Origin of the sequence: Micromonospora sp. WMMD712, assembly GCF_029581295.1 — a bacterium.
In the GTDB taxonomy this organism is placed as follows: domain Bacteria; phylum Actinomycetota; class Actinomycetes; order Mycobacteriales; family Micromonosporaceae; genus Micromonospora; species Micromonospora carbonacea.
The window spans coordinates 6585430-6816115 of sequence record NZ_CP120743.1 but is presented as its reverse complement, the minus strand read 5'-3'; the positions used below and the strand labels follow the sequence as shown (position 1 = coordinate 6816115).

Annotated in this window: 196 protein-coding genes, 7 pseudogenes and 1 CRISPR repeat array (1 of these 204 cut by a window edge); of the genes and pseudogenes, 74 read left to right on the top strand and 129 right to left on the bottom strand. The window is 74.7% G+C overall.

All coding sequences use genetic code 11. The features are described from left to right. On the bottom strand, positions 1-447 hold the 5' portion of the coding sequence (locus tag O7633_RS29500; protein ID WP_282324717.1) for a potassium channel family protein. Its footprint begins 27 nt before the window's first position; only the first 447 of its 474 coding nucleotides appear in the window; its start codon is at positions 445-447; the stop codon falls past the left edge of the window. 74 nt (positions 448-521) lie between these two features. On the opposite strand from O7633_RS29500, the gene O7633_RS29495 reads away from it, so the two are divergent. After that, positions 522-974, top strand: coding sequence for a GNAT family N-acetyltransferase (locus O7633_RS29495; RefSeq protein ID WP_278133253.1), 453 nt, complete (start codon positions 522-524; stop codon positions 972-974). A gap of 132 nt (positions 975-1106) precedes the next feature. Here O7633_RS29495 and O7633_RS29490 read toward each other — a convergent pair whose 3' ends face one another. Genes O7633_RS29490 through O7633_RS29475 form a run of 4 tightly spaced genes read right to left on the bottom strand, consistent with a single transcriptional unit; the run spans position 1107 to position 9016 of the window. Beyond that, on the bottom strand, positions 1107-1901 hold the full coding sequence (locus tag O7633_RS29490) for an ABC transporter ATP-binding protein (protein ID WP_282324716.1): 795 nt from the start codon (positions 1899-1901) through the stop codon (positions 1107-1109). Next, on the bottom strand, positions 1898-2890 hold the full coding sequence (locus tag O7633_RS29485; RefSeq protein ID WP_278133249.1) for an ABC transporter ATP-binding protein: 993 nt from the start codon (positions 2888-2890) through the stop codon (positions 1898-1900). Before O7633_RS29485 ends, O7633_RS29490 begins: the two co-directional genes overlap by 4 nt. 55 nt (positions 2891-2945) lie before the next feature. Next, positions 2946-5828 carry an FtsX-like permease family protein gene (locus tag O7633_RS29480; RefSeq protein ID WP_282324715.1) on the bottom strand — a complete coding sequence of 961 codons (2883 nt, stop codon included), beginning with the start codon at positions 5826-5828 and terminating at the stop codon, positions 2946-2948. Continuing rightward, positions 5825-9016: an FtsX-like permease family protein gene (locus O7633_RS29475; protein ID WP_282324714.1), complete on the bottom strand. Its 3192-nt coding sequence runs from the start codon at positions 9014-9016 to the stop codon at positions 5825-5827. The genes O7633_RS29480 and O7633_RS29475 overlap by 4 nt, the downstream gene beginning before the upstream one ends. 159 nt (positions 9017-9175) lie before the next feature. Here O7633_RS29475 and O7633_RS29470 point away from each other — a divergent pair, with 159 nt between their 5' ends. Beyond that, complete coding sequence (locus tag O7633_RS29470; protein WP_278133243.1) at positions 9176-9472, top strand: hypothetical protein; 297 nt, start codon at positions 9176-9178, stop codon at positions 9470-9472. A 30-nt stretch (positions 9473-9502) separates the two neighbouring features. Here the strand turns inward: O7633_RS29470 and O7633_RS29465 are convergent, their stop codons facing one another. After that, positions 9503-9694: a hypothetical protein gene (locus O7633_RS29465; protein WP_278133241.1), complete on the bottom strand. Its 192-nt coding sequence runs from the start codon at positions 9692-9694 to the stop codon at positions 9503-9505. Positions 9695-9782: 88 nt separating this feature from the next. Between O7633_RS29465 and O7633_RS29460 the strand changes: the two genes are divergently transcribed. Together O7633_RS29460 and O7633_RS29455 are read left to right on the top strand one after the other, a co-directional pair. Then, positions 9783-10124 (top strand): hypothetical protein, encoded by a 342-nt coding sequence (locus O7633_RS29460; RefSeq protein ID WP_278133239.1) that lies wholly within the window; start codon positions 9783-9785, stop codon positions 10122-10124. Positions 10125-10127: 3 nt separating this feature from the next. Continuing rightward, complete coding sequence (locus O7633_RS29455; protein ID WP_278133238.1) at positions 10128-10388, top strand: hypothetical protein; 261 nt, start codon at positions 10128-10130, stop codon at positions 10386-10388. Between the two features lie 50 nt (positions 10389-10438). On the opposite strand, the gene ligD is transcribed toward O7633_RS29455, so the two are convergent. Further along, positions 10439-11467, bottom strand: coding sequence for a non-homologous end-joining DNA ligase (gene ligD, locus O7633_RS29450; protein WP_282324713.1), 1029 nt, complete (start codon positions 11465-11467; stop codon positions 10439-10441). A gap of 47 nt (positions 11468-11514) precedes the next feature. On the opposite strand from ligD, the gene msrB reads away from it, so the two are divergent. Continuing rightward, positions 11515-11925, top strand: coding sequence for a peptide-methionine (R)-S-oxide reductase MsrB (msrB, locus tag O7633_RS29445; RefSeq protein ID WP_178063952.1), 411 nt, complete (start codon positions 11515-11517; stop codon positions 11923-11925). 42 nt (positions 11926-11967) lie between these two features. On the opposite strand, the gene O7633_RS29440 is transcribed toward msrB, so the two are convergent. Beyond that, positions 11968-12243: an isoamylase early set domain-containing protein gene (locus O7633_RS29440; protein ID WP_282324712.1), complete on the bottom strand. Its 276-nt coding sequence runs from the start codon at positions 12241-12243 to the stop codon at positions 11968-11970. 160 nt (positions 12244-12403) lie between these two features. Here O7633_RS29440 and O7633_RS29435 point away from each other — a divergent pair, with 160 nt between their 5' ends. The 3 genes from O7633_RS29435 (at position 12404) to O7633_RS29420 (ending at position 14604) form a co-directional block, all read left to right on the top strand. Next, on the top strand, positions 12404-12664 hold the full coding sequence (locus tag O7633_RS29435) for a hypothetical protein (protein ID WP_043962543.1): 261 nt from the start codon (positions 12404-12406) through the stop codon (positions 12662-12664). A gap of 115 nt (positions 12665-12779) precedes the next feature. Next, positions 12780-13379 carry a GNAT family N-acetyltransferase gene (locus tag O7633_RS33200; protein ID WP_348776308.1) on the top strand — a complete coding sequence of 200 codons (600 nt, stop codon included), beginning with the start codon at positions 12780-12782 and terminating at the stop codon, positions 13377-13379. 124 nt (positions 13380-13503) lie between these two features. Next, complete coding sequence (locus O7633_RS29420; protein WP_282324711.1) at positions 13504-14604, top strand: lytic polysaccharide monooxygenase; 1101 nt, start codon at positions 13504-13506, stop codon at positions 14602-14604. A 130-nt stretch (positions 14605-14734) separates the two neighbouring features. Here O7633_RS29420 and hemQ read toward each other — a convergent pair whose 3' ends face one another. Genes hemQ through hemE form a run of 3 tightly spaced genes read right to left on the bottom strand, consistent with a single transcriptional unit; the run spans position 14735 to position 17951 of the window. Further along, on the bottom strand, positions 14735-15436 hold the full coding sequence (gene hemQ, locus O7633_RS29415) for a hydrogen peroxide-dependent heme synthase (protein WP_074474002.1): 702 nt from the start codon (positions 15434-15436) through the stop codon (positions 14735-14737). Continuing rightward, the gene (hemG, locus tag O7633_RS29410; RefSeq protein WP_282324710.1) at positions 15433-16845 is read right to left on the bottom strand and encodes a protoporphyrinogen oxidase; all 1413 of its coding nucleotides are present in this window, start codon (positions 16843-16845) and stop codon (positions 15433-15435) included. The genes hemQ and hemG overlap by 4 nt, the downstream gene beginning before the upstream one ends. Positions 16846-16859: 14 nt before the next feature. Beyond that, positions 16860-17951 carry a uroporphyrinogen decarboxylase gene (gene hemE / locus O7633_RS29405; protein WP_278133226.1) on the bottom strand — a complete coding sequence of 364 codons (1092 nt, stop codon included), beginning with the start codon at positions 17949-17951 and terminating at the stop codon, positions 16860-16862. A 196-nt stretch (positions 17952-18147) separates the two neighbouring features. Here hemE and O7633_RS29400 point away from each other — a divergent pair, with 196 nt between their 5' ends. Beyond that, positions 18148-18720 (top strand): DUF3000 domain-containing protein, encoded by a 573-nt coding sequence (locus O7633_RS29400; protein WP_074473999.1) that lies wholly within the window; start codon positions 18148-18150, stop codon positions 18718-18720. A 184-nt stretch (positions 18721-18904) separates the two neighbouring features. Here O7633_RS29400 and O7633_RS29395 read toward each other — a convergent pair whose 3' ends face one another. Beyond that, the gene (locus tag O7633_RS29395) at positions 18905-19966 is read right to left on the bottom strand and encodes a hypothetical protein (RefSeq protein ID WP_282324709.1); all 1062 of its coding nucleotides are present in this window, start codon (positions 19964-19966) and stop codon (positions 18905-18907) included. A gap of 86 nt (positions 19967-20052) precedes the next feature. Then, positions 20053-21216: a trypsin-like peptidase domain-containing protein gene (locus O7633_RS29390; RefSeq protein WP_282328678.1), complete on the bottom strand. Its 1164-nt coding sequence runs from the start codon at positions 21214-21216 to the stop codon at positions 20053-20055. A 379-nt stretch (positions 21217-21595) separates the two neighbouring features. Between O7633_RS29390 and O7633_RS29385 the strand changes: the two genes are divergently transcribed. The 4 genes from O7633_RS29385 to O7633_RS29370 all read left to right on the top strand — a co-directional run bounded on the left by O7633_RS29385 (position 21596) and on the right by O7633_RS29370 (position 27362). Next, positions 21596-22924: a ribonuclease D gene (locus O7633_RS29385; protein WP_282324708.1), complete on the top strand. Its 1329-nt coding sequence runs from the start codon at positions 21596-21598 to the stop codon at positions 22922-22924. A 270-nt stretch (positions 22925-23194) separates the two neighbouring features. Further along, positions 23195-24418, top strand: coding sequence for a thiolase family protein (locus O7633_RS29380; protein WP_282324707.1), 1224 nt, complete (start codon positions 23195-23197; stop codon positions 24416-24418). Beyond that, a complete protein-coding gene (locus O7633_RS29375; RefSeq protein WP_282324706.1) occupies positions 24415-26484 on the top strand; it encodes a 3-hydroxyacyl-CoA dehydrogenase NAD-binding domain-containing protein in 2070 nt (689 codons plus the stop codon). The genes O7633_RS29380 and O7633_RS29375 overlap by 4 nt, the downstream gene beginning before the upstream one ends. 164 nt (positions 26485-26648) lie before the next feature. After that, a complete protein-coding gene (locus O7633_RS29370; RefSeq protein WP_282324705.1) occupies positions 26649-27362 on the top strand; it encodes a hypothetical protein in 714 nt (237 codons plus the stop codon). Positions 27363-27482: 120 nt separating this feature from the next. Here the strand turns inward: O7633_RS29370 and O7633_RS29365 are convergent, their stop codons facing one another. The 5 genes from O7633_RS29365 to O7633_RS29345 form a co-directional block, all read right to left on the bottom strand. Further along, positions 27483-27866 (bottom strand): VOC family protein, encoded by a 384-nt coding sequence (locus O7633_RS29365; RefSeq protein ID WP_282324704.1) that lies wholly within the window; start codon positions 27864-27866, stop codon positions 27483-27485. Between the two features lie 277 nt (positions 27867-28143). Beyond that, positions 28144-30684 (bottom strand): malectin domain-containing carbohydrate-binding protein, encoded by a 2541-nt coding sequence (locus tag O7633_RS29360; RefSeq protein ID WP_282324703.1) that lies wholly within the window; start codon positions 30682-30684, stop codon positions 28144-28146. 409 nt (positions 30685-31093) lie between these two features. Continuing rightward, positions 31094-32275 carry a HAMP domain-containing sensor histidine kinase gene (locus O7633_RS29355; RefSeq protein ID WP_282324702.1) on the bottom strand — a complete coding sequence of 394 codons (1182 nt, stop codon included), beginning with the start codon at positions 32273-32275 and terminating at the stop codon, positions 31094-31096. Further along, the gene (locus tag O7633_RS29350; protein ID WP_074473992.1) at positions 32272-32940 is read right to left on the bottom strand and encodes a response regulator transcription factor; all 669 of its coding nucleotides are present in this window, start codon (positions 32938-32940) and stop codon (positions 32272-32274) included. The genes O7633_RS29355 and O7633_RS29350 overlap by 4 nt, the downstream gene beginning before the upstream one ends. Positions 32941-33067: 127 nt before the next feature. Further along, complete coding sequence (locus O7633_RS29345) at positions 33068-34378, bottom strand: hypothetical protein (protein WP_282324701.1); 1311 nt, start codon at positions 34376-34378, stop codon at positions 33068-33070. Between the two features lie 112 nt (positions 34379-34490). Here O7633_RS29345 and O7633_RS29340 point away from each other — a divergent pair, with 112 nt between their 5' ends. Next, positions 34491-36359, top strand: coding sequence for a hypothetical protein (locus O7633_RS29340; RefSeq protein ID WP_282324700.1), 1869 nt, complete (start codon positions 34491-34493; stop codon positions 36357-36359). A 126-nt stretch (positions 36360-36485) separates the two neighbouring features. On the opposite strand, the gene O7633_RS29335 is transcribed toward O7633_RS29340, so the two are convergent. Together O7633_RS29335 and O7633_RS29330 are read right to left on the bottom strand one after the other, a co-directional pair. Further along, the gene (locus O7633_RS29335; RefSeq protein ID WP_282324699.1) at positions 36486-38372 is read right to left on the bottom strand and encodes a hypothetical protein; all 1887 of its coding nucleotides are present in this window, start codon (positions 38370-38372) and stop codon (positions 36486-36488) included. Then, a complete protein-coding gene (locus O7633_RS29330) occupies positions 38372-40282 on the bottom strand; it encodes a hypothetical protein (protein ID WP_282324698.1) in 1911 nt (636 codons plus the stop codon). Before O7633_RS29330 ends, O7633_RS29335 begins: the two co-directional genes overlap by 1 nt. A 172-nt stretch (positions 40283-40454) precedes the next feature. Between O7633_RS29330 and O7633_RS29325 the strand changes: the two genes are divergently transcribed. After that, positions 40455-41645: a hypothetical protein gene (locus O7633_RS29325; RefSeq protein WP_282324697.1), complete on the top strand. Its 1191-nt coding sequence runs from the start codon at positions 40455-40457 to the stop codon at positions 41643-41645. Between the two features lie 116 nt (positions 41646-41761). Here O7633_RS29325 and dxs read toward each other — a convergent pair whose 3' ends face one another. From dxs to O7633_RS29305, 4 genes are all read right to left on the bottom strand, one after another. Continuing rightward, positions 41762-43693 carry a 1-deoxy-D-xylulose-5-phosphate synthase gene (dxs, locus tag O7633_RS29320; protein WP_074473988.1) on the bottom strand — a complete coding sequence of 644 codons (1932 nt, stop codon included), beginning with the start codon at positions 43691-43693 and terminating at the stop codon, positions 41762-41764. A gap of 73 nt (positions 43694-43766) precedes the next feature. Continuing rightward, entirely contained in the window at positions 43767-44930 is a 1164-nt protein-coding gene (locus tag O7633_RS29315) for an anhydro-N-acetylmuramic acid kinase (RefSeq protein ID WP_282324696.1), read from the bottom strand. Between the two features lie 146 nt (positions 44931-45076). Continuing rightward, positions 45077-46534, bottom strand: coding sequence for a TRAM domain-containing protein (locus O7633_RS29310; RefSeq protein ID WP_282324695.1), 1458 nt, complete (start codon positions 46532-46534; stop codon positions 45077-45079). Beyond that, positions 46531-48603, bottom strand: coding sequence for an APC family permease (locus O7633_RS29305; RefSeq protein ID WP_282324694.1), 2073 nt, complete (start codon positions 48601-48603; stop codon positions 46531-46533). The genes O7633_RS29310 and O7633_RS29305 overlap by 4 nt, the downstream gene beginning before the upstream one ends. Before the next feature lie 162 nt (positions 48604-48765). On the opposite strand from O7633_RS29305, the gene O7633_RS29300 reads away from it, so the two are divergent. Both O7633_RS29300 and O7633_RS29295 read left to right on the top strand, forming a co-directional pair. Next, on the top strand, positions 48766-49431 hold the full coding sequence (locus O7633_RS29300) for a TrkA family potassium uptake protein (protein WP_278133190.1): 666 nt from the start codon (positions 48766-48768) through the stop codon (positions 49429-49431). Positions 49432-49433: 2 nt separating this feature from the next. Continuing rightward, on the top strand, positions 49434-50123 hold the full coding sequence (locus O7633_RS29295; RefSeq protein ID WP_282324693.1) for a TrkA family potassium uptake protein: 690 nt from the start codon (positions 49434-49436) through the stop codon (positions 50121-50123). Positions 50124-50245: 122 nt separating this feature from the next. Here O7633_RS29295 and O7633_RS29290 read toward each other — a convergent pair whose 3' ends face one another. From O7633_RS29290 to dut, 4 genes are all read right to left on the bottom strand, one after another. Next, a complete protein-coding gene (locus O7633_RS29290) occupies positions 50246-50953 on the bottom strand; it encodes a DUF3159 domain-containing protein (RefSeq protein WP_278133188.1) in 708 nt (235 codons plus the stop codon). A gap of 31 nt (positions 50954-50984) precedes the next feature. Continuing rightward, positions 50985-51368, bottom strand: coding sequence for an OB-fold nucleic acid binding domain-containing protein (locus O7633_RS29285; protein WP_278133186.1), 384 nt, complete (start codon positions 51366-51368; stop codon positions 50985-50987). Positions 51369-51545: 177 nt separating this feature from the next. Continuing rightward, positions 51546-52181 carry a DUF3710 domain-containing protein gene (locus tag O7633_RS29280; protein WP_282324692.1) on the bottom strand — a complete coding sequence of 212 codons (636 nt, stop codon included), beginning with the start codon at positions 52179-52181 and terminating at the stop codon, positions 51546-51548. Positions 52182-52206: 25 nt separating this feature from the next. Then, positions 52207-52713 (bottom strand): dUTP diphosphatase, encoded by a 507-nt coding sequence (gene dut, locus O7633_RS29275; RefSeq protein WP_282324691.1) that lies wholly within the window; start codon positions 52711-52713, stop codon positions 52207-52209. 83 nt (positions 52714-52796) lie between these two features. Here dut and O7633_RS29270 point away from each other — a divergent pair, with 83 nt between their 5' ends. Further along, entirely contained in the window at positions 52797-53285 is a 489-nt protein-coding gene (locus O7633_RS29270) for a DUF3093 domain-containing protein (RefSeq protein WP_282324690.1), read from the top strand. Positions 53286-53342: 57 nt separating this feature from the next. Here O7633_RS29270 and O7633_RS29265 read toward each other — a convergent pair whose 3' ends face one another. Beyond that, positions 53343-54284, bottom strand: coding sequence for a hypothetical protein (locus O7633_RS29265; RefSeq protein WP_282324689.1), 942 nt, complete (start codon positions 54282-54284; stop codon positions 53343-53345). Positions 54285-54514: 230 nt separating this feature from the next. Then, positions 54515-54811 (bottom strand): DUF4193 domain-containing protein, encoded by a 297-nt coding sequence (locus tag O7633_RS29260; RefSeq protein ID WP_007075406.1) that lies wholly within the window; start codon positions 54809-54811, stop codon positions 54515-54517. A gap of 434 nt (positions 54812-55245) precedes the next feature. On the opposite strand from O7633_RS29260, the gene O7633_RS29255 reads away from it, so the two are divergent. Then, positions 55246-55761: a LytR C-terminal domain-containing protein gene (locus O7633_RS29255; protein ID WP_178063931.1), complete on the top strand. Its 516-nt coding sequence runs from the start codon at positions 55246-55248 to the stop codon at positions 55759-55761. A 32-nt stretch (positions 55762-55793) separates the two neighbouring features. On the opposite strand, the gene O7633_RS29250 is transcribed toward O7633_RS29255, so the two are convergent. After that, positions 55794-56609, bottom strand: a complete 816-nt coding sequence (locus tag O7633_RS29250; RefSeq protein ID WP_282324688.1) for an inositol monophosphatase family protein — start codon at positions 56607-56609, stop codon at positions 55794-55796. A gap of 287 nt (positions 56610-56896) precedes the next feature. Between O7633_RS29250 and O7633_RS29245 the strand changes: the two genes are divergently transcribed. Continuing rightward, the gene (locus tag O7633_RS29245; protein WP_074474067.1) at positions 56897-58498 is read left to right on the top strand and encodes an RNA polymerase sigma factor; all 1602 of its coding nucleotides are present in this window, start codon (positions 56897-56899) and stop codon (positions 58496-58498) included. Positions 58499-58743: 245 nt separating this feature from the next. Beyond that, positions 58744-58977 (top strand): hypothetical protein, encoded by a 234-nt coding sequence (locus O7633_RS29240; RefSeq protein ID WP_074474066.1) that lies wholly within the window; start codon positions 58744-58746, stop codon positions 58975-58977. 84 nt (positions 58978-59061) lie between these two features. Here the strand turns inward: O7633_RS29240 and O7633_RS29235 are convergent, their stop codons facing one another. From O7633_RS29235 to O7633_RS29225, 3 genes are all read right to left on the bottom strand, one after another. After that, positions 59062-60795: a DEAD/DEAH box helicase gene (locus O7633_RS29235; protein ID WP_178063928.1), complete on the bottom strand. Its 1734-nt coding sequence runs from the start codon at positions 60793-60795 to the stop codon at positions 59062-59064. 223 nt (positions 60796-61018) lie between these two features. Beyond that, complete coding sequence (locus tag O7633_RS29230; protein WP_278133173.1) at positions 61019-61669, bottom strand: TRIC cation channel family protein; 651 nt, start codon at positions 61667-61669, stop codon at positions 61019-61021. Between the two features lie 40 nt (positions 61670-61709). Further along, positions 61710-61928: a DUF3039 domain-containing protein gene (locus tag O7633_RS29225; RefSeq protein WP_278133171.1), complete on the bottom strand. Its 219-nt coding sequence runs from the start codon at positions 61926-61928 to the stop codon at positions 61710-61712. Positions 61929-62015: 87 nt separating this feature from the next. Here O7633_RS29225 and O7633_RS29220 point away from each other — a divergent pair, with 87 nt between their 5' ends. Further along, a complete protein-coding gene (locus O7633_RS29220; protein WP_282324686.1) occupies positions 62016-62957 on the top strand; it encodes a pseudouridine-5'-phosphate glycosidase in 942 nt (313 codons plus the stop codon). Further along, positions 62954-63871: a PfkB family carbohydrate kinase gene (locus O7633_RS29215; protein WP_282324685.1), complete on the top strand. Its 918-nt coding sequence runs from the start codon at positions 62954-62956 to the stop codon at positions 63869-63871. Before O7633_RS29220 ends, O7633_RS29215 begins: the two co-directional genes overlap by 4 nt. A 74-nt stretch (positions 63872-63945) precedes the next feature. Here the strand turns inward: O7633_RS29215 and O7633_RS29210 are convergent, their stop codons facing one another. Beyond that, a complete protein-coding gene (locus O7633_RS29210; protein WP_074473973.1) occupies positions 63946-64302 on the bottom strand; it encodes a DUF3099 domain-containing protein in 357 nt (118 codons plus the stop codon). 125 nt (positions 64303-64427) lie between these two features. On the opposite strand from O7633_RS29210, the gene O7633_RS29205 reads away from it, so the two are divergent. Continuing rightward, the gene (locus O7633_RS29205) at positions 64428-64742 is read left to right on the top strand and encodes a hypothetical protein (protein ID WP_246384501.1); all 315 of its coding nucleotides are present in this window, start codon (positions 64428-64430) and stop codon (positions 64740-64742) included. A gap of 12 nt (positions 64743-64754) precedes the next feature. Beyond that, a complete protein-coding gene (locus O7633_RS29200) occupies positions 64755-65066 on the top strand; it encodes a hypothetical protein (RefSeq protein ID WP_074473972.1) in 312 nt (103 codons plus the stop codon). 11 nt (positions 65067-65077) lie between these two features. Here the strand turns inward: O7633_RS29200 and O7633_RS29195 are convergent, their stop codons facing one another. After that, positions 65078-66322, bottom strand: coding sequence for a low temperature requirement protein A (locus O7633_RS29195; protein ID WP_282324684.1), 1245 nt, complete (start codon positions 66320-66322; stop codon positions 65078-65080). A gap of 57 nt (positions 66323-66379) precedes the next feature. Further along, positions 66380-66955 (bottom strand): HhH-GPD-type base excision DNA repair protein, encoded by a 576-nt coding sequence (locus O7633_RS29190; protein WP_282324683.1) that lies wholly within the window; start codon positions 66953-66955, stop codon positions 66380-66382. A 153-nt stretch (positions 66956-67108) separates the two neighbouring features. Between O7633_RS29190 and O7633_RS29185 the strand changes: the two genes are divergently transcribed. From O7633_RS29185 to dtd, 5 genes are read left to right on the top strand one after another with little or no spacing between them, the layout of a single operon-like run. Next, on the top strand, positions 67109-68698 hold the full coding sequence (locus O7633_RS29185) for a DUF262 domain-containing protein (RefSeq protein WP_282324682.1): 1590 nt from the start codon (positions 67109-67111) through the stop codon (positions 68696-68698). 1 nt (position 68699) lies between these two features. After that, complete coding sequence (locus tag O7633_RS29180) at positions 68700-69668, top strand: type II toxin-antitoxin system HipA family toxin (protein WP_282324681.1); 969 nt, start codon at positions 68700-68702, stop codon at positions 69666-69668. A 34-nt stretch (positions 69669-69702) separates the two neighbouring features. Continuing rightward, positions 69703-69903: a hypothetical protein gene (locus O7633_RS29175; RefSeq protein ID WP_282324680.1), complete on the top strand. Its 201-nt coding sequence runs from the start codon at positions 69703-69705 to the stop codon at positions 69901-69903. Between the two features lie 56 nt (positions 69904-69959). Continuing rightward, positions 69960-71444 (top strand): methyltransferase, encoded by a 1485-nt coding sequence (locus O7633_RS29170; RefSeq protein WP_278133162.1) that lies wholly within the window; start codon positions 69960-69962, stop codon positions 71442-71444. 52 nt (positions 71445-71496) lie between these two features. After that, positions 71497-71919, top strand: a complete 423-nt coding sequence (gene dtd, locus O7633_RS29165) for a D-aminoacyl-tRNA deacylase (protein ID WP_278133160.1) — start codon at positions 71497-71499, stop codon at positions 71917-71919. An 82-nt stretch (positions 71920-72001) separates the two neighbouring features. Here dtd and O7633_RS29160 read toward each other — a convergent pair whose 3' ends face one another. Continuing rightward, entirely contained in the window at positions 72002-72790 is a 789-nt protein-coding gene (locus O7633_RS29160; protein ID WP_178067186.1) for a sporulation protein, read from the bottom strand. Between the two features lie 248 nt (positions 72791-73038). Here O7633_RS29160 and sigB point away from each other — a divergent pair, with 248 nt between their 5' ends. Continuing rightward, positions 73039-74043, top strand: coding sequence for an RNA polymerase sigma factor SigB (sigB, locus tag O7633_RS29155; protein WP_091277515.1), 1005 nt, complete (start codon positions 73039-73041; stop codon positions 74041-74043). 133 nt (positions 74044-74176) lie between these two features. On the opposite strand, the gene O7633_RS29150 is transcribed toward sigB, so the two are convergent. The 3 genes from O7633_RS29150 to O7633_RS29140 form a co-directional block, all read right to left on the bottom strand. Then, a complete protein-coding gene (locus O7633_RS29150) occupies positions 74177-76735 on the bottom strand; it encodes a bifunctional GNAT family N-acetyltransferase/acetate--CoA ligase family protein (RefSeq protein WP_282324679.1) in 2559 nt (852 codons plus the stop codon). Positions 76736-76766: 31 nt separating this feature from the next. Then, positions 76767-77948 (bottom strand): acetoin utilization protein AcuC, encoded by a 1182-nt coding sequence (locus O7633_RS29145; protein ID WP_282324678.1) that lies wholly within the window; start codon positions 77946-77948, stop codon positions 76767-76769. Positions 77949-78052: 104 nt separating this feature from the next. Continuing rightward, complete coding sequence (locus tag O7633_RS29140; RefSeq protein ID WP_282324677.1) at positions 78053-78901, bottom strand: sulfurtransferase; 849 nt, start codon at positions 78899-78901, stop codon at positions 78053-78055. Positions 78902-79057: 156 nt separating this feature from the next. On the opposite strand from O7633_RS29140, the gene O7633_RS29135 reads away from it, so the two are divergent. After that, positions 79058-79741 carry a metal-dependent transcriptional regulator gene (locus O7633_RS29135; RefSeq protein WP_178063916.1) on the top strand — a complete coding sequence of 228 codons (684 nt, stop codon included), beginning with the start codon at positions 79058-79060 and terminating at the stop codon, positions 79739-79741. A gap of 65 nt (positions 79742-79806) precedes the next feature. On the opposite strand, the gene O7633_RS29130 is transcribed toward O7633_RS29135, so the two are convergent. The 6 genes from O7633_RS29130 to nrdR form a co-directional block, all read right to left on the bottom strand. Further along, entirely contained in the window at positions 79807-80358 is a 552-nt protein-coding gene (locus tag O7633_RS29130) for a hypothetical protein (protein ID WP_074473964.1), read from the bottom strand. 136 nt (positions 80359-80494) lie between these two features. After that, complete coding sequence (locus O7633_RS29125) at positions 80495-80737, bottom strand: DUF5522 domain-containing protein (protein WP_282324676.1); 243 nt, start codon at positions 80735-80737, stop codon at positions 80495-80497. Positions 80738-80847: 110 nt separating this feature from the next. Then, entirely contained in the window at positions 80848-81528 is a 681-nt protein-coding gene (locus O7633_RS29120) for a class I SAM-dependent methyltransferase (RefSeq protein ID WP_282324675.1), read from the bottom strand. 130 nt (positions 81529-81658) lie between these two features. Beyond that, positions 81659-82612, bottom strand: a complete 954-nt coding sequence (locus O7633_RS29115) for a DUF2332 domain-containing protein (RefSeq protein WP_282324674.1) — start codon at positions 82610-82612, stop codon at positions 81659-81661. Positions 82613-82747: 135 nt separating this feature from the next. Beyond that, on the bottom strand, positions 82748-88057 hold the full coding sequence (locus tag O7633_RS29110; protein WP_282328677.1) for a vitamin B12-dependent ribonucleotide reductase: 5310 nt from the start codon (positions 88055-88057) through the stop codon (positions 82748-82750). Between the two features lie 64 nt (positions 88058-88121). Next, positions 88122-88637, bottom strand: coding sequence for a transcriptional regulator NrdR (nrdR, locus tag O7633_RS29105; RefSeq protein WP_282324673.1), 516 nt, complete (start codon positions 88635-88637; stop codon positions 88122-88124). A 576-nt stretch (positions 88638-89213) separates the two neighbouring features. Between nrdR and lexA the strand changes: the two genes are divergently transcribed. Further along, positions 89214-89999, top strand: a complete 786-nt coding sequence (lexA, locus tag O7633_RS29100; RefSeq protein WP_282324672.1) for a transcriptional repressor LexA — start codon at positions 89214-89216, stop codon at positions 89997-89999. Positions 90000-90121: 122 nt separating this feature from the next. Here lexA and O7633_RS29095 read toward each other — a convergent pair whose 3' ends face one another. Beyond that, positions 90122-91798, bottom strand: coding sequence for a hypothetical protein (locus O7633_RS29095; RefSeq protein ID WP_282324671.1), 1677 nt, complete (start codon positions 91796-91798; stop codon positions 90122-90124). Positions 91799-91907: 109 nt separating this feature from the next. Beyond that, complete coding sequence (gene hflX, locus O7633_RS29090) at positions 91908-93356, bottom strand: GTPase HflX (RefSeq protein WP_282324670.1); 1449 nt, start codon at positions 93354-93356, stop codon at positions 91908-91910. Positions 93357-93512: 156 nt separating this feature from the next. Here hflX and O7633_RS29085 point away from each other — a divergent pair, with 156 nt between their 5' ends. Further along, positions 93513-95039, top strand: a complete 1527-nt coding sequence (locus O7633_RS29085) for an NAD-dependent malic enzyme (protein ID WP_282324669.1) — start codon at positions 93513-93515, stop codon at positions 95037-95039. On the opposite strand, the gene dapF is transcribed toward O7633_RS29085, so the two are convergent. From dapF to O7633_RS29070, 3 genes are read right to left on the bottom strand one after another with little or no spacing between them, the layout of a single operon-like run. Then, entirely contained in the window at positions 95040-95885 is an 846-nt protein-coding gene (dapF, locus tag O7633_RS29080; protein WP_282324668.1) for a diaminopimelate epimerase, read from the bottom strand. A gap of 7 nt (positions 95886-95892) precedes the next feature. Beyond that, positions 95893-96861 (bottom strand): tRNA (adenosine(37)-N6)-dimethylallyltransferase MiaA, encoded by a 969-nt coding sequence (miaA, locus tag O7633_RS29075; protein ID WP_282324667.1) that lies wholly within the window; start codon positions 96859-96861, stop codon positions 95893-95895. Further along, a complete protein-coding gene (locus O7633_RS29070; RefSeq protein WP_282324666.1) occupies positions 96858-97736 on the bottom strand; it encodes a hypothetical protein in 879 nt (292 codons plus the stop codon). The genes miaA and O7633_RS29070 overlap by 4 nt, the downstream gene beginning before the upstream one ends. A 152-nt stretch (positions 97737-97888) precedes the next feature. Here O7633_RS29070 and O7633_RS29065 point away from each other — a divergent pair, with 152 nt between their 5' ends. The 3 genes from O7633_RS29065 to O7633_RS29055 all read left to right on the top strand — a co-directional run bounded on the left by O7633_RS29065 (position 97889) and on the right by O7633_RS29055 (position 102533). Then, the gene (locus O7633_RS29065) at positions 97889-99097 is read left to right on the top strand and encodes a DUF349 domain-containing protein (RefSeq protein ID WP_282324665.1); all 1209 of its coding nucleotides are present in this window, start codon (positions 97889-97891) and stop codon (positions 99095-99097) included. A 522-nt stretch (positions 99098-99619) separates the two neighbouring features. Next, positions 99620-101269 carry a cellulase family glycosylhydrolase gene (locus O7633_RS29060; protein WP_178063909.1) on the top strand — a complete coding sequence of 550 codons (1650 nt, stop codon included), beginning with the start codon at positions 99620-99622 and terminating at the stop codon, positions 101267-101269. 298 nt (positions 101270-101567) lie between these two features. Continuing rightward, positions 101568-102533: a right-handed parallel beta-helix repeat-containing protein gene (locus O7633_RS29055; protein WP_282324664.1), complete on the top strand. Its 966-nt coding sequence runs from the start codon at positions 101568-101570 to the stop codon at positions 102531-102533. 49 nt (positions 102534-102582) lie between these two features. Here O7633_RS29055 and miaB read toward each other — a convergent pair whose 3' ends face one another. Continuing rightward, complete coding sequence (miaB, locus tag O7633_RS29050) at positions 102583-104154, bottom strand: tRNA (N6-isopentenyl adenosine(37)-C2)-methylthiotransferase MiaB (protein WP_282324663.1); 1572 nt, start codon at positions 104152-104154, stop codon at positions 102583-102585. A 52-nt stretch (positions 104155-104206) separates the two neighbouring features. Between miaB and O7633_RS29045 the strand changes: the two genes are divergently transcribed. Continuing rightward, the gene (locus tag O7633_RS29045) at positions 104207-104443 is read left to right on the top strand and encodes a DUF2277 family protein (RefSeq protein WP_074473948.1); all 237 of its coding nucleotides are present in this window, start codon (positions 104207-104209) and stop codon (positions 104441-104443) included. A 271-nt stretch (positions 104444-104714) separates the two neighbouring features. Here O7633_RS29045 and O7633_RS29040 read toward each other — a convergent pair whose 3' ends face one another. Next, positions 104715-105194 (bottom strand): hypothetical protein, encoded by a 480-nt coding sequence (locus O7633_RS29040; RefSeq protein ID WP_074473947.1) that lies wholly within the window; start codon positions 105192-105194, stop codon positions 104715-104717. Between the two features lie 217 nt (positions 105195-105411). Beyond that, positions 105412-106401: a selenide, water dikinase SelD gene (selD, locus tag O7633_RS29035; protein ID WP_278133126.1), complete on the bottom strand. Its 990-nt coding sequence runs from the start codon at positions 106399-106401 to the stop codon at positions 105412-105414. A 194-nt stretch (positions 106402-106595) separates the two neighbouring features. On the opposite strand from selD, the gene O7633_RS29030 reads away from it, so the two are divergent. The 4 genes from O7633_RS29030 (at position 106596) to O7633_RS29015 (ending at position 109910) form a co-directional block, all read left to right on the top strand. Further along, complete coding sequence (locus O7633_RS29030; RefSeq protein ID WP_074473945.1) at positions 106596-107351, top strand: amino acid ABC transporter ATP-binding protein; 756 nt, start codon at positions 106596-106598, stop codon at positions 107349-107351. A gap of 58 nt (positions 107352-107409) precedes the next feature. Then, complete coding sequence (locus O7633_RS29025; protein ID WP_282324662.1) at positions 107410-108276, top strand: glutamate ABC transporter substrate-binding protein; 867 nt, start codon at positions 107410-107412, stop codon at positions 108274-108276. Positions 108277-108354: 78 nt separating this feature from the next. Further along, positions 108355-109029, top strand: a complete 675-nt coding sequence (locus O7633_RS29020; protein ID WP_282324661.1) for an amino acid ABC transporter permease — start codon at positions 108355-108357, stop codon at positions 109027-109029. Beyond that, on the top strand, positions 109026-109910 hold the full coding sequence (locus O7633_RS29015) for an amino acid ABC transporter permease (protein WP_348776347.1): 885 nt from the start codon (positions 109026-109028) through the stop codon (positions 109908-109910). Before O7633_RS29020 ends, O7633_RS29015 begins: the two co-directional genes overlap by 4 nt. Positions 109911-110001: 91 nt before the next feature. Here O7633_RS29015 and rny read toward each other — a convergent pair whose 3' ends face one another. The 9 genes and pseudogenes from rny to O7633_RS28970 all read right to left on the bottom strand — a co-directional run bounded on the left by rny (position 110002) and on the right by O7633_RS28970 (position 119441). Continuing rightward, positions 110002-111768, bottom strand: coding sequence for a ribonuclease Y (gene rny, locus O7633_RS29010; protein WP_282324659.1), 1767 nt, complete (start codon positions 111766-111768; stop codon positions 110002-110004). A gap of 752 nt (positions 111769-112520) precedes the next feature. Next, positions 112521-113243 (bottom strand): regulatory protein RecX, encoded by a 723-nt coding sequence (locus O7633_RS29005; protein WP_282324658.1) that lies wholly within the window; start codon positions 113241-113243, stop codon positions 112521-112523. A 14-nt stretch (positions 113244-113257) separates the two neighbouring features. Continuing rightward, positions 113258-113794 (bottom strand): annotated as a pseudogene (locus O7633_RS29000) (recombinase RecA); the annotation flags it as partial. Between the two features lie 135 nt (positions 113795-113929). Next, positions 113930-114778, bottom strand: a pseudogene (locus O7633_RS28995) (recombinase RecA); the annotation flags it as partial. A gap of 3 nt (positions 114779-114781) precedes the next feature. Continuing rightward, positions 114782-115396: pseudogene (recA, locus tag O7633_RS28990) on the bottom strand (recombinase RecA); the annotation flags it as partial. A 184-nt stretch (positions 115397-115580) separates the two neighbouring features. Continuing rightward, positions 115581-115781 (bottom strand): DUF3046 domain-containing protein, encoded by a 201-nt coding sequence (locus tag O7633_RS28985; RefSeq protein ID WP_074473940.1) that lies wholly within the window; start codon positions 115779-115781, stop codon positions 115581-115583. Between the two features lie 2 nt (positions 115782-115783). After that, entirely contained in the window at positions 115784-117127 is a 1344-nt protein-coding gene (locus O7633_RS28980) for an MFS transporter (RefSeq protein WP_282324657.1), read from the bottom strand. 191 nt (positions 117128-117318) lie between these two features. Then, on the bottom strand, positions 117319-118023 hold the full coding sequence (locus O7633_RS28975; protein ID WP_074473938.1) for a UdgX family uracil-DNA binding protein: 705 nt from the start codon (positions 118021-118023) through the stop codon (positions 117319-117321). Positions 118024-118103: 80 nt separating this feature from the next. After that, positions 118104-119441 carry an aminotransferase class I/II-fold pyridoxal phosphate-dependent enzyme gene (locus tag O7633_RS28970; RefSeq protein ID WP_282324656.1) on the bottom strand — a complete coding sequence of 446 codons (1338 nt, stop codon included), beginning with the start codon at positions 119439-119441 and terminating at the stop codon, positions 118104-118106. A gap of 38 nt (positions 119442-119479) precedes the next feature. Between O7633_RS28970 and O7633_RS28965 the strand changes: the two genes are divergently transcribed. Next, positions 119480-120724, top strand: coding sequence for a bifunctional pyridoxamine 5'-phosphate oxidase family protein/GNAT family N-acetyltransferase (locus tag O7633_RS28965; protein ID WP_282324655.1), 1245 nt, complete (start codon positions 119480-119482; stop codon positions 120722-120724). Next, a complete protein-coding gene (gene leuE / locus O7633_RS28960; RefSeq protein ID WP_282324654.1) occupies positions 120721-121389 on the top strand; it encodes a leucine efflux protein LeuE in 669 nt (222 codons plus the stop codon). Before O7633_RS28965 ends, leuE begins: the two co-directional genes overlap by 4 nt. A 208-nt stretch (positions 121390-121597) precedes the next feature. Here leuE and O7633_RS28955 read toward each other — a convergent pair whose 3' ends face one another. The 9 genes and pseudogenes from O7633_RS28955 to O7633_RS28915 form a co-directional block, all read right to left on the bottom strand. Beyond that, positions 121598-122527, bottom strand: coding sequence for a sporulation protein (locus tag O7633_RS28955; RefSeq protein WP_278133111.1), 930 nt, complete (start codon positions 122525-122527; stop codon positions 121598-121600). 132 nt (positions 122528-122659) lie between these two features. Beyond that, positions 122660-123727, bottom strand: coding sequence for a hemolysin family protein (locus O7633_RS28950; RefSeq protein WP_074473934.1), 1068 nt, complete (start codon positions 123725-123727; stop codon positions 122660-122662). A 203-nt stretch (positions 123728-123930) separates the two neighbouring features. Then, positions 123931-125250 (bottom strand): annotated as a pseudogene (locus O7633_RS28945) (hemolysin family protein); the annotation flags it as partial. A gap of 231 nt (positions 125251-125481) precedes the next feature. Next, entirely contained in the window at positions 125482-125901 is a 420-nt protein-coding gene (gene mnhG / locus O7633_RS28940; protein ID WP_282324653.1) for a monovalent cation/H(+) antiporter subunit G, read from the bottom strand. Beyond that, positions 125898-126161, bottom strand: coding sequence for a monovalent cation/H+ antiporter complex subunit F (locus O7633_RS28935; RefSeq protein WP_282324652.1), 264 nt, complete (start codon positions 126159-126161; stop codon positions 125898-125900). The genes mnhG and O7633_RS28935 overlap by 4 nt, the downstream gene beginning before the upstream one ends. Beyond that, positions 126158-126910 carry a Na+/H+ antiporter subunit E gene (locus tag O7633_RS28930; RefSeq protein WP_282324651.1) on the bottom strand — a complete coding sequence of 251 codons (753 nt, stop codon included), beginning with the start codon at positions 126908-126910 and terminating at the stop codon, positions 126158-126160. Before O7633_RS28930 ends, O7633_RS28935 begins: the two co-directional genes overlap by 4 nt. A 200-nt stretch (positions 126911-127110) precedes the next feature. Further along, positions 127111-128625 (bottom strand): Na+/H+ antiporter subunit D, encoded by a 1515-nt coding sequence (locus O7633_RS28925; RefSeq protein WP_282324650.1) that lies wholly within the window; start codon positions 128623-128625, stop codon positions 127111-127113. Continuing rightward, positions 128622-129095, bottom strand: coding sequence for a Na(+)/H(+) antiporter subunit C (locus tag O7633_RS28920; RefSeq protein WP_282324649.1), 474 nt, complete (start codon positions 129093-129095; stop codon positions 128622-128624). The genes O7633_RS28925 and O7633_RS28920 overlap by 4 nt, the downstream gene beginning before the upstream one ends. Then, positions 129092-131932: a Na+/H+ antiporter subunit A gene (locus tag O7633_RS28915; protein ID WP_282324648.1), complete on the bottom strand. Its 2841-nt coding sequence runs from the start codon at positions 131930-131932 to the stop codon at positions 129092-129094. The genes O7633_RS28920 and O7633_RS28915 overlap by 4 nt, the downstream gene beginning before the upstream one ends. A 171-nt stretch (positions 131933-132103) precedes the next feature. Here O7633_RS28915 and O7633_RS28910 point away from each other — a divergent pair, with 171 nt between their 5' ends. Further along, positions 132104-133702, top strand: coding sequence for a DUF4139 domain-containing protein (locus O7633_RS28910; RefSeq protein ID WP_282324647.1), 1599 nt, complete (start codon positions 132104-132106; stop codon positions 133700-133702). Between the two features lie 4 nt (positions 133703-133706). On the opposite strand, the gene O7633_RS28905 is transcribed toward O7633_RS28910, so the two are convergent. Next, positions 133707-134054, bottom strand: a complete 348-nt coding sequence (locus tag O7633_RS28905) for a hypothetical protein (RefSeq protein ID WP_278136374.1) — start codon at positions 134052-134054, stop codon at positions 133707-133709. Between the two features lie 190 nt (positions 134055-134244). Between O7633_RS28905 and O7633_RS28900 the strand changes: the two genes are divergently transcribed. Beyond that, a complete protein-coding gene (locus O7633_RS28900) occupies positions 134245-138870 on the top strand; it encodes an ATP-dependent helicase (protein ID WP_282324646.1) in 4626 nt (1541 codons plus the stop codon). 107 nt (positions 138871-138977) lie between these two features. Here O7633_RS28900 and O7633_RS28895 read toward each other — a convergent pair whose 3' ends face one another. Then, positions 138978-140342 carry a ricin-type beta-trefoil lectin domain protein gene (locus O7633_RS28895; RefSeq protein WP_282324645.1) on the bottom strand — a complete coding sequence of 455 codons (1365 nt, stop codon included), beginning with the start codon at positions 140340-140342 and terminating at the stop codon, positions 138978-138980. 417 nt (positions 140343-140759) lie between these two features. Between O7633_RS28895 and rox the strand changes: the two genes are divergently transcribed. Continuing rightward, positions 140760-142187, top strand: coding sequence for a rifampin monooxygenase (gene rox, locus O7633_RS28890; protein ID WP_282324644.1), 1428 nt, complete (start codon positions 140760-140762; stop codon positions 142185-142187). Positions 142188-142440: 253 nt separating this feature from the next. On the opposite strand, the gene O7633_RS28885 is transcribed toward rox, so the two are convergent. After that, positions 142441-143346 (bottom strand): aminoglycoside phosphotransferase family protein, encoded by a 906-nt coding sequence (locus O7633_RS28885; RefSeq protein WP_282324643.1) that lies wholly within the window; start codon positions 143344-143346, stop codon positions 142441-142443. Between the two features lie 74 nt (positions 143347-143420). Continuing rightward, on the bottom strand, positions 143421-144740 hold the full coding sequence (locus O7633_RS28880) for an MFS transporter (RefSeq protein ID WP_282324642.1): 1320 nt from the start codon (positions 144738-144740) through the stop codon (positions 143421-143423). Positions 144741-144936: 196 nt separating this feature from the next. Here O7633_RS28880 and O7633_RS28875 point away from each other — a divergent pair, with 196 nt between their 5' ends. Beyond that, positions 144937-145287 carry a hypothetical protein gene (locus O7633_RS28875; protein ID WP_278133087.1) on the top strand — a complete coding sequence of 117 codons (351 nt, stop codon included), beginning with the start codon at positions 144937-144939 and terminating at the stop codon, positions 145285-145287. Continuing rightward, positions 145284-145709, top strand: a complete 426-nt coding sequence (locus O7633_RS28870; protein WP_278133085.1) for a hypothetical protein — start codon at positions 145284-145286, stop codon at positions 145707-145709. The genes O7633_RS28875 and O7633_RS28870 overlap by 4 nt, the downstream gene beginning before the upstream one ends. On the opposite strand, the gene O7633_RS28865 is transcribed toward O7633_RS28870, so the two are convergent. From O7633_RS28865 to O7633_RS28855, 3 genes are all read right to left on the bottom strand, one after another. Next, positions 145684-146424, bottom strand: coding sequence for an SHOCT domain-containing protein (locus tag O7633_RS28865; protein WP_278133083.1), 741 nt, complete (start codon positions 146422-146424; stop codon positions 145684-145686). The genes O7633_RS28870 and O7633_RS28865 overlap by 26 nt on opposite strands. A gap of 241 nt (positions 146425-146665) precedes the next feature. Next, entirely contained in the window at positions 146666-147865 is a 1200-nt protein-coding gene (locus tag O7633_RS28860) for a helix-turn-helix domain-containing protein (protein ID WP_282324640.1), read from the bottom strand. Then, positions 147855-148025 (bottom strand): hypothetical protein, encoded by a 171-nt coding sequence (locus tag O7633_RS28855; RefSeq protein ID WP_278133079.1) that lies wholly within the window; start codon positions 148023-148025, stop codon positions 147855-147857. Before O7633_RS28855 ends, O7633_RS28860 begins: the two co-directional genes overlap by 11 nt. A gap of 500 nt (positions 148026-148525) precedes the next feature. Here O7633_RS28855 and O7633_RS28850 point away from each other — a divergent pair, with 500 nt between their 5' ends. After that, positions 148526-149848, top strand: a complete 1323-nt coding sequence (locus tag O7633_RS28850) for a hypothetical protein (RefSeq protein ID WP_282324639.1) — start codon at positions 148526-148528, stop codon at positions 149846-149848. 33 nt (positions 149849-149881) lie between these two features. Here O7633_RS28850 and O7633_RS28845 read toward each other — a convergent pair. Further along, positions 149882-151092 (bottom strand): annotated as a pseudogene (locus O7633_RS28845) (helix-turn-helix transcriptional regulator). Between the two features lie 684 nt (positions 151093-151776). On the opposite strand from O7633_RS28845, the gene O7633_RS28840 reads away from it, so the two are divergent. Continuing rightward, positions 151777-152097 carry a hypothetical protein gene (locus O7633_RS28840; RefSeq protein ID WP_282324638.1) on the top strand — a complete coding sequence of 107 codons (321 nt, stop codon included), beginning with the start codon at positions 151777-151779 and terminating at the stop codon, positions 152095-152097. A gap of 134 nt (positions 152098-152231) precedes the next feature. Here O7633_RS28840 and O7633_RS28835 read toward each other — a convergent pair whose 3' ends face one another. After that, complete coding sequence (locus O7633_RS28835) at positions 152232-152765, bottom strand: alpha/beta hydrolase (RefSeq protein ID WP_282324637.1); 534 nt, start codon at positions 152763-152765, stop codon at positions 152232-152234. 102 nt (positions 152766-152867) lie between these two features. Here O7633_RS28835 and O7633_RS28830 point away from each other — a divergent pair, with 102 nt between their 5' ends. The 4 genes from O7633_RS28830 to O7633_RS28815 all read left to right on the top strand — a co-directional run bounded on the left by O7633_RS28830 (position 152868) and on the right by O7633_RS28815 (position 158900). Beyond that, positions 152868-153650: an SAM-dependent chlorinase/fluorinase gene (locus tag O7633_RS28830; RefSeq protein WP_282324635.1), complete on the top strand. Its 783-nt coding sequence runs from the start codon at positions 152868-152870 to the stop codon at positions 153648-153650. A 104-nt stretch (positions 153651-153754) separates the two neighbouring features. After that, positions 153755-154030: a CPCC family cysteine-rich protein gene (locus tag O7633_RS28825; RefSeq protein WP_043964189.1), complete on the top strand. Its 276-nt coding sequence runs from the start codon at positions 153755-153757 to the stop codon at positions 154028-154030. A 61-nt stretch (positions 154031-154091) separates the two neighbouring features. Then, positions 154092-155024 carry a zinc finger domain-containing protein gene (locus O7633_RS28820; RefSeq protein ID WP_282324634.1) on the top strand — a complete coding sequence of 311 codons (933 nt, stop codon included), beginning with the start codon at positions 154092-154094 and terminating at the stop codon, positions 155022-155024. 180 nt (positions 155025-155204) lie between these two features. Beyond that, positions 155205-158900 carry a multicopper oxidase domain-containing protein gene (locus tag O7633_RS28815; RefSeq protein WP_282328676.1) on the top strand — a complete coding sequence of 1232 codons (3696 nt, stop codon included), beginning with the start codon at positions 155205-155207 and terminating at the stop codon, positions 158898-158900. Positions 158901-158906: 6 nt separating this feature from the next. Here O7633_RS28815 and O7633_RS28810 read toward each other — a convergent pair whose 3' ends face one another. The 7 genes from O7633_RS28810 to O7633_RS28780 form a co-directional block, all read right to left on the bottom strand. Next, positions 158907-159740 carry a hypothetical protein gene (locus O7633_RS28810; RefSeq protein ID WP_278133072.1) on the bottom strand — a complete coding sequence of 278 codons (834 nt, stop codon included), beginning with the start codon at positions 159738-159740 and terminating at the stop codon, positions 158907-158909. 67 nt (positions 159741-159807) lie between these two features. Continuing rightward, on the bottom strand, positions 159808-160689 hold the full coding sequence (locus O7633_RS28805) for a PspA/IM30 family protein (protein WP_074473914.1): 882 nt from the start codon (positions 160687-160689) through the stop codon (positions 159808-159810). A gap of 209 nt (positions 160690-160898) precedes the next feature. Next, positions 160899-161357 (bottom strand): helix-turn-helix transcriptional regulator, encoded by a 459-nt coding sequence (locus tag O7633_RS28800; protein WP_178063881.1) that lies wholly within the window; start codon positions 161355-161357, stop codon positions 160899-160901. 156 nt (positions 161358-161513) lie between these two features. Then, a complete protein-coding gene (locus O7633_RS28795; protein ID WP_278133070.1) occupies positions 161514-162089 on the bottom strand; it encodes a CinA family protein in 576 nt (191 codons plus the stop codon). Positions 162090-162139: 50 nt separating this feature from the next. After that, entirely contained in the window at positions 162140-162742 is a 603-nt protein-coding gene (pgsA, locus tag O7633_RS28790) for a CDP-diacylglycerol--glycerol-3-phosphate 3-phosphatidyltransferase (RefSeq protein WP_278133069.1), read from the bottom strand. Between the two features lie 77 nt (positions 162743-162819). Next, the gene (rimO, locus tag O7633_RS28785; RefSeq protein ID WP_282324633.1) at positions 162820-164319 is read right to left on the bottom strand and encodes a 30S ribosomal protein S12 methylthiotransferase RimO; all 1500 of its coding nucleotides are present in this window, start codon (positions 164317-164319) and stop codon (positions 162820-162822) included. An 85-nt stretch (positions 164320-164404) separates the two neighbouring features. After that, a complete protein-coding gene (locus tag O7633_RS28780; protein WP_282324632.1) occupies positions 164405-165328 on the bottom strand; it encodes an ornithine cyclodeaminase family protein in 924 nt (307 codons plus the stop codon). Positions 165329-165496: 168 nt separating this feature from the next. Here O7633_RS28780 and O7633_RS28775 point away from each other — a divergent pair, with 168 nt between their 5' ends. Both O7633_RS28775 and O7633_RS28770 read left to right on the top strand, forming a co-directional pair. Continuing rightward, complete coding sequence (locus tag O7633_RS28775; protein WP_074473909.1) at positions 165497-165811, top strand: SMR family transporter; 315 nt, start codon at positions 165497-165499, stop codon at positions 165809-165811. Positions 165812-165921: 110 nt separating this feature from the next. Continuing rightward, a complete protein-coding gene (locus O7633_RS28770) occupies positions 165922-166167 on the top strand; it encodes a hypothetical protein (protein WP_043962438.1) in 246 nt (81 codons plus the stop codon). Between the two features lie 482 nt (positions 166168-166649). Here the strand turns inward: O7633_RS28770 and O7633_RS28765 are convergent, their stop codons facing one another. After that, positions 166650-169118 carry a DNA translocase FtsK gene (locus tag O7633_RS28765; protein ID WP_278133059.1) on the bottom strand — a complete coding sequence of 823 codons (2469 nt, stop codon included), beginning with the start codon at positions 169116-169118 and terminating at the stop codon, positions 166650-166652. A gap of 113 nt (positions 169119-169231) precedes the next feature. Between O7633_RS28765 and O7633_RS28760 the strand changes: the two genes are divergently transcribed. Both O7633_RS28760 and O7633_RS28755 read left to right on the top strand, forming a co-directional pair. Further along, positions 169232-169711, top strand: coding sequence for a YbjN domain-containing protein (locus O7633_RS28760; protein WP_074473905.1), 480 nt, complete (start codon positions 169232-169234; stop codon positions 169709-169711). After that, positions 169708-171585 (top strand): YbjN domain-containing protein, encoded by a 1878-nt coding sequence (locus tag O7633_RS28755; RefSeq protein ID WP_282324631.1) that lies wholly within the window; start codon positions 169708-169710, stop codon positions 171583-171585. Before O7633_RS28760 ends, O7633_RS28755 begins: the two co-directional genes overlap by 4 nt. A gap of 71 nt (positions 171586-171656) precedes the next feature. Here O7633_RS28755 and O7633_RS28750 read toward each other — a convergent pair whose 3' ends face one another. The 6 genes from O7633_RS28750 to O7633_RS28725 all read right to left on the bottom strand — a co-directional run bounded on the left by O7633_RS28750 (position 171657) and on the right by O7633_RS28725 (position 178521). Continuing rightward, positions 171657-172868, bottom strand: coding sequence for a S1 family peptidase (locus tag O7633_RS28750; protein ID WP_282324630.1), 1212 nt, complete (start codon positions 172866-172868; stop codon positions 171657-171659). Between the two features lie 219 nt (positions 172869-173087). Next, positions 173088-174776 carry a ribonuclease J gene (locus tag O7633_RS28745; protein ID WP_074473902.1) on the bottom strand — a complete coding sequence of 563 codons (1689 nt, stop codon included), beginning with the start codon at positions 174774-174776 and terminating at the stop codon, positions 173088-173090. A 57-nt stretch (positions 174777-174833) separates the two neighbouring features. Next, positions 174834-175757 (bottom strand): 4-hydroxy-tetrahydrodipicolinate synthase, encoded by a 924-nt coding sequence (gene dapA, locus O7633_RS28740; RefSeq protein WP_282324629.1) that lies wholly within the window; start codon positions 175755-175757, stop codon positions 174834-174836. Between the two features lie 46 nt (positions 175758-175803). Further along, on the bottom strand, positions 175804-176547 hold the full coding sequence (gene thyX, locus O7633_RS28735) for an FAD-dependent thymidylate synthase (protein ID WP_074474055.1): 744 nt from the start codon (positions 176545-176547) through the stop codon (positions 175804-175806). A 181-nt stretch (positions 176548-176728) separates the two neighbouring features. After that, positions 176729-177295, bottom strand: a complete 567-nt coding sequence (locus O7633_RS28730; protein WP_278133052.1) for a DUF2752 domain-containing protein — start codon at positions 177293-177295, stop codon at positions 176729-176731. Further along, entirely contained in the window at positions 177292-178521 is a 1230-nt protein-coding gene (locus O7633_RS28725) for a crosslink repair DNA glycosylase YcaQ family protein (RefSeq protein ID WP_282324628.1), read from the bottom strand. Before O7633_RS28725 ends, O7633_RS28730 begins: the two co-directional genes overlap by 4 nt. Positions 178522-178600: 79 nt before the next feature. Between O7633_RS28725 and O7633_RS28720 the strand changes: the two genes are divergently transcribed. Further along, entirely contained in the window at positions 178601-179152 is a 552-nt protein-coding gene (locus O7633_RS28720) for a GNAT family N-acetyltransferase (protein WP_282324627.1), read from the top strand. Here the strand turns inward: O7633_RS28720 and O7633_RS28715 are convergent. Next, on the bottom strand, positions 179074-180318 hold the full coding sequence (locus O7633_RS28715; RefSeq protein ID WP_348776306.1) for a glycosyltransferase family 87 protein: 1245 nt from the start codon (positions 180316-180318) through the stop codon (positions 179074-179076). The genes O7633_RS28720 and O7633_RS28715 overlap by 79 nt on opposite strands. Before the next feature lie 35 nt (positions 180319-180353). Here O7633_RS28715 and O7633_RS28710 point away from each other — a divergent pair, with 35 nt between their 5' ends. Both O7633_RS28710 and O7633_RS28705 read left to right on the top strand, forming a co-directional pair. After that, positions 180354-180947: a GNAT family N-acetyltransferase gene (locus tag O7633_RS28710; RefSeq protein WP_282324626.1), complete on the top strand. Its 594-nt coding sequence runs from the start codon at positions 180354-180356 to the stop codon at positions 180945-180947. Between the two features lie 84 nt (positions 180948-181031). Beyond that, positions 181032-182000, top strand: a complete 969-nt coding sequence (locus O7633_RS28705) for a sigma-70 family RNA polymerase sigma factor (protein WP_282324625.1) — start codon at positions 181032-181034, stop codon at positions 181998-182000. A gap of 52 nt (positions 182001-182052) precedes the next feature. Here O7633_RS28705 and O7633_RS28700 read toward each other — a convergent pair whose 3' ends face one another. From O7633_RS28700 to O7633_RS28685, 4 genes are all read right to left on the bottom strand, one after another. After that, the gene (locus tag O7633_RS28700) at positions 182053-182955 is read right to left on the bottom strand and encodes a carbohydrate ABC transporter permease (RefSeq protein ID WP_282324624.1); all 903 of its coding nucleotides are present in this window, start codon (positions 182953-182955) and stop codon (positions 182053-182055) included. A gap of 1 nt (position 182956) precedes the next feature. Then, entirely contained in the window at positions 182957-184036 is a 1080-nt protein-coding gene (locus tag O7633_RS28695) for a sugar ABC transporter permease (RefSeq protein ID WP_282324623.1), read from the bottom strand. Between the two features lie 70 nt (positions 184037-184106). After that, positions 184107-185351, bottom strand: coding sequence for an extracellular solute-binding protein (locus O7633_RS28690; protein WP_282324622.1), 1245 nt, complete (start codon positions 185349-185351; stop codon positions 184107-184109). A gap of 24 nt (positions 185352-185375) precedes the next feature. Beyond that, entirely contained in the window at positions 185376-186404 is a 1029-nt protein-coding gene (locus O7633_RS28685; protein WP_282324621.1) for a substrate-binding domain-containing protein, read from the bottom strand. A gap of 121 nt (positions 186405-186525) precedes the next feature. On the opposite strand from O7633_RS28685, the gene O7633_RS28680 reads away from it, so the two are divergent. Then, positions 186526-188640 (top strand): glycogen debranching N-terminal domain-containing protein, encoded by a 2115-nt coding sequence (locus O7633_RS28680; protein WP_282324620.1) that lies wholly within the window; start codon positions 186526-186528, stop codon positions 188638-188640. Here O7633_RS28680 and O7633_RS28675 read toward each other — a convergent pair. From O7633_RS28675 to rimP, 18 genes and pseudogenes are all read right to left on the bottom strand, one after another. Continuing rightward, positions 188621-189103: a GNAT family N-acetyltransferase gene (locus O7633_RS28675; protein WP_282324619.1), complete on the bottom strand. Its 483-nt coding sequence runs from the start codon at positions 189101-189103 to the stop codon at positions 188621-188623. The genes O7633_RS28680 and O7633_RS28675 overlap by 20 nt on opposite strands. Before the next feature lie 113 nt (positions 189104-189216). Further along, positions 189217-189984: a 4-hydroxy-tetrahydrodipicolinate reductase gene (dapB, locus tag O7633_RS28670; protein WP_178063863.1), complete on the bottom strand. Its 768-nt coding sequence runs from the start codon at positions 189982-189984 to the stop codon at positions 189217-189219. 119 nt (positions 189985-190103) lie between these two features. Further along, on the bottom strand, positions 190104-191474 hold the full coding sequence (locus O7633_RS28665; protein ID WP_282324618.1) for a pitrilysin family protein: 1371 nt from the start codon (positions 191472-191474) through the stop codon (positions 190104-190106). A 129-nt stretch (positions 191475-191603) separates the two neighbouring features. Beyond that, positions 191604-193985 carry a polyribonucleotide nucleotidyltransferase gene (locus tag O7633_RS28660; RefSeq protein ID WP_178063861.1) on the bottom strand — a complete coding sequence of 794 codons (2382 nt, stop codon included), beginning with the start codon at positions 193983-193985 and terminating at the stop codon, positions 191604-191606. Between the two features lie 434 nt (positions 193986-194419). Next, the gene (rpsO, locus tag O7633_RS28655) at positions 194420-194689 is read right to left on the bottom strand and encodes a 30S ribosomal protein S15 (RefSeq protein WP_043962418.1); all 270 of its coding nucleotides are present in this window, start codon (positions 194687-194689) and stop codon (positions 194420-194422) included. Between the two features lie 353 nt (positions 194690-195042). Then, positions 195043-195978, bottom strand: coding sequence for a bifunctional riboflavin kinase/FAD synthetase (locus tag O7633_RS28650; RefSeq protein ID WP_278133023.1), 936 nt, complete (start codon positions 195976-195978; stop codon positions 195043-195045). A gap of 82 nt (positions 195979-196060) precedes the next feature. Further along, positions 196061-196945, bottom strand: coding sequence for a tRNA pseudouridine(55) synthase TruB (gene truB, locus O7633_RS28645; RefSeq protein WP_282324617.1), 885 nt, complete (start codon positions 196943-196945; stop codon positions 196061-196063). Between the two features lie 116 nt (positions 196946-197061). Beyond that, the gene (locus O7633_RS28640; protein ID WP_282324616.1) at positions 197062-198390 is read right to left on the bottom strand and encodes an MATE family efflux transporter; all 1329 of its coding nucleotides are present in this window, start codon (positions 198388-198390) and stop codon (positions 197062-197064) included. Positions 198391-199095: 705 nt separating this feature from the next. Then, a complete protein-coding gene (locus O7633_RS28635; RefSeq protein ID WP_282328675.1) occupies positions 199096-199305 on the bottom strand; it encodes a DUF6186 family protein in 210 nt (69 codons plus the stop codon). Then, positions 199305-199712, bottom strand: coding sequence for a hypothetical protein (locus tag O7633_RS28630; RefSeq protein ID WP_043962414.1), 408 nt, complete (start codon positions 199710-199712; stop codon positions 199305-199307). Before O7633_RS28630 ends, O7633_RS28635 begins: the two co-directional genes overlap by 1 nt. A 64-nt stretch (positions 199713-199776) precedes the next feature. Further along, the gene (locus tag O7633_RS28625; protein WP_282324615.1) at positions 199777-200817 is read right to left on the bottom strand and encodes a bifunctional oligoribonuclease/PAP phosphatase NrnA; all 1041 of its coding nucleotides are present in this window, start codon (positions 200815-200817) and stop codon (positions 199777-199779) included. Further along, positions 200814-201311: a 30S ribosome-binding factor RbfA gene (rbfA, locus tag O7633_RS28620; RefSeq protein ID WP_282324614.1), complete on the bottom strand. Its 498-nt coding sequence runs from the start codon at positions 201309-201311 to the stop codon at positions 200814-200816. The genes O7633_RS28625 and rbfA overlap by 4 nt, the downstream gene beginning before the upstream one ends. Positions 201312-201448: 137 nt before the next feature. After that, positions 201449-201742 carry a DUF503 domain-containing protein gene (locus O7633_RS28615; RefSeq protein WP_074473882.1) on the bottom strand — a complete coding sequence of 98 codons (294 nt, stop codon included), beginning with the start codon at positions 201740-201742 and terminating at the stop codon, positions 201449-201451. Positions 201743-201832: 90 nt separating this feature from the next. After that, positions 201833-203902 (bottom strand): annotated as a pseudogene (gene infB / locus O7633_RS28610) (translation initiation factor IF-2); the annotation flags it as partial. 810 nt (positions 203903-204712) lie between these two features. After that, positions 204713-204853: pseudogene (locus O7633_RS33195) on the bottom strand (translation initiation factor IF-2 N-terminal domain-containing protein); the annotation flags it as partial. 93 nt (positions 204854-204946) lie between these two features. Continuing rightward, positions 204947-205279, bottom strand: a complete 333-nt coding sequence (locus O7633_RS28605; protein WP_074473880.1) for a YlxR family protein — start codon at positions 205277-205279, stop codon at positions 204947-204949. Positions 205280-205295: 16 nt separating this feature from the next. Continuing rightward, positions 205296-206339, bottom strand: a complete 1044-nt coding sequence (nusA, locus tag O7633_RS28600) for a transcription termination factor NusA (RefSeq protein WP_278133009.1) — start codon at positions 206337-206339, stop codon at positions 205296-205298. Then, positions 206336-207052 (bottom strand): ribosome maturation factor RimP, encoded by a 717-nt coding sequence (rimP, locus tag O7633_RS28595; RefSeq protein ID WP_282324612.1) that lies wholly within the window; start codon positions 207050-207052, stop codon positions 206336-206338. The genes nusA and rimP overlap by 4 nt, the downstream gene beginning before the upstream one ends. A 172-nt stretch (positions 207053-207224) precedes the next feature. Here rimP and O7633_RS28590 point away from each other — a divergent pair, with 172 nt between their 5' ends. The 6 genes from O7633_RS28590 (at position 207225) to O7633_RS28565 (ending at position 212996) form a co-directional block, all read left to right on the top strand. Further along, entirely contained in the window at positions 207225-207731 is a 507-nt protein-coding gene (locus O7633_RS28590; protein WP_282324611.1) for a hypothetical protein, read from the top strand. After that, a complete protein-coding gene (locus tag O7633_RS28585) occupies positions 207728-208177 on the top strand; it encodes a ferritin-like domain-containing protein (protein ID WP_282324609.1) in 450 nt (149 codons plus the stop codon). Before O7633_RS28590 ends, O7633_RS28585 begins: the two co-directional genes overlap by 4 nt. Positions 208178-208268: 91 nt before the next feature. Continuing rightward, positions 208269-208859 (top strand): PadR family transcriptional regulator, encoded by a 591-nt coding sequence (locus O7633_RS28580; protein ID WP_282324608.1) that lies wholly within the window; start codon positions 208269-208271, stop codon positions 208857-208859. Next, positions 208856-209728, top strand: a complete 873-nt coding sequence (locus O7633_RS28575; protein WP_282324607.1) for an ABC transporter ATP-binding protein — start codon at positions 208856-208858, stop codon at positions 209726-209728. The genes O7633_RS28580 and O7633_RS28575 overlap by 4 nt, the downstream gene beginning before the upstream one ends. Next, a complete protein-coding gene (locus O7633_RS28570) occupies positions 209725-212454 on the top strand; it encodes an FtsX-like permease family protein (RefSeq protein WP_282324606.1) in 2730 nt (909 codons plus the stop codon). Before O7633_RS28575 ends, O7633_RS28570 begins: the two co-directional genes overlap by 4 nt. 77 nt (positions 212455-212531) lie before the next feature. After that, complete coding sequence (locus O7633_RS28565; protein ID WP_282324605.1) at positions 212532-212996, top strand: nitroreductase/quinone reductase family protein; 465 nt, start codon at positions 212532-212534, stop codon at positions 212994-212996. Positions 212997-213085: 89 nt separating this feature from the next. On the opposite strand, the gene O7633_RS28560 is transcribed toward O7633_RS28565, so the two are convergent. Next, on the bottom strand, positions 213086-213799 hold the full coding sequence (locus tag O7633_RS28560) for a VIT1/CCC1 transporter family protein (protein WP_278132998.1): 714 nt from the start codon (positions 213797-213799) through the stop codon (positions 213086-213088). Beyond that, positions 213796-214653: a type I methionyl aminopeptidase gene (gene map / locus O7633_RS28555; RefSeq protein ID WP_074473872.1), complete on the bottom strand. Its 858-nt coding sequence runs from the start codon at positions 214651-214653 to the stop codon at positions 213796-213798. Before map ends, O7633_RS28560 begins: the two co-directional genes overlap by 4 nt. Positions 214654-214781: 128 nt before the next feature. On the opposite strand from map, the gene O7633_RS28550 reads away from it, so the two are divergent. After that, a complete protein-coding gene (locus O7633_RS28550) occupies positions 214782-215096 on the top strand; it encodes an STAS domain-containing protein (protein WP_074474049.1) in 315 nt (104 codons plus the stop codon). 58 nt (positions 215097-215154) lie between these two features. Here the strand turns inward: O7633_RS28550 and O7633_RS28545 are convergent, their stop codons facing one another. From O7633_RS28545 to O7633_RS28515, 7 genes are all read right to left on the bottom strand, one after another. Then, positions 215155-218892 carry a SpoIIE family protein phosphatase gene (locus tag O7633_RS28545; RefSeq protein ID WP_282324604.1) on the bottom strand — a complete coding sequence of 1246 codons (3738 nt, stop codon included), beginning with the start codon at positions 218890-218892 and terminating at the stop codon, positions 215155-215157. Between the two features lie 151 nt (positions 218893-219043). Continuing rightward, positions 219044-219592, bottom strand: coding sequence for a pyridoxamine 5'-phosphate oxidase family protein (locus tag O7633_RS28540; protein ID WP_278132991.1), 549 nt, complete (start codon positions 219590-219592; stop codon positions 219044-219046). Positions 219593-219684: 92 nt separating this feature from the next. After that, a complete protein-coding gene (locus O7633_RS28535) occupies positions 219685-220452 on the bottom strand; it encodes a 3-oxoacyl-ACP reductase (protein WP_282324603.1) in 768 nt (255 codons plus the stop codon). Between the two features lies 1 nt (position 220453). Further along, positions 220454-221800 carry an aldehyde dehydrogenase family protein gene (locus tag O7633_RS28530; protein ID WP_348776346.1) on the bottom strand — a complete coding sequence of 449 codons (1347 nt, stop codon included), beginning with the start codon at positions 221798-221800 and terminating at the stop codon, positions 220454-220456. Positions 221801-221986: 186 nt separating this feature from the next. Continuing rightward, on the bottom strand, positions 221987-223351 hold the full coding sequence (locus O7633_RS28525) for a glutamine synthetase family protein (RefSeq protein WP_282324601.1): 1365 nt from the start codon (positions 223349-223351) through the stop codon (positions 221987-221989). Between the two features lie 23 nt (positions 223352-223374). Continuing rightward, the gene (locus O7633_RS28520; RefSeq protein WP_282324600.1) at positions 223375-224967 is read right to left on the bottom strand and encodes an amino acid permease; all 1593 of its coding nucleotides are present in this window, start codon (positions 224965-224967) and stop codon (positions 223375-223377) included. Positions 224968-225164: 197 nt separating this feature from the next. After that, positions 225165-225422, bottom strand: a complete 258-nt coding sequence (locus O7633_RS28515; protein ID WP_282324599.1) for a hypothetical protein — start codon at positions 225420-225422, stop codon at positions 225165-225167. Between the two features lie 252 nt (positions 225423-225674). On the opposite strand from O7633_RS28515, the gene O7633_RS28510 reads away from it, so the two are divergent. Beyond that, positions 225675-226472 (top strand): helix-turn-helix transcriptional regulator, encoded by a 798-nt coding sequence (locus tag O7633_RS28510; RefSeq protein WP_282324598.1) that lies wholly within the window; start codon positions 225675-225677, stop codon positions 226470-226472. Further along, on the top strand, positions 226459-226647 hold the full coding sequence (locus O7633_RS28505) for a DUF397 domain-containing protein (RefSeq protein ID WP_282324597.1): 189 nt from the start codon (positions 226459-226461) through the stop codon (positions 226645-226647). The genes O7633_RS28510 and O7633_RS28505 overlap by 14 nt, the downstream gene beginning before the upstream one ends. 143 nt (positions 226648-226790) lie before the next feature. Continuing rightward, positions 226791-227307: direct repeats of the CRISPR family, unit length 29 nt; unit sequence CTGTTCCCCGCGCACGCGGGGGTGATCCC. A 163-nt stretch (positions 227308-227470) separates the two neighbouring features. On the opposite strand, the gene O7633_RS28500 is transcribed toward O7633_RS28505, so the two are convergent. After that, on the bottom strand, positions 227471-228157 hold the full coding sequence (locus tag O7633_RS28500) for a TetR/AcrR family transcriptional regulator (RefSeq protein ID WP_282324596.1): 687 nt from the start codon (positions 228155-228157) through the stop codon (positions 227471-227473). A 125-nt stretch (positions 228158-228282) separates the two neighbouring features. Between O7633_RS28500 and O7633_RS28495 the strand changes: the two genes are divergently transcribed. Both O7633_RS28495 and O7633_RS28490 read left to right on the top strand, forming a co-directional pair. Then, positions 228283-228918: an NAD(P)H-dependent oxidoreductase gene (locus tag O7633_RS28495; protein WP_282324595.1), complete on the top strand. Its 636-nt coding sequence runs from the start codon at positions 228283-228285 to the stop codon at positions 228916-228918. Continuing rightward, complete coding sequence (locus O7633_RS28490) at positions 228915-230453, top strand: DHA2 family efflux MFS transporter permease subunit (protein ID WP_282324594.1); 1539 nt, start codon at positions 228915-228917, stop codon at positions 230451-230453. Before O7633_RS28495 ends, O7633_RS28490 begins: the two co-directional genes overlap by 4 nt. Positions 230454-230686 lie beyond the last annotated feature (233 nt).

Genomic DNA, 230686 nt, shown 5'->3' with positions numbered 1-230686 from the left:
GACACCCGGCGGCGGGGGCGGCGGCTCGGGCGGCAGGGTGATCCCCTGCCGCGCCGCCAGTTCCTCCAGCAGGGCCCGCATCCGCCGCACGTCGGCCTTCAGTTCCTCCTGCTCGTCGTGCTCGAAGGCGTCGTCGTCCACGATCAACTGGCTGGCGAAGTGCGCGGTGATCAGCGGGATGACCAGCAGCACCATGGTCGAGATGAGCAGCGCCGCCAGGGCCCGGCCCGCCCCCGTGGTCGGGGAGATGTCGCCGTAGCCGACGGTGGAGGCCGTGACCACCGCCCACCAGACCGAGTCGGTGGCGCTCTTGTGCTCGACGTGGCTGTAGATCACCCCGGCCACCACGATCATCAGCAGGTACGACGTGATCAGCGTCCGGGGCGAGTTGGCGAACCACACGAGCCCCCGGTAGACCCAACGGAACGGCAGCAGCAGGACGTCCATGCCGCATCATGCTGCCCGGTCCCGGCAAGCCGCGGCCGGGACATCGTCGGCTGTCGTTGTGTCAGGCTGACGCCATGCCCACAGTGATCCTCCGGGAGGCGGTCCGGGCCGACCTGCCGGCCATCCTCGCCCTGCTCGCCGACGACGTGCTGGGACGGACCCGCGACGTCGGCGAGGTCGACGACGCGTACGAGCGGGCCTTCGCGGACATCTCCGCCGACCCGCGCAACCATCTCGTGGTGGCCGACGACGGCGGGGTGGTCGTGGGCTGCCTCCAGATCACCTACATCCCCGGCCTCGGCCGGCACGGCGCCGAGCGGTGCCTCGTCGAGGCGGTGCGGGTGCGCTCCGACCGCCGGGGGCAGGGGCTGGGCGGGGAGATGATCCGCTGGGCGATCGACCAGGCGAGGCAGCGCGGCTGCGGGCTGGTGCAGCTCACCACGGACAAGTCCCGCACCGACGCCCACCGCTTCTACCTGGCCCTGGGCTTCCAGCCCACCCACGAGGGCATGAAACTCCCCCTCTGACAGTCCCCCCTCCCCACCCCCTCCCCCTCTCTCCCCCACCCCCTCTCCCCCGCGATCTTGCACTTCGGGCCCCGACAAATGAGGCGAAAGCCCCACCCGAGGGGCCGCAAGTGCAAGATCGCGGGAGGCGGGTCAGGGGGCGGGGGCCAGGTGGCCGTCGCGGAGGGTGAGGGTGCGGTCGGCCAGGTCGATCAGGGCCGGGTCGTGGGTGGCGACCAGGGCGGTCATGCCGCGCGCGTGCACCACGGCGCGGAGCAGGTCCATGATGGACCGGCCCGTCTCCGAGTCGAGCTGCCCGGTCGGCTCGTCGGCGATCAGCAGGTCCGGCTCGTTGGCCAGTGCCCGGGCCAGTGCCACCCGCTGCTGCTGCCCGCCGGACAGCTCGTACGGCCGCTGCGCGGCGTGCCCGCCCAGCCCCACCAGCTCCAGCAGCACCGCCACCCGTTCCTCCCGCTCGGCGGCGGGCACCTTCGCCAGCCGCAGCGGCACCCCGACGTTCTCGGCGGCGGAGAGGATCGGGATCAGCCCGAAGGTCTGGAAGACGAACCCGACGGTCCCCCGGCGCAGCCGCAGCAGCTCCCGCTCGCCGGCCGCCCCGAGGTCGTGCCCGGCCACCCGCACCCGGCCGGAGTCGGGCCGGTCCAGGCCGCCGACCAGGTTCAGCAGGGTGGTCTTGCCCGCGCCCGACCGGCCCCGGACGGCGACCAGCTCCCCCCGCCCGGCGGTGAAGGAGACGTCCCGGACGGCGTGCACCGCGCGTTCGCCCCGGCCGAAGGTGCGGCTCACCCGGTCCACCCGCACCACCTCGTCCACCGTCGAGGTCGACCCGGGGGCGGCACTCGGGGCGGCGGCCACGGCGGTGCCCGGGGCGGCGGCCAGCCCGGCGGCCGTGGCGGCGGAGGGACCGGGCTGCTGCTGCTCGCTCATGCGTCGCTCCGTTCCGCGTCGGCCCGGTCGCCCGGCCGCACCTCGACGTGGTCGGGTTCCAGGGTGAGCCGGACCCGGTCGCGCAGGGCCAGGGCGTCGACGAAGGACTCCGGCAGTTGCATCCGGCCGGCGCGGTCCAGCACGGCGTACTCCTCGCTGACCAGCTCGGTGCTGCCGTCCGCGCCGGTGCGCGCGGTCCGGCGTACCTCGGAGGCGGTCCGGCCGTCGCGGATGGCGACGGTCCGGCGGACCTGGGTGGCCACGGCGTGATCGTGGGTGACCACCACGACCGTCACCCCCAGCTCCGCGTTGATCTGCCGCAGCGCGGCGAAGACCTCCGCGCCGGTGGCCTCGTCCAGCTCGCCGGTCGGCTCGTCGGCGAAGAGCACCTCCGGGTCGTTGGCCACGGCCACCGCGACCGCGCAGCGCTGCTGCTCCCCGCCGCTGAGCTGGCCCGGCCGCCGGTCGGCGCAGTGGCCCACGCCGACCAGGTCGAGCAGCTCGCGGGCCCGCTCCCGGCGGGCCCGCCGGGAGCGCCCACCGGCCAGCCGCATCGGCAGCTCGACGTTCTCCAGGGCGGTCAGGTACGGCAGCAGGTTGCGACCGGTCTGCTGCCAGACGAACCCGGCCATCCGCCGGCGGTAGCTCAACCGGCGGCGGGCGGACATCGCGAGCAGGTCGTACTCGGCGACCCGGGCGATGCCGGCCGTCGGCGTGTCCAGCCCGGAGAGGATGTTCAGCAGGGTGGACTTGCCCGAGCCGGACGCGCCGACGATGGCGACCAGCTCCCCCCGGTCGATGACCAGGTCGAGGCCCTGCAACGCGACCACCTCGACCCCGTCGGTCTTGAAGATCCGCACCAGGCCGTCGCAGACGATGTGCCCGCGCAGCCGGTCGTTCCCGCCGGCCCGCTCGGCCGCCCGTTGCGCGGCCCGCCGTTGCAGGGTGGCCAGGTCCGGGGCGGCGGACGTCGTCACGGTGGCTGTCATCTCAGCATCCCTCTCCACGCATCGTCAGCATTCCCCGCCACGTCTGCACACACGGTCAGCTCCCCTCTCCGAGCCGGAGCACCTCGCCGAGGCGCATGCGGCGGTTGTGCACCGTCTCCACGGTCACCGCGAGGGCCAACGCCACCGCGCCGGCCGCCAGGACGGCCCCGACCAGGCCGGGCGAGAACGCGACCCGGACCGGCTCGCCACCGGTGAACGCGGCAAGCCCGAGCGCCGGGGTGAGCAGCAGGGGCAGCAGCGCCCCCGTGAGCGCGCCGGTGAGCAGCGCGGCGGCGACCAGGGGCGTCAGCTCCACCAGCAGCAGGCCCCGCCACTGCCGGCGGGACAGGCCGAGGGTGCGCAGCCGGGACAGCGCCTGCGCCCGGGTCCGCGCACCGGCGAGCACCGCGAAGGCGACCGCCAGCAGGCCGAACGCGGCGCCCCCGGCCGCGCCGGCGGCGAAGCCGAAGACGAGCAGGCCGTTCGCGCCGCCCCCGCCGAGCTGCTGGCGGGCGCCCTGCCAGGTGGTCACCTCGGCGCCACGCGGGCGCTCCCCCGCGGCGAAGCTGCCGCCGGTCTGGTAGCGGCGCTGACCCTCGTCGCCCGCCCGCCGCAGCGCCTCCACGTCGAACCCGTCGCCGGAGACCAGGAACGCCGTCGGCACCGGGCCGGTCCCGCCCCGACCGGGCGGGCCGGGCGTCCCGGAGCCGGGCGGGCCGGGCGTCCCGGAGCCGGGCGGGCCGGGCGTCCCGGAGCCGGGCGGGCCGGGCGTCCCGGAGCCGGGCGGCGGCGGGCCGGGAGGGCCCGCCCCGGGCAGCGCCTGCCAGGGCAGCACCACGAACCGGTCGACGTCGGGCGGGACCAGCGGGAAACCGTCGGCCGTGTCGGCCACCCGGAACGGTTGGGCGTACCCCTGCACGGTCACCATGGCCGACCCGTCGAGGCCCGCGCGGGCCAGCTCGGCGGCGAGCGCCGGGGAGACGAGCGCGGGCGTCGGCCCCGGCGACCGGCCAGCCCGCAGCACCGGCGGCACCGACACGTCCACCCCGGCGTCGCGCGCCGTGTCGGCCAGGCCCGGCCCGTCGACCAGCAGCACGGTGACGGCGGCGAGGCCCGCGTCGACGCCCCGCGCGTCGGCGACGCGCAGCGCGCCCTCCCGCAGCACCGGGGTGCTGCGCCGCACGCCGGGCAGCCGGTGCAGGGCCGCGCCGGTGTCCGGGGCGAGCCGCTCCCCGTCGACCAGCGCGGACGCCGGCACGGCGACGGTGGCCGTCCGGTCCCGGCCGGCCTCGATGCCGCCCGCCACGACCCCGCAGAACGCGGCCGTGGCGACCGCGACCACGACGACGACCACCGGCCCGGTGGCCGCCGACCGGCTCGCCCCGGCCACCCCGAGGAAGGTCACGCTGCCACGCGTGCGGGCCGCGACGCGGCCGAGCAGCCGCAGCGGCCAGGGATAGAGCCGCAGCACCAGCACCGCGGCGGCGACGGCCAGCAGCACCGGCACCGAGACCAGCAGCGGGTCGACCGAGCCGGGGCTGAGCCCCCGGCGACGGATCAGGAACGTGGCCAGCACGGCGAGGGCGACGACGAGGAGTTCGAGGGTCAGCCGGCGGCCACCGGCGCGGCGGCCGGACAGGTCGCGGCGGCCGCCCGGCGGGGCCGGGGAGCCCAGCGTCGCCAGGGGCAGGGCCAGGGTGGCCAGCACCGCCGCGACGAGGACCAGCCAGTCGGTCCCCGCCGTCCCCGCCGGGGAACCGGGCAGCAGCCGGCCGAGCAGCCAGCCGAGCGCCGCGGCCGGCGGCACCACCAGCGCCGACTCGGCGAGGCTGCGCCGCGCTCCGCTGGTCGGCGCGCCGCCCCGGGCCACCAGCAGGGCGAACTCGGCCTCCCGGCGGCGGGCTGCCAGCCGCGCCGCGAGCACGATCAGCCCCGCCACGGTCGCGATCATCCCGGCGGCGATCACCGCGAGCAGCGTCCGGGCGGCGGAGACCGCGTCGAGGAACTGCCGCAGCGGGACGTCCACGGCCTGCGTGACGGTGAGCCCGGCCGGGGGCGTGCGCTCCAGCCGCCGTACGCCGTCGATGACGGCGCCCAGGTCGGCCACGTCCAGTCCGCCGAGGCGATAGCGCCAGGAGAACCGCACCGGCACGCCGGTCGCGATCGCCGCGTCCAGGCCCGCGTCGCTGGTCAGCGCCACCATCTCGTACGGCTGCGCGTCGCCGGCCGGCTCGGTCACCCGCAGCGCCGACGGCAGGGTGTCCCAGACGCCGTCGGCGGTGGGCGCGGGCTCGAAGACGCCCGCCACGAGCAGCGGGAGCGACTGCCCGCCGACGCCGCTGAACCGCAGGCGGCTGCCCGCGCGGAGGTTCAGCTTGCGGGCCGTGTCGGCGGCCAGCGCGACCTCGACGGGCTGCCCCGCGCCCACCGCCTGCGCCGGCCAGCGTCCCGCGGTGAGGGTGGCCGCCCCGGTGACGCCCGGCGCCGAGCGGAGCCGGGCGACGACGAAGTAGTTCTTCGCCGCGAGGTCGGGGCCGGTCAGCCGGCTCAGGGCGGTCTCCGCGAGGAACCAGCGGCTCTGCACCGCCGCCCCGACGGCCTCGGGCAGGTCCTCCTGGAACCTGTCGAGTTCCTGGCCCCGGCCCGCGGTGACCGGCGTGACGACCCCGCCGCCCCCGGCCGGCAGCTCGGGGGCGGTGAGGGTGAGGTCCCGCTCCGCGGCCGGCCGGCCGGCGACGTGTTCCCGCAGCCCCTGCTCGGCGAGCCGGTCGGCCGTCCGCGGCACGGCGGTCACCAGCAGCGCGGCCACCAGCGCCAGCATCCCCAGCAGGAGGAACTGCCCCGCGAACGCCCGCACCCGGCGGACGGCCCCGGCCAGCGCGGCCCCGCCGCCGCCGAACCCCGCCGCCCGGGTTCCCCTGGTCCCACCCCTGGTCATCGCTCTCCGCCGATCCGTAGTTGGGCCGCCGCGACGCGTTGGCGGACGCCGGAGGCGATCACCGTGCTGAACGCGAGCGCCGCCAGCAGCAGGCCGAGGGCGGTGCCGGCGACGGGCAGCCAGGGCAGCGCGAAGGCCGCCTCCGGCACCGGCCGGTCCGCCGACCGGGTGAGCACCACCAGCGGGGCCATGGTGGCGCCCACCCCCGCGCCGACCAGCAGCCCGACCCCGACGCCGATGCCGGCCAGGAACGTCTGCTCGGTGAGCAGTGCGCGGGCGAGCAGCCGCGCCGGTGCGCCCAGGGTGTGCAGCACCGCGAGCTCGCCGATCCGTCGGCGCGCGGTGGCCCAGACGTCCACGCCCAGCCCGACCAGGGCGAGCAGGACGGAACCCGCCGCCGCCGCGAGCAGGCCCGTGCGCGTGCCCAGCCAGTACGGGTCGCGGCCGGCCTCCGCCGCCGTCTCCCGCCGGTCCAGCACGGTCACCCCCGGCAGGCCCGCCGCCGCCCGCGCCGCCTCGGCGGACCCGCCGGCCCCGGTGCGGACCCACCACTCCGAGACCGGCCGGACGGTGCCCGTGGCCCGCAGCAGCCAGTCCCGCGCCGCCGGCAGGTCCAGCAGCATGCCGCCGGCCGCCCCGCCGCTGGCCGGCACCGCGTCGACCTCACCGACCACCTCGACGGTGAGCGTCACCCCGGAGAGGCCGACGTCCATCGTGTCGCCCCGCCCGACGCTCAGCGCGCGGGCCACCTGGGGCGTGATCAGCGCCGGGACCGGTGCGCCCGCGCCGGCCGGCACCACCGCGAAGCGGCTGGCCGGCTGCGTCGCGAACCGGCCGCCCGCGACGCGCGCCACCTTCCGGCCGGCGCGCAGCACGCCGTCGGCGAACCGGGCCGGCTCCGCGCTCTCCGGGTCGTCCAGCCGGGGCACCCAGTCGCCGGCCAGCGGCACCGGGCTGGTCGCGCCGCCCGCGTCCACCGTGCGCAGACCGGTCACCTCCAGCCGGTAGCCGGAGCCGATCGCCGGCCCGGCGTCGACGTCGAACCCGGCCAGCCGGTACGCCCGGCCGCCGTTGTCCGGCAGGTCCACGACCACCGGCACGGGCCGGCCGTCGCTGCCCGCGCTGGCCAGGGGCAGCTTCCACGCGCCGCCGTCGGCGGTGGTGAGCAGGGCGGACACCCGGACCGGGTGCGGCCTGGCGGCATCTGTCACCGGGGTGGCGACCGTGCCGGCGAGCCGGCGGGCGGCGGCGGGCAGCTCGACGCCGAGGGGGGCGGCCCGGCCGCGTACCTGCCGGTCGAAGAGCGTCCGGGGCGGCTCACCGGCGAGCCGCTCGTCGAACTGGACCACGTCGGACGCCGCCGCCGCGTCGAGGCTCAGCACGCTCACCGGCAGGTCCTCGCGGCCCACCCGGATGTCGTCGCGCCAGGCCGGCACCGCCCGGTCCACGCCGGGCAGGGCGGCGAGCCGGCCGGCCCGCTCGGCCGGCGCGGCCCCGGACCGCTCGACCAGCCGCAGGTCGGCCCCGACGGTGAAGTCCGCCTGGTCGACGTGCGACCGTTCCCCGGTGGTCACCAGCGACCAGGCCAGGGTGCTGCCGCCCACGGCGAGCGCGAGCAGCAGCACCGGGCCGGCGTGCGGCCGGCGGCCCGCCTGCCACATGCCCAGCGTCGCGGCCAGCCACGGCCGGCGGTCGACGAACCGCTCGGCGAGCCGGGCCGCCGGCGGCAGCAGGCGCAGCGCGACGACGGCGCCGGCGAGCACGCCCAGCGTGGGTGCCGCCACCAGCAACGGGTCGACGCCGAGCCGGCCGTCGGCGCCGGCCAGCGGGGACGAGTACCGCCGCAGTTGCGTCCAGGCCAGCAGGGCCAGGCCGACCAGGGCCAGGTCGACGCCGATCCGCTGGGCCGCCGCGCCCCGGCTCGGCCGGGACCGGGCCGCCATGTCGGCGACGTACGTGCCGGCGCGGCGCAGCGCCGGCAGCGCCATCGCCACCAGGCAGCCGGCCGCCGTGGCGGAGGCGACCGCCCAGGTGAGGGTCGCGCCGCCAGGGGCGGTCAGCTCCGACCAGCCCTGCTCCCGGCCGATCCGGCGCAGGGCCTCGGCGGCGATCGGCGGCCCGAGCAGGGCGGCCGGCAGGACCACCAGGGCGGCCTCGCGCAGGGCCAGCCCGGCGATCTGCGCCCGGGCCGCGCCCCGGGCGCGCAGCAGCGCCGTCTGCCCCCGACGGTCCTCGTTGAGCAGGGCCGCCACCAGGATCAGCGCGTACCCACCGAGGACGAGGACGAGCAGCAGCGGGGTGAGCAGCGACGACCGGCCCACCAGGTCGGCGCGGGTCAGCCGGTCGATCAGCCGGTCCATGGTGGTGACGGTCTGGGCGGAGGAGCCGAGGCCCGTCGCCCCGGGCAGGTCGGCGACCTCCGTGGCGACGGCGCGTCGCACGGCGTCCAGCCGGCCCGGCCCGACCGCCGCCAGGTCGGGCTCGACCAGCCAGGCCGCCGAGGTGGTGCCGGGAAACGTCCGGTCGAAGTCGGCCGGGTCGAGCAGGAACGGCCCGTACGACGTCTCGGAGCCGGCGGCGACGGCCCCCGGCGCGAGCCGCCAGTACGACCCGGCGGGGTCCCGGGGCCGGAAGAGGCCGACCACCTCCACCTCGCCGGTGCGCTCGGTGGCCCGGTCCCGCAGCGGCACCCGCTCGCCGACGGTCAGGCCGAGCACCCCGGCGACCCGCTCCGGCAGGAGCACCTGCGTCGGCACGGCCCCGCCCGTGGGCTGCCGCCCCGCCACCAGCTCGGCGTGCCCGGCCAGGTCCTCCAGGGTGGTCAGCTCGGCGAAGACCGGATCGTCGCCGACCCGCGCGGCGCCGAGGTCGCCGGTCAGCTCCCGCCCGGTGCCGTAGCGGGCCCCGCGCACCGTCACCGCCGCCCCGCCGAGCCCGGCGGCGAAGCGGTCGCGGACCGCCCGGTCCCGGGTGGCGAAGGCGGCCCGGTCGGGGCCGCCCGAGCCGCCGACCAGCAGGCTGCGTTCCTGGGCGGGCGACGCGGCGAGCACCGCCCGCTGCCCCGCGTCGACGGCCCGCCGGCTGTAGTCGGCCAGCCCGGTCACGAGGGCGACCGCCACCAGGGCCGCCACCAACGCGGCGGACAACAGCCCCCGGGCGGCCCACGCCCGCCTCCACACCAGCATCATCTCCGCTGCCTCCCCGGGCCCCCGCGGAGCCGACGGACACAGAGACCCACTGCGGGTACGGAAAGGTTCGCGCCCGTTATCCGACCGTTATGGCCCGGCGCTCACCGGCCGCCGGTCCTGCCCTCGGGGGCCTGGCGGCGGCCTGCTTGGATGGCTGGCATGGAGATCGCCCTCATCGTGTTGACGATCGGCGTCGTGCTGCTGCTGGCCGGTCAGCTCGCCGGCCCCCGGCGGGACCGGGTCACGGAGGCCCGGCTGGCCGAGATCGACCGCCGCCTCCAACTCGTGCTGGACCACCTCGGGGTGGTCGACCGGCGGCCGGAGCCGCCCGGGGTCCGCGAGTATCTGGCCCGGGGCCAGAAGATCCAGGCGATCAAGGCGTACCGGGAGGCGACGGGCGCGGACCTGCGCACGGCGAAGGAGGCCGTCGAGGCGATGACGGGCCCGATCAGCTGATTCCGGACGACACCCCGGCCGGGCACTTCCTCACTCTGGGGCCAGGTCCGGCCGATACTCCCTGATCCACTCCTCGACGTCGGTTTTCCGCCAGATCTGCCCCATGGTCAGCACCTGGTAGGGGGCGGGAAAGTCGCGGCGAGACGCGATCACGGACGCCCGAGCCCGCGACACGCCGCCGAGCATCACTCGTATCTCAGCGATCCCCACGAACTCGACCATGAGTTGACGGTAGGTACTGCCGATTGCTCAGCGATCGTTAACAGCGATCGGGGTTGACGACCGATAACAGCGTAGGCACTATGTGGGGATGCCCCCGCCGAACATCTCCCCCGTGCACGGCCGGCAAGCCCGAGCCGTCCGCCCACACGCACCGATGCGGCCCCTGTGGCTGTGCCGGGTCTGCGCCGCCGCCTGGCCGTGTCCGCCAGCCCGGCTGCTGCTGACGATGGACTACCGCCGGGATCGCGCCGGCCTGCCCGTGTACATGGCCGGCATGCTGTTCGACGCCGCCAGAGACCTGATGAAGCTCACTCCGAGCCAACCGCCGACCCCGGAGGAGCTGTTCGACCGGTTCCTGGCCTGGACGGCCCGAGCGTTCGGACGGCTCGACCCGCCGCCCGCCCCGGGACTTGATCAGCTTGGGTTCTGACCCGTGAACGGCGTGCCGTTCGCCCTGCCCGAGTGCGGAGAGGCTGCCACCGTACGCATGGAGGTCGTCACCCCCGCCGGCCTCGGTCGACCCGCTTCCCTCGACGCGGCGGTGTACGCGTGCGGTCGCCACGTCATGGATGTCGCCGTCGCGATCTGGTCCGCTGACCTGAGCGCCCACCGGGCCTGCACCGATCCCGGAATCACCCGGATCTGCGGCGACTCGTACGTCTTTCCCACCGGCGGCCTGGCCGGCAACCAGTGAACTCCACAGCCTCGCCTTCGGATAGCCGAGAAGGCTCGATGTCGGCCCCGCTAGCTGGTGGAAGGCCGGGCACGACTCGGCTGCACCCGCTTGGGCTCGCCGGGCATCTTCGGGTGGTCCGGCGGGTACGGCAGGTCGCCCTGCCCCGCCGCCGCGTCCCGGTCGGCCCACTCCAGCAGCGGGGTGATGTCCCACGCCGCGTCGTCGATGCCGGCGTGCGGGTCGCCCCGCTGCGCCAGCCGGGCCGGGACGCTGCCCAGGTGCAGGTCGTCGGGGTCGACGTCGGGCAGCTCGGCCCAGGTGACCGGGGTGGACACGGTGGCCCGGGCGTTGGCCCGCAGCGAGTAGGCGCAGGCGATCGTGCGGTCCCGGGCCATCTGGTTGTAGTCGACGAAGACCCGCTCGCCCCGCTCCTCCTTCCACCAGGCGGTGGTGACCAGGTCGGGGCGGCGGCGCTCCAGCTCCCGGGCCAGCGCGATGGTGGCCCGGCGCACCTGCGTGAACGTCCACCGGGGCGCGATGCGCAGGTAGACGTGCACGCCCCGGCCGCCGGACGTCTTCGGCCAGCCGGTCGCGCCCAGCTCGGCGAGCAGGGCCCGCAGCTCGACGGCGGCGGCGACCGCGTCGGCGAAGTCGGTGCCGGGCTGCGGGTCGAGGTCGACGCGCAGCTCGTCGGGGTGGTCGACGTGGCCGGCGCGCACCGGCCAGGGGTGGAACACGACGGTGCCCATCTGGGCCGCCCACGCGACGTGGGCGAGGTCGACCGGGCACAGCTCGTCGGCCGTCCGGCCGCTGGGGAAGGTGATCCGGGCGGTGGTCAGCCACGGGGGCACGCCCCGGGCCGGCACCCGCTTCTGGAAGAACGCCTCCCCGCCGATGCCGTCGGGGAAGCGTTGCAGCGTGGTCGGGCGGTCCCGCAGGGCGCGCACGATGCCGTCGCCGACCGCCAGGTAGTAGCCGAAGACGTCCGCCTTGGTGAAGCCCCGCTCCGGGAAGATCACCCGGTCGGGGCTGCTCAGCCGTACGGTGTGTCCGGCCACCTCGACCTCGGCGGCCGGTGCCTTCGCGGTGCCTGCCATCTGGCGACCATATGCCACGGCACCGACAGCCGACGTACCGTTGCGGGGTGAGTCTTGACGACAACGAACTGCCCCGCACCGAGGACGAGTGGCGGGTCCGGCTCAGCCCGGAGGAGTTCCAGGTGCTGCGCGAGGCGGGCACCGAGCGCCCGTGGACCGGCGAGTACGTGGACACGAAGACCCCCGGGGTCTACCGCTGCCGCGCCTGCGGCGCGCAGCTCTATCCCAGCGACACCAAGTTCGACTCGCACTGCGGCTGGCCGAGCTTCGACGACGCGATACCGGGCGCGGTGAAGGAGATCGAGGACGACAGCCACGGCATGCGGCGCACGGAGATCCGCTGCGCCCGCTGCGACAGCCACCTCGGGCACGTCTTCCGGGGCGAGGGCTTCACCCCGAAGGACACCCGGCACTGCGTCAACTCGATCTCGATCCGGCTGGAGCCGGCCCAGGGCTGACGGAAGGCGGCCCGGTTCCGGCCGGCGGGGCGCGGGCCGCCGTCAGACGATCAGCACGCTGCCCTGCTCGTCGACCCGATCGGCGGACTCGTCGTCGAGCCAGACGCCGCCGGTGGCGAGATAGCGGAACCGGTACGCCCCGGGCCGGAGCCGGACGGTCACCGTGCGGGTGCCGTCGCGCCGGGTGACCAGCTCGTGGCGGCCCGGCTCCCAGTCGTTGAAGGAGCCGACCACGCTCACCGGGCCGGCCGGCGCCTCGCTGGGAAGGCAGAAGGTGACCCGGGTCTGGTTGCCGAAGAGCCTGCTGCGCTTGATCACGTCGTCCTCCGGGGGTCGAGGCTTTCACCAGGCACAACGCCCGACACGCCGGCCGCGACACGCCGCCCACTATGACCGTTTTATGCCGTTCTGGCCGCCCGGTTCGGGCCGCTGGCGCACGCTGGGGGACATCTGTCCTTTCGGCTACGGGGGTTCGGCGATGGCGACGTGCGAGGTCTGCGGCAACGACTACTGGATGGCGTTCGAGGTGCGCACGGTCAGCGGCGACGTGCACACCTTCGACTGCTTCGAGTGCGCGGCGCACCGGCTGGCCCCGATCTGCGAACACTGCCAGGTCAAGATCGTCGGCCACGGGGTCGAGGTGTCGGGGCGCTTCTTCTGCTGCGGCCACTGCGCCCGCCAGGAGGAGGGCGACCGGGGCGCGGAGATCCGCGACGCCGTAGGCGCCCGCCCCCGCTGAACCGCAAGGAAGGGCCCCTTCTTAACACGGGTGTTAACAGGGGGCCCTTCCTCTACAGAATGCGTTAACAAGGGGCCCTTCCTTACGCCGAGGGCGGGCGGCCTAGCATCGGCGGGTGTCGCCGCAGACCGTCGAGGCCCGGATCGCCTCCTTCGCCCAGTTGGACGCCCGCACCCTCCACGACCTGCTACGACTACGCGTCGACGTGTTCGTGGTGGAGCAGCGGTGCCCGTACCCGGAACTCGACGGCCGGGACGTCGAGCCGGGCACCCGGCACGTGTGGCTGGCCCGCCCGGCTCCCGCCGGCCGGCGGCCCGGGGATGACGCCGACAAGGCGGTCGAGGGCGGCGAGGGCGACGCCGGGAGCGGGGGCGACGCCGGCCACGTCGACGCCGGGGGCGAGGCCGAGAGCTACGGCGGCGTCGTGGCGTACCTGCGGATCCTGGCCGACCCCGACGGCCTGGCGCGGATCGGCCGGGTCGTGGTCGCGCCGGGGGCCCGGGGCGGCGGCCACGCCGGGCGGCTGATGGCCGAGGCGCTGGCCGCGGTGGGCGACCGGCCGTGCGTGCTGGAGGCGCAGTCCCACCTGGTCGGCTTCTACGCCCGGCACGGCTTCGCCGTCAGCGGGCCGGAGTACGTCGAGGACGGCATCCCGCACACCCCGATGCGCCGGCAGCCCGGCCCCGCCGACGCCCCGGAGGGCGCCGAAAATTGACACACCCCGATGGGTGTGGGAATCTCGCAGCAGAGCCGCCACGGGAGTAGCGCGAACGGCACGGGAGGGGCAACTCCCGCGATCCGGGCGTCGTCACAGTCGACCCCTCATCCCGGAGGCTCCATTGTCCACCCTCGTGCGCAGGCGTTCCGCGCCGCGCCTGGCAGCCTGGCTGCTCGCCGTCGGCACGGCCGCCGCCATGCTGCTCACCACCGCCCTGGCGAACCCCGCGTCCGCCCACGGGTCCGTCGTCGACCCCGCGTCCCGCAACTACGGCTGCTGGCAGCGCTGGGGCGCCGACCACATGAACCCCGCCATGGCCACCCAGGACCCGATGTGCTGGCAGGCGTTCCAGGCCGACCCGCAGGCCATGTGGAACTGGATGGGCCTGTTCCGGGAGGGCGTCGCCGGCAACCACCAGGCCGCCATCCCCGACGGCCAGCTGTGCAGCGCCGGCCACACCCAGAGCGGCCAGTACAACTCGCTGGACACGATCGGCGCGTGGAAGACCACCTCGATCTCCAACAGCTTCCGCATCAAGCTCGACGACCAGGCCAGTCACGGCGCGGACTACATCCGGGTGTACGTGACCAAGCAGGGCTTCGACGCGCTGACCAAGCCGCTGGGCTGGAACGACCTGGAACTGGTCGGCCAGATCGGCAACACTCCGGCGTCCCAGTGGAAGAAGGAGGCGTCGGGCGTGTCGATCCAGGTGCCGGCCAACGCGCCGGGACGCACCGGGCGGCACATCGTCTACACGATCTGGCAGGCCAGCCACCTCGACCAGTCGTACTACCTGTGCAGCGACGTGGACTTCGGCGGGGGCGGCCCGACCACCCCGCCCACCACGACCCCGCCCACCACCCCGCCGCCGACCACCCCTCCCCCCACCACGCCGCCGCCGACCACCCCGCCGGCGACCGGGGGCTGCACGGCGACCTACCGGCCCGTCTCCTCCTGGAACGGCGGGTTCCAGGCCGAGATCGACGTGACCGCCGGCTCGTCGGCGATCAAGGGCTGGACGGTGACCTGGACCTGGGCCAACGGCCAGCAGGTCAGCTCCTACTGGAGCTCGACGGTGACCACCAGCGGGTCCACGGTGACCGCACGCAACGTGGCCTACAACGGGTCGCTGGCCGCCGGGGGGAAGACCTCGTTCGGGTTCGTCGCCTCGTCGAACGGCACCAACACCGCGCCGACCCCCACCTGCACGCCGACCGTCTGACGGCCGACGGCACGACGCCCGCGCGACAGGCCGGCGGCTCGCCGCCCGCCCCGCGCACCGGCGCGCGTTAAGAAGGGCCCCCTGTGCAACGTTTTGCGTTAACAGGGGGCCCTTCCTTGCACTCAGCCCGTCAGGGCAGGCAGGTGACGATGTCGGCGATCGCGCGGCGGCGGCCCGTGTAGAACGGGACCTCCTCCCGGACGTGCCGGCGGGCCCCCGACGCCCGCAGGTCGCGCATCAGGTCCACGATGCGGTGCAGCTCGTCGGCCTCGAAGGCGAGCATCCACTCGTAGTCGCCGAGGGCGAACGAGGCGACCGTGTTGGCCCGCACGTCCGGGTATCCCCGGGCCATCTTCCCGTGCTCGGCGAGCAGCTCGCGCCGCTCGGCGTCGGGCAGCAGGTACCACTCGTAGGAGCGGACGAACGGGTAGACGCACAGGTACGCCCGCGCCTGTTCGCCGGCCAGGAACGCCGGGATGTGGCTCTTGTTGAACTCCGCCGGCCGGTGCAGGGCGAGCTGCGACCACACCGGGGTCAGCGCCCGGCCCAGGGTGGTGCGGCGCAACCGCAGGTACGCGTCCTGGAGCGCGTCGCTGGTCGGTGCGTGCCACCAGATCATCAGGTCGGCGTCGGCGCGCAGCCCGGCGACGTCGTACGTGCCGCGCACCGTCACGTCCTTGCCGGCCAGCTCCGCGAAGAGCGCCTCGACCTCGCCGGTGACGTTCTCCCGCAGCGACGGCAGCGGGCTGGTCGCCCGGTACACCGACCACATCGTGTAGCGGATGCTCTCGTTGAGCTCCCGCAGCCGCGCCGCGTTGGTCTGCTCGGTCATGCCGATCCTCCCAGTGCCGTGATGATCTCCTCGGCCGCCGTCGCGCCGGAGCGGACGCAGACCGGGATGCCGACGCCGTCGTAGCCGGCGCCGGCCAGGGCCAGCGTGGGGTGCGCGCCGCGCAGCGCCGCCCGCACGGCGGCCACCCGGTCGAGGTGCCCCGGGGTGTACTGCGGCAGCGAACCGCCCCAGCGCTGCACGTGGCGGGCCACCGGCGCGGGCAGCGGGACGCCGAGCACCTTCGACAGCTCCCGGTGCACCGCCTCCGCCAGGTCGTCGTCGGTGACCTGGAGGGACGCCTCCTCGCCGTAGCGGCCCACGGAGGCCCGGACCAGGGCCAACCCGTCCGGCCGGGCCAGGTGCCCCCACTTGGTGGTGAAGAACGTCGACGCCTTGATCAGCAGCCCCTCGGTGGCCGGCACCAGGAACCCGGACAGCGCCGGCAGCTCCGGGCGGGGCAGCGCGAGGGTGACCAGCGCGACGCTCGCGTAGTCCAGCTCGCCGATGGTCGCCGCGGCCCCGGCGAGGTCGGCGACGCCGGCCAGCAGGCGGGCCGCCGGCCGGGCCGGGACGGCGAGGAGCACCGCATCCGCGTCGACCAGCTCCGGGTCGCGGGTGGGGCCGACGGTCAGCCGCCAGCCGGTCGCCGTCGGGGTCAGCTCCCGCACGGCCGCGGTGCGGCGGATCGTCGCCCCGCCGGCCGTGGCGGCGGCCTCGACGAGCCGGCTCAGCCCGCCGGCCAGGGTGCCGAAGACCGGCTCGCCGGGGGCGCGGGGCGCGGCGGCCTGCGCCGCCCGGACCGCGCCGAGCAGGGTGTGCTCCACCCGGGCCGCGCGGGCCAGCGCCGGCATCGTGGTGGCCAGGGACAGGTCGTCGGCCCGGCCGGCGTAGACGCCGCCGAGCATCGGGTCGACCAGCCGGTCGACCACCGCGTCGCCGAACCGGGCGCGGACCAGCGCCCCGACGGAGACGTCCGCGTCGGGGGCCAGCAGCGGCCGGCCGGCGTCGCGGTCGGCGTCCGCGGCGGGCTCGGCCACCGCCGTCACCTTCGCCAGGTCCCCGGGTACGCCCACCAGCGTCCCGCCCGGGACCGGGCGCAGCCCCCCGTCGACGACCAGGGCGGCCTGCCCGACGCTGGGGTGCACGATGTCGCCGGCCAGGCCGAGCCGGCGCACCAGGGCCACCGCGGCGGACTCGCCGCCGGCCGGGTCCCGCATCAGGAACGACTCCGCGCCGAACTCCACCGGCCCGCCGGCCAGCTCGCCCGTGCGCAGCTTCCCGCCGAGCACGCCGGACTGCTCGTAGACGGTGACCTCGGTGCCGGCCGGGGCCCGGTCGGCCAGCCGGACGGCGGCGGCCAGCCCGGTGATCCCGCCCCCGACGATCGCCACCCGCCACGGCTGCCGCACGGTCGCCCCCTCTGCTATTCGCCCGGGCGCGCGGACACCTCGTGCACCAGCGCGACCACCCGGGTCAGCACGTCCGGATCGGTCTCCGGCAGGACGCCGTGACCGAGGTTGAACACGTGGCCGGGGGCAGACCGCCCCTCGGCGAGGATCCGCCGCACCTCCGCCTCGACCACCGGCCACGGGGCGAACAGCACGCACGGGTCGAGGTTGCCCTGCACGGCCTTGTCCGCGCCGACCCGGCGGGACGCGACGTCCAGCGGCGTACGCCAGTCGACGCCGACCACGTCCGCGCCGGCCTCGCCCATGGCGGGCAGCAGCTCGGCGGTGCCCACCCCGAAGTGGATCCGGGGCACCCCGGCGTCGGCGAGCCCGGCCAGCACCTTCGTCGAGTGCGGCAGCACGTAGCGCCGGTAGTCGGCCTCGGACAGCGCCCCGGCCCACGAGTCGAACAGCTGCACCGCCGACACCCCGGCCTCGACCTGCACCCGCAGGAACGCCAGCGTCACCTCGGCCAGCCGGGCGCACAGGGCGTGCCACAGCTCCGGCTCGCCGTACATCAGGGCCTTGGTCTTCGCGTGGGTCCGCGACGGCCCGCCCTCGACCAGATAGCTGGCCAGCGTGAACGGGGCGCCGGCGAAGCCGATAAGCGGGGTGTCGCCCAGCTCGGCGACGAGCAGCCGCACCGCCTCGTCGACGTAGGAGACGTCGGCGCGGGTGATGGGCCGGATCCGCTCGACGTCGGCGACGGTGCGCACCGGCTCGGCGACCACCGGCCCGGTGCCCGCGACGATGTCCAGCTCGACCCCGGCGGCGGCCACCGGCACCACGATGTCGCTGAACAGGATCGCCGCGTCGACCCCGTGCCGGCGGACCGGCTGGAGGGTGATCTCGGCGACCAACTCGGGGCGGCGGCAGGACTCCAGCATCCCCACGTTCTTGCGGATCTCGCGGTATTCCGGCAGCGAACGGCCGGCCTGGCGCATGAACCAGACGGGCGTGTGCGGACCGGGCTCGCGCCGGCAGGCCCGGACGAACGGCGACCCGCCCGTCCCGGTGCGGCGGGATTCTCCGTCTCGGGCGGCGGTGCCCGTCGTCTCGGTGCTCATCGCGGCTATCGTGCCACGCCCCCGGACCCCCTCCCCCACCCCGGCCGCCTTTTGTGACGTGCAAGGAAGGGCCCCCTGTTAACGCATTCGGTAGAGCAGGGTGCCCCGCTCACCGTCCACCGTTGGTGGGGCCGCCGCCGCAGGCCGTCGGCGTGCCGTTCCGGCGGCTGGGCGGCAGGCGGCATAGGCTGCCGGCATGGCCCCCCCGATCGCGCTCCCGGAGACCTTCGCCCGCGCGGTCGCCGGGCTGCGGTCGGCCGCGCCCCGATCGGAGATCGTCCTGGAGGAGGTCGGCGCGCCGCAGCGCCTCGCGCCGTACGCTTTCGCGCTCTCCGCGACCGTGCTGCGCGACGGCGACGAGGTGGCCACCGGGCGGCTGATCCTGCTGCACGACCCCGCCGGGCACGAGGCGTGGCAGGGCACCCTGCGGCTGGTCACCTACGTCACGGCGGAGCTGGAGATCGACCTGGCCGCCGACCCGCTGCTGCCCGGGGTGGGCTGGACCTGGCTGACCGACGCGCTGGACGCGCAGGACGCCCCGCACCGGGCGATCGGGGGCACGGTCACCCAGACCATGTCGACCCGGTTCGGCGACCTCGCCGGGCCGCCGGCCGCTGGCGACATCGAGATCCGGGCTTCGTGGACCCCGCTCGGCGAGGACCTCACCCCGCACCTGATGGCCTGGTGCGCCCTGCTCGCCTCGACGGCGGGCCTGCCCCCGCCCGGGGTGACCTCCCTGACGGAGCGCCGCCCGGCGGGCGCGGCCTGACCGCCCGCCGCACGCCGCAAGCCGCAAGCCGCAAGCCGCAAGCCGCAGATCTTGGCAAATTCCGGCCCCTGGAGGGGCCGTTTCGCTCCAAGATCTGCGGGTGCCGGGCCCGGTGCAGCCCAGCCCCGCCCGTCGTGGCGCGGGCGGGGCTGGGCTGGGCGGGTGACTTCCTGACCGCGCGCTGTCAGAGGTAGTTCTCGGCCTCGTCGCAGACCTTGTTCATGCCCTCGGTGGCCTTGTCGTACGCGGCCTTGTTGTTCGCCGCCGCGGCGGTCAACGCGCTGGTCAGCTTGTCCAGGCAGGTGGCGATGACCTTCTTCTGCCGGGCCTGCTCGTCCCGGTCGTTGCGGGTGCCGGTGAGGTCCTGCTCGGTGTTGGAGAGCTTCTCCCGCACGGCCTGCAGGTCCGTCTTGAGCTTCTCGATCTCGGTCTTGTTCGCCGCGATCGTGCCGTCCCGCTCGCTGACCTGGCCGGTCAGCCGCTTCTCGGTGCGGTCCAGCTCGCTGCTCTTGGTCACGTAGAGGCCGGTCATCACGCCGCCGAGGACGAAGAGCAGCCCGGCCACCACGGCCAGGACCAGCACCTTGCGCCCACCTCGGCCCGCGCCCGGCATCGGGGCGCCGTAGGGCGGCGGCGCGCCGGGCGGACCGTAGGACGCCGGCGCGCCCGGCTGGCCGTGGGGCGGCACCGATCCCGGCGGGCCGGACATCGGCTGGCCGAAGGCCGGTCCCGAGGCGGGCGGCACCGACATCGGCTGGCCGAACCCCGGCGACGGCTGCCCCGGACCGGAGACCGGCGGGTGCCCGGCACCGGAAACCGGCGGCGTCGACACCGGCGGGTAGCCGGCACCGGAAACCGGCGGCGTCGACACCGGCGCGGTGAACGGCTGCGTCGGCTGCGGCGGCGGCGTCCCGTACTGGCCCGGGGTGAACGGCTGGGTCGGCGGCGGCGCGCCCTGCTGGACCGGAGCGAACTGCTGGGTCGGCTCCGCCGCCGGCTGCGGTGATCCGTACTGACCCGGGGTGAACGGCTGCGTCGGCGGCGGCGCGCCCTGCTGCTGGACCGGTGCGAACTGCTGCGTCGGCTCCGCCGCCGGCTGCGGCGTCCCGTACTGGCCCGGGGCGAACTGCCGGGTGGGCTCCGCCGGCTGGCCCGTCGGGTCGTACTGCGGGGGCACGGGCTGGCCGGGGCCGTCCGGCGGCGGATACGGCGGCTGGCTCCCCGGCCCGGTCGGTGGCTGCGACATTCTTCTCTTCCTCCAGGTGGGGCGGCCCGTGGCCGGGGCCGCGACGAACCGGCTGGTACGGGACGGACGGCGCGGAACGGCCGAGGTCAGCAGATCCGGAAGCCGTCGCAGGCGACCTTGATGGGTACGGCGAGACCGATGCCCTCGGCGTCGCGGGCCTTGGCCGTGGCGATGCCCACCACCTGCTTCTGGCCGTTGATGACGGGGCCACCGGAGTTGCCGGGGTTGATCGGCGCGTCGAACTGGATGACCGGGCCCGAGCCCTGCCCCGCCTCGCGGAAGGCGCTGACCACGCCGGTGGTGACGCTGTCCTGGAGGCCGAGCGGGGCGCCGACGACGACGATCTGCTGACCGGGCTTGACCGCGGTGGACGCCGTCACCAGCCCGGTGAACTTGCTGGTGGTGCGCAGCTGGGCGATGTCGTTGGCCTCGTCGACCTTGACGATGGTGGCCGGGTAACGCTGGTCGGTGCGCTCCAGGAAGACCTCCCGGCCGCCGCCGACCCAGACCGACTCGACCACATGGAAGTTGGTGAACAGGTTGGTGCCGCCTCCGGTGTCGGGCTTGCCGACCGCGAAGGCGGTGCCGGTGAACTGCCCGGCCCGGACCCGGAACACGCTGGGCAGCACGGCGCTGGCCACCGCCTCCGGGTTGAACTGCGCCCCGGCCTGCTTCTCCAGGGCCTGCGCCCGCTGCTCCAGGCCGTCGAGCCGGGTGGCGTCGTCGGTCTGCGCGGTGGCCAGCCGCTGATCGGTGTCGGCCAGCCGGTCGGAGAGCCGGTTGATCTGGTACGCCTGCACGCCGCTCACCACGGCCAGGACCAGGGCGAGCCCGAACGCGACGAACGTCAGCGCCCTGCCCCGGGGCTGCGGGGTGGCCCCGCCGGCCGGGGCGGGCGCGGGCCACGCCGACCCGGGGGCCGGGGACGCCCCGCCGTGCGGGTACGCCGGGCCGGGGAGCGCGGGCGACGGCGGCGCGGCGTATCCGGCCGGTGGCTGTTGGCCGGCGGCGGGTGACTGCTGCGGGGCGGCGGCCGGCGGCTGCGGGGCGGCCCAGCCGGCGGGCGCGGGGCCGGACCACTGGCCGGGCACGGCGGACTGGGCGGGCGGGGACGACGCGCCGGGCCAGTGACCGGGCGGGGTGGCCTGGCCGGCGGGCGGTGGGGTGCCGCCGGCCGGCGGGTAGGAACTCCCGGCCTGCGGATACACGGCGGCGCTGCCGCGGTGCGGGTCGGACCGGGGCGGATCCATGCGGGGCGGCAGCGGGCCGGGGCGGGCGTCGCCGGCCGGGGTCGCGGCGGCGGGCTGCTCGCCCACCGGCGGCTCGGCGGGTCGCGCCGGGGCGGCCCAGCCTCCGCCCGAGCCGTCGCCGGGCCCCTGCCCCGGGCCCGTCGCACCGTACCCAGCCGTCGTCATCGTCACGTCCTCCCCGTCGCCGCCCTGGTGCCCGCCGACGCCGGTTCCGTCCCGGGCGGCGGCCCGAAGGAACGTACCCGCGCCGCCGCGCTTTGTCTTCCCCGATGTCCGACCCTGGCATGCCGGGTCAAGTAGCCGACGCGGACCGCACGACGCCGACACACACCGCACCCGGCTGCGCGCGCCGGATCGCCGCGCGCACTAGGGTTGTCAGGTGACCGACGAACCACCCCTGCGCCGTCGGGCCGCCGAAAGCCGAACGGGAAACGAGCCGCACCAATCGCCGTCGGCCGCGCCGGAGCCGGTGGACGCGGGGCCCGAACCGACCGTCGACGGGCCCGTGCCCCTGACCGCCCCCCGCGAGGGGACACCCGAGCCGGTGACGACCGAGGCCGGGCTGGCCGAGGTCGTGGCCCGCTTCGCCGCCGGCACCGGCCCGGTCGCCCTGGACGCGGAGCGCGCCTCGGGCTACCGCTACAGCCAGCGGGCTTACCTGGTGCAGCTGCGCCGGGCGGGGGCCGGCACGGCGCTGGTCGACCCGCTGCCGCTGCCCGACCTGAGCAGCCTCGACGCGGCCATCGCCGACGCCGAGTGGGTGCTGCACGCCGCCAGCCAGGACCTGACCTGCCTGGCCGAGGTGGGGCTGCGCCCGCGCCGGCTGTTCGACACGGAACTGGCCGCCCGGCTGGCGGGATTCGAGCGGGTCGGGCTGGCCGCGCTGACCGAGCAGCTACTCGGCTTCAGCCTGGAGAAGCACCACTCGGCGGCGGACTGGTCGAGCCGGCCGCTGCCGGAGTCGTGGCTCACCTACGCCGCGCTGGACGTGGAGATGCTGACCGACCTGCGTGACGTGCTCGACGCGGAGCTGGCCCGCCAGGGCAAGTCGGCGTGGGCGGCGGAGGAGTTCGCCGCGCTGGTGCGCAGCGTCGACCGCCCGCCCCGGGTCCGGGCGGAGCCCTGGCGGCGCACCTCCGGCATCCACCGGGTGCGGGGGGCGCGCGCCCAGGCGCGGATCCGGGCCCTGTGGTACGCCCGGGACCAGATCGCCTCCCGCCGGGACGCCGCGCCGGGCCGGGTCCTGCCGGACTCGGCGATCGTGGCCGCCGCCGAGCTGGACCCGAGGGACGAGAAGACGCTGCTGACCCTGCCGGGCTTCGGGGGCCGGTCGGTGCGCCGCCTGGCCCGCACCTGGCTGGCGGCGCTGGACGACGCCCGGCAGTTGCCCGACGACGCGCTGCCGGTGACGCCGGTGGTGGAGGGGCCGCCCCCGCCGCACCGCTGGGCGGAGCGGGACCCGGTGGCGGCGGGCCGGCTGGCCCGGTGCCGGGAGGTGGTGGTCCGGATCGCGGGCGAGCACACCCTGCCGCCGGAGAACCTGATCGCCCCGGACTCGATCCGCCGGCTCGCCTGGACCCCGCCGGCCGAGGTGTCCGAGGCGACGGTCGCCGAGACGCTCCGGGGCTTCGGGGCGCGGGAGTGGCAGCTCACGCTGCTGGTGGCCGACCTGACCGCCGCGCTGGCGGGTCCGGCGCCGGCGCCCTGACCCGGCGGCCCGCATCGCCGGCGGCCTGACCCCGGCAGCCGGAACCGGCGGCGGCCTGACGCGTCGCCCCGGGGCCGGCGGCGGTCGCGGGCCCGGCGGTGCCGCCGCCGGACGTTCCGGCGATGTGGGGTGGGCCACACGGGGCGTGGTGTCGAGGATGGTTACTGGCGAGTAGCATCCGAGGGACCACGCCCGTGCCGCGATCCTCGTTCGGTCCGTGGTGCCGCTGGTCGGCGACGTGGCCGAGTCAGGGTCGAAAAGGAGGCTCAAGTGCCCCGTGAAGTCCGCGATGTCGTCTTCGTCGACGGCGTCCGCACCCCGTTCGGCAAGGCGGGTGGCATGTACGCCAACACCCGCGCCGACGACCTGGTGATCCGCTGCATCCGCGAGCTGCTGCGCCGCAACCCGCAGCTGCCGCCGGAGCGGGTCGAGGAGGTCGCCATCGCCGCCACCACCCAGATCGGCGACCAGGGCCTCACCATCGGCCGCACCGCCGCCCTGCTGGCCGGCCTGCCGAAGACCGTCCCAGGCTTCGCCATCGACCGGATGTGCGCCGGGGCGATGACCGCCGTCACCACCGTGGCCGGCGGCATCGCCATGGGCGCGTACGACGTGGCGATCGCCGGGGGCGTCGAGCACATGGGCCGGCACCCGATGGGCGAGGGCGTCGACCCCAACCCGCGGATCGTCGCGGAGAAGCTGGTCGACCCGTCCGCCCTGGTCATGGGGGCCACCGCGGAGAACCTGCACGACCGGGTGCCGCACATCACCAAGGAGCGCACGGACGCGTTCGCGCTCGCCTCGCAGCAGAAGACCGCGAAGGCGTACGCCAACGGCAAGCTCCAGGGCGACCTGGTGCCGATGGCGATCCGCGACGACGAGGGCGGCTGGGGCCTGGCCACGGTCGACGAGGCGCCCCGCGACACCTCGCTGGAGAAGCTCGCCACCCTCAAGACCCCGTTCCGCCCGCACGGCAAGGTCACCGCGGGCAACGCGGCCGGCCTCAACGACGGCGCCACCGCGAGCCTGCTCGCCGCCGAGGACACCGCCCGCGAGCTGGGCCTCCCGGTCGCCATGCGGCTGGTGTCGTACGGCTTCGTCGGCGTCGAGCCGGAGGTGATGGGCATCGGGCCGATCCCGTCGACGGAGAAGGCGCTGCGCATCGCGGGCCTGGGCATCGACGACATCGGCCTGTTCGAGCTGAACGAGGCGTTCGCCGTGCAGGTGCTCGCCTTCCTCGACCACTTCGGCATCGCCGACGACGACCCGCGGGTCAACCCGTGGGGCGGCGCGATCGCCATCGGTCACCCGCTCGCGTCCTCCGGGGTGCGGCTGATGACGCAGCTCGCCCGGCAGTTCGCCGAGCACCCCGAGGTCCGCTACGGCCTCACCGCCATGTGCATCGGCATCGGCATGGGCGGCACGGTCATCTGGGAGAACCCACACTGGACGGAGTCCAGCAAGCAGGATCAGCGGGAGGGTGGAGACAAGTGAGCGCGCTCGCCGCACCGAACGAGGTGGTCACCCGGGCGCTGCTGCGCCAGGTGCACGTGCCGGGGCTGGCCCGCCCGGCCGCCCTGATCACCCTCGACAACGGCTTCGACCACACCAAGCCGAACAGCTTCGGTCCGGGCAGCCTGACCAGCCTCGACGAGGCGATCACCGCCGCCCTCGCGGCGGACCCGGCGTTCGTCGCGGTCACCGGCAAGCCGTACGTCTTCTGCGTCGGCGCCGACATCACCAGCCTGCCGCAGCTCGCCGACCGGGAGCAGGCCCTGGAGATCGGCCGGCTCGGCCACCGGGTCTTCGCCCGGCTGAAGGACAGCACCGTCCCGACGTTCGCGTTCGTCAACGGCGCGGCGATGGGCGGCGGCCTGGAGCTGGCGCTGCACTGCCACTACCGGACGCTGTCCGGCGGGGCGTCGGCCCTGGCGCTGCCGGAGGTCTCCCTCGGCCTGATCCCCGGCTGGGGCGGCACCCAGCTCCTGCCGAACCTGATCGGCATCCCGGCCGCCACCCAGGTGATCCTGCAGAACCCGCTGATGCAGAACAAGATGCTCAAGCCGAAGCAGGCCGCCGAGCTGGGCATCGCCGACGTGCTGCTGGAGCCGGCCGACTTCCTGGAGCGGTCCCTGCAGTGGGCGGCCGGCGTGGTGCGCGGCGAGATCACCGTGACCCGGCCCGAGGTCGACCGGGACATGTGGGCGGGCGTGCTCTACTTCGCCCGGCAGACCCTCGACCAACGGCTGCACGGCGCGGTCCCCGCCGCGTACAAGGCGCTGGACCTGCTGGAGACGGCGAAGGACGCCGACTTCGCCGCCGGCACCGCCGCCGAGGACGAGGCCCTCGCCGACCTGGTCTTCTCCGAGGAGCTGCGCAGCGGGCTCTACGCGTTCGACCTGGTGCAGCGGCGGGCCAAGCGGCCGGCCGGCGCGCCCGACAAGGGCCTGGCCCGGCCGGTGAACAAGGTCGGCATCGTCGGCGCCGGCCTGATGGCCAGCCAGCTCGCGCTGCTGTTCGCCCGCCGCCTCCAGGTGCCGGTCGTCCTGACCGACCTGGACCAGGGCCGCGTCGACAAGGGCGTGGGCTACGTGCACACCCAGATCGAGAAGGCCGTCAGCAAGGGCCGGATGGACAAGGGCACGGCCGCCAAGCTGTACGGGCTGGTCAGCGGCTCGGTCGACAAGGCCGCGTTCGCCGACGCCGACTTCGTCATCGAGGCCGTGTTCGAGGACCTGGACGTCAAGAAGCAGGTCTGGGCCGAGCTGGAGAAGATCGTCTCCCCGGAGGCGGTGCTCGCCACGAACACCTCCAGCCTGTCGGTCACCGCGATGGCCGCCGAGCTGGAGCACCCGGAGCGGGTGGTCGGCTTCCACTTCTTCAACCCGGTCGCGGTGCTGCCGCTGCTGGAGATCGTGCGGGGCGAGCGCACCGACGACGCCACCCTGGCCACCGCGTTCGCGGTCGGCAAGCAGCTCAAGAAGTCGAGCGTGCTCGTGAAGGACGCCCCGGCGTTCGTGGTCAACCGGCTGCTCACCCGCTTCCTCGGCACCGTCTTCGCCGCCGTCGACGCCGGCACCCCGCTGGACGTGGCGAACGCCGCGCTGGACCCGCTGGGCCTGCCGATGCGCCCGCTCGCCCTGCTCCAGCTCGTCGGCCCCGCCGTGGCGTACCACGTGGGCGGCACCCTGCACGGCGCGTTCCCGGACCGGTTCGCCGTGAGCGAGAACCTGCGCCGGATCGCCGAGTCGGGGCAGCCGATCGTGGTCGACGACGAGATCAACGCCGACGTCGCCAAGCTGCTGGTCGTCGGCGACGAGCCGCTGACCGCCGAGCAGGTGCGGCGCAACGCGCTCGACGCGCTGGCGCAGGAGGTGCGGCTGATGCTCGACGAGGGCGTCGTCGCCGAGGCGCAGGACATCGACCTGTGCCTGATCCTCGGCGCGGGGTGGCCGTTCCACCTGGGCGGCGTCACGCCGTACCTGGACCGGACGGGTGCCAGCGAGCGGGTGACCGGCCGGCGGTTCCTGCCGCCCGGTGTGGCCAGCCTGCCCGCCTGATCCGCCCCGCTCCCCCGCGACCGCGGCGGCCGGACGTCCCTTTCGTGGGCGTCTCGGCCGCCGCGGTCGTCGTTCACCTCACCTTCGCCCCGGCGGAGTCGGCCGCTGTCGGTGGGGCTGGCTACGATCACCGCTCCTGATCAACTAACTGGAGCTGAATCGACATGTCCCAGCCGTCGGGCAACCCCTATCCGCAGCAGCCCTACGGGGAGCAGCCCGCCCCGCAGCAGCCGGGCGGCTACCCGCCGCCGGCCGGCCACCCCTACGGCGCGCCGTCCGCCGCGCCGCTGCCGCCGAAGAAGTCCAAGGCCGGCAAGATCGTGCTCATCGTCCTGGCCGTGGTGCTGGTGCTCTGCCTCGGCGGCGCGGCGATCACCTGGTTCGCCGTGAAGGACGAGGTCGGCGACGTGGTCGACGCCACCAAGACCCGGGTCACCGCGCCGGCCACCCTCGCCGGCCGCAAGCAGGTCACCGACCCGGAGCTGACGAAGCTGTCGGACGAGCTGGTCGCCGAGATGAAGTCGACCGTGCAGAACGAGACCAGCACCGCCGGTGCGTTCTACGGCGACGCCGCGAAGCAGGACCTCGTGATGATCGCCGCGGCCTCGGGCGTGCTGGCGGACCCGAAGAAGGAGCTGGACGACGCGATCGCCGGCCTCAAGACCCAGCTGACCGTCCAGGAGATGACCGCCACCGAGCCGGGCCCGCTCGGCGGCGAGGCGCGCTGCGGCGACGGCAAGACCGCGGGCATGCCGCTGGGCGTCTGCGTCTGGGCCGACCGGGGCAGCCTCGGCATGATCGTGGTGTTCTTCAAGTCCGCCAAGCAGGCGGAGGCCGAGTTCGTCACCATGCGCGGCCAGATCGAGCAGCGCTCCTGACCGGCGGGTGACCGGGCCCCTCGCGCGAGGCGGCCCGGGTGGGAGACCGGGCCCCGCGCGAGGCGGGGCAGGCGGGCCGGGCCCTCGCGCACCGCGCGGGGGCCCGGCCCGTTTCCGGGGCTACGCCGACGCCTCCCGCTCGGCGGCGCTGCGCAGCACGCAGAACTCGTTGCCCTCCGGGTCGGCGAGGACCACCCAGCCGGTGCCGTCCGGCCGCCGCTGGTCGTCGACCTGGGTCGCGCCGAGGGCGAGCAGCCGCTCGACCTCGGCGTCGCGGGACCGGTCGGCCGGCTCCAGGCACAGGTGGACCCGGTTCTTCACCGTCTTGCCCTCCGGCACCTGGAGGAACAGCACGGTCTCCCCGTCGGCGGTGCGCACCATCGCCTCCGGGTCGCCGGGGAGGTCGTCGGGCTGCCGCCCGGTGCCGAACACCTGGGCCCAGAACCCGGCCAGGGCGTACGTGTCGTGACAGTCGATGCTGAGGTTCCTGATCCGTGCGCTCACGGTCGCCTCCGTGGTGGAGTGGGGCGCCCCGCGGGATCGACAGAGGTCAGCGGCGGGTGGAGCGGGGCGCGGGACTGGTCGTGGTGGACATCAACCGCACCTCCCTCCGGCCGTCGGGCTGACGGCAACGATCCTGGCACGCCGCCGGCCGCCCCGCAACGCCGTTTCCGCGGGACGCACGGCGGGGCCCGGTCGACGCGTACCCCGGAACGGGCACCGGCCCGGCGCCGCGCGGACGCGGAGCCGGGCCGGGGTGCCCCCGTGGTGCGGCGGGGGTCTACGGGCCGACGAAGACGGCCTTGGCGCGCCAGTCCACCCCGTCGACGGCGGGGCCGCTGACGGTGGTGAACGCGCCGGTGGGCACGCCGCCGGCCCACGCGGTCGAGGCCAGCGCGCCGGTCGAGCGGCTGACCCGGTAGAGGGTGCCGCCGGCGAGGAAGATCGACCCGGTGTCGGCGAACCCGGTCACCCCCGCGACGGTGAACTTGTCGGCGCCGACCGCCCCGCTGTCCGGGGTGAACCAGCGCCAGAACAGCCCGTTCTGGCCGGAGAGGGTGTAGTAGAGCCGGCCGCCGGTGTAGAGCATGCCGGTGACATTGGCGATCTCCGCGTAGAAGTTGCTGGTGACCCCGGTGTACGTCTGCCCTGCCGGGCCGGAGTCGGTCTCCACGTTGTCCCAGTAGGCGTCGTGGTACGGGTCGACGAGGCTCGGCGTGCCGAAGGTCGTCCCGTCGAAGGTGCGCCGCTGGAGCGCCCCGTTCATGCCGTAGAACAGGGTGCCGCCGACCCAGAACGCGCCCTTCGCCGACGACCAGTCCGTGTCGTCGGGGTTGGCCACCGGGACGGGCGTGCCGACGGCGCTCGCCCCGTCGTAGGAGAGCGTCTGCACCTCGTCGCCGGTGCCGGCGGGCGGCGGGCCGGTCTTGACGATCTCGATGGCGTTGACGAGCGGGTTCTCCACCACGTGCCCGAAGTCGATGTCGACGTTGCCGTCGCTGACGATCGTGAACGCCCGCATGGTGCCGATGTCGTGCCCGGGGGTGACCGCGAGGTCGAGGTCGTTCAGGACGAGCGTGCCGTCGAGGGTCACGTCGAAGACCCGCTTGCCGGGGGTGCCGGTGCCGGCGTACCGGTTGGCCAGGTAGAGCCGGACGGTGACCTCGGTGCCGGCCGGCACCGGGAAGTCCCACTGCATCTCCGGCGCGCCGGTGCCGTCCCACCGCTCGCTGTTGTAGAGCGCGGCCGGGGTGCCGGCCGGGACGGTCCCGTCGAGGTTGGGCACGACGCCGTAGCTCGCGGCGCTGCTGCCGGTGTTGTGGTACGGGCTGGGCGCGTCGGCGGTGTCGGCGCTCCAGTCCGGCCCGTCGTCGGTCGACGCGACGGCGGGACCGGCGGCGTTGATCCGGTACAGCACGTTCGTCGGCACCGGCACCCCGGCCTGGTACACCGCGCCGGGCAGGTCGGCGGTGGCGGTCGAGTGCGGGGCCTTGCCGCCGGCCAGCGGGAAGAACGCGATCCGCTCCCGCCGGTACTGGAAGTTGCCGATCCAGGACTGGTCGGAGCCCAGCCAGAGGCCCTGCGGGGTGACGAGCATCTCGGCCACGCCGTAGCCGCGCGGGTGCCGGCCCGGGTTCCACGACAGCGGCAGGCCGTTGCGCGGGTCGAGGGCGGCGATGCTGGCCCGGCCGATGGCCCCGGCCTGCGCCGAGTCGCCGCCGAAGGTGTTGTTGAGCCAGCGCAGGTGCCCGCCGACGTAGACGGCCTGCTCGCTGACGCCGACCGAGAGGAAGGTGTCGCCGCCGGAGTAGTTCACCCAGGTGGGCTGCTGGGCGTCGCCGGTCGCGCCGGCCTCCCAGCGGGCGGCGGTGTCGCAGAGCGAACCGCTGTACTGGCCGCCGGTGGTGACCACCACGAAGTAGCTGCCGTCCGGGCCGAAGGACACGTCCCGCATGTACGAGTCGAAGGACTTCCACGAGCAGCGCGGGGTGTACCGGCTGGTGTTCCAGTCGGCCACCGTCGCGGCGGTCGCGCCGAGGTCCAGCCGCACGATCTGGTCGTGCAGCACCCCGTCGGCCTTCCGGAAGTTGCCGATCACGACGAGCTGGGTGCCGTCCGGGGAGAGCGCGAGCTTCTCCGCGCCGACGCCGGCCTTGGCCCCGCTCACCCCGTCGTAGTTGTGGTTCTCGGTGAGCGTGGTGGTCAGGTAGCTGTCCAGCGCGCCGGTGGTGGCGTTGAGCGAGGCGAGGCCGCCGCGCGGGTTGGCGTTGCCGGCGGTGGTGAAGATGCCGCCGACGAGCAGCCGGTTGCCGACCAGGGCGACGTCGTCGACGAGCCCGTTGAACGCCGGCCCGGCGAAGCTGGTGACGGTGGCCCCGGTGGCGACGTTGACCAGGGCCACCTTGCGCCGGGTCACCCCGTTGACCGTGTTGAACTTGCCGGCCAGGTAGACGGTGCCGGCGGTCGGACCGGCGGCCACCGCGCTGACCTCGTTGTCGACGACCGGCACGAAGGCGGTGTCGACCGCGCCGGTGGCCTTGTCGAAGGCGAGCACGTAGTTGCGGGTGATGTCCACGTCCGAGTTGCGGTTCTGCACCGTGGTGAACGAACCCGCCGCGATGATCTTCGTGCCGGCGTCGTGGATGGCGAACACGGTGCCGTCCACGATGTCCGGCGACGCCGTGGACGGGACCGCGGAGACCACCTTGTCGTGGCCGGGCGCGGCGCTGGCCGGGCTGCCGGCGACGAGACCGGCGGCGGTCAGGGCGACCGCGGTGAGGACCGCCGGGGCCCGGCGGGTCAGGGACGAGGAACGAATCACGGGCAGCTCCCGGAGCACGTGCGGGGTGGGGTACGGCTCACAGCCGGGCCGCCGGGGACGGCCGGCTCGGCGGCGCGCACCACGTGAGGCATGGCGCCATCACACCTTCACGCACCGGAGCCGCCGAGTCCAGCGGCGGGGTCCGATTCTGCCCCAACCGCGCGACGGCTCCAACCGAGCACCCGACGCCGGGCTGCCCGCCGGAGGCGCGGCTCGCCGGGTCAGCCGGGCGGCGCACACGAAAAGCCGACCTCGACCGGCCCCAGGGCCAGGTCAGGGCCGCCCTGCGGGCCGTCGGTCCGCGCCGACCGGCAGGCCCGGCCGGCGCGGGACGGCCAGGGTGGCCCGCCCCGGCGCCCGTCCGGGCCGATCGACCGGAAACGGTCAGGGCCGCCCGGCGTGGAACCGGTCAGGGCCGCCCGGCGTGGGACGGGCCGACGGCGGCGGGCACGGCGTCGGCCGCGGGCAGGGTCACCGTCACCTCCAGGCCGCCGCCGGGCTGCGCGAACACCCGCACCGTGCCGCCGTGCGCGTCGCAGACCGCCCGGACGATGGACAGGCCCAGCCCGGAGCCCCGCGCCCCGGTGCGTTCCTGCCCGCCCCGGCGGAACGGCTCGAACAGGCCCGGCACGTCGCCCGGGCTGACCTCGAAGCCGGTGTTGGCGACCACCAGCCAGGACGTGCAGCCGTCCGTGCCGGTGCGCACCGTGATCCGGCCGTGCAGGTGGTTGTAGCGCACCGCGTTCTCGATCAGGTTGCCGGCCAGCCGGTCCAGCAGCCCGGGGTCGCCCACCACCGGCGCGGTCTCCAGCGACGTCTGCACCCGCAGCCCGATCCGCTCCACCTCCCGGCGCACGGCCGACAGCGCGTTGGCGGTGCCGGCGGCCAGGTCGCACTCGGTGCGCCGGCCCAGCCGCCGGCCCGCCTGGGCCTCGCTGCGGGCCAGCACCAGCAGGGCGTCGACCAGGCCGTTGGCCCGTTCCGAGGCGTCGCGGACCACGGTGGCCATCCGGCGGTACTCGGCGGCGTCGGCCTCGTCGTCACTGAGTGTCACGTCGATCTCGGTCCGCATCACCGCGAGCGGGGTACGCAGCTCGTGCGAGGCGTTGGCGACGAACCGCTTCTGCGCCTCGAAGGCGGCGGCGATCCGGTCCAGCATCGCGTCGAACGTCTTGGCCAGCTCGGCCACCTCGTCGTCCGCCCCGGACCAGCCGATCCGCTGGTCGAGGGTGGCCTCGCCGAGACGCTGGGCGGTGGCGGTGACCTGGTGCAGCGGGCGCAGCGCCCGGCCCGCCACCGCGTACGCGCCGGCCACCCCGACCACGCTGATCGCCAGCAACGCCAGCAGGCCCTTGACCAGCAGCTCCCGGGACGCGGCGTCGACGAGCTGCCGCTGCCACTCCCCCGCGTCCAGGGACCGGCCGTCGGCCAGCAGCACGGTGGTGCCGGGCAGCAGCTCGTCGGTGGGGCGCAGCGCGTCGCGGACCAGCAGCCAGGCCAGCAGCACCAGGATCGTCCCGGCCCCCACCAGCAGCACCCCGTTGAGCAGGGTGAGCCGCAGCCGCAGGGTCGGCCGCAGACGGACGCTCACGCCAGCCCCTCGGCGGTGCGGTAGCCGGCGCCGACCACCGTCTCGATCAGCGGCGGGTCGCCGAGCTTGCGGCGCAGCGTCATCACGGTCACCCGGACGATGGTGGTGAACGGGTCGGTGTTGGCGTCCCAGACCCGCTCCAGCAGCTCCTCGCTGGAGACCACCGCGCCGCGCGCCTTGAGCAGCTCGGCCAGCACCCCGAACTCCTTGTTGGTCAGGTCGACCGGCGCCCCGCCGCGCGTCACCACCCGGCGGGCCGGGTCGAGCACCAGGTCGGCGACGGCCAGCACGGGCGGGGCGGCCGGGGTGGCCCGCCGGCCCAGCGCCTGCACCCGGGCGACCAGCTCGTCGAAGGCGAACGGCTTGGGCAGGTAGTCGTCCGCGCCGAGCTGCAACCCCTCGACCCGGTCGGCGACGGTGCCGCTGGCGGTGAGCATGAGCACCCGGGTCAGCGTGCCGGAGGCGGCCAGCTCGGCGCAGATCTGGTCGCCGTGGACGCCGGGCAGGTCCCGGTCCAGCACCACCACGTCGTACCGGGTGACGAAGGCCATCTCGTGACCGCTGTCGCCGTCGTAGGCCACGTCGACGGCCATGCCGCGCTTGCGCAACCCCCGCGCGATCGCGTCGGCGAGGTTGCGCTCGTCCTCGACCACCAACACCCGCATACCCGCCTCCTCGCCGGCCGACCTCCCGACAACCTAGTGCCGGCCACCAAACCAGCGTGGCACCCGGCCCGGCCGGGCGTCCGGGCGGTCAGCCGCCGGGCGGGGCGCGCCCGGGCGGGGAGGGCCGTCAGGCGGGCAGCCGCCACCAGCCGTACGTGCCGGAGTGCCGGCGGCAGACGATGTCCCGGCCGTCGGCGGCGCAGTCGCCCGCCGCGCCGGGCAGCACGTCGCGCACCCGGGCCGCCGCCCCCGCCAGGTCCAGCTCGGCGACCACCAGGCTCCGGCCGTCGCGGTCGGCCCGGGTGCCGTAGTACGGCCCGCCCGGGGTGCGGCTGAACGCCAGGTCCCAGCTCCCCAGGTCGGCGACCTCCCGCCCGGTGGCGGCGTCCAGCACGCCGAGGTGGCTGGCCGTGCCGCCCGCCTGCTCGTCGGCGATCGCCAGGAGCCGGTCGCCGCGCACCGCGACGACCGTCTGCCAGCGGGGATTCGTCCACCGGATCCCGCCGGTCGCCGGGTCGAGCCCGGACAGGTCGAAGCCCCGGTACGCGTAGGCGCAGAGCACCGGCCCGCAGGCCCCCGCGTAGCCGAAGGTCGGCTGCTCCAGCGCCCAGCGCCGGTCCAGCGCGGCGAGCCCGTACGCGGTCACCCGCCGGACCTCGCCCTTGTCCTGCTCGAAGGCCAGCAGCAGGTCACCGGCGACCTCGACCTGGAGGTCCCCCCGCCAGCCGCCCGGCGGCGCGACGAGGCTCGCCCGCACCACCCCGGAGGCCGTGTCGCGCAGCTCGATCCCGCCGGCGGCCGTGACCAGCGCCACCTGCTCGGCCGCCCCGTCCTCGTCGCTGTCGGCGAAGGCCGCCCACCCCAGACGGCCCGGCACCGACCACCGGAGGCGGCCCGACGTCGGGTCCACCGACCGCAGCTCGCCCCGCTCGATGTCGTCGCCGAGCAGCAGCAGCCCGCCGCCGGCCGCGAGCACCGGGTAGCCGGCCTGCTGCCAGCGCCGCTCGCCGGTCCCCGCGTCCACGGCGAGGGTCTGCACCCCGTCCGTCCGGTAGTCGACGAGCAGGGTGACGCCGTCCTGCTCCTGCACGCCGCCCAGCCGGCCGAGGCCCGGCAGGACCGTGCGCCACAGCGTCCGCACGCCGGCCCCCGCGCCGGTGGGCGTACCGTGGGCCGTCACCTCCCGGGCCCCGTCGGCGCCCGGCGCGCCCGGGTCCAGCAGGTAGACCCGGCCGTCGAGGACGACGACCTCGATGCCGAGCCGGCCGCCGAGCACCGCCGACGCGGGGCTCGCCACGGGCGTCGACGAGGCCAGGACGAACAGCGCGAGCACGCCGGCCAGCGCCACCCGCAGCGGCCGGCCCACCGCCCGGGGCGGCCGGGACGCCGGCCCCGGCTCCCCGTCGCCGCGCACCTCGCCGAGGTCGATCAGCGTCACCCTCGCTCCTTCCCGGGCCGTGGCCGGCGCTGCGGCGGCGCGTCCCGCCGGGCCGTCGTGGGGCGCACCGGCCGACCGGGACCGCGCGCACGCGCCTGTACGATGGCGCGTCGTGGCCGTGCCGGTGGTAGACCCCTCGCTGAACTCCGACTCCGCGCCCGTCGACTCCGCACCCGGGGCGACGCGGGCCGCGTCGACCGGGCCCGGGGCGGCGGGCACAGGCACACCGCGCCGGCCCCGCCGGCGGCCGGCCCGCGCCGACCTGCTGGCCATCGGAGCGTACGTGCTCCTCGGCGTCCTCGTGTGCCTCAACTACTGGGGTGACGTCGAGCACCGCGTGTCGTCGCACCTGCCGACCGACCACAGCTGGTTCGAGTGGCTCTTCGCCCACGGCGCGTACTCGGTGCAGCACCTGGAGAACCCGCTGTTCTCCACCCGCCAGAACGCCCCGGACGGGGTGAACATGATGGCGAACACGTCGCTGCTCGGGGCGACCCTGCCGCTGGCGCCGGTGACGCTGCTGTTCGGCCCGCAGGTGACGTACGCCCTCTACCTGGGCGGGGCGCTCGCGGCGACGGCGGCCACCGCGTACTGGATGTTGTCGCGGCACCTGGTGCGCTCGCGCGCGGCGGCGTTCCTCGGCGGCGCGTTCCTCGGCTTCGCGCCCGGCATCGTGCACCACGCCAACGGGCAGCCCAACTTCGTCTCCAACTACCTGCTGCCGCTGATCGTGGCGCGGGTGCTGCTGCTGGGCGCGGCGGGGCGGAGCTGGCGGCGCGACGGGGTGGTGCTGGGGCTGCTGGTGGCGTACCAGATCTTCATCAACGAGGAGATGCTGCTGCTCACGGCGCTGGCCTGCCTCGTGGTCGTGCTCGCGTACGCGGCGCAGCGCCCCCGGGCGGCGTGGGCCCGCGCCCGCGGTTTCGGATCCGCGCTCGGCCTCGGCGGCGCGCTGGCGCTGCTGCTCACCGCGTACCCGATCTGGTTCCAGTTCAACGGCCCGCAGTCCTACCGGGGGTTGCAGGGCGGGGTGTTCCACAACTGGGGCGAGGACCTGGTGGCGTTCGTCACGTTCGCCCGGGACACCGTGGCCGGCGACGAGGCGGTGGAGAAGACCATCGGCCTCACCGAGCAGAACACCTGGTTCGGCTGGCCGCTGGTGCTGGTGGCGCTGGTCGCGCTGGCGCTGCTGGTGCGCCGGTCGCTGGCCGCCCGGATCGTCGCCGTGCTGGTGGTCGTGTTCACCGTCGCCTCGATCGGCCCGGTGGTGCGCTTCGACGGGGCGGAGACCACGATCGACGGGCCGTGGGCGTACATCCCGGACGACCTGCCGCTGGTGGAGATGATGATGCCCACCCGGCTGGCCCTGGTGGTGGCGGCCGCCGTCGGCGTGCTGCTCGCCCTGGCCTGGGACGCGCTGGCCCGCACCGCGCCGGCCGAGACCGGGGCCGGGGCCGCCGGCCGGGCGGGCCGCTGGCTGCGCCCCGTCGGGTACGCGGCGCTCGCGCTCGCCGTGCTGCCGCTGGTCCCCCGGCCGCTGCCGGCCGAGCGGATCGACCCGCCGCCGCACTTCATCACCTCCGGCAGCTGGCGGCCGTACGTCCCGGCGGGCCGGACCCTGGTGCCGGTGCCGATCCCCAGCAACGTGCACGGCCTGCCCACGCTGCGCTGGAGCGCCCTGACCGGGCACGAGTTCCCGATCCCCGGCGGCTACTTCATCGGGCCCAACCCCGAGGGCGAGGGCGTCTTCGGGGCCCCGAACCGGCCGACCAGCACCCTCATCTACGCCACGATGGACTCGGGCACCCTGCCGCCGCTGACCGAGGAGAACCGCCGGCAGGCCGCCGAGGACCTGCGCTACTGGAAGGCGTCCGTGGTCGTCCTCGGCGCGCATCCCCGCGAGGCGGTCCTGCGCGAGCTGATGACCGCCCTGCTCGGCCCCCCGCAGCGCGTCGACGACGTCTGGCTCTGGCCGGTCTGAGGTGCAAGGAAGGGCCCCCTGTTAACGCATTCTGTTGTACAGGGGGCCCTTCCTAACACGCACGCCCACCGCCGCACGCCGCCGCCGCGGCACGCGGGCGCGCTGCCCGCGGCGGCGCGGCGGGCGTCAGCCGACCAGGGGGCGCACGTCCCACACCCACGCGCCGTCGACCTGGCGCCCCGGGCCGACGAGCGCGTCGACGGTGCGGCGGACCGCCTCGCCCCGGTGCAGCCCGCCCTGCACCAGCACCGCCGCCCGCCAGTGCCGCAGGTCCGCCACCGCCTGCCGGCGGTCCGCGTCGGTCACCACCGGCGTCTCGCCGGTCTCGGCCGCCCGGCGCAGCAGCGCCGCCGTCGGGCGGTCGGGCGCGCCCCAGTGGGCGGTCGGGTCGGCGGCGGCGCTCGGGCCGATGAAGTAGCCGCCCGGTGCGGTGAAGGCCAGCCCGGTGCGGGCCGACCAGAACGTCGCCGGGCTGACCCCCGCGCCGGTCACCGGCGGCACCGGCACGAGGGTCCGCCCCGGCGGCACGTACGCCCGCCAGCCGCCGTCGGCCACGAACGCCGGCACCGGCCACGTCGGCACGGTGCGGATCGGCGTGGGGGCGAGCGGGAGCAGCGCGGCGGCCACGGCCCCGCCCCAGAGCAGCCGCACCGACGCCCCCGGCCGGTCGGCCACCGCCCCGCCCCCGGAGCCGGTCCCGGACAAGCCCACCGCCCCGCCCCCGGAGCCCGGCACGGCCGGCACCGCGCCGCCCCCGACCGGGGCCAGGGCGAGTGCCCGGTCCAGGGAGAGGGCGACCAGCACCCCCAGCACCGGAACGCAGATCAGGGCGAACCGGGCCGGCACCACGAGGTCGAGCAGCGGCACCCCGGCCAGCAGCCGGTACGGCCCGGGCAGCCCGGTCGACGCGCCGTCGACCCGGACGGTGTCGCCGAGGGAGAGCAGCGCGGCGAGCAGCCCGACGGCGGCGAGGGCCCGCACCAACGGCCGACGCCACAGCCAGGCCACGACCACCACGGCGAGCACCAGCAGGCCCGGCCCGAAGAACGAGTTCTCCTCGGTCGGGTTCGGCGAGAGCAGCCCGGGGACGTACCCGTCGCCGAGGACCGTCTGCCGGGCCGACGCGGTGAACGAGGCCGCGTCGAGCTGGAAGCCCCGCGCGTGGAAGGGCATCCCCTGGTAGTGCCCCGGGCCGAGGAACTGGAACCACAGCGGGTACGCCAGCAGCGCCCCCGCCACCAGCGCGCCCACGCCGAGCCGGCCGAGGAGGGCGGGCGTCAGCCGGCGGGCCGCCGCCCGGTCCGCGAGGGCGTACGCCACGGCGAACACCCCGGCGGCGAGCGCCAGGAAGACGAGCAGTTCCTCGCCGACGAAGACCTGGTACGCCACGAGCAGCCCGAGCGCCACCCCGTGCCGGCGGACCCGGTCGGTGCCGGGCCGGAACACCAGCGCCAGGATCGGCGGCGCGAGGAACTGGGCGGCCATGTGCAGGTGCGCCCCCGCCTGGGCCACCATGCCGGGGGCGAAGCCGCAGACGAGGCCGCCGACGGCGGCGGCGACGCGGGAGCCGACCAGCCGGCGGGCCAGCAGGACGTACCAGGCGGTGGCGGTGCCGGCCAGGCTGACCACGACCGCCACGAGGAAGGCCGCCTGCGTGCCGAACAGCAGCGTCACCGGGGTCAGCGGCACGCCGAGGCCGAGCACCGACGTGTTGGCCATCAGGTTCACCCCGTCCGGGGCGTTCAGGGCCGCGCTGTGCAGCGGATTCTCTCCGGCGGTGACCGCGCGGGCCGCCCGGGCGAGCATCCACTCGAACAGCATCTGGTCGTTGTCCTGGTGGAACAGCCGGTCGGGCCGGCCCCACTGGCGGCTGGTGAGCAGCACCGCCAGGCCGAGGTAGCCGGCGACGACGGCGACGTCGACGCCGCGTACCCGCCGGGGCCGGGCGGCGACCGGCGGCGCGACCGGCTGCCGCCGCCCGCCCGGCGCGCCGACGGCGGCGGGCGCGGCCATCAGGCCGACGGGTCGGTCAGGGTCCGCACGTCCCAGACCCAGACGTCCAGCTCGCGGCGCGCCGGGCCGACCAGGTCCTCGACGGTACGCCGCAGCGGCTCGGCGTTGTGCTGGCCGACCGGCAGCACCAGGATCGCGGCCCGCCAGTGCCGCAGCTCGTCCAGCGAGCGGCGGCGCTGACGGTCGTCGAGCTTCGGGGTGCGGCCGGTGCTGGCCACGTCCTCCAGCAGCTCGCCGACGCCGCTGGGCCGCCCGCCGAAGCGGCCCGGGTCGCCGGTGTTGCCGTTGCGCGGGGCGAGGAAGTAGCCGCCCGGGATCTTGAAGTCGAGGTTGGTGCTGGCCGCCCACCGCATCCCGTGCGTGTTGCCCATGCTGGGCACCGGGATCGGCACCAGGGTATGGTCGGGGCCGACGTAGTCGCGCCACCGGTCGGCGGTGATGAACTTCGGCACCGGCGGGCGCGAGGTGACCCTGAGCGGCATCGGCGCGATCGGCAGCAGGGCCATGACCAGGGCGGCCACGCCGAGGGTACGCATGGTGCGGGCCTCGGCCGTGCGCAGCGCCCACACCCGCTCGACGGCGAGGGCGAGCAGCACCCCCACCACCACGCTGGTGATCATGCCGAACCGGGTGGGCACGACGGCGTCGAGCAGCGGCAGCCGCACCAGGAGCTCCCAGGGCCCGGTGAACAGCTCCCGGTCCCACCAGGACACCCGCTCACCGAGGGAGAGCAGCGCGAAGAACGCGCCGGTCGCCGCGAGGGCGCGGACGATCGGCTCGCGGCGCAGCCAGAGCACGATGCCGACGGCGATGAGGGCGAGGCTCCAGCCGAGGAAGGCGTTCTCCTCGGAGTAGTTCGGGGCGAGGTTGACGTTGGCGCGCTCGTTGCCGCCGAGGGTGGGCGAGCCGGGGGCGAAGAAGGCGGCGATGTCGTTGCCGTAGTCGCGGACGGCGTCGCTGAGCCCGTGGTACGCCATCGGGCCGGCGAACTGCACGTAGAGCGGGTACGCCAGCAGCGAGCCGGCCAGCACGGTGCACACCGCGACGGCGACGCCCAGGGGCCGCCACGCGGTCGACCACAGCCCCGGCCGCTGCGCCAGCACGGCGATCAGGAACACCCCGCAGGCCAGCGCTGTGAAGAGCAGGATCTCCTCGTTGATGAACGCCTGCACCGTGACCAGCAGCGCCAGCAGCGCCCCGTCGCGGACGGGCCGCTTCGACCGGGTGATCACCAGCACCCGCCAGACGATGAACGGCAGCAGGAACTGGCTGATGATGTTCGGGTGCCAGTTGGCGTGCGAGAGCATCGCCGGGGAGAAGCCGCAGAACCAGCCGCCCACGGCGGCGGCGAGGGGGTTGCGCACGACGTGCCGGGACAGCACCCGGTACCAGGCGGCGGCCGTGCCGGCGAGACCGCAGGTGACCAGCACCACAAAGGAGACGGCGGGCCCGAACAGCAGGGTCACCGGCACCATCGGGATGCCGAGCGCCAGGACGGCCGTGTTGGCCATCAGGTTGACCCCGTCGGGGTAGTTGAACTGGTCGGTGTAGAACGGGAACTCGCCGTGCAGCACCACCCGCACCGAGTGGGCGAGGAAGAACTGCACCTGGGCGGGGTCGCTGCTGTAGAGCGAGGCGACCCGGCCGGCGGGGTCGATCCAGATCTGGCTGGTCACCCAGAGCGCGGCGAGCAGGAAGACCCCGTAGACGGCGAGGTCCCGCCGCCGGGGCGTCCACCGCCAGCGCCGCCGGCTGCGGGTGCCGGCGGCCGGGGCCGCGGCGGGCGCGGTCGGCGGGGCTGCGGCGGCGGGTGACGGGGCTGCGGCGGGCGGCGGGGCGGCTGCGGGCTCCGCGCCGGCCGGGGGCTCGACGGTCGGGGGCTCGACGGTCAGGGGCTCGGCAGGAGTCACAGTCGGCGGAGTCTACCGGAGGCGGGGCCACGCCCGACAATCACCGTTGCGTCCCTTGTGGGCGGTCGGCGCGCAGCTCGCGGCCGGGGATCGAGGTGCCGGTTCGCGGTCCGCCGCCGTCTCGTATCATGTGGGGCGCAACACGACCGGCGACGCGATCGGGGGCGTACACGTGGCTTCAGCGCGCCGACGCGGCGGGACGGCCACCACGCTGCTCGCCCTCCTGCTGACCGCGACGGCCTGCGGCCCGGTCGCCGACCGCAAGCCCGACGCCCTCCCGGTGGGCTACGACAGCCTGGACGGCACGCTGCGGGTGTGGCCCGCGCGGGGCGGCCTGGCCGGCGACGCGGCGGCGACGGCGGCGGTGACCGACGCGGTCCGCGCCTGGCGGACGCCGGTCGACGACCGGGCGCACCTGCCGTCCTCGGGGATCCTGTGGTCCGGCGAGGCCGACGGCGCGCCGCTGGCCCTGGTGGCCGCCGACGTCCCCGGCGAGAGCGCCTCCTGGCTGCTGCAACTGACCCGCGACGGCAACCGCTACGTGGTCGACCGGGCCAGCGAATACACCGACCCCGGCTACCTCGTCTACTCCGACGTGCTGCCCGTGCAGACCAGCGCCGGGCGTCGCTACCTGCTCTCCGAGCGGGTCGAGCGGCTGCTCGGCCCGAAGGGCCGGGCCCTGGTCACCCGCGACGGGCTGACCGACCCGGTGGACGTGCCGGCCTGCCAGGCGGTGCCGCTGACCGCGACGCTGCGGGCCACCAGCTCGCTGCCGCGCGGCCGGGCCGCCGACCGCCTGCTCGACCTGGGTACGGCCACCACGGACCCCCGCTACCCGCTGGTGCGCGACGAGACGGGCTCGGGCCGGCGGGCGCTGGACGAGCTGGACACCTGCGAGCTGGCCGACGAGCGGGGCCCGTTCGGCAGCATCCCGCGCCGCATCGGCGACCGGGACGCGCCCCGCGCGGTGCCGGAGTCCTGGCCGCGGGGCAAGGTGAGCGTGCGCGCGCTCGGCGAGGTGGCTCTCGGCGGGGGCGACCCGGCCGACCTGGAGCAGCTGAGCTGGGAGACCGGTACGGGCACGATGACGGCCGTCGTCTACCGCCCGGCGGCCGGCGACCCGGTGTTCTCGCCGGCCGACCGCGCCAACACGTTGCAGGCGTACGTGCTGCCGGTGCCGGGGCAGCCGCTGGTGGTGCTGAGCTGGCGGGCCAACCGCTACACCTCGCTGTCGGTGCCCCCGGGCACCCCCCGGCTGGTCGACCGGCCGGGGCTGGTGGTGGTGCCGCAGCCAACGAGCAAGGCGACGTTCAGCCTGGCCGGCGCGGAGAAGACCTACTACCGCTCGGTCGGCGGCCGCTGACCCGCCCCCGCAGCCCTCGGCGGCGCGCCACCGCGCCGCCGCCCCGCCCCACGGCGGACAGGTGAGAAGGGGCCCCTTCTCGACGCCAGGCGTTAAGAAGGGGCCCTTCCTTGCACTCAGTTGGGCAGGCGGACCGGCTCGGACTGCTGCGCGTCGAGGCGGGAGATCCAGCCGGTGACGTCGCGGGCCACGTCCTGCGCGGTGAGGCCCAGGTCGGCGAGGATCTGCGCGCGGGTGCCGTGCGGGTGCCAGTCGGCCGGCACCCCCAGGTCCCGCAGCGGCACCCGGACGTCGGCGTCCCGCATCGCCTGGGCGAGGGCGTCGCCGACGCCGCCGACGCGCACGCCGTCCTCGACGGTGACGACGAGCCGGTGGCCGGCGGCCAGCTCGACCAGCTCGGCGGGGACCGGGCGCACCCAGCGCGGGTCGACCACGGTCACCCCGTAGCCCTGCTCGGCGACCCGGGCGGCGACCTCCATGCCGAGGTGGCCGAACGAGCCGACCGCGACCAGCAGCACGTCGGCGCGGTCCGCCTCGGCCAGCACGTCGACCGGGCCGACCCGGCGCACGGCCGGCAGGTCGGCGGCGACGGTGCCGGTCGGGAACCGCACGACGGTCGGTCCGTCGTCCACGGCGATCGCCTCGCGCAGCTCCTCGCGCAGGGTCGCCGCGTCCCGGGGAGCGGCGATGCGCAGGCCCGGCACCACCCCGAAGACGGACATGTCCCAGATGCCGTAGTGGCTCGGCCCGTCCGGGCCGGTGATCCCGGCCCGGTCCAGCACGAACGTCACCGGCAGCTTGTGCATCGCCACGTCCAGCAGGACCTGGTCGAAGGCCCGGTTGAGGAACGTCGCGTAGACCGCCACCACGGGGTGCAGCCCGCCGAGGGCCAGCCCGGCCGCCGAGGTGGCCGCGTGCTGCTCGGCGATGCCGACGTCGTAGACCCGGTCGGGGTGCTTGCGGGCCAGCTTGGCGATGCCGGTCGGCTCGGCCATCGCGGCGGTGATGCCCACCACGTCGGGCCGGGCGTCGGCGATCGCGACCAGCTCGTCGGCGAAGACGCCGGTCCACTTCACCGACGGGGCGGCGACCAGCTTGCCGGTCGCCACGTCGAACGCGCCGGGGCCGTGGAAGCAGTCGGCCTCGTCCTCCTCCGCCGGCCGGTAGCCGTAGCCCTTGCGGGTCACCGCGTGCACGATCACCGGGCCGCCGAAGTGCTTCGCCGCCCGCAGCGCCGACTCGACCGCCGCCACGTCGTGCCCGTCGACCGGGCCGACGTACTTGATGCCCAGGTCCTCGAACATGGCCTGCGGGGCGACCGCGTCCTTGATGCCCTTCTTGACGGCGTGCAGCACCTCGTACATGGGACGGCCGACCAGCGGCGTCGAGCCGAGGGCGTCCTTGACGGTGTCGAGGACCTTCTCGTAGCCGGGGTTGAGCCGCAGCGACGACAGGTGGTCGGCGAGGCCGCCGATGGTCGGCGCGTACGACCGGCCGTTGTCGTTGACGACGATCACCAGGGGGTTGCCGGAGGTGGCGATGTTGTTCAGCGCCTCCCAGCACATGCCGCCGGTCAGCGCCCCGTCGCCGACGACGGCCACCACGGAGCGCGCCTCGCCGCGCAGCGCGTACGCCTTGGCCAGCCCGTCGGCGTAGGACAGGGCGGTGGAGGCGTGCGAGTTCTCGATCAGGTCGTGCTCGCTCTCGGCCTGGCTTGGGTAGCCGGAGAGGCCGCCGCGCTGGCGCAGCCTGTCGAAGCCGTCCTGCCGGCCGGTGAGGATCTTGTGCACGTACGCCTGGTGGCCGGTGTCGAACAGGAGCCGGTCCCGGGGGGAGTCGAAGACCCGGTGCATCGCCAGTGTCAGCTCCACCACACCCAGGTTGGGGCCGACGTGCCCGCCGGTGCGGGAGACCTTGGCGATCAGGAAGTCACGGATCTCGGCGGCGAGGATGTCCAGCTGCTCGGCGGTCATCCGCTTCACGTCCTGCGGACCCCGCACCGTGGCCAGCAGCCGGCCGTGGTTGGCCGTGTCCTCTTCAGCACTCATGAGCGAAGAGTCTATCGGCCGCCCGGTAGTCCGCAGCCTGGCCGGTGAACGACCCCGCTGACCGGGTGCGCAGTCAGGAGACGATCACCATGCGGCGGGGCGGGGCGACCGGCGGGGCGTGCCGGGCCGGGCCGGCCGGCGTCCAGGAGCCCAGCACGGTCGCCGTGCGGGCCCCGGTCACCGACGGGACCGCACCCGGCAGGCCGTGCCAGGACAGCCAGCCGAGCAGGGCGAACGCGTACGCCTCCTTGGCCTGGGCCGGCACCCCCAGCTCGTCGCTGGTCCGCAGCCGCCACCGGCCCGCGCCGAGGGCGGCCAGCCGGCCCCACAGGGTGCGGTTGCGCACCCCGCCCCCGGCGGCGACGACCTCGGCCACCTGGTGCCGGTCGCACGCGGCGGCCACCGTCCGGGCCGTCAGCTCGGTCAGCGTGGCCAGCACGTCGTCGGCGGCCACGGGCGCGCCGAGCGCGGCGAGCCGCTCGTCGAGGTACCCGGCGTGGAACAGCTCCTTGCCGGTGGACTTGGGCGGCGGCGCGGCGTAGTACGGCTCGGCGAGCAGCAGCTCCAGCAGCCCGGGGTGCACCCGCCCCGCCGCCGCCCGGGCCCCGTCGAGGTCGCAGGGACGGCCGAGGAACCGCCGGGCCGCCGCGTCCAGCAGCGCGTTGGCTGGGCCCACGTCGTACCCGAGGGTCGGCGCGCCGGGGGCGACCACGGTGAGGTTGGCGATGCCGCCCAGGTTGAGCGCCGCCCGGGGCGGGCCGTCCTCGCCGCCCAGCAGCAGCGCGTCGAACGCCGGCACCAGGGGCGCGCCCTGCCCGCCGGCGGCGACGTCGGCCGCGCGCAGGTCCGACAGCACCGGCGCGCCCACCCGCGCGGCCACCCGGGCCGGCGCGCCGAGCTGGAGGGTGCCGCGCACGGTGCCGCCGTCGACCCAGTGGAACACGGTCTGCCCCGGCGAGACGACCGCGTCGACCCGCCCGCCGGCCAGCTCCACGCCGCGCGCCGCCGCGTCGGCGAACACCTCACCGAGCCGGTTGTCCAGCCGGCAGACCGCCTCGATCGTGGTCGGGTGCGGCGGCAGCACCGCCTGGATCTGCGCCCGCAGCCCCGCGTCGTGGTCGAGGCCGAGATGCCCGAGCGGCCGCAGCCGCAGCGTCTCTCCGTCGACGGCGAACTCGGCGGCGACGACGTCCACCCCGTCGTACGACGTCCCCGACATCAACCCCACGATCCGCATGTAAGGAAGGGCCCCCTGTTAACGCTTTCTGTATAGGAAGGGCCCCCTGCAATCAACCCCGCGCGCCGCGCACCGCGCGCCGCGCACCGCGCGCCGGGCGCCGCGCGCCGGGCGCCGCGCGCCGGGCGCCGCGCGCCGGGCGCCGGTCACCGACCGGGTCGCAGGAGGCCGACCAGCTCGACGTGCCGGGTCATCGGGAACAGGTCGAAGCCGCGCAGCCCCGCCAGCTCCCAGCCGGCCTCGGCGAAGGTGCGCACGTCCCGGGCGAAGGCGGCCGGGTCACAGGCCACGTAGGCCACGGCGCGCGGCCCGGCCGCGACCACGTCCCGCACCACCCGCGCGCCGGCCCCGCTGCGCGGCGGGTCCAGCACCACCAGGTCCACCGGGCCGGTGATCCGGCGGCGGGCCAGGGCGGTCTCCACCCGGGCCGCCACCACCTCGACGCCGGGCAGGTCCCGCAGGTTGTCCCGGGCGGCGGCGACGCCCGCGCCGGCGGACTCCACGACGGTGACCCGGGCGGCCGGGCCGACCCGGGCGGCCACGGCGGCGGCGAACAGCCCCGCCCCGCCGTAGAGGTCCCAGGCCGACTCGCCCGGCCGCGGGTCGAGCAGGTCGAGCACCGCGTCGACCAGGGTGTCGGCCGCCGCCGGGTGCACCTGCCAGAAGCCGGACGCCGGCAGCGTCCACTCCCGGCCGGCGGCCACCTCCCGGACGGTCTGCGGCCCGGCGGCGGGCGGGGCGACGGCCGGGCCGGTCAGGGCGGCGGGCGGGGCAGCCGGGCCGTCGGGCGGGGCGGTCAGGCCGTCGAGCGGGGCGGCGGGCAGGGCAGCCGGGGCGGCGGGCGGGGCGGTCGCAGCGGCGTCGGGGGGCAGGGCGGTGACGGTGACGTCGCCGCCGGTCGAGGCGACCGCCTCCACCGCCTCGGCCGCCGGCCAGGGCCGCCCCAGCACCGGCAGCGCCTGGATCGCCGGGTGGGCGATGAGGCAGCGGTCGACCGGCACCACCTCGTGCGAGCGGTGCTTGAGCAGCCCGGCGCGGCCGGCGGCGTCGACCGCGTACCGGACCCGGGAGCGCCAGCCGAGCGGCCCGCCGGGCAGCGCGGCGACCCGGACCCCGAGCCGGTCGATCTCCGCGTCGGTGAGGCCGGCGAGGCGGCGCAGCTGCTCGCGGACCACCGCGGCCTTCCAGTCGAGCTGGGCCGCGGGCGCGACGTGCTGGAGGTCGCAGCCGCCGCAGAGACCCGGTTTCGCGTACGGGCAGGGCGGCGCGACCCGCTGCGGCGCGGCGTCGAGCACCGTCACCGCGTCGGCGCGGACGAACCCGCGGTGCACCTCGGTGACCTCGGCCACCACCCGCTCGCCGGGCAGCGCGTGCCGGACGAAGACCACCTGCCCGTCGACGCGGGCCACGCAGTGCCCGCCGGGGGCGACGGCGTCGACGGTCAGCTCGACCCGCTCGGCCTCCTCCAGCCCCCGCCGCTCGGCCTCGCCCCGCCCGACGCCCGCCGGACGACCGTCGCCGCCCGCGCCGGCCCGGGAGGCGCCTCCACCGGCCCGGGAGGCGCCCTCACCGGCACGGGGCGCGGCCACGCCCGGCCGGGTCATCGCCGGTCCCCCTCGGTCGGGCCGCGCTCGCCGGGCGGGGCGGAGGCCACCGGCGGCACCGGCGGGGGCAGGGTGCTGCGCGGGGCGACCCGGGGGCCGCGCGCCGGGCCCCGGGTCAGCGTCGCGTCGAGCCGGTCGAGGTTCTTGCCGGCGGTGGAGGCGAGCTGCCACGGCACGCTGGTGACCATGACGCCCGGCTCGAACAGCAGCCGCCCCTTGAGGCGCAGCGCGCTCTGGTTGTGCAACAGGTTCTCCCACCAGCGTCCGACGACGTACTCGGGAATGAAGACCGTGACCACGTCGCGCGGCGACTCCCGGCGGGTGTTGGCCACGAAGTCGAGGATCGGCCGGGTGATCTCCCGGTACGGCGAGTCGACCACGGTCAGCGGCACCGGCAGCTCCCGCCGCTCCCAGTCGGCCTGGAGGTCCCGGGTGTCCTTCTCGTCGACGTTCACCGTCACCGCGGTCAGCGTGTCCGGGCGGGTGGCCCGGGCGTACGCGATGGCCCGCAGCGTCGGCTGGTGCAGCTTGCTGACCAGCACGATGGCGTGGTTGCGGGCGGGCAGCACGCCCCGGACCTCGGTCGGCTCCAGCTCGGCGGCGACCCGGTCGTAGTGCCGCCGGATGGCCAGCATCAGCACGTAGAGCACCGCCATCGCGGCGATGGCGATCCACGCGCCGAGCAGGAACTTGGTGATCAAAACGATGACCAGCACCGCGGCGGTCATCACCATGCCGAAGGCGTTGATCGCCCGGGACCGGATCATCCGGCGGCGGGCCTGCGGGTCCCGCTCGGTGCGCAGGTGCCGGTTCCAGTGCCGGATCATGCCGGCCTGGGAGAGGGTGAACGAGACGAAGACGCCGACGATGTAGAGCTGGATGAGCCGCGTCACCTCGGCCTGGAACCCGACGATCAGCACGATCGCGGCGACGGCGAGGAAGACGATGCCGTTGGAGAACGCCAGCCGGTCGCCCCGGGTGTGCAGCTGCCGGGGCAGGTAGCGGTCCTGGGCGAGGATGCTGCCGAGCACCGGGAAGCCGTTGAACGCGGTGTTCGCGGCGAGGAAGAGGATCAGGGCGGTCATCCCGGCGACCACGTACAGCAGCACCGACCCGGAGCCGAAGACCGTCTCGCCGAGCTGGGCGGTGACGGTCTTCTGCACGTATCCGTCGGGGCCGGAGAGGATCTGCAGGTTCGGGTCCTCGACGAACTGGAGGCCGGTGAGCCGGGCCAGCCAGATGATGCCGACGAGCATGCTCACCGCGATGGTGCCGAGCAGCAGCAGGGTGGTGGCGGCGTTGCGGCTCTTCGGGGCCTTGAACGCGGGCACCCCGTTGGAGATCGCCTCCACGCCGGTGAGCGCGGCGCAGCCGGAGGAGAAGGTCCGCAGCAGCAGGAAGACCAGGGCGAACCCGGTGACGCTGTGCTCGGCCTGGATCTCCAGGCCGGCGCTGGGCGCGCGCAGGTCGTGGCCGAGGACGAAGTACCGGACCAGGCCGGTGACGATCATGCCGCCGATGACGATCACGAAGCCGTACGTCGGGATGGCGAACGCGGTGCCGGACTCGCGCAGGCCGCGCAGGTTCATCGCGGTGAGCAGCACCACCGCGCTGACGGCGATGAGCACCTTGTGGGTGGCCACGAACGGCACCACCGACCCCAGGTTGGCCACGCCGGAGGAGACCGACACGGCCACGGTGAGCACGTAGTCGACGAGCAGCGCGCTGGCCACCGCGAGGCCGGCCCGGGGGCCGAGGTTGACGGTGGCCACCTCGTAGTCGCCGCCGCCGGAGGGGTAGGCGTGCACGTTCTGCCGGTAGCTGGCCACCACCGTGAGCATCACCACCACCACGGCGAGGGCGATCCACGGCGAGAAGAGGAACGCCGACGCGCCCGCGATGGAGAGCGTCAGCAGGATCTCGTCGGGGGCGTACGCCACGCTGGAGAGGGCGTCGGAGGCGAAGACCGGCAGCGCGATGCGCTTCGGCAGGAGGGTGTGCTGGAGCCGGTCGGACCGGAACGGTCGACCGACGAGCAGCCGCTTCAGCAGCGAGGTGGGACTGGCCACAAGCGCTAAGGGTACGACGACGGTTCCGTGGTCACCCGGGGGTGGCGGGGCGGCGGCTCCGACAGGGCGGAGTACCGTCGTCCCCCGCCGGTAACCCCGACGTGGCAGGCTCGCAGGCGAGGGGTCGACGGCGGGCGGATGCGCGCACCTTGGGAGGGACACGTGCATGTCGTGATCATGGGCTGTGGCCGGGTCGGGTCGACCCTGGCCCAGAGCCTGGAGGCCCGGGGGCACTCGGTGGCGGTGATCGACCAGGACGCCGACGCGTTCCGCCGGCTCAGCCCGGACTTCGCGGGCATCACGGTCACCGGCGCGGGCTTCGACGGCGAGGTGCTCCGGCAGGCCGGCATCGAACGGGCGGACGCCTTCGCGGCGGTCTCCAGCGGCGACAACTCCAACATCATCTCGGCCCGGTTGGCCCGCGAGACGTTCGGCGTCTCCCGGGTCGCCGCGCGCATCTACGACCAGCGCCGGGCCCAGGTCTACGAGCGGCTGGGCATCCCGACCGTGGCCACCGTGCGGTGGACGGCCGACCGGATGCTGCGCCACCTGGTGCCCGAGGGCAACGTGGAGATCTTCCGGGATCCGACCAGCACCGTCTCGATCGTCGAGGTGCCGGTGCACAAGGACTGGATCGGCCGGCCGCTGGGGGCGCTGGAGGAGGCGAGCGGGGCGCGGGTGGCCTACCTGATCCGCTTCGGCATCGGCACCCTGCCCACCGGCTCCACCGCCGTGCAGGAGGGCGACCAGGTCTTCATGCTGGTCACCGACGACATCGTGACGTCGGCGACCTCGGTGGCGGGCAGCCCGCCGGAAGGAGCGCACTGAGCATGCGGATCGCCATCGCCGGCGCCGGCAACGTGGGCCGCTCGATCGCGCAGGAGCTGATCGACAACGGCCACCAGGTGATGCTGATCGAGCGCCAGCCCCGGATGCTGCGGCCCGACCGGGTGCCGGCGGCCGAGTGGGTGCTCGCCGACGCCTGCGAGCTGGCCAGCCTGGAGGAGGCCGACGTCGCCGGCTGCGACGTGGTGGTCGCGGCGACCGGGGACGACAAGGTCAACCTGGTGGTGTCGCTGCTGGCCAAGACCGAGTTCGCGGTGCCCCGGGTGGTGGCCCGGGTCAACCGGGCCGAGAACGAGTGGCTGTTCACCGAGCAGTGGGGCGTCGACGTCGCGGTGAGCAAGCCGCGGGTGATGGCGGCCCTGGTCGAGGAGGCGGTGACCGTCGGCGACCTGGTGCGGCTGATGACGTTCCGGCAGGGCGAGGCGAACCTGGTGGAGATCACGCTGCCGCCGACCGCGCCGTACGTCGGGCAGCCGATCCACGCCGTGCCGCTCCCCCGCGACGCCGCCCTGGTGGCCATCCTGCGCGGCAAGCGGGTGCTGGTGCCCAGCCCGGACGACCCGATCGAGGCCGGCGACGAGCTGATCTTCGTGTGCACGGCGGAGGTGGAGGACGACGTCCGCGCGGTGATCCTCGGCACGGACAGCATCGAGCGGACCCGCGGCGCGAGCTGAGCCCCGGCCGGGGCGACGCTCGGCGCATCGGCACCCTCGGAGGATCGGCGCGGGTCCCGGGTGGGTCGGTGGCCGCCGCGCCCGGAGGATCGGCGCGGGCCCGTGGCCGCCGCCGCGGGGGCTCAGCCGCCGGGCAGGGGCTCCGGGGCCGCCGTGGCCTCCTGCCCCGCCTCCCGCTCGCGCGTCACCCGGCGCACCGTCCAGACGGTGATCAGCAGCAGCAGCGCGTACGGCGGGTAGCCCAGCGCCAGCCGGGCCACGCCGAGCGCGGTGTCCTGGTGGGCGAGGTAGAGCCCGGCCTGCACGCCGACCTTGGCCAGCCACACCACGCCCCACAGGACGGTGAGCTGGGTGAAGGTGCGCACGAGGCGGGGGTCGTCCCGCCACTCGGAGCGCCCCTTGGCCACCAGCACCGACCAGATCCAGCCCACGAGGGGCTGCCTGACCGCCGCCGAGACCAGCAGCGCCAGCCCGTAGCCGATGCCGTAGAGGATGCCGGGGAGGTAGAAGTCGCGCTCGTCGCCGGTGCGCCAGGCGATGGCCGCGCCGATGCCGACGCCGACCAGGCCGTTGACCGCGTGCCGCACCGGCCGGCGCTGGACCAGCCGCAGCGCGGCGATGAGCAGCGCCACGGCCACCGAGGCGATGACGGCGGGGCGCAGCTCGCCGACGATGTTGGCGACGACGAAGACGACCACCGGGATGCTCGACTCGACCAGCCCACGCCAGCCGCCGAGCTGGTCGGCCATCTGCTCGGCGAGGGTCGGCAGCGGCGCCTCGTCCTCCGGGCCGGCGCCGGGCTCGGTCGCCCGCTGGGCTCCGGTGGTCATCGTGGCCCTCCCGTCGGGGTCGTGCGCGTCGTCACTTCGGCGGCTCCAACTCGTAGTACGGGTTGTAGATGACCTTGCGGTCGTCGCGCACCGCCACCCGGCCCCGGGCGGTGAGGTGCCGGCCCGGCTCGATGCCGGCGATGTGCCGCCGCCCGAGCCAGACCAGGGTCACCACGTCGCTGCCATCATATAGATCAGCTTCGAGGGTGGGGAGGTTCGTCCGGGGGGTGTAGACGACCGTGCGCAGCCGGCCGTTGACGCAGACGACCTGACCCCGCGCGCACTGCCGGGCCGGCACGCCGCCGGACTCGGCGCTCTCCCGGCGCAGCTCCTGCGCCTCGATCTCGGCCTCGCTCGCGGTGAGCCGGTGCAGCAGCCGCCGGAACGAGACCCGGCCGCCCTCGTCGGTCGTCATGACCGCCTCAACCCCTCCTCCGCCGGCAGGCCGCGCCGGCACCGGTCCGGCCTGCGCGGGCGAGGCCGTCCCGCCAGCGTACGCCGGCCGGCGCGCGGCCGGGAGCGGCGGCCCGCCCCGGACCGGGCCGGCGGCGGCGCGCCGACGGCGGGCCCGGGCGGGCCGGGCGACGCCCGATCAGGCCTCGACGGGCGGGGCGGCCTGCTCGGCGACCTCGCGCGGCAGGCGCAGCGGCAGCGGCTCGCGCACCGGCTTCGCCTCCTGGCCGCGGTCGACGACGAGCCCGTCCAGACACTCGCGCAGCGGGCCGGCGGCGGACGGGTCGGTCGCGGCGGCGCCCTGGTAGACGCCGCGCACCATCCAGCGGGGGCCGTCGATCCCGACGAACCGCAGGTCGGTCAGGCCGTCCGGGGTGCGCACCCGGGCGTGCAGCTCCGGGCCGTACTCGCCCTGCGCCTCCTGGGCCGCCGCGCCGTCGTTGAACAGCGACTGCCGGATCTCCTCCCGCACCTCGTCCCAGATGCCCTCGGAGCGGGGCGCGGCGAAGACGCCGAGCTGGAGCGCGCTCTGCCCGTGCACCAGCACGACCTGCTGGATCACGCCCTCCGGGTCGGCCTGCACCCGCACCTCCACGTCGGCCACCGCCGGGATGTGCAGGCTGCCCAGGTCGAGCCGCTGCACCCCGTCGGGGGCCTCGGAGACGTCGTACGGGCCGCGCGCCGGGGCCTCGGCGGCGGAGCCGTCGACGACCTCGGCGGACCGCTCGTCACGGACCTGCCGACCGTCACCGGCCCGCTTTCGGGAGAAGATCACTGCACCCACCCTCCGCTGTTCGCACTCACCCTGCCACCTCTTCCGGCTGCCCGCCGGCCCGGTCCGCCGGCGGCGGGACGAGCCCGGCGTGCCCGCCGGTCGAGCCGTGCCCGCCGACGCCCCGCCGGGACGGCGGCAGCTCGGCCACCGGCCGGAAATCGGCCCGTGCCACCCGCTGCACAACGAGTTGCGCGATCCGATCGCCACGGGCGATCTTCGCCGGTGTCTCCCGATCATGATTGATCAGGTTGACGAGGATCTCACCCCGGTAGCCGGCGTCGACCGTACCGGGCGCGTTGAGCACCGTCACGCCGAGCCTCGCCGCCAGGCCCGACCGCGGGTGCACCAGGCCCACGTACCCCTCGGGGAGGGCGATCGCCAGCCCGGTCGGCACCAGGGCCCGGCCACCGGGGGGCAGCTCCACGTCCGCGGCGGCCACCAGGTCCGCCCCGGCGTCGCCGGGATGGGAGTACGCCGGCAGCGGCAGCTGCGGGTCGAGCTGCCGCACGGGCACGGGTACGTCGTCGGTCACGGTCTTCCTCTTCCGTCCGTTTCGCGGGGTGCCCCGTCATCCTGCCGGGTCAGCCGGCCGCCGTGCGCCGTACCCTGGCAGGAGTGAGCCGATCGCCCGCCCCGACGCCCGCCGCCACCGCCACCCACCATGCGGAGCGGCTCAGCCTGCCGTGGTGGCTCTGGCTGGCCGGGCCGGCCCTCGGCGGCTTCCTCGCGCTGGAGCTGTGGCTGGGCGCGGGCGGCGTGCGCGCCTGGCTGCCGTTCGTGGTGCTGCTGCCGGCGACCGTGGGCGCCCTGTGGTGGCTGGGCCGGATCCGCGTCGTCGTGGCCGACGGCGAGCTGCGGGTGGACGACGCCCGCCTGCCCGTGCGGTTCGTGGCCGACGCCGTCCCGTTGGACGCCGCCGGTCGCCGCGAGGTGCTCGGTGTCGGGGCGGACCCGCTCGCCTTCGTGGTGCAGCGCCCCTGGATCAGCGGGGCGGTCCAGGTGGTGCTGGACGACCCGGCCGACCCCACCCCGTTCTGGGTGGTCAGCACCCGCGACCCGGTACGCCTGGCCGCCGCGCTCCTCGCCGCCCGCGACGCCCGCTGAGGCGGCGTCGGGGCGGAGCGGGCGTCAGGGCCGGACGGCGTCAGGGCAAGGCGGGCGTCAGGGCAGGGCGGGCGGCGGGCCGGGCAGCTCGCGCCGCTGCCGGCCGAGGTCCTTGCGGAGCTGCTCGCCGAGGGCCCGGGTGGCCCGCCGGTTGAGATAGCTGGCGACCGCCGCCCCGGTGAGGAACGGGCCGAGCGTGGTCAGGTTGCGCCCGAAGCGCTTGAGCAGGGTGTCCCGCAGCTCCTTGCGGGCCGCCGTGCCGAGCACCGCGCTGACGCCGACACCGGGCAGCATCGGGTTGACCCCCCGCTGGCTGGCCCAGGACTGCACGACGGCCACCGTCCGCTGGGTGCCTCCGGCGGGCAGCGGGGCGCCGTACACCTCGTGCAGCTCGCCGATCAGCTTCAGCTCGACGGCCACCACGGCGACCGTCTCGGCGGCCAGCAGCACCGGCGCGGAGAGCAGGGTCGGCGTGACCGCCCACTCGACGGCCGCGACTCCCCCGCCGGCGGCGCCGATCGCGGCGGTCGTCCGGGCGGCGTTGCGGACCAGCCGGTCGGCGAGGGCCTCGTCGTCCAGGCCGGGGAAGTGCCGGCGCAGGGTGGCCAGGTCCCGGATCGGCACGTGCGGGGCGACGTCGGCGACCGCGTCGGTCATCCAGCGGACGGCGGCGCGCGGCTTGAACAGGTCGGCGAGGCCCCGGCCGCGGACCTGGCCGACCAGCCGGGTCAGCAGTTGCCGCCGGCGGGCCGGCGCGATGTCGTCGGCGGTCAGCGCGGCGACGGTCGCGCCCAGTTCCTCCCCCGCGCCGGCGCCGCCCGGCGGGGCGGTCTCCGGCCCGGTGTCGTCGCCGTCGGGCGCAGCGGTCTCCGGCCCGGTGCGGTCGCCGCCGGGCGGAGCGAGCGCGGACCCGCTGCGGTCGCCGGCCGGCGGCGCGGTCTCCGGCCCGCCGACGCCGTCGCTGGCGGGCCGCCCGCCGTCGTCGTTGTGTTCGACCATGCGTCGACCTCCCGGGTGCGTCGGCGGGTGGGGGAACCGTCCTGACGAGTCAAGCAGTTCCCCGCCACCGGCGCACGGCGGTGCCGTGGGCCGGTGGCGCACCGGCGGGTGTGGACGTGCCCGACGCCGGCGACTCCCACAGCGGCGGCCTCACCGATGAGGCCGCCGCTGATGTCGCCGGGTCGAGGCGTGGAGATCCCCCGTTGAGGCGCTGGTGTGCCGTGTCGCGGTCAGACGCACTCGCGGCAGATCAGCTCGCCGTTGCGCTCGACCGCCAGCTGGCTGCGGTGGTGGACCAGGAAGCAGCGGGCGCATCGGAACTCGTCCTGCTGCATCGGTAGCACCTTGACCGTGAGCTCCTCGTCGGCCAGGTCAGCGCCGGGGAGCTCGAAGCTCTCGGCCACCTCGGCCTCGTCGACGTCCACGGCGCCCGACTGTGAGTCGACCCGCCGGGCCTTGAGCTCTTCCAGGCTGTCCTCGCCGAGGTCGACCTCGTCGCGACGCGGGGCGTCGTAGTCGGTGGCCATCGGTTTCACTCTCCCATATCGATATGGTCGCTCCCGGTTGTAACGCCGGAAGGCGCTGTTTCGGTTCCACTGCCGGCCACCAACTTTTGTCGGTCACCCGACCCGGCCACCGGCCGAACCGGGTCCGCCAGAGAAACTCCCCCAGCGAGCGCGGTACCTTACCCCCCTCGGGCGAGGCATGTATACCGCCCTCGCGGCTCAGATGTACGCCCCAGACCTCGAAGTTGTTCCCAATGTGACTCAGGCGACACGAAGATAGGGGTAGTACTACCCGCTTCCCGGTTGGCGCGCCGGCATGTCGGACTGTTTCCACGCGACCGCCGGACAACCGTTAGCCTCAGCGGCGTACTCGGCGGCCGGCGGGGCGGCCCACCCGTCCCCGGCCGCCGCCACCCAATCACCGTCCGGGGAGCGCCAGGATGAGCTTTGCGCGAGTGCGAGCACTCGTAGTCGTCGGTCTGCTGGCGGTCGTCGCCCTGGTCATCGTGGTCGTGGCCGTGGTCCGCGACACCCAGGGCAAGGGCGGCGCGGCCGCCGGCTGCCCCGAGGGCGCGCCGCTGGCGGACGTGACCCTGCACGAGAACAAGGACGTGAAGATCAACGTCTACAACGCCACCGACGAGCCGGGCCTCGCCAAGAAGGTGGCGGACGACTTCCGCAACCGCAAGTTCCAGGTGAAGAAGGAGGGCAACGCCAAGCAGCAGCTCGACGGCGTCGCCGTCCTGCAGTACGGCCCGAAGGGCGTCGGCTCCGCCCACCTGCTGCGCGCGTACTTCCTCAACAACGCCGAGCCGAAGTTCGACATCAAGCGCAAGGACGACACGGTCGACGTGGTCCTGGGCAACAACTTCGCCCAGCTCGCCACGACCACCGAGGTCAACCAGTCCCTCGGCGACCTGGGCGCCCCGGTCGCCCCGGCCGGCACCTGCCCGATGCCCGTCGACAAGTGACGGGGCCGGCCGACCCGGCCGCCTCCGGGCGGTCAGGGGCCGCCCGAGGCGTCCAGGTCGGCCAGCCGGTCGTGCAGCGGCGCGAAGAGCGCCGGCGGGGCCGCGATCACCAGGTCCGGGCCCGCCGGCCGCCCGCCGAGGCCGCCGACCAGCAGCCCGGCCTCGGTGCCGACCAGCGCCCCGGCCGCGTGGTCCCAGAGGTTCAGGCCCTTCTCGTAGTACGCGTCCAGCCGCCCCTCGGCGGCCAGGCAGAGGTCCACCGAGGCGGCGCCCTGCCGGCGCACGTCCCGCACGTGGCCGATCAGCCCCGCGAGCACCCGGGCCTGGTGGGCCCGGCGGGCCGGGTCGTAGCCGAAGCCGGTGGCGACCAGCGCCTGCCCGAGGTCGGTCTCGGCCGAGCAGCGCAGCCGCTCCCCGGCCCGGTACGCGCCGCCCCCGGCGGTGGCCGTCCACTCGTCGCCGGTGAACACGTTGCGCACCACGCCCGCGACCACCTCGCCGTCGACCTCGGCGGCCAGCGACACCGCGCAGTACGGCAGCCCGTACAGGTAGTTGACCGTCCCGTCGATCGGGTCGACGATCCAGCGCACCCGGGCCGCCGGGGTGGCGTCGCCCGCGCCGTACTCCTCCCCGAGGACGCCGTCGTGCGGGCGGAGCCGGCGCAGCGCGTCGAGCACCTGCCGCTCGACGGCCCGGTCGGCGGCGGTGACGACGTCGGTGACGGTGGACTTGGTGGCGGCCACCGACACGCCCTCGGCCCACATCCGGTGTGCGGTCGCCGCCGCGGCCCGGACGACATCGACGGCGATCTCCAGCAGTTCCCCGGGTGGCGGCACGGCGCGGTCCATAGGTTCGTCCCCTTCCCGCACGACCGGACCCGTCCGGGTCGCGCGCGAGTATCATCCTTACAAAGTCCACATCTGCGCCCAATCGGCGGTCCCGTCAGTCGGTCCGCCGTGCGGCGCAGGATGATCGCGGCAGACGGCGTTACAATTCACCCTGCCCACGCGCCACGGACCGCCAGCCACCGGCCGGCCCGGGACACGGGGGTCCCTCAACGACATCGCCCGGCACCGTGTTCCATGCCGCGTCGGGCAACCCGGCCGTGCTCGCTCTTCGCCTCCGGAAGGTCTTCGTGACAGAACCCCGCCAGACCGGCGCCGACGTTCGCTCGCTCACCGACACCCTGATCGCCCACGCGCAGAGCGCCGGCGGCCAGCTCACGTCGGCCCAGCTCGCGCGCACCGTCGAGTCCGCCGAGGTGACTCCGGCCCAGGCCAAGAAGATCCTGCGTGCGCTCGCGGAAGCGGGGGTGACCGTGGTCGTCGACGGCTCGGCCAGCCCGCGCCGCCGGGTCGCCGCCGCCCGGTCCGCCACCCCGGCGTCCCGGGCCACCACCGCCAAGACCACGAAGAAGGTGGCCGCGCCCGCCCCGAAGCAGGCGCCGGCCGCCGACGACGCCCCCGCGCCGGCGCCCCGGAAGGCCGCCGCGCGCAAGGCGACGACCGAGGCGGTCGCGAAGGCCGCCGTCCCGGCGAAGGTCGCGCGGCCCACGCGGGCCACCAAGGCGACGGTGGCCGCCGCCGCGGGCAAGCCGGCCAAGGCCGCCGGCAAGCCGAAGGGCGAGGGCGCCGAGGGCGACATCGACCCGGAGGAGCTCGCCGCCGAGATCGAGGACGTGGTGGTCGAGGAGCCGGCGGAGCTGGCCCAGGCCGCCGCGGCCGACGCCGCCAGTTCCGCCACCGACAACGACTTCGAGTGGGACGACGAGGAGTCCGAGGCGCTCAAGCAGGCGCGTCGCGACGCCGAGCTGACCGCCTCCGCCGACTCCGTGCGGGCCTACCTCAAGCAGATCGGCAAGGTGCCCCTGCTCAACGCCGAGCAGGAGGTGGAGCTCGCCAAGCGGATCGAGGCGGGCCTCTACGCCGCCGAGCGGCTGCGCGCCGCCGAGGAGGGCGAGGAGAAGCTGGTCCGGGAGATGGTCCGCGACCTCGGCTGGATCTCCCGCGACGGCGAGCGGGCCAAGAACCACCTGCTGGAGGCCAACCTGCGGCTGGTGGTGTCGCTGGCCAAGCGCTACACCGGCCGGGGCATGGCGTTCCTCGACCTCATCCAGGAGGGCAACCTCGGCCTGATCCGGGCGGTCGAGAAGTTCGACTACACCAAGGGCTACAAGTTCTCCACGTACGCGACCTGGTGGATCCGGCAGGCGATCACCCGGGCGATGGCCGACCAGGCCCGCACCATCCGCATCCCGGTGCACATGGTCGAGGTGATCAACAAGCTCGGCCGGATCCAGCGCGAGCTGCTTCAGGACCTGGGCCGCGAGCCCACCCCGGAGGAGCTGGCCAAGGAGATGGACATCACACCCGAGAAGGTGCTGGAGATCCAGCAGTACGCTCGGGAGCCCATCTCGCTCGACCAGACCATCGGCGACGAGGGCGACAGCCAGCTCGGCGACTTCATCGAGGACTCGGAGGCCGTCGTCGCGGTCGACGCCGTCTCGTTCTCCCTGCTCCAGGACCAGCTCCAGCAGGTGCTCCAGACGCTGTCGGAGCGCGAGGCGGGCGTGGTCCGGCTCCGCTTCGGCCTGACCGACGGCCAGCCGCGCACGCTGGACGAGATCGGTCAGGTCTACGGCGTGACCCGGGAGCGGATCCGGCAGATCGAGTCGAAGACGATGTCGAAACTGCGTCACCCGTCGCGGTCACAGGTTCTCCGTGACTACCTGGACTGACCCGAGTTCGTCAACCGCACGTGTCGCTTTGATCACCAGGCGTACAACACTCGATGGTGATCGGCCGGTTGCACGATTGTGATCGTTGACGTGGCACCCTTGGTGCACGGCACACTGTTGCCGCCAGGTGTGACCTCGGTCCCCCGCGGGCACACAGGGAAGGCAAGACCCTCGTCGGGTGTTGCACGATAGGTGAGCAACGACCGACGAGATTGTTCATCGGTGACGACCAGAGGAGGAAGGCGATGACCCCGACCCTCACGCCGCCGCCCGAGACGGTGGCTCCCCCAGCCGCCGATGAACGGTGCGACCGCTGCAACGCTGCCGGCAAGCTCCGTATCACTCTGGCGGGCGGGAGCGAGCTGGTGTTCTGTGGGCACCACGCGAACAAGTACGCGGAGGATCTCGTGAAGATCACCGTGCGCTTCGCGACGGACCCCGAGTTCAGCTGGCGTGGCGCCGATCTGATGGCGAACTGACCGCAGAAGTCCGCATACCGACCACAAGCCGGCCGGAGGCGCCCCACGGGCCCCTCCGGCCGGCTTGACCGTTTCGAACCTCCGTCACAGGGTCTGGACGGTGGCGATCCGCTCCTCCAGTTGTTCGATCGTGGCCTGCGCGCTGGGCGGGCCGCCGCAGAGGCGGCGCAGCTCGGCATGGATCTTGCCGTGCGGCAGACCGGTCCGGTGGTGCCGCGCGGCCACGAGGGCGTTCAGCTGCCGCCGTAGCGCCACCCGACGCTGGGCGGCGCTCATGGGCTGAGGTGGGGCCGCCGTGGCGGCAGGGGCCGGCTCAGCGGCCCGCTCGGTGGCCCTGCGGCGCTGGGCCGCCAGCTGCTCGGCCTGCCGCTTGGTGAGCAGCAGGGAGACCTGGTCGGCGGTGAGCAGACCGGGCAGCCCCAGGTATTCCTCCTCCTCGGGCGTGCCGGCCTGGGCGGCGGTGCCGAAGGACGCGCCGTCGAAGATCACCTGGTCCAGCTCGGCCGTGGCGGACAGGGCCGCGAACCGCTTCTCCAGCTCCCCGCTGGCCTGGTCGTCGCGCTGGGCGCGCTCCAGCAGGTCGTCGTCGAACCCCTCGCGGTCCTTCGGCTTGCCGAGCACGTGGTCCCGCTCGGCCTCCATCTCGCTGGCCAGCCCGAGCAGGTGCGGGACGCTGGGCAGGAACACCGACGCGGTCTCCCCCGGGCGGCGGGCCCGGACGAACCGGCCGATGGCCTGGGCGAAGTAGAGCGGGGTGCTGGCGCTGGTCGCGTAGACGCCGACCGCCAGGCGGGGGATGTCGACGCCCTCGGAGACCATCCGGACCGCCACCAGCCAGCGCTGCTCGGACGCCGCGAACGTCGCGATCCGGGCGGACGCGCCCTGGTCGTCGGAGAGGACCACCGCGGCCTTCTCGCCCGTGAGCCGCTCGATCAGCTTCGCGTACGAGCGGGCGGTCTGCTGGTCGCTGGCGATGATCAGCCCGCCGGCGTCGGGCATCCCCGCGTTGCGCAGCACGGTCAGCCGGGCGTCGGCGGCCCGCAGGACCTGCGGCATCCAGTCGCCGGCCGGGTCCAGGGCGGTACGCCACGCCTGGGCGACGAGGTCCTGCGTCATCGGCTCGCCCAGCCGGGCGGCCAGCTCGTCCCCGGCGTTCGTCCGCCACCGGGTCTCCCCGGAGTACGCCAGGAACAGCACCGGCCGGACCACGTTGTCGCGCAGCGCGTCGGCGTAGCCGTAGACGGCGTCGGCGCGGGAGCGCAGCAGGCCGTCGCCGCCGCGCTCGTAGGTGACGAACGGGATCGGGTTGTCGTCCGAGCGGAACGGGGTGCCGGTGAGCATCAGCCGGCGCACGGCGGGCTCGAACGCCGCCTTCACCCCGTCGCCCCAGGTGCGGGAGTCGCCGGCGTGGTGGATCTCGTCGAGGATGACCAGGGTGCGCCGGGTCATGGTGCGCCGCCGGTGCACCTGCGGCGCCATGCCCACCTGGGCATAGGTGACCACCGCGCCGTGGAAGTCGGCGGAGGAGTGCAGGTCGGCGTTGCGGAACGCCGCGTCGAGCTGGATGCCGACCCGGGCCGCCGCCTGCGCCCACTGGGTCTTCAGGTGCTCGGTGGGTGCGACCACGGTGACCGCCTCGACGGTGCCGTCGGCGAGCAGCTCGGCGGCGATCCGCAGGGCGAAGGTGGTCTTGCCGGCCCCCGGGGTGGCGACCGCGGTGAAGTCGTCGGTGCGTCGCCGCAGGTACTCCACCAGCGCCTTGCGCTGCCAGGCACGCAGGGGCGGGAACGTCTCGAGCGCCGGCGTCCGGGCTGCCACGCGTCAGGCTCCTCTCCGACCGCGCGACGGCGGGCCCCGGTCGAGGGCCACGGGTGCCGCCGCCCATGAAAAGGCCCTCGCGCATCGGGTGCCGCGAAGGCCGGATCAGCATAACCAGCGCGGGCCGGCGGGCCCAGGCGACGCCACGCTGGTCACATCGACACCGCCCGCCACCACCACGACCGGCGATCCAGCGCTCACCCTGGGTCAGCGCCGACCGTCGTCACGAGGCGGGTCCCCGGGTGCCGGTGCGGGGCGGGCGCAGCGCGGCCACCGGGGCGGACCAGCGCCGCCGCAGTGACACCAGGCGCAGCGCGAAGACGAACACCGCCGCGGCGGTCAACCCGGCGGCGTCGGCCCGCCCGAACGCGTCGAGCAGCGCCACGGCGACCGCCCCGGCGAGGGCCGCCACCGCGTAGATCTCCCGGCGCAGCACCACGGGGATCTCGCCGGTGAGCAGGTCCCGGCCGAGCCCGCCGCCGATGGCGGTGAGCATGCCGAGCAGGCACGCGCCGACGGCCGGCACGCCGGCGTCGAGCGCCTTGAGGGTGCCGGTGACGGTGAACAGCCCGAGGCCGGCGGCGTCGAGCACCAGCACGGTGGTGCGCAGCCGGGCGAGCCTGGGGTGCAGCCAGAAGGTGGCGGCGGCGGTGAGCGCGGCCGTGGCCGCGTACCGCCAGTCGGCGAAGGCCAGCGGCGGCACCTCGTTGATCACCAGGTCGCGGAGGATCCCGCCGCCGAGCGCGGCGACGAAGCCGACGAACACGACGCCGAACAGGTCGAGGCGCTTGGCCACCGCCGCGGAGGCCCCGGAGGCGGCGAAGACGGCCACCCCGGCCAGGTCGGCCAGGAGCAGGGCGGTGGAGGTGGTCACCGCCGAAGGTTACGTGGGCGGCCGGAGGGGCCGCCCGTGGTCACTCGCCCCAGGAGTCGTAGATCTCCTTGCACTTCGGGCAGACCGGTGAGCCCGGCTTGGCGGCCTTGGTCACCGGGAACTTCTCCCCGCACAGCGCGACGACGAAGGTGCCCATGACGGCACTCTCGGCGATCTTGTCCTTACGGACGTAGTGGAACATCTCGGGACCGGTGTCGGCATCCTGCAGGTCCGGACGTTCGAGAACCTGTGTGTTCACTTCTGCACCTCCGACTTTCCAGTCTGGCAGGTCGACCTGGCCGGGTCCACCGTAGGCCGCCCCTTCCCGGCCCGTACCGTAACGGACGTGAACAGCTTCCACACCCGCCTCGGCGTCGAGGTGGCCGCCGCCCTGCGCGACCGGCGTCCGGTCGTCGCACTGGAGAGCACCATCGTCTCGCACGGCCTGCCCCGGCCCGACAACCTGCGGGTGGCCCGCGAGATCGAGCAGGCCGTCCGCGCCGCCGGGGCGGTCCCGGCGACCATCGGCATGGTCGCCGGTCAGCTCGTGGTGGGCCTCGACGACGCGGAGCTGACCCGGCTCGCGACCGTCGACGGGGTGAGCAAGCTCTCGGTGCGCGACCTCGCGATCGCCGCCGCGACCGGCGCGGACGGGGCCACCACGGTCGCCGCCACCAGCGCGGTGGCCGCCGCCGCCGGGATCGGGGTCTTCGCCACCGGCGGGCTGGGCGGGGTGCACCGGGAGGCCGCGACGACCTTCGACGAGTCGGCCGACCTGGGCACCCTGGCGCGCACGCCGATCGCCGTGGTCTGCGCCGGGGTCAAGTCGATCCTCGACGTCGGGGCCACCCTGGAGCGGCTGGAGACCCTCGGCGTCGCCGTGGTCGGCTACCGCACCCGCCGGTTCCCCGGCTTCTATCTCACCGACGCCGGCTTCGACCTGGACTGGTCGGTCGACTCGCCCGCGCAGGTCGCCGACGTGCTGGCGGCACGGGACGCCCACGGGGTGCACGGCGGCGGGCTGATCGTGGCCAACCCGCTGCCGGCCGACGAGCAGCTCGACCCGGCCCTGCACGACCGGACGCTCGCCGAGGGCCTCGCCCTGCTGGAGCGCGACGGGGTGACCGGCAAGGCCGTGACTCCGTACCTGCTCGCGCACTTCCACTCCGCCACCGAGGGCGCGAGCCTCGCCGTGAACGTGCGGATCATCCTGCGCAACGCCGACCTCGCCGCCCGGATCGCGGTCGCCGCCGCCGACCGCGCCGCCACCGACCGCGCCGCCGCATGACCGCTGCGCGCCACCCGGCCGGGCCGGGCCGGGTCGTCGTCGTGGGCGACCTGATCACCGACGTCGTCGCGGTGCTGGGCGGGCCGCTGGCCACCGGCTCCGACACCCCGGCCACGATCCGGGTCACCGGCGGCGGGCAGGCCGCCAACACCGCCGCCTGGCTCGCCGCCCAGGGCGTGCCGGTGACCATGGTCGGCGCCGTCGGCGACGACGACGCGGGCCGCGACCGGGTCGCCGAGCTGGAGCGGGCCGGCGTGGACTGCGCCGTCGAGCGGCACGCCGGGCACACCACGGGCACGGTGATCGTGCTCACCGGCGGCGACGAGCGCACGATGGTGACCGAGCGGGGGGCGAACCTGCGGCTGGGCACCGGGCACGTCGACGCCGCCCTCGCCGCAGCGCCCGACGCGCGGCACCTGCACCTGTCCGCGTATCCCCTGCTGGACGCCTCCTCGCGCGGCGCCGGGCTGCGCGCGCTGGCCGCGGCGCGCGAGCGCGGGCTCACCACCAGCGTCGACGCGGCGTCCGCGGCGCCGCTGCGGCGGGTCGGCGCGGCGGCCTTCCTGACCTGGGTACGCGACGTCGACCTGCTCCTGGTCAACGCCGACGAGGCGGCCGTGCTGGCCGGCGGGCTGGACCCGGCGGCGCAGGCGCGGGCGCTGACGGCGACGGCCCGGCGGGTGGTGGTGAAGCGCGGCGCGGCCGGGGCGGTGTGGGCGGACCGGACGGCGACGGTCAGCGTGGCGCCGACCCGGCGGGTGGCCGTGGCCGACGTCACCGGGGCCGGGGACGCCTTCGCGGCCGGGCTGCTGTCGGCGTGGCTGGCCGGGGCCGGGCCCCGGGCGGCGCTGGACCGGGCCGGCGACCTGGGCGCGCTGGCCGTGTCGAGCATCGGCGCGCGCCCGACGGCCTGACCGACGGCCCGGCCGGCGGGGCCCGGTGGCGCTACCGGCGCGCGCGCCGGCCACCCGGAGGCCGGTCGGGCTTGTCAGGGCTCGGCGTCGATGACCTTGTGCGGGCGCTCCTCGGCGGCGAGGCTCATCGGCGCGGCCGGGTCGGTGTGCCGGGGCTGGAACCGGTTGGCCAACCGGTGCTTCTCCTTCGGCGGCCGGTCGTTGGCCAGCAGCACCGCCAGCCACGGGATGAGCACCATCCCGAGGCCGCACAGCGGCAGCCAGAGCCAGAGCATGGGCGCCTGCGCGCCGACCAGGATCGCGCCGACGATCACGCAGGCCACCCGGACGCCCATCATCACGACGTAGCGGCGCTGCCGGCTGGTGAGCTGGTCGTCCTGGCTGCGGGCCGCGTCGGTGATCAGGATCGGCTGGTACGCCTGACGCTTCACCACGAACCTCCAAGAGGGATCGCCCCCATCCTGTCACCCCGGGGCGTTGATCGGTTCGTCGCGGGGCGTTGATCAGCGAAATCGACCCGCCCCGGCTCGTGTTACGCCCGTGGTACGCTCCGCTCGTGGGCAGCCGGTTCAGCTTCACCGACGAGGCGTTGGCCAACCTGCGGGTCTACGACGTCTCGCCCGGCGAGGTCTGGGAGGCGCTGCACAGCCCGCGGCGGGTCATCCGGCACCTGGGCGACGACGTGATGGTCGTCTACGCCGCCGCCCGCCACGGCCGGCGGCTGGCCGTGCTGCTCGCCGAGGCCGACGGCGCCGACAACGACTGGGACGTGCTCTCCGCCCGGGAGCTGACCGACGCCGAGGCCAAGCGCTACGACGAGGCCGTCCGCCGGTTTCCCGACGACGACGCCGGCCGCAGATTCCGCCGATGAGGAGGCGTGGCGATGAACCGTAACGACGCGACCAAGCAGTTCCACGGCGGTGGCGACCCGCTCGCCGAGCTGATCGACGCCGGCGCGCCGGTGGAGCTGCCCACCCCCGACACCGACGTGCCGATGGTCAGCCGCTCGGTGCGGCTGCCGTTGGAGACCTACGAGCGGGTGCGGGCCGCCGCCGACGCCCGGGGCATCGGGGTGACCACGCTGATGCGGCAGTGGATCGAGGCCGGCCTGGCCGAGCTGGACGACTCGGCGACGGTCTCCCTCGCCGACGTGCGGCGGGCCCTCGCCGCCCTCTCCCGGCCCACCGCCGCCTGAGCCCCGGCCCCTCACCCTTCCGCCACCTGGGGGTGGGCCGGGCCGGGCCGGTCCAGCGGAGATGCGGGCCGCTCGACCGGGCGGCCCCACGACCGTGCCATGTCGCGCACGGCGATCGCCGCCAGCACGGCGGCGGCCGATGCGAGCGCAACCACCGGCGACATGCGCAGCGCCACCGGGGCCAGCGCGACCAGCGCCAGCACCCCGGCCAGCCGGGAGCGGGAGACCCGGCCGAAGATCTCGTACTCGAAGCGGGCCCGGGCGGCCAGGAACAGGGCGGGACCGCCCATGACGAAGACGGGCCACACCGGCTCCATCCGGGCGTAGGGATGGTCGATGACCAACTCGTAGCCGACGCCCGTGACCAGCACGCCGGCCACGATCACCAGGTGGGTCCAGCTCGCCGACTCACCCAGCAGCCCCGGCGACCGGGCCACCCGGATCGCCTCGGTCAGCAGGTGCCCGGCCCGGTGGAAGTAGATCCGCCAGAACAGCGCCGTAACCAGGAACGAGAGGGCGAACGCCGCGAACCCGGTCGCGGCGAAACCGCTGTTGCTGAACGTGAACCCGATGACGAGGATGGTCTCGCCCAGGGCGATCAGGAAGATCTGCTGGTACCGCTCGGCCAGGTGCTCGCCCATCACGGCCCAGCCGGAGACCCGCGTCGGCCCGAGGCGCGGCACCGGCCAGCCGAGCGCCAACCCCGCGTAGTCCCAGGCCAGCGCGGCGGTCCAGCACACCGCCCGGAGGGCCGGCTGCGGCACCAGGGCACCGGCGAGCCAGGGCACCGCGCCGGCCGCGAACCAGGCCATGATGCGCGTCGTCACCCTCCGGCGGGGGTGCCGGCGCAGCGCCACGGTGACCAGGAGCGGCCGGCCGATCTGGATCGCCAGGTACGCACAGACGAAGGGCAGCGCCCGCTCGGCGAAGGCGCGGGGCAGGGCGACGGCCATCACCATGCTGCCGAACATCGTGGCCACCACGACGAACTGGATGATCCCGCGCTCCGGCTCGTAGCGGCTGGTGACCCAGGCCGTGAGGGTCCAGACCAGCCAGAGCGCGAGGAACAGCAGCACGGTCTGCGCGACCTCGCTCCACACGTCCCGGCCGGGGGACGTCACCTCGTCGATGATCCGCTGCGACACCCGGGTCAGCGCGAAGACGAACACCAGATCGAAGAAGAGCTCCAGGAAGCTGGCCCGGGGCGAGCTCACCGCGCCCCGCAGCAGTGCCGCGCCCCGCTGGTCCTCCGTCATCGTCCACCCGTCGCCGCCGCCCGACGGGCTCAACGAGCCCGGCCGGCGCGGGTTGCGTCAGCCCTTCGCGGCCTTCGCCTCCGCCTTCATCCGCTGCTTGTGCTCGCGCACCCGGCGCAGCGAGTCCGCGTCGGCCACGTCGGCCACCGACCGGTACGCGTCGGCGTCGCCGTAGCCGCCGGCCGCCTCCCGCCAGCCGGCCGGGGTGACGCCGTACCGCTTGCCGAGCAGCGCGACGAGGATCTGCGCCTTCTGCCGGCCGAACCCGGGCAGCTCGGTGATCCGGCGCAGCAGCTCCCGCCCGTCGGCGACGTCGGCCCAGAGCCGGGCGGCGTCGCCGTCGTACCGGTCGACCAGCACCCGGCACACCTCCTGCGTCCGGGCGGCCATCGCCTTCGGGAACCGGTGCAGGGCGGGCGGCTCGGCGAACACCGCCACCAGCGCGTCCGGGTCGTACCCGGCCAGCTCGCGGGCGTCCGGCTCGTGCCCGAGGCGCTGCGCCAGCACGTACGGCGAGGAGAACGCCTTCTCCATCGGGATCTGCTGGTCGAGCGTCATCCCCAGCAGCAGGGCCAGCGGGCTGCGCTCCAGCAGCCGGTTTGCCTCGGGGTCGATGGGCAGCGAGAACGTCATGCCCTTATCTTGCTCGGCCAACGGCTTGGACTCGGATCTGACACGGCTGGCACGTCCGAGGCGGCATGCACCCCCGCATGTCGCCACCAGGTCGAAAGGCCGGAGGAGTCGAAGCCGTTAGGCTCAAACGACCAGCCACGAGGGAGACAGTCGATGCCAAGCCTCGAACGACCTCGCGTCGAGTACCGGACTCCGGAAGACCTGGTGCGCGACGTCGAGCAGGGCACAGTTCGCATCCCTCCCTTCCAGCGAGCGTTCAAGTGGGAAGCAGCCGACATCGTCAAGCTCTTCGACAGCCTGCTGCGCGGATTCCCGATCGGTAACCTTCTGCTCTGGCGTCGCCCCGCACCGGCCCAACGGCTGCAGGTGGGACCGCTGACGATCGACGCAGAGGAGACCGGCGCGGCGCTGTGGGTCGTGGACGGCCAACAGCGGATCGTTTCCCTGGTCGGGGCCCTCACCCAGGCACACCAGGCGGTCGATCCCCGGTTTCGGGTGCATCTGGACCTGGACTCGGGAGAGTTCCACACCAGCGGCACCCGTCAGCAACCGCCCCGCAGTTGGGTTCCGGTCAGTTTCCTGCTGGACACCGCAGTCCTGCTTCGGTGGATGCGCAGCAACTCGAACTGGCTGACCGAATCACAACTGACGTTGGCCGATCAGGCAGCCAAGGCAATCCGCGAATACCAGATCCCCACCTACGTCGTGCATTCCTCGGACGAGAGCGCACTGCTTGAGATCTTCACCCGGATGAACACGACCGGCAAACGCCTCACGAAGTCGGAGGTCTTCCAGGCTCTGCACGCCGGCACGGTCGCAGACGACCTCACCACCCTCCCCGGGCTCGGCCGGATCACCGCCGAGTCGGGTTTCGGGACCATCGATGACCGACTGGCCCTGCGATGTGTGCTGGCCTATCGTGGCGGGGACGTCTTCCGCGAGGACTTCCGTCAGGAGTTCGCCCCAGGGGACGACCCCGCCGAAACCCTGCGAGAGGTCGCCGGAACGCTTCGTGACGCCGTGGACTTCCTGCGGGGCACCTGCGGAATACCGCACATCAGGCTGCTTCCCTATTCACACGTCCTGCCCACCCTGGTGCGGTTCGTCAAGCTGCACGGCGTGCCGGCTGAACGGGCCGCGACCCTGCTTCGTCGATGGGTGTGGCGCAGCGCGGTGGCCGGGACCCGTGCCCGAGGCGTCAGCGTCGCCGACATCCGCGGGCAGGTCGCCGCAGTGGACGTCCCCAAGGCGGTGGACGGGGCGGCGGAGCTCCTGCGACGAGTGCAGCCTTTCCCGGACTTCGTCCCCGAACTCGACAAGATCCACTTCAGTCACGCCATGGCGAAGATCAACACCTTGGGCCTGCTGTCCTTGGAGCCACGTGATCCCGCGAGCGGGGACCTCCTGGACACCACCCGGCTATTGGAGAACGGCAGCCCGCTACGCCCGTTCCTGGCGTCCGGCGGGTCCGCCCTGACGGACACCCTCGCCAACCGCCTCGTTCTGCCGGCCGGCGAGCGGACGTCACCGGCGCAACTCGCGTCGGCGCCGGCCCATGTCGCCGCCAGTCAGCTCATCGACGAACGGGGCCAACAGTTGCTTGCAGACCAGCACTGGGGAGCTTTCCTGTCCCATCGGGCCGCGGCCTGCACCACGGCCATCGCCGCTCACGTCGACCGGATGAGCGAATGGGGGGCTCGGGACGGACGGGCCATGACCGACATCCTCCGGTCGGCCGCCTGACATGGACACCACGACGGCAGAGGTCCGCCTGCACAACCGCCGGGTAGGACACATCGCCTACTGGCAAGGTGGATCGGAGTTTCACTACGAGGACGACTTGTCCCGCCCGGACCACAAGATCCTCGGCCAGGTGTTCGAGGACGATCCCCGAAAAATCCGGAGCGCACGCGTCGGCCTGCCCGCCTGGTTCGCCAATCTGCTTCCCGAGGGCGCGCTCCGCCGTCAGATCGTCCGGGAGTTGGGTGGCGGGAACATCGGCGACTTCACCCTGCTGCTACGGGTGGGGAGCAACCTGCCCGGAGCGGTGACCGTTTCCGGCGACCACGAGCCCGAGGGTGACATGCCTCCACACGACTCGGACGGTCAGCTCCCCGACCATCCGCTTCGGCACTCACTCGCCGGCGTGCAGCTCAAATACTCGATCTCCGCCGATCGACTCTCCGTGCCCGTGAGCGGTGACGGTGGCTGGTGGATCGTGAAGCTCCCGGATCAGAGCCTCAGAGAGCTGCCGGCCAACGAGTTCGTCACGATGCGTTGGATGGCGGCGGCCGGATTCCCCGTCCCAGCAGTCGAACTCATCGCCGCGAGAGAGGTGGCCGGTCTCGCCGACGGAATCGTCGATCCGGCCGATCTGGTCTACGTGATCAATCGCTTCGATCGTGTGGCCCAGGGCAAGGTACACGTCGAGGACTTCGCTCAGGTGGCCGACGTCGACCCCAGGTTCAAGTACAGCGAGTCCAACGTCTCCTATGACACTCTGGCATCGGCGATCAGGCAGTTGGCCGGGAAGGACGGCTACGACGACTTCATCCGCCGGCTTGTCGCCATGCTCGTCGTCGGCAACACCGACGCGCACTTGAAGAACTGGGCGCTGATCTATCGAGATGGTAGGACGGCGGGTCTCGCGCCCGTCTACGATTTCCACTCACTCACCGTCTACCGACCCTACCGGTATCAGCCCCTCGCCTAGCCTGAACGGCGAGAAGGTGCCGTGGTCGATCAGGGTGGACGACTTCCGGAGGATGGCCGACAGGATCGGGGCCGACCCGGCACGCACCGCCGACCTCGTCGCCGAGACCGTCTCCCGACTGCGCGACGCCTGGCGCGCAGGCATGGTCGACGAGGCCACCCGGCGTTTCCCACCGCTCGCCGAGCACTACAGTCACCGCTTGGAGAGCTTGCCCATCTGCCGCCACGCGGACTGAACATGGAAATGTCGGGTGGCGACGAACGCACTCGGCCCGGCAGGCAGGATGGCGACGTGGACGAACACGACATGCTGCTCTCCCCCGCCGGCGTCGAGGCGCTCCGCACGGCGCTGTCCCGCGCCGCGTACACCTCGAACGGCATCGCCGACCGGCTCGGACCGCAGGCGACCGGCGGGATCGCCCGCAACGACTTCCGGGCGGCCCTGCGCGCCACCGCCGACCGCGACCCGCTGGCCACCCTCATCCGGGTGTTCATCTGCGACCAGACCGAGCCGGAGGCCGCGGTGGCCGCCGCGCTCGCCCCGCTGACCGTGGCCGAGGCGCTGGCCGGGGGCCTGGTCGAGCGGCACGGCGACGGGCTGCGCGCGGGCGTCGACCTGGAGCCGTACGCCGACGACTGGTGGGTCCTCGCCGACCTGCCGGTCAGCTCCCGGCCGGGCCGGCCGCTGCACGCCGAGCACGTGCTCGGCATCGGCGGGGCGACCCAGACGCTGATCGGAGCGGCCGTGCGCCGGCCGGTGGAGACCGCGCTCGACCTGGGCACCGGCTCCGGGGTGCAGGCGCTGCACCTGGCCACCCACGCCCGCCGGGTCACCGCCACCGACGTCTCCGAGCGGGCGCTGCGCTTCGCCGCCACCACCGCCGCGCTCAACGGCCAGGACTGGGAGCTGCTGCGCGGGGACCTGGTCGCCCCGGTCGCCGGGCGCCGGTTCGACCTGGTGGTCAGCAACCCGCCGTTCGTGGTCGGCCCCGGCACCACCACCCACGTGTACCGGGACTCGGGCCGGGTCGGCGACGCGATCGGCGCGGAGCTGGCCGCCGCCGCGCCCGGCCTGCTCACCGAGGGCGGCACCATGCAGTACCTGGCGAACTGGGTGCACGTCGCCGGGGAGGACTGGGGCGAGCGGGTGGCCGGCTGGTTCGCCGGCACCGGCCTGGACGCCTGGGTCGTCCAGCGGGAGGTCGCCGACCCGATGGCGTACGTCAACCTGTGGCTGACCGACGTCGGCGAGGCCGCCGACCCGCAGCGGGCGGCGGCCTGGCTCGACTGGTTCGACGCGCACAAGGTGGAGGCGGTCGGCTTCGGCATCGTCTCGCTGCGCCGCGGCGGCCACGCCGACCCGGTGGTGCGGGTCGAGGACCTGCGGCAGCGGGTGGAGCCGCCGATGGGCGAGCGGATCGCCGCCTGGTTCGACCGCCAGGACTGGCTCCGGGCACGCGGCGCCGACGGGGTGCTCGACGCGCGCTACCGGGCCGCCGAGGGGCTCCAGCTGCGGCAGGAGGCGACGATGGGCGACGAGGGCTGGGCGGTGGACCGGCAGGTCCTGGCGATGCCGCACGGGCTGCGCTGGACGGAGGAGATCGACCCGCTGGTGCTGGCCCTGGTCGGCGGCGCGGACGGCCGGCTGCCGCTGCGCGACCAGCTCGCCCTGCTCGCCGCCGCGCACGACGTGGCCCCCGAGGAGCTGGCCGAGGCGGCCGGCCCGATCGTGGCGCACCTGGTGGAACGTGGCATCGTCGAGCCGGTGACCGACTGATGCGCGCGCTGAGACAGTTGCGGATGCCGGCGGCGGCGCGGGCGGTGCGCTGATGCGGGCGGTCGTGCAGACCGTCGGCCGGGCCAGCGTCACGGTCGACGGGGAGGTCGTCGGCGCGGTCACCGACGGGCTGCTGGTGCTGCTCGGGGTGACCCACACCGACACCGGTGAGACCGCCCGCACCATGGCCCGCAAGATCCACGAGCTGCGCGTCCTGGACGGCGAGCGCAGCGCGGCGGACACCGGGGCGGGCATCCTGGTGGTCAGCCAGTTCACCCTCTACGGCGACGCCCGCAAGGGCCGCCGCCCGAGCTGGACCGCCGCCGCCCCCGCCGAGGTGGCCGAGCCGCTGGTAGAGGCGGTCGTGGCGGCCCTGCGCGAGCGTGGCGCCCCGGTGCAGACGGGCCGCTTCCGCGCCCACATGCTGGTGGAGAGCGTCAACGTGGGCCCCCGCACCCTCCTCCTGGACCTCTGACACGCCCGGTGATCAAGAGGTTTGCGTCAGCCGCCGCCCGGAACCTGACGCAAACCTCTTGATCACCGAAGAGGTCCCGGGGTCAGAAGAAGAGGCCGCGGCGCTGGATGGACTGGCGGAGCCAGCCGTCGAGCTGGGCGGCCCAGTCGGTGTTGTGCACGGTGGCGTGGTCGACGCTGAACCGGCCGAAGGCGTCCCGCCCCTCGGTGAACACGCCGCCCCGCTTGTCGATCTCCAGCACCACCTGCACCTGCTGCGGGTCGGTGACGAAGGTGACCTCCAGCTGGTTGATCGCCTGGGCGTACTGGGGGGCCGGGTAGAACTCGATCTCCTGGTAGAACGGCAGGTGCTGGCGTACCCCGTAGATGTGGCCCCGCTCGACGTCGGCGCGGGCGAACCGGAAGCCCAGCCGCAGCAGCGCCTCCAGCAGCGCCTCCTGGGCCGGCAGCGGGTGCACCGCCACCGCGTCCAGGTCGCCCTTGTCGACCGCCCGCGCCACCTCCAGCTCCGTACGCAGCCCCATCGTCATCCCGTGCAGGTGCTGCCCGTACAGCTCGGTGAGCGGGGTCTCCCACGGCACGTCGAAGCGGAACGGGACGTCGTAGCGCTGCCCCGGCTCCAGCCGGAACGCCCCGGTCACCTGGCGACGGTGGAACTCCTGGGTGGTCTCGTACTCGCTGTCACCGCTCTCCACCTCGACCCGGGTGACCAGGCCCAGCGCGACGTAGTCGATGTCGACCGCGTGCTCGCCGCCGGCCACGTGCACGACGCCCTCCAACTGACCGCCCGGACGGCAGTTCGGATTGCTCAGCACCGTCTCCACCGACGGACCGCCGACACCCATCGCCTGCATGAGCCGCTTGAAGACCACGACGCCCTCCACCCTCTCGAAGATCGACCGTTGCACGCCCGACCTGCTGATTCGGCCCGAACGGCCGACTGCCGGCACGGTAGCCGGGCCTGGCAAGGTCATACCCCGGTACCCCTATCCGCTGTCGGTTCCCCGATCGCCTCACTCCCGTTTCACGTCCCGGTTGCCAGAGTGTGTGTCACCGGCGCCGCTGGGCCGGCAACGCGGCACAGACGTGGACACGGGGAGAGACAGAGATGGTCCTTCAGATGATCGAGAACCAGATCGGCCCGGCCGTCACCACCGACGCCGAGGCTGCCGCCGACACCCTGACCGACCTCGACGCCACCGACGAGCGCGGCGTCTCCACGGACCTGGTCCGGGCATACCTCAACGGCATCGGGCGCACCAAGCTGCTCACCGCCGAGCAGGAGGTGGTGCTCGCCAAGCGGATCGAGGCCGGGCTGTTCGCCGAGGAGAAGCTGGCCACCTGCACGCCCGTCTCGACGGAGCTGCGCGCCGACCTGGAGATCGTCGTCGCCGAGGGGCGCACGGCCAAGGACCACCTGCTGGAGGCCAACCTGCGCCTCGTCGTCAGCATCGCCAAGCGGTACACCGGCCGGGGCATGGCGTTCCTCGACCTCATCCAGGAGGGCAACCTCGGCCTGATCCGGGCGGTCGAGAAGTTCGACTACACCAAGGGCTTCAAGTTCTCCACGTACGCGACCTGGTGGATCCGGCAGGCGATCACCCGGGCGATGGCCGACCAGGCCCGCACCATCCGCATCCCGGTGCACATGGTCGAGCAGGTCAACCGGATGGTCCGGGCCCGCCGCGAGCTGGCCGTCACGCTGGGCCGCGAGCCCACCGTCGCCGAGGTCGCCCGCGCCATGGACGTCCCCGAGTTCCAGGTCATCGAGCTGATCTCGTACGACCGGGAGCCGGTCAGCCTCGACCAGGCCGTCGGCGAGGACGGCGAGAGCGCCCTGGGCGACTTCGTCGCCGCCGTCGACCCGGCCGCCGAGCCCGGCGCGGCCGCCGCCGACGGCGAGCTGCGCAACGAGGTGCAGATCGTGCTGGCCACCCTGTCCCAGCGGGAGCAGGCCGTGATCCGGCTCCGCTTCGGCCTGGACGACGGCCGGCAGCGCACCCTCGACGAGGTGGGCAAGGAGTTCGGCCTGTCCCGGGAGCGGATCCGGCAGATCGAGAAGGTCACGCTGCTCAAGCTGCGCGCCCCGGAGCGGGCGCAGCGGCTGGAGGCGTACGCCTGCTGAAGCGGCACGCGTAAGGAGGGGCCCCGGCGGTTCGCCGGGGCCCCTCGCGCATGCGGTGCGGCGCTGGGCGCGGGCCCAGCGGTGTTAGGAGGGGGCCCTTCCTATACAAAAGGCGTTAACAGGGGGCCCTTCCTTACAGGCGGCGGGGGCCCGTGTCGGGGCGGGCGCCCGCCGCGCCGACGCCCACCGTGGCGTGCAGCACCGAGATGCCGTCGGGGCGGGCCAGCACCGGGTTGAGGGTGAGCGAACGCACCCGGGGCTGCTCGTCGGCGAGCCGCCCCACCCGCAGCAGCAGCTCCGCCAGGGCGGCCCGGTCCACCGGCGCGGCCCCCCGGTGCCCGCGCAGCAGCGGCGCGGCCCGGGGCGCGTCGACCAGCTCGGCGGCGTCGACGTCGGTCAGCGGCACCGCCCGCCACGCCCGGTCGCCGAGCAGCTCGGTGGCGACGCCGCCGAGGCCGAAGCCGACCACCGGCCCGAACGCCGGGTCCTCCACCAGCTCCACCACGCAGGGCACGCCGGGCGGGACCATCGCCTGCACCAGGACGTCCGCGCCGAAGACCGCCGACATCTCCGCGTACGCCCGGCGCACCGCCGCCGCGTCGGCCAGGTCGAGCCGGACCGCGCCGAGGTCGAGGCGGTGCCGCAGCCCGGGGGCGGCGGCCTTCAGCGCCACCGGGCAGCCGAGCGCCCCGGCGGCGGCGACCGCCTCGTCGGCCGACCCGGCGCGCACCGACGGCACCACGTCGATCCCGTACGCGCCCAGCAGCCCCGCCGGGTCGGCCCCGTCGGCGCGCAGCGCGGCGGCCGCGGCGGCGGGGTCGACGCGGGGCAGCTCGGGCAGCGCGCCGGTCGGCCGGCGCAGCCAGTCGGCGTACGCGGCGACCCGGGCCAGCGCCCGCACCGCCTCCTCCACGCTCGGATACGCCGGCACCCCCGCCGGCACGCGCCCGGCGAGGAAGGTCGCCACCACCGGCTTGCCGGCGTCGAGCGCGCCGGGCAGGGCGGCGGCGAAGTCGGCCCCGGTGTCGGAGAGCTGGCCGGGCAGCGGCGGGGCGAAGACCGCGACGAGGGCGTCCACGTGCTCGTCGGCGGCGGCCGCGCCGAACGCGGCGGCGAACTCGGCCGCCCCGGCCCGGGGGCCCACGTCGGACGGGTAGCCGGCCGCCACCGTCAGCCCCTGCGCGGCGCAGGCGGTGGCGGCCAGCCCGGTCAGCGCCGAGGAGTTGCCGACCACGGCGACCCGCCGCCCGGCGGGCCGGGGCTGGTGGGCCAGCAGCACGCCGACGTCGAGCAGCTCGGCGACCGTGTCGACCCGGATCACCCCGGACTGGGCGAACAGGGCGTCGACCGCGACCGCGTCGGGGCCGGGCGCGTCGCCGTTCAGGCCGGGCGGGCGGGCCGGGGACGCCAGCGCCACCACCGGCTTGTCCCGGCCGATCCGCCGGGCCAGCCGGGCGAACTTGCGCGGGTTGCCGAACGTCTCCAGGTACAACATGATCACGTCGGTGCCGGGGTCGTCCTGCCAGTACTGGAGCAGGTCGTTGCCGGAGACGTCGGCCCGGTTGCCGGCCGAGACGAAGCTGGACAGGCCGAGGCCCCGCCGGGCCGCCTCGGCCAGCAGCGCCACCCCGAACGCGCCGGACTGGCTGAAGATGCCCACCCGGCCGGGGGCCGGCAGCGCGGGCGCGAGGGTCGCGTTGAGGCGTACCTGCTCGGCGGTGTTGGCCACGCCCAGGCAGTTCGGGCCGACGACCCGCATCCCGGCGGCGTGCGCGGCGCGGACCAGGGCCCGCTGGGCCGCCGCGCCGTCCGCGCCGGCCTCGGCGAAGCCGGCCGAGATCACCACCAGGCCGTGCGCGTCGGCCGCCGCCGCGTCGGCCACCACCGCGCCCACCGCCTCCGGGGCCACCGCGACGACCGCCAGGTCGATCGGGTGGCCGGCGTCGACCGCCGACGGGTACGCGGGCAGCCCCGCCACCGTCGCCGCGCTTGGATGCACCGGCACGACCGGCCCCGGGTAACCGCCGTCGCGCAGGTGCCCGAGCAGGGCCGCGCCGACGCCCTGCCCGGTGGCGCTCGCCCCGTAGACGGCCACGCCCCGGGGGGCCAGCAGCCGGGCGATGGAGCGGGCCTCGGTGCGGTGCTCCCGGCCCCGCTGCACCGCCAGCGTCGCCTCGGTGGGTGCGATCGGGAAGCTCAGGTGCACCACGCCGTCGGCGTACTGGCGTTGGACCTGGTAGCCGAAGTCGGCGAAGACCCGCAGCATCGCCCCGTTGGCCGGGAGCACCTCGGCGACGAAGCGCACGATCCCGACCCGCCGGGCCGCGTCGGCCAGGTGCTCCAGCAGCACCGAGCCGATCCCCCGCCCCTGGTGGGCGTCCTCCACCACGAACGCCACCTCGGCCTCGGGGGCCTGCGGGCCGAGCCGCTCGTAGCGGCCCACGGCGACGATCCGCCCGGCGGCGAGCACCACGAACGCCTCCCGGTCGACGTGGTCGACGTGCACGAAGCGGTTCAGGTCCCGCTCCGGGATGCGCGGGTACGGCGAGAAGTAGCGCAGGTAGCGGGTGCGCTCCGAGAAGCGGGCGTGCATCGCCACGATCCCGGGCGCGTCGTCCGGGCGGATCGGGCGCAGCCCGACGGTGCTGCCGTCGCTGAGCAGCACGTCCACCGGCTGGTCGACTGTGGTCACCGGTTCCGGCCCCTCCCCGGGCGCAGCCCGGTCAGTCCCGCGGGTCGTGCGGGTCGAGGCCGAGCAGCGGGAACACCGCCTTGCGGGTCGCCGCGATGGCCCGGTCCACCGGGTTCGGCTCGCCGGTCGGCTGCCACGGCGCGAACGCGGGGTCGGCGTCGTCGGTCATCCGCAGCGGCACCTCCCGGCCGGGGCGGCGGGCGGCGGCGAGGCCGCGCCAGCCCGGCGGGGTGAGCGTCGCCGGGTCGATCGGGTCGCCGGTCGCCACCGCGAGCAGGTGGGTCCAGGCGCGGGGCACCACCTCGACGAGGGCGTACCCGCCGCCGCCGGTGGCCACCCAGCGGCCGTCGCACAGCTCGTCGGCAAGCGCCCGCAGCGCCAGGTAGGTGGCGCGCTGCCCGTCGACGCTCAGGTGCAGGTCGGCGAGGGGGTCGATGCGGTGCCCGTCCGCCCCGCACTGGGTCACCAGGAGCTGCGGCCGGAACGCCCGCAGCACCGACGGCACCACCGCGTGGAACGCGCGCAGCCAGCCGGCGTCGTCGACCCCGGGCGGCAGCGGCACGTTCACGGCGCTGCCCGGCGCGCCCGGGCCGCCCGTCTCGTCGGGGAACCCGGTGCCGGGGAACAGGGCGAGCGGGGTCTCGTGCAGGCTGACGGTGAGCACCCGGGGGTCGTCCCAGAAGATGGCCTGCACGCCGTCGCCGTGGTGCACGTCCACGTCGACGTACGCGATCCGCTCCGCGCCGAGGTCGAGCAGGCGGGCGATGGCCACCGCCGGGTCGTTGTAGACGCAGAACCCGGCGGCGCGGGCCGGCATCGCGTGGTGCAGCCCGCCGGCCACGTTGACCGCCCGCCGGGCCTCGCCCCGCCACACCGCCTCGGCGGCGGCCACGGTCGCCCCGGCGACCAGCGCGCTGGACTCGTGCATCCCCTCGAAGACCGGATTGTCCGATGTGCCCAGCCCGTACCCGGCGAAGAGCGGGTCGCGGGGTGCGACGCGGACGGCGTCGAGGTAACGCGGGTCGTGCACCCGGGTCAGCAGGGCGTCGTCGGCCGGCTCCGGCCGGACCAGCCGCACCCCGGGCCGGCCCAGGACGCCCAGCTCCCCGGCGAGCGCGACGGTCAACTCGACCCGCACCGGGTCGAGCGGATGGTCACCCATGTCGTAGGCGAGCAGGGCCTCGTCCCACACCACCACCGTGTCCTCGGACATGGGGTCATCGTCGCACGGGCCACCGCCGCCGCCCACCACCCGCGCTGCCGCCGTGGCCGGTGTCTCCCTGGTCGGCGGCCCTCCCGGCCGCCGGGCACCGGCGGTCAGCCGCCGGTGGCGACGGGGCGGGACGGGTCGGCCACCCAGTTGCTCCACGATCCGACGTAGAGGGCGGCGTCCGGGCGGCCCGCCAGGTGCAGGGCGAGCACGGCCTGCGCGGCGGTCACCCCGGACCCGCAGTACGCCCCCACGGCCGCGGCGTCGGCCACCCCGGCGGCGGCGAACCGCTCCCGCAGCGCCGCGCCGGACGGGAAGCGGCCGTCCGGGCCGACGTACTCCCCGGCGGGCAGGTTCACCGCGCCCGGCACGTGCCCGGCCACCGGGTCGACCGGCTCGTGCTCGCCCCGGAAGCGGGCCGCGGCCCGCACGTCGAGCAGCGTCCCGTCGCCGGCGGCGGCGAGCGCGGCGGCCGCGTCGGCGTCGAGCACCGGCAGCCCGCCCGGGCGGACGGTCACGTCCCCGGGGGCCGGGGTGGGCACGTCCGTCGACACGGGCAGGCCGGCGGCCACCCAGGCCGGAAAGCCGCCGTGCAGCACCCGGACCGGCCGGTGCCCGGCCCAGCGCAGCGTCCACCAGGCCCGCGCCGCGCCGAGGCCGTCGCCGCCGTCGTACACGACGACGGGGTGACCGGCGCGGACCCCGGCGGCCCGCAACGCGGCCTGGAGGGCGGCGGGGTCGGGCAGCGGATGCCGGCCGGCCGCGCCGGGCGGCCCGCACAGCGCGGCGTCCAGGTCCACGAAGACCGCGCCCGGCAGGTGACCGGCGGCGTGGTCCTCGCGGCCGGGCGGGCCGGCGAGCCGCCACCGGACGTCGAGCAGGGCGGGCGGGTCGGCGGAGTCGAGCTCCGCCGCGAGCCGGTCGGCCTCGACCAGCGGCTCCTCGGTACCGGACATGCCGTCCAGTGAACACCATTCGGGCGGTCACCTCGCGATTCGGCGGCGGACGATCTCCAGTGGCCGGGGTACCATCGACCTCCGGGAGGTCGCCGACGTGAAGCACCTGGTCGACACGAGTGGGCGCGGAACTGCCTCCGCCGAGAGGGGGAATCGATGCGCCACGATCTAGTGGACACGACCGAGATGTACCTGCGCACCATCCTCGAACTCGAGGAGGAGGGCGTCCCGCCGTTGCGCGCCCGGATCGCCGAGCGGCTGCGCCAGAGCGGTCCCACCGTCAGCCAGACCGTCGCCCGGATGGAACGCGACGGGCTGCTCACCGTCGAGGGCGACCGGCACCTCGCGCTCACCCCGCTGGGCCGCGCGTCCGCCGTGTCCGTGATGCGCAAGCACCGGCTCGCCGAGCTGCTGCTGGTCAACGTCATCGGGATGCCCTACGAGGAGGCCCACGAGGAGGCCTGCCGGTGGGAGCACGTGATGAGCGACGCGGTCGAGCAGCGGGTGTACGACCTGCTCAACCGCCCCACCCGCTCCCCGTACGGCAACCCGATCCCGGGCCTGGAGGAGCTGGGCACCCCCGAGCAGCCGACCGACCGCAGCGACGGCGAGCGCAACCTGGCGTTCCCGGGGCTCACCGGCACGGTGGTCGTGCGGCGGATCTGCGAGAGCGTGCAGACCGACGCCGACGTGCTGCGGCAGCTGCACGCCGCCGGGGTCGACCCGGGCGCGACCGTGACCGTGGCCCAGGAGCGCGACGGCGTCTCCATCGACCGCTCCGGCGACCGGGTCCGGCTGCCCCGCGAGGTCGCCTCCCGGGTCTTCGTCGCCGCCCGCTGACCTGACGCCGCTCCCCGGGCCCGGCGGGAGGGCTCCGTCCGGTGCCCCGGCGCCGGCGCGCCAGTTCACAGGGCCCGGGTGTCGACCGTCCCCGCCAGCGCGACCAGCTTCCCGGCGACCTCCTCGGCCGCGTCGCGCCCGGCGCCCTTCGGCAGCGTCCAGCGCAGCACGGCCAGCCGGTCCTCGGTGGCCAGCCAGCCCACCTCGGCGACCGGCCCCTGCCCCTTCGTCGCCGCCCCGGTCCGCCGGTAGGCGACCTGACCCAGCCGGCTGACCTTCCGGGCCCCCGCGGGCCGCACGTCGGCCGTGAAGTCGGCCACGCCGATCGACGTGTCGGTGACGGCGAGGGTCAGCTCCGGCAGCAGCGCCCGCTTCGCGCGCAGCACGCAGGTGCGGGTGTCGTCGCGCGCGCTGGCCGCCGCCACGTCGAACCGCTCCCCGGTGTGCTCCTCGACCACGGCGAAGTCGAGCAGCCGGCACGCGCCGCCGGAGGACGCCGCCGGCACGTCGACCACGACAGGCGCGCCCCGGGGCACCGCCACCGGCTCCGCCGCCTCCGCCCCGCACCCCGCCACCAGCAGCGTCGACACGCCCGCCAGGCAGATCCAACCGCGCACGCCGACCTCCGCGCCTCCCGGCGGTTCCCGCCGATGTCCGCCCGACACCGTACGGGTTGTCCGCCTCGGGCGAAAGCCCACGGTCCGTGGCGACCCGCGCGGGCCGAAGCCCGTCGACGGCGACACCGGCGCAGGATCAGTCGGCCACGTACGGGCAGTGCCGGCAGCCCCGCCCGCAGCAGGTGCCCCGGCGGGCCAGGAAACCGGCGGTGAGCACGAACAGGCCGGTCTCCGGATCGGGATAGCCGGCCTGCCCCGCCGCGAGGGCGGCGGCATGCGCGGCGAGGACCCGCTCCCGGTGCGGGTGCTGCGGCGACAGCCGCGACGGGTGCGGCTCGGTCAACGGCCGGTCCGCCAACGGCACCCGCTCTCCCCCCACCGCCGCAGTGTAAGGAAGGGCACCTTGTTAACGCATTCTGCATAGGAAGGGCCCCTTCCTAACGCCCGTCGCCGCCCACCCGGCGCGCCCGCCGTTCGGCCCGCCGCCGGCTACGTCGGGTCGGCGTGACGGGGCCGGCGGGCCAGCAGGTACGCCTGGGGGCCGCGCTCGTAGCCCTCCGGCTCCCGGACCAGGCGGGCGTGCACGGCGAACCCGGCGGCGGCGAGCTGCGCGGCGATCCGGTCCGGCGGCAGCCAGTGCACGTCGTAGGAGACGGTGTGACCGTACGCCTGCTCCAGGCGGATCCGCTTGTCGCCGGCCTTGAACGCGAGCAGCAGCTCGCCGCCCGGGGCGAGCACCCGGTGGAACTCCGCGAAGACGGCCGGCAGCGCCTCCGGCGGCAGATGGATGATCGAGTACCAGGCGACGAGCCCGGCGAGGCCGGCGTCGGCCAGCGGCAGGGCGGTCATCGAGGCGACGGCGAAGCGCACCCCCGGCCAGGATCGGCGGGCCACGGCGACCATCCCCGGGGAGAGGTCGAGGCCGACGACGTCCAGCCCGAGGCCACGCAGGTGGGCGGTGATCCGGCCGGTGCCACAGCCGGCCTCCACGACCGGCCCGGACGTGGCCACCCGGGTGGTCCCACCACCGCCGACCAGCTCGGCGAAGGTGGTCAGCAGGGCCCGCTCCAGCGGCTTGTGCCTCAACTCACCGTGGACCAGCCGGGCGTAGTCGACGGCCACCTCGTCGTACGCGGCGCGGGTCTCCCGCAGCCAGTTCGGTTCCCCCATGACGGGCGACCCTAGCCGCCGGACAGGACGTGCTGCCCGAGTGCCGCGCGCCGAGGCGGGCCGGGTCAGAAGGCGGTGGTGCCTCAGCGGGGAACACCCTCCGCCGCTCTGCGTGACCCCGCGCGGGGCGTCACGCGAACCAGGTGACCGCCTGACCGTGCGGCCTCGTCCAGGCCAGCGGCGTGCCGTCCAGCGCGAGCACGTTGTGCAGCGCCCCGTCCGGTGGCTCCGGCAGCGCGCCGTGCCCCAGCACCTCCGGGGTCTCGTTGGCGAGCCAGTGGCCGGGCAGTGTGCGTACCAGATCGGCGAAGGCCGCCCGGCGCGGAGCCGGCACCAGGTAGAGCACGCTGGTGTGGAACACGACCAGGGTCGCGCCGGCGGGCGCCCGCGCGGCAAGCGCCGGCAGGTCGTCGACAAGATCGCCGCGGACGAGCAGCGGCGGGTCGGCCGCCGCGACGGCCGAAGCGGCCCGCAGCCGGGCGCGGCGGTGGGTGTGCTCGGGCCAGACGAGGGCGTCGAGCCAGGCGGCGTCGGCGGGGTCGGTCACGTCGAGGGGGTTCAGGTCCAGCCCGGCCCGCCACACCACCTCGGGCCGGCGGGTCGGCGGCGCGACGCCGGTGAGCGCGCAGTCGAGGACGGGCTCGCCGTCGCCGATCCGGTGGTCGCCGTAGCGGTAGGAGTACCGGTCGGGGTAAAGGCACAGCCCCGCCGACGCGCCGACCTCCAGCAGCGCGAGGGGCTGCGGCAGCGTGGCCAGCACCGGCAGGAGCGCCGCGCACCGCCCGGCCTCGTTGGTCTGGGTCGCGCGGGTACGCAGCTGCGCCGCGACCGCCGGCCAGTGGGCCGCCGCGAACTCGCCGAACCCGGCCGGGTCCTCGACCGGCCCGCCGAGCAGCCGGACGACGGCGAACAGCAGGTTGGGCTGCCGTTTGGCCGCCGGCACCGTGCCGAGCAGGGCGAGCAGTCGACCGTCGCGGGCGACGGCGTGGGCCAGCCGCTCGTACGCGGGAGACACGCCGCGCGCCTCGCGGTCGGCGAACTCGACGTAGCTGGCGGCGACCGCCGCATCCACACCTGTCGTCATCGCCGAAGGCTAGCCGCTCTGCGGGGTGTGAGAGGGGCACCCCTCTCTACCGTAGGCGTTAACAAGGTGCCCTTCCTTACACCGACAGGTCGAGCCCCGGGCGCTGGCGCGCCCGGGGCTCGACTGCTGCCACACTCAGCTACAGCCGCTGGTCGACCCGCAGCCCTCGCAGACGTAGCAGCTGCCCGCCGGGCGCATCTTCGTGCCGCAGGTGAAGCAGAGCGGCGCGTCGGCGGCCTTGCCGATCACGGCCTCCAGCAGCTCAGTGCTGGAGCCCACCGACGGGGCCGGCTTCGCGGCGGCGACGTCGGCCAGCTCCTGCGTCGGCTGGGCGACCGCCCCGACCGTGGCCGGCTGGCCCGGCGTAGCGGTCTCCGGCGACTCGACCGGCGCGGAGGCCGCCATCGCGGTGAGGTCCGCACCGCTGACCGTCGCGCTCTCCGCCTCCGCCTCGGCCCGCAGCTGGGCGGCCCGCTCCTTGGCGGTGAAGATGCCCAGCTCGGCGCGGCGCTCGTACGGCAGGAAGTCCAGGGCCAGGCGACGGAAGATGTAGTCCATCACCGAGGCGGCCATCCGCACGTCCGGGTCGTCGGTCATGCCGGCCGGCTCGAAGCGCATGTTGGTGAACTTGCTGACGTACGTCTCCAGCGGGACGCCGTACTGGAGGCCGATGGAAATGGCCACCGAGAAGGCGTCCATCACGCCGGCCAGGGTCGAGCCCTGCTTCGACATCTTCAGGAAGACCTCGCCGAGGCCGTCGTCCGGGTACGACGAGGCGGTGAGGTAGCCCTCCGCGCCGCCGACGGAGAAGCTGACGGTCTCCGAGGGCCGCTTCTTCGGCAGCCGCTTGCGCACCGGGCGGTACTCGACGACCTTTTCGACCACCTTCTCGACGGCCTTCTCCGCCTCGGCCGGGGCCTCGGTCGACGCGGTCGCCTTGTTGGGCTTGGCCACCGACAGCGGCTGGCCGACCTTGCAGTTGTCCCGGTAGATCGCCAGCGCCTTCAGGCCGAGCTTCCAGCCCTCGAAGTAGATCTTCTCGACGTCCTCGACGGTCGCCTGCTCCGGCATGTTGACCGTGTTGTGGTTCATGATGCCGTTCGCCACGAAGGCGTGGGTCTCCGGCACCGAAAGGTCGAACACCTCCCGCTCACCAGCATCCACGACGGAGTCGACGGGCGAGAAGTGCAGGTTGCCGTCCAGCACCTGGCGCAGCCACCCCGGCAGCACCACCCCGTCGAGGGAGGCCACCCGCTCCACCGTACGACGGGTGACGTGCGTGGTGCGCTCGTCGAGGAGGAACGCGAAGCTCGAACGGTCACCGCGAACGCCGTCCCGGCCCGGCTTTCCCGCCGGAATGAGGTTGTAGAGTTCCCGCCCGGTGATGCCGGGCACGACATCCGCCGTCCCCGTGCCGTAGGACTGGGCGAGGTAATGAGCGGCAGCAGCGGCCTTCTCCGGCTCCAGGAACGGCACCATGCTCACCAGGAGCTGCCCCTGGTAGCCGGCGGCGTAGACCTCGTCGTACGACTTGCCGTACTCGGAGTTGAACTTGCTCACCCGGCCGTGCACGACACCGAGGTTGGTCAACACGGCCTGCAGGTCGTCCAGCAGGGCCGGGCTGTCCAGACAGATCGCCCACTTCGGCGCGGTGGCCGTCGTCACGCATGCGTCGAGCGCGAGGCCGCGCAGGAAGGCCAGCACCATGTCGCGAGGGGAGCGCAGCACCGCGTCGGGGATCCGCTTCTCGGAGGCTCGCGAGCCACAGCCGAGCTCCGTCATGAACTCCACGACGGTCTTGGATGACAGGACCACCGCCGGGCACTTGCCAGGCTGCCGGTCGATCCGGGCGGTCAGCCCGAACACCGACTGCCAGGCTGCCTGGATCCGCTCCAGCACCGAGTCGACCGAGTTGGTGATGGTGATCGTCCAGTTGCTGCGGCTGGTGTGCCCCTCGGCGGCGTACGCGCCGAGGAGGAGTGCCAACTCCTCCGTCATCTCCTGCGGCAGCGTCACCGAACGCTGGTTCCCGTAGGACCGCGAGGTCACCACGTCGCGCAGGCTCGCCGGGACGGACGACCACAGGTCGGCACCGTACTGGGTGGCGACGTGGTCACCCGGCTGGAGTTCACCCAGCGTCTTCCAGACCAGTCCACCCTCACCAGCGGTGAGCAGCCGGTGTGGATAGGTACCGGTCACCGAGTGCCCTGAGCGGAGCGTGGCCGTCCGCACCGGACGTACCCCGCCGTAGTAGAACGCGTCGGTCTTGCGGTCACCGTCCAGGGAGGAGATCTTGAGGAACTCCGCCCGGAACGTGTCCTCCGCCTCACCCTGGTAGAGGCTGCCCATTCGGACAAGCCCGTCCCCGGAGGCCACCAGGGTCTCCCCGACGACGCACTTGGAGATGGCGCCCGAGATGAACGGCTGGACGGCCGCCATCATCCGCACGTGCCCCATCGGCGCGATGGACCGCTCGCCCATGGCGCAGTCGAAGACCGGGTAGTGGTCCGGCTTGAGGCCGGGGGCGTCCACCACGTGGCCGTGGTCGGCGATGTGCTCGACGATCGCCTCGACCTGCTCCTCGGGGTAGCCGAGGCTGCGCAGGGCGCGCGGGACGGTCTGGTTGACGATCTGCATGGAACCGCCGCCGACCAGCTTCTTGAACTTGACCAGCGCCAGGTCGGGCTCGACGCCGGTGGTGTCGCAGTCCATCATCAGGCCGATGGTTCCGGTAGGTGCGAGCACCGCGGCCTGGGAGTTGCGCCAGCCGTGCTTGTCACCGATCTTGTTGCCCTGGGTCCACTGCTTCGTGGCCTCCCGGACGATCGCGGTGGCGACCGTGCTCGTGGGCTTGATCTCGTCGTTGGCGGCGGCGTGCTTGCGCATGACCCGCTTGTGCGGCTCGGCGTTGCGGGCGTAGCCGTCGTACGCGCCGACGATGCCGGCCAGCTCGGCCGAGCGGCGGTACGCCGTGCCGGTCATCAGCGAGGTGATGGCGGCGGCGACGGAGCGGCCCTGCTCCGAGTCGTACGGCAGGCCCGAGGCCATCAGCAGCGCGCCGAGGTTGGCGTACCCGATGCCGAGCTGCCGGTACGCGCGGGTGGTCTCGCCGATCCGCTCGGTCGGGAAGTCGGCGAAGCAGATCGAGATGTCCATCGCGGTGATGACGAACTCGACCGAGCGGACGAACTTCTCCACCTCGAACCCGCCGTCGGCCCGCAGGAACTTCATGAGGTTCAGCGAGGCCAGGTTGCAGGACGAATTGTCCAAATGAAGGTATTCACTACATGGGTTAGATGCGGTGATTCGTCCGGTTTCCGGGCAGGTGTGCCAGTCGTTGATCGTGTCGTCGTACTGGAGGCCGGGGTCGGCGCACTCCCACGCGGCCTGGGCGATGGTGCGGAACAGCTTCTTGGCGTCGATGGTTTCGATGGTCTGCCCGTCGAGCCGGCCGCGCAGGTCGAAGCCGCCGCCGTTCTCCACGGCCGACATGAACTCGTCGGAGACGCGCACCGAGTTGTTGGCGTTCTGGTACTGCACGCTGACGATGTCGTTGCCGCCGAGGTCCATGTCGAAGCCGGCGTCCCGCAGCGCGCGGATCTTGTCCTCCTCGCGCGCCTTGGTGATCACGAACTCCTCGATGTCCGGGTGGTCGACGTCGAGGATGACCATCTTCGCCGCGCGCCGGGTGGCGCCGCCGGACTTGATCGTGCCGGCGGAGGCGTCCGCGCCGCGCATGAAGCTGACCGGGCCGGAGGCGGTGCCGCCGGAGGAGAGCAGCTCCCGGGAGGAGCGGATCCGGGACAGGTTGACCCCGGAGCCGGAGCCGCCCTTGAAGATCAGCCCCTCCTCCTTGTACCAGTCGAGGATCGAATCCATCGAGTCGTCGACGGAGAGGATGAAGCAGTTGTGCACCCGTAGGTTGCCGGCGAGGAACTCGCCGCTCTCCGTCTGGATGTCGTAGACCTCCATCGCGCCGAGCGGCTCGATGCGGTCGATCTCCAGCCGCTTGACGCCGCCGGCCGACCGGCCCGCCTTGGCGAAGCTCTGCTCGAGCTTGGCCATCTTCTCCGCGCCGACGAAGCCGATGTGGGTGGCGAAGAGGTCACGGTCGCCGTCGTTCTGGATCCGGACCGACCAGCAGCCCTTACGGTTCGGGCGCGGGTCGGGCTTGTGCGCGACGCGGGAGAAGATCCCGAAGCGCAGCAGCAGGCTCTGCACGCCCCGGATCAGCTTCTCCGAGACCATGTCCACCGCAACGAGCGTCGAGTGCTCGCGCGCGGAGACGTAGCCCTCGGCCTGGAAGATGCTGCGCAGGTACGCCGCGACGACCGGCAGCGGCGCGGTGAAGAGTTGCCGCGGCACCTCCATCTCGACGCCGCGGGTGAGCAGGTCCCACTTCTGCACGAACGGGCGCAGGTGCTCGCCGTAGAGGCGGGTGCGGCGGCAGTCCAGCTCGTCGCTCTGCGTCGTCACCGTGCGCTCGTGCCGGTGTGCGCCGCCGAAGACCTCGTCGAGGGTGACGGTGACCCAGTCCAGCTCGTCGTCGTTGACGGTCATCGCCTCGATCGTCAACGACCGGTTCGTGCCCTCGTCGTACTGCCCCACGAACCCGTCGGACTGCAGCCAGCCGGCGAGCGCGGCCTCGCGGATCTCCCGCAGGTCGATCTCGCTCTCGCCATAGGCGTAGGTGCGGTGCCATTCCAGCTTGTCGCCGGGCGCGAGCGTGCCGGCCTCGACCCACTGGCCCGTGCCGTCGCCCGTGCTCTTCCACACCACGTGGTCCGGCGTGACGTCGAGCTGGTAACCCGCCTTGGTGTGCAGCCGGACGACCTCGCGCACCCCGTTGGCCTTGACGGCGACGATCCTGGTCAGGCCGTTGCCGTCGTACACCTTGGCCCCGACGGCGTTCCCCTCGACCAGCTTGCCGATCGGCACCAGGCCGCCGGGGGTGCTGACCAGCGAGTCGTAGGGCAGACACGCGCTGACCTGCTGGGGCGAGGGCGTGCCGACGTTGAACCAGACCGGCGAGTTGAAGCTGAACACCTGGTGCAGCAGCATCCAGGTCAGCTCGTGGCCGAACACCTCGGCGTCGGCCGGGGTCGCGAAGTAGCCGTGCTCCTCACCGGCGGCCCGGTAGGTGCTGACCACCCGGTCGATGAGCTGCCGCAGCGACCACTCCCGCTCGGGGGTGCCCACGGCGCCCCGGAAGTACTTGGTGGTGACGATGTTGGCCGCGTTGACGCTCCAGGACTCGGGGAACTCGACCCCGCGCTGCTCGAAGTTGATCGAGCCGTCCCGCCAGTTCGTCATCACGACGTCGCGACGCTCCCACGTCACCTCGTCGTAGGGGTGGACCCCCTCGGTCGTCCACACCCGCTCGACCTTCAGGCCGGTGCTGGCCTTCGTCCGCGTCCGGCTTGCTGTCACGCCGTCCCCCGCCATCTCATCCGCCCCCTCGTCTGCGCGGTCACCCACCGCGCGTCCAAACTGTCAGAAACCAGAAAAATCATTCGGTACGGCCGGCGGCCCCCGCCGCCGCCGTCCCGTCGCCGCCGGCCACGACGCCCTCCCGGGCGCGGGCGGCGGCCCGCAGCGTCTCGATCTCGCGCTCGAAGTCCGCGAGGGAGTCGAACGAGCGGTAGACGCTGGCGAAGCGCAGGTAGGCCACCTCGTCCAGGTCCCGCAGCGGGCCCAGGATCGCCAGGCCGACGTCGTGGCTGGGGATCTCGGCGGCCCCCTTGGCCCGGATGGTCTCCTCGACCTTCTGCGCGAGTAGGGCGATCGAGTCCTCGTCGACCGGTCGCCCCTGGCACGCCTTGCGCACCCCACCGACGATCTTGATGCGGCTGAACGGCTCGGTCACCCCGCTCCGCTTGACCACGGCGAGCACCGCCTCCTCGACGGTGGTGAACCGCTTGCCACACTCGGGGCAGGACCGCCGCCGCCGGATCAGCTGGCCGTCGTCGGCCTCCCGCGAGTCGACGACCCGGGAGTCGGCGTGCCGGCAATATGGGCACCGCATCGCCTGACCTCCTTCATCGACGGCGGGCCGACAGGCATCCCCGGGCACGCGAAACCGCGGCGCCGGCCCCGCTCGGGGACCGCCACCGGGTGCGGTAGCGGGAAGTGCGGTCGGTAGTCGAACCCAACCTGTAGGCGACTTACGCCCGTGTGACTACTACATCTAGGGGTTGACCGTATGCGTCCGGCGGACCGTGGTCAAGTTCGCCGGGGCGTGTCCGGCGCGTCGCCAGAATCACGTCGGCACCCCCTCCGCAGGGCCGCCGAAAGCCCCAACGCGGCACGCGTCCCCCCGGTCACGCCCTGCGGCCGACCCGCGCCTCGAACGGGGATCGGGCAGGCGTGCATCGAACTGACGTTCGAGCGCGCGTACCATTTATCAGAACAGGCGTTCGGATTTCCCGCTTTTCGCGTCCGACACGCCGACGAAGGTCGTACAGATGTTTGAAAATGGCCGATCCCACCTATACGGTCAAGAACAACCGGGCCGGGGAGCACGCGGACCGGCCGAGGCAACGCGCGGCTCACCCCACGCCCCGAGCCGCCGGGCAACGAGCGCCGACCAGGGAGGACGGACGTGACCAAGGACCGGGCCAGCCGGCCGAAGAACCCGCAGCAGAGCACCGAGGCGGGTCCGCCGGCCACCCGACGCCCCCGCGCCGCGCGCAGTCGGGCCGCCCAGCCGGCCGTGCGCCCGGTCACCCCGATGGTCAGCAGCTTCCCCGACCCGGCCACGGTCGACCTGACCGCCCGGCAGCGCCGCATCCTGGAGTTCATCCGCACCTGGGTCGAGCGGCACGGCTACCCGCCGAGCGTGCGGGAGATCGGCGAGGCCGTCGGCCTGGTCTCCCCGTCCAGCGTCGCCTACCAGCTCAAGGAGCTGGAGAAGAAGGGCTTCCTGCGGCGCGACCCGAACCGGCCGCGCGCGGTGGACGTCCGGGCTCCCGCCGACACCCTCGACGACGAGGCGAGCCGCTCGCAGCGCCCCGCACCGGCGTACGTGCCGATGCTCGGCCGGATCGCCGCCGGTGGCCCCATCCTCGCCGAGCAGTCGGTGGAGGACGTCTTCCCCCTCCCCCGCGAGCTGGTGGGCGAGGGCGAGGTCTTCATGCTCCAGGTCAAGGGCGACTCGATGCTCGACGCGGCGATCTGCGACGGCGACTGGGTGGTGGTGCGGCAGCAGCCGACCGCCGAGGCCGGCGACATCGTCGCCGCGATGCTCGACGGCGAGGCGACGGTGAAGACCTACCGCCGCCGTGACGGCCACGTCTGGCTGATGCCGCAGAACCCGGCCTTCGACCCGATCCCGGGTGACGACGCCACCATCATGGGTCGGGTCGTCGCGGTCCTGCGCCGCATCTGACGGGCCGCGCCCCCTGACGGGCCACCCGGGCCGGTGGCGCCCACCGCCGACGGCCACGGGTGCCCGCGCACCCGGGCGGGCCGGTGGGCGAGGACGCCCGCCGCGCCGGGGCGCGACCGCGGTCAGTACCGGTCGCCCCGGTATTCGCGGCCCCCGCCGGGCGGCTGGCCGTAGCCGCCGCGCTCGTCGCCGGGCCCGCCGTCGCCGTGCCGCCCTCCGCGCGGGTCCCTGGGGTCGCGCCCCCGCCGGGGCGGCTCGGCCCGCCCGCCGTAGACCCCGCCACGGCCCGGCTGGGCCGCCCGGTCCGGGGGCGGGGCCCCGCCGCCACCCCGGCCGGGGGGAGCACCCCCGGGCTGCGCGCCGCCGTACCCGCCGCCGGAGGGCCGGCCACCGCCACCCCCGTACACGCCGCCGCCCTGCGGGGGGCGGGCGGCCCCCGCCGGGCGGGCCGCGCCGCCGTACACGCCGCCGGAGGGCGGGCGGGGGCCGGCGGCGGGGGCCGGGGCGGCGGCGTATCCGCCACCGCCGGCCGGCACTCCGCCGTAGACGCCGCCCCGGCCGCCGCCCGGCGGCCGGCCGTCGACCGGCCGCCCCCGGGCCGGTCCGGCCGGACCGGCGTTGAGCGGGAACTCGTCGCGTTCCGGCAGGTCGGCGTCGCCGGACGGGTCGTCGGGCGGCGCGGGACGCCGCCGGGCCCGCAGGATGCCGAAGATGCCGGCACCGACCATCAGCGCGCCGATCACGCCGACGGCCGCGATGAGGTACGTGATCTCGTCGAGGCTCAGCCCCTCGATCCAGGACTTCTCCGCCGCCGGCTTCGGCGGGCCGGCGTCGCCGCCGTTCAGCGCCTCGGCGCCGGTGGTGGCGGGGGTGTAGGCGAGGATCTCGATGGCCTCGTCCTCCCCCAGTTCGCCGCCATCGGAGACGGTGACGAACGACTTGCCGTCGGGGGTGTAGGAGATCGCCTCGCCGAACGGGTCCGTCAGTGGGGTCACACGGGGCTTGCCGCCGGTCAGCGCGCCGACGATGTCGCCGCCGGAGACGTCGTACTCGAAGGCGTCCGCGTACGTGCGCAGCACCACCTTCTTGCCGTCGGGCGAGCGGGCGGCGCCGGTGATGGCGACCCGGCCGATGGTGTTGAGCACGTTCGGGGTGTTCGTCTTCGGCAGGGAGACCTCGCCGACCCTGGTCATCGGCACGGGGTCGGTGTCGCCGCTGTTGAGCTTGCCCTCCGGGGTGAAGATCTCGGCCTTGCCGCTGGCCACCTTCGTGATGATCAGCGGCTTGCCGTCGTCGCCGATCAGCAGCGCCTCGGCGTCGTGCGGCTTCTTCTCCGGGTACGACAGCCGGTGCAGCACCGGCCGGGCCGACCCGTCGGCCGGCATGCTCCACACCGCGACCCGTTCCCGCCGCTCGGTGCTGGTGATGTTGTCGCCGATGTCGCCGATCCAGAGCTTCTCGCCGTCCGGCGAGAGCGCCAGGTCCTCCGTGTCGAGCGGGCCGTTGCCCGAGTAGCGGACCTCCCTCGTCACCTGGCACTTGGTGTCGAGGAAGAACACCCGCTTGCGCGCCTCGATGGTGGTGCCGTCGTTGATCACGACGTAGCCGCTCCTGGTCGCCACCAGGCCGGAGAGCTCGCGCAGCCGCTCGTCGGTGACGGCGCAGCGCTTCTTGCCGGGGGTCGGATCGGGGGCGGCGGCGGCCCCGGGGGCGGGCGCGGCCAGGGCGACTCCGGGGAGCGCCACGGTCGCCCCGAGCAGGCCGAGGGCAACCGTGACCGAGGAAACAGCGCGGCGCATGGGGTCAGTGTCGCATGCCCGTGTAAACGCGAGGGGCACGCCGGACCGCCCGTCGCGGGTGGTCCGGCGTGCCCCTCGTTGTCGCGTGCCGGGCCGGGCCGGCCCGGGTTCACCGGGCGGCGGCGACCCGCTCCTCGGCGGCGGCGTACGGCGCCAGCTCGGCGGCGAGCGCCTCGTCGACCCGCACGTGCAGCATCGTGCCCTCCGGCAGGTGGGCGGAGCTGAGCACCTCGCCCTGTCGGTGCACCCGGGCGACCAGGGCCCCCCGGTCGTACGGCAGCACGGCCCGGACCTCCACGGCGGGGCTGGGCAGCCGCGTCTCGATGGCGGCCCGCACCTCGTCGATCCCCCGCCCGGAGCGGGCCGAGGCGAACACGGCGTCGGGCCAGAGCCGCTTGAGGCGCAGCAGCGTCTCCTCGTCGGCCGCGTCGGTCTTGTTGACCACCAGCAGCTCGGGCAGCCGGTCCGCGCCCACCTCGGCGAGCACCTCGCGGACCGCCCGGACCTGCTCCTCCGGGTCCGGGTGGGCGCCGTCGACGACGTGCACCACCAGGTCGGCGTCGGCGACCTCCTCCAGCGTCGAGCGGAACGCCTCGACGATCTGGTGCGGCAGGTGCCGGACGAAGCCGACGGTGTCGGACAGGGTGTAGATGCGCCCGTCGGGCGCGGTGGCCTTGCGGGTGGTCGGGTCCAGCGTGGCGAACAGGGCGTCCTCCACCAGCACGCCGGCACCGGTCAGGCGGTTGAGCAGGCTGGACTTGCCGGCGTTGGTGTAGCCGGCGATCGCCACGGCGGGCACCGCGTTGCGGGAGCGGCGGGCGCGCTTGGTCTGGCGTACGGTGCGCATGGCCTTGATCTCGCGGCGCAGCCGGGCGATGCGGTGCCGGATGCGCCGCCGGTCGGTCTCCAGCTTGGTCTCACCGGGGCCGCGGACGCCGACGCCGCCGCCCGCGCCGCCGCCGCGGCCGGAGCCACCGGTCTGGCGGGACAGCGTCTCGCCCCAGCCGCGCAGCCGGGGCAGCAGGTATTCGAGCTGGGCCAGCTCGACCTGCGCCCGGCCCTCCTTGCTCTTGGCGTGCTGGGCGAAGATGTCGAGGATCAGGGCGGTGCGGTCGACCACCTTGACCTTGATGCGCTGCTCCAGGTTGCGCAGCTGGGACGGGGACAGCTCACCGTCGCAGATCACGGTGTCGGCGCCGCTGGCGAGCACCGCCGCGCCGAGGTCGTCGACCTTGCCCCGGCCGATGTAGGTGGCGGGGTCGGGGCGGCTGCGGCGCTGGATCAGCCCTTCGAGGACCTGCGAGCCGGCCGTCTCGGCGAGCTGCGCCAGCTCGGTGAGGGAGTTGTCGGCGTCGGTCTGCGTGCCCTCGGTCCAGACCCCGACGAGCACGACCCGCTCCAGCCGGAGCTGGCGGTATTCGACCTCGGTGATGTCGGTGAGCTCGGTGGAGAGGCCAGGGACCCGCCGCAGCGCCTGCCGCTCCGACAGCTCGAACTCCCCGGTGGTCGCCTCGAGCTCGTCGTCCATGAGGGGTACGTAGGTCTCCTGGTCGCGCAAACCGCGCCTCCTGTCCGTTATGTGCCGTGGCGACGGATTCTGTCGCGTACGACCAATCCTGACACGTGTCAACGCCGGATGCACCCGCTATATGCCCGTCGCGTGGACCACCGAACGTGGGGGTGAGTGCTCCGCGATCCGGGCGGGCGAGTAGAAATGCGGGGCGAGGAAAGACCGACCCCGATCAGCGTCGACGGAGGGAATCCTGTGGCCATCACCCGACTTCCGAGCGCGGGATTCTCGATCACGATCCGGATCTCCGTGCCGGCGGACGCCTCGTCGATCGGCCGGCTGACCACCTCCGTCGGCGAGGCCGGGGCGATCGTCACCGCGCTCGACGTGGTCGACTCCGACCCCACGCACGTGCTGGTCGACCTGACCTGCGACACCGCCGACGCCGGCCACGCCGACCAGGTCGTCGACGCGCTCACCGCCCTGGACGGGGTGGACGTGCGCAAGGTGTCCGACCGCACGTTCCTGCTGCACCTCGGCGGCAAGATCGAGGTGAGCTCGAAGGTCGCGCTGCGCAACCGCGACGAGCTGTCCCGGGCGTACACGCCGGGCGTGGCCCGGGTCTGCATGGCGATCGCGGAGAACCCGGCCGACGCCCGGCGGCTCACCATCAAGCGCAACACGGTCGCGGTGGTCAGCGACGGCTCGGCGGTGCTCGGCCTGGGCAACCTCGGGCCGGCGGCGTCGCTGCCGGTGATGGAGGGCAAGGCGGCGCTGTTCAAGCGCTTCGGCGGGGTGGACGCCTGGCCGGTGGTGCTCGACACCCAGGACACCGACGAGATCGTGGCGATCGTCAAGGCGATCGCGCCCGCGTACGGCGGGATCAACCTGGAGGACATCGCCGCGCCGCGCTGCTTCGAGATCGAGGCCCGGCTGCGCGACGCGCTGGACATCCCGGTGTTCCACGACGACCAGCACGGCACCGCGATCTGCGTGCTGGCCGCGCTGACCAACGCCCTGCGCGTCGTGGGCAAGCAGCTCGCGGACGTGCGGGTGGTCGTCTCGGGCGCGGGCGCGGCCGGCACCGCGATCATGAAGCTGCTGCTGCGCCAGGGCGTCGGCGACATCATCGCGTACGACCGGCAGGGCGCCCTGCACCGCGGCCTGACCGGGCTCAACCCGGCCTGGCAGTGGCTGGCCGAGAACACCAACAAGGAGAACTACTCCGGCGACCTGGCCGGGGCGGTGCGCGGCACGGACGTGTTCATCGGGGTGAGCGCGCCCAACCTGCTCACCGGCGACGACATCGCCACCATGGCCAAGGACGCGATCGTCTTCGCGCTGGCCAACCCGGACCCGGAGGTCGACCCCCGGGAGGCGCGCAAGCACGCCGCCGTGGTCGCCACGGGCCGTTCCGACCAGCCCAACCAGATCAACAACGTGCTCGCCTTCCCGGGCGTGTTCCGGGGCATGCTCGACGCGCACGCCGAGGAGTTCACCGAGGAGATGGCGATCGCCGCCGCCCGGGCCATCGCGGACGTCGTCGGCGAGGACAAGATCAACCCGACCGTCATCGTGCCCAGCGTGTTCGACGCCCGGGTGGCGCCGGCGGTCGCCGCGGCCGTCCGCGCCGCCGCGCAGACCCCCGCCGCCGCCGTTCCCCCGCCGGCCGCCGACCCGGGCCCGGCGGACCTCCCGGAGATCGCCGCCACCGCCAGCGCCACCCCCTGATCAGCGGCGGAGCGCGGCGGGGTCGACGGCGCCGGTGGCGATCAGGAGGGCCGGGCCCGCCAGCCAGCAGGCGTCGTCGGTCACCGTGACCGTGAGGCGGCCGCCGGGGACGTCGACCGTCACCGTGCCGGCGTCCCGGCCGGCGTCGCGCAGGGCGACCGCGGCGACCGCGCACGCGCCCGTGCCGCAGGACAGCGTCTCGGCGGAGCCCCGCTCGTGGACCCGCATCAGCACGTGGCCGTCGACGCCGTCGACCGGGTCGCCGGGGACGGTGAACTCGACGTTCACCCCGGCCGGGAAGAGCGCCGGGTCGACGGCGGGGGCCCGGGTGAGGTCGAGCGCGCCCAGGTCCAGCCCGGCCGGCAGGGCGCAGACGAGGTGCGGGTTGCCGACGTCCACAGCGGTGCCGGCGAGGGTCAGCCCGCCCAGGGCGGCGGTCGACGTGTCGTACAGCCGGGGGCGGCGCATCTCCACGGCGATGCCGTCGCCCTCGACGCGGGCCCGCACCAGGCCGGCGCGGGTGACCACCGGCACGGTGCCGTCGACGGGCTCGGCCAGCTCCTGCGCCAGCAGGTAGCGGACGAAGACCCGCGCGCCGTTGCCGCACATCTCGGCGAAGGACCCGTCGGCGTTCCAGTAGTCCATGAACCACTCGGCCTCGCCGGCCCGGCCCGCCCCCTCGGGGTGCTTGGCGGCCCGCACCACCCGCAGCACGCCGTCCGCGCCGAGGCCCCGCCGCCGGTCGCAGAGCGCGGCGACCAGGCCCGGGGTCAGGTCGAGCGCGCCGTCCGGGTCGGGGAGGATGACGAAGTCGTTGCCGGTGCCGTGTCCCTTGGTGAACTCCACGCCCCCATCATCGCGCAGCCGCCCCGACGAGACGCAGCGCCGCCTCGGCCAGCCCCGGGTCGGCGGAGTCCAGCCAGTGGATCCGTGGGTCGCGGCGGAACCAGGAGCGCTGCCGGCGGACGAACCGCCGGGTGGCCCGGATCGTCTCGTCGTGCGCCTCGGCCTCGGTCAGCTCGCCGGCGAGGAAGCGCAGCACCTGCTGGTAGCCGAGCGCCCGGCTGGCCGTGCGGCCCTCCGGCAGGCCCCGGTCGAGCAGGCCCCGGACCTCGTCGACCAGGCCGTCGGCCCACATCCGGTCCACCCGCAACGCGATCCGCTCGTCGAGCGCCGCGGTGTCCAGGTCGACGCCGAGCTGCACCGACGGGTAGTACGGGGTGGGTTCGGGCAGCGCCGCCGTGAACGGGGCCCCGGTCAGCTCGATGACCTCCAGGGCGCGGACGATCCGCCGGCCGTTGCCGGGCAGGATGCCCTCGGCCGCCGCCGGGTCGGCCGCGCGCAGCCGGGCGTGCAGGGGGGCGGGGCCGACGGCCGCCAGCTCCGCCTCCAGCCGGGCGCGCAGCTGCGGGTCGGTGCCGGGGAACTCGAACCGTTCCAGCACCGCCCGCACGTACAGCCCGGAGCCGCCGACCAGCAGCGGCACCCGGCCCCGGGCCAGGATGTCGTCGACCGCCGCGCGGGCCAGCCGCTGGTATTCCGCGACGCTGGCCGGCTCGGTCACCGGCCAGATGTCGAGCAGGTGGTGCGGCACCCCGTCCCGCTCGGCGGGGGTGAGCTTCGCCGTGCCGACGTCCATGCCCCGGTAGAGCTGCATCGAGTCGGCGTTGACCACCTCGCCGCCGAGGGCGTGGGCGAGGGCGATGCTCAGCGCGGACTTGCCGGCGGCGGTGGGCCCGACGACGGCGACGACGGTGCCGCGCCCGGCGGGCCCGGCGCTGCCGGCGTCGGCGTCGCACCCGGCGGGCCCGGTCGCGGTCACGCCGGCTCCCAGGTGGCCACGAAGTAGGCGACGCCGTAGGGCGCGTCGTGGTAGGTCAGGTCGCCGCGCCAGTCGCCGCCCGCCGCCCGGGCCGCGCCGGCCAGCACCTGCCAGGACCCGCGCCCGGCGACCTTCAGCCGCGTCGACAGGGCCGGGTCGAGGCCGAGCAGCGCCTCGGCGTCCGCGTCGGCCAGGGCCCGGGCGACCCCGTCGTCGTACGCTCCCGCGAGCGGGTCGGCGTAGCCGGGGGCCTTCGTGCCGTGGCACGCGGAGCCGTCGCCGAGCACCAGCAGCGCCACCCGGGGGCGACGCCGGTGCACCTGCCCGGCCAGCTCGGCCAGCTCGGCGGGACTCGCCGCGGCGGCCACCTGGGCGGCGTCGACCGGCGCCCCGACCCGGTGCCGGGCGAGCAGCCACGCGCCCACGGCCAGGCTCAGCGGGAGGGTGGGCGCATCCGTCGTCGCCGGGAAGCCGCCGGCGGCCCGGGCGGCGGGCGGCGGGAACGGGGCGGCCTCCCCCGGCCCGGCCGGCAACCGGCTGTCGCCCGGCCCCGGCGGCAACCGGTCGTCGCCCGGCCCGGTCGGCAGCGGGACGGACAGGTCCACCCCCCAGGGCCGGAAGGACCCGACGGCCGGCGGCGCGATCCATCCGGTCGCCGGCCCGGTGCCCAGCAGCACCAGCCCGTCGGGGGCGCAGGCCAACAGCCGGGCCACGGCGGCGTCGGCGGCGCGGCGGAGTTCGGCCAGCTCAGCGGCGGCGGCGCCGGCCAGCTCGGGCACGATCAGGGGCGGGTGGGGGCAGACGGCGGCGGCGACCAGGGGCACCCGTTCACCGTAGCGGGACCCACCGGTGCGTCCCCGCGCCGATCCGGTCATCGGGGGGCTAGGACACCGTATGGTCACGGTCGACGACAGGCGCTCGACGCGGACGGGGGCGGACCTGTGACAATGCCGGGAGTAAGTTTGCTGCGCCGTGGCGGCGCTCGCGGGCCCTGGCCCGTCGACGCCGGGAGAACGAGGATGGGCACATGAGCGACTGGACGGCCTTCGGACGGGTGGACGCGGACGGCACCGTTTACGTCAAGACCGCCGAGGGCGAGCGGGTGGTCGGATCCTGGCAGGCGGGCGCTCCGGAGGAGGGACTGGCCCACTTCGCCCGCCGCTTCGCGGACCTGGTCACCGAGGTGGACCTGACCGAGGCACGGCTCAACTCGGGCGCGGCGGACGCCGGACACTCGTTGACCACGATCCGCCGGATCCGCGCCGGGCTGGCCGAGGCGCACGTCGTCGGCGACATCGACGCCCTGACGGCGCGGCTGGACAAGCTTGCCACGGTCGCCGAGGAGAAGGCGGGCGAGGCGCGCGCCGCGCGGGAGGCCGCCCGGGGCGAGGCCCTGGCGCGCAAGACCGCCCTCGTGGAGGAGGCCGAGAAGCTGGCGGCCGAGTCGACCGGCTGGAAGACCGCCGGGGACCGGCTCAAGGAGATCCTCGACGAGTGGAAGACCATCCGGGGCGTCGACAAGAAGGCCGACGGCGAGCTGTGGAAGCGGTTCGCCGCCGCCCGGGACGGCTTCACCCGCCGCCGGGGCGCCCACTTCGCCTCCCTCGACTCGCAGCGCAAGCAGGCGCAGCAGGTCAAGGAGGACCTGGTCGCCGAGGCCGAGAAGCTGCGGGACTCCACCGACTGGGCGGCCACGGCCAACCAGCTCAAGGACCTGATGACCCAGTGGAAGGCCGCCCCGCGCGCCGCCAAGGAGGCCGAGCAGAAGCTCTGGGAACGGTTCCGGGCGGCCCAGGACGCGTTCTTCACCCGGCGCAGCGAGGTGTTCTCGGCGCGGGACAACGAGCAGCGGGCCAACCTGGAGCGCAAGCAGGCGCTGCTCGCCGAGGCGGAGGCGCTCGACGTCGACGCCGACCCGAAGGGCGCCCAGGCCAAGCTGCGCGAGATCCAGGCGCAGTGGCACGAGGCCGGCCGGGTGCCGCGGGAGGCCGCCGCCGGGCTGGAGCGGCGGCTGCGGGTCGTCGACGACAAGGTCCGCGAGGTGATGGACTCGGCGTGGCGGCGGACCACCAAGGAGGACAACCCGCTGCTGGCCCAGATGCGCGCGCAGGTGGCCGAGGCCGAGGAGCGGCTGGCCCGGGCCCAGGCCGCCGGGGACAACCGGCGGATCAAGGAGGCCGAGCAGGCGCTCGCGTCGAAGCGGCAGTTCCTCCAGCTCGCGGAGCAGGCCGGCTGAGCTGACCGTCCCGGAAGCCCCCGGCCCCCACGCGGGCCGGGGGCTTCCGGCTGTCCGGGGTTCCGGATGCCTCTCCTCCCGCCCCGCGCCCCGCGCCCCGCGCCGAGATCGTGCTCGATCGTGGATCGAGTGGCATCGCCGCCGCCCGGATGCCACTCGATCCACGATCGTGCGGCGGGCACCGACCTTCGGGCGATCCGACCGGCGCGCCCGGCCAGGTTGACGCGTCGAGGCAACCTGATGACAATCATCGGCGGAGCCAGGCAGCAGCACCGGCGCGAGGGCACCGACGGCGGCACCGCCGTCGGGAGTCGCCGGTCCACCGCGAGTGGTCGCGTACGCGTCGTCGCCACATCCGCATTCCGCGTTCCCGGTCGGCACATCGTCGTCACCGGTCGGCAGGCTGCCGCCCCGGTCGGCGCGCCGTCGGCACGCCGACCTGCGGGCACCGGGCGACGGCCCTCCCCCTGGTTTCCGCCCGCGCCGTCGTATGCGGCGGCGGGCATCCGAAGTGGAGTCCGCATGCACAGATCCACCGCCCTCGGCGGCGCGCTCACCGCGCTCGCCACCGCCGCGGCCGGCGTCCTCGTCGCCGCCGCCGTCGGCACCGCGCCGGCAGCCGCCGCCACCGGCGGCACCGGCACCGGCTACCTGCACACCAACGGCAGCAAGATCGTCGACAGCACCGGCGCGACGGTCCGCCTGACCGGCATCAACTGGTTCGGCATGGAGACCGACAACAAGACCTTCCACGGCCTGTGGTCGAACAACCCGTGGCGCGGCCAGCTCGACACGATGGCCCGCCTCGGCTACAACACGCTGCGCATCCCGTACTCGAACGACGCGTTGAAGCCGGGGGCGACGGCGAGCGGCATCAACGACTTCGTGAACCCCGACCTGGTGGGGCTGTCGCCGTTGCAGATCCTCGACAAGGTCATCGCCTACGCGGGCAGCAAGGGGATGCGGGTCATCCTGGACCGGCACCGGCCGACCGCGGCCGGGCAGTCGCCGCTGTGGTACACGTCGACCGTGTCGGAGGCGACCTGGATCAACGACTGGAAGATGCTGGCCCAGCGGTACGCGAACAACCCGACGGTCATCGGGGCGGACCTGCACAACGAGCCGCACGCCGAGGGCACCAACCCGGCGGCCACCGGCGCCTGCTGGGGCTGCGGGGACACGACGCGGGACTGGCGGCTGGCGGCCGAACGGGCCGGCAACGCGATCCTCGGGGTGCAGCCGAACTGGCTGATCTTCGTCGAGGGGGTGAGCTGCCCCAGCGGCGGCCTGTCGAACGTCTGGGACAACGACCCGAGCAACGACGAGGACTGCGGCTGGTGGGGCGGCAACCTCTCCAAGGCCGGGCAGTTCCCCGTCCGGCTGAACGTGGCGAACCGGCTGGTCTACTCCCCGCACGAGTACGCCACCAGCGTCTACGAGCAGAACTGGTTCAAGGCGCCGGACTACCCGGCGAACCTGCCGGCGATCTGGGACAAGTACTGGGGATACCTCTACAAGCAGAACATCGCCCCGATCATGATGGGCGAGTTCGGCAGCACCCTGGCCGACCCGCGCGACAAGGTGTGGCTGGAGAACCTGATGGCGTACACCGGCACCGGGGTCAACGGCATGTCGTTCACCTACTGGTCGTGGAACCCCAACTCGGGTGACACCGGCGGCATCGCGCTGGACGACTGGACCAACGTCAACACGGCGAAGCAGGCGATCCTCCAGCCGTACCTGATCGCGCCGGTGGGTGGCGGGACCGATCCGACGCCGACCGGAAGCCCGACGGGGACGCCGACCGGCACCCCCACGCCCACGCCGACCTCCACCCCGCCGCCGACCACCACGCCGCCGCCGGCCGGCGGCTGCACCGCCACCTACCAGCAGGTCAGCTCGTGGGCGGGCGGCTTCCAGGGCGAGCTCACCGTGAAGAACGGCGGCTCGTCGGCGGTCAACCCGTGGTCGGTGACCTGGAACTGGCCGGCCGGGGTCACGCTGGTCAGCGGCTGGAACGCCACCGTGACCCAGTCCGGCACGACGGTGACGGCCGCTGCGCCGGCCTGGTCCGCCTCGCTCGCGGCGGGCGCGTCGGTGACCGTCGGCTTCACCGCCAACGGGTCCGCCGCGACGCCCGGCACGGTCAAGCTGAACGGCGTCGCCTGCTGACGCTGCGCGCCACCGATGACGGCGGCCGGCACCCGACCCGGGTGCCGGCCGCTGTTCTTCGTACAGGTCGGGACGGTCGGCGCAAGGGTTTACATCGATCGATATCTGTGTTTACATCGGGAAAGCGCTTGCCTGAGTAGTCGGCACGCCAGCACGGGAGCCGCTTCTCACCCCAGGACAGTCCACACCGGCGGGGACCCGGACCACCGTCTCCGGCCGACCCAGACGCCACGACCGGGCACCGGCGTCAGCGATCGGCCGATCGGTCCGCGCCCCCGCGACCACCGAAGGGAAGCACATGCGCATCACGGCACGACGTCGCACCACGCTGCTCGCCGCAGCCGCCACCGCCTCCGCCCTCGTCGCCGGAGCCCTCACCGTCGCCACCGCCCCGGCCTCGGCCGGACCCACCGACCTGGTCGGCTGGGCCACCCAGAACGGGGGCACCACGGGCGGCGGCAGCGCCGCGACCACCACGGTCACCAGCGCCTCCGCGCTGACCACCGCCGTCGGGTCCAGCAGCGCGGCGGTGATCCGGGTCTCCGGCACCATCTCCTGCACCGGCATGCTGCGGGTCCGGTCCAACAAGACCATCCTCGGCAACCCGGGCGCGACCATCAGCGGCTGCGGCTTCAACATCAGCGGCGACCGCAACGTGATCATCCGCAACATCACGTTCAAGAGCTGGAACGACGACGCGATCAACGTGCAGGAGTCGGCGACCAACATCTGGGTCGACCACAACACCTTCACCGGCGGCTACGACGGCGCGGTCGACATCAAGCGCGGCTCGGACTTCGTCACCGTGTCGTGGAACCGGGTCTACAGCCACGACAAGTCGATGCTGCTCGGCCACAGCGACGACAACGCCAGCCAGGACACCGGCCACCTGCGGGTGACCTACCACCACAACTGGTTCGACGCGAGCACCCAGCGGCACCCCCGGGTCCGCTTCGGCAACCCGGTGCACGTCTACAACAACTACTACTACCGCAACAGCGGCTACGGCGTGGCCTCCACCATGAGCGCCGGCGTGCTCGTCGAGGGCAACTACTTCGAGAGCGTCAGCGACCCGTTCCACCTCGGCGAGGGCAGCTCCGGGCCCGGCACCCTGGTCGCCCGGAACAACTACTTCGTCAGCTCCGGCAGCGGCCAGGCCGGCGGCAGCGTGAAGAGCATCCCGTACTCGTACACCCTCGACAGCGCGAGCAGCGTCAAGTCGATCGTCACGGGCGGCGCGGGCGCGGGCCGGATCTCGGTCTGACCCCGCGCGACCTGGTCGGGGCCCGCCGGCGCGGCGGGCCCCGATCGCGTCAGTGCGTCGCGCAGCCGGTCGCCGGCGCGGGCGTCGCGGCCGGCGCGCCGACCGTGGGCAGCCCGAGCAACACCCCGGGGGTACGCGGGGCGCGGCCGGCCTCGGCGGCGTCGCCGGCCCGGGTGCGCCGGTGCGCCAGCGGCGCCCCGTCGGCGTTGAGGTGGTGCGGGGCGGCGTAGGTGACCGTGGTGTGCACGATGTCGCCGGGGCGGATCCGCCCGGCGAGCGACCCGGCCTCGCCGTGCTGGCCGTTCACGCCCGTCGCGCCGTGCCCGCCGTTCGCGCCCGTCGCGCCGTGCCCGCCAGTCGCGAAGTGGACCAGGCGGCCGTCGCGGGCCCGGCCCGACATCCGGCCCGTGCGCTCGTCCTTGCGCCCCTCGCCGACGGCGACCAGCACCTCGACGGGCTGCCCCACCAACTTGCGGTTCTCCGCCCAGGTGATCTCCTCCACCGTCGCGATCAGCCGCTCGTAGCGCTCCTGCACCACCTGCTTGGGCAGCTGGTCGGGCATCGTCGCGGCCGGCGTGCCGGGGCGCTTGGAATACTGGAACGTGAACGCCGAGGCGAACCGGGCCTCGCGGACCACGTCCAGGGTGCGCTGGAAGTCGGCCTCGGTCTCGCCGGGGAAGCCGACGATGATGTCGGTGGTGATCGCCGCGTCGGGCATCGCCGCCCGGACCCGCTCGATGATCCCCAGGTACTTCTCCGACCGGTAGGACCGGCGCATCGCCTTCAGCACGTCGTCGGAGCCGGACTGCAACGGCATGTGCAGCGAGTGGCAGACGTTCGGGGTCTCGGCCATCGCGGCGATCACGTCGTCGGTGAAGTCCTTCGGATGCGGGCTGGTGAACCGGACCCGCTCCAGCCCGTCGATCTCGCCGCAGGCGCGCAGCAGCTTGCCGAACGCGTAGCGGTCGCCGAACTCGACGCCGTAGGAGTTGACGTTCTGCCCGAGCAGGGTCACCTCCAGCACGCCCGAGTCGACCAGGGCGCGGACCTCGGCGAGGACGTCGCCCGGGCGGCGGTCCTTCTCCTTGCCGCGCAGGGACGGCACGATGCAGAACGTGCAGGTGTTGTTGCAGCCGACCGAGATCGACACCCAGCCGGCGTACGTCGACTCGCGCCGGGTCGGCAGCGTCGACGGGAAGACGTCGAGCGACTCCAGGATCTCCACCTCGGCGGCGGCGTTGTGCCGGGCCCGCTCCAGCAGCGCCGGCAGCGACCCGATGTTGTGCGTGCCGAACACCACGTCCACCCAGGGCGCCTTGCGGACGATGTCGCCGCGGTCCTTCTGGGCGAGACAGCCACCGACGGCGATCTGCATCCCGGGGTGCTTGTCCTTCACGGGGCGCAGGTGACCCAGGTTGCCGTAGAGCCGGTTGTCGGCGTTCTCCCGGACGGCGCAGGTGTTGAACACCACCACGTCGGGCTCGCCGTCGGCCTCGACGGCGCGCACGTAACCCGCCTGTTCCAGCAGGCCGGAAATGCGCTCGGAGTCGTGCACGTTCATCTGGCAGCCGTACGTGCGCACCTGGTAGGTGCGCGGGCTGCCCGCGGCTGCGGTAGTCATGACCCGCACAGCGTATCCGCACGAGCCGACAGAACCCGAACGAGGAGGAGCCGTGTGCCGCAGCATCAAGACCCTGCGTGAGCCGTACGTGCCGGAGGTGAGCCGGGCCGACATCGAGGCGGCGGCGTTGCAGTACGTCCGGAAGATCTCCGGGTTCCGCGCGCCGGCCGCGCACAACGCGGCGGCGTTCGACGCGGCCGTGGCCGCCGTCGCCGAGGCCACCGCGACGCTGCTGGACCAGCTCGTGGTGCGCGGCGGCACCCCGCAGCGCCCGGCCGCCGAGGGCTGAGCCGGGGCTGCCGCGGTCCCGGGCCGGCAAGCGCCGTGCCCGGGCCACCGGGGCCGGACCGGGCCGGGCGAGCCACGGGACCGGGCCGGGACCGGGCCGGGGCTGGGCCGGGGCTGGGCCGGGGCTGGGCCGGGGCTGGGCCGGGGCCGAGCCGCACAGGGCCGAGCCGGGGCTGGGCCGGGGCCGAGCCGCACAGGGGCCGAGCCGGACCGGACCGGGCCGGGGCCGCCGGGGCAGCGCCCGGGGCACCGGGCCGGCCGGCCCCGGGCGGTCAGGCCGCGGCGAGGGCCGGGAAGACCGAGTCCGGGGCCCACCTCGACCGGTGGCAGCGCGACCAGCCCCGGCAGCCGGGGTGGGCCACGGTGCACAGCCGCTGGCCGCTGAGCACCTCGCCGTCGTCGGTCTCCCGCACGTCGAAGTGCACCGGCCGGATCGTGCCGTCCGGCGCGACCAGCAGATGCCGGCCGGCGTCGAGGGTGTCGTCGCGCAGCACGCAGTTGCGGCCGAGCAGCCGGGCCAGCGCGGCGACGCAGGGCAGCTCCGTCAGGCTCTCGGGCACCCCGTAGCAGTCCACCATGGTGCCGAACACCCCCGGCGCCTCCCAGACGTCGCAGATCACCGCGTACGTCGGCAGCCGGGCCGGGTCGGCCACCGCGAGCGGCATCACCACCCGCCCCAGGGCCTCGGCCAGCGCCGGGTACACCTCCACCGGGGGTGCCCCGTCGATTCTCCAGTTCCACAGCTCGGTCACGCCGCCTCCTCGCTGCGTTCGTCCCACCGGCCTCCGGATCGGGCCTTACTGACGATGGTGGGGGGCATTTGACCGCAGCCGGGGGCAAGTTACCGGTCTGTGACCATTCCGGGCAAAATTTCCTACGCCGCGGTCGCGGACAGTGGCGGAAAGACGACAGTTTATCGGCTATGGTGCGCAGGCCGGGAAGCCCGCAGGCCGCGCGGGCGAGCCGAGATCAGCGCACGACCAGCAGGTGCTCGCCGCGCGGCAGCAGCTCCCCGACCACCGGGGCCCCCGGCAGCTCCCCGGCGACCAGCAGCCCGCCCGAGGTCTGCGCGTCGGCCAGCAGCAGCCGCTCCGCCTCGTCGACGCCGCCGAAGTCGGTCCAGGGCGTCACCCAGTCCAGGTTGCGCCGGGTGCCGCCGCTGACGTACCCGTCGCGCAGCGCCTCCCGCGCGCCCGGCAGGTAGGGCACCCGGGCCGCGTCGATCGCCACCGTGAGCCGGCTCGCCCGGGCCAGCTTGGAGGCGTGCCCGAGCAGCCCGAACCCGGTCACGTCGGTGCCGCACCGGACGCCGGCGGCGACCGCCGCCCGCGCGGCGTCCCGGTTCAGCGCCGCCATCGAGGCGACCGCCTCGGCGAACCGCTCGCCGGTGGCCTTGTGCCGGGTGTTGAGCACCCCGACGCCGAGCGGCTTGGTCAGCGACAGCGGCAGCCCGGCCCGCCCGGCGTCGAGGGTGATCAGCTCGTCGGGCCGGACCACGCCGGTGACCGCCAGCCCGTACTTCGGGCCGTCGTCGTCGACGCTGTGCCCGCCGGCCAGGTGGCAGCCGGCCTCCCGGGCCACGTCCTGACCGCCGCGCAGCACCTCCCGGGCCAGCTCCAGCGGCAGCCGCTCGCGGGGCCAGCAGAGCAGGTTGAGCGCGACGAGCGGGGTGCCGCCCATGGCGTACACGTCGGAGAGCGCGTTGGCGGCGGCGATGCGGCCCCAGTCGTAGGCGTCGTCGACGACCGGGGTGAAGAAGTCGGCGGTGCTGACCAGGCCGGTGCGCTCGTCGAGGCGGACCACCGCGGCGTCGTCGCCGTTCTCCAGGCCGACCAGCAGCTCGGCCGCGCCGGCGGACGGGCCGAGGCCGGCGACCATCGCCTCCAGCTCGCCGGGCGGGATCTTGCACGCGCAGCCGCCGCCACGGGCGTAGTCGGTCAGTCGCACCGGCTCGGTCATCCCCTCATGATCGCTTCCAGCCGGCCCCGCCGCCACCCGGACGGGCCGGTCGGGGACGGATACCTGACTCCCGGTGCGGATCGTTACCGGTGTTACCGCACCGTGACCAGATGAGTGGCGATCCGCCATGTCGACCCGCCTACAGTGGCCGGACCGGGGGTCATCCGACTCGGACGTACGTGACGACAGGGACGGTGGACGACGTGACGACGGGCGAACCGCTCATCGTGCTGGACGGGGTCAACAAGCACTTCGGGCCGCTGCACGTGCTGCAGGACGTCTCGCTCTCGGTCGGCCGGGGCGAGGTCGTCGTCGTGATCGGCCCGTCGGGCTCGGGCAAGTCGACGCTGTGCCGGGCGATCAACCGGCTGGAGCCGATCAGCTCCGGCACGATCACCTTCGACGGCACCCCGCTGCCCGCCGAGGGCAGGGCGCTGGCCCGGCTGCGCAGCGAGGTCGGCATGGTGTTCCAGTCGTTCAACCTCTTCGCGCACAAGACGATCCTGGAGAACGTCACGCTCGGCCCCGTCAAGGTCCGCAAGGAGAAGCCGGCCGCCGCGCGCGAGCGCGGGCTGGCCCTGCTGGACCGGGTCGGCATCGCCAACCAGGCCGACAAGTATCCCGCCCAGCTCTCCGGCGGCCAGCAGCAGCGGGCCGCGATCGCCCGCGCGCTGGCGATGCAGCCCAAGGCGATGCTCTTCGACGAGCCGACCAGCGCGCTCGACCCGGAGATGGTCGGCGAGGTGCTGGAGGTGATGACCTCCCTGGCCCGCGACGGCATGACCATGGTCGTGGTCACCCACGAGATGGGCTTCGCCCGGCACGCGGCCAACCGGGTCATCTTCATGGCCGACGGCCAACTCGTCGAGGACGCTCCCCCGGCCGAGTTCTTCGCCAACCCGCGCAGCGAGCGCGCCAAGGACTTCCTGTCGAAGATCCTGACGCACTAGGCGTCCGTCCGTGGAGCGCGTCGTCCCCCGGCGGGCTCCGTCGAAGAAGGAGAGAAGTATGCGTATGAAGCGCGTGGCGGCGGTCGCCATGGCCGCCGCCCTGTCGTTCGGCATGGCCGCCTGCGGCGGCGACAGCGACGGCGAGGCCGGCGGTTCGGGCGCCAAGGGCATCATCGGCAAGGCGCAGAACCAGAAGAAGCTGGTGATCGGCGTCAAGGCGGACCAGCCCGGCCTGGGCCTCCAGACCGGCAGCACCTACGAGGGCTTCGACGTCGAGATCGCCAAGATCATCGCCAAGGGCCTGGGCGTCGAGGCCGACAGCATCGAGTGGAAGACCACCGTTTCCAACAACCGCGAGCCCTTCATCCAGCAGGGCACCGTCGACCTGGTCGTGGCGACGTACACGATCAACGACGAGCGCAAGCAGAAGATCAGCTTTGCCGGGCCGTACTTCATCGCCGGGCAGGACCTGCTGGTCAAGGCGGACTCCACGATCGCGGGGCCGGAGGGGCTGGACGGCAAGACCGTCTGCTCAGTGACCGGCTCGACGCCGGCCAAGCGGATCCAGACCGAGCACCCGAAGGCCAAGCTCCAGCAGTTCGACTCGTACTCGAAGTGCCTGCCGCTGTTGCAGAACGGCCAGGTGGACGCGGTGACCACCGACGACATCATCCTGGCTGGCTACGCCGCGCAGGAGCAGTACGCCGGCAAGTTCAAGGTGGTCGGCAAGCCCTTCTCCAGCGAGCCCTACGGAATCGGCCTGAAGAAGGACGACAAGGACGGCTGCGAGAAGGTCAACGAGATCCTCAAGGCCGCCGCCTCGGACGGCTCGTACAAGGCCGCCTGGGACTCGACCCTGGGCAAGAGCGGCAAGGCCGCGCCCGAGCTCGACACCACCAAGCTGACCAACTGCGGCAGCGTCTGACAGAGTCCGGGGCCGGCACCCTCGTCGTGCCGGCCCCGGACCGTCACGACGCGGACGACCTGCCCCGGGAGTCGACGAATGCACGTGTTCGCTGATCAGACCAACCTCGACGCGTACGTGTCGGGCTTCCTGTGGATCCTCAAGCTGACCGGCGCGTCGGCGTTCTTCGCGCTGGCGCTGGGCGTGCTGCTCGCCGCGTTCCGGGTCTCCCCCGTGCCGGTGCTGCGCGGCGTGGGCGCCGCCTGGGTCAACATCTTCCGCAACACACCGCTGACGCTGATCATCTTCTTCTGCTACTTCGGGCTCTTCTCCACGCTGGGGCTCAGCCTCTCCGACGAACTGGACCTGAACAACTACTGGCTGGGCGTCGTGGGCCTGTCGGTCTACACGGCCGCGTTCGTCTGCGAGGCGGTGCGCTCCGGCATCAACACCGTCCCCGCCGGTCAGGCCGAGGCGGCCCGGGCGATCGGGCTGACCTTCTTCCAGACGCTGCGGATCGTGATCCTGCCCCAGGCCGGGCGGGCGGTGGTGGCGCCGCTGGGCAGCGTGCTGATCGCGCTGTGCAAGAACGCGACGATCGTCGGCACCATCGGCCTCATCGAGGCGTCGAGCGTGATGAAGGACCTGATCAACAGCAACGGGGACGCGGTCATCCCGATCTTCCTGGTGTTCGCCGGCACCTTCGCCGCGCTCCTGATTCCCACCGGCTACTTCTTCGGCTGGCTGGCCAACCGAATGGCGGTGAAGCGCTGATGAGCAGCACGGTCCTGTACGACCACCCAGGGCCGCGCGCCCGCATCCGCAACGCGGTGCTCAGCGTCGCCTTCGGCGTCGGCCTCGTCGCCCTGCTCTGGTGGGTCTACCGCAAGTTCGCCGAGGCCGGGCAGTGGGAAGGCCGGCTCTGGCAGCCGTTCGCCGAGCCGGACACCTGGACCCAGTTCATCATCCCCGGCCTGCGGCAGACCCTGCTCGCCGCAGCCACCGGAATGGTCCTGTCGCTCGCCTTCGGCATCGTCTTCGCCGTCGGGCGGCTCTCCGACCGCTGGTGGATCAGGGTGCCGTCCGGCGTCGTGGTGGAGTTCTTCCGGGCCGTGCCGCTGCTGCTGCTGATCTTCTTCATCTTCTACGGCGTGCCGTTCCTCATCCAGGCTCCCGTCTCGGCGTTCTGGTCCGTGGTCGTGGGCCTCACCCTGTACAACGGGTCCGTGCTCGCCGAGGCGTTCCGCGCCGGCATCCGCTCGATCCCGAGGGGCCAGGCCGAGGCCGCCTACGCGGTGGGCATGCGCAAGAGCCAGGTCATGCGGCTCATCCTGGTGCCGCAGGCCGCCCGGGCGATGCTGCCGGTGATCGTCAGCCAGTTGGTCGTGCTGCTCAAGGACACCGCGCTCGGCTACATCGTGGCCTTCCCCGAGCTGCTCCAGCGCGGCGTCAACGACCTCTCGGCCAACTACGGCAACGTGGTGGCGGCGGCGATCGTGGTGGCCGCGATCTACATCGTGATCAACTCGCTGATCACCATGCTGGCGGGCTGGCTCGACCGGCGCACCCAGCGACGCGGTTTCCGCGCCGCGAAGAAGACGACCGCCGGCCCGGCCCCGATCCTCGAACAAGCGGTCACCGAGCCGCAGGGCTGAGCCCGGCAACGCGACACCGCCCCCGACCCATCCCGGCGGTCCCTGCACGTCACGGCTCCCGTCCCCGGCCGGGGACGGGAGCCGGTGGCTGTCAGCGGGCGATCTCGGTGACCCGGGACTCGCGGACCACGGTCACCCGGATCTGCCCCGGGTAGGTCAGCTCCTCCTCGATCTGCTTGGCCACGTCCCGGGCCAGGACCGCCGCGCCGATGTCGTCGACGTCGTCGGGCTTGACCATCACCCGGATCTCCCGGCCCGCCTGCATGGCGAAGACCTTCTCCACGCCGAGCTTCCCGGCCGCGATCTCCTCGATCCGCTCCAGCCGCTTGACGTACGCCTCAAGGCTCTCCCGCCGCGCCCCCGGCCGCCCGCCGGAGCAGGCGTCGGACGCCTGGGTGAGCACGGCCTCGATGGTCTGCGGCGGCACCTCGTTGTGGTGCGCCTCGATCGCGTGGACGACGTCCTCGCTCTCGCCGTACTTGCGGGCCAGGTCCGCGCCGATGATGGCGTGGCTGCCCTCGACCTCGTGGGTGAGCGCCTTGCCGATGTCGTGCAGGAACGCCGACCGCTTGATGGTCGGCACGTCCAGCCGCAGTTCGGCGGCCATGATCCCGGCGATGTGCGCGGTCTCCACGAGGTGCTTGAGCACGTTCTGCCCGTACGAGGTGCGGTAGCGCAGCCGCCCGAGCAGGCTTACCAGCTCGGGGTGGATCTCGGTGATGCCGACCTCGACGAGGGCGTCCTCGGCGGCCCGGTGGCAGAGCTGTTCCACCTCCTGTCGGGCCAGGTCGTAGACCTCCTCGATCCGGTGCGGGTGGATCCGGCCGTCGAGCACGAGCTTCTCCAGCGTCAACCGGCCGACCTCGCGGCGGACCGGGTCGAAGCAGGACAGCAGCACGGCCTCGGGGGTGTCGTCGATGATCAGGTTGACCCCGGTGACCGACTCGAAGGCGCGGATGTTGCGCCCCTCCCGGCCGATGATCCGCCCCTTCATCTCGTCACCGGGCAGGTGCAGGACGCTGACCACGCTCTCCGCGGTCTGCTCGCTGGCCACCCGCTGGATGGCGTCCACCACGATGTGCCGGGCGCGCTGTTCGGCGGTGTTGCGGGCGTCGGACTCGATGTCCCGCACCAGCAGCGCGGCCTCCCGCTTCGCCTGGGTCTCGATCACCTCGATCAGCTCGGCGCGGGCGGCGTCGGCGGTCAGCCCGGCGACGCGCTCCAACTCGCGGCGGCGCTGCTCCTCGGCCTCGGCGACGGCCTGCTCGCGCTCGGCCAGCGCGGACTCGCGGGCGGCGAGCGCGGCGCTGGCGGCGGTGAGCTGCCGCTCCCGGTCGGCCAGCCGCTCCACCTCCTCGGTGTGCAGCCGCTCCCGCTCGTCCATCCGGGCGGCCCGCCGTTCCACCTCGGCGGCCTGTTCCCGGGTGGTCGCGGCGAGCACGGCGACCTCGCGTTCCCCGCTGCGGCGGGCCGCCGTGCGCAGTTGCTCGGCGTCGGCCTCGGCCTGCTTGTGGGCCCGCTCCAGGACGGTGTCGGCCTCCGCGCGGGCGTCGTCGAGCACCCGACGGGCCTCGGCCCGGGCCGCCTTCGCCTCGGCCTTCGCGGCGGCGGCCTCGGCGCGCGCCGCCGACGCGGCGGACTTGGCCACGTCGATGGTGCTGTTCACCTCGTCGGCGGCGGTGCGCAGGGCGGCCAGCGACTGCTCCTGGCGGTCCTTCTCGGCGATGTAGGCCGGGTCCTCCGGGCGGGGCGCCGCGCTGAGCCGGCGCATCGTCCGCATGCCCACCAGCACCGCGCCGACCACGACCAGGACGAGGACCAGTACCACCCCGAGGAGGACGGCGTCGAAGGCGTTCACGGCCGCGTCTCCGCGCCGGACCGGGACCGCGCCGCCGCCCGTGCGCCGTTGCCGGCTGACGCCGGCAGGCCGGCGTCAGCCGCCGCCGGCCTGCCGCTGTCGCCGGCCGCGACCCGCCTGCCGGCCGACGCCTGCGGACCGCTGTCGTCTGCCGCCCGCGCACTGCGGCGTGCGCCGTCGCCGACCGCCGCCCTGCCGGGACCACCCGTGGACCTCTGCCGCCCCGCCATGGCCGCCTCCCCTGAACGTCGGCACCGCAGTGAGCGTGCCGGGTGGGCACGTGCGCTGCGGCTCTGAGACGCCCGACCTGAGCGACTGGCCGTGGATAGCTTTCCGCCGGCGGTGCCCACGGGGCATCGCCGACGGCCGGGTGCAGTTGTCGTGCCGACCCCGGACCGGCCTGTCCGGAGCTGACACCGCAGACCGGCGAGCCGGCCAAAGTGATGCTGTTCTGTTACGCGATCTATGTTGTGCGCTTTGCTTGCGCTTGGTCGGGCAATGTGAGCCTGTATGGCGAGGCTAGGTCTCCGGGTGCCGTCTGGTCAAGGACTCATGATCAAACCCCCCGAACGGAGAGAAGTTGACGAGTCACTAACCGCTGATGCCGCGCCGGACACGACCGGACAAAGGAGACCGGACCCGTCCCGCTCAGCGGGAATCGTCGACGCCGTACGGCCGGAGCCGCCCCGGCGCGCGCCCAGCCGGGCCGGACTGCGGCCCGCCGCCGGCCAGGCGCGCCTCGACGGGCCCGCTCAGTCGAGCGGGCGGGGGTCCGGGGTGAGCTCGCCCTCCGCGTCGGCGAGCGCGTCGGCGTCGATGCCGTCGGCGAACTCGGCCGCCTCGGCGCTCTGCGCGGCGAGCGCGTCCTTCACGGCCCGGATCGCCACGCCCGGCGGGTAGCCCTTGCGGGCGAGCATGCCGACGAGGCGGCGGAAGACGGCGTCCGGCTCCCCCCGGGCCGTGCGCAGCTTCCGGTCGACCAGCGCCCGGGCCGTCTCGGCCTCGGTCTCCTCGTCCAGCTCGTCGAGGGCCTCGCTGGCCACCTCACCGTCCACGCCCCGCCGCCGCAGCTCGTTGGCCAGGGCCCGGCGGGCCAGCCCCCGGCCGGCGTGCCGGCTGGACACCCAGGCGCGGGCGAACGCGGCGTCGTCGATGATGCCGACCTCGTCGTAGCGGTCGAGCACCCCGGCGGACACCTCCTCGGAGATCCCCCGCTTGGCCAGCGCGGCGGCCAGCTCGGCCCGGGTACGCGGGCGCACGGCGAGCTGACGCAGGCAGACCTCCCGGGCCAGCTCCGCCTCGTCACGTGGCGACGCCCCGGTGTCGTGCGGCGCGTCCGCGCCGACCTCCGGGGGGATCGCCCCGTCGGTGGGGGCACGCCGGCCGCGCCGGGGACGGGGCGGGCCGGCGGCGTCACCCGCGCGGGGCGGGCTGGCATCCCAGCCCCGCCCCGTGCGGGCGCGTCGTCCTGTCACTGGTCAGCGACCGGTCAGAAGTCGACCGGCGGCAGCTCCGGGCCACCGGCGGCGTCACCCGCGCCGACCCCGACGCCGAGCTTCTCCAGGATCTTCTTCTCGATCTCGGCCGCCACGTCCGGGTTCTCGCGGAGGAACTCGCGGGCCTTCTCCTTGCCCTGGCCGAGCTGGTCGCCGTCGTAGGTGTACCAGGCGCCGGACTTGCGGATGATCGCCTGCTCCACGCCCACGTCGATGAGCGAGCCCTCGCGGGAGATGCCCTTGCCGTACATGATGTCGAACTCGGCCTGCTTGAACGGCGCGGCGACCTTGTTCTTCACCACCTTGACCCGGGTGCGGTTGCCGACCACGTCGGTGCCGTCCTTCAGGCTCTCGATGCGGCGCACGTCGAGCCGGACCGAGGCGTAGAACTTCAGCGCCCGGCCACCGGTGGTGGTCTCGGGGCTGTTGTGCACCATCACGCCGTCGACGAAGTAGTTGTGGTTGCCCTCGACCTCGATGTCGAACCGGTTCATGGACCGGCCCTTGGGCTTGACGTGCACGTCGATGATCCGGGCCGGCACCGGCGTCAGCTCCGCCGCGACGAACTGCGGCTCGACCGCGCACTGGCCACGGAACCGGGGCAGCAGCTTGGACTCCATCGCCGCCGGCACATAGGGCGCGACCAGTTCCTGGAAGCGGGCAGACGCCTCAGTCGTGAAGATCACCGAGGCGGTGCCCCGGGCGCCACGGGAGGCGAGCTTCACGTCCAGCCCGTACGCGTCGCGCAGGTGCTCGACGAGCCGGACCCGGCTGCCCTCCGCCATGGCCTCGACACAGATCTCGATCCGGCCGGAACCACCCGCCGTGCGCTCCTGCACACCCTTGGAACGAAGGGTGAAGCAGCCGTCGTCCATGTACCACACCGCGAGGGCCAGCGGAGTCAACGCCTTGAGGTAGTCCCAGCTGAGGTGCTTCTTGCCGTCGCCCAGGTAGACCGCCCGGCGCAGCTCGTCGAGCTCGGGCAGCGGCGTGAAGTCGGCAAACGCGGCACCCCGTGCGTCGGTACGCCGGGAGTGCGTGATGTTGCCGAGCAGGGAGACCTTCCAGTCCAGGTAGTCGGCCTGCGCAGCACCGTGACCGAGGCGGAACCGGACTCCGTTGCGGTCGCGGCGGTTAGGCGAGAGGTTGCCGTCACCCATCAGCGAGCCCAGGACGACCTGCCACTGCTGCTCGCTGAGGCGGCGCGACTCGGCCAGCATCACGCGGTCGCCGGCGATCAGCTCGCCGGCTTCCCGCCAGCCGCCCGGCGTGCGGATCAGGTGGTTGGCCGTGGCCGCGAACTGCGCCCTCCCGTTGCCGCCCGACTTCGCCACCGTGAACTGGAGGAACTCCTCCGCAGGGCCGTTGTTGAACCAGTTGGTGATGCGCTTCGGCTCCACCCGGTCGGTCTCCGGGTCGTAGGAGAGAACCTCGACGTCCATCCGCTGATTGACGATCTTGCCGATCTTCTCCTGCGTGCCGTCGGCCAGGGTGACCCTGGTCGAGTACGACATGCACCCGAACATCACACCGATCTTCTCGCGGAGCTGGTTGATGAAGATCGCCGTGGTGCCGGTGTTGTTGAGCACACCGGTGATCTTCCGCAGCGCCTGGCTCATCAGCCGGGCCTGGAGGCCCACGTGGCTGTCGCCCATCTCGCCCTCGATCTCGGCGCGCGGCACCAGGGCCGCCACCGAGTCGATCACGATGATGTCGATCGCGCCGGAGCGGACCAGCATGTCCGCGATCTCCAGCGCCTGCTCGCCGGTGTCGGGCTGCGAGACCAGCAGGGCGTCGGTGTCGACGCCCAGGGCCTTCGCGTATTCCGGGTCGAGCGCGTGCTCGGCGTCGACGAACGCGGCGATGCCGCCGGCCCGCTGGGCGTTGGCCACCGCGTGCAGGGCCACCGTCGTCTTACCGCTGGATTCCGGGCCGTAGATCTCGACCACCCGGCCGCGGGGCAGGCCCCCCACGCCGAGGGCCACGTCGAGGGCGATGGACCCGGTCGGGATGACCGAGGTCTGCACGACAGGGCGCTCCCCCAGGCGCATCACCGAACCCTTGCCGAACTGCTTGTCGATCTGAGCGAGAGCAAGGTCGAGCGCCTTCTCCCGGTCAGGACCTGCCGCCATCGTTGCCACCCCTGCCTTCGCCGGCGTCTTTCCTGAGCTTCGCGTCACGCGGACACGCTAGGCGCTGGGTCCGACAGAAAACCAGCCGACGGGCCGCGAGCTGTGGACGAGCACCCCGCTGTGGACAATAGCCGAACAGGTGTACGACTCGACAAGCGACACGCGGGAGGAAAGAAAAGGCTGCTCAGCGTAGTCGCGCGGGCACCCGGTCGGGGTACGCGGCGACCACCGCCCGCCACACGACGTGGGTCTGCTCACCCGAGCGGAGCGCCTGCTCGATGGTCCGCCCGCCGAGCTGGGACAGCACCTGGTCCGAGGCGATGCTGCCCGCGTACCCCGGGCCGAACGCCTCCTCCAGCCGGGCCCAGAAGTCGGTCAGCCGCACGGTCACTCCTCCTCGTCCGGCGCCCGCCCGGGCACCGCACGCAACGCTAGCGCCAGCAGCGGCACCGTCGCGATCGCGGCCAGCAGGGTCAGCGTCGGATACCCGGCGACCTGCATGACGAACCCGCTCAGCGCGCCGGCGGCGGCCCCCGCCAGGCCCATCGTCAGGTCGGAGAGGCCCTGCACGCTGGGCCGCACGTCGGCGGGCACCGACTCCGACAGCAGGGTGGAGCCGGCCACCATGGTCCCGGACCAGCCGAGCCCGAGCAGGACCAGGCCGACCGAGAGGCCGGGCGTGTGGTGCCCGGAGGCGCCCGCCACCGCGCAGGCGACCAGCAGCACGGCCAGGCCGCCGAGGATCACCGGCCGCCGGCCGAGCCGGTCGGTGAGCCAGCCGACCACCGGGGAGAACGCGTACATGCCGGCGATGTGCAGGCTGAGCACCACCCCGACCACCCCGAGCACGGCGGAGTCGTCGTGGTACTCGCCGAGGCGTACCGGGGTCATCGACATCACCGCGACCATCACGAGGTGGCCGACCGCGACGGCGGCGATGCCCAGCCGGGCCGCCGGCCGCTCGCGGACCACCCGCCAGGCGGCCCGCATGCCCGCGCCGCGCCGCCCGGTCGCCGCCGGCCCGGCGGCCTTGCCGGGAGCAGTGGCGTCGGGAGCGGTGGCGGCGTCGGGAGCGGCCTCGGCGTCCGCCAGCCGGCGCGCGGTGAGCAGCGGGTCGGGCCGCAGCAGCACCAGCAGTACGCCGGCGGTCAGGGCGAACGCCACCGCGCTGAACGCGAACGGGCCGGCCAGCGACGGCAGCCCCCACCCCCGGGTGGTGCGGTCGGCCAGCGCGGCGAAGTTCGGCGCGGCCACCGCACCGATCGTGGTGGCCCAGACGACCAGCGAGAGCTGGCGGCCCCGGCGGGCCGGCTCGGCGAGGTCCACGGCCGTGTAGCGGGCCTGGAGGTTGGCCGCCGAGCCCCCGCCGAACAGCAGCATGCCGAGGAAGAGCAGCGGCACCTGGCGGGTCGCCGCGGCGAGCACCACCAGCACGCCCCCCACCGCCCCGACCAGGTACGCGGTGACCAGCCCCGGCCGGCGGCCGTGCCCGGTCATGATCCGGGTGACCGGGACGGCGAGCAACGCGCCGCCGACCACCGCCGCGCTCTGCGCCAGGCCGGCGATCGCCGTGCCGGCGACCCGGGCCGCGAGCAGCGCGCCGACCGAGATGCCGATGGTGACCCCGATGCCGCCGATGATCTGGGTCACGACGAGCAGCCGCAGCGTGCGGCGCTGGATCGGGGCGACGTCGGCGCGGCTCGGTGCCGGCGCGGTGAGGTCGGTGGCCATCGGCGGCTCCTCGGTGACGGCCGGGGCTCCGGCGGGGGGTGCGGCCCGCCCATCCTCACGCACGCACCCGGACCTTGGACAGTTGCGGTCCCGTCGGACCACAACCGTCCATGATCGGCGGCGGACCAGCCCGGCGACGGGGCGGCGGCCGGGGCCGGGGGCGGTCGGCGGTGGACCCGGGCGGCGGCGGGTCAGGCCGCGAGGGCCCGGGCGGCGACCGTCAGGTCGGCGACCAGCCCGGCGTACGCGGTGTCCTGGTCGTCGGCGCGCAGCACCGCCGACGGGTGGATGGTGGCCAGGAGCCGGGCCGCCGGGGCGTCGGCGACCCCGCCCGCCGAGTCGACCGGCACCCGGGCGAAGTCCTCCGGCCGCTCGGCCGACGCCGGCCAGGGCATCAGCGTGCCGCGCTGCCGGGTGACCCGGAACGACGGGCCGAGCAGCGCCTTGGCGGCGGTCGCGCCGAGCACGACGACGAGCTCCGGGCGCAGCCGGGCGAACTCGGCCACCAGCCAGGGGCGGCACGCGGTGACGTGCACCCGGTCCGGGGTCTGGTGGATGCGCCGCCGGCCGCGCAGCTCGAAGCGGAAGTGTTTCACGGCGTTGGTGAGGTAGAGCCCCGTCGGGTCGAGCCCGGCGTCGTCGACCGCCCGGCGCAGCAGCCGGCCGGCCGGCCCGACGAACGGCAGCCCCTTCTGGTCCTCCATGTCGCCGGGCTGCTCGCCGACCAGCACCACCCGGGCGTCGGCGCCGCCGCGGCCGAAGACCGTCTGGGTGGCGTCCCGGTGCAGCTCGCAGCCCCGGCAGCCGCCCGCGGCGGCGCGCAGCGCGTCGAGGGTGTCGGCCTGCGGCGGGATGAACTGCTGCGCACCGGGGGCGGTGTCGGTCTTGTCCGTCATGCCGATCTTTCTACCCCCCGCCGCCCCGCCCACGCTGGCACCCCCACCCGGCGCGCCCCGCCCGGCCCGGGGGCGGCCGGTCACGCGGTGAAGGGGGGTGGGGGGTGGGGGGAGACGGCGGCGGCGAGCGCGTCCGCCAGGGGCGGGAGGTCGGCGGGGTCCAGCTGGCTGACCGTGACGCGCACGCCGGGGGCGGCGGCGATGCGGAACAGCGCGCCCGGGGCCACCGCCCAGCCGGCGTCGCGCAGGGCGGTGACGGCGCTGGTCTCGTCGGGCACCGGGAGCCAGACGTTGATGCCGGTGCGGCCGTGCCCGGCCAGCCCCCGCGCGGCCAGCGCGGCGAGCAGGTGGCCGCGGCGGCGCTCGTAGTCGACGCCGGCCCGGTCGACCAGGGCGGCCGTGGCCGGGTCGCGCCACAGGGCGAGCACGAGGCGTTGCAGCACGGTGGAGACCCAGCCGGCGCCGACGCGGGCCCGACCGGCGACCCGGGCCACGGTGGCCTCGTCGCCGGCCAGCACGGCCAGCCGCAGGTCGGGCCCGTAGGGCTTGCTCACCGACCGGACGAAGGCCCACGCCCCGGTCACCCCGGCGAGCGGGTGCAGCGGTACGCGGGCCAGCTCGGCGGCGTGGTCGTCCTCGATCAGCAGCAGGTCCTCGCGGCCGGCGAGGAGGGCGCGCAGCGCGGCGGCCCGGTCGGCGGAGACGGCCGCCCCGGTCGGGTTCTGCGCCCGGCTGGTCACCACCAGGGCGCGGGCCCCGGCGGCCAGCGCGGCGCGTACGCCGGCCTCGACCGGGCCCTCGTCGTCCACTGGCACCCCGATCGGGCGCAGCCCGAGGGCGGCGACGAGGTCGAGGAGGTTGGCCCAGCCCGGGTCCTCGACGGCGACCGCGTCGCCGGGGCGCAGGTGGGCGGCGAGCAGCCGCTCGATGCCGTCGAGCGCACCGCCGGTGACCGTGACGTCGTCGGCCGGCACCCCGTCGGCGGCGAGCCGCTCCCGGGCCGCGTCGGCCAGCTCGGGCAGGACGCCGGCCGACGCGTACCCGGTGGGGGTGCCGAACTCGGCGGCGAGGGCGGCCAGGTGCGGACCGAGCGGCGGAAGCAGCCGGGTGTCGGGCTCGCCGAGGGACAGGTCGCGGACGCCGGGCGCGGTGCTCGGGCGCAGCGCGCGGCGGGTGGCGACCGGCGGGCGGGGGCGGACCCGGGTGCCGTGCCGGCCGGCGGTGGCGAGCAGGCCGCGCTGCCGCAGGTCCTGGTAGGCGCGGGCCACCGTGGCCGGGCTGACGCCCAGCTCGGCGGCGAGGGCCCGCACCGGGGGCAGGGCGGCCCCGGCCGGCAGGGCGCCGACGCGGACGCCCGACTCGATGCTGGCGGAGATCTCGGCGGCCGTCCGGCCGGTGACCTGATATCGTGCTGACACAATTCGAGGATTGTACTAGCACGAAAGCGGGTCCTCGCATGTACCCACCCACCCCCCGGACCACCGCCACCCGCAGCCGCGACCGGATGAGCTACGACCGGGCCGCCGCGCACGCCGTGCTCGACGAGGCGTACCACTGCGCGCTCGCGTTCACCGTCGACGGCGAGCCCCGGGTGCTGCCCACCCTGCACGTCCGCGTCGGCGACACGCTCTACCTGCACGGCTCCACCGGGAGCCGGCCGCTGCTCGCCGCCCGGGGCGACGGCCTGCCCGTCTGCGTGGCGGTCACCCTGCTCGACGGGCTGGTCTACGGCCGCTCCCAGTTCCACCACAGCGCCAACTACCGGTCGGTGGTCGCGCACGGCACCGCGCACCTGGTCACCGACGCCGGGGAGAAGTCGGCCGTGCTGACCGCCCTGGTGGAGAAGGCCGCCGCCGGGCGCAGCGCCGACAGCCGCCCGCCCAGCCGCCGCGAACTCGCCGAGACCGCCGTGCTGGCGCTGCCGCTGCGCGAGGTCTCCGTCCGCGCCCGCGCCGGCGGCGTACGCGACGAACCCGGCGACCACGACCTGCCGCACTGGGCCGGGGTGCTGCCGCTGCGGCTGACCGCCGGGCGGCCCGAGCCCGACGCGGGCGTGACCGCGCCGCTGCCGGCGTACCTGCGGCCGGACCGCTCGCCCTGGCTGGAGCCGGCCACGCTGCGGGGCGCGCACGTCGTCCTCGAACCGCTGGACCTCGCGCACGCCGACGACCTGCACGCCGCCACCGCCGACCCGCAGGTGTGGCAGCACCTGGGCAGCCACCGGCCCGCCGACCCGGCCGGCACGGCCGAGACGATCCGGGCCGCCCTCGACGCCCACCACCGCGGCGAGCGGGTGCCGTGGGTGCAGCGCTGCGCCGTCACCGGGGCGGTCGTCGGCAGCACGTCGTACTACGAGGTCGACCCCGACCGCCGGGCGGTCGCCATCGGCTACACCTACCTGGGCCGGCCCTGGTGGCGCACCGGCGTCAACACGGAGGCGAAGCTGCTGCTGCTCACCCGCGCCTTCGAGGAGCTGGGCGCGGTACGGGTGGTCTGGCACACCGACATCCGCAACGAGCGCTCCCAGCGGGCCATCGAGCGGCTCGGCGCCACCCGCGAGGGGGTGCTGCGCCGGCACCGGCTGCGCCCCGACGGCACCTGGCGGGACACCGTGCAGTATTCGCTGACCGACGAGGAGTGGCCGAACGCACAGGCCAGGCTGCGGGAACGGCTTCGCCCCGGCCCGGTGCCGGCGCGATGATGTCGGGCGTGCTGGGCATCACCGACATCTGGACGTACGTGCTGGGGACCGTGGCGATCGTGCTGCTCCCCGGCCCCAACTCGCTCTTCGTGCTCTCCACCGCCGCCAAGCGCGGGGTACGCGCCGGCTACCGGGCCGCCGGCGGGGTCTTCCTCGGCGACGCGGCGCTGATGACGCTCTCCGCCGCCGGGGTGGCGTCGCTGCTCAAGGCGTACCCGCCGCTGTTCCTGGTGGTGAAGTACGCGGGCGCGGCGTACCTCGGGTGGGTCGGGCTGACCATGCTGCGCGGCGCGTGGCGGCGCTGGCGGGACCGCAACGACCCCGCCACGCCGCGCCTGATCGACGCCGCCGAGCCGGCGGAGCTGCGCAGCCCGTTCCGGCGGGCGCTGGTGATCAGCCTGCTCAACCCGAAGGCGATCCTGTTCTTCGTGTCGTTCTTCATCCAGTTCGTCGACCCCGGGTACGCCTGGCCGGCGCTGTCGTTCCTGCTGCTCGGGCTGATCGCCCAGGTCACCAGCGTGCTGTACCTGACCGCGCTGATCTTCGCGGGCACGTTCCTGGCGGCGCAGTTCCGGCAGCGGCGGCGGCTGGCCGCCGGGGCGACCACCGGCGTGGCGGCGGTCTTCCTCGGCTTCAGCGTCAAGCTCGCCACCGCCTCGGTGTAAGGAAGGGCCCCTTGTTAACGCATACGGTATAGAAGGGTCCCCTTCTTACCGCGCCGCCCGGCGCGGGCGGCGCACGGCCGCGGCGGGCGGCGCTCGGCCGCGGCGGGCGGCGCTCGGCCGCGGCGGACGGCGCTCGGCCGCGGCGGACGGCGCTCGGCCGCGGCGGACGGCGCTCGGCCGCGGCGGACGGCACGAGGGGCAGGGCGCGTCAGGTGCCGTCGCCGCCCCCGCCCCCGCCGCCGATGCCCGCCCCGCCGGCGGTGCCGCCGAGGCCGTAGCCGGGGCGGACCGGCTGGTCCGGGGGGCGGCTGACGTGCGCCGACTCGGTGATCCGGGCCGACCAGTGGGCGTGCGACGCTGCGGCGGCGTGCCGGTTGATCGCGTGCCGCAGCCAGCCGTCGACTACCGCGACCCAGTCCACCCGGTCCGCGCCCGCGTGCCAGACCCGGAACCGGCTGATGCTCTGGTGGGTGACGCCGGCGAGGGAGAGCCGCCGGTCGGCCCACAGCAGCACCTCCAGCCCCGCCGGGTTCGCCACGAAGACCACCTCCAGCTCGGTGATCGGCCCGGCGTACAGCGGGGCCACCCACCAGCCGAGCCGCTGGTGCAGCGGGAGCACCTGCTCCACCCCGGGCAGCCGGCCGTCGACCAGGCCGGCCTGGCGCATGCTGAAGCCGAGCGCGTCCAACGCGGCGAGGACGTGCTGCTGGGTCGGCAGGGGGTGCACGAAGACCGGCACCAGCGCGCCCTGCTCCAGGTCCACGTCGAGGGACGCCTCCGTGCGCAGCCCCGTCCGCAGGCTCATCAGCGGCACCCCGCCGAAGACCGTCACCGGGGTCTCCCAGGGCAGCGGCACGGCGAAGTCGACCGCCCGCCGCCGCCCGGCCGGCACCACGAACGCGCCCGCGATCGTCACCTGGTGGAACTGGACGAGCCGCCTCGGCGCGCCCGGGTCGTCCGGCTCGACCTGGCTGACCAGGCCGAGCCGGAGCCGCCGGACCGGCACGTCGTCCGGCCCGGCGCGCAGGACCACCCGGCCGGGCAGCCGCAGCCCCGGCCGCGTGCTCGGGTTGGGCAACGTGGTCCGCACGGACAGCCCGGTCCAGCCGGACTCCGGCGACACCCCGGTCAACCGCACGGCGCTTCCTCCGTACCCCCTCGGTGGTGGCACGGCTTTCCCCGCCGCCGGCCGGACAGTCCTGCCCGGCCGGCGCGGACGCCGGGGCCGGCCCGGTGACGCCGGGCCGGCCGCGCGGACGTCGGCGGGTCGTCAGCGCATCCGGCGGCCCCGCGGCACCGGGTCGGTCTCGTCGTCGAACTCGCCGATGACCTCCTCCAGCAGGTCCTCCAGCGCCACGAAACCGATCGGGCGGGTCGGGCCGCCGCCGTTGCGGACCAGGGCGAGCTGGGCCCGCCGGTCCTTCATCGCGGTCACGGCCTCCGTCACCGACGCGGACGCCGGCAGCGTGAACGCGTCGGTCATCAGCTCCCCGGCGGTCGCCGCCCGGCCCGTCGTGGTGGCCCGCACGGCCTCCCGCACGTGCACCAGGCCGCACACCTCGCCGCCGCCGTCGAGCACGGCCAACCGGGACCGGCCGCTGCCGCGGGAGACCTCCTCGACCCGCTCGGCCGGGTCGTCCCGGCCGACCGTGACGATCCGGTCGAAGGGCTCCATCACCTGCGCGACCGTGGTGCCCTGGAGCTCCAGCATGCTGGTGAGCATCCGGTGCTGCTCCGCGCCGAGCAGCCCGTGCTCGCGGGACTGCTCCAGCAGGATCCGCAGCTCGTCGGGGCCGTGCACCTGGGCGAGCTGGTCCTGCGGGCGCACCCGCACCAGCCGCAGCATCGCGTTGGCGACCGCGTTCAGCCCCGACAGCACCGGCCGCGCCACCCGGGCGAAGGCCCGGAACGGCAGCGCCAGCAGGGTCGCCGACCGCTCCGCGTCGGTGATCGCCCACGACTTCGGGGCCATCTCGCCGACCACCAGGTGCAGGAAGGTGACCAGGCCCAGGGCGAAGACCAGCGCCACGACGTGACTCGCCGCGGCCGGCAGGCCCACGGCGTGCAGCAGCGGGCTGAGCAGGTGCTCGATCGCCGGCTCGGCCAGCGCGCCGAGCCCCAGGGTGCACAGCGTGATGCCGAGCTGCGCGCCGGCCAGCATCAGGGACAGCTCGCGCACGCCGTCCAGCGCCGCGCGGGCCCCCCGGCCGCCGCCGGTGGCGACGGCCTGCTCCAGCCGGTACCGCTTGCTGGCCACCAGCGCGAACTCGGCGGCCACGAAGAACCCGTTCAGCGCCAGCAGCACGACGGAGACGATCAGGGCGATGCCGGGGCTCATGCCGCCTCCTCCGTGCCCCGCGCCCGGCCCGCGGCGCCGCCCGGCCCCCGGCCGTGAGCGGCGTCGACGGTGCGGGGTGCGTCGGCGGGGCCGCGTGCGCCGGCGGTGCCAGCCGTGTCGGCGGGGCCGCATGCGCCGGCGGTGCCAGCCGTGTCGGCGGGGCCGCATGCGCCCGCGGAGTCGGCCGCGTCGGCGGCACCGGCGAGCCGGAGTCGCACCGAGTCGGCGACGTGGCGGTCCACGGCCAGCACCTCGACCAGGGCCCGCGCCTCGTTCGCGGCGTCGCCGTCGACCGGAAGCGCGATCTCCAGCCGGTCGCCCACCTCGGGCACCCGGCCCAGCTCCCGCATGACCAGCCCCGAGACCGTGTCGTACTCGGGGGCCTCGGGCAGCTCGATGCCGGTGCTGTCGGCGACCTCGTCGATCCGCCAGCGCGCCGGAACCACCCAGGACCCGTCGTCCTGCCGGGCCGGCGCCCGGTCCGGCGGATCGTCCTCGTCGCGGATCGGGCCCACCAGCTCCTCGGCCAGATCCTCCAGCGTGATCACGCCGGCGAAGCCGCCGTACTCGTCGACCACGCAGGCGAGCTGCCGGTGCCCGGCCCGCAGCCGGTCCAGCACCGTCGGCAGCGGCAACGTCTCGGGCACCAGCAACGGGGGTACGGCCACCGCGCTGACCGGGGTCGTCGCGCGCTCGGCCGGCGGCACCGTCAGCACGTCGGCGATGCCGACCACGCCGACCAGGTCGTCGACGCCGTCGGCGCCGCGTACGGGGAACCGGGAGTGCCCGGTGTCGAGCAGCTCCACCACCCGGCTCAACGGCTCGTGCGCCCGGACGGTGTGCACGTCGACCCGGGGCACCATGGCCTCCCCGGCGGTCAGCTCCCGGAAGTCGAGCCCCCGGTCGAGCAGGTCGGACATCTCCGCGTCGAGGTGCCCCTCCTCGCGGGACTCGGCGATGATCTGCTCCAGGTCCTCCGGGGTGGCCCCGCTGGGCAGCTCCTCGATCGGCTCGATGCCGAGCCGGCGCAGCAGCCGTACGGCGGCCTTGTCGAACAGGGTGATCACCGGCCCGGCGATCTTCAGGTAGAGGAGGGTGGACCGGCTCAGCGCCCGGGCCAGCGGCTCGGCGCGGGCGATCGCCAGGTTCTTCGGGGCCAGCTCGCCGAGGACCATCTGCACGACGGTCGCGATGACCAGCGCCAACGCGACCGACAGCGGCAGGGCCACGGCCGTGGAGACCCCGGCCACGCCGAGCAGCTCGGCCAGCCCCGCGCCCAGGTACGGCTCGGCGACGTAGCCGACCAGCAGCGCGGTCACGGTGATGCCGAGCTGCGCTCCGGAGAGCATGAACGACAGCCGGCCGGTGACCTCCAGGGCCCGCGCGGCGGCCTGGTCGCCGTCGTCGGCGAGCTGCCGGAGGCGGCCCCGGTCCACGGCGACGTAGCCGAACTCCTGGGCCACGAAGTAGCCCGTGGCGGCGGTGAGAACGGTGATGAGGACGAGTCCGACGACGATCAACACGGGTCGCTCAGGGCTCCCGGGGTCGTCGGAACGGGAAGATGCCGGGCACGACCCGGCTGGCTACTGCTGCCCTCCTGGGCAGAAGAGTCGATCATGCCGCCATTTTATCGGCCTCACCTGAGCGCCCGCTGAAGGTGTAAGGAAGGGCCCCTTGTTAACGCATACGGTAGAGAAGGGCTCCCTTCTCACCCGCTGGGTGGAACGAGACCCCTGTTAACAAGGTGCCCTTCCTTACCCCTCGTCGGCGAGTTCGTCGGTGTCGAGGAGAGAGCGGTCGACCCGGCCCGAGCGGTACGCGGCGCGGCCGACCATCTGGGCCGCCACCGGGGCGGTGGCCAGTTGGAAGACCGCCACCAGCACGATCATGCCGATGTCGTCCGGGGTACGCAGGCGCAGCACCACCCCGGCGAGCAGCAGCAGCACGCCGAGCACCTGCGGCTTGGTGGCCGCGTGCATCCGGTCGAGCACGTCCGGGAAGCGCAGCACGCCGATCCCGGCGGCGAGGCTGAGCAGTGCCCCGGCGACCAGGCAGCCCGCGCCCAGCCAGTCGGCCACGACACCGGCGCTCGGCCAGGCGGGCGCGGCCCACCCGCCGGGCGGAGCGTCGAGAGCCGCCCTCAGCGGGGCGGCGAGGACGTGGGCCGCGGTCACGGCTCCTCCCGGACGGCGAAGCGGACCAGGGCCACCGCGCCGACGAAGCCGAGCAGGGAGAGCACCACCAGCACGGGCAGGGTGGTGGCGTGCCGGTTGACCGCCGCCTCCGCGCCGACCGCGCCGGCCATCGTGTTGAGCAGGACGTCGGCGGCGATCACGCGGTCGAGCAGGGACGGGCCGCGGTACATCCGGAGCAGCGCCAGCAGCGCGGTGACCGACAGGAGCACGGTGAGCACGGTGGCGAGAGCGACCTTCACTGGTCGGCCCCCCTCTCGGTGGGACGAACGGGACCGCTGGGCGGAGCGGAACCGGTGGGCGGAGCGGAACCGGTGGGCGGAGCGGAACCGGTGGGCGGAGCGGAACCGGTGGGACCGGGGCGGGAGGCCGGGCCGGGAGGGGCGGCGGGGGCGGTGAGGAGGCGGAGTTCGGCGGCCGAGCCGATCGCGCGGACGATCCGGCCCTCGGTGGCGAGGATCCGGTCGCGGCTGTCGGCCAGGTCCTGCGGCCCGCGTACGTCGAGCACGTGCACGTAGAGCAGGCCCCGCTCCCGGTCCACCTCGACGATCAGGGTGCCGGGCACCAGCGAGATCGCCTCCGCCGTGAGCGCCAGGTTCAGGTCGGTGCGCACGCGCAGCCGGACCGCGATGATCGCGCCGCGGGGCCGGTAGCCCGGCCGCACCGCGATCCAGGCCACGTGGATGCTGGCGCTGACCAGCTCGGTGACGAACCGGACGGCCAGGTCCAGCAGCGCCCATGGGCGCAGCCGGCCGCCGAAGGTGACCGGCGGCAACGGGAAGAACAGCAGCACCGCCCCGCCGACGAGCAGTCCACCGAGCAGGTTGCCCCAGGAGAACCGCCCCCAGAGCAGGCACCAGACCAGCGCCATCCAGGCCAGCGTCAGCAGCCGGTCCCGCCAGCGGCCGATCCGGGCGCGCGCCCGGGTCACCGGGGCGTCGGGGTCGACGACCGGCCCCCGACGCCGGCCCCCACCGGCCCGCCCGGTCACCGCACACCCCGACCAGGACCGCCGGGACCGCCGGCCCACCCGGTCACCGCACACCCCGACCAGGACCGCCAGGACCGCCGGCCCACCCGGTCACCGCACACCCCGACCAGGACCGCCAGGACCGCCGGGCCGCCGGCCCACCCGGTCACCGCACACCCCGACCAGGCCCGCCAGGACCGCCGGGCCGCCGGCCCGCCCGGTCACGGCGCGCCGCCGGGGAGGACGGCGCGCACGTACGGGGTGCGGGCGCGCAGGTCGGTCGCCGCGTCGGTGGTCACCCCGAACAGCGGGCCGGCGGCCACGGTGAGCACCAGGCCCAGCGCGACCAGCGCCGTCGTGGCACCGACCATCAGGGCGGGCAGGCGGGTCGGCGGGTCGGCGGCGGCCAGCCGGGGGGCCCGCCAGAACGCGATGTTCCACACCCGGGACGCGACGTAGAGGGTGAGCAGGCTGGTGAGGGTGCCGGCGGCGACCAGCGCCCAGGGCAGCACGCCGCCTTCGCCGACGCCCGCCTGGAGCAGGCCCAGCTTGCCGAGGAAGCCGGACAGCGGCGGGATCCCGGCCAGGTTCATCGCCGGCACGAAGAACAGCACCCCGAGCAGCGGGGCGACCCGGGCCAGGCCGCCGAGCCGGCGCAGGTCGGTGCTGCCGGCGCGCGCCTCGACCAGCCCGGCGACCAGGAACAGGGTGGTCTGGATGGTGATGTGGTGCACCACGTAGAAGATCGCCCCGGACAGGCCGGCGACGCTGCTCAGCGCCACCCCGAAGATCATGTAGCCGATGTGGCTGACCAGGGTGAACGAGAAGAGCCGCTTCATGTCCGACTGGGCGACCGCGCCGAGGATGCCGACCACCATGGTCAGCCCGGCCACCACCATCAGCAGCCCGGCGACCTGGCCGCCGGGGAACAGCAGGGTCTCGGTGCGGATGACCGCGTACACGCCGACCTTGGTGAGCAGGCCCGCGAAGACGGCGGTGACGGGGGCGGGCGCGGTCGGGTAGCTGTCCGGCAGCCAGGCCGACAGCGGGAACACGGCCGCCTTGATCCCGAAGGCGAGCAGCAGGGTGAGTTGCAGGGCGAGGCGTACGTCGGCGGGCAGCGCGTCGAGCCGCCCGGCGAGCTGGGCCATGTTGACGGTGCCGGTGGCGGCGTAGACGAGCCCCACCCCGGCCAGGAAGATCATCGAGGACAGGATGCTGACCACCACGTACGTCGACCCGGTCCGGATCCGGCCCTCGGTGCCGCCGAGCGTGATCAGCACGAAGCTCGCCGCCAGCAGGATCTCGAAGCCGACGAAGAGGTTGAACAGGTCGCCGGCGAGGAAGGCGTTGGTGACGCCGGCGGTGAGCACCAGGTAGGTGGGGTGGTAGATGGTGACGGGGGCCGACTCGCCGATGTCCCCCCGGCCCTGCCCGATCGAGTAGAGCAGCACGCACAGCGTCACGGCGGAGGAGACCACCAGCATCAGCGCGGCGAGCTGGTCGGCGACCAGCACGATCCCCACCGGCGGGGGCCAGCCGCCGACGCTCACCACGACCGGCCCGTGCCGGTACGCCTCGACGAGCAGCACCACGGCGACCGCGAGGGTGGCGGTCAGCACCACCACGCTGACGGCGCGCTGGAGCCGGGGGCGGTTGGCCAGCAGCAGGGTGAGGGCGGCGCCCAGCAGCGGCACCACCACCGGCAGCGGCACGAGCGGCCCGTACCCCGTCACGGCGTCTCCCCCCGGTGCTGCCGGCGCAGGTGCGGCTCCGGGTCGACCTGTTCCGGGTCGTCGTCGGCGCCCTCGCCGCCGAGGTCACGCGCGGGCAGCTCGTTGCGGGCGGCCAGCTCGGCGACCTGGCGGTCCTCCAGGTCGTCCTGCACCTCGTCGTTGCCGGTGAGATACCAGCTGCGGTACGCCACGGCCAGCAGGAACGCGGTGAGCCCGAAGGTGATGACGATGGCGGTGAGGACCATCGCCTGCGGCAGCGCGTCGCTCATCCGGTCGACGGGCGCGGCGCCGACGAGGGGCGCGTCCCCGGACCGGCCGGCGAGCAGGATCAGCAGGTTGACCCCGTTGCCGAGCAGGATGAGGCCGAGCAGGATCCGGGTCAGGCTGCGCTCCAGCAGCAGGGTGACGCCGGTGCCGGCGAGCACCCCGACGGCGACGACCAGCACCAGGGTCGCTCCGCTGCCGTTCACGGCCGTCGCCCCTGCGGGTCGACGATCAGCCCGCGTTCGGTCTTGCCGGCCGCCTCGATGTGCCGGTCGACCTCGGCGCCGAGGCTGCGCAGGATGTCCAGCACCAGGCCGACCACGATCAGGTACACCCCGATGTCGAAGAAGAGCGACGTGACGACGTAGAAGTCGCCGACGCCGGGCAGCCACAGGTCGAGCTTCGCGCTCTGGAGCACGGACCCGCCGGCGAGGAGGGCGCACGCGCCGGTGCCGACGGACACCGCCAGGCCGGCCCCGAGGATCGTGCCGGCCCCGACGGGGGCCGCCTCGGCCAGCTCGTACCGGCCGCCGGCGAGGTAGCGCACGGCCAGGGCGAGGCTGGCGACCAGGCCGCCGGAGAAGCCGCCGCCGGGCGCGTTGTGGCCGGAGAAGAACAGGAACAGGGAGAACAGCACGATGGTGTGGAAGAGCAGCCGGGTGACCACCTCGAAGACGATGGACCGGCGGCGCTCCGCGAGGGTGGGGCCGCCACGCAGCCACACCGGCCGCTGCGGGCCCCGCCGGGCGGGGCGCTCGGGGCGGGGGCGGCGCGGGCGGGGACCGGTGCGGGACCGCCGGAAGATCAGGCTGGCCACCCCGGTCGCGGTCACCACGAGCACCGAGAGCTCGCCCATGGTGTCCCAGGCCCGGATGTCGACCAGGGTCACGTTGACCACGTTGCGGCCGTGCCCCTCGCTGACGGCGAGGCCGGGGAAGGCCAGCGAGACCGAGGGCGCGGTGCGGGCGCCCACCGCGACCAGGCAGAGCCCGGCGAGGACGAGCCCGACGGCGGCCCCCACCGCGCGGCGCGCCCACCGGCTGCGGCGCAACGGGCGGGCGGAGAACCGTTCGGGCAGCCGGCGCAGCACCAGCACGAAGACCGCGATGGTCGCCGTCTCCACCAGGAACTGGGTGAGCGCCAGGTCGGGTGCGCCGTGCAGGACGAACATCATCGCGGTGCCGTAGCCGGTGACCCCGACCAGCAGCATGGCGGTGAGCCGGCGACGCGCGCCGACGGCGAGCAGCGCGGCGACCGCCGCCACCACGCCGACGACCAGTTGCAGCGGCGTGTCCCACAGCGGGACCCGCTGCCGCCACGGGCCGGCGGCCAGCATCGCCCCGCCGGGCACGACGACGAGGACCAGCAGGATCGTGCCGAGGTACAGCGGCAGGGAGCCGCGCTGGGTGGCGCTGGTGACCTCGATGGCGAGCCGGTCGAAGCGGTGGGTCAGAAACTCGTACCCCTGCGCGCCGCTCACGGGCGCGCGCAGCCGGGCCAGCGCGGGGGCGAGCGGGCCGCGCAGCGCGAACAGGGCCGCGCCGCCGGCCAGGGCCAGGACGGACAGGCCGAGTGCCAGGGTCGGCCCGTGCCAGAGCGCGAGGTGCTCGGGCACCGGGCCGAAGAGCTCGGCGTACGGGCGCAGCAGCGCGCCCGCCGGGCCGGCGGCCAACCCGGCGGCCAGCCCGGCGACGGCCAGCAGGGCGGGCGGCCCGAGCATGGCGGCGGGCACGGGCTGCGGCTCGGTCCGTTCGGCGTGCGGGCGCGTGCCGAACGCCCCCCAGACGAACCGGGCCGTGTAGGCGACGGTGAGCACCGTGCCGGCGACGAGCCCGGCGAGGACCACCGGCTGGTCGGTGAACGCGGCGAGGACGGCCTCCTTCGCGACGAAGCCGACCAGCGGGGGCAGCCCGGCCATCGAGGCGGCGGCCAGCGTCCCGACGGCGGCCAGCAGCGGGGCCCGCCGCCCGAGCCCGGACAGTTCCCGCAGGTCGCGGGTGCCGGCGCTGTGGTCGATCGCGCCGACGACGAGGAACAGGGCCGCCTTGAACAGGGCGTGCGCGAGCAGCATCGCCGTGCCCGCGAGGGCCGCCTGCGGGGTGCCCGCGCCGAGCGCCACGGTGAGCAGGCCGAGCTGGCTGACGGTGCTGTAGGCCAGCAGCAGCTTCAGGTCGCACTGGCGCAGCGCGGCCCACCCGCCCGCCAGCATGGTGAGCAGGCCGGCGGTGACCGTCACGGGCCGCCACGGGCCGGCGGTGGCCAGCACGGGGGCGAGCAGGCCGAGCAGGTAGACGCCGGCCTTCACCATCGCCGCCGCGTGCAGGTAGGCGCTGACCGGCGTCGGCGCGCACATCGCCTGCGGCAGCCAGCCGCTGAACGGCAGGACAGCCGACTTGGCCAGCGCCCCGGCCAGCACCAGCAGCACGGCGGTGACCAGGTAGCCGCCGGCCGGCAGCCCGGCCCCGGCGAGTTCCGACCAGCGGTAGCCGCCGGTGTGCCGGCCGAGCATCAGGAAGCCGACGAGCATCGCCAGCCCGCCGAACGTGGTGACCGTGAGCGCCTGCGCCGCCGCCCACCGGCTGGCCCGCCGCTCGGCGCTGTGCCCGATCAGCAGGTAGGAGAAGACCGTGGTCAGCTCCCAGAAGACGTAGAGCAGCAGCAGGTCGTCGGCGAGGACGAGGCCGAGCATCGCGCCGGCGAAGGCCACGAGCACGGCCGCGAACCGGGCCAGCCCGGCCGAGCCGGCGGCGAAGTAGCGCGCGCAGTAGACCAGCACGAGCGCGCCGACGCCACCGACGAGCAGGGTCATCAGCCAGGACAGGGTGGTCAGCCGCAGCGCCAGCTCCAGCCGCAGTTGCGGCACCCAGTGGTACGCCTCGACGACCGCGCCGCCGTCGCGCACGGCCGGCGTGCGGGCCACGGCCCAGCCGAACGCGGAGGCCGGCACGAGCGCGAGGGGGTAGCAGGCGCGCGGTCCCCACCACCGGACCAGCAGCGGCGCGACGAGCGCCGCCACCAGGTGGAGGATCAGCAGTACGAGCACCCGCGCTCCCGGTCGTGGTGGCAGCAGCGCGCCCGAGGGAGACGCCTATTAGCGATCAGACGCCAGTTTCCGGCCCGATGGGCGCTTTTGCCGGAATTTTCCGGGCCCCGACGCGCATGGGCCGGCTCCGCGCGCCGGGGCCGCGAGCGTCGCTTGGCTATCCTCGCCGCCGTGAACGCAGTGGAGATCGAAGCACCCGTCGTCGGCGTCACCGTCTATCCGGACCGGGCCCGGGTCACCCGCCGGGGCAGCGCCCGGCTGGCCGCCGGCGAGCACCGGGTACGCGTCGCCCCGTTGCCGCTGGGGTTGCACCGGGACTCGCTGCGGGTCGGCGGCCGGGGCGCGGCGAGGGTGCTCGGCGTGGACGTGACCACGTGGCGGCAGGCGCGCAGCGCCGACGGGCAGGTCCGCGAGCTGGAGGAGCGCAGCCGGGAGCTGACCGACGAGCTGGCCGGGGTCGACGACGCGTACGCGGTCGAGGAGCAGCGGGGACAGTTCCTCTCCGGGCTGGCCGAGCGGGCCGGTGGCACGTACGCCCGCGCGCTCGCCGCCGGTGACGCCGAGCCGGCCGACGTGGCGGCCTTCGCCGACTCGGTGGCCGGGCAGCTCGCCGACTCCCACGGGCGGCGTCGGGAGTTGACCCGGCGGCGGACCGAGCTGGCCGAGGAGCTGGCGGCGGTGCGGCGGCAGTTGGAGGCCGCGCACGGCAAGCGGGAGCCGGACCGGCTGGCCGCCGAGGTGACGGTGGCGGTGGACGCCGACGACGCCGAGCTGGACCTGGAGCTGACCTACCTGGTCGACGGGGCCCGCTGGCAGCCCTCCTACGACCTGCGGCTGGTCGACGACGCGGTGACCGTGACCTGGTTCGGCCTGGTCAGTCAGGACACCGGCGAGGACTGGCCGGAGTGCGTGCTCCAGCTCTCGACCGCCCGGCCGGCGGCGGCGACGGGCGTGCCCGAGCTGTCGCCCTGGTATCTCGACCGGGTCCGGCCGCTGCCCCGGGCAGCCATGCCGGCGGCGAGCTTCGGCGGGCCGCCGGTGCCCGCGCCGCCCGCCGGGCCGGCGTTCGAGGTCGCCGTGGGGGGCGGGGCGGCCCGCGCGGGCGCGCCGCGCCCCAAGGTGCACGAGAGCGTGGCCACGGTCGAGCAGGGCGTCAGCGCCGCCACCTACCGGCCGGCGCGGCCGGTGGCGGTGCCGGCGGACGGCAGCGCGTACCGGGCGACGATCGCCGTGCTGGAGCTGCCGGCGCGGCTGGACCACGTGACCGTGCCGGTGCGCGCGGCCGAGGCGCACCTGCGGGCGACGGTGCGCAACACCTCGGCGCACACGCTGCTGCCCGGCCCGGCGGCGGTCTTCCACGGGGCCGACTTCGTCGCGGCCACCCGGCTGCCGACGTGGGCGCCCGGCGAGGAGACCGAGCTGGCGCTCGGGGTGGACGACCGGGTGCGGGTGGAGCGGAAGCTGGGCCGGCGCGCCGAGACCCGGGCCACGCTCGGCTCGACCCGGCGACGGGACGTGGAGTACCGGATCTCGGTGGCCAACCACACGCCCCGGCCGGCGACGGTGGAGGTGCGCGACCAGTTGCCGGTGTCGCGCGACGAGGCGGTGGTCGTGCGGGAGGCCACCATCGCCCCGCCGCCGGCCGAGCGCACCGAGCTGGGCGAGCTGACCTGGCGGCTGCGGCTCGAACCGGGCGACAGCGGCGAGGTCGTCATGGGCTTCCGGGTCGAGCTGGCCAAGGGGGTGGAGCTGGCCGGCTGGCGGGAGTGACGGCTCAGACCAGCAGGTCGCGGCGGGTCTCGACGAGCAGGTCGGGGCGGTCGAGCTGGACGACGACCCGGTTGACCACGCGCTGCGCGGCGGCGAGCGAGCGCACGGCGAGCAGCCGCCCCCGGCTCTCCCGGCGCAGGACGAAGAAGTGGACGGCGGCGCGGACCTGCCCCCGGTCGGCCGCGCTGGACTGGGCGGTCTGCCGGACCAGCTCGCGCAGGCAGGCCGCGAGCCGCTCGGCGAGCTCCAACTCGGGGCCGTGCAGGCCGGCGCGGAGTGCGGCAAGATGGCTGTCGACCTTCCGGATGAGCACGTCGGTGCCCGCACCGACACTCCGCTCCTCGACGATCATCCGCACTCCTCCATGTCTCACCGCCCCGAAGTTACTCTAAGTCGCGACATGGAAGCAAGCAGTTAAGTAAGACTTAACGGAACAAAGCGCCATTTCCTCCACGGTCCGGCCGCGGTTCGTCGCGCGCGCCGGCCGCCGGCACCGGTACCAGCCCGCCCGGATGTCCCACCCCCGAGGCAGGATGGATGCCGTGGTGGAGGTGACGGCCGGGTTCGGCCCGGCGGAGGCGGCCCGGGTGCTGGCGGGTTTCGGCCCGGCGACCCGCGAGTGGTTCTCGGCGGCCTTCGCCACGCCCACCCCCGCCCAGATCGGGGCCTGGCGGTCGGTGGCGGCCCGCAGCAACGCCCTGGTGGTCGCGCCCACCGGCTCCGGCAAGACCCTCGCGGCGTTCCTCTGGTCGCTCGACCGGCTGGCCGCCGCGCCGCCGCCGGCCGAGCCCCGCCAGCGCTGCCGGGTGCTCTACGTCAGCCCGCTCAAGGCCCTCGCCGTCGACGTGGAGCGCAACCTGCGCGGGCCCCTGGCCGGCATCCGGCAGGCCGCCACCCGGCTCGGCGTCGCCCCGCCGGAGATCACCGTCGGGATGCGCACCGGCGACACCCCCGCCGACGAGCGGCGGGCCTTCGCCCGTACCCCGCCGGACATCCTCATCACCACCCCCGAGTCGCTGTTCCTGCTGCTCACCTCCGCCGCGCGGGACTCGCTGCGCGGGGTCGAGACGGTCATCGTCGACGAGGTGCACGCGGTCGCCGGGACGAAGCGCGGGGCGCACCTGGCGCTCTCCCTGGAACGGCTCGACGAGCTGCTGCCGGCCCCCGCCCAGCGCATCGGCCTGTCCGCCACGGTCCGGCCGATCGACGCGTGCGCCCGGTTCCTCGGCGGGGCCCGCCCGGTCGACGTGGTGCAGCCGCCCAGCGCCAAGACCATCGAGGTCAGCGTCGAGGTCCCGGTGGAGGACATGACCCGCCTCGACGACCAGGAGCCGCCCCCCGACGCCCTGGGCGGCCCCGGGCCGCGCCGGGCCTCGATCTGGCCCGCCGTCGAGGAACGGGTCTACGCGCTGGTCCGCGCGCACCGGTCGACCATCGTCTTCACCAACTCCCGGCGCAGCGCCGAGCGGCTCTGCGCCCGCCTCAACGAGCTGGCCGCCGAGGAGCTGGCCGGCGCGGAGGCGACCGGCGGGGCGCCCGCCCGGCCGCCGGCCGAGGTGATGGCCCAGGCGGGGGCGGCGGCCGGGGTCGCCCCGGTGGTCGCCCGCGCCCACCACGGCAGCGTCTCGCGGGAGGAGCGCAAGCACATCGAGGAGGCCCTCAAGTCCGGCCAGCTCCCCGCCGTGGTCGCCACCTCCAGCCTGGAGCTGGGCATCGACATGGGCACCGTCGACCTGGTGGTGCAGATCGCCGCCCCGCCCAGCGTCGCCGCCGGCCTGCAACGCGTCGGCCGGGCCGGGCATCAGGTCGGCGCGGTCTCCCGGGGCGTGGTCTTCCCCAAGCACCGGGGTGACCTGCTCTCCTGCACCGTCGTCGCCGAGCGGATGGCCGCCGGGGCGATCGAGGAGCTGCACCACCCGCGCAACCCCCTCGACGTGCTGGCCCAGCAGATCGTCGCGATGGTGGCCCTCGAACCGTGGCGGGTCGGCGACCTGGCCGTCGTCGTCCGCCGGGCCGCGCCGTTCGCCGAGCTGCCCGACTCCGCGCTGCACGCCGTGCTGGACATGCTCTCCGGGCGTTACCCGTCGACCGCGTTCGCGGAGCTGCGCCCCCGGCTGGTCTGGGACCGCGCCGCCGACGTGCTCACCGGCCGGCCCGGCGCGCAGCGGCTCGCCGTCACCAGCGGCGGCACCATCCCCGACCGGGGCCTGTTCGGCGTCTTCCTCGCCGGGGCGGAGCGGGCCGCCCGGGTCGGCGAGCTGGACGAGGAGATGGTCTACGAGTCGCGGGTCGGCGACGTGTTCCTGCTCGGCTCGTCGTCCTGGCGGATCGAGGACATCACCCCCGACCGGGTGCTGGTCTCCCCCGCCCCGGGCCAGGCCGCCCGGATGCCGTTCTGGAAGGGCGACCAGCTCGGCCGCCCGGTGGAGCTGGGCCGGGCCATCGGCGCGCGGGTGCGGGCCCTGCTGCGCCACGGCGACGAGGCGGCGGTGGCCGCGCTGCGCGCCGGCGGGCTCGACGACTGGGCCGCCGGCAACCTGGTGGCCTACCTGCGGGAGCAGCAGGCCGCGACGCGGTCCCTGCCCGACGACCGCACCGTGCTGGTCGAGCGGTTCCGCGACGAGCTGGGCGACTGGCGGCTCGCCGTGCACAGCGTGCTCGGCGCCCGCGTCAACGGCCCGTGGGCGCTGGCCATCGGCCGCCGGCTCGCCGAGCGGTACGGCGTGGACGCCCAGGTCATGCCGTCCGACGACGGGATCGTGGTGCGGCTGCCCGACACCGCCGACTCCCCGCCCGGCGCCGACGTGGTGCTCTTCGAGCCCGACGAGATCGCCCAGCTCGTCGAGGAGTCGGTGGGCACGTCGGCGCTGTTCGCGTCCCGGTTCCGGGAGTGCGCGGCCCGGTCGCTGCTGCTGCCCCGCCGCGACCCGCGCCGCCGCCAGCCGCTGTGGCAGCAGCGCCAGCGGGCCGCCCAACTGCTCGACGTGGCCCGCGAGTACGCCGACTTCCCGGTCACCCTGGAGGCCGCCCGGGAGTGCCTCCAGGACGTCTTCGACCAGCCGGCCCTCGCCGGGCTGATGCGCGACCTGGCCGCCCGCAGGGTGCGCCTGGTCGAGGTCGAGACCGAGCGGCCGTCGCCGTTCGCCCGCTCGCTGCTGTTCGGCTACGTGGGGGCGTTCCTCTACGAGGGCGACGCGCCCCTCGCCGAGCGGCGGGCCGCCGCCCTGGCGCTGGACTCGGCGCTGCTCGGCGAGCTGCTCGGCCGGGTCGACCTGCGGGAGCTGCTCGACCCGGCGGTGCTCGCCGAGACCGACCGGCAGCTGCGCTGGCTGACCGCGCAGCGCCGGCCCCGCGACGCGGAGGACGCCGTCGAGCTGCTGCGCACCGTCGGCGACCTGTCGGAGGCGGAGCTGGCCGAGCGGGGCGTGCCCGTCGACTGGCTCACCGCTCTGGCGGCGGCCCGCCGGGTGCTGCGCGTGCGGGTCGCCGGCGAGGAGCGCTGGGTCGTCGTCGAGGACGCCGCCCGGCTGCGCGACGCCCTCGGCGTGGCCCTGCCCGTCGGGGTGGCGGGGGCGCACCTCGCCCCGGTGGCCGACCCGCTCGGCGACCTGGTCGCCCGCTACGCCCGCACCCACGGCCCGTTCGCCGCCGCCACCTGCGCCGCCCGCTTCGGGCTCGGCGTGGCCGTCGTCGAGCAGGAGCTGCGCCGGCTCGCCGCCGCCGGGCGGGTCGTCTCCGGCGAGTTCGCCCCCGACACCGTGGGCACCCAGTGGTGCGACGCCGAGGTGCTGCGGCTGCTGCGCCGCCGTTCCCTCGCCGCGCTGCGCCGGGAGATCGAGCCGGTGTCACCGAGGGCCCTGGCCGCGTTCCTGCCCCGCTGGCAGCAGGTCGGCACGTCGGCGCGGGGGCTGGACGCCGTCGCCGCCGCCGTCGAGCAGTTGCAGGGCGCGGCCGTGCCGGCGTCCGCCCTGGAACGTCTGGTGCTGCCCGGCCGGGTCGCCGACTACTCCCCCGCCCAGCTCGACGAGCTGTGCGCCGGTGGCGAGGTGCTGTGGGCCGGGTCCGGGGCGATCTCCGGCGGCGACGGTTGGGTCACCCTCGCGTACGCCGACGCCGCGCCGCTGCTGCTGCCGCCGCCCGACGACGCGCTGACGCGTACCCCGTTGCACGACGCCGTGCTCGACGCACTCGGCGACGGGCAGGCGCTGTTCTTCCGGTCGCTGTCCGACCGGGTGGGCTGCACCGACGACACGGCGCTGACCGCCGCGATCTGGGACCTGGTGTGGGCGGGGCACCTCACCAACGACACCCTCGCCCCGCTGCGGGCGGCGCTCGGCGGCGGCGGGGCGCACCGGTCCCGGCCGACCGCGCCGCGCACCCGGTTGCGCCGACCCGGCCGGGTGGCGCTGCCCAGCCGCAGCGGCCCGCCCAGCGTGGCGGGCCGCTGGTCGCGGCTGCCGGAACGCGACCTCGACCCGACCCGGCGGGCCGCCGCGCTCGCCGACGTGCTGCTGGAGCGGCACGGGGTCGTCACCCGGGGCGCGGTCGCCGCCGAGCAGGTGACGGGCGGGTTCGCGGCCGTCTACCCGGTGCTGGCGGCGCTGGAGGAGCGCGGGGCGGCCCGGCGGGGCTACTTCGTGGAGGGGCTGGGCGCGGCCCAGTTCGCGGTGCCCGGGGCGGTCGACCGGATCCGCGCCCTCGCCGACCCGGCGGCGGGCCGGGGCGGCGACGGTCACGAGGCCGGGGGGCGCGGCGGGGGCGAGGCCGGGAGCCGGGGCCGGGCGCTCGTCCTCGCCGCCACCGACCCGGCCAACCCGTACGGTGCGGCGCTGCCCTGGCCCGAGCGGGCGGTCGACTCCGGCGACGGGGTCGCCCCCGTGAGCGGGCACCGGGCGGGGCGCAAGGCCGGCGCGTTGGTCGTGCTGGTCGGCGGCGACCTGGTGCTCTACGTCGAGCGGGGCGGCCGGACGATCCTCTCCTTCGCCGACGCCCCGGACGCCCTCGCGGCGGCCGGCAGGGCGCTCGCCGACGCGGTGCGCACGGGCGCGCTCGGCGCGATCTCGGTGGAGCGGGCCGACGGGGAGGCCGTGTCGGCGTCCCCGCTGCGCGACGCGCTGACCGCCGCCGGCTTCCGGGCCACCCCGCGTGGCCTGCGCCTGCGCGGCTGAGGCCGCTGACCGGCGCGCCGACCCCCACGAGCGAGCGATGCCGGCCCGGCGGAACGCCGGGCCGGCATCAGCCCATCACCAACGGACCGGCCAAGCCAGCCTCACGGTCAGCGCAGGCTCCACTGCTGGTTCTGCTGGCCGTTGCACGACCAGAGGATGAGCCTGGTGCCGTTGGCGGTGCCCGCGGCGTTGGCGTCCAGGCAGAGCCCGGACTGGGCGTTGGTGATGGTGCCGTTGGCGTTGACGTTCCACTGCTGGTTGGCGCCGCCGTGGCAGTCCCAGATGATCACCTGGGTGCCGTTGCTGGTGCCGGCGCCGCTGGCGTCGAGGCACTTGGTGCCGTACACCTGGAGTTGCCTGCCCGCGGTCTGGGTCCAGCTCTGGGCGGCGGCGCCGCCGGCGCAGTCCCAGAGTTGGGTCTGGGTGCCGTTGGTGGTGCTGCCGTTCGGCACGTCGACGCAGCGCCCGGACTGGCCGCCGACGATCTGCCTGCCCTGGGCGGGGCTGCTGGTCGGGGTCGGCGTGGGCGTCGGCGGGGTGGTGCCGTCGAACTGGGTGAAGAAGCTCCACACCACCGGCCGGGTCCAGGACTTCTCGCCGGGGGCGTACGGGTCGGCGGAGCCGTCGACGGCGTTGGGGGCGTGCGGGCCGTCGAACGGGGCCCAGGCCACCGGGTAGCCGGCCCGGCATCCCGAGTAGTAGGTGAGGGTGTGGGTGAGGCTGCCCTGCGCCGGCTCGGGCGGGTTCTGCGGGGTGCAGCCGTTGTTCCTGACGAACCGGTCGCGCAGCGACCGCCCGGTGGAGATGGGGATGGTGCCGTCGCGCAGGCCGTGGATGCCGATGTACGCGATGGGCTGGGTGCCGCCGCTGCATCCGCTGAGCTCCGCGCCGGAGTAGACGGCGACCGCCCGGAAGACCGTGGCCCGCGCGCAGGCGATGGCGTAGCTCATGCCGCCGCCGTAGCTGAAGCCCATGGCGAAGCGCTGCGTGGTGTCGACGCACAGACCCGCCTCGATCTGCCGCATCATGTCGTCGACGAAGGTCAGGTCCCGGCCGCCGCTGTTGGCCCAGCCGTTGCCGATGCCCTGGGGCGCGACGAAGATCGCCGAGTTGTTCGACAGCGCGCGGAGGCCGTAGTAGGACCACGGGTAGCCGCTGGTGCCGCCCGAGTCGACCTCGTTGGCGGTGCCGCCGTTCCAGTGGAACGCGAAGATCAACCGGTAGGGACGGTTGCGGTCGTAGTTGTCGGGGATCCGCAGGATGAACGTGCGGTTCTGGCCGCCGCTGGAGATCGTGCGGGTGCCGCTGGTCAGCGTGGGCGCCTGGCCACAGCCGGCGGTCGTCGCGAGGGTGCCGACGTCGTTGGCGTACGCGACCGGGCCGGCTCCGGCGGCGACCGCCGCGCCGCCCGCCGCGAGGACGAGCGCCGCCGCGCCCGCGACGGCACCGACGACGAGCCGATGTGTCCACATGTGGCGACTCCTTCTTGGATCGGGTCCTTGGCGGATCGGCCGTCCGGCGGGCAGGCGTCGGGCACGCGACCGGAGGCGACCTCCATCCATCGATTAACGTTAAAGTAATACGTATGACGTATGCCGTCAACACGGCCTGACTACGCCCGGAGAGCCTGCGGATCCGGCGCGGCAGGTCCACGGCGGTCTCGCCGCCGCCACGGCACCCGGACAAAGCCGGCAACAAACCCGGCAACCGGGCCGGAAAAGACGAAAGGCAAGGAGTCGACGACTCCCTGCCACTCTCAACATATACCGCACCCGGGGCCTTGCGGCAAGACCCGGTTCATGCCGCAGAATCGTCCGCCGGGCCCCGTAGCTGCGCATTTCGGCGATCCGCGCAGCATGGACGGGCTCGTCTACATATGGGGGACATTCATGTTCGACGTGATCGTGGTCGGGGGCGGACCGACCGGCCTGATGCTGGCCGGCGAGCTGCGGCTGCACGGCGTGCGCACCCTGCTGCTGGAGAAGGAGACGGAACCGACCCCGGTCGTACGCGCGCTCGGGCTGCACGCGCGCAGCATCGAGATCATGGACCAGCGCGGCCTGCTGGAGCGGTTCCTCGCGCTCGGCACGGTGTACCCGGTGGGCGGCTTCTTCGCCGCCATCCCCAAGCCGCCGCCGACCGGGCTGGACAGCGCGCACGCGTACGTGCTCGGCATCCCGCAGACCACCACCGACCGCCTGCTGGCCGAGCGCGCCGTCGAACTCGGCGTCGAGATCCGGCGCGGGGGCGAACTGGTCGGGCTCAGCCAGGACGACCACGGGGTGACCGCCGAACTGGCCGACGGCACCCGGCTGCGCTGCCGCTACCTCGTCGGCTGCGACGGTGGCCGCAGCACGGTGCGCAAGCTGCTCGGCGTCGCCTTCCCCGGCGAGTCCAGCAGGGTCGACACGCTGCTGGGCGAGATGCGGCTGACCGCCTCGCCCGAGACCCTCGCCGCCGTGAGCGCCGAGGTCCGCAAGACCCAGCTGCGCTTCGGCGCGATGCCCCTCGGCGACGGCGTGTACCGCGTCGTCGTGCCCGCCGAGGGGGTGGCCGAGGACCGCCGGGTCCCGCCGACCCTCGACGAGGTCAAACGGCAACTGCTGGCGTACGGCGGCACCGACTTCGGCGTGCACTCGCCACGCTGGCTGTCCCGCTTCGGCGACGCCACCCGGCTGGCCGAGCGCTACCGGGTCGGCCGGGTGCTGCTCGCCGGCGACGCGGCGCACGTCCACCCGCCGACCGGCGGGCAGGGGCTCAACCTCGGCGTCCAGGACGCTTTCAACCTCGGCTGGAAGCTCGCCGCCCAGATCGACGGCTGGGCGCCGCCGGGGCTGCTGGACAGCTACGAGACCGAGCGGCGTCCGGTCGCCGTCGACGTGCTGGACAACACCCGGGCGCAGATGGAGCTGATGTCGACCGAGCCGGGGGCCCAGGCCGTACGCCGGCTGGTGACGGAGCTGATGGACTACGAGGACGTGAGCCGACACCTGACCGAGAAGATCATCGCCATCAGCGTCCGGTACGACTTCGGCGCGGGCCACCACCTGCTCGGCCGGCGGCTACGCGACGTCCGGCTGGGGCGCGGACGCCTCTACGAGCTGACCCGCGGCGGCCGGGGGCTGCTGCTCGACCGGACCGGCGGGCTCTCGGTGACGGGCTGGGCCGACCGGATCGACCACGTCGTCGACAGCAGCGACGAGCTCGACGTGCCCGCCGTGCTGCTGCGGCCCGACGGCCACGTGGCGTGGGTCGGCGACGACCAGCAGGACCTGCGCGACCACCTACCCACCTGGTTCGGCCCCGCCACGACCTGACCCACCACCCACCCACCCCGCCCGCCCCGCCCCGCCCCACCCCACCCTGCCCCGGGTCGGGGCGGGTCGGGGCGGGGCGGGTCGGTGATCAAGAGAAAAGCGTCAGAGTTGATCTCCACGATGACACAAACCTCTTGATCACCGGGGCGGTGGGCGGGGCGGAGGGTGGGGCGGTGGGTGGGGCGGAGGGTGGGGCGGTGGGTGGGGCGGTGGGTGGGGCGGAGGGTGGGGCGGTGGGGTGGGCGGGGTGGGGTCAGGTGAGGGTGGCGATGACCGCGCGGACCATGTGGCGGCCGTGTTCGGCCATGCGGGGGAAGGTGTGCCGGTAGTAGTCGATGCCGGTCAGCGAGGGCGCGAGCGCCCAGCCGCAGGCGCGCCGCCAGGTGGTGTCGTCGTACCCGATCGCCTCCCGGTAGGTCTCCCGGGCCGCGCCGGTGAACGTCCACAGCGCCGGGGCCACGTCCGGGGCCGGATCGCCGACGCCGAGCGCGCCGAAGTCGATGGCCGCGACCAGCCGGCCGTCGTCGTCGACGACCAGGTTGCCCGGCTGCAGGTCACCGTGGATCCACACCGGCTCGCGGTCCCACTCGGGAGCGGCCAGGCAGACCTCCCACGCCGCCTCGGCGGCGCGCACGTCGAAGCCGTCGTCGTGCGCGGCGAGCCGGGGCAGCACCCGCCGCACGGCGTCGTCGGCGTGGCGCAGGGCGGCCCCCCGGGAACCGGGCGGCTTGGCCGGGCCCCCGGCCGGGTCCACCCCGTGCAGGGCCCGCACGAAGCCCGCCAGGTCGCGGGCCAGGGACACGTCGGCGCAGCCGAGCCGGGGCGGCGTGCGTCCCGCGAACCACGGCACCACGGTCCACGGCCACGGGAATCCGGCACCCGGCTCGCCGATGTGCACCGGGACGGGCACCCGCGCGGGCAGGTGGGGGGCGAGCGCGGGCAGCCACCGCGCGTCGGACTCGGCCTGGCCGACCGCCCAGGCGATCTTGGGCATCCGGGCGACGAGTCGATCGCCGATGCGGAAGAGGACGTGGTCGGTGCCCTCCACCTCGTCGGGCAGGGGCGTCACGGGAAGGTCGGCCCACTGGGGACACTGGGCCGCCACCAGGCGGCGCACCTGCTCGGCGGTGGCGCGGATCTCATCGGCGTGAATGGGCACGACCGGCACGGTAGAAGACACCGCCGCGGGCATCCACCGGTTATCCGGGCGGGAGCGGAGCGGGACCTGCCGCGTCAGGCGACCGTGGCCGCGTCGGCGGTGCCGCCACCCGCCTCTCCCCGCGCCGGGTCGGCCGGCCGGCCGCCGGCGGCGGGCGGCTCCCCGGCGGCGGGCGGCTCCTCGGCGGCCCGGCCGGGTGGCAACGCCCGCAGCCGGCGCACGTCCCGGCTGGCCAGCATGCCCCCGACGGCGAGCACCACCAGCCCGGCGAGGGCCAGCAGCGTGTCGCGGGCCCCGATCGTCGCGGCGAGCGGCCCGACCGCCACCTGGCCGAGCGGCATGGCGATCCAGGACCCCAACATGTCGTACGAGTAGACGCGCGCCAGCCGGTCGGCCGGGATGTGCTGGGCGATCGACGTGTCCCAGGCCACCGTGAACTGTTCGACGGCGATGCCGACGGCCAACCCGGCGGCCACCAGCACGAGGATCGTGGGCGCCAGGGCCAGCCCCAGCAGCAGGAACGACTCGGCGAACATGCAGGCCACGCCGAGCAGCAGCAGCCGGCGCACCCGGATCCGCAGGGCGATCAGCCCGCCCAACACCATCCCGACGGTCTGCGCGGCCAGCACCACGCCCCAGCCGCCGCGGCCGATAGTCGAGTCGGCGACGGCCGGGCCGAGCACGTTCACGCCGCCGGCCAGGCACGCGTTGAGGACCATGAAGCCGAGCACCACCGCCCACACCCACGTGCGTGCGGTGAACTCCGTCCAGCCCACCCGCAGGTCGGCGACGACACCCGTACGGCTGCTCCTGGCCTTCGGGGCGGCGACCCGGACGCCGGCGAAGGCCACGGCCGCGACGGCGAAGGTGGCCGCGTCGACGGCGAGCCCCCAGCCGGGCCCGACAGCGGCCACGAGGAGGCCCCCCGCCGCCGCGCCGCCGATCGAGCCCGCGTTGATGCCGAGCCGGATGAGCGCGTTGGCCTGCTGGAGCAGGTCGGGCGGCACGGTCTGCGGCGTCGCGGCGGCCGACGCCGGCTGGGCCAGGGCGCTCACGACGCCGTTGGCCGCGCCGAGCGCCAGCAGCAGCGGGATCGTCGCCGTGCCGGTGAGCACGACGGCGGCCACCGCCGCCTGCGTCGCCGCGCCCAGCGCGTTGGAGCCGACCAGCACCAGCCGGCGCGGAATCCGGTCGGCCACCACGCCGCCGAAGAGCACGAACAGCACGGTCATCAGGGATCTGACGCCGACCACCAGGCCCAGGTCACGCACCGAACCGGTCAGGTCGAGCACGGCGAAGGCCAGGGCGATGGGCGCGACGCCGTTGCCCAGCATGTTGACCATGCGGCCGGCGGCCAGCCAGCGGAACGCGCGATGGCGCAGCGGAGCGAGCACCGGTCCCCCAGGTGACGTCGGTCGCGTCCGGCCGGCCGCGAGACACCCGCAATGATCGCCGTTCGGCGCGTCCCGATCGACCCGTTTCGGGCCGACGGCGGCTGACGCGGAAGGGCGGCCGTCGCCGGGTCGGGGTATCCGGAATGAGTATGGATGCGGATGGGCCAGGCGGCACCGCCCTGGCAACGTCACGTACATGAATGATGCGGAAGCGCCGCGCCGGGGCTCGTTCGGGTTGAGCCTCCTCGTCGCATTCGGCTGGTACGCCACCGTGCTCGCCGCGATCTTCGTCGGACGCGCAGGCGTGCCGACGAACCCGAACCGGGACTGCTCCGCGGCGTTCGACTGCCTGAAGCCGCAGGAGGAGTTCCTGCTGGCGGCGATCATCGGCGCGCCGGTTCTCGCGGCCATGCTGCTCACCACGCTGGCGATCACCGCGCCGCTCGCGCGCCGGATCCCCTCCCCCGCCCTCGCCGGCACCCTGGCGGCGTCGATCACCGCCGGGCTCGCCGTGCTGGCCGGCGGATTCTGGCAGGCCGCCCGGTGAGGCGCGTCGGGCTCGGCGCGCTCTTCTTCGCCTGGCTCTATGGCGTGCCGTTCCTGTTCGTCGTCGGGCTGGTCCGCCGGGTGTCCTCGCCCTACGTGCCGACCCACGCGGCGGCGCGGGCGTTCGGCGCGACCACAGAGACCCTCCTGACCACGGCGCTGGTGCTCAACCTGGTGCTTCCGGTGGTCGGGGCGCTGCTGGCGCGGCTCGCCCGCGACGCATACTGGACGTGCCACTTCGCCTGGTCCCCTGCGGGCGTGGTGCTGATCTACCTGGTGGTGGCGATGGCGGGGAGCCTGGCCACGGGGCCGTTGTTCAGCTGGACGCCGCCCGTGGGCGCGCCGCCCAGCGTCGTCGTCCCGCATGTCCCGGCCGGCGACGGCCTCGACGCCGCGATCAGTCGACCCGCTCACCCGGCATGAGGCCGCGCTTTTTGGCCTCGAACTCCGCCGTGCTCAGCGCGCCCGAGGCCCGCTGGTCGGCGTAGCGCCGGATCAGGGCGACGCGGTCGATCGCCGGCACCCGGCGGCGGCCCGCAGCAGAGTCGGCCAGGTCGGCTCTGAGCGCGACGAACTCCTCCCGCGTCAGCGCCCCGGTGCTCCGCAGCTCGTTCAGGGCCTTCATCCGCGACCAGGCATCGGGCCCGGCAGCCGGCTGCCCGTCCCGATGCCGCAGGTCGCCGGTGTTCGTCCGGCGGGACCCGGTGCCGCCTCCGCGCCGCCTGCGGACGAGCTGCACGAGACCGACGACCCCGACGATCAGGCCCATCGGGATGGATATCGCGGCCACGATGGACGCGCCCAGCTTCGCGTCCGGCGGCATGGTCGGCTGCGTGAGCACCTTGACCAGCATGGCCGCGCCGCCTCCGGCGAAGCCGACGGTCCACAGGATCTGCCCGGAGCCCGGCTCGGTGAAGCTCCGCCCGCCTCCGACGAGACCCACGATCCACATGACCGCACCGGCCATCGGCACCCAGAACCAGACCGCCGAGCCCTCGGGGCACGGGTTGGCGACCACGTAGGAGCCGCCCGTGGAACAGCTGCCGATGTCGAGCACATGATCCAGCCCGATGCCCAGCAGCACGATGCCGGTCAGCCCGACGACCAGGCTCACGATCTCACGTGCTGAGGCCTTCATTCTGCGCTCCCCGGGACGGTCGAGGCTCGATGATCGCAAGCCCCGTCAAGGACGGCGGCACGGCGGCGGCGTCCTGTCCGGAAGCCGACGTCGAGCGGCACCGGCCCCGCGCCGGCGGCCCGGCCGACGAGGAGTCTGCCGGCCGCCGTGGTCCAGACGGCGTCCTCGCGGAACAGGGAGACGAACCCCTCTGTACCGGACTTCAGGTCAACAGCGGTGTGGCCCGGAACGCGACGTCGCGTCAGGGCAGGCCGAGGGCGAGCGCGAGCTGGACGAGGGTGGCCGGGGCGTGCGGTGTGCGGGTCGCCTGGGCGATCACCTGCCGGGCGGCGGGGCGGTGACGCAGCTCGGCCGGGGCGGTGCGTTCGGCGTCGAGCAGCACCCGGCCGGCTGCGCGTGGGTCGTCGGTGCGCAGGTACGCCCGCGCGGCATCGAGCAGGTGCGCGGCGCGGTGCTCGGGCGGCAGCCACCGCCAGGCGTTCCGCCTGACCGCCCTCTCGTGCCAGGCGACCGCGTCGCGGGCCGCGCCCAGCTCGACGGCTGCGGCGGCGCGAGCCAGGTCGACCACCGTCGGGCCGAACGCCGTCGCATGATGCTCGTGGCCGTCGCCCACCCGCGCCGCCAGGTCACCGGCCTCGTCGAGCAGGTCGGCCACCGACCGGTGGTCTCCGTCGCGGGCAGCCGCGAGGGCGGCCTGCACGAGCAGCGTTCCGCACAACGACAGCTCCGCCGGGACGCCGTCGTCGGGGTCGGCCGGGGCGATCCGGTACGCGGCGGCCAACGCCACCGACCTCGCCTCCCGCGCCCGCCCCGTCGCCCGCAGCGCCTGGCCGAGCTGCACGCAGGCGGCGGCCACCAGCACCGGATCGCCGGCTGCGGCGGCCACCGCCCGGTCGGCGGCCAGCCACGCCAGCTCGCCCTCGTCGAGCTTCACCAGCAGCGACGCGGTCACCCGGTACGCCTCCACCAGCGCCGCCCGCCCCTGCTCGGGATCGTCGGCGTGGGCGCGCTGCGCCGCCGCCAGCAGACCCGGCACCAGCGCGAGCACCTGCGGATAGCGGGCATGCTGGAACGTGACCCACGCGTGCGCGACGTCCCGGGCCAACCGGTCCGCCGGCAACACGTCGCTCCGGGCCGCCGACGTGCCAAGAGCCATGTCGTACGTCGACAGGGCCGCCCGGATCCGCTCGACGCCCTCGACGCGTTCGGTCACCTCGGCCGGCTGCACGTCACGGCCCAGCAGCACCGAAGCGTTGATGCGCAGGACGACGGCGATGTCCCGGAAGGTGGACACCTTGTCCAGGGCGCGGACGCCCCGTTCGACCTTGTCCACCCAGCTCTTCGACCTGCCCAACCGGTCGGCCAGCATCTGCTGCGTCATCCCACGCCGCACCCGCCACTGCGCCACCCGACGACCCGCCGGCAGTTCGTCACCGGCCACGACGCCACCGCCGATCCGGCACCGCCCGCGTCGTTTCCTCCACCGGTATCCGCTCCGCCTCGGCCTGCGCGAGAATGCGCTGCCGGGCCGCCTCCCGCTCCGCCTCCTCCATCCGCTCGCCCCGGCTGGACGTCGACTCATCACCGCGATCAGATGCCATTGCGCTCACTCCGCCTTCGGTCGGGGTGCGGCGGGGTGTTCATGGGAAGGCCCGATGCCGGCGGGCCCAGCCAGTGATCGTGGCCGGCTGGAATGCGGTGCCGGACACGGCAGGGCAGTTCGGCCCCACAGCGGCAGACCCGTCGCCGCCTCCACCAGGACCACACCGGCCGATGCCTGCCGACCAGGGTGAGAGCGACCGCGATCAGGTGCTCCTCGTACGGGACAGGCGTCACGCGCGTACCTCCCACACGGACAACGACCGGGCGGCCGGCATCACCAGATGCCCCCGAATCAATGCCATGACAGAGATACGGCGCGGAACCGATCGCCCTAAAGCTGGGCTATCGTCGACGTCATCGCTCAACGTAGTCACACCGATACTTCAGTCGAGTGCAGCTCGTCGCGGTAACCCCACCGTTGGGTCCCCTCACAGGGCTCGGTGGTGGACGTGAACGCGATACCGTGACCGCCCAACAGCCTCCCGGTGGAGGGAGCCACGTGGACACACGACCAGGCCGCGTGTTTCCCCGGCACCTGCTCGAACTCCCGCAGATCATCCATGCGCTCGCCAAACGTGACTTCACCCCTGTCTTTGCTGCGGCGAAGGCGGCCGGGCTGAGCTACAACGCGATCGCCGCAGCGTGCGAGATGAAGACGGAGCGGGTCAGCCTCATCGCACGTGGCAGCGCCACCGTCACGAGCATCGACACCGTCGAGCGGATCGCGGACGGGTTGCACATTCCGGGTGGGATGGTCGGTCTCGCCGCGCGATGCTGGGAGAAGCAGGCTGCATCTCATCCGCCGAGCAACACAGGAGACGATCCCATGAAGCGCCGTCAACTCCTGCGGGGCGCGCTCGCCGCCGGCTTGACCAGCACCTCGCTGATGCACATCGCTGAGGCTCGGCAGGGCGGCGACAGGGCGCTGACCACTACGGACACGGTCGACATCGCTCACATCGAGTCGGCCGCCGAGCAACACAGCTATGGCTACCGGGGGCGTCCGCCCGTCGACGTACTCGCCAACCTCGTCGCGGAATTCAGCGAGATCACCCCCTTGCTACGCCGACCGCAACGCGCGTCGGGTCGGGTCAGGCTCGCACATCTCGCCGGAATGGTCGCCGGAATGGCTGCCGTCGTGCTGCACGACCTCGGCAACCGACGCGAAGCGCACGCCTGGTTCCGCACCGCCGCCCGCGCCGCCGAGGAGTCCGGCGATCGGACGCTCCACGCCTGGGTGCTGGCCCGGGAAGCCATGGTGCCCCTCAACTTCGGCGCGCCGCGAACAGCCGCAAACCTCGCCGAGCAGGCCCGGCAGATCGCCGGCAGAGGCACCACTGCGGCGGCCACCCTCGCCACCGCCGTGGCCGCCCGCGCCTACGCCAGCAGCGGCCAGCGTGACAAGGCTCTGGCCGCGCTAACCGAAGCCGACCGTCTCGCCGACCACCTTCCTGGAGACGAACGCGCCGACTCCTGGTTCGGTCACTGCGAGCAGAAGCACCAGGTGCACCTCTCTCACGCCCTCACCTCGCTCGGCGAAACCGCCCGAGCCCGGCAGCACCAGGCACAGGCATTGACACTGTCAGCACCCACGAGCTCTCTCACCCGCGCCCTCATCCGCCTGGACGCCGCCATGTGCGATCACCGCGACGGCAACACCATCGACGGCTGCCAGGCCGCCACCCTGGCCCTGGCGGAGCTACCGGCCCGCTTCCGGACCGACCTGACCCGCAAGCGCGCCTTGGACCTGTACCGAGATGTCCCCACCCGCTTTCGGGCGTTACCCGAAGTCGAACAGTTCCGGGCAGTGCTCACACCCTGATGCGTGGCCGCCCCGTCGACTTGCACACCCCTGTCAGGAGGCGAGGCCTACCTTCAGCGCGAGATCATGTACGCCGTTTCGCGCCGACCTGGGCCCGTCCAGCAGGTCGAGGGTGGCCTGACGGGCGTAGCCGTTGAAGCGGATCGTCTCCGGTGCCGCGTCGTACGCCTGGCGAAGAGCCTCCACGGTGGACCCGGTGTCTCTCTTGGCGCGGTGTGCGCGAGCCACCTCGATCAGGTGCCGGGCGCGGCGTGGCCGCGACGGGACGGCGGCCGGCTCGAGACGGTTGGCCTGTCGCAGCGCTTCACCGGGCTTCTGCAACTCGACGGCGAGGGTCACCGCGTGCGCGGCCATGATGATCCGGGAGAACGACGTCTGCTGCTGGTAGAAGCCCTTCGGCAGCCGCCGGGACACCTCGTCGGCGAGATCCCAGTACCGCCAGGCGCGGCCCTCCTCCCCCGCCCGCGCGGCCACATAGGCGGCCTCGAAGTGCAGAGCGCCCCAGAGGGCGAGCAGGTTCGGGCTCGCGTCGGCCGCTCGTGCCTCCAGTGCCGAGATCAGCTCCAGCGCCACCGTCGTGGCGGTGTCCCAGTCGCCCGAGTCCCGGTGGAGTTGGCACAGGAACCAGCCCGCCCGGGCCACCGCCTCCGGATCGCCGGACTCCTGCGCCGCCATCATCGACCGGTCGGCGACGCGCCAGATCAGCTCGGCGGCAGGTTGGTAGGCGAGGTACATCTGGGCCAGCCCGAGGGTTTCGGCCAGCAGCGCGTGCGCCCGGCGGCGATCGGCTCCCTCGTACGTCAGCGCGGCGAGTTGCGCGTCCCGGACCAGGTTCGGCAGCACGGCTGCCAGCACCGTCCGGTGGTCCGAGGACTCGTGGCGGGCCCGCCAGGCTGCGGCAAGTCGCTGGCTGAGCTGCGCCAACGGCGGCGCGGTCGCGGCACCGGGCATGACGACGCGGTTGACGGCGTCGCGCACCGAGGCGAGCGCGGGATGCTCCGGTCCGTTGACGGCGGCGGACCGGTCGCTCAGCTCCCCGACCAGGGCGGAAACGTCGACCTTCAGGGCGCGGGCGATCCGATCCAACATGTGCACGCGCGGCGGCAGGATCGGTCGTTCTCCACGGCCTTCACCCACTCGGCGCTGCGGCCCACCAACCCGCCGAGCACCGCGCGGGTCTTGCCCGCCCGTTCACGGTAGAGCTTCAGCCGCTGCCCGAAGGTCAGCTCCGGCGTGGCGCCCATCCCGACCTCCCAGCGTGACGCGCCACCCACGCGGGGTCGCCATCCCACGGTACTCATGAGCGTGGGAGCTCGTCACCCTTGCGACAGCCAGCAGCATTGAAGCCACCGCTCGGGCATTTGCCCGATATGCCTCGGCTTGCAGCGTGAATCGAACCCTGGAGTCGGATGGCCGACAACCGCCAGGCGGAGGCGGATGTTGCGGCCACGCTCCCACGGCTCGACGATGGGCCCTTCTCACATTCGGCAATCGCTCGGACACGAACAGCAAGATCGCAACTTGGTGAGCACGCGCCCGAAGGACGCAGCCCGAAAGGACTCCATCCATGCACATACCCACCCAGGCAGGCGAACCCCCTGGTCGAACGCCTATTGGACGAAGCCGCACCGAGGGTGACTTAGCCGGATGGTGGATCCATCGGCGCACCGACCATGTCACCATTGCAGCACGGAGGGCGTTCACCCAGTGACACGACCCCGTCACGCTAAGGGTGGCGCATACGAGGACTTGCTGAGAGAGGCGGAACGAGCCGGTTGGACCGTCACGGGCGGGGGAAACAAGCACTACAAGCTGAAGTGCCCAAACTCGTGCAGGTGCATCAAGACCATGTCGACCACGCCATCCAACCCGAACTACCTGCGCAACATGCGGGCGCAGCTGCACCGGGTGACTTGCTGGGAGGACAGATGAAGACCGAGATCCGTCTCGCTGCCGAGATGACCTTCTTCGCCGACCCGGACGGCACCGACGAGCAGTTCGAGGCGTTCCTCGACGAGGTGGTGGAGCAACTGAACGCCATCGGCCGGGAGGACGTCGACCTCGCCGCGAGGCTGCCCGACCGGTACGCGGAGTTCGAGACCACCGTCGAGGCCGCCGACTTCAACATCGCAGGGGCGGGCTTCATGATGGACCTGCGTACGGCCCTGCACGCAGCCGGGTGCAACACCGCAGACTGGCCCCGGTTCGCGCCCAGCCATCAACACGTTCGCGAGCTACAGACGGCCTGACCGAGCGTTGACCCGAAGCCCCCCTCAGCCCGAGGCGGGGCTTCGTCGTGCGCGGGCCGAAGCGAGCGAGCATCGGAGATCTTGGAAGATCCCGGCCCCTGGAAGGGCCACCAGCTTCCAAGATCTGCCGGCCCCTATCGACGGGGGGCCAGGCGGGCGATCAGGTGCTCCGCCAGGGGCCAGGGGCCGTAGCCGTCGGCGGTCGTCAGGTGCCCGGCGTCGCCGAGGTCGACCAGCTCGGCTCCCCAGCACTCGGCCCGGTGCGCCGCCCGGTCGTAGGTCATCACCGGGTCGGTGCGGCTGGCCGCCAGGATCGACGGGAACGGCAGCGGGTCGTCGGGCAGGGCCGGCAGCGCCGACGTCCCGTCCGTCCACGGCTCGACAATGTCGGGCGGAGTGACCAGCAGCGCGCCCCGCACCGGGCCCGGCCCGGCGGACGCCGCCCACAGGGCGACGGTGAGGCAGCCGGCGCTGTGCGCCACCAGCACCGTCGGCTCGGTGACCCCGTCGAGGGCGGCGGCGAGGGCGGCGACGCGCTCGTCGGCCACGTACCGCCCGCCGGTGGCGTGCCGGACCCAGCGGCGCGCGGGATCGCGGCGGGCCAGCCACTCCTGCCAGTGCTCGGGCAGGGGGTCGTTGCGGCCGGGCACCAGCAGCACGCGCGTCATGCCCCGGGAGGCTAGCGTCGAGCCGGCAGCCATGCCGCCCCGGACAGCGGACAGCGGACAGCGGACAGCGGACAGCGGAGTCGAGCACGAAGGAGGATGTCGATGGCGTGGATCTCGTTGACCACCGACTACGGCCTGGCCGACGGGTTCGTGGCCGCCTGCCACGGGGTGATCGCCCGGCTCGCCCCGGCCGTCCGGGTGATCGACGTGACCCACCTCGTCCCGCCGGCCGACGTGCGGCGGGGCGCGGCCGTGCTGGCCCAGACGGTGCCGTACCTGCCGGTGGGGGTGCACGTCGCGGTGGTCGACCCGGGGGTGGGCACCGCGCGGCGCGGGGTGGCCCTGGCCACGCCGGGCGGGACGCTGGTCGGGCCGGACAACGGGCTGCTGCCGGACGCCGCCGCCGCGCTCGGCGGGGTGACGGCCGCCGTGGAGCTGACCAACCCGGAGTGGCTGGCGCCCGAGGTGTCGCGCACCTTCCACGGCCGGGACGTCTTCGCCCCGGTGGCCGCCCGGCTGGCGGCGGGCGCGCCGCTGGCCGACGCGGGGCCGGCGGTCGACCCGGCGGGCCTGGTCCGGCTGCCCGAGCCGGTGGTGCGGGCCGCGCCGGGCGGGTTCGCCGCCGAGGTGCTGACCGTGGACCACTTCGGCAACGTGCAGCTCGCCGCGCCGGGCGACCGGCTCGCCCCGCTGCCGGCCCGGCTGCGGGTGGCCGGTCGGGCGGCGGCGCACGGACGCACGTTCGGCGACGCCCCGCCCGGCGCCCTGGTCGCGTACGTCGACTCGGCCGGCCTGGTCGCCGCCGCCGTCAACGGCGGCCGGGCCGCCGACGTGCTGGGCGTCGCACCCGGCGACCTGGTGACCGTCACCGCCGAGGAAGGCTGACCCTCCTCGCCGAGGAGGGCTGAGGCGGCACCACCGAGGAGAGGGCCGAGACGTCACCGTCGAGGGGATGCGCCGGAACGTGAAATCGGCCCACCGTCGGAGTGATGCCGGATCGTCGGTTGTGGAATGCTCTCCCGGTGGGTGTTCAGTGGGTTCCTTCGGCATGTCCCTGTTGCGCCTCGCTGACCGGGGGCGGCACGTGCCCGGTCTGCTTCTGGACCGACGACGGTCAGAGCGACGCCGACGCGGACGTGGTCCGGGGCGGCCCCAACGGTGACCTGAGCCTGACCCTCGCCCGGCTCAACTTCGCCGTCTACGGCGCCAGCCACCCCCGCTACCAGGACATGGTGCGCCCGGCCCGCCCGGAGGAGCGCCCCTGACCCCGGCGCGCCCACGTCGCCCCGGCCCGGCCGGACACCACCCGGCGGGGACAATGGCGGCATGCCCGAAGGCGACACCGTCTGGAACACCGCCCGCGTGCTGGGGCGGGCGCTCGACGGTGCGCGGCTGACCGCGTCCGACTTCCGGGTGCCCCGGCTGGCGGGCACCGACCTCGCCGGCTGGACGGTGCGCGAGTCGGCGAGCCGGGGCAAGCACCTGCTGCTGCGGCTCGCCGCGCCCGCGCCGGTCGACCCCGGCTCCGGCCCCGCCGGGCGGTCGGCGACGCGCGGGCCGGGTGGGGTCACCGGCTGGACGCTGCACTCGCACCTGCGGATGGACGGGGCGTGGCGGGCGTACGCGCCGGGGGAACGCTGGACGGGCCGGCCCGCGCACCTGATCCGGGTGGTGCTGCGCGCCCCCGACGCGGTCGCCGTGGGCTACCACCTGCACGAGCTGGCGCTGGTGCCGACCGCCGAGGAGGACGCCCTCGTCGGCCACCTCGGGCCGGACCTGCTCGGCGCGGACTGGGACCCGGCCGAGGCGGTCCGCCGGCTCGCCGCCGCGCCGGAGGCGACGATCGGCGAGGCGCTGCTCGACCAGCGCAACCTGGCCGGGGTGGGCAACCTCTACAAGTGCGAGGTGCTGTTCCTGCGCGGGCTGTCGCCGTGGACGCCGGTCGGCGCGGTGCCCGACCTGGCCGGCACGGTGGCGCTCGCCCAGCGGCTGCTGGCCGCCAACCGGGGGCGGTGGACGCAGAGCACCACCGGGTCGCTGCGCCGGGGCGAGACGAGCTACGTGTACGGCCGGCGCGCCCAGCCGTGCCGCCGCTGCGGCACGGCGATCCGCAGGGAGGAGCTGGGCGAGCGGGTCACCTACTGGTGCCCGGCCTGCCAGCCGGAGCCGGGGGTCGGGACAGGGCCCGGACGGCCCGCGCCGCCGCCGACCGGGACACGGGCCGGGACAGGGGTCGAGCCGCCCGCGCCAACACCCTGACCTGCGGCGACCCGCCGTCCCAGCGGCCGGGACGTGGAGCAGATAGGGACGATTGGGTAGTTCCGCACCGACCCTCCGACGTCGCATGCTGCGGTTGAGTGCTCACCGACCGTCAACAGGCGGGTGCGGCCGCCCCGAGGGGGTGGCGGTCGCCACGCCACGACCGATCCGGGGAGAGCCATCGTGCTGTTCCGCAGACTGCGCTCCAACTTCGTCGACCGGCCCCCGCGCACCGGCGCGGAGCCGGGGCCGACCGTGCCGGCGGCCCGGACCGCCGAGGCGACCGAGCCCGACGTGGCCGAAGCCGAGGAGATAGCGCCGGCCAGCCTCGACCCGGCGGCCGTCCCGCGCTGCTTCGGCCCGGTGCCCAACTTCGCCGCCAGCCCGCTGCCGGTGCCGGTCCCCGCGCCGGACGAACGCGGCGGGGTCGCCGCCGGCACGGGCCTGCGCAAGTTCGTCGACGCGCTGCCCCGCCCCGGCGAGGGAGGCCGCACCGAGCTGGGCGGGTGGCTGCCGGTCGCCGTGCCGGACACCATCACCTGGCCGGGCTGCGACTACTACGAGATCGGCCTCCAGGAGTACGCGCAGCGCCTGCACCGCGACCTGCCCGCCACCCGGCTGCGCGGCTACCGGCAGCTCAACCTCGGCACCGACGGCACCGGGCACAACACGGTGGCCCCGCCCGACCGGCCGTACCTGTGCGGTCCGGTGATCGTGGCCCGGCGCGGCCGGCCGGTGCGGATCAAGTTCATCAACCAGTTGCCCACCGGCCGGGCCGGGGAGCTGTTCCTGCCCGTCGACGCGACGCTCGACGGGGCCGGGCCGGGCCCGCTGGACGGGCCGGCGCCCTACCCGCAGAACCGGGCGGTGCCGCACCTGTACGGCGGGCAGACCGGCTGGATCAGCGCCGGCAACCCGTGGCAGTGGGTGACGCCGGCCGGGGAGATCACCCCGTACCCGACGGGGGTGGGGTTGACCCACGTGCCGGACATGCCGCCACCCGGCCCGGGGGCGACCACGCTCTACTACCCCAACGAGCAGAGCGGCCGGCTCATGTGGCTGCACGACAACACCCTCGGCCTGTCCCGGCTCACCGTCTGCTCCGGGCAGCTCGCGCTCTATCTGCTCACCGACGAGGCCGAGGAGGGCCTCGTCGCCGACGGGGTGCTGCCCGCCGAGCAGCTCCCGCTGGTGGTCACCGACCGCACGTTCGTGCCCGACGACACGCAGCTCGCCGGCCAGGACCCGACGTGGGACCGGGACCGCTGGGGGGCCCGGGGCAGCCTCTGGCATCCGCACGTCTACCAGCCCCGGCAGCACCCGTCCCGCCCGTCGGGGACGAACCCGACCGGCCGCTGGGACTACGGCCCGTGGACCCGCCCCGCGCCCCCGGCCGACGCGCCGCCGGGCCGGCCCGGGCCCGACGACGCCGCCCCGTCGACCGCGCCGGGGGCCACGGGCGGGCCCGTGCCGAACCCGCACCACGATCCCGTCGCCGACCCCGACGAGCCGCCGCTGGCCCCGGGCGTGCCACACCCGTCGGCGGTGCCCGAGGCGTACGGGGACACCCCGCTGGTCAACGGCGTCGCGTACCCGTACCTGACGGTCGCGCCGAAGGCGTACCGGTTCCGGATCCTCAACGCCTGCGCGGACCGCTCCCTCAACCTCCAGCTCTACCGGGCCCGCTCCGACGGGCCGATGTGGGACGCGGACGGCGGGCTGCTCGACGCCGACGCGGGCGAGGTGCCGATGGTGGAGGCCGCCCGCGCGCCCGGCCGCCCGCCGCACTGGCCCGTCGACGGGCGCGACGGCGGGGTGCCCGACCCGGCTGCCGCCGGGCCGGCGATGATCCAGGTCGGCAACGAGTGCGGCCTGCTGCCGGCCCCGGCGGTGCTGCCGAACCGGCCGGTCGGCTACCGGTACGACCGGCAGGACCCGACGGTGCTCAACGTCGACGGGCACACCCTGCTGCTCGCCCCCGGGGAGCGGGCCGACGTCGTCGTCGACTTCTCGGCCGTCCCGCCCGGGGCCGTCCTGATCCTCTACAACGACTGCCCGGCCCCGCTGCCCCGCTTCGACCCCCGTAACGACCACCACACGGGCGCCCCGGACCGCACCGCCGTCGGCGGCGTCCCCGGCACCCTGCCCGGGTACGGGCCGAACACCCGCACCCTGCTCCAGTTCCGGGTGGCCGGCGAGCCGGCCGAGCCGTACGACCTCGACCGGCTGGCCGGGCGGCTGCCCGCCGCGTACGCCGCGAGCCAGCGCCCGCCGATCGTGCCGCAACCGGCGTACGACCGCGCGTTCGGCACCCGCACGGCCCGGGAGACGGTCGGCACGGCGCACGCCATCGCGGTCAGCTTCACCCCGGTCGGCGCCGCCGCGCCGGTGACGCTGCCGTTGACGGTGAAGGCGGTGCAGCACGTCTTCGACCCGGTGTATGGCCGGGTCGCCGGCCGGCTCGGGGTGGCCCACCCGCACGCCGGGCCGCTGGGCCCGGCCACCCTGCCGCTCGGGCCGGTCGCCCCGGCCACCGAGACGCTGGTGATCGCCGACCCGACGGTGCAGGTCGGCGCGCCCGCCGACGGCACCCAGCTCTGGCGGATCGTCGGCAACGCCCCGCAGACCCACCCGGTGCACGTCGGCGGCTGCGACGTGCAGCTGGTCAACCGGGTCGGCTGGGACGGGGCGGTCCGCCCGCCCGCGCCCAACGAGCTGGGCTGGAAGGAGACGGTGCGGGTCAACCCCCGCGAGGACGTGATCGTGGCGCTGCGGCCGGTCGCCCCCGCCCTCCCGTTCAAGATCGGCGACAGCGTACGGCTGCTCGACCCGACCCGCCCGGCCGGCACCCGGATCGGCTCCACGGCCGTCAGCCCCGTCGACGGGCGGCCGGCGGCGGTGGTCAACCAGCTGGTCAACCTGGGCTGGGAGTACCGCTGGCACAGCCAGCTCGCCGGCCACCGAGACCAGGGCATGAGCCGCCCGCTGGTGCTGCGGGTCGCCCCGCTCGCCCCGACCGGGCTGACCGCCACGCCGGTGCCCGGATCGGCGACCGTGCTGCCGGCGATCGCGCTGACCTGGACCGGCAACGGCGGCCGACCCCCGGCCAGCAGCCACCTGCTCCAGCGGGCCACCGACGTCGCGTTCACCGAGGGGGTCACCGCGATCACCGTGGCCGCCGCCGCGACCCGGTACACCGACTCCACGGTCACCCCCGGCGTGACCTACCACTACCGGATCCGGGCGGAGAACGAGGTGAGCTGCTCCGCCTGGTCCAACGGCGTGCCGGCCTCGGTGCGCCTCGCCGCGCCGAGCGGGCTGGCCGCGGTGATCCCGCCGGCCGCGCCGCTGCGGGTGGCGCTGCGCTGGGCGAACCGTTCCTTCGCCACCGGCGTCGACGTGCAGCGGGCCACCAACCCGACGTTCACCAGCGGCCCCGCCACCACGGCCATCGGGGTGCAGGAGCAGCACGTCGACGCCGTCGTGGCCCCGGAGACCACCTACTACTACCGGGTGCGCACCACCTACCTGGGGGTCGCCTCGCCGTGGTCGACGGTCGCCGCCGTCACCAGCCCGCCCCGGCCGGCCCCGCCGACCGGGCTGACCGCCGTCGTGGGCGCCCCCGGCCCGGACACCGCGACGGTGACCCTGACCTGGGCGGCGGACCCGCCGGGCGGGCCGGGGGCCGGGTTCCTGGTGCAGCGGGCGGTCGACCCGGCGTTCGAGCGCGAGGTCGCCGCGTTCACGGTGCACGGGCGGGCGTTCGTCAACACGGGCCTGGCCCGGGGCGTGACCTACCACTACCGGGTGCGGGCCGGCAACGTCGTCGGCAGCTCCCCGTTCACCCCGGCGGTCGCCGTCACCACCCCCGGGTGAGTCGGCTCAGTGGGTGGGGGCCCGCAGCGGGTCGCCGACGGTGCGCAGGGGCTCGCCGACGGTCCGCAGCTCGGCCAGCGCCGACGCCACCCCGTGCAGCAGGTCCGTCGCCTCGGCGAGCCGGGACGCGGCGGCCTGCTCGCCGGCGGCCCGGCCGCCGAGGTGACCGGCGTCGGAGCGGGCGTCCTCGGCGAGGTAGCCGGCGGCGGCCACCACCAGCCGCTCGTACGCCGTCACCCCGCTCTCCAGCTGCGCGGACAGCTCGCGGTGGGCCTCGGCGAGGGGGGCGCGGGCGTCGGCGGGGGCGAGCCGCAGGGCCCGCTCGACGCTGGCCACCCGCCCGGCCAGCTCGCGCAGCGACCGGTCGGCGGCGGCGGCCTCGGACACGGCCGGCTCGGCCAGGCCGGTCAGCCGGCCGGTCATCCCGCCGAGGGTGAGCGCCGCCCGGTCCAGCCGGGCCCACGGCTGCGCCACGCTGGTGCCGCGCAGGGCCAGCCGGGACCGGGCGCGGCGCACCTCCGCCACCACCCCCTGCCCGGCGGGGAGCCGCTCCACGGCGGCGACCAGCCGGGCCCGGGACCGGGCCGCGGCCTCGGCCGGGTCGAGGGCCGGGGGCGCGGGGCTCGCCGCGAGGGCCCGCAGGTCGATCCACCGCCAGACGGCCAGGGCCACCGCGCTGCCGGCCGCGCCGGCCCACGCCGCATCGGGCAGACCCAGCCCCGCGTACGGGGTGAGCACCGCCGCCGCCCCGGTCAGCCCGCCGCCCAGCACGCTCCACCGGCGGGCGGACCGCCGCAGCCTGCGGAGCTGGCGGAAGTATCGTGCTCGCTCGTCTGCCACCCGTGCCTCCTCGTTCCGGCCGCCGGGGCGGTGCCGAAGCCGCCCGGCCGGCAGTCGCTGGCGCCGCTCAGCCGGCGGCGCTGGTGTCGCCGGTGCCGCGGTCCTGCCCCATGCTGGCCCGGAGCTGGTCGAGCCGGGCCGCGGCGGCCGGGTCGACGGCCGGGGTGGCGGGCGCGGCCTGACCCTGCTGCCCCACGGCCGGGCGGTCCTGCCGGCCGGCGAGCTGCTCGCCGGCCATGCTGGCGCGGATCTGCTCCAGCCGGGACGAGCCGGCCGAGTCGAGGGACGCCTTCTGGATCTCCAGCATCCGGCCCTCGACGGAGTTGCCGGCCAGCTCGGCGCGGCCCATCGCGGTGGCGTAGCGCTGCTCGATGCGGTCCCGCACCGCGTCCAGCGACGGGGTGCTGCCGGAGGCGGTGAGCGACGACATCGACTCCAGCGACTGGGCCACGCTCTCCTGCATCTTGGCCTGTTCGAGCTGGCTGAGCAGCTTGGTGCGCTCGGCCAGCTTCTGCTGGAGGATCATCGAGTTGTTCTCCACCGCCCGGCGGGCCTGCGCGGCGGCGCCGAGCGCCTGGTCGTGCAGGGTCTTCAGGTCCTCGGTGGCCTGCTCGGCGGAGACGAGCTGGGTGGCGAGCACCTGGGCGGTCTGCTCGTACTTCCCGGCCTCCGCCTCGTCGCCCCGGGCACGGGCCTGGTCGGCGAGGACCAGGGCCTGCCGGGCGTTGCCCTGGAGCCGCTCGACCTCGGTCATCTGGCGGGACAGCTTCATCTCCAGCTGCCGCTGGTTGCCGATCACCGCCGCCGCCTGCTGCACCAGCGCCTGGTGCTGGCGCTGCGCCTCCTCGATCGCCTGCTGGATCTGCACCTTGGGGTCGGCGTGTTCGTCGATCCGGGCACCGAAGAGCGCCATCAGGTATTTCCAGCCCTTGACGAACGGGTTCGCCATCTCCGCGGTATCCCCTCAGTAGAGTCGCGCCGCCCCGGCCAGGCCGGGCGGTCCGGCCGGTGGTCGTGCGGCGGTGACCCCCATCGTCCCAGCCGGGCGCCAGCCCGGCATCCGTACGTCACCGGCGGCACGCCACCGTCTGATCAACAGTACGCGGCGTGGGAAAGCCCGACCACGTCCTCGGGCGACCTGCGGAAGGGCGGATGGGATCAGGCGGCGCAGACGACGTCGCGGTCGCGCTCGGCGGGGCGCACCCGCGTGCGCAGGGTCGCCTTCAGCGGGGAGTCCTGGTGCACCGCCACGGCCACCGGGCCGCCGGTCGTGACCTGCCGGACCCCCCGGCCGGTCGACTTGCGCACCGGGGCGCGGCCCACCGGGGACTCGACGGGCTCGGCCGGCTCGTCCTGCACCGGCACCAGCACCCCGGGAAGCTGCTCGGCGAGCGCCACCGTGTCGCTGACCTCGCGCAGCAGCTCGGAGAGGCGGGCGCCGAGGGCGTCGCAGATGGCGGCCAGCAACTCGCTGGAGGGCTCCTTCTGGCCGCGCTCGATCTCGGAGAGGTAGCCCAGGCTGACGTTGGCCGCGGAGGAGACCTCGCGCAGGGTGCGGTGCTGCCCCTGCCGGCGCGCCCGCAGTGCGTCACCGATCACCCGGCGTAGCAGGACCATCGCACCTCCCCTGACGGGTCTCACCCTCTTCACCGACGCCGTGCCGGCGCGGCGTGCCGCCCCGGCGTCGACGCCACGCGTCGGAGCCTTCCCGCAACCGTACCCGCTGCGGGCCCCGGTGACATCCCACCCCGCCCGTCCTTCTGGCCGCGGGGCTCAGCGGCGGGCCGCCCCGGCGGGCGCGGCGTCGCCGTCGCCGGAGCGCGGCACGCCCGACCCGGGCCCCGGCACGGCCGCGTCGATCCGCTCGGCGAGCAGCCGCAACGCCTCGATGACCGCGGCGGTCCGGATGTGGTCGCGGCCCCCGTCGAGGTCGAGCCGGCGGACCTCGGCGCCGGCCGGCCCGGCCACCGCGACGTAGACCAGCCCGACCGGCTTGCCGTCCTGCGGCTGCGGCCCGGCGACGCCGGTGGTGGCCAGCCCCCAGTCCGCGCCGCAGCGCCGCCGGCCGCCCTCGGCCAGGGCGCGGGCCACGTCCGGGTCGACCGGGCCGCGCTCGGCCAGCAGGTCCTCCGGTACGCCCGCCAGCGCCGACTTCAGCTCGGTGGCGTAGACGACGAGGCCGCCCCGGTAGACGCCGCTGACCCCGGCGATCTCCACGACCGAGGCGGAGAGCAGGCCGCCGGTGAGCGACTCGACGGTGGCCAGCGTCTCGTGGCGATCGGCGAGGCGGTGCACCACGCCGGCCGCCGGGCTGCCGGCCGGCCGGTGCCCGTTCGCGTCAGTTCCCATGGAAATGTCCCTTTCCCCGCGCCGGCCGGTCTACGCGTCCCCGCGCCGCTCTACGCATCCTCGCGCGCGGGCCGGCGCAGGCGCAGCGCCTGGGCCACGTAGTCGAAGCCGGTGACCACCGTGACGCCGACCGCGGCGGCCATCAGCCAGGGGCCGACGGCGGCGAGCCCGGCCGGCATCGGCCACAGGTACCAGGTGATCGCCAGGATCTGCAACGCCGTCTTGATCTTGCCGCCCCGGCTGGCCGCGATGACGCCGTGCCGGATCACCCAGAACCGCAGCGCCGTGATGCCCAGCTCACGGGCGAGGATGACGCCGGTCACCCACCAGGGCAGCAGGTCGTACCAGGACAGCAGCAGCAGGGCCGCGCCGGTGAGCGCCTTGTCGGCGATCGGGTCGGCCACCTTGCCGACCGAGGTGACCAGGCCGAACCGGCGGGCGATCCAGCCGTCCACCAGGTCGGTCACCGAGGCGACGGCGAAGATCAGGCAGGCGGCGATCCGCCACCCGGCGTGGGTCGCGCCGGAGGCGACCACCGAGGCGGCGAAGACCGGCACCAGCACCAGCCGCAGCAGGGTCAGCCCGTTGGCCGCGTTGAGCACCGGGACCCGGGCGACCACCGGCGGCTGCGCCGACTCAGCCGCCGGCGTCACCGGCGCACCCCGCTCGGGCCGCCGCGGCGAACCTGGCACCGCACCACGTGGCTCCCCCGCCTTCTCAGGGCCCGCCGTCACCGTGCCGCGCCGGGCGCAGCCGAGATCATCTCATCCGGGACGGCGACGAGATCCACCCCTTCGGTGGCGGTCACGGTGGCGCGAACGAGGTCGCCGGGGCGCAGCGCCGCCAGGTCCACCCCGCCGTCGGCCGGGGTGACCAGGGTGGTGGAGCCGTCGACCTCGGGGGCCTGGTGCGCCGCCCGGCCCTCGACCACGCCGTCGTCGACCGAGTCGACCAGCACCTCGACCGTGGAGCCGAGCCGCTCCTCGGCCCGCTGCGAGCAGAGCTCGTCGGCGAGGGCGCTGAGCCGGTCGTACCGGCGCTTGATCGTCGCGGCGGAGACCTTGCCGGGCAGGCCGGCGGCCTCGGTGCCGTCCTCGTCGCTGTAGTCGAACATGCCGATCGCGTCGAGCCGGGCCGCGCTGAGGAACCGGACCAGCTCGTCGACGTCGCCCCGGGTCTCGCCGGGGAAGCCGACGATGAAGTTGCTCCGCGCGCCGGCCTCCGGGGCCAGGGCGCGGGCGGCGGCCAGCAGCTCCAGGAACCGGTCGGTGGAGCCGAAGCGGCGCATCCGGCGCAGCACCGGCTCGCTGGAGTGCTGGAACGACAGGTCGAAGTAGGGCGCGACGCCGGGTGTGCCGGCGATCGCCTCGACCAGGCCGGGGCGGGTCTCGGCGGGCTGGAGGTAGCTCGCCCGGACCCGGACGATCCCGTCGACCGCGGCGAGCTGCGGCAGCAGCTTCTCCAGCGCCCGGGGGTCGCCGAGGTCCTTGCCGTACGACGTCGAGTTCTCGCTGACCAGCACCAGCTCCCGCACGCCCGTCTTGGCCAGCCACTCCGCCTCGGCGAGCAGCTCGTCGGGCGTCCGCGAGACGAACGCGCCGCGGAAGGCGGGGATGGCGCAGAACGCGCAGCGGCGGTCGCACCCGCTGGCCAGTTTGAGCGACGCGACGGGGCCGGTGTCGAGCCGCCGCCGCAGCACCTGCCGCAGGTGGGCCGGGGTGTGCTCGTCGGTGGCCACGACGGCCCGGTTCGTGCCGTGGCCGGGCAGCGAGACGGCGCTGTCGCGCCGGGCGACCGGGGTCAGCGGCAACAGCTCCCGGCGGTCGCGCGGGGTGTGCGCGTCGAGCGCCTCGCCGGCGACGACCGCGTCGAGGCGGGCGGCGATGTCGGGGTAGTCGTCGAAGCTGAGCACCGCCTGGGCCTCGGGCAGGCTGTCGGCCAGCTCCCGGCCGTACCGCTCGGCCATGCAGCCGGCGGCGACCACCTTCGCGCCGGTGTCGGCGGCGGCGAGCAGCGTCTGGATCGAGTCCTGCTTGGCCTTCTCCACGAAGCCGCAGGTGTTGACGACCACCACGTCGGCCCCCTCGCCGTCGGTGGTGACCTGCCAGCCGTCGGCGTGCAGCCGGGCGGCCAGCTCCTCCGAGTCGACCTCGTTGCGGGCGCAGCCGAGGGTCAGCAGGGCGACGCGGCGGCCGGCGGATTGCGGGGAGGGGGCGGTGGCAGACACCATCCGAGGGTACCGGGCGGGCGGACGGCGGCCCGCAACGGCGGCCACCCGGATCGCACCCGCACGCCGCCCGCCGGCCGGGGCCGGCTCAGGCCACGGCCGCGCCCACCCGGACCAGCCGGTCGAGCAGGAAGACCTCCGTGCCGGCCAGGCCGGTCGAGCAGAAGACCGACACCTGGTCCGCGCCGGTCCGGCCGCGAGCCTCGCCCGCCAGCACCGCGCCCAGGTCACCCAACCGCCCGGCGTACGCGGGCAGCGTCGCCAGCATCGGCGGGTCGTACGCGGCCGCCTGCGCCGGCGAGTCGGTGACCAGCAGATCGGCGGCGTCGAGCAGGTCGGTGCCGAACTCGTGCCGGTCGGCCTGCTTGAAGCCGACCGTGTTGACGTGGGTGCCGGGGGCCAGGTCGGCGGCGTCGAGCACGGGGGCGACGGCGGTGGTGGCGAGCACCACGACGTCGCGCTCCCGCACGGCGGCCCGCGCCGAGTCGACCGCCCGCGCCGGCACGCCCAGCTCGGCGCGGACGCGGGCGGCGAACGCCTCCCGCCGGGCGGCCGAGCGGCTGTGCACGGTGACCTCGCGCAGCGGGCGCACCGCGGCGGCGGCCCACACCTGGGTCCACGCCTGCGTGCCCGAGCCGACCACGCCCAGCGTGGCGGCGTCCGGCCGGGCCAGGGCGTCCACGGCGACCCCGCCGAGCCCTCCGGTGCGCCGGGAGCCCAGCTCGTCCCCGACCGCGACCGCCCGCACCGCCCCGGTACGCCCGTCGTGCAGCACGACCACCTGCTCGCCCTGCGGGTGCCCGAACGTGTCGTACGAGCGGAAGCCGTACCACTCGCCGGTGAGGTGCCCGGCGGTGAGCACCATCCGTCCCCCGCCCAGCGCCGCGGCGGCCCGGGGCGGGGCCACCAGGCGGCCGGCGTACGCGGCGAGCAGGGCCTCGCGCATCGCGGCCACCGTCGTGGGGGCGTCCAGCGCGGCGGCGACGTCGGGGTCGGCGAAGAGCAGCGGCATGACCCGAATACTGCAACTTGAAGTCAGGTTCACGTCAACCGGTGGTGGCCCGGCTCACCCCGCCGCCGCCCCGGCCGGTGCTACCGTCGGTCGCGGCGGCCCCAGGGCCGCCCCGGACGAGTGGTGGGCGCCCCGCAGGCCCGGGCACCGAAGCAGAGGTGTTGCGGCATGGCCTGGATCGTGTTGGTGATCTCCGGACTCCTCGAGACCGCGTGGGCGGTCGCCCTCGACCGCAGCGCCGGCTTCAGCCGGCTCGTGCCGTCGGTCGTGTTCGCGGTCACGCTGGTACTCAGCATGGCCGGGCTGGCGTACGCGCTGCGCGAGATCCCCGTCGGCACCGGCTACGCGGTCTGGGTGGGCATCGGCGCGGTCGGCACCGCGCTGGTCGGCATGCTGGCGCTGCACGAGTCGGCGAGCCTGCCCCGCATCGTCTGCCTGCTGCTGGTCGTCGCCGGGGTGGTCGGCCTCAAGGTCTTCCACTGACCGGTCCCCCGCTGACCCGTCTCACCCTGACCGACCGGCATGCGTAGTTTTCGGCACCGGTGGGTAGTGATCCGGTCGACGGTAGAACGAGGCTCACCACGGAGGACGTCATGGCCGACACCCACGCCACCACCCGCCCGCGCACCAACGCCGCCCGGATCTGCACGATCGTCGCGTTCGTCTTCGCCGCCCTCGCCGTCTTCGTGTCGCCGGTGATCTTCGGCCTGCTCGGCGTGATCCTCGGCGTGGTCGGCGCGGTCCTCGGCGACAAGCCGCTCGGCTGGTACGCCGCCGCCGCCAGCGTGGCCGGCGCCGTGCTCGGCATGATCCTCAGCGCGGTGATCCTGAACGCCTGAGCACCCCCCCCCACTCAGCCACCGCGACCGCGGCCGAAGGGCCCGCCGGGATTCCCGGCGGGCCCTCGCCGTTCCCCCCGCCCTCGCCGCCGGGGGCGGCCGGCGGCAGCGAATGGCCGCGCTCCACCCGCCCCCGGACCGTGACACGCAGCGACCGCCCCGCTCGACGCCACCACCACCCTCGCTCCCTTTGCTCTGCACCCGGATACGCAACAGTTCACGCAACGCAATCGGCTGCCCCTTCCCACCGCCTACCGGTTTCACAAAGCTGCTGGCCAATGGGGTGATGCGTCCCTGGGTGCAGAGCAAAGGGAGCGCGGGGAGTCCTGCACGCCGGACTGAACATGACCCTGAGTCAGGTTGACAGATCCGTCACCCAAGGTGAGCAAGCAAGGTGAGCAAGCTCGGTTGGCCGGTGGAGGACAAGTGCACGAAGGGCCCGGCCGGAAGGAAGGGCGGGAAGGGGGTCCGGCGGGGGCCGGTCAGTCGTCCGCGCCGCCGAGGCCGGCGAGGACCTCCTCCAGCTCGTCCGGCTTGACCAGCACGTCGCGGGCCTTGGAACCCTCGGACGGGCCGACCACGCCCCGGGTCTCCATCAGGTCCATCAGGCGGCCGGCCTTGGCGAAGCCCACCCGCAGCTTGCGCTGGAGCATCGACGTCGAGCCGAACTGCGAGGTGACCACCAGCTCGACCGCCTGCACCAGCAGGTCCAGGTCGTCGCCGATCTCCTCGTCGATCTTCTTCTTGCTGTCCTGCGCCGGGGCCAGCACGTCCGGGCGGAACTCCGGCTCCCGCTGGTCCTTGCAGAACTTCACCACGTCGGCGATCTCGCGTTCGGTGACCCAGGCCCCCTGGATGCGGATCGGCTTCGACGCGCCCATCGGCAGGAAGAGGCCGTCGCCACGCCCCAGCAGCTTCTCCGCGCCCGGCTGGTCGAGGATGACCCGCGAGTCGGCCAGCGACGAGGTGGCGAAGGCCAGCCGGGACGGCACGTTGGCCTTGATCAGACCGGTGACCACGTCCACGCTCGGCCGTTGGGTGGCCAGCACCAGGTGGATGCCGGCGGCCCGGGCGAGCTGCGTGATCCGCACGACCGAGTCCTCCACGTCGCGCGGCGCGACCATCATCAGGTCGGCCAGCTCGTCCACGATCACCAGCAGGTACGGGTACGGCCGCATCTCCCGCTCGCTGCCCGGCGGGGCCTTGATCTCCCCCGTGCGCACCTTGCGGTTGAAGTCGTCGATGTGCCGGACCCCGTTCGCGGCGAGGTCGTCGTAGCGCATGTCCATCTCGCGGACGACCCACTCCAGCGAGTCGGCCGCCTTCTTCGCGTTGGTCACGATCGGGGTGACCAGGTGCGGGATGCCCTCGTAGCCGGTCATCTCGACGCGCTTCGGGTCGATCAGCAGCAGCCGCACCTCGTCCGGGGTGGCCCGGGTGAGGATGGACACCAGCAGGGTGTTCAGGCAGCTCGACTTCCCGGCTCCGGTTGCGCCCGCGATGAGGATGTGCGGCATCTTCGCGAGGTTGGCCACCACGAAGCCGCCCTCGATGTCCTTGCCGAGCGCCACCACCATCGGGTGGTGGTCGCTGGTGGCGGCGCGGGAGCGCAGCACGTCGCCGAGCGCCACGTTCTCCGGGTCGGTGTTCGGGATCTCGACGCCGACCGCGCTCTTGCCCGGGATCGGGCTGAGGATGCGCACGTCGGGGGACTTCACCGCGTACGCGATGTTGCGGGAGAGCTGGGTGATCCGCTCGACCTTCACGCCCGGGCCCAGCTCCACCTCGTACCGGGTGACCGTCGGGCCCCGGGTGAAGCCGGTGACCTCGGCGTCGACGCCGAACTGGTCGAACACGCCGGTGAGCGCGGCGATCACCTCGTCGTTGGCCTTGCTGCGCGTCTTCGGCGCGGCCCCGCCGCTGAGCAGGTTGGCCGGGGGCAGCGTGTAGTCGCCGGCCAGGCCGGTGAGCGCGAGCTGCTCGGCCCGGGTGGGCGGCGGCGAGTGCTCCGGCGGCTCGACCGGCTTGCGGGTGGCGGGCACCTTCGCCGGGGCCTTGCGGGGCAGCACCACGGTCTCCTGGAGGTCGGCGCCCTCGTACGCCTCCCCGTCGAAGTCGTCCGGGTCCGGCAGCGGCGGCGCGGCGCGCTTGGCCGGGCGGCGGCGGGCCGGCTTCTTCTCGGCGGGCTCCGCCTCGGCCTCGTCGGCGGCCGGTGGCGGGCCGACCACCGCGCCGGCGAGCAGCCCGAGCCGCTCCGGGATCTTGTTGATCGGCGTGGCGGTGACCACCAGCAGGCCGAAGACGAGCAGCAGGAGCAGCAGCGGCACGGCGACCCAGGCCGTCACGGCGGTCTCCAGCACGTCGCCGACGCCCGCGCCGATCAGGCCGCCCGCGTAGTCGCGCTGGACCGGGTCCACCGGGTTCTGTCCGATGTGCAGCATCGCGGCGGTGGCGACCAGCATGGACCCCCAGCCGACCAGGCCCCGCCCCCGGTGCTCCGGGTCGCCCGGCGTGCGCATCAGCCGCCACGCCCCGATCGACAGCAGCACCGGCACGACGATCGAGATCGCGCCGAGGAAGAGCCGCACGGTGTCGGCGAGCCGGGCACCGACCGGGCCGGCCCCGGAGAACCAGATGGCCACCGCGCTGAGCAGGGAGAGGCCGAGCAGCAGCAGGCCCGCGCCGTCGCGGCGGTGCTCCGGGTCGAGGTCGCGGGCGGAGGCGGCCTGCCGGCCGGCGGCCCGCACCGCCCAGCCGACGCCGTGCGCGAGCCCCATCCACACCGTGCCGATCGCCCGGCCGACGTGGACGGCCGGGCCCTGCCGCGCGGCGGGGCGCCGCCGGGGCGCCGCCTTGGTGGTCTTCTTCGCCGGCTGACGGGCACGACTGTTCGTGGTGCCACGCGGCGACGCGCCGCGTCGCCGGCTCGCCTGAGAGGTACGGCCCGCCATAGAGTCACCGTAACGGCGGGACCCGGTGGATCGCCGCTTTTCCGGGTCGTGTCCGCGCGTCGCAGCACGGGCGACGCCGCCTGTTGTGTTATTCGCCTCAGAAGGGATGCCCGATGGCGTCGCCCGAGATCGAGGACGACCCGGACGGCCCCCTGGCCGGGCATCCCGGGGCGTTGCGGCCGTTGACCGACGAGCTGATCGCGGCCGTGCTGCGTCGCCGGGGGTACGCGGTCGCGGCGGATCCGGCGGGCCGGCTGCTCGGCCGCTGGGAGGACGCGCTCGTCTGGTTCCTGCGGATGGGGGCGGCCGGCGAGATCCTCCAGGTACGCACGGTAGCCGCGCCGACCTTCCCGATCGAGTACGTGCCGACCCTGCACGCCTTCTGCAACTCGTGGAACCACGACCGCTACTGGCCCAAGGCGTTCGTGCACGTCGACGACGACGGGCGGGCCCTGGTCTGCGGCGAGGTGATCGCCGACCTGGAGCGCGGGGTGACCCCGCACCAGCTCGACCAGTTGCTCGACTGTGGCATCTCGACCGGCTGCCAGCTCGCCGCCGCCGTCGGGCAGCTCGCGGGCGGGGCGCGGCCGTGACCGGGCAGCCACGCCCGTGGGCCGACCGGCTGGCGGCCGCCGGGGACCTGCCCGACGGGGAGGAACGCGCCGCCGAGCTGGACCGGATCGCCTCGGCCGCCGACGCGGCCGGCGACCTGGCCACCGGGGTGGACGCCCGGTTCGCGCTGATGGACCTGCATCTGCGGCGGGGCGAGCGGTGGCGGCTGTTCGAGCCGGTCCGCCGCTGCCGGGAGCTGCTCGACGCCGCGTCGCCGGACGCCACCGCCGAGCGGGCCGCCGAGCTGCGCCGCTACCAGCGCTTCGCGGTCGAGGCCGCGTTCGGCACGCCCCGGGTCGGGCTGGGCCAGACCCGCGCGGCGCTGGACGACCTGGCCCGGCCCACGCCGGAGCCGACGGACCTGGCCGGATTCGCGCCGGAGTCGACGGACCGGGCCCAGCAGACGCCGGGGCCGACGGATGGGACCGGGCCCGCGCCGGATGGGGCCGGCGACGCGGCGGTGACCGACCTGGTGGCCGAGCTGCGCTGCCGCCTCGCCGACCACCTCGGCGACGAGCCGGAGGCCCGCCGCTGGTACGACCGCTGGCGCACCGCCCCCGCCGACCCGGCCGCCGGCTGTCCGGGCTGCGCCCCGTCGCGCCGCGCCGACCTGCTGGCCGGGTGGGGCGACTGGGCGGCGGCGCTGGCCGAGCTGCGCCCGGTCGTCGACGGCCCGACGGCGGCGACCCCCGCCGGGGCGGGCGGGGCAGCCGGAGCCGGGACCACCGGAGACGGGACGGCCGGGCCCGGCGGGGCGTACTGCACCGACCAGCCGGAGCGGGCACTGGCCGGTGCGCTGCTGCCGCTGCTGCGCGCCGGCGAGCCGGAGCGGGCGGGCCGGGCGCACGTCACGGCGTACCGGCGGCACCGGCGGGAGCGGACGGCGTTCGGGCAGCTCGCCGCGCACCTGCGGTTCTGCGCGCTGGGCGGGCACCTGGACCGGGGGCTGGACATCCTCGCCGAGCAGCTGCCCCGGCTGGACCGTCCGACCGACGACCTGGCCGCGATGGAGTTCGCCGCCGCCGGGGCGCTGCTGTGCGCCCTCGCCGCCGAGGCGGGGCGGGGCGACCGGCGGATGCCCGGACCCGCCGCCCCCGCCGGTCGGGCCGGTCGGGCCGCCGACGACCTCGACGTGGCCCGCCTCGGCGGGCTGCTCGCCGAGCTGGCGACGGGGCTCGCCGGCAGCTTCGACGCCCGCAACGGCACCGGCCACCAGTCCGGCCGGATCGCGGCCCTGCTCGCCGAGCGGCCGGTCGCCGGTCCGGTGACGCCGCTGCCCACCGACGACGCGCCCGACGACGGCGGCCCCGGCCGTGAGGGCGACGACGGCGACCCCGACGGTGGGGACGCCGACGACGCGACCGGCGGCGATCCTGACGGCGCGGGCGGCGAGCGCGCGGGCGGCGGCGGGCCGGCGGTACGGGAGGCCGGGCGCAGGCTGGCCGGGGACGAGGTGGGGGCGCTGACCGTCGCCCTGGTCACCGAGGCCCTGGACCGGCGCGGCGACGCCTGGACGATGCGCGGCCCGGCGGTGGTCGGGCGCTGGGGGCCGGCGGTGATCGAGTTCCGGCAGGCCGGTGAGCGGGGCGACATCCTGCACGCCCGGGTGCTGGCCGTCCGACGCCTCCCGGCGGCGCGGCGCGCGGAGGCGTACGCCTTCTGCAACGTGTGGAACCACGACCGGCTGCTGCCGAAGGCCTACGCGCACGACGACGGCAGCGGGGAGCTGGTGCTGGCCGGCGACGTGTCCACGGACCTGGCCCACGGCGTCGCCCCCACCCAGCTCGACGTGCTGGTCACCGCGGCCGTCGCCACCGGCGTCGCGTACGCGGAGGCGGTCGCGGCGCTGCCCTGACCTGACCTGCCCGGCTCGCCCTGACCGGCCCGCGCGGTGGTGCCGGGCCGGTCAGGGCGCGCGGGGCGGGGTCAGCGCCGCACGCGGCGGCCGCCCTGGATGCCGACGCCGCCGTCGGCGGTGGCCAGGGTCAGCCCGTTGACCCGGAGGATCTCGTTGACCGGCTGGAAGAAGGTGATCCCGCCGACCGTGCAGTCGCCGGCCCCGCCCGAGGTGACCCCCTGCGCCTGGTCACCGGAGATCCACGACCCGCCGGAGTCGCCCGGCTCGGCGCAGACGTTGGTCTGGGTCAGCCCGGTGACCGTGCCCTCGGGGTAGTTGACCGTCGCGTTCTTCGCCTGGATCACTCCGCAGAACGCCCCGGTGGTGGAGCCGGAGCGGCAGATCGACGCGCCGACCGGGGCCTCCTGGGAGCCGTTGACCGGCACCGCGCCGCCGTTGAAGTCGTTCACCACGGGCTGCGGCTGGAAGTCGCCGGTGACCCGCACGACGCCCCAGTCGTCGCGGGGGAAGGACGACGCGGCGAAGACTCCCTGCGGGGAGCCGTCGAGCCCGGTGGTGCGGTCGCCGGCCCGGCCGCAGTGCCCGGCGGTGACGAAGCCGCCGACCACGGCGAAGCCGACCGAGCAGCGGGAGTTGCCGTTGATGAGGTAGGCGTCGCCGCCGGAGAGGTCGGCGAGCAGCCGGGGGGCCCGCGTGGAGCCGACCACCCGCACCGCCGAGGCCGGGAGCCCGCTGGCCGCCGCGAACCGGCGACCGGCCTCCTCCTGGCCCGCCCGCGCCACCACCACGACCGAGTTGGTGGGCGCGTCGACGTACCAGCCGGTGACGGCCCGGCCGACCGCGCCGCCGGACCGGTCGAGCCGGGTCTTCATGGTGTCCAGCTCCCCCACGCCCCGGGCGACCTGCTTCGGCACCGCGCCCGCCGCGCGCACGGCGTCGGCCCGGCCGGGGTCGGCGACCGCGACGGTCAGGGTACGGCCGTCGGCGCCCAGCCAGGCCCCGCCGTAGTCCTCGCCCAGCTCGGCCCGGAGCTTCTCGACGGTGCCGGCGGCCCAGCGCTCGGTCTTGAGCCGCTGCGTCGCCTGCTCGCGGGTGAGCCGCAGGTCGCGGCTCATCGCGTCCACGACCTTCTGGTCCGCCCCGGCCGGGGCGGCGGCCCGCCCGGAGTCCCCGGCCGGCGGCGCGGCGCCCTCCCCGGCGAACGACGGCAGGGCCACGACCGCCGCCGCTCCCGCCGCCACCACCAGTACGCCGATGGCTGTCATCCGTCTGCGGTCCATCCGCCACGCTCCTCCCGGCCGGCGCGGGTACGCCTGCCGCGACGGAGTACGGGGCAGACCGCCGGATGGTTGAACGATCGACCCGGAACAATTTTCCCGTCGACGTTGAACCGTGCGGCGTCGGTGTCCGTACCCCAGGCCGGCGGGAGAAACGCCGACGCCGGCCCACCGCTCGGGGGTGGGTCGGCGTCGGTACGCGCGAACGCGGCGGTGCGGGCGTCAGACCTCGACGACCGTCGGGACGATCATGGGCCGGCGGCGGTACTTGTCGTTGACCCACCGGCCGACGGTGCGCCGGACGATCTGCTGGAGCTGGTGCGGGTCGGTGATGCCGTCGGCGGCGGCCCGGTTGAGCGCCTCGGTGACCAGCGGCACGACCGGGTTGAACGCCTCCGGGTCCTCCGAGAAGCCCTTCGCCGAGACGGTGGGGCCGCCCACGACCTTGCCGGTGACCGAGTCGACCACGACGGTGGTGGCGATGAACCCGCCGTCGCCGAGGATCCGCCGCTCGGTGAGCAGCGACTCGCTGACGTCGCCCACCGCGAGGCCGTCGACGTAGACGTACCGGCTCTTGACGTGGCCGACGAGGCTGGCGCGGCCCTCGACCAGGTCGACGACGTCGCCGTCCTCGCAGAGCACCACCCGGTCCGGGGCGACCCCGGACTCGATGCCGAGGCGGGCGTGGGCCCGCAGGTGCCGCCACTCGCCGTGCACCGGCATCAGGTTGCTCGGGCGGGTCACGTTGAGCAGGTAGAGCAGCTCACCGGCGGGGGCGTGACCGGAGACGTGGACCTTCGCCACGTCCTTGTGCACGACGACCGCCCCGGCCCGGGCCAGGCGGTTGATCACCCGGTAGACCGAGGTCTCGTTGCCGGGCACCAGCGAGGACGCCAGCACCACCGTGTCGCCGGGGGCGATGGTGATGTGCCGGTGGTCGCCGCTGGCCATCCGGCCGAGCGCGCTCATCGGCTCGCCCTGCGAGCCGGTGGACATCAGCACGATCCGCTCCGGCGGCAGCGCCGTGGCCTCCTCGATGCTGATCACCAGGCCGGCGGGGATGTTGAGCAGGCCCAGGTCCCGGGCGATGCCCATGTTGCGGACCATCGAGCGGCCGATCAGCGCCACCTTGCGGCCGTGCTCGACGGCCGAGTCGAAGACCTGCTGCACCCGGTGCACGTGCGAGGCGAACGAGGCGACGATGATCCGCCCCTTCGCCTTCGCGAAGATCGAGTCGAGGACCGGCCCGATCTCGCGTTCCGGGGTGACGAAGCCGGGGATCTCCGCGTTCGTGGAGTCCGACAGCAGCAGGTCGACGCCCTCCGCGCCGAGCCGGGCGAAGCCGGCCAGGTCGGTGATCCGGCCGTCCAGGGGGAGCTGGTCCATCTTGAAGTCGCCGGTGTGCAGCACCAGGCCGGCGGGGGTGCGGATGGCCACCGCGAGCGCGTCGGGGATCGAGTGGTTGACGGCGAAGAACTCGCACTCGAACGGGCCGAGCCGCTCCCGGCCGCCCTCCCGCACGGTCAGCGTGTAGGGCTGGATGCGCCGCTCGGCCAGCTTCGCCTCGACCAGGGCGAGGGTGAACTGCGAGCCGACCAGCGGAATGTCCGGCTTGTGGGCGAGCAGGTACGGCACCGCGCCGATGTGGTCCTCGTGGCCGTGGGTGAGCACGATCGCCTGCACGTCGGCGAGCCGGTCCAGGATCGGCCCGAAGTCGGGCAGGATCAGGTCCACGCCCGGTTGCTCGACGTCGGGGAAGAGCACCCCGCAGTCGACGATGAGCAGCTTGCCGTCGTACTCGAAGACGGTCATGTTCCGACCGATGGCGCCGAGCCCGCCGAGCGGGATGATCCGCAGGCCGCCCTCGGGCAGCGGCGGGGGCAGTTCGCCCTCGTTGTGCGCCTCGGTCACGCGTCCACCTCATTCTGCGACGCCGTCGCCCGGCGTCCGTCGTGTCGTTCGATCATGTCAGGGGAGCTCCAGACCCGCCGCCGCGCAGTCCGCGCGCAGCTGGGCGATCTCGTCGGGGGTGGCGTCCACCAGCGGGGGCCGCACCGGGCCGGCCGGCAGGCCCAGGGCCGCCAGGGCCGCCTTGACCAGGATGGTGCCCTGGGTGCGGAAGATGCCGGTGGACAGGGGCAGCAGCCGCCGGTGCAGGGCGAGCGCGGTGCCGGGGTCGCCCGCGTCGTACGCCTCGATCATCCGCTTGGTGAGCGCGCCGGTGAAGTGGGTCGAGGTGCCGACGACCCCGACGCCGCCGACCGCCAGCGCGGGCAGGACGAGGGAGTCCTCCCCGCTGTAGAAGGCCAGGTCGGTGCGGCTGGTCACCCACGACGTCGCGGTGAGGTCACCCTTGGCGTCCTTGACCGCGACGATGCGGTCGTGCTCGGCGAGCCGGACCAGGGTCTCGGTCTCGATCGGCACCCCGGAGCGGTGCGGGATGTCGTAGAGCATGATCGGCAGCCCGGTGGCGTCCGCGACGGCGGTGAAGTGCCGGACCAGCCCGCTCTGCGGCGGCTTGTTGTAGTACGGGGTCACCACCAGCAGGCCGTGCGCGCCGGCCTTCTCGGCCGACGCGGCCAGCTCGATGGTGTGCCGGGTGTCGTTGGTGCCGACCCCGGCGACCACCCTGGCCCGGTCGCCGATCGCCTCCACCACGGCCCGGATCAGGCGTTCCTTCTCCGCGTCGGTGGTGGTGGGCGACTCGCCGGTGGTGCCGTTGAGCACGAGCGCGTCGTTGCCCTGCTCGTCGACGAGGTGGTTCGCGAGGCGTACGGCGCCGTCGAGGTCCAGGGAACCGTCGGAGGTGAACGGGGTCACCATGGCCGTGAGCACTCGGCCGAACGGGCGGGACACCGCCCGGTCGGCGGCAACAGGGTGGTCGTGCGTCATGCTCACAACCTAGCGGACGACCACCGGCGGGCCGGTGGGGAAGGGTTCAGGACAGCTCGGCGAGCGGGCTGGCCGCCACCTCCGTGCCGTCGGGCAGCGTGGAGATGACGAAGTCGGCGAACACGTTCGGGGCGACCCGCTGGAGCTGACGCAGGCACTCCACGGCCAGCTCGCGGATCTCCACGTCGGCGTGCTCGGTGGCCCGCATCGCGACGAAGTGCCGCCAGGCCCGGTAGTTGCCGGTGACCACGATCCGGGTCTCGGTGGCGTTGGGCAGCACCGCGCGGGCCGCCTGCCGGGCCTGCTTGCGGCGCAGCGTCGGGTTGGGCTCGGCGGAGAAGCGCTGCTCCAGGCCCTCCAGCAGCTCCGTGTACGCCCGCACGCTCGCCTCGGCGGCCTCGACGAACCGCTTGTGCAGCTCCGGGTCGTCGGCGATCACCGCCGGCTCGACCATCGCGGCGTCGCGCTCGGGGACGTACCGCTGGGAGAGCTGGGAGTAGGAGAAGTGCCGGTGCCGGATCAGCTCGTGGGTGAACGAGCGGGACACCCCGGTGAAGTAGAAGCTCACCGAGCCGTGCTCCAGCACCGACAGGTGCCCCACCTCCAGGATGTGCGCCAGGTAGCCGGCGTTGGTGGCGGTGGCCGGGTTCGGCTTGGACCAGCTCTGGTAGCAGGCCCGGCCGGCGAACTCGGCGAGCGCCTGGCCGCCCTCGGCGTCGGTGGACCACGGCACGTCGTCCGGGGCCTGGAACTGGGTCCACGCGACGAGCTTGACCTGGGGCTGCACCATCTCCGGCATGCCAGGGACTGTAGTGGTCCGCCGGCCGGCCGCCCAAGTCGGGCGCGCCCGGTGCCACGACGCTCACCCGCCGGTCGGGCGCGTCGCTCCCCCCGGCCGGGACCACCCGGTCTCCCGCCTAGGGAGCTGAGTCGTTCACGACATCAGGGCCGGGGTCGGGCTCGGCGCCGGGTCAGACGTAGAGGGAGGTGAAGGGGGCCCAGGGCAGGTTGCGGGCCACCGAGAAGGCCAGCCACAGGGCCAGGAAGCCGCCGATCACCTTCGAGCTGACCTGCGGCTGCGGCAGCCGCCAGCCGAACGCCTGCCGGCCCGCCCAGGCGACGAAGAGGTAGGCCAGGAAGGGCAGCACGAAGACGAAGAGGAAGTGGTGCCGGGCGGCGGCCGGCAGGTCGCCGTGCAGCACGTACCACAGCGCGCGGGTGCCGCCGCAGCCCGGACAGTCCAGCCCGGTGGTGAGCTTCAGCAGGCAGCTGGGGGCGGCGTCGGGCGCGGCCCGGGTCGGGTCGCTGAGCAGCGCGTACGCCATGCCGAGGCCGACGCAGCCGAGCGCGGCCAGGGGGGCCGCCCAGCGCGGCGACCGGGCGTGCACCCGCATCACGAGGCGGGTCAGCCGGTCGGGCTCCGCCACCGGGTACGCCCCCGGCGGCCACTCCCCCGGCGCGGGCGCGGGGGCCTGCGCGTCAGGGTGCGGGTGTGGGTGCGGGGCCGCCGGGCCGTCGACGCTCGTCACGCCGCTCACGGTACACCGGCCACGCTCCTCAGGGCGGCGGCCAGCGGAACGGCGAGGTCACCGGCGGCGGGCGGGGCGACCGCGCTCAGCCCCAGCCAGCCGGCCAGCCGGTGCAGCTCGGCGGCCAGGGCCACCGCCGTCTCCCCCGGCTCGGCCCCCGGCTCGGCCCAGGCGGCCGGCACCAGCAGCACGCCGGCCCGGCGGTCGGCCTTCAGGTCGACCCGGGCGGTGAACCGCTCCCCCTGGAGGAACGGCAGCACGTAGTAGCCGTGGACCCGCTGCGGGGCCGGGACGTAGATCTCGATGCGGTAGGCGAAGCCGAACAGCCGCTCGGTGCGCCCCCGCTCCCACACCAGCGGGTCGAACGGGCTGACCAGGGTGTTGCCCCGCACCCAGCGGGGCAGCCGGGCGGCGGCGTGCAGGTAGGCCGGGTGCCGCCAGCCCTCGACCGTGACCGGGGTCAGCTCGCCGGACTCGACCAGCTCGGCGATCGCCCGCCGGGCCCCGGCGACGGGCAGCCGGAAGTAGTCGCGCAGCTCCGGCTCGGCGGCCACGCCGAGCGAACGGGCGGCGACCGCGACCAGGGCGCGGTGCGCCTCGGCGTCGGTCGGGGTGGGCGCGTCCAGCACGGCGGCTGGCAGTACCCGCTCGGGCAGGTCGTAGCGACGGGCGAACGACGGGGTGCGGTCGGCGGCGGTGACCTCGCCGGCCCAGAAGAGGAACTCCAGCGCCCGCTTCACGGTCGACCAGTTCCAGCCCCAGTTGCCGGTCTCCCGGGGCGCGTCGTGCTCGATCTCGGCGGCGGTGAGCGGGCCCCGGGCGGCGACCTCGTCGCGCACCCACGCCACCAGCTCGGGCTGCTCCTGCGCGATGCGGCGCATCCCGCCCCACGCCTCGTCGCGGGCCTTGGCCATCCGCCAGCGCAGCGCCGCGTGCAGCCCGACGGGGACCAGCGACGCCTCGTGCCCCCAGTATTCGAACAGCTCGCGGGGGCGGCGGTAGGCCGCGGCGTCGAGCAGGGCCGTCGGGTAGGGCCCGAGCCGGCTGTAGAGCGGCAGGTAGTGCGCGCGTTGCAGCACGTTGACCGAGTCCATCTGGATCAGCCCGACCCGGTCGAGGACCCGACGCAGGTGCCGGCGGGTGGGCACGCCGGCCGGCGGCGGGTCGGCGAAGCCCTGGGCGGCCAGGGCGACCCGGCGGGCCTGGGCGAGCGAGAGCGAATCCGGTGCGGTCATCGTCGGGCACCCTAATCCAGCGGTACGACACCGGTGCGGCTGGCTGGACCTCACGCCCGGCGGGGCATAGAACGGACGCATGCTGATCATCCGCCCCGAGGAGCCGGACGACGCCGAGGCGGTGGCCCGGGTGCACGTGCACGGCTGGCAGGACGGCTACGCCGGCCTCATGCCGCCGGAGGTGCTGGCGCGGCTCAACGTGGCGGCCTGGGCGCAGCGCCGCCGGGACCTGGGCACGGCGGACCCGGAGCACCCGTTCACCACCCTGCTCGCCGAGCGCGACGGCGCGGTGATCGGGTTCACCACGTTCGGCCCGTACCGCAACAACCAGGACCGGGCCGACCTCGACCATACACTCGGCGAGGTGCTCACCATGTACGTCGACCGGGCGTTCTGGGGGGACGGGACGGCCGGGCGGCTGCTGGCGGCGGCGAAGCAGCGGCTGGCCGGGCGGGGCTGGACGGCGTACCGGCTGTGGGTGTTGCGGGACAACCGGCGGGCCCGGCGGTTCTACGAGCGGGCCGGGCTGTCGCCCGACGGCGAGCAGACCACCTACCCGGTGCCGCTGGCCGGCGGGGCGCCCCCGCTGGGGCTGGTCGAGCTGAGGTACGCGGGGCTGCTCGACGGCTGACCGGCCGGGCGGCGCACGGGCAGGAACAGCAGCAGCGCGAGGCTGATCCAGACGTAGGTGTTGCTGCCGAGAAACCCGTCGACGCCGGTGAAGTCCTTCTCCCAGGCCCAGACGATGCGGCTGCACAGCAGGGCGTACCCGATGATCGCGGCGGCCAGCAGGACGCGGCGTCGGCGGCTGCGCGCGGGGGCCGCCGTGCCGTTGTCGACCAGCAGGATCAGCCCGGGCAGCAGCCAGACCAGGTGGTGCACCCAGGTCACGGGGCTGACCAGGCACATCAGCGCGCCGGTGAGGGCGAGGCCGGTGGCCTCGTCGCCGGCCCGGGCGGCGGCCCGCGAGCGCCACGCCCAGGCGGCGAGGGTGGCGAGCACCAGCGCCAGCCAGGCCACGGTGCTGGGGTGTTCGGGGTTGAGCCGGGCGACCACGCCCTGCAACGACTGGTTCGACACGAAGGCCAGCTCGCCGACGCGGCCGGTGTTCCACAGCGCGGAGGTCCAGAACTCGCGGGACGCGTCGGGGAACAGCGCGGCGGCGACCAGGGACGCCCCGGCGGCCGTGCCGGCGGCGGTCAGGGCGGCCCGCCAGCGACCGGTGACCAGCAGGTAGACGAGGAAGATCCCCGGGGTCAGTTTGATCGCGGTGGCCAGCCCGATGCCCACTCCCGCCCAGCGGTTGCCCGCCGGCAGCAGCCGCAGCAGGTCCACCGCGACGAGGAAGAGCAGCAGCATGTTGACCTGGCCGAAGTTGACCGTCTCGCGCATCGGCTCGAACGCGGCGGCCAGGCAGAGCGCCACGGCGAGGGCGAACCAGCCGGTCCAGCCGCGGCGGCGGGCGACCGGGGCGAGCAGCCACCAGATCAGCACGGCGCTGACCACGACCGACGCGGCGACGCTCACCGCGATCGCGGCGGGCCACGGCAGCAGGGCCATCGGCAGCATGACCAGGGCGGCGAAGGGCGGGTAGGTGAAGCCGTACTGGGTGCCGGGCTTGAGGAAGTCGTAGATCTCCCCGCCGTCGTGCACCCAGAAGTGGAGCGCGCCGTAGTAGACCTTGAGGTCGAAGAAGCCGTGCCGCACGGCCGCCACGGACAGGAACGCGGTCACCGCGAGGGCGAGCCCGACCACCGCGGCGACCTGCCCGATCGTCCGTTTGGCACCCTGCGCCACCGTGGCCTCCCTCGCCCTGCGTAGGCTTCCGTCCCATGGCTCTCGGGTACGTCCGCCCGGCGCGTCCGGAAGACGCCGGCGAGATCGCACGCATCCAGCTCGCGACCTGGCGGGTCGCGTATCGCCGGATCCTGCCCCGGCACGTGCTCGACAACCTGGACGAGGAGTATCTCGCCAGGCGGTGGAGCGCGGCGGTGCAGGAGCCGCCCTCGGGCACGCACCGGGTGCTCGTCGCCGTCGAACAGGCCGAACAATCGTATCTGGTGGGATTTGCCGCGTCCGGACCGGCCGACGCCGAGTCCCTCGCCCCGAACGAGCCGGTCGAGGCGCTCGGGTCCGGCGTGGTGGCGGTGACGGACCTGCTGGTCGAGCCGCGCTGGGGCCGGCGCGGGCACGGCAGCCGGCTGCTCGCCGCGAGCGTGGACCTGTGGCGCTCCGACGGCTTCGGGCGGGCGGTGGCGTGGGCGTTCGACGCCGACGCGGCGACCCGGAAGTTCCTCACCGGCGCGGGCTGGGAGCCCGACGGCGCGGCCCGGGCCCTCGACGTGGACGACATGCTGGTCAACCAGCTCCGGCTGCACGTGGCGGTGCCGGCCGAGGGCGCGGCGGAGGACGACGCCGCCGGCTGACCGGGCGGGCTCCGCCGGCCGGGGCCGGCCTGCCGGCGCGTCGGGGTTGCCGGGAATGTCGGTGGTGCCGCCTACGGTGGCGGGATGAGCGTGTCGACGCCGCCGTCGGAGCGGCAACTGGAGGAGCACCGGGTGGAGCTCACCGGCTACTGCTACCGGATGCTCGGCTCGGCCTTCGACGCGGAGGACGCCGTCCAGGAGACGCTGCTGCGCGCCTGGCGGGGGCTGGCCGGTTTCGACGGCCGGTCCAGCGTGCGCACCTGGGTCTACCGGATCGCCACCAACGTGTGCCTGGACCTGCTGCGCGGGCGGTCCCGCCGGGCGGTCCCGACCGACCTCACGGACCCGTCGGCGCCGGTGCTGGCGGCGCTGGGCGAGCCCCGGCCCGCCGGGGAGTGGGTCGGGCCGGCCCCCGACGCCCGGGTGCTGCCCACCGGCGGGGACCCGGCCGAGGTGGCGGTGGCCCGGGAGTCGGTGCGGCTGGCCTTCGTCGCCACGTTGCAGCACCTGCCGCCCCGGCAGCGGGCCGTGCTGCTCCTGCGCGACGTGCTGCGCTGGCGGGCCGACGAGGTCGCCGGCCTGCTCGACACCAGCGTGGCGGCGGTCAACAGCGCGTTGCAGCGGGCCCGCGCGACGCTGGCCGCCCGGTGCGTCGACGCCGACCCGCCGGCCGCCGCCCTCGACAGCGGGCACCGCGAGCTGCTCGACCGCTACGTGCACGCCTTCGAGCGCTACGACATCGACACGCTGGTCGCGCTGCTGCGGGCCGACGCCGTGCAGACCATGCCGCCCTACCGGCTCTGGCTGCGGGGCGCGGGCGACATCGGGCGCTGGATGACGGGCCCGGGCGCCGGCTGCGCGGGGTCCCGGCTGGTCCCGGTGGCGGTCAACGGCAGCCCGGGGTTCGCGCAGTACCGGCGGGATCCGGCGGGCGGGCACCAGCCGTTCTCGATCCAGCTCGTCGGCTGCTGGGGCGGCCGGGTCGCCCGGCTCGACTACTTCCTCGACCCGGCCCTGTTCCCGCTGTTCGGGCTGCCGGGCCGGCTGCCCTGAGCCGGCGCAGCCGAAGCTGGAGTGCCAGCGGAGCGACGGCCCGGCAGGCCGGTCAGCCCTTGTCCGCGCCGTCGTTGGCGTCCCGCACGAAATACCGCTGGAAGACCACGAAGATCACCGCGACCGGGATGGTCGCCAGCAGCGCCGCGCCGAGCTTGAGCGGATACTGGGTGCCCTTGCCGAGCGAGCCGCTGACCAGGTCGGCCAGGCCGCGCGGCAGGGTGAACAGGTCCGGGTCCTGCACCGCGACCAGGCTGTGCGGGAACTCGTTCCAGGAGCCCTGGAACGACAGGATGGTCAGCGTGATCAGCGCCGGCTTCGCCATCGGCAGCACCACCGACCAGAACGTGCGGAAGACGCTCGCCCCGTCGATGCGGGCGGCCTCCTCCACGCTGACCGGGATCGACTCGAAGAACTGCTTCATGATGAACACGCCGGCCGCGTCGGCGAGCAGCGGCACCACCAGGCCGGCGTAGCTGTCGTACATGCCGAGCTGGTTGAGCACGAGGAACTTCGGGATCAGCAGCACCACGCCGGGCACCGCCATCACCGCGACGACCGCGGCGAACAGCCCGGCGCGGCCCCGGAAGCGCAGCCGGGCCAGGGCGTAGCCGGCGAGCGAGTCGAAGAACACCCGGCCGGCGGTGACCAGCACCGTGACCAGCAGCGAGTTGCCGAGCCAGAGCGGGAAGGCGGTGCCCGCGAAGATCCGTTCGAAGCCGGCCAGCGACAGCGGGTCCGGGATCGGCGAGAGCGGGTTGGCGGCCGCGTCCGGCTCGGTCTTGAGCGCGTTGCCGATCTGGATGACGAACGGGTAGAGGAACACCAGCGCGAAGAAGACCAGGGCCGCGTACCCCACGAGGCGGCTCGCCAGGGTGCGGGCCCCACGGTCGCGGGCGCGGCGCGGCCGGGCGGGCGGCGCGGGTGCCGCCGGCCGGTCGGTCAGCACGGCCATCTCAACCCCCTTCCGGTACGCGTCGACGCCACCACCGGCCGCGCCCGGGCGCGGCGGGCTCCCGGTCGGCCATCAGCCGGCGCTGGAGCAGGGTGAGCGCGATGATGATCAGGAACAGCACGAACGAGATGGCCGCGCCGGAGCCGTAGTCGAAGTCCCGGAACGCGGTGCGGTACGACAGGTACGCGGGGGTGAGCGTGGTCTTGGCCGGCTCGCCCTGGCTCATCACGTACACCTGGTCGAAGACCTGCCAGGAGCCGATCAGGCCGAGGGTGAGCACGAGGAACGTGGTCGGCTTGATCATCGGCAGGGTGACGTGCCGGAAGCGCTGCCAGCGGCCGGCCCCGTCGAGGGTGCTGGCCTCGTCGAGGGCCACCGGGACGTTCTGGAGCGCGGCGAGGAACATCAGCATGAACGTGCCGGAGGTGGTCCAGACGACCAGCGTGATGATCGAGACCATGGCGACGCTCGGCCCGGACAGCCAGTCCCACCAGCTCAGCCCGAACGGCCCGCCGTCGGCGAGCGCGGCCGGCGGCGCGTCCACCCCGACCGCGCCGAGCAGCAGGTGCAGCACGCCCCGGGGGTCGGCGAACCACTGCGGCCCCCGGACGCCGAGCATGCCGAGCAGGGCGTTGACCGCGCCGGAGTTGGCGAACAGGAACAGGAAGACCACGCTGATCGCCACCGAGCTGGTCACCGAGGGGAAGTAGAACGCGGTGCGGAAGAAGCCCCTGCCCCGCAGCATCCGGTTGTTGACGACGAGGGCGAGCCCGAGGGCCAGCGCCGTCTGGGTCGGCACCACGATCGCCACGTAGTAGGCGTTGTTGCGCAGGCTGGTCATGAAGTCGCGGCGGGCCAGCCCCTCCTCGGCGAACAGCCGGGTGTAGTTGTCGGCCCCGACGAACGGGGCCCGACCGGTGAACGGGCTGCCCTGGCCGTTCCAGTCGGTGAGGCTCACCCAGAGCGCCATCAGGATCGGCAGCAGCAGGAACAGCCCGAGGATCACGACCACCGGGGCGACGAAGAGCCACCCGGCGAGGTTCTCGTTGCTCCGGACGCCCCGCGCGACGCGCTTGCCCATCTTCCCTCCTCCCTGCAAGGAAGGGCCCCTTGTTAACGCATACGGTTAGTAGGGGGCCCTTCCTTGCGCCTCAGCCGGCGAGTGCCGCCCTGGCGTTGGCGTCGAAGCGGGCGAGGACGGCCTTCGGGTCGCCGGTGGCCAGCCCCTGTAGGCCGGTGTCGAGGTCGCCGAGGACGCTGTCCATCTTCGGCGCGTTCACCGGGCCCTGGGCGTACTGCGCGCCGTCGACGAACGGCTTGTCGGCCGGGAAGGCGGCGGTGTACTGGTCGCGCACGGACTGCCGGGACGGCATCACGCCGAACGCCTTGGCGAACGCCATCTGCTGGTCGCCGGCGGTCATCGCCTCGACGAACTTGATCGCCTGCTCCTTGTACCGGCTCTTGGCGGCGATGCCCCAGCACTGGGTGAAGGAGAGCGTCCCCTTGCCCTTCGGGCCGGCGGGCAGCTCGACGACGCGGTACTTCACGTCGGGGAAGTCGTTCTGGAGGGCGCCCTTGATCCAGTTGCCCTCGATGGTCATGACGGCCTTGCCCTTGCCGAACGCCTCGCCGGACCAGCCGGCGTCGAGCTGCTTCGGATACCGGGCCAGGCCCTCGTCCAGCATCGTCCGCACGTACTGGAGCGCGGCCAGGTTCTCCGGGGTGTCGGCGGTGGCCTGCTTGCCGTCGGGGCTGACCAGCCAGCCGCCGCTCTGCACGAGGAACGCGCCGATCCGGTCCCGGGTGTCGCCGAGGGCCAGCGGGACCAGGCCCCTGGCCTTGATCTTCCGGGCGGCGGCGTCGAGCTGGTCCCAGGTGGTCGGCACGTCGGCGTCGGTCAGGCCGGCCTTCGCCCACAGCTCCGTGTTGATCTGGAGGGCGAGGGTGGAGAAGTCCTTGGGCGCGCAGTAGAGCCTGCCGTTGTACGTGAACGTGGTGCGCAGGCTGGGGTAGAAGTCGTCCGGGCTGCTGATCCGGTCGCCGTAGGGCTCCAGCGCGCCGACGCTGGCGTAGTCGGCGAACCGGCTGGCGTCGACGTAGAAGACGTCGGGCGGGCTGCCCCCGGCGAGGGCCTGGCCGAGCTGCTGGGTGAGGTCCTGCGCCGGGGTGACGGTCGCGCTGTTGCCGGAGCCGGCGGCCCACGTCGCGGCGGCGGCCTGGACGGCCTTCGTCTCGGCGTCGCCGGAGGAGCCGATCAGGATCTGGAGGCTGGCCGGGCCGGCGGACTGGGCGGCGTCGGTGGAGTCGTCGAAGCCGCTGCCGCAGGCCGCGGAGCCGAGCAGCGCCACGGCGGCGACGCCGGCGACTGCCGCGCGGCGCAGGGATCGGGGTGTCATCTCACTCTCCTGGGGGTGGTGGGGTCACGCGGTCTGGCGTCGCACCAGCGACGGCTGGAGCAGCACCGGCGAGTCGACGGGTTGCCCGTCGAGCACGCCGGTGAGCAGGTCGACGCAGCGGGCGGCGGCCACGCCGAGGGGCTGGCTGACGCTGGTCAGGCCGACGGCGGCGGCGACGGGGGTGTCGTCGAAGCCGACGACGGCGACGGGCCCGCCGGGCGTCGGGGGGCCGGCGGGCGGGGCGTACGCGGCGCTGCCGCGCACCGCCTGGAGCGCGCCGAGGGCGAGGGAGTCGCTGGCGCAGACGACGGCGGTCGGCGGCTCGGCCACGGCGAGCAGTTCGCGCATCGTCCGCTCGCCCTCGGCGATGCCGTCGACGGTCTCGCGGTCCAGCCCGCCGGGGTCGACGCCGGCCTCGCGCAGCGTCTCGTGCCAGCCGGAGCGGCGCTCGCCGCCGACCGCCGAGGTGGGCAGCGGCCAGCCGATGTAGCCGATCCGCCGGTGGCCGGTGGCCAGCAGGTGACGGGTGGCCTGGGCCGTCCCGGCGGCGTTGTCGACGTCGACCCAGGGGTGCGGGTCGGGCGCGTCCCACGGGCGGCCGAACGTCACGAACGGCACGTCCCGCCCGGCCAGCCACGCGGTACGGGGGTCGCCGCGCTCGGTGCCGGTGAGCACGAACGCGTCCAGGTCGTACGCGCCGAGCAGGTCGTCGAAGGCGTCGATCTCCTGGTGGGCGTCGGTGGCGGTGTAGAGCATGACCCGGTAGCCGGCGCCCTCGGCGGTCTCGGTGAGCCCGTGCAGGAAGCGGTCGAGCACGGAGCCGTTGATCCCGTCCCGGGTCGGCTCGATGCGGACGGCGATGAGCCGGGACCGGCCGGTGCGCATCTGCCGGGCGGCCTGGTTGGCGCGGTAGCCGAGCTCGGTGATCGCCTCCTGCACCCGGCGGCGGGTCTCCTCGCGGACGATGTGCGGCGCGTTGAGCACGTTGGACACCGTCTGGCGGCTCACCCGGGCGTGCTGGGCCACAGTGGAGATGGTCACCTTCTGCGACATGAATCCCCCTTGCGGTCTTGAACGATCAAATGTCGATCCGGCAGGATTAGATCGTTCAAGTTGCCGGAATGTTTCGAACCTTGCACCGCCCCGGACGATCTGTCAAGACTGGAGCCCCGCCGTGCCCCCACCCCGCCTGCAACCCCTGCTGCACGACCTCGTCGGGCTGGTCCACGCCCCGACCAGCGCGCTGGGCGATGCGGCCGGACAGGTCCGCCCGTCCGGCGTGCAGGGCGTCTTCCACGCCGACGCCCGCGTGCTGTCCCGGGCCGAGCTGCGCGTCGACGACCGCGAGCCCGAGGCGCTGGCCCGGGGGCCCGTCGGCCCGCACGCCGCCCGCTTCGCCGGCCTCGCCCGGTGGCTCGGCGACCCCGGGCCCGACCCGACCGTCCGGGTCGACCGGGTCCGCCGTCTCGCACCGGCCGGCCTCACCGAGGAGATCCACGTCGTCTCCACCGCCGCCACCGGGGTCCGGGCCACCGTCAGCGTCGACCTCGGCTGCGACCTCGCCCCGATCGAGCTGGTCAAGTCCGGCGACGCCGCCGACCCGCTGGCGGCCCGCGCCGACGGCCCCGGCCGCCTCGCCTGGTCCGGCGGCGGCACCACCGTCACCGTCACCGGCGAGGGCGCGACCGTCGACGCCACCGGCGACCGGGCCACCGCGCCCCGGCTGAGCTGGCCGGTCGAGCTGCCCCCGCGCGGCGCGGTCACGCTGCGCTGGCGGCTCGCCGTCGACGACCCCCGCGCCGTGGTGACCGCCCCGCCCGCCGCGCCCACCTGGGCCCGCCCCGACGTCACCGCCGACGACCGGCGGCTCGTCCGCCTGCTCGACCGCTCCCTGGACGACCTGCACGCCCTGCGCCTGGCCGAGCCCGCCCACCCCGGCGACGTCTTCCTCGCCGCCGGGGTGCCCTGGTTCCTCACCCTCTTCGGGCGCGACAGCCTGTGGGCGGCCCGGATGCTGCTGCCGCTGGGCACCGAGCTGGCCGCCGGCACGCTGCGGGTGCTGGCCCGCCGGCAGGGCACCCGGGTCGACCCGGCCACCGGCGAGGCACCCGGCAAGATCCTGCACGAGCTGCGCCGGCACGAGTTCGCCGCCGGCGCGGGGCTGCGGCTGCCCCCGGCGTACTACGGCACCGTCGACGCCACGCTGCTCTGGGTCGCGCTGCTGCACGACGCCTGGCGCTGGGGGCTGCCGGCCGAGCAGGTGCAGCCGCTCCTGCCGCACCTGGAGGCCGCGCTGGCCTGGCTCGGCGAGCACGCCGACGCCGACGGCGACGGCCTCGTCGAGTACGTCGACACCACCGGCCACGGCCTGTCCAACCAGGGCTGGAAGGACTCCGGCGACGCCGTCCGGTTCCGCGACGGCCGGCAGGCGCAGGCGCCGATCGTCCTGGCCGAGGTGCAGGGCTACGCGTACGAGGCGGCGGTCGCCGGCGCGGCGCTGCTGGACGCGTTCGACCGCCCCGGCGGGGACCGGTGGCGCGCCCACGCGGCCCGGCTGGCCGAGCGGTTCCGGGCCACCTTCTGGGTCGACGGGCCGCACGGCCCCCAGCCGGCGCTGGCGCTGGACCGGGACAAGCGCCCGGTCGACTCGCTGACCAGCAACATCGGCCACCTGCTCGGCACCGGTCTGCTCACCGCCGACGAGTCGGCACAGGTCGCCCGGCTGCTCACCACCGAGTCCCTGGCCGGCGGCTTCGGGCTGCGCACCATGTCCACCGGCGACGCCGGGTTCAGCCCGCTGTCGTACCACTGCGGTTCGATCTGGACCCACGACACGGCGATCGTGCTCGCCGGGCTGGCCCGGGCCGGCTTCCGCACGGCGGCGCTCGGCCTGGCCGACGGGCTGCTCGCCGCCGCCGAGGCGTTCGACCACCGGCTGCCCGAGCTCTACGGCGGCGACGACCGGGGGCTGCTCGGGCGGCCCGTGCCGTACCCGGCGGCCTGCCGGCCGCAGGCGTGGTCCGCCGCGTCGGCGGTGCTGCTGCTCCAGGCCGGCGTCGGGCTCTACCCCGACGTGCCGGCCGGCCGGGTGCGCCTGGCCCCGCTCGCCGGCCCGGGGCTCGGGGCCCTCGCCGCGCGCAACCTGCGCGTCGCGGGCGCCCGGGTCGACGTCACGGTCACCGCCGCCGGCGAGGCCACCGTCGACCGCCTCCCGCCGGCCCTGACCGCCACCCCGGTCCCCGCCCCCCGCCCCGCCGCCGGGGCGGGCGTCAGGGGGTCGGCGGGGTGACCAGCTCGGCGACCACCTCGTCGTCCTCCCGCTCGCCGGTCAGGGCGAAGCCCAGGCGGGGATAGAGGGTGGCCGCAGCCGGGTTGTCGGGGTGGTACGACAGGCGCACGGCGGCGCAGCCGGGCTGGGCGCGCAGCCACGTCGCCAGGGTCGCCACCGTGGCCGCCCCGACCCCCCGGCCCTGCTCGGCGGCGTCGACGACCATCCCGCCGATCCAGCGCGCGCCGTCGTCGTCGACGCCCCACATGACGTGCCCGACGACGGTGTCGTCGGCGTAGACGGCCAGCGAGGTCCACACGTCGCCACGCAGGCTGGTCAGCAGGTAACGGGCGGCCATCGGGTAGACCCAGGCGCGCTGGTCGTCGCGGGGCGCGACGTCGGCGACGGCCCGCCAGTTGTCGTCGTCGACCGGGCGCAGGGTGACGTGCCGGCCGGCCCGGTCGTGGAGCTTCGAGTCGATCACCGCGGCAGCCTAGGCGCGGCGCGGCGGGCCGGCGACCGCTTTCCCCGCCGGGGCCGGTCGTCCCCGGCGGCATCGACCCGCCCGCGCAGCGCCGGCCGGGGACGCGCCGCCCGTCAGTCGAGCAGCGGGTCCAGGCCGATGGTCAGGCCCGGACGGGTACGCACCGCGCGCACCGCCAGCAGCACGCCCGGCATGAACGACGCCCGGTCGTACGAGTCGTGCCGGATGGTCAGCGTCTCGCCGGCCGTGCCGAACAGCACCTCCTGGTGCGCGACCAGGCCGGTGGCGCGGACGGCGTGCACGCGTACCCCGTCGATGTCGGCCCCCCGCGCGCCCGGCACCTCGTCCTTCGTGGCGTCCGGGGCCGGGCCCAGCCCGGCCTCGGCGCGGGCCTGCGCGATCCGGCGGGCGGTGTGGGTGGCGGTGCCGCTGGGGGCGTCCAGCTTGCGCGGGTGGTGCTGCTCGATGATCTCGACGGACTCGAAGTGGCGGGCCGCCCGCTCCGCGAACTGCATCATCAGCACCGCGCCGATGCCGAAGTTGGGGGCGATCACCACGCCGACCTCCGGCCGGGCGGCCAGCCAGTCGCGCACCTGGTCGAGCCGCCGCCCGGTGAAGCCGGTGGTGCCGACCACGGCGTGCACGCCCGCCTCGACGCACCAGCGCAGGTTGTCCAGCACGACGTCGGGGGTGGTGAAGTCGACGGCCACCTCGGCGCCGGCGGCGGCAGACCGGTCGTCGCCCTGGTCGATCGCCGCCACCAGCTCCAGGTCGGCGGCCGCCTCGACGGCCCGGCACACCTCGACGCCCATCCGGCCCCGGGCACCCAGCACGGCGACCCGGATCGGCCCCTGCGGGCCCTTCCCCTGCTCGTCAGTCACGGCCACAACCTATCCCAGCCGCACCGGCCGCACCGGGCCGGTCGCCGGCCGTCCCACGGGCGGACGGCGACGCCGACGGCGCACGGTCGGGCAGCCGGTCGGCGTGGTCGGGCTGCCGGTCAGGCGGAGAAGTCGCGCTCGCCGAACGGCCCGACGACGGCCAGGGACATCGGCTGGGTCAGCAGGTCGGCGGCGAGGGTGTTCACGTCGGCCACGGTCACCGCGTCGACGCGGGCCAGCAGCTCGTCCACCGGCATCAGGTCGCCGTAGAGCAGCTCGCCCTTGGCCAGCCGGCTCATCCGGGAGCCGGTGTCCTCCAGGCCCAGCACGAACGAGCCCTTGCTCATCCCCTTGCCCCGGGCCACCTCGGCCTCCGTCAGCCCGTCGGCGGCCACCCGGCGCAGCTCGGCGCGGGTCAGCTCCAGCACCTCGTCGACCTTGCCGGGGGCGCACCCGGCGTACACGGCGAACACGCCGCTGTCGGCGTACTGGCTCGCGTAGGAGTAGACCGAGTAGGCCAGGCCGCGCCGCTCCCGGATCTCCTGGAACAGGCGGCTCGACATGCCGCCGCCGAGGACGTTGTTGAGCACCCCGAGGGCGAAGCGCCGCCCGTCGACGCGGTCGATGCCGGGGCAGCCGAGGACGACGTGCGCCTGCTCGGTCTCCTTCGGCTCGACCAGGGTGGCCGCGGGCTGCACGCGTACGACCGGGGCGGCCGGCCGGTGCGGGGCCGGCGCGGCCGGGTCGGTGTCCAGCGGGGTGCCGGCGAGCGCCTCGCGGACCAGCCGGACCACGACGGCGTGGTCGAGGTTGCCGGCGGCGGCGACCACGATCTGCGGCGCGGTGTAGTGGCGGCGGTAGAAGTCCTGGATCTGCCGGCGGGTCATCGGGGTGACCGTCTCCTCCGTGCCGGAGATCAGCCGGCCGAGGGGATGGTCGCCGTAGACGACGCGGGTGAACAGGTCGTGCACCTCGTCGCCCGGCTCGTCGTCGTGCATGGCGATCTCTTCGAGGATGACGCCGCGCTCGGTCTCCACGTCGGCCGGCTCCAGCAGCGAGTCGGCGACCGCGTCGCACATGACGTCGATGGCCAGCGGCAGGTCCTCGTCCAGCACGCGGGCGTAGTAGCAGGTGTATTCCTTCGTGGTGAAGGCGTTCGTCTCGCCGCCCACCGCCTCGATCTCGGCGGAGATCTCCAGGGCCGTGCGCTTGTGGGTGCCCTTGAAGAGCAGGTGCTCCAGGAAGTGCGCGGCACCGGCCTGGGGGCCGGTCTCGTCGCGGGAGCCGACGGACACCCAGATGCCGAACGACACGCTGCGCATCGCGGGGATCGCCTCGGTGAGCACGCGCAGCCCGCTGGGCAGCACGGTACGGCGCACCGTCCCGCCCAGCGGGTCGTCGCTCAGCGTGCGGGTGACCGCGCGGGCCGACCCGCCGGCCCGCCCGGGCTGCTCCCCGGCGGCGTGCCGGACGGCCCCGGACGGGGCCACCCCCCGTCGACCCGCAGGGAAAGACGCGCGCTGGGCCCGGCTCACGGAAACCTGCTCTCAGTTCGACGAGGGGTGGGTGGTGCGGTGCCGCCGGCCGCCCGGGGCGGGCGGCCGGCGGTGGTGGGAACGTCAGCTGTGCCGGGTCCGGCGGCGCGGACGCTCGCCGCCCTCGCCACCCTCGCCGCCGCCCTGGCCGCGCTCGCCGCCGCCCGGGCCACGGCCGCCCCGGTCGCCGCGCTCGCGGTCCCCGCGGTCGCGCGGGCCCCGGTCGCCGCCCCGGCCGGCCGGGCGCTCGTCGCCGGCGACCTCGCCGGTGGCGGCCGGCGCCTCGGCGCCCTCCGGGCGGACCTTGTCCAGGTAGATCTTGCCGCGGGCGTCGATGTCCGCGATCTCCACCTCGACCTTGTCGCCGACGTTGAGGAAGTCCTCGACCTTGTCGACCCGCTTGCCGTCGCCCACCTTGGAGATGTGCAGCAGGCCGTCGCGGCCCGGCAGCAGCGAGATGAACGCGCCGAACGCGGCGGTCTTGACCACCGTGCCCAGGAACCGCTCCCCCGCCTTCGGCAGGGTCGGGTTGGCGATCCCGTTGATCCGGTCGACGGCGGCCTGGGCCGACGGGCCGTTGGTCGCGCCGACGTAGATGGTGCCGTCGTCCTCGATGGAGATCTCGGCGCCGGTCTCGTCCTGGATGGCGTTGATCGTCTGCCCCTTCGGGCCGATCACCATGCCGATCTTGTCGACCGGGATCTTCACGGTGGTGACCCGCGGCGCGTACTCCGACATCTCGGCCGGCGCCTCGATGGCCCGCTGCATCACGTCGAGGATGGTCTGCCGGGCCTCGTACGCCTGCTGGAGCGCGGCGGCCAGCACGTCCGACGGGATGCCGTCGAGCTTGGTGTCGAGCTGGAGGGCGGTGACGAACTCCGGCGTGCCGGCGACCTTGAAGTCCATGTCGCCGAACGCGTCCTCGGCCCCGAGGATGTCGGTGAGCGTCACGTACCGCGTCTTGCCCTCGACCTCGTCGGAGATGAGGCCCATGGCGATGCCGGCCACCGGCGCCTTCAGCGGCACACCGGCCGAGAGCAGGCCCAGCGTCGAGGCGCAGACCGAGCCCATCGAGGTGGAGCCGTTGGAGCCGAGCGCCTCCGAGACCTGCCGGATGGCGTACGGGAACTCCTCGCGCGAGGGCAGCACCGGGATCAGCGCCCGCTCGGCGAGCGCGCCGTGGCCGATCTCGCGCCGCTTCGGCGAGCCGACCCGGCCGGTCTCCCCGGTCGAGTACGGCGGGAAGTTGTAGTTGTGCATGTAGCGCTTGCGGTTCTCCGGCGAGAGGGTGTCCACCATCTGCTCCATGCGCAGCATGTTGAGGGTGGTCACGCCCAGGATCTGGGTCTCGCCGCGCTCGAACAGCGCCGAGCCGTGCACGCGGGGCAGGACGCCGACCTCGGCGGTCAGCGGGCGGATGTCGCGCGGGCCCCGGCCGTCGATCCGGACCTGCTCGCGCAGCACCCGGTTGCGGACCTCGGACTTGGTCAGCGACCGGAACGCGGCGGACAGCTCCTTCTCCCGGCCCTCGAAGCGGGCGCCCAGCTCCTCGGCGACCTTGGCCTTGATCCGGTCCAGGGCCTCCTCGCGGTCGGCCTTGCCGGCGATCTTGAGGGCCTCGGCGACCTCGGCGCGGGCCACGTCGGCCACCGCGTCGTAGACGTCGGGCTGGTAGTCGAGGAAGACCGGGAACTCGGCGACCGGCTTGGCGGCCACCTCGGCCAGCTCGCTCTGCGCGCGGCACAGCTCGCGGATGGCCGGCTTGGCGGCCTCCAGGCCGCTGGCGACGACCTCCTCGGTCGGCGCGGTGGCGCCGCCCGCGATCAGGGTCACGGCGTGCGGGGTCGCCTCGGCCTCGACCATCATGATCGCGACCTCGCCGTCGGCGAGGGTGCGGCCCGCCACGACCATGTCGAAGGTGGCCCGGGCCAGCTCCTCCAGGGTCGGGAAGGCGACCCACTGGCCGTCGACGTGCGCGACTCGGGTCGCGCCGATCGGGCCGGAGAACGGCAGGCCGGAGAGCTTGGTCGACATCGACGCGGCGTTGATCGCGACCACGTCGTACGGGTGCTGCGGGTCGAGCGCGAGGACGGTCTCGACGACCTGGACCTCGTTGCGCAGGCCCTTGACGAACGACGGGCGCAGCGGCCGGTCGATCAGCCGGCAGGTGAGGATCGCGTCCTCGCTGGGCCGGCCCTCGCGGCGGAAGAACGAGCCGGGGATCCGGCCCGCGGCGTACATCCGCTCCTCGACGTCGACGGTCAGCGGGAAGAAGTCGAACTGCTCCTTCGGCTGCTTGCCGGCGGTGGTGGCGGACAGGACGACCGTCTCGCCGAGCTGGGCGACGACGGAGCCGGCGGCCTGGCGGGCCAGCCGGCCGGTGGAGAAGGTGATCTCGCGGGTGCCGAAGGACCCGTTGTCGATCACGGCGGTGCGGGACTCGGTGCCGAGGTTGTGCTCGGTCATGGTGCGGTGGTGCTCCTTCGCATCGGGGGGTCCGCGACGCGGGGAGCTGCTCAGACGGCCGGTCTTCGATCGAAGCGCCCGGGGTGCCGGCGACTGCCGGGGCTCCCGGGGGCCACTACCGGAGACCGGTACGCTGACCGGCTCCCTGTCGGGTGGTCGCGCGGCCCCTGTTGTTCCTTGGCGCCCTCGACGCTCCGAGGGCCGTTCTGTTCCTTCGTGCCCTCGACGCTCCGAGGGCCGTTCCTTCTCGGTCGCCGGAAGGCGGATCCCTTCCGGGCTTCCTTCCGGCGCTGCCGGGCCTTTCCTACGGGCCCTCGCGGGCCCTCTTCCTTCCGGCCCGGCGGCCTGTTCCGCCGGTCCCGGACGCCGAACGGGCGTTCAGGAGGTGGACGCCGAACGGGGGAGCGGCCCACGCGGGCCGCTCCCCCGTGACGTCATCGGCGCAGGCCGAGCCGCTCGATGAGCGACCGGTAGCGGTTGATGTCCTTCTTCTGGACGTAGTTGAGCAGCCGACGGCGACGGCCGACCAGCAGCAGCAGCCCGCGGCGGCTGTGGTGGTCGTGCTTGTGCACCTTGAGGTGCTCGGTGAGCTCGGCGATCCGCTTGGTGAGGACCGCGACCTGCACCTCCGGCGAGCCGGTGTCGCCCTCGGCGGTCGCGTACTCCGCGCGGATCTTGGCCTTGGCTTCCTGGTCGAGCGCCATGTTCTCCCTGTTTCGTGGGTTGTTCGGTGATGCCCGTCGGATCGGTCAGGGGACCGGAAACGGGCCGGTTCCTCGCACCCGCGGCGTCGTGCAGGCACGCGAGGCCCCACGTCGGTCAGCCGACGTCCCCGCCAGCCTACCAGCCCCCGGCGGAACCGCCCGCCAAGGCCGGCCCGACGGGCCGCCGGCGCGCCTCGCCCGGCGGGTTGCCGGCGCGCCTCGCGAGCTGCCGGCGCGCCATGTCGGCGACATGGGGGTATCCCGGCGGCGGGAACCCGCCATGTCGCCGACATGGCGACGCCGCTGGCCGTCCGGCCCGCCGGGCCGGTCGGCCGGTCGGCCGGTCGGCCGGGTCAGGGGATGCCCAGCATCCGACGGATCCGCGCCACGTCGACGTTCATCTGGGCGATCAGCGGCTCCACCCCGTCGAACCGCACCTGGCCGCGCACGTGTTCGGTGAAGTCCAGGGCCACCCGCTCGCCGTAGAGGTCGCCGGAGAAGTCCAGCACGTGCGCCTCGACCCGCCGCTCCCGGCCGGAGAACGTCGGGTTGGTGCCCACCGAGATCGCGGCGGGCAGCCGCTCCCGGCCCTCCTTGCGCAGGAACCAGCCGGCGTAGACGCCGTCGGCGGGCACCGCCGCGTGCGGGTGGCAGAGCAGGTTCGCCGTCGGGAAGCCCAGCTCCCGGCCGCGCTGGTCGCCCAGGACCACGACCCCCTCCAGCCGGTGCGGACGGCCGAGCACGGCCGCCGCCGCGGCGACCTCACCGGCGTCGACCCGGGCCCGGATGTAGGTGGACGAGAAGACGGTGTCGTCCTCCGCCACCAGCGGCGCGTCCTCGACGGCGAAGCCGAACGTCCGGCCGAGCTCCTCCAGCAGCGCCACGTCGCCGGCCGCCCGGTGCCCGAACCGGAAGTTCTGCCCCACCACCACGAGGGTGGCGTGCAGGTGCTCGACCAGGATGTCGTGCACGAACGCGTCGGCGGGCAGCCGGGAGAACTCCGGCGTGAACGGCACCACGCAGAGCACGTCCACGCCCAGCGCCTCGATCAGCTCGGCCTTGCGGGTCAGCTCGGTGAGCACCGCCGGGTGCGAGCCGGGGCGGACCACCTCGGCCGGATGGGGGTCGAAGGTCACCACCACCGACCGCACCCCCAGCTCGCGGGCGCGGGCCACGGTGTGCCCGATCGTCGCCTGGTGGCCCCTGTGCACGCCGTCGAAGACGCCGATGGTGACGACCGAACTGCCCCAGCCGTCGGGCGTGGCGTCGTACCCCCGCCACCGCTGCATGACGCTCCTCCCCTGTCGTTGCCCCTGCCGGCCTCGGCCGGTCGTACCCCGCCGGCCGGGCCGGCGGTCGCCTGTCCCGCCGTCACGCCGGGGCGAGCACGATCTCCGCGCGCGCCCGACCGTCCCGCTCGCTGACGATAGCGAGCAGAGCGCCGGCGGGGCCGAAGACGGCGTACGGCCCCGCGATCCCGACCGGGTCGAGCGGTCCGCCGTGGGAGAGCACCTTCGCCTCGTCGGCGGTGGCCTCCCGGCGCGGGAAGAACCGGTCGGCCGCCGCGTCGAGGGGGAGGTTGACCACCTCGGGGGCGCGCCGCTCCATCTCGTCGAGGGTCGCGGCCTCGCCGAGGGCGAAGCCGCCGACGGCCGTGCGGCGCAGCGCGGTGAGGTGGCCGCCGACCTCCAGCGCCAGGCCCGCGTCCCGGGCCAGCGCCCGGATGTACGTGCCGGAGGAGCAGGTCACGTCGATGTCCACGTCCACCACGCCGGGCGTGTCCCGGCGGACGGCCAGCACGTCGAGGCGGCTGACGGTGACCCGGCGGGCGGGCAGGTCGACGCTCTCGCCGTCGCGCACCCGCTTGTACGCCCGCTCGCCGTTGATCTTGATGGCGCTCACCGCGCTCGGCACCTGGTCGATGTCGCCGGTGAGCGCGGCGAACGCCGCCCGGATCGCCTCGTCGGCGACGGTGTCGGCCGGCGTGACCGCGATCACGTCCCCCTCGGCGTCGTCGGTCACGGTGGCCTGCCCGAGCCGCACGGTCGCGGTGTAGCTCTTCCCGGCGCCGATGACGTACGTCAACAGCCGGGTGGCCCGGCCCACCCCGATCACCAGCACGCCGGTGGCCATCGGGTCGAGGGTGCCGCCGTGCCCGACCCGCCGGGTGCGCGCCAGGCGACGGACCCGCGCCACCACGTCGTGCGACGTCATGCCGCCGGGCTTGTCGACCACGATCAGACCGTCTGCGCTCACGACCGCCAAGCCTGCCAGACGGCGTCACGCCCCCCGCCACCGCACGGCACAATGCGGCGTACTCCTGGTGAGAAGGGTGCCCTTCTCTACCGAATGCGTTAACAGGGGGCCCTTCCTTACATCCCCCGCACGGCGCCGACGACCGCCCAGCCGCCGGAGCGCAGCCGCAGCAGCAGGGCCGCCAGCCGCAGCAGCACGAACAGCGTCAGCCCGGCCCAGATGCCGCCGAGGCCGAGGTCGAACCCGTACGCCAGCCAGATCGCCGGCAGGAACCCGCCGAGGGCGGCGACGATCGTGAGGTTGCGCAGGTAGCGGACGTCACCCGCGCCGATCAGCACCCCGTCGAGGGCGAACACCACGCCGCCGATCGGCTGCAACGCCACCAGCCACGGCCAGGCGACCATCGCCTGCCCGCGTACCTGGGCGTCGGAGCTGAACAGGCCGGGCACGATGCCGGCCCCGGCGGCGATCAGCGCCGCGAACGCCACCCCGCAGACCGCGCCGAGCAGCGCCATCCGCCGGGCCAGGGCCCGCGCCCCGGCGGAGTCGCCGGCCCCGAGCGCCGCACCGATCAGCGCCTGCGCGGCGATCGCGAGGGCGTCGAGCACCAGGGCGGTGAAGAACCACAGTTGTACGGCGATCTGGTGCCCGCCGACCGCCGCCGCCCCGAACCGGGCGGCCACGGCGGTGGCGGACAGGAAACTGGCCTGGAAGGCGACGCCCCGCACCAGCAGGTCCCGGCTGAGCAGCAGTTGCTGGCGGATCACCCGCAGCCGGGGGCGCAGCGGCACCCGCTCGCGGGCCAGGGCGGCGGCGAAGAGCACGCCGGAGACGGTCTGCGCCACCGCGTTCGCCACCGCCGAGCCGGTCAGCCCCCAGCCGACCGGATAGACCAGCAGGACGCAGAGCAGGGCGGAGAGCAGGTTGGGGCCGAGCACGAACCACAGCGGCCGGCGGGTGTCCTGCACGCCGCGCAGCCAGCCGTTGCCGGCGGCGGCGAGCAGCAGGCCGGGCGCGCCGAGCGCGGCGACCCGCAGCCACCGCGCCGCCGCGTCGGCGACCTCCCCGGGACCGGCGAGCGCCTCGGCCAGCGGACCGGCACCGAACTGCATGCCGGCCGCGACCAGCACCCCCATCGCGAGCGCGAGCCAGGACGCCTGCACCCCCTCGGCGACGGCGGCGGCGCGGTCCCCGGCGCCGAAGCGGCGGGCGGCCCGCCCGGTGATCCCGTACGCCAGGACGGTGCCCAACCAGGCGATCAGGGTCAGCACGGTGCCGGAGACGGCGAGCGCGGCCAGCGGCACCCGGCCCAGGTGGCCGATGACCGCCGTGTCGACCAGCACGTAGAGCGGCTCGGCGGCGAGCACCACGAGCGCGGGCAGGGCGAGCGCGGCGATCCGGCGTGGCGACGCGACGGCGGCCAGGGCGGGGGCGGGTGGAGTCATCGACGCCGATCCTGACACGACCCAGGTAAGGGCCGCAAGAACGACGATCCCTTACTCGAAGATCGCGCCCGGCTTCGGCGGAGTGATCACCGGGACGATTGCACTCGAACAGGGAAAGAGTGGCCTCGACATCGGGCGGACACCACTCTTTCCGGCATCGAGCGATCTTCAAGGTGGCGCGGGCACGGCGTGGGCGAGGGCTCAGCGGGCGCGCCGGGCGGGCGGGAGCGGGCGGGCGGTGATGCCGACGGCGCGGGGCGTCGGCGGCATCAGCGCCGGTCGGCGTGGGTCACTGACGGGTGTCCATCGACGTCTGGAGCGCGCGGCGGGCCTGCTCGCGCGCCTCGTCGGTGTTCTCGGTCTTGGGCTTGCTGGGCATGGCGATTCCCTCCAGGGAGGCGGGTCACGGGGACACGGTGGCCCGACGGCCGGTCGTGCTGGACGCCCGTCGGCGGCCCGGGATCACCGGAGCGGCCGGTCTGGACGCGTGCGCCCGGGTCGGTCCGACCCTGGGGGGAGGCGGCGTCGGGTGCGACGCCACCGCCTGCGGACCAGCGCCGCAGCCACGGCGTCGATCGATTCCCAAGTTATCGTTCAGGTCCACATACTGCCCACTGTTCCCGCCATCTGGACGCAATGGGAGTGGTCCGCGACACGTCGGCGGGGCATTCGCGCCGGTCACGACGCCCTCGCCGCCGACGCTGCTCAGCGGGCGAGGAAGTGCCAGCCGAGCCACCACCAGAAGCCGAACAGGCCGATCCGGCCGACGGGGACCGGGCCCACCTCGTAGCGCATGACGTAGGCGCAGACGTCGGCCAGCGACGGGATGCGCGAGCCGGGGCGGCGGGCCGCCCACTCGACGGCGGCGAAGAGCGTCAGGGCGGTGACGAAGCCGCCGATGGCGAGGGCCCGCATCATCGCCGCACCAGCCCCCAGAAGGCGGCCAGCCAGGCGAACCAGGCCGCGGAGCGGACCAGCTCGTCCTCCAGCAGGGGGTCGGCCAGCCGGGAGAAGGTGGGGAACTCGTCGCCGACGGCCAGCACGAAGGTGACCCCCTCGAAGACGCCGAACACGGCCACCGGCAACACCCACCAGACCGCCCCCGCGCCGAGTCTGCGCGGCGCCGGCCGGCGCGGCACCCGGTTGCCCAGGCCCAGCCAGATCAACGCTCCCCCGGTGCCGAGGGTGTAGAGGTTCGCCGAGGCGGAGAACGAGGGCAGTTGCCCGCCGACCAGGGAGAGACAGACCAGCACCGGCACGGTGACCACGGGGCGCTCCCACGCCCGGGTCTCCGCGACGGAGAGCTCGCTCGGGTGCTCCATCCCCCGATTCTCCCCGCCGTCACCCACCGCAGGAAGGCCGACACCCCCCGGAGTCGTCCCTGATCTACGCCCCGATCAGCGCCTTGTCCAGCTCGGCGCGGATGCTGGCCACCACGTCGTCGGCGCTGCCCCGGCCGGTGAAGCCGGCCGCGAACTTGTGCCCGCCGCCGCCGAGCGCGACCGCGACCCGGCTCACGTCCACCGCGCCCTTGCTGCGCATCGAGACGGCCCACTCGTCGGGGCGGACCTGCTTGACCACGCAGCTCACGTCCGCCTCGGCGGTGCACCGCACCGAGTCGATCAGCGCCTCCAGCACGTACGGCCGCTGGTCGTGCCGGGCCAGGTCGTCGAGCGTGGCGTACGTCCAGACCAGGCCGTTGCCCCCGGCCGCCGCCGGCTCCAGGCGGGCCCGGCACATCACCTCGCCGAAGAGCCGCACCGCCCCGAAGGGCCGGGTGTCGAAGACCCGGCGGGAGATGTCGCCGGGGCGGATGCCGGTGGCCAGCAGCCGCGCCGCCAGCTCGTGCACCGCCGGGGTGGTCGCCTCGAACCGGAACGACCCGGTGTCGGTGGTCAGGGCGACGTAGAGGCCCTCGGCGATCCCCGCGTCCAGCCGCACCCCGAGGCGGGCCAGCAGCTCCTCGGCCACCACGGAGGTGGCCGCGGCCCGGGGGTCGACGAGGTTGATCCCGCCGAACATGGTGTTCGACGCGTGGTGGTCGAGCACCAGCGCCGTGCCGGCCGTGGCGAGCCGGTCGACCAGGCCACCGAGCCGCGACTCGCTCGCCGCGTCGAAGCAGACGACCAGGTCCGGCGTCGGGTACGCGTCCTGCTCGGCGACCAGCAGATCGAGGCCGGGCAGCGCGCGGAACGGCTCCGGCACCTCCGGCGGGCCGGGGAAGGTCGCCCGGAGCTGGCGTACGCCGAGCTGGCGCAGCCCCAGCCCGAAGCCGAGCATGCTGCCCAGCGCGTCGCCGTCGGGGTTGACGTGGCAGATGAGCTGGACCTGCGCGTCGGCCGGCAGGTCGCGTACGGCCGCCACGGCCGCCGCCCAGTCGGCCTCGTCGGGCCCGGTGCCGGCCGCGCCGGCCGCCGGGTCGGTCACGGCCGGTCCGCGCCGCGTGGTGCGTCGGAGTCGGCGGCGGAGCCCGCGACCTCGTCGGCCTCGTCGTCGTCGGAGTCCTCGTCGAGCCGGTACGGCTGGGCGTCGCCCGCGTACTTGGCCTGGGCGGCGAGGCGCTGCACCTCGGCGTCGGCGTGGCGGGCCGCCGCGAGCAGGTCGTCGATCTGCTTGACCTGGTCCTGCACGTCGTCGAGGACGAAGGTCAGACTCGGCGAGTGGCGCAGCCCGAGGGCCTTGCCGACCGTGCTGCGCAGCATCCCCTTGGCGCTCTCCAACGCCGCCGCCGTGCTGGCCTGGGCAGCCGAGTCACCGAGGACGGTGTAGAACACCGTGGCGTCGCGCAGATCGGCGGTGATCCGGGCGTCGGTGATGGTGATCATGCCGAGGCGCGGGTCCTTGATCTGACTCCGCACCACCGACGCGACCAGTTCGCGAATGCGCTCCGCGTGCCGGCGTACCTTGGCCGGATCCGTCATCTCGCCCACCTCCACGGCGTCGGACTCCCGGTCGGCTCCGGCGGCGCGGGACGCCGCCGGAGCCGACCGGCCAACAGTTCGAACACTACCTTCGCGATCGGGCCGGCCGCCGGTGCAGGGCGGCACCGCCCGCACTGTCAGTCGTCGTCGCCGTAGAGGCGTCGACGGGCCGACAGCAGCTCGACCTCCGGGCGGCCCGCCACCAGGCGCTCGCAGGAGTCGAGCACCTCGCGCACGTGCGCGCCCTCCGCGGCCACCACGGCCACGGCAATCTCCGCCCGACCGTGCAGGTCGAGCGCCCCCACCTCGGCGGCCGACACCTCGAAGCGGCGCAGCGCCGCCACGATCGGCCGTACGTAGGATCTCTTGGCTTTGAGCGACCGGGAGTCGCCCGGCAGCAGCAGGTCGAAGACCACGGTTCCGGTGAACATCGCCCCGGACGATACCCGCGGCGCCCCCCGCATGATCAAGGGGTTTACGCCGTTGCGGGCGTAAACCCCTCGATCAGTGCGTCGGACGCGTCAGGCGCGCGGCTTCTCCCGCATCTCGAAGGTCTCGATGACGTCGCCGACCTGGACGTTGTTGTAACCGCCCAGCGTCAGACCACACTCGAAGCCCTCGCGGACCTCCGTCGCGTCGTCCTTGAACCGCTTGAGGGAGCTGATCGTGAGGTTGTCCGCCACGACCGAGCCGTCCCGCAGCAGCCGCGCCTTGGCGTTGCGGCGGATGATGCCCGACCGGACGATACAGCCGGAGATGTTGCCGACCTTGGACGAGCGGAACACGTCGCGGATCTCCGCGCTGCCCAGCTCGACCTCCTCGTACTCCGGCTTGAGCAGCCCCTTGAGCGCGGCGTCGATCTCCTCGATGGCCTGGTAGATGACGGTGTAGTACCGGATCTCCACGCCCTCGCGGTCGGCCATCTCGCGGACCTTGTTGGCGGCCCGCACGTTGAAGCCGATGATCGTGACCGCCTCGGACGAGGCGCTCGCGAGCATGACGTCGCTCTCGGTGATCGCGCCCACGCCCCGGTGGATGATCCGGAGCTGGACCTCCTCGGGGATGTCGAGGTTGAACAGCGCGTCCTCGAGCGCCTCCACGGAACCGGAGACGTCGCCCTTGAGCACCAGGTTGAGCGAGGTCTTCTCGCCCTCCTTGAGCTGTTCCATGAGCGTCTCGAGGGTGGCCCGGCCGCGGGAGTTGGCGAAGGACGCCGCCCGCCGCCGTGCCTGCCGCTGCTCGGCGATCTGCCGCACCGTGCGGTCGTCGGCCGCCGCGAGGAAGGTGTCGCCCGCCCCGGGGACCGCGGTGAGACCGAGAACCAGCACCGGACGGGCGGGACCCGCCTCGGCGACCTGGTTGCCGTTCTCGTCGAGCATCGCCCGGACCCGGCCGTGCGCCCCACCGGCGACGATCGAGTCGCCCGCCCGCAGGGTGCCCTTCTGCACCAGCACCGTCGCCACCGCACCCCGGCCCTTGTCCAGGTGCGCCTCGATGGCCACACCCTGCGCCGGCCCGTCGATCGGAGCGGTCAGCTCCAGCGACGCGTCGGCGGTGAGCAGCACGGCCTCGAGCAGGTCGTCGATGCCGATGCCCGGCTTCGCGGCCACGTTGACGAACATGGTGTCGCCGCCGTACTCCTCGGCGACCAGCCCGTACTCGGTCAGCTGCTGGCGGACCTTGTCGGGGTTGGCCTCCGGCTTGTCGACCTTGTTGACCGCCACCACGATCGGCACGTCCGCCGCCTTGGCGTGGTTGAGCGCCTCGATGGTCTGCGGCATCACGCCGTCGTCGGCCGCCACCACCAGGACCACGATGTCCGTGACCTGGGCGCCACGGGCACGCATGGCGGTGAACGCCTCGTGACCCGGGGTGTCGATGAAGGTGACCGCCCGGTCCTCGCCCTCGTGCGGGACGTGGACCTGGTAGGCGCCGATGTGCTGGGTGATGCCACCGGCCTCGCCAGCGACCACGTTCGCCTTGCGGATCGCGTCGAGCAGCTTGGTCTTACCGTGGTCGACGTGACCCATGACGGTCACGACCGGCGCACGGCTGACCAGGCGGTCCTCCGCGACCTCGGCGTCGAGGTCGATGTTGAACTGCGCGAGCAGCTCGCGGTCCTCGTCCTCCGGGCTGACGATCTGCACGTCGAAGCCGAGGTGCTCACCCAGCAGCAGCAGGGTCTCGTCGGAGCAGGACTGGGTCGCGGTGACCATCTCGCCCAGGTTGAACATCTCCTGGACCAGCGAACCCGGGTTGGCGTTGATCTTGTCGGCGAAGTCCGACAGCGACGCGCCACGGGAGAGCCGGACGACCTGACCCTGACCCCGGGGGGCACCCGAGCTCATGGTCGGGGCCGACAGGTTGTCGAACTCCTGTCTGCGCTGCTTCTTGGACTTGCGACCCCGCGTCGGCTTGCCGCCCGGACGCCCGAAGGCGCCCGCGGCGCCGCCGCCACGGCCGCGACCGCCACCACCCGGACGGCCACCACCGCCGGCCGGGCCACCCGGCCGGAAGCCGCCACCGGCGCCGGGAGCGCCGCCGCCGCCACCGGGACCGCCACGGTAGCCACCGCCACCGCCGCCGCCACCGGGACCGCCACGGTAGCCACCGCCGCCGCCGCCGCCACCGGGACCGCCGCGGAAGCCGCCGCCACCACCGGGACGACCGGCACCGCCGCCACCGCCGGGACGACCCGCGCCGGGGCCACCGGGGCCACCGGGCCGGCCGGGGCGCTGGCTCGGCATGGACGCCGGGCTGGGCCGGGGCGGCATGGACGCCGGGCTGGGCCGCGGCGGCATGCCCGCCGGGCTGGGCCGGGGGCCGCCGGCACCGGCGGCCGGGGGCCGCTGCTGCTGACCGCCCTGGATGCCGAACGGGTTGTTACCGGCGCCGCGCGCCGGCGGGCGGCCGCCCGGCCGGGCGCCGGGGCCCTGACCCTGACCCGGGCCACCGGGGCGACCGGCGGCCGGGGAACCCGGGCGGGGCGGCATCGCGCCCGGACCGGGACGCGGGCCGGGACGGGGACCGCCCTCCGCCGGAGGCTCCCGGCGGATGTTCTCACGCTGCTGCTGGCGGGCGGCCTGGGCGGCCTTGACCGCGGCCTCCTGCTCGGCCTTCAGCGCGGCGGCACGCGCCTCGGCGGCGGCCACCTCGATGTCGTGGGCACTCGCCGGCTTGGCGACCGGGGTCGCCGGCTGCGGCGGGCCGGGGACCGGGCCCTTGGGCTTCGGTCCGGGGGTCGGCGGGCCGGGCCGCCGGGGCGGCATCGGCTTCGCCGTGACCCGGGGGGCACCCGGGGTCGGGGACGGCGTCGGAGTCGGGGTCGACGTCGGGCTCTGGGTGGCCGCCGGAGGGGCGGACGGCGCCGGCGAGCCGGCGGAGGCGACGAAGGCGTTGCGCAGCCGACGGGCGACGGGCGCCTCGACGGTGCTGGACGCGGACTTCACGAACTCGCCCATTTCCTTCAGCTTGGCGAGAACTGTCTTGCTTTCGACCCCGAGCTCCTTGGCAAGCTCGTGTACGCGGGCCTTACCTGCCACTGCACTCCTCACTCCGAGGTCGTGCGGGCAGCACCCGCAGCGACCTCACTTCTGCACTTGAAGCCTGGTCATTTCAGGGACTTCATCGTGTGCTCATGTCGGTCGTCCTACCTTGCTAGCGACCCTCGCCCGGTCGGGATGACCGGACGTAGTGGTTGGCGCATCGACGTGCTCGGCCAGCACACCGTGGTCGACGACCCCGGTGACGCGCAACGCGCGCCCGAAGGCACGGCGGCGCACTGCCAGCGCGAAGCAGGCCGGATCCGGGTGCATGTTCGCTCCCCGACCCGGCAGCCTGCGGGCCGGATCGGGCCGGAGGCTGTGACCAGCCCCGTCGCCGACCGCGACGATCCGCAGCAATTCGCTGGCCGGCGCACGTCGCCGGCAGCCCACACAGGTGCGCTCCGGCAGCGCGCGTCGTACCACTGGAAGAAGTCTACCCCTAGCTCCCCGAGATCGCGCCGCCCGGCTCCCGGACGTGATCGGTCCCGCCCCGCGCGGCGGTCGTCGCCTGCTCCGCGTCCGAGCGGATGTCGATCCGCCAACCGGTCAATCGGGCGGCAAGGCGGGCATTCTGCCCCTCCCGGCCGATCGCGAGGGAGAGCTGGAAGTCCGGCACGGTCACCCGGGCGGTCCGGGTGGCCAGGTCGACCACCTCGACCCGCAGCGCCTTGGCCGGCGAGAGCGCGTTGCCGACGAAGGTGGCCGGGTCGTCCGACCAGTCGATGATGTCGATCTTTTCGCCGTGCAGCTCGCTCATCACGGCGCGGACCCGCTGCCCCATCGGCCCGATGCAGGCGCCCTTGGCGTTGACGCCCGGCGTGGTGGACCGCACCGCGATCTTCGTGCGGTGGCCGGCCTCCCGGGCGATGGCCCCGATCTCCACGGTGCCGTCGGCGATCTCCGGCACCTCCAGGGCGAACAGCTTCTTCACCAGCGCCGGGTGGGACCGGGACAGGGTGATCTGGGGGCCGCGCATGCCCTTGGCGACGTGCACCACGACGCAGCGGATCCGCTCGCCGTGGGCGTACCGCTCGCCGGGGACCTGCTCCGACTGCGGCAGCACGCCCTCCAGCTTGCCCAGGTCGACGCTGACGATGCCCTTCTCGCTGCGCGCCTCGTGCGCCTGCACCACGCCGGTGACCAGGTCGCCGTCGCGGCCGACGTACTCGCCGAAGTGCACCTCGTCGGTGGCCTCCCGCAGCCGCTGGAGGATCACCTGCTTGGCGGTCATGGCCGCGATCCGGCCGAAGTCGTGCGGGGTGTCGTCCCACTCCCGCACCACCGTGCCGTCGTCGTCCAGCTCCTGGGCGTAGACCAGGGCCGCGCCGGTCTTGCGGTCGATCTCGACCCGGGCGTGCGGCTCGGCCCCGTCGGTGTGCCGGTAGGCGGTCAGCAGCGCGGTCTCGATCGCCGCGAGGATCGTGTCGAACGGGATCTCCCGCTCGCGCTCGAGTGCGCGCAGCGCCGCGAGGTCGATGTTCACCTCTCCTCGTCCTCCACATCATCTTCGTCGTCGATGTCGTCAGTGTCTGAGCTGTCGCCGGACCCGTCGTCGGCGATCTCGTCGAGCTCGTCGTCGGCCACCTCGTCGAGGCGGTGGAACTCCACCTGCACCCGGCCGGGGCCGAGCTCGGCGTGAGCGAACTCCGTGCGGCCGGAGTCGGTCTCCAGCACCACGCGCTCGTCGTCGGCCTCGACCACCCGGCCGGTGACCTGCCGGTCGCCGGCGGGCTGCTCGGCGCGTTGCCCGGGCAGCGGGGCCCGCACCGTCACCTTCACCAGCCGGCCGACGTTGCGCCGCCAGTGCCGGGGCAGCGTGAGCAGGCGGTCCACCCCGGGGGAGCTGACCTCCAGCTGGTATTCGCCCGCGAGGATGTCGCCGCCGGCCTCCTCGGCGGCGTCGAGCGCTGCGGAGACGGCCCGGGAGACGTCGGCGACGGCGTCCAGGCTGATCCCGCCGTCGGCGTCGACGATCACCCGCACCACGTGCCGGCGGCCGGCGCGGGAGACGGAGACGTCCTCCAGGTCGTAGCCAGCCCCGTTGACCACCGGCTCGATCACCGCCCGCAACCGGGCCCGCCGCGCCGCGAGGTCCACCCGGGGGCCGCCGACGCGGTCACCGCCACGCGGGCCGTCGGCGCGCCGGGGTCTCCCCGTCGGCCCCGTCGACCTGGTGGTACGGCCCCGCTGCGTCATCTGGCGCACCCCTTCGTGAACGACGACGCCCGGTTGGACGCCATGCCGGCACGCCACCGGGGCAGACGCGCCGGTGGCTGCGCAGAGCGTAACGCGCCTACGGCGCGGCGGGCCGGGCGGCGCACCGACGCCCCTGGCCCACGTGTCCGCCGCGATGGTGTTGACTTGTCCGGTGGCAAGGGGCAGAACGACACCGCACGACCGAGCATTCGGGCATTCCCGGCGAAACCTTTTGCGCGCGGGCGCGCTCCTGGCGCTCGGCGGGGCCGTCGCGCCGCTGACCGGCTGCGACCTCCTCGACCGTGGCGACCAGCAGGACCAGGCCCCCGACCCGCTCGAACCCCTCGCCACGCAGGCCCGCGAGCTGGCCGCCCGGCACCGCGCCGCGCTGGCCGCCGACCCGGGCCTGGCCCCGCTGCTCACCCCGATCGCCGACGCCCACGAGGCGCACGCCGCCGAGCTGGCGAAGCTGACGGGCCGCCCGCCGGCCTCGCCGGGGCCGTCGCCGGAGGCCACCACCGGCGGCGACCGGGCGGCGGTGCTGGCCGCGTTGCGCAAGGCCGAGCAGGACGGCCGCGAGGCGGCCGCGAAGCTGTGCGCGGCGGCCCCGGCCGACCGGGCGGCCCTGGTCGGCTCGATCGCCGCCGCGCGGGCGACCCATGTGGAGGCGCTGAAGTGAGACACCGCCAGGCACCGTCCGGGCCGGCCGAGGCCCTGGGCGGCGCGCTCACCGCCGAGTACGCCGCGGTCTTCGCGTACGGGGTGATCGGGGTGCGCCTCGCCGACGCCGCCCGCACTGCCGCCCGCCGCGCCGAGGCGGCGCACCGGTCCCGGCGGGACGCGCTGGTGCTCCAGCTCAGCGCGGCCGGCGGCACCGTCCCCGCCGACAAGGCCGGCTACACGCTGCCGTTCCCCGTCACCGACGCCGCGAGCGCCCTGCGGCTGGCGGTGGAGGTGGAGGAACGCACCGCGGCCTTCTGGCGCGTGGCGCTGCCGCACACCACGGGCGAGGACCGCAACCGGGCCCTCGCGGCGCTGACCGACTGCGCGGTGCGGGCCACCAGATGGCGGCGCACCGCCGGGGTGACTCCCGTCACCGTGGCCTTCCCCGGCCGCCCCACCTGACCGCGCTGACCGGGGCCGCAGCGTTTGCGCTGGTCGCACCGGTGGGACCCGCGATTGCGGATGGCATACCAGGTATGCATACTTCGGAGCCATGTCCATCCGTCACGGCCTGCTCGCGCTCCTCGAACGCGGCCAGATGTACGGCTACCAGCTCCGGGCCGCGTTCGAGGAGTCGACCGGCTCGACCTGGCCGCTGAACATCGGGCAGGTCTACACCACCCTCTCCCGGCTGGAACGGGACGGGCTGGTCCGGCCGCTGCCGGAGAGCGAGGCGGGGCAGCGCCCGTACGAGATCACCGACGCCGGACGGGCGGACCTGGCGCTGTGGTTCGCGACCCCGATCAGCCGCACCGACCGCCCCCGCGACGAGCTGGCGATCAAGCTGGCCCTGGCGCTGACCACCCCCGGGGTCGACGTGCGGGCGGTGGTGCAGACCCAGCGCACCGCGACCATGCGGGCGTTGCAGGAGTTCACCCGGTTGAAGTACGCCAGCGACCGGCCCGAGGACCTGCCCTGGCGGCTGGTGCTCGACGCGATGGTGTTCCAGGCCGAGGCGGAGATCCGCTGGCTGGACCACTGCGAGACGAGCCTGGTCCGGCACCGGCCGGCCGGGGTCGGCGGGCGGGCGGGCCCGGGGCGGCCGGCGGAGGCGGACCGGGACGGCGAGGAGGCGCGGCGATGAGCGGGACGGGCGGCGCGCCGACGACCCGCCCCGACCCACCCGACCCGCGCCACGGCCCGGGCGACCCGGCGGGCCCCGGCGGTTCCGGCGGCCGGGTCGACCCCGACGCGGCGACCCGCCCCGGCGACGACCCCTGCGGGCCGGCGGCGACGGCCGTGCTCGACGTCCGCGACGTGCACCGCACCCACGGCAACGGCGACGCCGCCGTGCACGCCCTGCGCGGGGTGAGCCTCACCGTCGCCCCCGGCGAGCTGGTCGCGGTGATGGGCCCCTCCGGCTCCGGCAAGTCCACCCTGCTCGCCCTCGCCGGCGGCCTGGACGGCCCGACCGCGGGCGAGGTCCGCGTCGAGGGGCAGGCGCTCGGCGCGCTGGACCCGCGCGCGCTGGCCCGGCTGCGCCGCCGGCGGATCGGCTACATCTTCCAGAACCTGAACCTGCTGGGCAGCCTCACCGCCGCCGAGAACGTCGCGCTCCCCCTCGAACTCGACGGCGTCGGCGTGCGCCAGGGCCGGCGGGCGGCCCGGGCCGCGCTCGCCGAGGTGGGCCTCGCCGAGCTGGGCGACCGTTTCCCCGACCAGCTCTCCGGCGGCCAGCAGCAGCGGGTGGCCATCGCCCGCGCCCTGGTCGGCGAGCGGCGGCTCGTGCTGGCCGACGAGCCGACCGGCGCGCTGGACTCGCAGACCGGCGAGGCGGTGCTGCGCCTGCTGCGCCGCCGGGTCGACGCGGGCGCCGCCGCCGTCCTGGTCACCCACGAGGCCCGGCACGCCGGCTGGGCCGACCGCGTCGTGTTCCTGCGCGACGGGGTCATGGTGGACTCGACGGCCCCGCTGGGCGGTGTCGAGCAACTGCTGGCCGGCAGCGGCCGGTGACCGGCGGGCGACCCGGCCGCGACCGGCGGCTGCTGGCGGCGCTGCGCTCGTGGCGGGCCGCCCTGCGCATCGCCCGGCGGGAGGCGCGCCGGGCCCGCGGCCGGACCGCGCTGGTCCTCGCGATGATCACCCTGCCGGTGCTGGGGCTGACCCTCTCCGCCGTCAGCTACGACATGGCGGAGTTGAGCCGGGCCGAGCGGATCGACCGGCGGCTCGGCGTCGCCGACGCGGAGCTGCGCTGGGTCGCCGAGGGCCCGGTGGCGCAGGACGCCTGGGGCGACACCACCTACCAGCGCGACGGCGTGCCGAGCCGGAGCCGCCCGGTCGCCGCCGACGAGCTGACCGCCCTGCTGCCGGCCGGCAGCCGCGTCGCCGAGGTCCGCTGGTGGGTGCCGTTCGAGGCCCGCGCCGGGGGCAGGCGCGAGTCGGTCGACGGGCGGCTGCTGGACCTGACCGACCCGCTGCTGCGGGGACAGGGCCGGGTGCTCGCCGGCCGTCCCCCGACGGCGGCCGACGAGGTCGGGCTCAACCGCGCGGCGCTGCGCCGGTTGGGCGCGGAGCTCGGCGACCGGATCGTCCCGGCCGACGGGTCGGCCGAGCGGACCGTGGTCGGGGTGGTGGAGTTCCCCGACAACCTGCGGCCGACCGTGGCGCTGCCGCCCACGGATCGACCGGGCGACCCGCGCAACGAGTCGAGCTGGCTCGTCGACCTGCCGGCCGACGCCGATCCCGGGCTGACGGAGCGGCTCAACGCGCGCGGGATCGTGGTGGCCGCCCGCACCCCGGCGCCGCACCCCACGGCGGAGGCCGGCAGCACGGGGGTCGCGCTCAACGTCGAGGACACCAGCACCACGCTGTTGGTGGCCGGCCTCGGCCTGCTCGAGGTGGTGCTGCTCGTGGGGCCGGCGTTCGCCGTCGGCGTGCGGCGTCGCCGCCGCGACCTCGCCCTGGTCGCGGTGGCCGGTGGTGACGCCGCGCACCTGCGCCGCATCGTGCTGGCCGACGGGGTGGTGCTGGGCGGCGCGGGGGCCGTCGCCGGGCTGGCGCTGGGCATCGCCGGCGCGTTCGCGGCCCGGCCGCTCATCGAGGAGTACGTCTTCGGGGCGCGCTTCGGGGCGTACCGCGTCTTCCCGGCCGCGCTGGCGGCGATCGCCGCGGTCGCGGTGCTGGCCGGGGTGCTCGCGGCCCTCGCGCCGGCCTGGGCCGCCGCCCGGCAGGACGTGGTGGCCGGGCTGGCCGGGCGGCGCACCCCGCCGGAGCACCGGCGGCGCTGGCCGCTGATCGGCGTGCTGCTGGCCGCCGTCGGCGTGGCGGTGGCCGCCCTCGGGGCCACCTGGGACGCAACGGCGGTGCTCTTCGCCGGCCTGGTCCTGGGCGAGCTCGGGCTGGTCTTCGTCACCCCGACGCTGGTCGGGCTGCTCGCCCGGGCCGGCCGGTGGTTGCCGCTCGCGCCCCGGATCGCGCTGCGCGACGCCAGCCGCAACCGTTCCTCGGCGGCGCCCGCGATCTCGGCGGTGATGGCCGCGGTCGCCGGCAGCGTCGCCCTCGGCGTCTACGTGGCCAGCGACAGCGCCCGCACCCACGCCAGCTACGTGCCGTCCATGCCGTACGGGCACGCCATGGTCGTCGGCCCCGGCGACCAGACGACGCCGCCGCCGGTGTCCCGGGTCGCCGAGGTGGTCGCCGCGACGCTGCCGGGCAGCACGGTGGCCCGGGTCGACGTCCCGGCCTGTCCCGCCCGGTTCGGCGCGGACAACTGGTGCGACGTCCGGGTGGAGCTGCCGGCCGGGCGGGCCTGCCCGTACCAGGTGGGGCAGTTGCGCGACGCGGCCGTGCGGGCCCAGGCCCGCAGCGACCCGCGGTGCGGCGGTTGGGTGGAGGAGGGCTACCCCACGGGCTACGCCGTGTCCGTCTCGGTCGACGACGGCGACGCGCTGGCGGCGCTGACCGGGGCCGGCCCCGAGGAGCTGGCCGCCGCCCGGCGGGTGCTGGCGGCCGGCGGCGCGGTCGTCACCGACGAGCGGTACCTCCTCGCCGGCCGGCTCACCCTCACGGCGATCCGGGTGGGTGCGGAGCCGGAGCCCGTGGTGACCGCGACCGCCACCGTCCCCGGCTACGCGCTGCGCGGCGGCGTCGGAACGGACCAGCTCACCGTGTCCCGCGCCGCCGCCGCCCGGCTCGGGCTCGACACCCGCCAGATCGGCTACGCGGTGGACACCGCCGCCGCACCGACCACCGCCCAGCAGGACCGCCTCGACGTGGAGCTGCGCCGGCTCGGCCAGCTCGACGTGATCGTCGAACGGGGGACGTGGGGCAGCGACGACCGTTCCCTGCTGCTGGTGCTGGCCGTCGGGTCCGGCCTGATCACGGTGGGCGCGGCGGCCGTCGCCACCGGCCTCGCCGCGGCCGAGGGGCGGGCGGACCTGTCCACCCTCGGCGCCGTGGGCGCCAGCCCCCGGATGCGGCGGGTGCTCTCGCTGTGCCAGGCCGGGGTGATCGCCGTGCTCGGCTCGGCGCTGGGCATCGTGGTCGGGCTGGGCACGGCGGTGATCATCCTGGTCGCCCTCAACCGCCGGTTCGACACGGCGTGGCCGGTGCCGGAGCCGTACCCGATCGTGGTCCCGTGGCTCAACCTGGGCGTGCTGGTGGTGGTGCCGCTGGTGGCGATGGTCGGCGCGGCCCTGTTCACCCGGTCCCGGCTAGCCGTCGAACGCCGGCTCGACTGACTGCCGGCTCGACCGGCTGCCGGCTCGACCGGCTGCCGGCTCGACCGGCTGCCGGCCTCAGGTGCCACACTGACGGGGTGTCCGCTATCGGTACCCTGACCCGCCGCCTCGGCCACCACCGCTGGTTCGGCCTCACGATCCGGCTGCTCGTCCCCGTCGACCGGGCGGTCGGCCGGCTCACCAAGGGACGGGTGGTCGCGCTGGGCCTGGTCCCCTCGCTGGTCATCACCACCACCGGGCGTCGCTCGGGCCTGCCACGCAGCAACCCCCTGCTGTACGTGCCGGACGGCGACGCCTTCGTGGTGGTCGGCTCCAACTGGGGGCAGCAGCACCAGCCCGCCTGGGCGCTGAACCTGCTCGCCGACCCGGCCGCCGAGGTCGACGTGCGGGGGCGGCGGCTGGCGGTGCGCGCCGAGGTGGCCACCGGCGCGGAACGCGACCGGCTCTGGGAGCTGCTGACGACCGAGTGGCCGGCCTACGAGACGTACGTCGAGCGGGCCGGCGGGCGGGAGATCCGCGTCTTCCGGCTGGTGCCCCGCTGACCCGCCCCTCGACGACCTCCTCGCGGCCCCCTTTGAAGGGTGAGAAGGGAACCCTTCTCGACCGCAGGCGTTAACAGGGGGCCCTTCCTTTACAGGCCGCCCTGGATGCCGATGAGGGCGCCGATCAGGTAGGTCGCGGCGGCCGCCGCCGCGCCGAGGAGGAGCTGCCGCAGGCCGCTGCTCCACCAGGCGCGGTTGGTGAACCGGGCCACGATCGCCCCGGCCGTGAAGAGCCCGACCCCGCCGACGGCCAGCGCGAGCCACAGGCTGGTGGCCCCGAGCAGGTAGGTCAGCAGCGGGACCAGCGCCCCGACCGAGAAGAACAGGAACGACGAGATCGCCGCCGCCCACGGGCTCGGCTGGTCGTCCGGGTCGACGCCCAGCTCCTCCCGGACGTGCACCCGCAGCGCCTCCTCCGGGTTGGCCCGCACCGCCTCGGCGACCTGCGTGGCGAGGTCGCGGGACAGGCCCCGGGCCACCCACGCGTCGGCCAGCTCGCGGGCCTCCGCGTCCGGGTGCCGCTCCAGCTCGCGGCGCTCCTTGGCGACCTCGGCGGCGACCTGCTCGTTGGCCGAGCGGACGCTCGTGTACTCGCCGAGGCCCATCGAGATCGCGCCGGCGACCAGGCCGGCGGTGCCGGTGAGCACGATGCTGCGCGGCGACACCCCGCCACCGCCGACGCCCGCGATCAGGGCGATGTTGGTGACCAGGCCGTCCATCGCGCCGAACACGGCCGGCCGCAGCCAGCCGCCGGACACGTCCGCGTGGTGCGCCTCGCGCAGCGCCGCCGGGGTGTCGCTCACGGCAGGGTCAGGATCTCGTGGCCGTCCTCGGTGACGAGGATCGTGTGCTCGAACTGGGCGGTCCACTTCCGGTCCTTCGTGACGACCGTCCAGCCGTCGTCCCACATGTCGTACTGGTGGGTGCCGAGGGTGATCATCGGCTCGATGGTGAACGTCATGCCCGGCTCCATCACGTCGGTGGGCCGGGGGCTGTCGTAGTGCGGCACGTACAGGCCGCTGTGGAAGGCCTCCCCGATGCCGTGGCCGGTGAAGTCGCGGACCACCCCGTAGCCGAACCGCCTGGCGTACGACTCGATGACCCGGCCGATCACGTTGATCTGCCGGCCCGGGGCGACGGCCCTGATCCCCCGCAGCATCGCCTCGTGGGTCCGCTCGACCAGCAACCGGGCCTCCTCGGCGACCTCGCCGACGCAGAAGGTGGCGTCGGTGTCGCCGTGCACCCCGCCGATGTACGCGGTGACGTCGACGTTGACGATGTCGCCGTCGAGCAGCACGGTGGAGTCGGGGATGCCGTGGCAGATCACCTCGTTGAGGCTGGTGCAGCAGGACTTCGGGAAGCCCTTGTAGCCCAGCGTCGACGGGTAGGCACCGTGGTCGCAGAGGAACTCGTGCACCACCCGGTCGATCTCGTCGGTGGTCACCCCCGGCTTGCAGTGCTCGCCGGCGAGCTGCGTGGCCTGGGCGGCGAGCCGGCCGGCGACCCGCATCCGCTCGATGGTCTCCGGGGTCTGCACGTGCGATCCGGTCCACTGGCGGGGCTGCTTCTTGCCCACGTACTCCGGGCGGACGATGTGGGGCGGCACCGGTCGCGTCGGGGTGAGCGTGCCGGGGGTCAGCGGCGCACGGACGGTCATGGGGCAAGCCTATCGCCGGGCCGGCGTCGGGCGGGGCGGCCGGTGCCCGGCGACGCCGGCGACACCGGGGCGCGGCCTCGGCCGACCGGTTGTTGCCGACCCCCTGCCGCTGTGCCATCGTGTTCTGCGTGGATCAAGGGGGTGCCGCTCCCGTCTTCTCCGCCCGCACGGAGACCGACGGCGACCACGTCCGCGTGGTGGTCGCCGGCGAGGTGGACATGGCCACCGCCGACACGATGCTCCAGGCCGCGCTGCGTGAGCCGGCCGGTCGGGTGACCCTCGACCTGCGGGGGGTCACGTTCTTCGACTCGGCGGCGATCCACGCCGTGGTCCGGCTCGCCCAGCGCTTCCCGGGCGCGCTCACCGTGCTGCCGTCGCGGCAGGTCCGCCGGGTGCTGGAGATCTCCGGCCTGGCCGGTCAGGGGTGGGTCGCCCCCGCCTGAGCCCCGCCCGGTGGGGCCCCGGCCACCGCCCGGCGGCCCCGGCCCGAGGCACCGGCGCTCAGCCCCGCAGCCGCCGGCTCAGCGTCACCTGCGTGCCCTCGGCGGTACGGCTGACCGTCAGGTCGCCGAGGGCCCTGATCAACGCCAGCCCGCGCCCGCGGAAGCCCGCGCCGGTCGACTCCCGCCACTGCCCGCTGTCCCGGATCGTCGCCACCACCGTGCCGTCGGCGATGGTCACCTCCACGCCGATGGTCGGCTCGGCCGGGGAGACCGGGTGCTCGATGGCGTTCGCCGCGGCCTCGGAGACCGCGACGGTGAGGTCGAACAGGTCGTTCTCGCCGACCCGGTGGGCGGTGAGGAAGTCCTCCAGCCGCCGGCGCAGCACGCTCAGCCGGGTGGGGTCGGCGGGCAGCCGCAGCGCGAACCGGTGCGGTTCGGTCGCCTCCAGCGCGAGCACCGCCACGTCGTCGCGGCGGGGGCGCGCGGCGACCCGCGCCACGACCGCGTCGACCAGGTCGGCAACGTGCTCGCCGCCGGCGGCGTCGGCGCGGAGCTGCTCCAGGGCCGCGTCGAGGCCGAGCTGCCGGTCCTCGATCAGCCCGTCGGTGTAGAGCAGCAGCCGGGCCCCCGGGGCCAGCGCGTCGTCCACGGTCCGGTACGACGCGCCGGGGATCGCGCCGACCGGCGGCCCGAGCGCGCGGTCGTGCAGGAACGCCACGTCGTCTCCTCGGATCAGCAGGGGGGACGGATGCCCGGCGCTGGCGTAGCGGAGCCGGCCGGTGCGGGGCGCGAAGCGCAGGCAGACCACGGTCGCGAAGGACGGCTGCTCGGCGGAGCCGACCAGCCGGTTGAGCCGGGTCAGCGACTCGCCGGGGTCGTAGCCCTCCAGCACGTACGCCCGCAGCGCGTTGCGGAGCTGGCCCATCGAGGCGGCGGCCCGCACGCCCTTGCCGACGACGTCGCCGATGACCAGGACCAGTTCGTCGTCGTCGAGCCGGATCACGTCGTACCAGTCGCCGCCGACCTCGGCGTCGGCGCTGCCGGGCAGGTAGCGGCTGGCCACCACCGCCCCGGGCAGCCGGGGCAGCGACCGGGGCAGCAGGCTGTGCTGGAGGGTGGTGGCGATGCGGTGCTCGGCCTCGTACAGCTGGGCGTTCTCCAGCCGCACGCCGACCAGCCGGGCGAGCTGGGTCAGCGCGGCGTGGCCGGGGTCGGTGGCGTCCTCGGCGTGCCCCCAGACCCGCAGCTCGCCCAGTGTCTCCCCGGCGCTGCCGGTCAACGGCAGCACGGCGGACGGTTCGACGGCGGCCGTCCCGCCGCCGTCCGCCTCGTAGCGGGCCCCGGTGGCGGTGGCCACCACCCGGACCGCCTCGGCGAGGCCGAGCGCGTGCCGGGCTGCCACCTGGAGCACCTCGGCGGTGGTGCGGGCGGTGTTCACGGCGACGGCGGCGTCGGCCAGGGCGCGCAGCCGCCGGATGATCTGCCCCCGGAGCTGGCCCAGCTCGACGTTCGCCCGGACCCGGGCGATCAGCTCCTCCCCGGAGAACGGTTTGGTCAGGTAGTCGTCCGCGCCGACGGCGAGGCCGGCGACGGCCTCCGCCGAGCCGGCCCGGGCCGACAGCAGCACGATCGGCACGTGCCGGGTACGCGGGTCGGCGCGCAGCGCGGTCACCAGGCCGAAGCCGTCGAGCCGGGGCATCATCACGTCGGTGAGCACCAGGTCGAAGGGCGTCTCCACGGCCAGGCGCAGCGCCTCGACGCCGTCCGGCACGGCCACCACCTCCCACGACGCGCCCAGCAACCGGCTGACGTGTTCGCGCAGGTCGGCGTTGTCGTCGGCGATCAGGATGCGGCCCGCCGCGGCCCGCCCACCGCCGGTCGAGCCGGTCGCCGCGCCCGTCCCCCCGGCCGCGGGTTGGCCGGGCGGGCCGGTCCACAGCGCGGTCTCGGCCGCGAAGAGGCGGGCCTGGCCCAGCTCCGCCGGCTCGGCCGGCGCGTCGGCCGCGACCCGGTCGGCCGGCAGGTGGGCGGTGCCGAACGGCACGGTCACGACGAACGTGCTGCCCCCGTCGACGACGCTGCGCGCCTCGGCCCGGCCGCCGTGCATCTCCACCAGCTCCCGGACCAGCGCCAGCCCGATCCCGGTGCCCTCGTGGGTGCGGGAGCGGACGCCGGGGACCCGGTGGAACCGCTCGAAGACGTGCGGCAGCTCCTCGGGCGCGATGCCGACGCCGGTGTCGGCGACCTCCAGCCGGGCCGCGCCGTCCACCGCCCGGACGCGGACCCGGACCTCGCCGTCGAAGGTGAACTTGACCGCGTTGGCGACGAGGTTGAGCACGACCTTCTCCCACATGTCCCGGTCGACGTGGACCGGCGCGGGCAGCGGCGGGCAGTCGACGACCAGGCGCAGGCCGGCGCGTTCGGTGGCCGAGCGGAAGGTGCTGGCCAGCCGGGCGGTGTAGTCGGCCAGGTCGGTGGGCTGGTAGTGGGCGGCGAGCCGGCCGGACTCCAGGCGGGAGAAGTCGAGCACCGTGTTGACCAGCTTGAGCAGGCGCAGCGCGTTGCGGTGCATCATGGTGAGCCGGTCGAGGTGGGGGTCGGGCAGCGTCGGGTCGGCGAGCAGCTCCTCCAGCGGGCCCAGCACGAGGGTCAGCGGGGTGCGGAACTCGTGGCTGACGTTGGCGAAGAAGCTCGTCTTGGCGCGGTCCAGCGCGGCCAGCTCGGCCGCCCGGGCCCGCTCCTGCTCGTACGCCCGCTGCCGGCCCACGGCGCGGGAGAGCTGGGCGGCGATCAGGTCGAAGAAGGTGCGGTACTCGTCGGTGAGCGGCAGCCGGGCGGAGACGCCCACGACGAGCGCGCCCACCGGCTCGTGGGTCGCGGTGACCGGCAGCACCAGCGCCCGCGCGGCCGTGCCGGCGTCGAGCTGCGGCAGCAGGTCGGCCGCGTCGATGGTGGCGGCGGACCCGCCGTCGGCGACGCGGCTCACGACCGCCGTGGCCGCCTCGCCGAGCGGCAGCCGCCCGGCCGCCCCGGTGGCGTCGCCGCCGCCGCGCCCGCCGGGGGCGGGCGACCCGGTGCCGCTGTGCCCGGCGAGGGTGAGCCGCCCCGCGTCGTCGCGGAGGTAGATCAGGGCGAACGGCACGTCCGCCCGGTGCTGGTCGAGCACCCCGGCGGCGGCCCGGCCCAGGGCCGCGACGTCCTCCGCCTCGGCCAGCTCGGAGCCCAGCTCGGCCAGGGCGCGCAGCCGGCGCTCGCCGAGCACCCGCCCGGTGGTCTCGTTGACCAGGCAGAGGACGCCGTCGATGCCGCCGTCGGCGGCGCGGATCGGGTCGTACGAGATGTCGAAGTAGACGTCCTCCAGGAAGCCGTGCCGGTGCAGCACGAAGGGGTGGTTCTCGCCCCGGTAGGGCTCGCCGGTCTTGTGCACCGAGTCCAGCAGGGGCCCGAGCACGTCCCAGGTCTCCCGCCAGTGCTGGTGGGCGGGCTGGCCGACGGCGTGGGGGTGCTTGTCGCCGATGGTCGGCAGGTAGGCGTCGTTGTAGAAGGCGCGGTGCTCCGGGCCCCAGAACATGACGATCTGCGCCCGGGAGGAGAGCATCATGGCGACCGCGTGGCACAGCGCCGGCGGCCAGCCGGACGGGGCGCCGAGCGGGCTGGCCGCCCAGTCGAAGCGGAGCAGGCGTTCCCCCATCTCGCCGCCGGCGGCGCACGCGGCCGTGAGCAGCGGCGGGAACGCCTCCTCGACGGCTCCGACGGACGGATGCTGCCCGTCCTCGCCCCCCTGGGCCGAGCTCATGCATCCTCCCGCGCCGGCAGTTGCCCCCCGGCGACCGCATGATCGCCGCCGCCGTGCCCCGCCTTCTACCCAGACGGACCAGCAACGTAACGCATCCCCGCCGTGATGCGCTGGTTACCCGCGTCTCATCCGCGCGGGACGCCGCCGGGGGTCAGAAGACCGACAGGCCGTCGATGCTCGCGGCGTTCTTCGTGGCCCGGTAGGTCACCAGGTCCTCGGCGGTGCGGCGGGAGTGCGCGCGGATCAACAGGTCCCGGTCGCCCTCGTACCGCATCAGGGGGACGGCGTACCCGCAGGAGTCGCTGACCCGCTCGACGTCGACGGTGATCACCGCGCGGGCGGAGTGCAGGTCCGGCGGGTCGGGGAAGTCGGCGAGCCGCTCGGCGAAGCCGGCGTCCTCCACCGTCACCGCCGTGCCCCGGCCGTGCAGCCGGACGATGTTCGGCGGCCCGGTGAAGGCGCAGAACATGAGCGTGATGCGGCCGTTCTGCCGCAGGTGGGCGATCGTCTCCGCGCCGCTGCCGTGGAAGTCGATCCACGCCACCCGGTGTGGGCCGAGGATGACGAAGGTGCCGCGCATGCCCTTCGGCGAGAGGTTGACGTGCCCGTCGGCCCCGGAGGGCGCGGTGGCGACGAAGAAGACGGGCTGCTCCTCGATGAACTCGCGCAGCCGCCCGTCGATGGCCTCGTGAACCTTCATGTCGCCATCCTGGCACCGCCTACCGAAAAGTGGGACAACCCTTCCGCATGGCGGGACGGCGGGGCCGGGGTGCGGGCCGGCCCCGCCGCGGCTCACAGCGGGGTGACGTACGCGCCGGTGATCCCGCCGTCGACCACGAACTGCGCGGCCGTCATGAACGACGAGTCGTCGCTGGCCAGGAACGCCACCGCCGCGGCGATCTCCTCCGGCTGGCCGAACCGGCCCATCGGCACGTGCACGAGGCGGCGGGCGGCCCGCTCCGGGTCGGCGGCGAACAGCTCCATCAGCAGCGGCGTGGCGATCGGCCCGGGGCACAGCGCGTTGACCCGGATGCCCTCCCGGGCGAACTGCACGCCCAGCTCCCGGGTCATCGCCAGCACCCCGCCCTTGCTCGCCGTGTACGCGATCTGCGAGGTGGCCGCCCCCATCAGCGCCACGAACGACGCCGTGTTGATGATCGAGCCCTTGCCCTGCCGGCGCATGTGCGGGATCGCGTACTTGCAGCACAGGTAGACACTCGTCGTGTTGACCCGCAGCACCCGCTCCCAGGCGTCGAGCCCGGTCTCCAGGATCGAGTCGTCGTCCGGCGGGGAGATCCCGGCGTTGTTGAACGCCACGTCCACCCGGCCGTGCCGCTGGGCCACCCCGTCGAACAGGTCCCGCACGGCCGCCTCGTCGGCCACGTCGCAGGCGACGAACTCGCCGTCGACCTCCTGCGCGGCCCGCTCCCCCGCCGCCGCGTCGACGTCGACGCAGACCACCCGGGCCCCCTCCGCGGCGAACCGCCGCGCGGTGGCCAGCCCGATCCCGCTGCCCGCCCCGGTCACCACCGCGACCCGGTCCTCAAGCCGTCCCTGCATCTCACTCCTCCGTGCTGATGAACACGTTCTTGACGTCGGTGAAGGCGTGCAGCGCGTCCGGGCCCAGCTCGCGGCCCAGCCCGGAACGCTTCATCCCGCCGAACGGGGTCCAGTAGCGCACCGAGGAGTGCGAGTTGACGCTGAGGTTGCCCGCCTCGACCGCCCGCGCCATCCGCAGCGCCCGGCCCACGTCCCGGGTCCACACCGAGCCGGACAGGCCGTAGTCGGTGTCGTTGGCCAGCCGGACCGCGTCCGCCTCGTCGTCGAAGGGGAGCACCGACACGACCGGGCCGAAGATCTCCTCCCGCCAGTGCCGGTCGGCCGGGGAGTCGGCGAGCAGCACCGTCGGGGCGTGCCAGAAGCCGGGGCCGTCGGGGCGGGAGCCGGTGAACGCCACCCGCGCCCCGTCGACGTACCCGGCGACCCGGTCCCGCTGGGCGGCGGAGATCAGCGGGCCCATCTCGGCCGTCTCCCGCGCCGGGTCCTCCACCCGCAGCGCCCGCACGGCCGGCTCCAGCAGCTCCAGGAACCGGTCGTACGCCGGGCGCTGCACCAGGATCCGCGACCGGGCGCAGCAGTCCTGGCCGGCGTTGTCGAAGACGGCGTACGGCGCGGTGGCCGCCGCCCGCTCCAGGTCGGCGTCGGCGAAGACGACGTTCGCGCTCTTGCCGCCCAGCTCCAGGGTCACCCGCTTCACCTGGGCGGCGCAGCCGGCCATGATCCGGGTGCCGACCTCGGTGGACCCGGTGAAGCACACCTTGCGGACGGCCGGATGGGTGACGAACCGCTCGCCGACCACGTCGCCGCGGCCCGGCAGCACGGTGAACACGTCCTCGGGCAGGCCGGCGTCGCGGCCCAGCTCGGCCAGGCGCAGCGCGGTCAGCGGGGTCAGCTCGGCCGGCTTGAGCACCACCGTGTTGCCGGCGGCGAGCGCCGGGGCGAACCCCCACGCGGCGATGGGCATCGGGAAGTTCCACGGCACGATCACCCCGACCACGCCCAGCGGCTCGTGGAAGGTGACGTCCAGCCCGCCGGGCACGGGGATCTGCCGCCCGGTCAGCCGCTCCGGCGCGCCCGCGTAGTAGTCGAGCACGTCGCGGACGTTGCCGGCCTCCCAGCGGGCGTTGCCGATGGTGTGCCCCGAGTTGCGCACCTCCAGCAGCGCCAGCTCCTCCAGGTGCGCGTCGACCAGGGCGGCGAACCGCCGCAGCAGGCGCGCCCGCTCCCCCGGCGCGACGTCGCGCCACCGCGGAAAGGCGGCGGCGGCCCGCCCGATGGCGGCGTCGACCTCGCGCTCCCCCGCAGCGACGACCTCCCCCAGCACCGTCCCGCTGGCGGGATTGACCACCCGCGTCAGTTCCCCCACCCTGCCCCTCCCTCTCCAGCTCCCGGCCCCGGCCCCGGCCCCGGTCCCGGTCCCGCTCCCGGTCCCGGCCCCGGCCCCGCGATCTTGCAGTTTCGGCCCCCGCAAATGCCGCCAAGCTCCCATGGCAGGGGCCCCAACTGCAAGATCGCGGGAGAGAAAAGGGGTGGGTCAGAGGCGTTCGAAGCCGCGTTGCAGCTCCCAGTCCGTCACCGCCGCGTCGAAGGCGCGCAGCTCCACGCGCGCCATGTTGGCGTAGTGGGCGTGGACGTCGTCGCCGAAGACCGCGCGGGCGATCGTCGAGGACTCCCACAGGCCCAGCGCGTCGCGCAGCGTGCCGGGGACCCGCTCGGCGGCCGGATCGTCGTACGCGTTGCCGGTGCACTCCTCGCCCAGCTCCAGTTCCCGCTCGATGCCGTGCACCGCCCCCGCCACCAGGGCGGCGATCGCCAGGTACGGGTTGACGTCCGCCCCGGGCACCCGGTTCTCCACCCGCATGCCCTGGCCGTGGCCGACCAGCCGCAGCGCGCACGTGCGGTTGTCGGTGCCCCAGCGCAGCGCCGTCGGGGCGAACGAGCCCGGCTGGTAACGCTTGTAGGAGTTGACGTTCGGGGCGAACAGCAGGCTGAACTCCCGCATCGTGTCGAGCAGCCCGGCCAGCACCCGCTGCCCGGTGACGCTCAGGTGCGCCGGCCCGTCGCCGAGCATCGCCGAGCGGCCGTCGGCGTCGCGCAGCGAGAAGTGGATGTGGCAGGAGTTGCCCTCCCGCGCGTTCGGCTTGGCCATGAAGGTGATCGACATGCCCTCCTGGGCGGCGATCTCCTTCGCCCCGTTCTTGTAGATCACGTGATGGTCGGCGCAGGCCACCGCCTCGTCGTAGCGGAAGGCGATCTCGTGCTGGCCGAGGTTGCACTCGCCCTTCGCGCTCTCCGGGGTCAGGCCCGCGCCGGCCATCTCGGTGCGGATGCGCCGCAGCAGCGGCTCCACCCGGGACGTGCCGAGCAGCGAATAGTCCACGTTGTATTGGTTCGCCGGGGTCAACTCGCGGTAGCCACGCCGCCAGGCGTCCTCGTACGAGTCGCGGTAGAGGACGAACTCCAGCTCCGTGCCCGCGTACGCGGTCAGGCCGTGCGCGGCGAGCCGGTCGAGCTGGCGGCGCAGGATCTGCCGGGGCGACGCGGCCACCGGGCCGGACCCGTCCAGCCACGCCAGGTCGGCCAGCAGCATCGCCGTCCCCGGCTGCCACGGCACCCGGCGCAGCGTCTCCAGGTCGGGCACCATGGCGAAGTCGCCGTACCCGCGCTCCCAGCTCGACATCGCGTAGCCGTCGACGGTGTTCATGTCGACGTCGACGGCGAGCAGGTAGTTGCATCCCTCGCTGCCGTGCTCCGCCACCTGGTCGAGGAAGAACGGCGCGTGGAACCGCTTGCCCTGCAACCGGCCCTGCATGTCGACCAGGGCCAGCACCACGGTGTCGAGCTTGCCGGCGGCGACCGCCGCCCGTAACTCTTCGAGGGACAGCGGTGCTCTGCTCATGCGCGGGCCTCCATCACCAAGGTCTACTGCCTGACCGGATCACCGTCAATGCCCGCGTCGGGCGCGTCGGCAAACCCCTCGACGGTGCGGCGCGGCCCGGTGAACCACGTGCGCGCCGAGGCGTACCACCAGACGGCGACGACCAGCAGCACCCCGCCCACGGCGAGCGGCGCGTAGTTGACCGCCGACCAGCTGAAGTCGGCGTGGCCGGGCACCCCGGCGGGCACGATCGGCAGCACGAAGTAGACCGAGATGATCGCGATCTCCACCACGGCGACCCAGCCGAGCACCTTGTAGCGGCGGCCGAGCGTCCACGGGCCGGGGGTGAACCGGTCGCCCATCCGCAGCCGCAGCACGATCGGGATGACGAAGGAGAGGTAGAGCCCGATCACCGCGACCGAGACCACCGCGTAGAAGGCGACCGGGATGCCGGACGGGCTCTCGTAGAGCGCCGGCAGGGTGAGCACCAGCCCGGCCACGGTCGCGCCGACGATCGCGTTGACCGGGGTGCCGTTGCGGTCCACCTTCGACCAGAGCCGCCAGCCCGGCACCGCCCGGTCCCGGCTGAACGCGTACGCCATCCGCGACATCGACGTCACGCAGCTCATGCCGCAGAAGAACTGCCCGATGGTGGAGATGATGATGACGGCCTTGAAGAAGAACGGGGTGAGCGCCGTTTCGAAGATCGCCCCGGAGAACCCGCCGGCCGCGTTGATGGCGTCCACGTCGGTGGCGGCGAACAGGAACGCGAGCAGCAGGATCCAGCCGCCCACCGCCGAGTAGAAGATCGACCGCCACAGCCCCTGCGCGGCGGCCTTCGACGCGCCCCGGGTCTCCTCCGACACGTGCGCGCAGGCGTCGAAGCCGGTGATCGTGTACTGGGTGAGCAGGAAGCCCAGCGGCAGCACGTAGAACCAGAACGTCCACCCGCCGGTGCCGCCGTCGCCGAAGCCGGAATTGTCGAACCGCTCGGTGAAGACGAACTGGAAGCTCTGGTGCCGGTCCGGGACGAACACCAGGATGGCGACCACGGCCGCCGCGCCGGCCACGTGCCACCACACCGAGACGTTCTGGAGTACGTCGATGATCCGGTGCCCGAAGATGTTGATCAGCCCGTGCAGCGCCAGAATGATCACGAACAGCACGAACGCCTGCCGCAGCGTCCCCGCCCAGCCGTCGAACAGCGCCGACAGGGTGAGATTGAGGAACGTGGCGCAGCCGTAGTCGACCGACGCGGTGACCGCCACCAGGCCGATCAGGTTGAGCCAGCCGGTGAACCAGCCGTGCACCGGCCGGCCCATCTTCGCCGCCCACCAGTAGATGCCGCCCGCCGTCGGGTACGCCGACACCAGCTCGGCCAGGCAGAACCCGATGACCAGGATGAACAGCGAGATCAGCGGCCAGCCCCAGGAGATGGCGACCGGTCCGCCGTTGTTCCACGCCTGGCCGAACGTGGTGAAGCAGCCGGCCAGGATCGAGATGATCGAGAACGAGATCGCGAAGTTGGAGAAGCCGCTCCACTTGCGGCGCAGCTCCTGCTGGTAACCGAGTTCGGCGAGCCGCCGGGCGTCGTCGTCCATCGGCTGATCGGCGGTCGGTGCGGGCGTCGTGGCCACTGCACACCTCCTGGCGAGGATTGCCGGAAACGCGTGCGCCCGAGTCTCGTCCCGCCGATCACGATGGTCAATACGCCACGGCCTGTCGCCCCGGACGCGCCGCCGCCGGACGCGGGACGCCGGCCAACCGGCGGCCCGCGTGACGTGCAGCAGGTCCCCGCACCTCAGCTCCGCGTACCTCGGCGGGTGTCGGCCCGTCACCGCCCCCGCACCTCCGGCACCGGGCGGACCGGCGGGGTGTCGCGGATCGCCTGCACCCGGACCATGACGACGCGCTCCCGGCCCGGCGTGCCGTCGGGGCGCAGCTCCAGCCCCTCCAGCCGCACCCACGACGACGCCAGGAAGTTCGCGTACCGGGGAACGTAGGTGACCTTCAACCGCAGCACCGCCTGACCGATGCAGTAGTCACACGGCTGAAGCGTCAACACGTCACCCACCACGACCAGCGGGTTCACCGTGGACACCCCGGGTGCCGCCCGCCACGGTTCCTGCGCATGTGCCCCTCCCGTGACTCGAAGACCGGGCGGGCAACACCCTGCACACCGGCCCGCCGAGTCACAGTCTGCTGATCGCGGAACTACGCTGAGAAGCCATCGCGCCTGGTCCCGGAGCACCTCTGGAGTCACCGCGCCGCGCTCGGCAGCCCTCGACGCCGCCCGGCAGGACCGGGCGACGCCTGGCGATCACGACGAAGATCTGGAGAAGGCATGGAAAGCGAACAGACCGCCGATCTGATACGCACGCAGCTCCGTCGCATCCGGACAGCCGCCGGCCTCAACCAGGAGGAACTCGGCCGACGCGCGAACTACTCGGCCTCGACGATCTCGGCGGTGGAGACCGGCACCCGGCCGCTCGACAAGGCGTACGTCAAGCGCATGGACGAGGTGCTCGACACGGGCGGCCTGTTCGAGTCCCTGCTGCGGATGGCCGAACGGGACGGCCAGCCCTCGTGGTTCCGCCCCTGGCTGGAGGCCGAGCGCAACGCCACGCAGCTCCGATACTTCAACCCCACGCTCGTCCCCGGCCTGCTCCAGACCGAGAACTACGCCCGCGCCGTGCTGCGCTTCGACGACACCAAGCCCGAGGCGGAGGTCGAGCGGCAGGTCACGGCCCGCCTGGAGCGGCAGGAGATCCTGGTACGCGAACAACCGCCCCAAGTGATTGCCGTGATCGACGAGGCAGCCCTACGCCGCACCGACGCCATCATGGCCGAACAACTCGCCCACCTGCTGCGAATGGCCGACCTCCCCCACGTCCACATCCACGTCATCCCCGCCGACACTGGCTTGCATGTCGGGCTGTCCGGTCCGCTCGCGTTGGCAAGGTTGGCAGACGGTAGCTGGGTGGGACATATCGACAATCAGCTTGGCGGCTCAGTGGTCAACGGGGACGAAGGAGTGGCTACCCTTCTGACAAGGTGGGAGGGCGTTCGGGGACTCGCCTTTCCGCGCAACCTCTCGGGTGCCCTGGTCAAGGAAGTAGAGAGTCAACATGGACCTCAGTAACGCGAACTGGAAGAAGTCCACCCGAAGCAACACCGCCGGCGGCGAATGCGTTGAGGTGGCCGACAACCTGACCAATGTGGTCGCCGTACGGGACAGCAAGGACCCCTCCGGTCCCGTGCTCGCGTTCACCCCGCAGACCTGGCGTGCATTCGTCGAGCACACCAAGCACCCCTGACCTTGCTCTGGCCCGCAGGCGAGGCCACCCGGTGACAGCACAGCTTCGCGTGCGTCGCCGAACGGTCGCAGCCAGGAGACGATCTTGTGGTGCAAAGTGAAGGAAAAGAGGTAGTTGATTTTTAGTGCCCCAGGTCAGCAAGTCTGTTCCCCGCGCACGCGGGGGTGATCCCCAGGACGCCCTGGCCACATGGTTGGCGTCGTGCTGTTCCCCGCGCACGCGGGGGTGATCCCAGGCTGAGGGTTTCCGTACCGGCCTGAGTTGGCTGTTCCCCGCGCACGCGGGGGTGATCCCTCGATTCGCAGGAGCAGCCGACCGAGCTGCTCCTGTTCCCCGCGCACGCGGGGGTGATCCCTGGGCGACCGCTCCGCCACCGCGGCGCAGGTCCTGTTCCCCGCGCACGCGGGGGTGATCCCGCGGGGAGCCCGCCGACGCTGGCGGCCCCGGCCTGTTCCCCGCGCACGCGGGGGTGATCCCTGGTCTCCCGGCGCGAACTCGCCCGCCACGATCTGTTCCTCGCGCACGCGGGGGTGATCCGCTGCCGACGGGCCGATAGCCCACCCGCAGGTACTGTTCCCCGCGCACGCGGGGGTGATCCCGCCCCGAGCAGCCGGCCGGCGTCCTCCGCGTACTGTTCCCTGCGCACGCGGGGGTGATCCGGATGCAACGAACGGCGTCCTATTCGGCTACGCCTGGCCCCCTGTCGTCGTCACGTGAGTTCGAAGCCCTGCGACCGCATCTGTATTGCCGCGACGGCTGAGGCGAGAGCGTGCGCGCGCTGCGGCTCGGGGCATGAAGCGTGGGATACGGCATCTGCGGCGCGTCAGCGGGCGGGGCCGTACGCCCGCAGGAATGCCTGAACACCGACTGCCGTGATCCGGTCGGTCTCCTCCCGTGGCAGCGGGATGACGCCCCAGTAGGACCGGTTCACGATCTCCGTCGAGATCAGGGCCATGAAGTGGGAGACGGCCTGGGCCGGATCGTCGTGCACGTCGAGCAGGCCGTGGTCGGCGAGCGCGGCCATGACCAGGGCGAACTCGCGGGCTACCGTGCGGGGTCCAGCCTCCTGCCAGGCGTCCAGAACCTCGGCCGGCACGTGCCCGGCCTCCCCGTGAATGTGCCGGACCAGCGAGAAGTGGTCGCGGAAGTCCGTGATCAGAGCGACCCAGGCGCGCGCCAGGGCCAACAGGTCCCGCTCGAGATCCTCGGGTCGCGGTGGGCGCTGCGGATCCAGGCACCTCCGCAGTCGGACGAGCTGCTCATCTCTGACCTGACCAGCGCTCCACTGCATGACCGAGCGGAACAACTCCGCCTTCCCGCCGGGAAAGTGGTTGTAGAGCGTCCGGGTGGAGGCGCCGGCCTCGGCGGCGATCGTGTCGATGCTGGCCCGGGTGTAGCCGTCCCGCCCGAAGACCTCGCAGGCGGCGTGCGCGATCGCCGCCGCCTTGTCTCCTCGCCCCCGCCGCGACCGGGTCGCCACCGTCTCACCCTTGGAGTCCGCGCTGGTCATCGTTACCTCTCCCGCTGCACCGACCCCCATGCTACAACAATGGTTGTACTTATTACAACGGTCGTTGTAGCTTGTCGTACGTACCGCAACCGGCCCGGAAGCAGCGAGGAACCGAGGGGACAGCCATGCCCGAAACCACCCCTACCACCGACCCGACGACGGCCAGGGATGCCGCGCTACGGGTCGCCGTCATCGTCGGCAGCGCTCGCGCGGGCCGCGCCGGTCCGTCCGTCGCCGAGTGGTTCACCCGCCATGCCGCACGCCGCACCGACGTCGAGCTCGACGTCATCGACGTCGCCGACCTCGACCTCCCCGTGGCCATGCCCGGCTGGGACGGCCTGCCCGCCCCCGCGCCGGCGATCCAGGTCGCCCTTGCCGACGTCAGCTCCCGGCTGGCCGCCGCCGACGCATTCGTCGTCGTCACCCCCGAGTACAACCACAGTTTCCCGGCCGCCCTGAAGAATCTCATCGACTGGCACTACGTCCAGTGGCAGGCCAAACCGGTCGGCTTCGTCTCGTACGGCGGGCTGGGCGGCGGCCTCCGGGCGGTCGAACAGCTCAGGCAGGTCTTCGCCGAGCTGCACGCCATGACGGTGCGTGACTCCGTCAGCCTGCACGGGCCCTGGTCGGGGCTGGGCGAGGACGGCACGCCGCTCGACGCGGCAGTGTGCGAGGGCGCCGCGACGGGCATGATCGAACAGTTGGTGTGGTGGGGCCGCGCATTGCGCGCTGCGCGCGCCGAGCAACCGTACGGAAAATGACCGCCGTGGGTGGCATCGCCAACTCCACCGGAAGACCCGGCGCCACCGAGAACACCGGCTCGGGGACCGACGGCCCCGCCGCCGTCCAGGAGGCCGGGACCTCCCCGGGGCTGGCCAAGGTGCTCACCGTGGTCGTGATCGGCTCCATCATGGCCGTACTGGACGTCACGATCGTCAACGTCGCCCTGCACCCGCTGGCGGTGGAGTTCGCCGCGCCGCTCGCCACCGTCCAGTGGGTCGCCATCGGCTACACCCTCGCCCTCGCCGCCGTGATCCCGACGACCGCCTGGGCCATGTCGCGCTTCGGCGCGAAGCGGACCTACCTGACCGCCATCAGCCTGTTCACCGCCGGCTCCGGCCTGGCCGCGCTGTCCTGGAACATCGAGACGCTGGTGCTGTTCCGGGTCGTGCAGGGGCTCGGCGGCGGCCTGCTGGTGCCGGTCGGCATGGCGATGGTCATCCGGGCCGCAGACCGGGACCGAATGGGCAGGGCGATGGCCCTGCTCGGCATTCCGGTGCTGATCGGCCCGGTGAGCGGGCCGGTCCTGGGCGGCTGGCTGATCGACACCGTGTCCTGGCACTGGATCTTTCTGGTCAATCTGCCCATCGGCGCGCTGGCGCTGGTGCTCGCGGCGCGGCTACTGCGGCGCGACGAGCCGCAGCCTGCGCGCCGGTTGGACCGGTTGGGCCTGCTGACGCTCTCCCCGGGTCTGGCCCTGCTGATCTACGGGCTGTCCGTCGGCGGGGAGCACGGCGACTTCACGGCACCACGGGCGCTGCTGCCCGCCGTCGCCGGACTGCTGCTGGCCATCGGATTCGTCGCCCGGGGCCTGACCGCCCGTGCACCGCTGTTGCGACTGCGCCTGTTGTGCGACCGGACCTTCGCGGCCGGCTGCGCCGCCATGGTGCTGTTCCCCGCCGGATACTTCGGCTCCATGCTGCTCGCGCCGATGTACTACCAGACCGCGCGCGGGCTCGGTGCGACCGAGTCGGGCCTGCTGGGCGTTCCCTTGGCCGTCGCCGTCTTCGTCTCGATGCAGATCGCCGGCCGCCGGGTCGACCGGGTCTCCCCACGGTTGTTGATCCTCTCCGGCATCGTGATCGCCGTGTGCGGACTGTCGCTCTTCGCCATGCAGGTCGGGCCACAGACACCGTACTGGCGGTTGGCGGCGTCGCTCGTGGTGATGGGGGTGGGCGTCGGCATGGTGCTGATGCCGACGAACACAACGGCGACCCGAGGTCTGGCCGCCGAGGATGTCCCGTCGGGCAGCACCATCCTCAACATCGCCTCCCAGGTGGGCGTCTCGATCGGGACGGCGCTGCTGTCGGTCATGCTGGCTTCGCACGCGGCGCGCACCGGGAACGGTACGCGGTCAGCGGACGCGTTCCAGCACACCTACTGGTGGGCGGTGGCTCTGCTGGCCCTGGCGACGCTGCCAGCGGCGCTGCTGCCAGGGCGACGGGCGGGCAGACCACCGACGTCGGCCACGACGACGGACGCGACGGCCGCCCCACGCCACCCCGATCCCGCCTGACCGGTCGCCTTCCCCGGTCAGCATCCCCACCGCTGCACCGGCCGGCAGCCCGACACCCGATGCCGGCGGTTGTTCGCCCGCAAGATCGTGCTCAATCAATGAAAGAGTGGCTTCCCACTCGCAGCGTGGGGACTCCTTCCCTGATCGAGCACGATCTTGCCCCCTGGCAGCCGAGCACCCCGTCGAATGGCACCGCGCATGCGCGGATGGACCGCAAGCAGGTCAGGGGTTCG

Coding starts and splice junctions, on each gene's coding strand:
- O7633_RS29495 (WP_278133253.1), top strand. CDS start 522: ATGCCCACAGTGATCCTCCGGGAGGCGGTCCGGGCCGACCTGCCGGCC.
- O7633_RS29490 (WP_282324716.1), bottom strand. CDS start 1,901: ATGAGCGAGCAGCAGCAGCCCGGTCCCTCCGCCGCCACGGCCGCCGGG.
- O7633_RS29485 (WP_278133249.1), bottom strand. CDS start 2,890: ATGACAGCCACCGTGACGACGTCCGCCGCCCCGGACCTGGCCACCCTG.
- O7633_RS29480 (WP_282324715.1), bottom strand. CDS start 5,828: ATGACCAGGGGTGGGACCAGGGGAACCCGGGCGGCGGGGTTCGGCGGC.
- O7633_RS29475 (WP_282324714.1), bottom strand. CDS start 9,016: ATGATGCTGGTGTGGAGGCGGGCGTGGGCCGCCCGGGGGCTGTTGTCC.
- O7633_RS29470 (WP_278133243.1), top strand. CDS start 9,176: ATGGAGATCGCCCTCATCGTGTTGACGATCGGCGTCGTGCTGCTGCTG.
- O7633_RS29465 (WP_278133241.1), bottom strand. CDS start 9,694: ATGGTCGAGTTCGTGGGGATCGCTGAGATACGAGTGATGCTCGGCGGC.
- O7633_RS29460 (WP_278133239.1), top strand. CDS start 9,783: ATGCCCCCGCCGAACATCTCCCCCGTGCACGGCCGGCAAGCCCGAGCC.
- ligD (WP_282324713.1), bottom strand. CDS start 11,467: ATGGCAGGCACCGCGAAGGCACCGGCCGCCGAGGTCGAGGTGGCCGGA.
- O7633_RS29435 (WP_043962543.1), top strand. CDS start 12,404: ATGGCGACGTGCGAGGTCTGCGGCAACGACTACTGGATGGCGTTCGAG.
- hemQ (WP_074474002.1), bottom strand. CDS start 15,436: ATGACCGAGCAGACCAACGCGGCGCGGCTGCGGGAGCTCAACGAGAGC.
- hemE (WP_278133226.1), bottom strand. CDS start 17,951: ATGAGCACCGAGACGACGGGCACCGCCGCCCGAGACGGAGAATCCCGC.
- O7633_RS29400 (WP_074473999.1), top strand. CDS start 18,148: ATGGCCCCCCCGATCGCGCTCCCGGAGACCTTCGCCCGCGCGGTCGCC.
- O7633_RS29395 (WP_282324709.1), bottom strand. CDS start 19,966: ATGTCGCAGCCACCGACCGGGCCGGGGAGCCAGCCGCCGTATCCGCCG.
- O7633_RS29390 (WP_282328678.1), bottom strand. CDS start 21,216: ATGGATCCGCCCCGGTCCGACCCGCACCGCGGCAGCGCCGCCGTGTAT.
- O7633_RS29370 (WP_282324705.1), top strand. CDS start 26,649: ATGTCCCAGCCGTCGGGCAACCCCTATCCGCAGCAGCCCTACGGGGAG.
- O7633_RS29350 (WP_074473992.1), bottom strand. CDS start 32,940: ATGCGGGTGTTGGTGGTCGAGGACGAGCGCAACCTCGCCGACGCGATC.
- O7633_RS29335 (WP_282324699.1), bottom strand. CDS start 38,372: ATGGCCGCGCCCGCCGCCGTCGGCGCGCCGGGCGGGCGGCGGCAGCCG.
- dxs (WP_074473988.1), bottom strand. CDS start 43,693: ATGAGTGCTGAAGAGGACACGGCCAACCACGGCCGGCTGCTGGCCACG.
- O7633_RS29315 (WP_282324696.1), bottom strand. CDS start 44,930: ATGCGGATCGTGGGGTTGATGTCGGGGACGTCGTACGACGGGGTGGAC.
- O7633_RS29310 (WP_282324695.1), bottom strand. CDS start 46,534: ATGACCCGGCCGGGCGTGGCCGCGCCCCGTGCCGGTGAGGGCGCCTCC.
- O7633_RS29295 (WP_282324693.1), top strand. CDS start 49,434: ATGCGGATCGCCATCGCCGGCGCCGGCAACGTGGGCCGCTCGATCGCG.
- O7633_RS29290 (WP_278133188.1), bottom strand. CDS start 50,953: ATGACCACCGGAGCCCAGCGGGCGACCGAGCCCGGCGCCGGCCCGGAG.
- O7633_RS29285 (WP_278133186.1), bottom strand. CDS start 51,368: ATGACGACCGACGAGGGCGGCCGGGTCTCGTTCCGGCGGCTGCTGCAC.
- O7633_RS29265 (WP_282324689.1), bottom strand. CDS start 54,284: ATGGTCGAACACAACGACGACGGCGGGCGGCCCGCCAGCGACGGCGTC.
- O7633_RS29260 (WP_007075406.1), bottom strand. CDS start 54,811: ATGGCCACCGACTACGACGCCCCGCGTCGCGACGAGGTCGACCTCGGC.
- O7633_RS29250 (WP_282324688.1), bottom strand. CDS start 56,609: ATGGACCGCGCCGTGCCGCCACCCGGGGAACTGCTGGAGATCGCCGTC.
- O7633_RS29240 (WP_074474066.1), top strand. CDS start 58,744: ATGACCCCGACCCTCACGCCGCCGCCCGAGACGGTGGCTCCCCCAGCC.
- O7633_RS29215 (WP_282324685.1), top strand. CDS start 62,954: ATGACCGCTGCGCGCCACCCGGCCGGGCCGGGCCGGGTCGTCGTCGTG.
- O7633_RS29200 (WP_074473972.1), top strand. CDS start 64,755: ATGAACCGTAACGACGCGACCAAGCAGTTCCACGGCGGTGGCGACCCG.
- O7633_RS29195 (WP_282324684.1), bottom strand. CDS start 66,322: ATGACGGAGGACCAGCGGGGCGCGGCACTGCTGCGGGGCGCGGTGAGC.
- O7633_RS29190 (WP_282324683.1), bottom strand. CDS start 66,955: ATGACGTTCTCGCTGCCCATCGACCCCGAGGCAAACCGGCTGCTGGAG.
- O7633_RS29185 (WP_282324682.1), top strand. CDS start 67,109: ATGCCAAGCCTCGAACGACCTCGCGTCGAGTACCGGACTCCGGAAGAC.
- O7633_RS29180 (WP_282324681.1), top strand. CDS start 68,700: ATGGACACCACGACGGCAGAGGTCCGCCTGCACAACCGCCGGGTAGGA.
- dtd (WP_278133160.1), top strand. CDS start 71,497: ATGCGGGCGGTCGTGCAGACCGTCGGCCGGGCCAGCGTCACGGTCGAC.
- sigB (WP_091277515.1), top strand. CDS start 73,039: ATGATCGAGAACCAGATCGGCCCGGCCGTCACCACCGACGCCGAGGCT.
- O7633_RS29145 (WP_282324678.1), bottom strand. CDS start 77,948: ATGTCCGAGGACACGGTGGTGGTGTGGGACGAGGCCCTGCTCGCCTAC.
- O7633_RS29140 (WP_282324677.1), bottom strand. CDS start 78,901: ATGTCCGGTACCGAGGAGCCGCTGGTCGAGGCCGACCGGCTCGCGGCG.
- O7633_RS29135 (WP_178063916.1), top strand. CDS start 79,058: ATGCGCCACGATCTAGTGGACACGACCGAGATGTACCTGCGCACCATC.
- O7633_RS29120 (WP_282324675.1), bottom strand. CDS start 81,528: ATGGGGGAACCGAACTGGCTGCGGGAGACCCGCGCCGCGTACGACGAG.
- O7633_RS29115 (WP_282324674.1), bottom strand. CDS start 82,612: ATGACGACAGGTGTGGATGCGGCGGTCGCCGCCAGCTACGTCGAGTTC.
- O7633_RS29110 (WP_282328677.1), bottom strand. CDS start 88,057: ATGGCGGGGGACGGCGTGACAGCAAGCCGGACGCGGACGAAGGCCAGC.
- nrdR (WP_282324673.1), bottom strand. CDS start 88,637: ATGCGGTGCCCATATTGCCGGCACGCCGACTCCCGGGTCGTCGACTCG.
- O7633_RS29095 (WP_282324671.1), bottom strand. CDS start 91,798: ATGCGCCGCGCTGTTTCCTCGGTCACGGTTGCCCTCGGCCTGCTCGGG.
- O7633_RS29085 (WP_282324669.1), top strand. CDS start 93,513: ATGCGGGGCGAGGAAAGACCGACCCCGATCAGCGTCGACGGAGGGAAT.
- O7633_RS29070 (WP_282324666.1), bottom strand. CDS start 97,736: ATGACCGGATCGGCGCGGGGACGCACCGGTGGGTCCCGCTACGGTGAA.
- O7633_RS29065 (WP_282324665.1), top strand. CDS start 97,889: ATGAGCGACTGGACGGCCTTCGGACGGGTGGACGCGGACGGCACCGTT.
- O7633_RS29060 (WP_178063909.1), top strand. CDS start 99,620: ATGCACAGATCCACCGCCCTCGGCGGCGCGCTCACCGCGCTCGCCACC.
- O7633_RS29055 (WP_282324664.1), top strand. CDS start 101,568: ATGCGCATCACGGCACGACGTCGCACCACGCTGCTCGCCGCAGCCGCC.
- miaB (WP_282324663.1), bottom strand. CDS start 104,154: ATGACTACCGCAGCCGCGGGCAGCCCGCGCACCTACCAGGTGCGCACG.
- selD (WP_278133126.1), bottom strand. CDS start 106,401: ATGACCGAGCCGGTGCGACTGACCGACTACGCCCGTGGCGGCGGCTGC.
- O7633_RS29025 (WP_282324662.1), top strand. CDS start 107,410: ATGCGTATGAAGCGCGTGGCGGCGGTCGCCATGGCCGCCGCCCTGTCG.
- O7633_RS29020 (WP_282324661.1), top strand. CDS start 108,355: ATGCACGTGTTCGCTGATCAGACCAACCTCGACGCGTACGTGTCGGGC.
- O7633_RS28980 (WP_282324657.1), bottom strand. CDS start 117,127: ATGGCCACCGACCTCACCGCGCCGGCACCGAGCCGCGCCGACGTCGCC.
- O7633_RS28975 (WP_074473938.1), bottom strand. CDS start 118,023: ATGACGGACAAGACCGACACCGCCCCCGGTGCGCAGCAGTTCATCCCG.
- O7633_RS28965 (WP_282324655.1), top strand. CDS start 119,480: ATGTACCCACCCACCCCCCGGACCACCGCCACCCGCAGCCGCGACCGG.
- leuE (WP_282324654.1), top strand. CDS start 120,721: ATGATGTCGGGCGTGCTGGGCATCACCGACATCTGGACGTACGTGCTG.
- O7633_RS28950 (WP_074473934.1), bottom strand. CDS start 123,727: ATGAGCCCCGGCATCGCCCTGATCGTCTCCGTCGTGCTGCTGGCGCTG.
- O7633_RS28905 (WP_278136374.1), bottom strand. CDS start 134,054: ATGATCGTCGAGGAGCGGAGTGTCGGTGCGGGCACCGACGTGCTCATC.
- O7633_RS28895 (WP_282324645.1), bottom strand. CDS start 140,342: ATGTGGACACATCGGCTCGTCGTCGGTGCCGTCGCGGGCGCGGCGGCG.
- rox (WP_282324644.1), top strand. CDS start 140,760: ATGTTCGACGTGATCGTGGTCGGGGGCGGACCGACCGGCCTGATGCTG.
- O7633_RS28875 (WP_278133087.1), top strand. CDS start 144,937: ATGAATGATGCGGAAGCGCCGCGCCGGGGCTCGTTCGGGTTGAGCCTC.
- O7633_RS28865 (WP_278133083.1), bottom strand. CDS start 146,424: ATGAAGGCCTCAGCACGTGAGATCGTGAGCCTGGTCGTCGGGCTGACC.
- O7633_RS28855 (WP_278133079.1), bottom strand. CDS start 148,025: ATGGCATCTGATCGCGGTGATGAGTCGACGTCCAGCCGGGGCGAGCGG.
- O7633_RS28840 (WP_282324638.1), top strand. CDS start 151,777: ATGAAGACCGAGATCCGTCTCGCTGCCGAGATGACCTTCTTCGCCGAC.
- O7633_RS28835 (WP_282324637.1), bottom strand. CDS start 152,765: ATGACGCGCGTGCTGCTGGTGCCCGGCCGCAACGACCCCCTGCCCGAG.
- O7633_RS28830 (WP_282324635.1), top strand. CDS start 152,868: ATGGCGTGGATCTCGTTGACCACCGACTACGGCCTGGCCGACGGGTTC.
- O7633_RS28825 (WP_043964189.1), top strand. CDS start 153,755: ATGCCGGATCGTCGGTTGTGGAATGCTCTCCCGGTGGGTGTTCAGTGG.
- O7633_RS28820 (WP_282324634.1), top strand. CDS start 154,092: ATGCCCGAAGGCGACACCGTCTGGAACACCGCCCGCGTGCTGGGGCGG.
- O7633_RS28805 (WP_074473914.1), bottom strand. CDS start 160,689: ATGGCGAACCCGTTCGTCAAGGGCTGGAAATACCTGATGGCGCTCTTC.
- O7633_RS28800 (WP_178063881.1), bottom strand. CDS start 161,357: ATGGTCCTGCTACGCCGGGTGATCGGTGACGCACTGCGGGCGCGCCGG.
- O7633_RS28795 (WP_278133070.1), bottom strand. CDS start 162,089: ATGGGAACTGACGCGAACGGGCACCGGCCGGCCGGCAGCCCGGCGGCC.
- rimO (WP_282324633.1), bottom strand. CDS start 164,319: ATGGTGTCTGCCACCGCCCCCTCCCCGCAATCCGCCGGCCGCCGCGTC.
- O7633_RS28780 (WP_282324632.1), bottom strand. CDS start 165,328: ATGCCGCTGCTCTTCGCCGACCCCGACGTCGCCGCCGCGCTGGACGCC.
- O7633_RS28775 (WP_074473909.1), top strand. CDS start 165,497: ATGGCCTGGATCGTGTTGGTGATCTCCGGACTCCTCGAGACCGCGTGG.
- O7633_RS28770 (WP_043962438.1), top strand. CDS start 165,922: ATGGCCGACACCCACGCCACCACCCGCCCGCGCACCAACGCCGCCCGG.
- O7633_RS28765 (WP_278133059.1), bottom strand. CDS start 169,118: ATGGCGGGCCGTACCTCTCAGGCGAGCCGGCGACGCGGCGCGTCGCCG.
- O7633_RS28760 (WP_074473905.1), top strand. CDS start 169,232: ATGGCGTCGCCCGAGATCGAGGACGACCCGGACGGCCCCCTGGCCGGG.
- O7633_RS28750 (WP_282324630.1), bottom strand. CDS start 172,868: ATGGACCGCAGACGGATGACAGCCATCGGCGTACTGGTGGTGGCGGCG.
- dapA (WP_282324629.1), bottom strand. CDS start 175,757: ATGACGCACGACCACCCTGTTGCCGCCGACCGGGCGGTGTCCCGCCCG.
- thyX (WP_074474055.1), bottom strand. CDS start 176,547: ATGGTGCAGCCCCAGGTCAAGCTCGTCGCGTGGACCCAGTTCCAGGCC.
- O7633_RS28725 (WP_282324628.1), bottom strand. CDS start 178,521: ATGACCGCACCGGATTCGCTCTCGCTCGCCCAGGCCCGCCGGGTCGCC.
- O7633_RS28720 (WP_282324627.1), top strand. CDS start 178,601: ATGCTGATCATCCGCCCCGAGGAGCCGGACGACGCCGAGGCGGTGGCC.
- O7633_RS28710 (WP_282324626.1), top strand. CDS start 180,354: ATGGCTCTCGGGTACGTCCGCCCGGCGCGTCCGGAAGACGCCGGCGAG.
- O7633_RS28705 (WP_282324625.1), top strand. CDS start 181,032: ATGAGCGTGTCGACGCCGCCGTCGGAGCGGCAACTGGAGGAGCACCGG.
- O7633_RS28700 (WP_282324624.1), bottom strand. CDS start 182,955: ATGGCCGTGCTGACCGACCGGCCGGCGGCACCCGCGCCGCCCGCCCGG.
- O7633_RS28695 (WP_282324623.1), bottom strand. CDS start 184,036: ATGGGCAAGCGCGTCGCGCGGGGCGTCCGGAGCAACGAGAACCTCGCC.
- O7633_RS28690 (WP_282324622.1), bottom strand. CDS start 185,351: ATGACACCCCGATCCCTGCGCCGCGCGGCAGTCGCCGGCGTCGCCGCC.
- O7633_RS28685 (WP_282324621.1), bottom strand. CDS start 186,404: ATGTCGCAGAAGGTGACCATCTCCACTGTGGCCCAGCACGCCCGGGTG.
- O7633_RS28660 (WP_178063861.1), bottom strand. CDS start 193,985: ATGACCGAGCACAACCTCGGCACCGAGTCCCGCACCGCCGTGATCGAC.
- rpsO (WP_043962418.1), bottom strand. CDS start 194,689: ATGGCGCTCGACCAGGAAGCCAAGGCCAAGATCCGCGCGGAGTACGCG.
- O7633_RS28650 (WP_278133023.1), bottom strand. CDS start 195,978: ATGCAGCGGTGGCGGGGGTACGACGCCACGCCCGACGGCTGGGGCAGT.
- O7633_RS28640 (WP_282324616.1), bottom strand. CDS start 198,390: ATGACTCCACCCGCCCCCGCCCTGGCCGCCGTCGCGTCGCCACGCCGG.
- O7633_RS28635 (WP_282328675.1), bottom strand. CDS start 199,305: ATGCGGGCCCTCGCCATCGGCGGCTTCGTCACCGCCCTGACGCTCTTC.
- O7633_RS28630 (WP_043962414.1), bottom strand. CDS start 199,712: ATGGAGCACCCGAGCGAGCTCTCCGTCGCGGAGACCCGGGCGTGGGAG.
- rbfA (WP_282324614.1), bottom strand. CDS start 201,311: ATGACGGATCCGGCCAAGGTACGCCGGCACGCGGAGCGCATTCGCGAA.
- O7633_RS28615 (WP_074473882.1), bottom strand. CDS start 201,742: ATGTTCACCGGAACCGTGGTCTTCGACCTGCTGCTGCCGGGCGACTCC.
- rimP (WP_282324612.1), bottom strand. CDS start 207,052: ATGACGCAGCGGGGCCGTACCACCAGGTCGACGGGGCCGACGGGGAGA.
- O7633_RS28580 (WP_282324608.1), top strand. CDS start 208,269: ATGTCCATCCGTCACGGCCTGCTCGCGCTCCTCGAACGCGGCCAGATG.
- O7633_RS28575 (WP_282324607.1), top strand. CDS start 208,856: ATGAGCGGGACGGGCGGCGCGCCGACGACCCGCCCCGACCCACCCGAC.
- map (WP_074473872.1), bottom strand. CDS start 214,653: ATGACCGTCCGTGCGCCGCTGACCCCCGGCACGCTCACCCCGACGCGA.
- O7633_RS28545 (WP_282324604.1), bottom strand. CDS start 218,892: ATGAGCTCGGCCCAGGGGGGCGAGGACGGGCAGCATCCGTCCGTCGGA.
- O7633_RS28540 (WP_278132991.1), bottom strand. CDS start 219,592: ATGAAGGTTCACGAGGCCATCGACGGGCGGCTGCGCGAGTTCATCGAG.
- O7633_RS28535 (WP_282324603.1), bottom strand. CDS start 220,452: ATGCAGGGACGGCTTGAGGACCGGGTCGCGGTGGTGACCGGGGCGGGC.
- O7633_RS28525 (WP_282324601.1), bottom strand. CDS start 223,351: ATGAGCAGAGCACCGCTGTCCCTCGAAGAGTTACGGGCGGCGGTCGCC.
- O7633_RS28510 (WP_282324598.1), top strand. CDS start 225,675: ATGGAAAGCGAACAGACCGCCGATCTGATACGCACGCAGCTCCGTCGC.
- O7633_RS28505 (WP_282324597.1), top strand. CDS start 226,459: ATGGACCTCAGTAACGCGAACTGGAAGAAGTCCACCCGAAGCAACACC.
- O7633_RS28500 (WP_282324596.1), bottom strand. CDS start 228,157: ATGACCAGCGCGGACTCCAAGGGTGAGACGGTGGCGACCCGGTCGCGG.
- O7633_RS28495 (WP_282324595.1), top strand. CDS start 228,283: ATGCCCGAAACCACCCCTACCACCGACCCGACGACGGCCAGGGATGCC.
- O7633_RS28490 (WP_282324594.1), top strand. CDS start 228,915: ATGACCGCCGTGGGTGGCATCGCCAACTCCACCGGAAGACCCGGCGCC.